At 56.5% G+C, this 230,686-nt stretch carries 195 protein-coding genes, 9 pseudogenes and 1 riboswitch (2 of these 205 only partly in view); of the genes and pseudogenes, 114 read left to right on the top strand and 90 right to left on the bottom strand.

Annotated features, from left to right (window positions below; translation table 11 throughout):
• Positions 1 to 1,205 carry the 5' portion of an adenosylmethionine--8-amino-7-oxononanoate transaminase gene (gene bioA, locus ACZ6J2_RS10035; RefSeq protein ID WP_471725635.1) on the bottom strand. 85 nt of this gene lie to the left of the window's left edge, so the window shows 1,205 of its 1,290 coding nt (coding positions 1-1,205); its start codon is at positions 1,203 to 1,205; its stop codon lies beyond the left edge, outside the window.
• Positions 1,206 to 1,291: 86 nt separating this feature from the next.
• Here bioA and bioB point away from each other — a divergent pair, with 86 nt between their 5' ends.
• From bioB to bioD, 4 genes are read left to right on the top strand one after another with little or no spacing between them, the layout of a single operon-like run.
• Entirely contained in the window at positions 1,292 to 2,332 is a 1,041-nt protein-coding gene (bioB, locus tag ACZ6J2_RS10030) for a biotin synthase BioB (protein WP_237991897.1), read from the top strand.
• Positions 2,329 to 3,486, top strand: a complete 1,158-nt coding sequence (gene bioF / locus ACZ6J2_RS10025) for an 8-amino-7-oxononanoate synthase (RefSeq protein ID WP_471725634.1) — start codon at positions 2,329 to 2,331, stop codon at positions 3,484 to 3,486. The genes bioB and bioF overlap by 4 nt, the downstream gene beginning before the upstream one ends.
• Positions 3,470 to 4,225: a malonyl-ACP O-methyltransferase BioC gene (gene bioC / locus ACZ6J2_RS10020; protein ID WP_471725633.1), complete on the top strand. Its 756-nt coding sequence runs from the start codon at positions 3,470 to 3,472 to the stop codon at positions 4,223 to 4,225. Before bioF ends, bioC begins: the two co-directional genes overlap by 17 nt.
• Positions 4,218 to 4,919, top strand: a complete 702-nt coding sequence (gene bioD, locus ACZ6J2_RS10015; RefSeq protein ID WP_471725632.1) for a dethiobiotin synthase — start codon at positions 4,218 to 4,220, stop codon at positions 4,917 to 4,919. Before bioC ends, bioD begins: the two co-directional genes overlap by 8 nt.
• Here bioD and ACZ6J2_RS10010 read toward each other — a convergent pair.
• Positions 4,882 to 5,603 (bottom strand): annotated as a pseudogene (locus tag ACZ6J2_RS10010) (ABC transporter ATP-binding protein). The gene bioD and the pseudogene ACZ6J2_RS10010 sit on opposite strands and share 38 nt — an antisense overlap.
• Before the next feature lie 752 nt (positions 5,604 to 6,355).
• Here ACZ6J2_RS10010 and uvrB point away from each other — a divergent pair.
• Positions 6,356 to 8,371 carry an excinuclease ABC subunit UvrB gene (gene uvrB, locus ACZ6J2_RS10005; RefSeq protein ID WP_029742168.1) on the top strand — a complete coding sequence of 672 codons (2,016 nt, stop codon included), beginning with the start codon at positions 6,356 to 6,358 and terminating at the stop codon, positions 8,369 to 8,371.
• Between the two features lie 72 nt (positions 8,372 to 8,443).
• On the opposite strand, the gene yvcK is transcribed toward uvrB, so the two are convergent.
• The gene (yvcK, locus tag ACZ6J2_RS10000; RefSeq protein WP_182071406.1) at positions 8,444 to 9,352 is read right to left on the bottom strand and encodes a uridine diphosphate-N-acetylglucosamine-binding protein YvcK; all 909 of its coding nucleotides are present in this window, start codon (positions 9,350 to 9,352) and stop codon (positions 8,444 to 8,446) included.
• 225 nt (positions 9,353 to 9,577) lie between these two features.
• Positions 9,578 to 9,711, top strand: a riboswitch (molybdenum cofactor riboswitch).
• Between yvcK and moaA the strand changes: the two genes are divergently transcribed.
• The 6 genes from moaA (at position 9,699) to ACZ6J2_RS09970 (ending at position 13,178) form a co-directional block, all read left to right on the top strand.
• Complete coding sequence (moaA, locus tag ACZ6J2_RS09995; RefSeq protein WP_471725631.1) at positions 9,699 to 10,688, top strand: GTP 3',8-cyclase MoaA; 990 nt, start codon at positions 9,699 to 9,701, stop codon at positions 10,686 to 10,688. It overlaps the preceding riboswitch by 13 nt.
• Before the next feature lie 24 nt (positions 10,689 to 10,712).
• Positions 10,713 to 11,225, top strand: coding sequence for a molybdenum cofactor biosynthesis protein B (gene moaB, locus ACZ6J2_RS09990; RefSeq protein ID WP_094934360.1), 513 nt, complete (start codon positions 10,713 to 10,715; stop codon positions 11,223 to 11,225).
• 3 nt (positions 11,226 to 11,228) lie between these two features.
• Positions 11,229 to 11,714 (top strand): cyclic pyranopterin monophosphate synthase MoaC, encoded by a 486-nt coding sequence (gene moaC / locus ACZ6J2_RS09985; RefSeq protein WP_471725630.1) that lies wholly within the window; start codon positions 11,229 to 11,231, stop codon positions 11,712 to 11,714.
• Entirely contained in the window at positions 11,707 to 11,952 is a 246-nt protein-coding gene (gene moaD, locus ACZ6J2_RS09980) for a molybdopterin synthase sulfur carrier subunit (RefSeq protein WP_219940719.1), read from the top strand. Before moaC ends, moaD begins: the two co-directional genes overlap by 8 nt.
• A gap of 1 nt (position 11,953) precedes the next feature.
• Positions 11,954 to 12,406, top strand: a complete 453-nt coding sequence (gene moaE, locus ACZ6J2_RS09975; protein WP_471725628.1) for a molybdopterin synthase catalytic subunit MoaE — start codon at positions 11,954 to 11,956, stop codon at positions 12,404 to 12,406.
• Positions 12,407 to 12,470: 64 nt separating this feature from the next.
• A complete protein-coding gene (locus ACZ6J2_RS09970) occupies positions 12,471 to 13,178 on the top strand; it encodes a Bax inhibitor-1/YccA family protein (RefSeq protein WP_033144982.1) in 708 nt (235 codons plus the stop codon).
• Positions 13,179 to 13,278: 100 nt separating this feature from the next.
• On the opposite strand, the gene ACZ6J2_RS09965 is transcribed toward ACZ6J2_RS09970, so the two are convergent.
• From ACZ6J2_RS09965 to ACZ6J2_RS09955, 3 genes are read right to left on the bottom strand one after another with little or no spacing between them, the layout of a single operon-like run.
• Entirely contained in the window at positions 13,279 to 14,241 is a 963-nt protein-coding gene (locus tag ACZ6J2_RS09965; RefSeq protein WP_033144983.1) for a lysylphosphatidylglycerol synthase domain-containing protein, read from the bottom strand.
• On the bottom strand, positions 14,241 to 15,479 hold the full coding sequence (clsB, locus tag ACZ6J2_RS09960; protein WP_471725626.1) for a cardiolipin synthase ClsB: 1,239 nt from the start codon (positions 15,477 to 15,479) through the stop codon (positions 14,241 to 14,243). The genes ACZ6J2_RS09965 and clsB overlap by 1 nt, the downstream gene beginning before the upstream one ends.
• Positions 15,476 to 16,237: an endonuclease/exonuclease/phosphatase family protein gene (locus ACZ6J2_RS09955; RefSeq protein ID WP_023334979.1), complete on the bottom strand. Its 762-nt coding sequence runs from the start codon at positions 16,235 to 16,237 to the stop codon at positions 15,476 to 15,478. The genes clsB and ACZ6J2_RS09955 overlap by 4 nt, the downstream gene beginning before the upstream one ends.
• A 133-nt stretch (positions 16,238 to 16,370) precedes the next feature.
• On the opposite strand from ACZ6J2_RS09955, the gene ACZ6J2_RS09950 reads away from it, so the two are divergent.
• A complete protein-coding gene (locus tag ACZ6J2_RS09950) occupies positions 16,371 to 16,781 on the top strand; it encodes a YbhQ family protein (protein ID WP_014883088.1) in 411 nt (136 codons plus the stop codon).
• Here the strand turns inward: ACZ6J2_RS09950 and ACZ6J2_RS09945 are convergent.
• The 5 genes and pseudogenes from ACZ6J2_RS09945 to cecR form a co-directional block, all read right to left on the bottom strand.
• A pseudogene (locus ACZ6J2_RS09945) lies at positions 16,743 to 17,848 on the bottom strand (ABC transporter permease). The gene ACZ6J2_RS09950 and the pseudogene ACZ6J2_RS09945 sit on opposite strands and share 39 nt — an antisense overlap.
• 9 nt (positions 17,849 to 17,857) lie before the next feature.
• Complete coding sequence (locus ACZ6J2_RS09940) at positions 17,858 to 18,991, bottom strand: ABC transporter permease (RefSeq protein ID WP_471725625.1); 1,134 nt, start codon at positions 18,989 to 18,991, stop codon at positions 17,858 to 17,860.
• A complete protein-coding gene (locus ACZ6J2_RS09935) occupies positions 18,981 to 20,720 on the bottom strand; it encodes an ATP-binding cassette domain-containing protein (RefSeq protein ID WP_471725624.1) in 1,740 nt (579 codons plus the stop codon). The genes ACZ6J2_RS09940 and ACZ6J2_RS09935 overlap by 11 nt, the downstream gene beginning before the upstream one ends.
• Positions 20,713 to 21,708 (bottom strand): secretion protein HlyD, encoded by a 996-nt coding sequence (gene hlyD, locus ACZ6J2_RS09930; protein WP_471725623.1) that lies wholly within the window; start codon positions 21,706 to 21,708, stop codon positions 20,713 to 20,715. Before hlyD ends, ACZ6J2_RS09935 begins: the two co-directional genes overlap by 8 nt.
• Positions 21,705 to 22,382, bottom strand: coding sequence for a transcriptional regulator CecR (gene cecR, locus ACZ6J2_RS09925; protein ID WP_471725621.1), 678 nt, complete (start codon positions 22,380 to 22,382; stop codon positions 21,705 to 21,707). Before cecR ends, hlyD begins: the two co-directional genes overlap by 4 nt.
• 207 nt (positions 22,383 to 22,589) lie before the next feature.
• Between cecR and rhlE the strand changes: the two genes are divergently transcribed.
• The gene (gene rhlE / locus ACZ6J2_RS09920) at positions 22,590 to 23,975 is read left to right on the top strand and encodes an ATP-dependent RNA helicase RhlE (protein ID WP_059446389.1); all 1,386 of its coding nucleotides are present in this window, start codon (positions 22,590 to 22,592) and stop codon (positions 23,973 to 23,975) included.
• Positions 23,976 to 24,072: 97 nt separating this feature from the next.
• Positions 24,073 to 26,250 carry an ATP-dependent DNA helicase DinG gene (gene dinG, locus ACZ6J2_RS09915; protein WP_471725619.1) on the top strand — a complete coding sequence of 726 codons (2,178 nt, stop codon included), beginning with the start codon at positions 24,073 to 24,075 and terminating at the stop codon, positions 26,248 to 26,250.
• On the opposite strand, the gene ACZ6J2_RS09910 is transcribed toward dinG, so the two are convergent.
• The 5 genes from ACZ6J2_RS09910 to ACZ6J2_RS09890 all read right to left on the bottom strand — a co-directional run bounded on the left by ACZ6J2_RS09910 (position 26,237) and on the right by ACZ6J2_RS09890 (position 31,598).
• The gene (locus ACZ6J2_RS09910) at positions 26,237 to 26,740 is read right to left on the bottom strand and encodes a fimbrial protein (protein ID WP_063442302.1); all 504 of its coding nucleotides are present in this window, start codon (positions 26,738 to 26,740) and stop codon (positions 26,237 to 26,239) included. The genes dinG and ACZ6J2_RS09910 overlap by 14 nt on opposite strands.
• The gene (locus ACZ6J2_RS09905; protein ID WP_471725616.1) at positions 26,737 to 27,729 is read right to left on the bottom strand and encodes a fimbrial protein; all 993 of its coding nucleotides are present in this window, start codon (positions 27,727 to 27,729) and stop codon (positions 26,737 to 26,739) included. The genes ACZ6J2_RS09910 and ACZ6J2_RS09905 overlap by 4 nt, the downstream gene beginning before the upstream one ends.
• Before the next feature lie 20 nt (positions 27,730 to 27,749).
• Positions 27,750 to 30,293, bottom strand: coding sequence for a fimbria/pilus outer membrane usher protein (locus tag ACZ6J2_RS09900; protein ID WP_471725614.1), 2,544 nt, complete (start codon positions 30,291 to 30,293; stop codon positions 27,750 to 27,752).
• A gap of 25 nt (positions 30,294 to 30,318) precedes the next feature.
• Positions 30,319 to 30,993 (bottom strand): fimbrial biogenesis chaperone, encoded by a 675-nt coding sequence (locus tag ACZ6J2_RS09895; protein ID WP_471725612.1) that lies wholly within the window; start codon positions 30,991 to 30,993, stop codon positions 30,319 to 30,321.
• A gap of 68 nt (positions 30,994 to 31,061) precedes the next feature.
• Positions 31,062 to 31,598, bottom strand: coding sequence for a fimbrial protein (locus tag ACZ6J2_RS09890; protein ID WP_471725610.1), 537 nt, complete (start codon positions 31,596 to 31,598; stop codon positions 31,062 to 31,064).
• 263 nt (positions 31,599 to 31,861) lie between these two features.
• On the opposite strand from ACZ6J2_RS09890, the gene ybiB reads away from it, so the two are divergent.
• Positions 31,862 to 32,824, top strand: a complete 963-nt coding sequence (ybiB, locus tag ACZ6J2_RS09885) for a DNA-binding protein YbiB (protein ID WP_214579152.1) — start codon at positions 31,862 to 31,864, stop codon at positions 32,822 to 32,824.
• A 117-nt stretch (positions 32,825 to 32,941) separates the two neighbouring features.
• Here the strand turns inward: ybiB and ybiJ are convergent, their stop codons facing one another.
• From ybiJ to mcbA, 3 genes are all read right to left on the bottom strand, one after another.
• Positions 32,942 to 33,202 carry a DUF1471 family protein YbiJ gene (gene ybiJ / locus ACZ6J2_RS09880; RefSeq protein ID WP_023310874.1) on the bottom strand — a complete coding sequence of 87 codons (261 nt, stop codon included), beginning with the start codon at positions 33,200 to 33,202 and terminating at the stop codon, positions 32,942 to 32,944.
• 285 nt (positions 33,203 to 33,487) lie between these two features.
• A complete protein-coding gene (locus tag ACZ6J2_RS09875; protein ID WP_033144995.1) occupies positions 33,488 to 33,754 on the bottom strand; it encodes a DksA/TraR family C4-type zinc finger protein in 267 nt (88 codons plus the stop codon).
• Positions 33,755 to 33,876: 122 nt separating this feature from the next.
• The gene (mcbA, locus tag ACZ6J2_RS09870) at positions 33,877 to 34,143 is read right to left on the bottom strand and encodes a DUF1471 family periplasmic protein McbA (protein ID WP_032661263.1); all 267 of its coding nucleotides are present in this window, start codon (positions 34,141 to 34,143) and stop codon (positions 33,877 to 33,879) included.
• Positions 34,144 to 34,386: 243 nt separating this feature from the next.
• Here mcbA and rlmF point away from each other — a divergent pair, with 243 nt between their 5' ends.
• Positions 34,387 to 35,298: a 23S rRNA (adenine(1618)-N(6))-methyltransferase RlmF gene (gene rlmF / locus ACZ6J2_RS09865; RefSeq protein ID WP_471725608.1), complete on the top strand. Its 912-nt coding sequence runs from the start codon at positions 34,387 to 34,389 to the stop codon at positions 35,296 to 35,298.
• Between the two features lie 48 nt (positions 35,299 to 35,346).
• Here the strand turns inward: rlmF and ybiO are convergent, their stop codons facing one another.
• The 6 genes from ybiO to rhtA form a co-directional block, all read right to left on the bottom strand.
• On the bottom strand, positions 35,347 to 37,560 hold the full coding sequence (gene ybiO / locus ACZ6J2_RS09860; RefSeq protein ID WP_045887580.1) for a mechanosensitive channel protein: 2,214 nt from the start codon (positions 37,558 to 37,560) through the stop codon (positions 35,347 to 35,349).
• 124 nt (positions 37,561 to 37,684) lie between these two features.
• The gene (glnQ, locus tag ACZ6J2_RS09855) at positions 37,685 to 38,407 is read right to left on the bottom strand and encodes a glutamine ABC transporter ATP-binding protein GlnQ (RefSeq protein ID WP_032641580.1); all 723 of its coding nucleotides are present in this window, start codon (positions 38,405 to 38,407) and stop codon (positions 37,685 to 37,687) included.
• Complete coding sequence (glnP, locus tag ACZ6J2_RS09850; protein WP_003858462.1) at positions 38,404 to 39,063, bottom strand: glutamine ABC transporter permease GlnP; 660 nt, start codon at positions 39,061 to 39,063, stop codon at positions 38,404 to 38,406. Before glnP ends, glnQ begins: the two co-directional genes overlap by 4 nt.
• An 84-nt stretch (positions 39,064 to 39,147) precedes the next feature.
• A complete protein-coding gene (gene glnH / locus ACZ6J2_RS09845) occupies positions 39,148 to 39,891 on the bottom strand; it encodes a glutamine ABC transporter substrate-binding protein GlnH (RefSeq protein ID WP_023310880.1) in 744 nt (247 codons plus the stop codon).
• Positions 39,892 to 40,253: 362 nt separating this feature from the next.
• Entirely contained in the window at positions 40,254 to 40,757 is a 504-nt protein-coding gene (dps, locus tag ACZ6J2_RS09840) for a DNA starvation/stationary phase protection protein Dps (RefSeq protein WP_010428924.1), read from the bottom strand.
• A 299-nt stretch (positions 40,758 to 41,056) separates the two neighbouring features.
• Positions 41,057 to 41,944 carry a threonine/homoserine exporter RhtA gene (gene rhtA, locus ACZ6J2_RS09835; protein ID WP_121425387.1) on the bottom strand — a complete coding sequence of 296 codons (888 nt, stop codon included), beginning with the start codon at positions 41,942 to 41,944 and terminating at the stop codon, positions 41,057 to 41,059.
• 353 nt (positions 41,945 to 42,297) lie between these two features.
• Between rhtA and ompX the strand changes: the two genes are divergently transcribed.
• Positions 42,298 to 42,816: an outer membrane protein OmpX gene (gene ompX / locus ACZ6J2_RS09830; RefSeq protein WP_121425386.1), complete on the top strand. Its 519-nt coding sequence runs from the start codon at positions 42,298 to 42,300 to the stop codon at positions 42,814 to 42,816.
• Positions 42,817 to 42,974: 158 nt separating this feature from the next.
• Here the strand turns inward: ompX and ACZ6J2_RS09825 are convergent, their stop codons facing one another.
• Entirely contained in the window at positions 42,975 to 44,558 is a 1,584-nt protein-coding gene (locus ACZ6J2_RS09825) for a phosphoethanolamine transferase (protein WP_471725604.1), read from the bottom strand.
• A gap of 283 nt (positions 44,559 to 44,841) precedes the next feature.
• The gene (mntS, locus tag ACZ6J2_RS09820; RefSeq protein WP_014831181.1) at positions 44,842 to 44,970 is read right to left on the bottom strand and encodes a manganase accumulation protein MntS; all 129 of its coding nucleotides are present in this window, start codon (positions 44,968 to 44,970) and stop codon (positions 44,842 to 44,844) included.
• 183 nt (positions 44,971 to 45,153) lie between these two features.
• Between mntS and mntR the strand changes: the two genes are divergently transcribed.
• The 9 genes and pseudogenes from mntR to ACZ6J2_RS09775 all read left to right on the top strand — a co-directional run bounded on the left by mntR (position 45,154) and on the right by ACZ6J2_RS09775 (position 55,792).
• Positions 45,154 to 45,627, top strand: coding sequence for a manganese-binding transcriptional regulator MntR (gene mntR / locus ACZ6J2_RS09815; protein ID WP_023310887.1), 474 nt, complete (start codon positions 45,154 to 45,156; stop codon positions 45,625 to 45,627).
• The gene (locus ACZ6J2_RS09810) at positions 45,624 to 46,733 is read left to right on the top strand and encodes an anion transporter (RefSeq protein WP_048976792.1); all 1,110 of its coding nucleotides are present in this window, start codon (positions 45,624 to 45,626) and stop codon (positions 46,731 to 46,733) included. Before mntR ends, ACZ6J2_RS09810 begins: the two co-directional genes overlap by 4 nt.
• A gap of 101 nt (positions 46,734 to 46,834) precedes the next feature.
• Positions 46,835 to 47,929: an HlyD family secretion protein gene (locus ACZ6J2_RS09805; protein ID WP_471725603.1), complete on the top strand. Its 1,095-nt coding sequence runs from the start codon at positions 46,835 to 46,837 to the stop codon at positions 47,927 to 47,929.
• Between the two features lie 107 nt (positions 47,930 to 48,036).
• Positions 48,037 to 49,496: pseudogene (locus ACZ6J2_RS09800) on the top strand (DHA2 family efflux MFS transporter permease subunit); the annotation flags it as partial.
• Positions 49,496 to 51,019 (top strand): efflux transporter outer membrane subunit, encoded by a 1,524-nt coding sequence (locus tag ACZ6J2_RS09795; protein WP_471725602.1) that lies wholly within the window; start codon positions 49,496 to 49,498, stop codon positions 51,017 to 51,019. The pseudogene ACZ6J2_RS09800 and the gene ACZ6J2_RS09795, both read left to right, overlap by 1 nt.
• A gap of 102 nt (positions 51,020 to 51,121) precedes the next feature.
• Positions 51,122 to 52,162, top strand: coding sequence for an aldo/keto reductase (locus ACZ6J2_RS09790; RefSeq protein WP_023310892.1), 1,041 nt, complete (start codon positions 51,122 to 51,124; stop codon positions 52,160 to 52,162).
• 147 nt (positions 52,163 to 52,309) lie between these two features.
• Entirely contained in the window at positions 52,310 to 53,686 is a 1,377-nt protein-coding gene (locus tag ACZ6J2_RS09785) for a glycoside hydrolase family 1 protein (protein ID WP_471725599.1), read from the top strand.
• A gap of 51 nt (positions 53,687 to 53,737) precedes the next feature.
• Complete coding sequence (locus ACZ6J2_RS09780) at positions 53,738 to 55,060, top strand: PTS sugar transporter subunit IIC (RefSeq protein WP_471725598.1); 1,323 nt, start codon at positions 53,738 to 53,740, stop codon at positions 55,058 to 55,060.
• 15 nt (positions 55,061 to 55,075) lie between these two features.
• Positions 55,076 to 55,792, top strand: a complete 717-nt coding sequence (locus ACZ6J2_RS09775; protein WP_471725596.1) for a GntR family transcriptional regulator — start codon at positions 55,076 to 55,078, stop codon at positions 55,790 to 55,792.
• 42 nt (positions 55,793 to 55,834) lie between these two features.
• Here ACZ6J2_RS09775 and ldtB read toward each other — a convergent pair whose 3' ends face one another.
• A complete protein-coding gene (gene ldtB / locus ACZ6J2_RS09770) occupies positions 55,835 to 56,755 on the bottom strand; it encodes a L,D-transpeptidase (RefSeq protein ID WP_023310896.1) in 921 nt (306 codons plus the stop codon).
• Positions 56,756 to 56,977: 222 nt separating this feature from the next.
• Between ldtB and ACZ6J2_RS09765 the strand changes: the two genes are divergently transcribed.
• Positions 56,978 to 58,573, top strand: a complete 1,596-nt coding sequence (locus tag ACZ6J2_RS09765; RefSeq protein ID WP_047653234.1) for an ABC-F family ATPase — start codon at positions 56,978 to 56,980, stop codon at positions 58,571 to 58,573.
• Positions 58,574 to 58,760: 187 nt separating this feature from the next.
• Here ACZ6J2_RS09765 and ACZ6J2_RS09760 read toward each other — a convergent pair whose 3' ends face one another.
• A complete protein-coding gene (locus ACZ6J2_RS09760) occupies positions 58,761 to 61,124 on the bottom strand; it encodes a glycoside hydrolase family 31 protein (RefSeq protein ID WP_471725594.1) in 2,364 nt (787 codons plus the stop codon).
• Positions 61,125 to 61,141: 17 nt separating this feature from the next.
• Positions 61,142 to 62,443, bottom strand: coding sequence for an MFS transporter (locus tag ACZ6J2_RS09755; RefSeq protein ID WP_471725593.1), 1,302 nt, complete (start codon positions 62,441 to 62,443; stop codon positions 61,142 to 61,144).
• A gap of 288 nt (positions 62,444 to 62,731) precedes the next feature.
• On the opposite strand from ACZ6J2_RS09755, the gene ACZ6J2_RS09750 reads away from it, so the two are divergent.
• On the top strand, positions 62,732 to 63,805 hold the full coding sequence (locus ACZ6J2_RS09750; protein ID WP_471725591.1) for a LacI family DNA-binding transcriptional regulator: 1,074 nt from the start codon (positions 62,732 to 62,734) through the stop codon (positions 63,803 to 63,805).
• Here ACZ6J2_RS09750 and ACZ6J2_RS09745 read toward each other — a convergent pair.
• The 4 genes from ACZ6J2_RS09745 to ACZ6J2_RS09730 all read right to left on the bottom strand — a co-directional run bounded on the left by ACZ6J2_RS09745 (position 63,802) and on the right by ACZ6J2_RS09730 (position 69,526).
• Complete coding sequence (locus ACZ6J2_RS09745; protein WP_471725589.1) at positions 63,802 to 65,058, bottom strand: DUF1479 domain-containing protein; 1,257 nt, start codon at positions 65,056 to 65,058, stop codon at positions 63,802 to 63,804. The genes ACZ6J2_RS09750 and ACZ6J2_RS09745 overlap by 4 nt on opposite strands.
• A 149-nt stretch (positions 65,059 to 65,207) precedes the next feature.
• Positions 65,208 to 66,023, bottom strand: coding sequence for a Cof-type HAD-IIB family hydrolase (locus ACZ6J2_RS09740; protein ID WP_047061452.1), 816 nt, complete (start codon positions 66,021 to 66,023; stop codon positions 65,208 to 65,210).
• Between the two features lie 166 nt (positions 66,024 to 66,189).
• Positions 66,190 to 68,622: a formate C-acetyltransferase/glycerol dehydratase family glycyl radical enzyme gene (locus ACZ6J2_RS09735; protein WP_471725587.1), complete on the bottom strand. Its 2,433-nt coding sequence runs from the start codon at positions 68,620 to 68,622 to the stop codon at positions 66,190 to 66,192.
• 4 nt (positions 68,623 to 68,626) lie between these two features.
• A complete protein-coding gene (locus ACZ6J2_RS09730; RefSeq protein WP_471725585.1) occupies positions 68,627 to 69,526 on the bottom strand; it encodes a glycyl-radical enzyme activating protein in 900 nt (299 codons plus the stop codon).
• 128 nt (positions 69,527 to 69,654) lie between these two features.
• Between ACZ6J2_RS09730 and fsa the strand changes: the two genes are divergently transcribed.
• On the top strand, positions 69,655 to 70,317 hold the full coding sequence (gene fsa, locus ACZ6J2_RS09725) for a fructose-6-phosphate aldolase (protein ID WP_471725583.1): 663 nt from the start codon (positions 69,655 to 69,657) through the stop codon (positions 70,315 to 70,317).
• A gap of 89 nt (positions 70,318 to 70,406) precedes the next feature.
• Here fsa and moeB read toward each other — a convergent pair whose 3' ends face one another.
• Positions 70,407 to 71,159, bottom strand: coding sequence for a molybdopterin-synthase adenylyltransferase MoeB (gene moeB / locus ACZ6J2_RS09720; protein WP_471725582.1), 753 nt, complete (start codon positions 71,157 to 71,159; stop codon positions 70,407 to 70,409).
• A gap of 1 nt (position 71,160) precedes the next feature.
• On the bottom strand, positions 71,161 to 72,393 hold the full coding sequence (moeA, locus tag ACZ6J2_RS09715; RefSeq protein WP_471725580.1) for a molybdopterin molybdotransferase MoeA: 1,233 nt from the start codon (positions 72,391 to 72,393) through the stop codon (positions 71,161 to 71,163).
• Between the two features lie 188 nt (positions 72,394 to 72,581).
• On the opposite strand from moeA, the gene iaaA reads away from it, so the two are divergent.
• The 5 genes from iaaA to gsiD are packed head-to-tail and all read left to right on the top strand — an operon-like array spanning position 72,582 to position 78,804.
• Entirely contained in the window at positions 72,582 to 73,520 is a 939-nt protein-coding gene (iaaA, locus tag ACZ6J2_RS09710) for a beta-aspartyl-peptidase (protein WP_471725578.1), read from the top strand.
• 11 nt (positions 73,521 to 73,531) lie between these two features.
• Positions 73,532 to 75,403, top strand: a complete 1,872-nt coding sequence (gene gsiA, locus ACZ6J2_RS09705; RefSeq protein WP_325760214.1) for a glutathione ABC transporter ATP-binding protein GsiA — start codon at positions 73,532 to 73,534, stop codon at positions 75,401 to 75,403.
• A 23-nt stretch (positions 75,404 to 75,426) separates the two neighbouring features.
• The gene (gene gsiB, locus ACZ6J2_RS09700; RefSeq protein WP_252047379.1) at positions 75,427 to 76,965 is read left to right on the top strand and encodes a glutathione ABC transporter substrate-binding protein GsiB; all 1,539 of its coding nucleotides are present in this window, start codon (positions 75,427 to 75,429) and stop codon (positions 76,963 to 76,965) included.
• A gap of 5 nt (positions 76,966 to 76,970) precedes the next feature.
• Complete coding sequence (gene gsiC / locus ACZ6J2_RS09695) at positions 76,971 to 77,891, top strand: glutathione ABC transporter permease GsiC (RefSeq protein WP_471725576.1); 921 nt, start codon at positions 76,971 to 76,973, stop codon at positions 77,889 to 77,891.
• A gap of 1 nt (position 77,892) precedes the next feature.
• A complete protein-coding gene (gene gsiD / locus ACZ6J2_RS09690; RefSeq protein ID WP_024908682.1) occupies positions 77,893 to 78,804 on the top strand; it encodes a glutathione ABC transporter permease GsiD in 912 nt (303 codons plus the stop codon).
• Positions 78,805 to 78,867: 63 nt separating this feature from the next.
• Here the strand turns inward: gsiD and rimO are convergent, their stop codons facing one another.
• Complete coding sequence (gene rimO / locus ACZ6J2_RS09685; protein WP_023310913.1) at positions 78,868 to 80,193, bottom strand: 30S ribosomal protein S12 methylthiotransferase RimO; 1,326 nt, start codon at positions 80,191 to 80,193, stop codon at positions 78,868 to 78,870.
• Positions 80,194 to 80,409: 216 nt separating this feature from the next.
• On the opposite strand from rimO, the gene bssR reads away from it, so the two are divergent.
• Together bssR and ACZ6J2_RS09675 are read left to right on the top strand one after the other, a co-directional pair.
• Complete coding sequence (bssR, locus tag ACZ6J2_RS09680; protein WP_023310914.1) at positions 80,410 to 80,793, top strand: biofilm formation regulator BssR; 384 nt, start codon at positions 80,410 to 80,412, stop codon at positions 80,791 to 80,793.
• A gap of 106 nt (positions 80,794 to 80,899) precedes the next feature.
• On the top strand, positions 80,900 to 82,018 hold the full coding sequence (locus tag ACZ6J2_RS09675) for a PQQ-dependent sugar dehydrogenase (protein WP_471725574.1): 1,119 nt from the start codon (positions 80,900 to 80,902) through the stop codon (positions 82,016 to 82,018).
• Here ACZ6J2_RS09675 and ACZ6J2_RS09670 read toward each other — a convergent pair whose 3' ends face one another.
• Positions 82,019 to 82,645: a glutathione S-transferase family protein gene (locus ACZ6J2_RS09670; protein WP_039261465.1), complete on the bottom strand. Its 627-nt coding sequence runs from the start codon at positions 82,643 to 82,645 to the stop codon at positions 82,019 to 82,021. It abuts the gene before it with no gap.
• 240 nt (positions 82,646 to 82,885) lie between these two features.
• On the opposite strand from ACZ6J2_RS09670, the gene dacC reads away from it, so the two are divergent.
• Complete coding sequence (gene dacC, locus ACZ6J2_RS09665) at positions 82,886 to 84,091, top strand: serine-type D-Ala-D-Ala carboxypeptidase (RefSeq protein ID WP_159513722.1); 1,206 nt, start codon at positions 82,886 to 82,888, stop codon at positions 84,089 to 84,091.
• A 97-nt stretch (positions 84,092 to 84,188) separates the two neighbouring features.
• Here the strand turns inward: dacC and deoR are convergent, their stop codons facing one another.
• From deoR to ACZ6J2_RS09650, 3 genes are all read right to left on the bottom strand, one after another.
• Positions 84,189 to 84,947 carry a DNA-binding transcriptional repressor DeoR gene (gene deoR / locus ACZ6J2_RS09660; RefSeq protein WP_471725573.1) on the bottom strand — a complete coding sequence of 253 codons (759 nt, stop codon included), beginning with the start codon at positions 84,945 to 84,947 and terminating at the stop codon, positions 84,189 to 84,191.
• A gap of 68 nt (positions 84,948 to 85,015) precedes the next feature.
• Positions 85,016 to 85,624: an undecaprenyl-diphosphate phosphatase gene (gene ybjG / locus ACZ6J2_RS09655; RefSeq protein ID WP_033145031.1), complete on the bottom strand. Its 609-nt coding sequence runs from the start codon at positions 85,622 to 85,624 to the stop codon at positions 85,016 to 85,018.
• 7 nt (positions 85,625 to 85,631) lie between these two features.
• Complete coding sequence (locus tag ACZ6J2_RS09650) at positions 85,632 to 86,360, bottom strand: phosphatase PAP2 family protein (protein WP_339276906.1); 729 nt, start codon at positions 86,358 to 86,360, stop codon at positions 85,632 to 85,634.
• Between the two features lie 168 nt (positions 86,361 to 86,528).
• On the opposite strand from ACZ6J2_RS09650, the gene ACZ6J2_RS09645 reads away from it, so the two are divergent.
• Positions 86,529 to 87,761: an MFS transporter gene (locus tag ACZ6J2_RS09645; protein ID WP_257258240.1), complete on the top strand. Its 1,233-nt coding sequence runs from the start codon at positions 86,529 to 86,531 to the stop codon at positions 87,759 to 87,761.
• Positions 87,762 to 87,828: 67 nt separating this feature from the next.
• On the opposite strand, the gene ACZ6J2_RS09640 is transcribed toward ACZ6J2_RS09645, so the two are convergent.
• Together ACZ6J2_RS09640 and ACZ6J2_RS09635 are read right to left on the bottom strand one after the other, a co-directional pair.
• The gene (locus ACZ6J2_RS09640) at positions 87,829 to 88,641 is read right to left on the bottom strand and encodes a Cof-type HAD-IIB family hydrolase (RefSeq protein ID WP_193940165.1); all 813 of its coding nucleotides are present in this window, start codon (positions 88,639 to 88,641) and stop codon (positions 87,829 to 87,831) included.
• Positions 88,631 to 89,845, bottom strand: a complete 1,215-nt coding sequence (locus ACZ6J2_RS09635) for an MFS transporter (protein ID WP_471725570.1) — start codon at positions 89,843 to 89,845, stop codon at positions 88,631 to 88,633. Before ACZ6J2_RS09635 ends, ACZ6J2_RS09640 begins: the two co-directional genes overlap by 11 nt.
• 81 nt (positions 89,846 to 89,926) lie before the next feature.
• On the opposite strand from ACZ6J2_RS09635, the gene ACZ6J2_RS09630 reads away from it, so the two are divergent.
• Positions 89,927 to 90,478 carry a TetR/AcrR family transcriptional regulator gene (locus ACZ6J2_RS09630; protein WP_471725568.1) on the top strand — a complete coding sequence of 184 codons (552 nt, stop codon included), beginning with the start codon at positions 89,927 to 89,929 and terminating at the stop codon, positions 90,476 to 90,478.
• Here ACZ6J2_RS09630 and ACZ6J2_RS09625 read toward each other — a convergent pair.
• From ACZ6J2_RS09625 to ACZ6J2_RS09605, 5 genes and pseudogenes are all read right to left on the bottom strand, one after another.
• A complete protein-coding gene (locus ACZ6J2_RS09625) occupies positions 90,475 to 91,245 on the bottom strand; it encodes an SDR family NAD(P)-dependent oxidoreductase (RefSeq protein ID WP_471725566.1) in 771 nt (256 codons plus the stop codon). The two genes, ACZ6J2_RS09630 and ACZ6J2_RS09625, sit on opposite strands and share 4 nt — an antisense overlap.
• 118 nt (positions 91,246 to 91,363) lie before the next feature.
• Complete coding sequence (gene arsC / locus ACZ6J2_RS09620; RefSeq protein ID WP_121425692.1) at positions 91,364 to 91,795, bottom strand: glutaredoxin-dependent arsenate reductase; 432 nt, start codon at positions 91,793 to 91,795, stop codon at positions 91,364 to 91,366.
• A gap of 12 nt (positions 91,796 to 91,807) precedes the next feature.
• A pseudogene (locus tag ACZ6J2_RS09615) lies at positions 91,808 to 93,096 on the bottom strand (arsenic transporter).
• Between the two features lie 40 nt (positions 93,097 to 93,136).
• A complete protein-coding gene (locus ACZ6J2_RS09610; protein WP_047648241.1) occupies positions 93,137 to 93,457 on the bottom strand; it encodes a metalloregulator ArsR/SmtB family transcription factor in 321 nt (106 codons plus the stop codon).
• Between the two features lie 182 nt (positions 93,458 to 93,639).
• Positions 93,640 to 93,982: pseudogene (locus ACZ6J2_RS09605) on the bottom strand (tyrosine-type recombinase/integrase); the annotation flags it as partial.
• Positions 93,983 to 94,072: 90 nt separating this feature from the next.
• Between ACZ6J2_RS09605 and ACZ6J2_RS09600 the strand changes: the two are divergent.
• Positions 94,073 to 94,242: pseudogene (locus ACZ6J2_RS09600) on the top strand (phage portal protein); the annotation flags it as partial.
• Positions 94,243 to 94,282: 40 nt separating this feature from the next.
• Here ACZ6J2_RS09600 and ACZ6J2_RS09595 read toward each other — a convergent pair.
• The gene (locus ACZ6J2_RS09595; protein WP_159513732.1) at positions 94,283 to 95,296 is read right to left on the bottom strand and encodes a GTP pyrophosphokinase; all 1,014 of its coding nucleotides are present in this window, start codon (positions 95,294 to 95,296) and stop codon (positions 94,283 to 94,285) included.
• 387 nt (positions 95,297 to 95,683) lie between these two features.
• Here ACZ6J2_RS09595 and ACZ6J2_RS09590 point away from each other — a divergent pair.
• Positions 95,684 to 95,893: pseudogene (locus tag ACZ6J2_RS09590) on the top strand (DUF3800 domain-containing protein); the annotation flags it as partial.
• A gap of 254 nt (positions 95,894 to 96,147) precedes the next feature.
• Here the strand turns inward: ACZ6J2_RS09590 and ACZ6J2_RS09585 are convergent.
• Positions 96,148 to 97,833: an aspartate:alanine antiporter gene (locus tag ACZ6J2_RS09585; protein ID WP_014169303.1), complete on the bottom strand. Its 1,686-nt coding sequence runs from the start codon at positions 97,831 to 97,833 to the stop codon at positions 96,148 to 96,150.
• Positions 97,834 to 98,106: 273 nt separating this feature from the next.
• Between ACZ6J2_RS09585 and ACZ6J2_RS09580 the strand changes: the two genes are divergently transcribed.
• Positions 98,107 to 98,481 carry an inner membrane protein YbjM gene (locus ACZ6J2_RS09580; protein WP_471725565.1) on the top strand — a complete coding sequence of 125 codons (375 nt, stop codon included), beginning with the start codon at positions 98,107 to 98,109 and terminating at the stop codon, positions 98,479 to 98,481.
• Between the two features lie 30 nt (positions 98,482 to 98,511).
• Here ACZ6J2_RS09580 and ACZ6J2_RS09575 read toward each other — a convergent pair whose 3' ends face one another.
• Positions 98,512 to 98,781 (bottom strand): GrxA family glutaredoxin, encoded by a 270-nt coding sequence (locus ACZ6J2_RS09575; RefSeq protein ID WP_006809455.1) that lies wholly within the window; start codon positions 98,779 to 98,781, stop codon positions 98,512 to 98,514.
• Positions 98,782 to 98,965: 184 nt separating this feature from the next.
• On the opposite strand from ACZ6J2_RS09575, the gene nfsA reads away from it, so the two are divergent.
• The 11 genes from nfsA (at position 98,966) to ACZ6J2_RS09520 (ending at position 109,810) form a co-directional block, all read left to right on the top strand.
• A complete protein-coding gene (gene nfsA, locus ACZ6J2_RS09570) occupies positions 98,966 to 99,688 on the top strand; it encodes a nitroreductase NfsA (RefSeq protein WP_045403691.1) in 723 nt (240 codons plus the stop codon).
• A gap of 69 nt (positions 99,689 to 99,757) precedes the next feature.
• Entirely contained in the window at positions 99,758 to 100,660 is a 903-nt protein-coding gene (gene rimK / locus ACZ6J2_RS09565) for a 30S ribosomal protein S6--L-glutamate ligase (RefSeq protein WP_471725563.1), read from the top strand.
• Between the two features lie 188 nt (positions 100,661 to 100,848).
• Positions 100,849 to 101,325 carry a YbjN domain-containing protein gene (locus ACZ6J2_RS09560; RefSeq protein ID WP_014169308.1) on the top strand — a complete coding sequence of 159 codons (477 nt, stop codon included), beginning with the start codon at positions 100,849 to 100,851 and terminating at the stop codon, positions 101,323 to 101,325.
• A 351-nt stretch (positions 101,326 to 101,676) separates the two neighbouring features.
• A complete protein-coding gene (gene potF, locus ACZ6J2_RS09555) occupies positions 101,677 to 102,789 on the top strand; it encodes a spermidine/putrescine ABC transporter substrate-binding protein PotF (protein ID WP_471725562.1) in 1,113 nt (370 codons plus the stop codon).
• A 143-nt stretch (positions 102,790 to 102,932) separates the two neighbouring features.
• Positions 102,933 to 104,066: a putrescine ABC transporter ATP-binding subunit PotG gene (potG, locus tag ACZ6J2_RS09550; protein WP_024907855.1), complete on the top strand. Its 1,134-nt coding sequence runs from the start codon at positions 102,933 to 102,935 to the stop codon at positions 104,064 to 104,066.
• 9 nt (positions 104,067 to 104,075) lie between these two features.
• Positions 104,076 to 105,029 carry a putrescine ABC transporter permease PotH gene (gene potH / locus ACZ6J2_RS09545; protein WP_061715675.1) on the top strand — a complete coding sequence of 318 codons (954 nt, stop codon included), beginning with the start codon at positions 104,076 to 104,078 and terminating at the stop codon, positions 105,027 to 105,029.
• Positions 105,026 to 105,871 (top strand): putrescine ABC transporter permease PotI, encoded by an 846-nt coding sequence (gene potI, locus ACZ6J2_RS09540; protein ID WP_023310934.1) that lies wholly within the window; start codon positions 105,026 to 105,028, stop codon positions 105,869 to 105,871. The genes potH and potI overlap by 4 nt, the downstream gene beginning before the upstream one ends.
• A gap of 31 nt (positions 105,872 to 105,902) precedes the next feature.
• Positions 105,903 to 106,409, top strand: coding sequence for a YbjO family protein (locus ACZ6J2_RS09535; protein WP_471725560.1), 507 nt, complete (start codon positions 105,903 to 105,905; stop codon positions 106,407 to 106,409).
• Positions 106,410 to 106,449: 40 nt separating this feature from the next.
• Positions 106,450 to 107,577 (top strand): 23S rRNA (uracil(747)-C(5))-methyltransferase RlmC, encoded by a 1,128-nt coding sequence (gene rlmC, locus ACZ6J2_RS09530; RefSeq protein ID WP_471725558.1) that lies wholly within the window; start codon positions 106,450 to 106,452, stop codon positions 107,575 to 107,577.
• A 72-nt stretch (positions 107,578 to 107,649) separates the two neighbouring features.
• On the top strand, positions 107,650 to 108,357 hold the full coding sequence (locus ACZ6J2_RS09525; RefSeq protein ID WP_033145045.1) for a response regulator transcription factor: 708 nt from the start codon (positions 107,650 to 107,652) through the stop codon (positions 108,355 to 108,357).
• On the top strand, positions 108,341 to 109,810 hold the full coding sequence (locus ACZ6J2_RS09520; RefSeq protein WP_471725556.1) for a sensor histidine kinase: 1,470 nt from the start codon (positions 108,341 to 108,343) through the stop codon (positions 109,808 to 109,810). Before ACZ6J2_RS09525 ends, ACZ6J2_RS09520 begins: the two co-directional genes overlap by 17 nt.
• Before the next feature lie 86 nt (positions 109,811 to 109,896).
• Here ACZ6J2_RS09520 and artJ read toward each other — a convergent pair whose 3' ends face one another.
• The 6 genes from artJ to ACZ6J2_RS09490 form a co-directional block, all read right to left on the bottom strand.
• Positions 109,897 to 110,628, bottom strand: a complete 732-nt coding sequence (artJ, locus tag ACZ6J2_RS09515; protein WP_335279753.1) for an arginine ABC transporter substrate-binding protein ArtJ — start codon at positions 110,626 to 110,628, stop codon at positions 109,897 to 109,899.
• Positions 110,629 to 110,823: 195 nt separating this feature from the next.
• The gene (artM, locus tag ACZ6J2_RS09510) at positions 110,824 to 111,492 is read right to left on the bottom strand and encodes an arginine ABC transporter permease ArtM (RefSeq protein ID WP_023335074.1); all 669 of its coding nucleotides are present in this window, start codon (positions 111,490 to 111,492) and stop codon (positions 110,824 to 110,826) included.
• The gene (artQ, locus tag ACZ6J2_RS09505) at positions 111,492 to 112,208 is read right to left on the bottom strand and encodes an arginine ABC transporter permease ArtQ (RefSeq protein WP_023310941.1); all 717 of its coding nucleotides are present in this window, start codon (positions 112,206 to 112,208) and stop codon (positions 111,492 to 111,494) included. The genes artM and artQ overlap by 1 nt, the downstream gene beginning before the upstream one ends.
• 6 nt (positions 112,209 to 112,214) lie before the next feature.
• Positions 112,215 to 112,946: an arginine ABC transporter substrate-binding protein ArtI gene (gene artI, locus ACZ6J2_RS09500; protein WP_008500032.1), complete on the bottom strand. Its 732-nt coding sequence runs from the start codon at positions 112,944 to 112,946 to the stop codon at positions 112,215 to 112,217.
• Between the two features lie 19 nt (positions 112,947 to 112,965).
• A complete protein-coding gene (artP, locus tag ACZ6J2_RS09495) occupies positions 112,966 to 113,694 on the bottom strand; it encodes an arginine ABC transporter ATP-binding protein ArtP (protein WP_047061479.1) in 729 nt (242 codons plus the stop codon).
• Positions 113,695 to 113,920: 226 nt separating this feature from the next.
• Positions 113,921 to 114,439: a lipoprotein gene (locus ACZ6J2_RS09490; protein ID WP_045403666.1), complete on the bottom strand. Its 519-nt coding sequence runs from the start codon at positions 114,437 to 114,439 to the stop codon at positions 113,921 to 113,923.
• A gap of 97 nt (positions 114,440 to 114,536) precedes the next feature.
• On the opposite strand from ACZ6J2_RS09490, the gene ACZ6J2_RS09485 reads away from it, so the two are divergent.
• The 3 genes from ACZ6J2_RS09485 to ACZ6J2_RS09475 all read left to right on the top strand — a co-directional run bounded on the left by ACZ6J2_RS09485 (position 114,537) and on the right by ACZ6J2_RS09475 (position 116,571).
• Positions 114,537 to 114,860 (top strand): heavy metal-binding domain-containing protein, encoded by a 324-nt coding sequence (locus ACZ6J2_RS09485; protein ID WP_023310944.1) that lies wholly within the window; start codon positions 114,537 to 114,539, stop codon positions 114,858 to 114,860.
• Positions 114,857 to 115,687, top strand: a complete 831-nt coding sequence (locus ACZ6J2_RS09480) for an N-acetylmuramoyl-L-alanine amidase (protein ID WP_471725553.1) — start codon at positions 114,857 to 114,859, stop codon at positions 115,685 to 115,687. Before ACZ6J2_RS09485 ends, ACZ6J2_RS09480 begins: the two co-directional genes overlap by 4 nt.
• 260 nt (positions 115,688 to 115,947) lie before the next feature.
• Positions 115,948 to 116,571 carry a helix-turn-helix domain-containing protein gene (locus ACZ6J2_RS09475; RefSeq protein ID WP_471725552.1) on the top strand — a complete coding sequence of 208 codons (624 nt, stop codon included), beginning with the start codon at positions 115,948 to 115,950 and terminating at the stop codon, positions 116,569 to 116,571.
• An 18-nt stretch (positions 116,572 to 116,589) separates the two neighbouring features.
• Here the strand turns inward: ACZ6J2_RS09475 and ACZ6J2_RS09470 are convergent, their stop codons facing one another.
• Entirely contained in the window at positions 116,590 to 117,204 is a 615-nt protein-coding gene (locus tag ACZ6J2_RS09470) for a hypothetical protein (protein ID WP_471725550.1), read from the bottom strand.
• Complete coding sequence (locus tag ACZ6J2_RS09465) at positions 117,204 to 118,778, bottom strand: ExeA family protein (protein ID WP_471725549.1); 1,575 nt, start codon at positions 118,776 to 118,778, stop codon at positions 117,204 to 117,206. Before ACZ6J2_RS09465 ends, ACZ6J2_RS09470 begins: the two co-directional genes overlap by 1 nt.
• 300 nt (positions 118,779 to 119,078) lie before the next feature.
• Here ACZ6J2_RS09465 and gspC point away from each other — a divergent pair, with 300 nt between their 5' ends.
• From gspC to ACZ6J2_RS09390, 15 genes are all read left to right on the top strand, one after another.
• A complete protein-coding gene (gene gspC, locus ACZ6J2_RS09460) occupies positions 119,079 to 119,810 on the top strand; it encodes a type II secretion system protein GspC (protein WP_471725722.1) in 732 nt (243 codons plus the stop codon).
• 13 nt (positions 119,811 to 119,823) lie between these two features.
• Complete coding sequence (gene gspD / locus ACZ6J2_RS09455) at positions 119,824 to 121,749, top strand: type II secretion system secretin GspD (protein WP_471725548.1); 1,926 nt, start codon at positions 119,824 to 119,826, stop codon at positions 121,747 to 121,749.
• Positions 121,750 to 121,761: 12 nt separating this feature from the next.
• On the top strand, positions 121,762 to 123,240 hold the full coding sequence (gene gspE / locus ACZ6J2_RS09450; RefSeq protein WP_471725546.1) for a type II secretion system ATPase GspE: 1,479 nt from the start codon (positions 121,762 to 121,764) through the stop codon (positions 123,238 to 123,240).
• On the top strand, positions 123,240 to 124,448 hold the full coding sequence (gene gspF, locus ACZ6J2_RS09445; RefSeq protein WP_471725544.1) for a type II secretion system inner membrane protein GspF: 1,209 nt from the start codon (positions 123,240 to 123,242) through the stop codon (positions 124,446 to 124,448). Before gspE ends, gspF begins: the two co-directional genes overlap by 1 nt.
• A 2-nt stretch (positions 124,449 to 124,450) precedes the next feature.
• Complete coding sequence (gene gspG, locus ACZ6J2_RS09440; protein ID WP_029739462.1) at positions 124,451 to 124,900, top strand: type II secretion system major pseudopilin GspG; 450 nt, start codon at positions 124,451 to 124,453, stop codon at positions 124,898 to 124,900.
• Positions 124,900 to 125,385 carry a type II secretion system minor pseudopilin GspH gene (gene gspH, locus ACZ6J2_RS09435; protein ID WP_202770313.1) on the top strand — a complete coding sequence of 162 codons (486 nt, stop codon included), beginning with the start codon at positions 124,900 to 124,902 and terminating at the stop codon, positions 125,383 to 125,385. Before gspG ends, gspH begins: the two co-directional genes overlap by 1 nt.
• A complete protein-coding gene (gene gspI, locus ACZ6J2_RS09430) occupies positions 125,378 to 125,761 on the top strand; it encodes a type II secretion system minor pseudopilin GspI (RefSeq protein ID WP_023310955.1) in 384 nt (127 codons plus the stop codon). Before gspH ends, gspI begins: the two co-directional genes overlap by 8 nt.
• Positions 125,754 to 126,434, top strand: coding sequence for a type II secretion system minor pseudopilin GspJ (gspJ, locus tag ACZ6J2_RS09425; protein WP_471725542.1), 681 nt, complete (start codon positions 125,754 to 125,756; stop codon positions 126,432 to 126,434). Before gspI ends, gspJ begins: the two co-directional genes overlap by 8 nt.
• On the top strand, positions 126,431 to 127,450 hold the full coding sequence (gspK, locus tag ACZ6J2_RS09420) for a type II secretion system minor pseudopilin GspK (RefSeq protein ID WP_471725540.1): 1,020 nt from the start codon (positions 126,431 to 126,433) through the stop codon (positions 127,448 to 127,450). Before gspJ ends, gspK begins: the two co-directional genes overlap by 4 nt.
• Positions 127,451 to 127,465: 15 nt before the next feature.
• Complete coding sequence (gene gspL, locus ACZ6J2_RS09415) at positions 127,466 to 128,611, top strand: type II secretion system protein GspL (protein ID WP_471725538.1); 1,146 nt, start codon at positions 127,466 to 127,468, stop codon at positions 128,609 to 128,611.
• On the top strand, positions 128,608 to 129,093 hold the full coding sequence (gspM, locus tag ACZ6J2_RS09410; RefSeq protein WP_033145062.1) for a type II secretion system protein GspM: 486 nt from the start codon (positions 128,608 to 128,610) through the stop codon (positions 129,091 to 129,093). Before gspL ends, gspM begins: the two co-directional genes overlap by 4 nt.
• Positions 129,090 to 129,887, top strand: a complete 798-nt coding sequence (locus ACZ6J2_RS09405; protein ID WP_471725536.1) for a prepilin peptidase — start codon at positions 129,090 to 129,092, stop codon at positions 129,885 to 129,887. Before gspM ends, ACZ6J2_RS09405 begins: the two co-directional genes overlap by 4 nt.
• A 259-nt stretch (positions 129,888 to 130,146) precedes the next feature.
• Entirely contained in the window at positions 130,147 to 132,915 is a 2,769-nt protein-coding gene (locus ACZ6J2_RS09400; RefSeq protein ID WP_471725535.1) for a glycosyl hydrolase family 18 protein, read from the top strand.
• Positions 132,916 to 133,048: 133 nt separating this feature from the next.
• A complete protein-coding gene (gene iagB, locus ACZ6J2_RS09395) occupies positions 133,049 to 133,501 on the top strand; it encodes a type III secretion system invasion protein IagB (protein ID WP_029739471.1) in 453 nt (150 codons plus the stop codon).
• A gap of 142 nt (positions 133,502 to 133,643) precedes the next feature.
• Complete coding sequence (locus ACZ6J2_RS09390) at positions 133,644 to 135,473, top strand: glycoside hydrolase family 19 protein (RefSeq protein ID WP_471725534.1); 1,830 nt, start codon at positions 133,644 to 133,646, stop codon at positions 135,471 to 135,473.
• 78 nt (positions 135,474 to 135,551) lie between these two features.
• On the opposite strand, the gene ACZ6J2_RS09385 is transcribed toward ACZ6J2_RS09390, so the two are convergent.
• The 4 genes from ACZ6J2_RS09385 to poxB form a co-directional block, all read right to left on the bottom strand.
• On the bottom strand, positions 135,552 to 136,565 hold the full coding sequence (locus tag ACZ6J2_RS09385) for an NAD-dependent epimerase/dehydratase family protein (RefSeq protein ID WP_471725533.1): 1,014 nt from the start codon (positions 136,563 to 136,565) through the stop codon (positions 135,552 to 135,554).
• 92 nt (positions 136,566 to 136,657) lie between these two features.
• The gene (locus ACZ6J2_RS09380) at positions 136,658 to 138,094 is read right to left on the bottom strand and encodes an SDR family oxidoreductase (protein WP_471725532.1); all 1,437 of its coding nucleotides are present in this window, start codon (positions 138,092 to 138,094) and stop codon (positions 136,658 to 136,660) included.
• A 10-nt stretch (positions 138,095 to 138,104) separates the two neighbouring features.
• Positions 138,105 to 139,106 carry a low-specificity L-threonine aldolase gene (ltaE, locus tag ACZ6J2_RS09375; protein ID WP_471725531.1) on the bottom strand — a complete coding sequence of 334 codons (1,002 nt, stop codon included), beginning with the start codon at positions 139,104 to 139,106 and terminating at the stop codon, positions 138,105 to 138,107.
• Between the two features lie 38 nt (positions 139,107 to 139,144).
• Positions 139,145 to 140,863 carry a ubiquinone-dependent pyruvate dehydrogenase gene (poxB, locus tag ACZ6J2_RS09370; protein WP_023310968.1) on the bottom strand — a complete coding sequence of 573 codons (1,719 nt, stop codon included), beginning with the start codon at positions 140,861 to 140,863 and terminating at the stop codon, positions 139,145 to 139,147.
• Between the two features lie 151 nt (positions 140,864 to 141,014).
• On the opposite strand from poxB, the gene ACZ6J2_RS09365 reads away from it, so the two are divergent.
• On the top strand, positions 141,015 to 141,449 hold the full coding sequence (locus tag ACZ6J2_RS09365; protein ID WP_033145069.1) for a DoxX family protein: 435 nt from the start codon (positions 141,015 to 141,017) through the stop codon (positions 141,447 to 141,449).
• A 91-nt stretch (positions 141,450 to 141,540) separates the two neighbouring features.
• Here ACZ6J2_RS09365 and hcr read toward each other — a convergent pair whose 3' ends face one another.
• From hcr to aqpZ, 4 genes are all read right to left on the bottom strand, one after another.
• Positions 141,541 to 142,509 carry an NADH oxidoreductase gene (gene hcr / locus ACZ6J2_RS09360; protein ID WP_471725529.1) on the bottom strand — a complete coding sequence of 323 codons (969 nt, stop codon included), beginning with the start codon at positions 142,507 to 142,509 and terminating at the stop codon, positions 141,541 to 141,543.
• Positions 142,510 to 142,519: 10 nt separating this feature from the next.
• On the bottom strand, positions 142,520 to 144,172 hold the full coding sequence (gene hcp, locus ACZ6J2_RS09355; protein ID WP_471725528.1) for a hydroxylamine reductase: 1,653 nt from the start codon (positions 144,170 to 144,172) through the stop codon (positions 142,520 to 142,522).
• A 144-nt stretch (positions 144,173 to 144,316) separates the two neighbouring features.
• Positions 144,317 to 145,216, bottom strand: coding sequence for a LysO family transporter (locus ACZ6J2_RS09350; RefSeq protein WP_033145072.1), 900 nt, complete (start codon positions 145,214 to 145,216; stop codon positions 144,317 to 144,319).
• A gap of 182 nt (positions 145,217 to 145,398) precedes the next feature.
• On the bottom strand, positions 145,399 to 146,094 hold the full coding sequence (gene aqpZ, locus ACZ6J2_RS09345; RefSeq protein ID WP_014883193.1) for an aquaporin Z: 696 nt from the start codon (positions 146,092 to 146,094) through the stop codon (positions 145,399 to 145,401).
• A 372-nt stretch (positions 146,095 to 146,466) separates the two neighbouring features.
• On the opposite strand from aqpZ, the gene ACZ6J2_RS09340 reads away from it, so the two are divergent.
• Complete coding sequence (locus tag ACZ6J2_RS09340) at positions 146,467 to 148,125, top strand: ATP-dependent endonuclease (RefSeq protein WP_029739481.1); 1,659 nt, start codon at positions 146,467 to 146,469, stop codon at positions 148,123 to 148,125.
• On the opposite strand, the gene ACZ6J2_RS09335 is transcribed toward ACZ6J2_RS09340, so the two are convergent.
• Positions 148,122 to 149,078: a VirK/YbjX family protein gene (locus tag ACZ6J2_RS09335; protein ID WP_471725526.1), complete on the bottom strand. Its 957-nt coding sequence runs from the start codon at positions 149,076 to 149,078 to the stop codon at positions 148,122 to 148,124. The two genes, ACZ6J2_RS09340 and ACZ6J2_RS09335, sit on opposite strands and share 4 nt — an antisense overlap.
• 159 nt (positions 149,079 to 149,237) lie before the next feature.
• On the opposite strand from ACZ6J2_RS09335, the gene macA reads away from it, so the two are divergent.
• Together macA and macB are read left to right on the top strand one after the other, a co-directional pair.
• Positions 149,238 to 150,353 carry a macrolide transporter subunit MacA gene (gene macA, locus ACZ6J2_RS09330; RefSeq protein WP_096150398.1) on the top strand — a complete coding sequence of 372 codons (1,116 nt, stop codon included), beginning with the start codon at positions 149,238 to 149,240 and terminating at the stop codon, positions 150,351 to 150,353.
• A complete protein-coding gene (gene macB / locus ACZ6J2_RS09325) occupies positions 150,350 to 152,290 on the top strand; it encodes a macrolide ABC transporter ATP-binding protein/permease MacB (RefSeq protein WP_032658224.1) in 1,941 nt (646 codons plus the stop codon). The genes macA and macB overlap by 4 nt, the downstream gene beginning before the upstream one ends.
• A 70-nt stretch (positions 152,291 to 152,360) precedes the next feature.
• On the opposite strand, the gene cspD is transcribed toward macB, so the two are convergent.
• Entirely contained in the window at positions 152,361 to 152,582 is a 222-nt protein-coding gene (gene cspD / locus ACZ6J2_RS09320; RefSeq protein ID WP_006809408.1) for a cold shock-like protein CspD, read from the bottom strand.
• 267 nt (positions 152,583 to 152,849) lie between these two features.
• On the opposite strand from cspD, the gene clpS reads away from it, so the two are divergent.
• The 3 genes from clpS (at position 152,850) to ACZ6J2_RS09305 (ending at position 156,172) form a co-directional block, all read left to right on the top strand.
• A complete protein-coding gene (clpS, locus tag ACZ6J2_RS09315; RefSeq protein ID WP_006174393.1) occupies positions 152,850 to 153,170 on the top strand; it encodes an ATP-dependent Clp protease adapter ClpS in 321 nt (106 codons plus the stop codon).
• Between the two features lie 27 nt (positions 153,171 to 153,197).
• On the top strand, positions 153,198 to 155,477 hold the full coding sequence (clpA, locus tag ACZ6J2_RS09310) for an ATP-dependent Clp protease ATP-binding subunit ClpA (RefSeq protein ID WP_008499992.1): 2,280 nt from the start codon (positions 153,198 to 153,200) through the stop codon (positions 155,475 to 155,477).
• A gap of 254 nt (positions 155,478 to 155,731) precedes the next feature.
• On the top strand, positions 155,732 to 156,172 hold the full coding sequence (locus tag ACZ6J2_RS09305) for a hypothetical protein (RefSeq protein WP_471725524.1): 441 nt from the start codon (positions 155,732 to 155,734) through the stop codon (positions 156,170 to 156,172).
• 155 nt (positions 156,173 to 156,327) lie between these two features.
• On the opposite strand, the gene ACZ6J2_RS09300 is transcribed toward ACZ6J2_RS09305, so the two are convergent.
• Positions 156,328 to 157,602: a transposase gene (locus ACZ6J2_RS09300; protein WP_471725523.1), complete on the bottom strand. Its 1,275-nt coding sequence runs from the start codon at positions 157,600 to 157,602 to the stop codon at positions 156,328 to 156,330.
• A 122-nt stretch (positions 157,603 to 157,724) separates the two neighbouring features.
• Between ACZ6J2_RS09300 and ACZ6J2_RS09295 the strand changes: the two genes are divergently transcribed.
• Together ACZ6J2_RS09295 and ACZ6J2_RS09290 are read left to right on the top strand one after the other, a co-directional pair.
• Positions 157,725 to 159,278: a bifunctional metallophosphatase/5'-nucleotidase gene (locus tag ACZ6J2_RS09295; protein ID WP_471725521.1), complete on the top strand. Its 1,554-nt coding sequence runs from the start codon at positions 157,725 to 157,727 to the stop codon at positions 159,276 to 159,278.
• Positions 159,279 to 159,300: 22 nt separating this feature from the next.
• A complete protein-coding gene (locus ACZ6J2_RS09290) occupies positions 159,301 to 160,827 on the top strand; it encodes an aryl-sulfate sulfotransferase (RefSeq protein ID WP_471725518.1) in 1,527 nt (508 codons plus the stop codon).
• 170 nt (positions 160,828 to 160,997) lie between these two features.
• Here ACZ6J2_RS09290 and infA read toward each other — a convergent pair whose 3' ends face one another.
• The 5 genes and pseudogenes from infA to trxB all read right to left on the bottom strand — a co-directional run bounded on the left by infA (position 160,998) and on the right by trxB (position 166,820).
• On the bottom strand, positions 160,998 to 161,216 hold the full coding sequence (gene infA, locus ACZ6J2_RS09285; RefSeq protein WP_002211347.1) for a translation initiation factor IF-1: 219 nt from the start codon (positions 161,214 to 161,216) through the stop codon (positions 160,998 to 161,000).
• A gap of 284 nt (positions 161,217 to 161,500) precedes the next feature.
• Positions 161,501 to 162,205 carry a leucyl/phenylalanyl-tRNA--protein transferase gene (gene aat, locus ACZ6J2_RS09280; RefSeq protein WP_471725517.1) on the bottom strand — a complete coding sequence of 235 codons (705 nt, stop codon included), beginning with the start codon at positions 162,203 to 162,205 and terminating at the stop codon, positions 161,501 to 161,503.
• A gap of 45 nt (positions 162,206 to 162,250) precedes the next feature.
• A complete protein-coding gene (gene cydC / locus ACZ6J2_RS09275) occupies positions 162,251 to 163,972 on the bottom strand; it encodes a heme ABC transporter ATP-binding protein/permease CydC (protein ID WP_471725515.1) in 1,722 nt (573 codons plus the stop codon).
• Positions 163,972 to 165,737: pseudogene (gene cydD, locus ACZ6J2_RS09270) on the bottom strand (heme ABC transporter permease/ATP-binding protein CydD). The gene cydC and the pseudogene cydD overlap by 1 nt, the downstream one beginning before the upstream one ends.
• Positions 165,738 to 165,851: 114 nt before the next feature.
• Entirely contained in the window at positions 165,852 to 166,820 is a 969-nt protein-coding gene (trxB, locus tag ACZ6J2_RS09265) for a thioredoxin-disulfide reductase (RefSeq protein WP_471725514.1), read from the bottom strand.
• Between the two features lie 544 nt (positions 166,821 to 167,364).
• On the opposite strand from trxB, the gene lrp reads away from it, so the two are divergent.
• From lrp to ACZ6J2_RS09215, 10 genes are all read left to right on the top strand, one after another.
• Positions 167,365 to 167,859: a leucine-responsive transcriptional regulator Lrp gene (gene lrp, locus ACZ6J2_RS09260; protein ID WP_000228469.1), complete on the top strand. Its 495-nt coding sequence runs from the start codon at positions 167,365 to 167,367 to the stop codon at positions 167,857 to 167,859.
• A gap of 135 nt (positions 167,860 to 167,994) precedes the next feature.
• Entirely contained in the window at positions 167,995 to 171,738 is a 3,744-nt protein-coding gene (gene ftsK / locus ACZ6J2_RS09255) for a DNA translocase FtsK (RefSeq protein ID WP_471725513.1), read from the top strand.
• A 128-nt stretch (positions 171,739 to 171,866) separates the two neighbouring features.
• Positions 171,867 to 172,481, top strand: coding sequence for an outer membrane lipoprotein periplasmic chaperone LolA (lolA, locus tag ACZ6J2_RS09250; protein WP_023310983.1), 615 nt, complete (start codon positions 171,867 to 171,869; stop codon positions 172,479 to 172,481).
• A 9-nt stretch (positions 172,482 to 172,490) separates the two neighbouring features.
• Complete coding sequence (gene rarA, locus ACZ6J2_RS09245) at positions 172,491 to 173,834, top strand: replication-associated recombination protein RarA (protein ID WP_471725511.1); 1,344 nt, start codon at positions 172,491 to 172,493, stop codon at positions 173,832 to 173,834.
• 92 nt (positions 173,835 to 173,926) lie between these two features.
• Positions 173,927 to 175,219: a serine--tRNA ligase gene (gene serS / locus ACZ6J2_RS09240; RefSeq protein ID WP_471725508.1), complete on the top strand. Its 1,293-nt coding sequence runs from the start codon at positions 173,927 to 173,929 to the stop codon at positions 175,217 to 175,219.
• Positions 175,220 to 175,431: 212 nt separating this feature from the next.
• On the top strand, positions 175,432 to 177,876 hold the full coding sequence (gene dmsA, locus ACZ6J2_RS09235; RefSeq protein ID WP_471725506.1) for a dimethylsulfoxide reductase subunit A: 2,445 nt from the start codon (positions 175,432 to 175,434) through the stop codon (positions 177,874 to 177,876).
• Positions 177,877 to 177,886: 10 nt separating this feature from the next.
• Entirely contained in the window at positions 177,887 to 178,504 is a 618-nt protein-coding gene (locus ACZ6J2_RS09230) for a DMSO/selenate family reductase complex B subunit (protein ID WP_021240882.1), read from the top strand.
• Between the two features lies 1 nt (position 178,505).
• Positions 178,506 to 179,369 carry a dimethyl sulfoxide reductase anchor subunit family protein gene (locus tag ACZ6J2_RS09225; RefSeq protein ID WP_471725504.1) on the top strand — a complete coding sequence of 288 codons (864 nt, stop codon included), beginning with the start codon at positions 178,506 to 178,508 and terminating at the stop codon, positions 179,367 to 179,369.
• A 275-nt stretch (positions 179,370 to 179,644) separates the two neighbouring features.
• On the top strand, positions 179,645 to 180,793 hold the full coding sequence (locus ACZ6J2_RS09220) for an MFS transporter (protein WP_033145087.1): 1,149 nt from the start codon (positions 179,645 to 179,647) through the stop codon (positions 180,791 to 180,793).
• Positions 180,794 to 180,916: 123 nt separating this feature from the next.
• Positions 180,917 to 181,438 (top strand): anti-virulence regulator CigR family protein, encoded by a 522-nt coding sequence (locus tag ACZ6J2_RS09215; protein ID WP_045404123.1) that lies wholly within the window; start codon positions 180,917 to 180,919, stop codon positions 181,436 to 181,438.
• A 36-nt stretch (positions 181,439 to 181,474) separates the two neighbouring features.
• Here the strand turns inward: ACZ6J2_RS09215 and pflA are convergent, their stop codons facing one another.
• From pflA to ycaO, 4 genes are all read right to left on the bottom strand, one after another.
• Positions 181,475 to 182,215 carry a pyruvate formate lyase 1-activating protein gene (gene pflA / locus ACZ6J2_RS09210; protein ID WP_008499976.1) on the bottom strand — a complete coding sequence of 247 codons (741 nt, stop codon included), beginning with the start codon at positions 182,213 to 182,215 and terminating at the stop codon, positions 181,475 to 181,477.
• Between the two features lie 203 nt (positions 182,216 to 182,418).
• Positions 182,419 to 184,701, bottom strand: a complete 2,283-nt coding sequence (gene pflB, locus ACZ6J2_RS09205) for a formate C-acetyltransferase (protein ID WP_023310992.1) — start codon at positions 184,699 to 184,701, stop codon at positions 182,419 to 182,421.
• Positions 184,702 to 184,752: 51 nt separating this feature from the next.
• Complete coding sequence (gene focA / locus ACZ6J2_RS09200) at positions 184,753 to 185,610, bottom strand: formate transporter FocA (protein WP_135346033.1); 858 nt, start codon at positions 185,608 to 185,610, stop codon at positions 184,753 to 184,755.
• A gap of 406 nt (positions 185,611 to 186,016) precedes the next feature.
• On the bottom strand, positions 186,017 to 187,777 hold the full coding sequence (gene ycaO, locus ACZ6J2_RS09195; RefSeq protein ID WP_048976855.1) for a 30S ribosomal protein S12 methylthiotransferase accessory factor YcaO: 1,761 nt from the start codon (positions 187,775 to 187,777) through the stop codon (positions 186,017 to 186,019).
• A 127-nt stretch (positions 187,778 to 187,904) separates the two neighbouring features.
• On the opposite strand from ycaO, the gene ACZ6J2_RS09190 reads away from it, so the two are divergent.
• The 13 genes and pseudogenes from ACZ6J2_RS09190 (at position 187,905) to ACZ6J2_RS09130 (ending at position 202,830) form a co-directional block, all read left to right on the top strand.
• Positions 187,905 to 188,597 (top strand): DUF421 domain-containing protein, encoded by a 693-nt coding sequence (locus ACZ6J2_RS09190; RefSeq protein ID WP_023310994.1) that lies wholly within the window; start codon positions 187,905 to 187,907, stop codon positions 188,595 to 188,597.
• 162 nt (positions 188,598 to 188,759) lie between these two features.
• Positions 188,760 to 189,847: pseudogene (gene serC / locus ACZ6J2_RS09185) on the top strand (3-phosphoserine/phosphohydroxythreonine transaminase).
• Positions 189,848 to 189,916: 69 nt separating this feature from the next.
• Entirely contained in the window at positions 189,917 to 191,200 is a 1,284-nt protein-coding gene (aroA, locus tag ACZ6J2_RS09180; protein WP_471725501.1) for a 3-phosphoshikimate 1-carboxyvinyltransferase, read from the top strand.
• Between the two features lie 185 nt (positions 191,201 to 191,385).
• A complete protein-coding gene (gene cmk, locus ACZ6J2_RS09175) occupies positions 191,386 to 192,069 on the top strand; it encodes a (d)CMP kinase (RefSeq protein WP_013097305.1) in 684 nt (227 codons plus the stop codon).
• A 111-nt stretch (positions 192,070 to 192,180) separates the two neighbouring features.
• Positions 192,181 to 193,854, top strand: a complete 1,674-nt coding sequence (gene rpsA, locus ACZ6J2_RS09170; protein WP_008499966.1) for a 30S ribosomal protein S1 — start codon at positions 192,181 to 192,183, stop codon at positions 193,852 to 193,854.
• Between the two features lie 170 nt (positions 193,855 to 194,024).
• Positions 194,025 to 194,312 carry an integration host factor subunit beta gene (gene ihfB, locus ACZ6J2_RS09165; protein WP_008499965.1) on the top strand — a complete coding sequence of 96 codons (288 nt, stop codon included), beginning with the start codon at positions 194,025 to 194,027 and terminating at the stop codon, positions 194,310 to 194,312.
• A gap of 213 nt (positions 194,313 to 194,525) precedes the next feature.
• Entirely contained in the window at positions 194,526 to 196,790 is a 2,265-nt protein-coding gene (locus ACZ6J2_RS09160; RefSeq protein WP_471725498.1) for a ComEC family protein, read from the top strand.
• Between the two features lie 36 nt (positions 196,791 to 196,826).
• Positions 196,827 to 198,575, top strand: a complete 1,749-nt coding sequence (gene msbA, locus ACZ6J2_RS09155) for a lipid A ABC transporter ATP-binding protein/permease MsbA (protein ID WP_409245042.1) — start codon at positions 196,827 to 196,829, stop codon at positions 198,573 to 198,575.
• Positions 198,572 to 199,549, top strand: coding sequence for a tetraacyldisaccharide 4'-kinase (gene lpxK / locus ACZ6J2_RS09150; protein ID WP_471725497.1), 978 nt, complete (start codon positions 198,572 to 198,574; stop codon positions 199,547 to 199,549). The genes msbA and lpxK overlap by 4 nt, the downstream gene beginning before the upstream one ends.
• Before the next feature lie 44 nt (positions 199,550 to 199,593).
• Entirely contained in the window at positions 199,594 to 200,823 is a 1,230-nt protein-coding gene (locus ACZ6J2_RS09145; protein ID WP_471725495.1) for a winged helix-turn-helix domain-containing protein, read from the top strand.
• 45 nt (positions 200,824 to 200,868) lie between these two features.
• The gene (gene ycaR, locus ACZ6J2_RS09140) at positions 200,869 to 201,051 is read left to right on the top strand and encodes a protein YcaR (protein ID WP_006174474.1); all 183 of its coding nucleotides are present in this window, start codon (positions 200,869 to 200,871) and stop codon (positions 201,049 to 201,051) included.
• Positions 201,048 to 201,794: a 3-deoxy-manno-octulosonate cytidylyltransferase gene (gene kdsB, locus ACZ6J2_RS09135; RefSeq protein WP_023311001.1), complete on the top strand. Its 747-nt coding sequence runs from the start codon at positions 201,048 to 201,050 to the stop codon at positions 201,792 to 201,794. Before ycaR ends, kdsB begins: the two co-directional genes overlap by 4 nt.
• Positions 201,795 to 201,936: 142 nt before the next feature.
• Positions 201,937 to 202,830 (top strand): YcbJ family phosphotransferase, encoded by an 894-nt coding sequence (locus ACZ6J2_RS09130; protein ID WP_116340946.1) that lies wholly within the window; start codon positions 201,937 to 201,939, stop codon positions 202,828 to 202,830.
• On the opposite strand, the gene elyC is transcribed toward ACZ6J2_RS09130, so the two are convergent.
• Complete coding sequence (gene elyC, locus ACZ6J2_RS09125) at positions 202,807 to 203,586, bottom strand: envelope biogenesis factor ElyC (protein WP_471725493.1); 780 nt, start codon at positions 203,584 to 203,586, stop codon at positions 202,807 to 202,809. The genes ACZ6J2_RS09130 and elyC overlap by 24 nt on opposite strands.
• 124 nt (positions 203,587 to 203,710) lie before the next feature.
• Here elyC and cmoM point away from each other — a divergent pair, with 124 nt between their 5' ends.
• The 7 genes from cmoM (at position 203,711) to ACZ6J2_RS09090 (ending at position 214,346) form a co-directional block, all read left to right on the top strand.
• Positions 203,711 to 204,490 (top strand): tRNA uridine 5-oxyacetic acid(34) methyltransferase CmoM, encoded by a 780-nt coding sequence (gene cmoM, locus ACZ6J2_RS09120; protein WP_116340942.1) that lies wholly within the window; start codon positions 203,711 to 203,713, stop codon positions 204,488 to 204,490.
• Between the two features lie 3 nt (positions 204,491 to 204,493).
• Complete coding sequence (gene mukF, locus ACZ6J2_RS09115; RefSeq protein ID WP_023311005.1) at positions 204,494 to 205,816, top strand: chromosome partition protein MukF; 1,323 nt, start codon at positions 204,494 to 204,496, stop codon at positions 205,814 to 205,816.
• Positions 205,797 to 206,501 (top strand): chromosome partition protein MukE, encoded by a 705-nt coding sequence (gene mukE, locus ACZ6J2_RS09110; RefSeq protein ID WP_008499954.1) that lies wholly within the window; start codon positions 205,797 to 205,799, stop codon positions 206,499 to 206,501. The genes mukF and mukE overlap by 20 nt, the downstream gene beginning before the upstream one ends.
• Positions 206,501 to 210,952, top strand: coding sequence for a chromosome partition protein MukB (mukB, locus tag ACZ6J2_RS09105; protein ID WP_471725491.1), 4,452 nt, complete (start codon positions 206,501 to 206,503; stop codon positions 210,950 to 210,952). The genes mukE and mukB overlap by 1 nt, the downstream gene beginning before the upstream one ends.
• 176 nt (positions 210,953 to 211,128) lie before the next feature.
• Positions 211,129 to 212,952, top strand: a complete 1,824-nt coding sequence (gene ldtD, locus ACZ6J2_RS09100; RefSeq protein ID WP_471725489.1) for a L,D-transpeptidase — start codon at positions 211,129 to 211,131, stop codon at positions 212,950 to 212,952.
• Positions 212,953 to 213,126: 174 nt separating this feature from the next.
• Positions 213,127 to 213,678: a peptidoglycan L,D-endopeptidase MepK gene (locus ACZ6J2_RS09095; protein WP_032639289.1), complete on the top strand. Its 552-nt coding sequence runs from the start codon at positions 213,127 to 213,129 to the stop codon at positions 213,676 to 213,678.
• Between the two features lie 20 nt (positions 213,679 to 213,698).
• Complete coding sequence (locus ACZ6J2_RS09090) at positions 213,699 to 214,346, top strand: MBL fold metallo-hydrolase (RefSeq protein WP_023311009.1); 648 nt, start codon at positions 213,699 to 213,701, stop codon at positions 214,344 to 214,346.
• A gap of 49 nt (positions 214,347 to 214,395) precedes the next feature.
• Here ACZ6J2_RS09090 and aspC read toward each other — a convergent pair whose 3' ends face one another.
• The 4 genes from aspC to pncB all read right to left on the bottom strand — a co-directional run bounded on the left by aspC (position 214,396) and on the right by pncB (position 220,226).
• The gene (aspC, locus tag ACZ6J2_RS09085; protein WP_033145106.1) at positions 214,396 to 215,586 is read right to left on the bottom strand and encodes an aspartate transaminase; all 1,191 of its coding nucleotides are present in this window, start codon (positions 215,584 to 215,586) and stop codon (positions 214,396 to 214,398) included.
• Positions 215,587 to 215,770: 184 nt separating this feature from the next.
• Positions 215,771 to 216,850 carry a porin gene (locus ACZ6J2_RS09080; protein WP_274621618.1) on the bottom strand — a complete coding sequence of 360 codons (1,080 nt, stop codon included), beginning with the start codon at positions 216,848 to 216,850 and terminating at the stop codon, positions 215,771 to 215,773.
• 606 nt (positions 216,851 to 217,456) lie between these two features.
• The gene (gene asnS, locus ACZ6J2_RS09075; RefSeq protein WP_033145107.1) at positions 217,457 to 218,857 is read right to left on the bottom strand and encodes an asparagine--tRNA ligase; all 1,401 of its coding nucleotides are present in this window, start codon (positions 218,855 to 218,857) and stop codon (positions 217,457 to 217,459) included.
• 166 nt (positions 218,858 to 219,023) lie between these two features.
• A complete protein-coding gene (pncB, locus tag ACZ6J2_RS09070) occupies positions 219,024 to 220,226 on the bottom strand; it encodes a nicotinate phosphoribosyltransferase (protein ID WP_471725486.1) in 1,203 nt (400 codons plus the stop codon).
• Between the two features lie 254 nt (positions 220,227 to 220,480).
• Here pncB and pepN point away from each other — a divergent pair, with 254 nt between their 5' ends.
• Positions 220,481 to 223,093 carry an aminopeptidase N gene (pepN, locus tag ACZ6J2_RS09065; RefSeq protein ID WP_471725485.1) on the top strand — a complete coding sequence of 871 codons (2,613 nt, stop codon included), beginning with the start codon at positions 220,481 to 220,483 and terminating at the stop codon, positions 223,091 to 223,093.
• 95 nt (positions 223,094 to 223,188) lie between these two features.
• On the opposite strand, the gene ssuB is transcribed toward pepN, so the two are convergent.
• The 5 genes from ssuB to ssuE are packed head-to-tail and all read right to left on the bottom strand — an operon-like array spanning position 223,189 to position 227,429.
• On the bottom strand, positions 223,189 to 223,959 hold the full coding sequence (ssuB, locus tag ACZ6J2_RS09060) for an aliphatic sulfonates ABC transporter ATP-binding protein (RefSeq protein WP_471725483.1): 771 nt from the start codon (positions 223,957 to 223,959) through the stop codon (positions 223,189 to 223,191).
• The gene (ssuC, locus tag ACZ6J2_RS09055; protein ID WP_023311016.1) at positions 223,956 to 224,747 is read right to left on the bottom strand and encodes an aliphatic sulfonate ABC transporter permease SsuC; all 792 of its coding nucleotides are present in this window, start codon (positions 224,745 to 224,747) and stop codon (positions 223,956 to 223,958) included. The genes ssuB and ssuC overlap by 4 nt, the downstream gene beginning before the upstream one ends.
• A 9-nt stretch (positions 224,748 to 224,756) precedes the next feature.
• A complete protein-coding gene (gene ssuD / locus ACZ6J2_RS09050; RefSeq protein WP_029739512.1) occupies positions 224,757 to 225,902 on the bottom strand; it encodes an FMNH2-dependent alkanesulfonate monooxygenase in 1,146 nt (381 codons plus the stop codon).
• Complete coding sequence (locus tag ACZ6J2_RS09045; protein ID WP_348558421.1) at positions 225,899 to 226,861, bottom strand: sulfonate ABC transporter substrate-binding protein; 963 nt, start codon at positions 226,859 to 226,861, stop codon at positions 225,899 to 225,901. The genes ssuD and ACZ6J2_RS09045 overlap by 4 nt, the downstream gene beginning before the upstream one ends.
• Positions 226,854 to 227,429 carry an NADPH-dependent FMN reductase gene (gene ssuE, locus ACZ6J2_RS09040; RefSeq protein WP_023335146.1) on the bottom strand — a complete coding sequence of 192 codons (576 nt, stop codon included), beginning with the start codon at positions 227,427 to 227,429 and terminating at the stop codon, positions 226,854 to 226,856. Before ssuE ends, ACZ6J2_RS09045 begins: the two co-directional genes overlap by 8 nt.
• Before the next feature lie 248 nt (positions 227,430 to 227,677).
• Between ssuE and pyrD the strand changes: the two genes are divergently transcribed.
• Both pyrD and zapC read left to right on the top strand, forming a co-directional pair.
• A complete protein-coding gene (gene pyrD / locus ACZ6J2_RS09035) occupies positions 227,678 to 228,688 on the top strand; it encodes a quinone-dependent dihydroorotate dehydrogenase (RefSeq protein ID WP_023311019.1) in 1,011 nt (336 codons plus the stop codon).
• A gap of 165 nt (positions 228,689 to 228,853) precedes the next feature.
• A complete protein-coding gene (zapC, locus tag ACZ6J2_RS09030) occupies positions 228,854 to 229,396 on the top strand; it encodes a cell division protein ZapC (RefSeq protein WP_023311020.1) in 543 nt (180 codons plus the stop codon).
• On the opposite strand, the gene ACZ6J2_RS09025 is transcribed toward zapC, so the two are convergent.
• A complete protein-coding gene (locus tag ACZ6J2_RS09025) occupies positions 229,393 to 230,502 on the bottom strand; it encodes a YcbX family protein (protein WP_471725481.1) in 1,110 nt (369 codons plus the stop codon). The genes zapC and ACZ6J2_RS09025 overlap by 4 nt on opposite strands.
• Before the next feature lie 98 nt (positions 230,503 to 230,600).
• Between ACZ6J2_RS09025 and rlmKL the strand changes: the two genes are divergently transcribed.
• Positions 230,601 to 230,686, top strand: partial view of a bifunctional 23S rRNA (guanine(2069)-N(7))-methyltransferase RlmK/23S rRNA (guanine(2445)-N(2))-methyltransferase RlmL gene (gene rlmKL, locus ACZ6J2_RS09020; protein WP_126787253.1) — the 5' portion only. 2,023 nt of this gene lie beyond the right edge of the window; only the first 86 of its 2,109 coding nucleotides appear in the window; its start codon is at positions 230,601 to 230,603; the stop codon falls past the right edge of the window.

Below are 230,686 nucleotides of genomic sequence, written 5' to 3'. Positions count from 1 at the left end.
GGCGGCATCAGGTAGATAAGCTTGCCGAAGGGCCGTACCCACACGCCCTGGTTCACGAAGAAGCGCTGCAGCGCCGCCATATTCACCGGATGGGTGGTTTCAATCACGCCGATGGCGCCCAGCACGCGCACGTCTGCCACGAAATTCGCACCCGAGGCGGCGCTCAGCTCGTCTTTCAGCTGCGCCTCAATCGCCGCAACCTGCGTCTGCCACTCGCCGCTCTCCAGAATGGCAAGGCTTTCGCTTGCGACGGCGCAGGCGAGAGGATTACCCATAAACGTCGGCCCGTGCATAAAGCAGCCCGCCTCGCCGTCGCTGATGGTGTCGGCCACCTGGCGGGTCGTGAGCGTGGCGGAGAGCGTCATGGTGCCGCCGGTCAGCGCTTTACCCAGACACAGAATATCCGGCGCAATGCCCGCATGCTCGCAGGCAAATAGCTTGCCGGTGCGGCCAAAGCCGGTGGCGATCTCATCGGCAATCAGCAAAATGCCCTCGCGGTCGCACATCTTGCGAATACGTCTCAGCCATTCCGGATGGTACATCCGCATTCCGCCTGCGCCCTGCACAATCGGCTCCAGGATCACGGCGGCGATGTCATGGCGATGCGCCGCCATCAGCCGCGCGAAACCGACCATGTCCATCTCGTTCCACTCGCCGTCGAAGCGGCTCTGCGGGGCAGGGGCAAACAGGTTTTCCGGCAGATAGCCTTTCCACAGGCTGTGCATGGAGTTGTCCGGATCGCACACCGACATCGCCCCGAAGGTATCCCCGTGATAGCCGTTGCGAAAGGTGAGGAACCGCTGGCGCGTTTCGCCCTTCGCATGCCAGTACTGCAGCGCCATTTTCATCGCCACTTCCACCGCCACGGAGCCGGAATCGGCCAGGAACACGCACTCCAGCGATTCAGGCGTCATCGCCACCAGGCGACGGCATAAATCCACGGCGGGCTGATGGGTGATCCCGCCAAACATCACGTGCGACATCTGGTCAATCTGGGCCTTCATCGCCGCATTCAGGCGCGGGTGGTTGTAGCCGTGAATGGCCGCCCACCACGAAGACATCCCGTCAACGAGCCGTTCGCCGCTGGCGAGGTGCAGCTCGCAGCCGTGGGCCGAGGCCACCGGATAAACGGGAAGAGGGCGGGTAGTGGAGGTGTAAGGGTGCCAGATATGCTGCTTGTCGAAGGCGAGATCGTCCTGGGTCATAATCGACTTGTAAACCATTTTGAAAAGTTTTAGGTTTACGAGTATAAACCGAACCGAAAATTAACAAAACCCTTTGGAGAAGCCCGATGGCTCACCACGCACGCTGGACGATGTCGCAAGTCACTGAATTATTCAACAAACCTTTTCTTGAGCTGATGTTCGAAGCCCAACAGGTGCATCGTCAGCACTTCGATCCGCGCCATGTTCAGGTCAGCACGCTGCTGTCGATCAAAACCGGTGCCTGTCCTGAAGACTGCAAATATTGCCCGCAGAGCGCGCGCTACAAAACCGGCCTTGAGTCCGAACGGCTGATGGAAGTGGAGCAGGTGCTCGACTCCGCTCGCAAGGCGAAAAACGCCGGTTCAACCCGCTTCTGCATGGGCGCAGCGTGGAAGAACCCGCACGACCGCGACATGCCGTATCTGGAGCAGATGGTGAAGGGCGTGAAGGAGATGGGCCTCGAAGCCTGTATGACGCTCGGCACGCTGAACGAGGAGCAGGCGCAGCGCCTCTCTGCGGCGGGGCTGGACTACTACAACCATAACCTCGACACCTCGCCGGAATTTTACGGCAACATCATCACCACGCGGACCTATCAGGAGCGTCTGGACACGCTGGATAAAGTGCGTGACGCGGGGATCAAGGTCTGCTCGGGCGGTATTGTCGGCTTAGGTGAGACGGTCAAAGACCGCGCGGGCCTGCTGCTGCAGCTGGCGAACCTGCCGACCCCGCCGGAAAGCGTGCCGATCAACATGCTGGTGAAGGTTAAGGGAACGCCGCTGGCGGATAACGACGACGTGGATGCGTTTGATTTTATTCGCACCATCGCGGTGGCGCGCATCATGATGCCGACCTCTTACGTCCGCCTCTCTGCGGGCCGCGAGCAGATGAACGAGCAAACCCAGGCGATGTGCTTTATGGCCGGGGCCAACTCCATCTTCTACGGCTGCAAGCTGCTGACCACGCCGAACCCGGAAGAGGACAAAGACGTTCAGCTGTTCCGCAAGCTGGGGCTTAACCCGCATCAGACCGAAGTGCTGACGGGCGATAACGAGCAACAGCAGCAGCTGGAGCAGCAGATTTTCAACGCCGACACCGACCAGTTCTACAACGCGGCAGCCGTATGACCTGGCAGGCACGCATCAATACCGCGCTGGACGAACGCCGGGCGGCAGAGGCGTTTCGCGTTCGCAGGGTGGTGGAAAACGGCGCGGGCCGTTTTCTTACCCGCGAGGGGCGGCAGTTTTGTAATTTCTCCAGCAACGACTATCTCGGACTGAGCCAGCATCCGGCCATCATCCGCGCCTGGCAGCAGGGTGCGGAGCGGTTTGGCGTGGGCAGCGGCGGCTCGGGACACGTCAGCGGCTACACCACGGCGCACCAGGCGCTGGAAGAGGCGCTTGCCGACTGGCTCGGCTACCCGCGCGCGCTGCTGTTCATCTCCGGCTTTGCCGCCAACCAGGCGGTCATTACCGCCCTGATGGAAAAAGAGGACCGCATAGTCGCCGACCGCCTGAGTCACGCCTCGCTGCTGGAGGCGGCAAATTTAAGCCCGGCGCAGCTGCGCCGCTTTGCCCATAACGATGCGGAGCAGCTCGCTGCGCTGCTGGATAAACCCTGCGACGGACAGCAGCTGGCGGTCACGGAAGGGGTGTTCAGCATGGACGGCGACAGCGCGCCGCTTGCCGCGCTGCATGAGGCTGCAAAGCGGCAAAATGCCTGGCTGCTGGTCGACGATGCCCACGGCATTGGCGTAATGGGCGACGAAGGTCGCGGCAGCGCATACCAGCAAAACGTGAAGCCCGAGCTGCTGATCGTCACCTTCGGCAAAGGCTTTGGCGTCAGCGGCGCCGCCGTGCTGTGCAGCGAGTCCGTCGCCGACTATCTGCTGCAGTTTGCCCGACACCTGATCTACAGCACCAGCATGCCCCCGGCGCAGGCCGTGGCGCTGTCTGCGTCGCTGGCGGTGATCCGCAGCGCTGAAGGCGATGAACGTCGTCAGCGGCTGGCAGAGCATATCTCCCGCTTCCGCAAGGGGTTAGCGGCGCTGCCCTTCCACAGCCCCGATTCGCAAAGCGCTATCCAGCCGGTGATTGTCGGCGAGAACGGCCGCGCGCTGGCGCTGGCACAGGCGCTGCGCGAGCGCGGCATGTGGGTGACCGCCATCCGCCCGCCAACGGTCCCGCCGGGTACCGCGCGGCTGCGTTTAACCCTGACGGCGGCGCATGACGCTCGGGATATCCAGACGCTGCTGGAGGCGCTCCATGACGCCGGTGAATAAGCAGGCCGTTGCGGCGGCATTTGGCCGGGCCGCGCAGAGCTATTCGCAGCACGATGAGCTGCAGCGTCAGAGCGCGCAGGGGCTTCTGGCCGCGCTTGGCGAGAATCGTTTTCCGCAGGTGCTGGACGCGGGCTGTGGTCCCGGCAGCAACAGCCGCTACTGGCGCGGGACGGGAAGCCAGGTCACGGCTATCGACCTCTCGGAACAGATGCTCGACGAGGCGCGTCAGCGACAGGCCGCGGACCATTATTTGCTGGCGGATATCGAGGCGATCCCGCTGGCGGATGCGCAGTTCGATCTGGTCTGGAGTCATCTGGCGGTCCAGTGGTGCAGCAGCCTGCCGCAGGCCTTGCGCGAGCTTTATCGCGTGGCGCGACCGGGCGGGAAAGTGGCCTTTACCACCCTGCTGGAAAGTTCGCTGCCGGAGCTGAATCAGGCGTGGAAAGCGGTGGATGAGCAGCCGCACGCTAACCGCTTTTTATCGCATGACCAGGTGACGCAGGCGCTGGCAGGCTGGCGCTACCGCAGCACGGTGCAGACCATCACCCTCAATTTTGGCGATGCGTTCAGCGCTATGCGTTCGCTGAAGGGCATCGGCGCCACGCACCTGCACGCCGGACGGGAGAAAAAACCGCTGACCCGGGGCCAGCTGCAGCGTCTGGAGCTGGCCTGGCCGCAGCAGCGGGGACATTTCCCGCTCTCTTATCAACTTTTTCATGGGATTATCGAACGTGAGTGAACGTTATTTTGTTACCGGCACGGACACGGAAGTGGGCAAAACGGTGGCCAGCTCGGCGCTGCTGCAGGCGGCGCGAAAGCTTGGGAAAAACACCGCCGGATATAAGCCGGTTGCTTCCGGCAGTGAGATGACGGCGGAAGGGTTACGCAACACCGACGCGCTGGCGCTCCAGCGTAACAGCACGCGTGAGCTTGCCTATTCAGCGGTGAATCCGTACACCTTTGCCGAGCCGACCTCGCCGCACATCATCAGCGCTGACGAAGGTCGTCCGATTGATTTCACCGTGCTGTCAGCCGGGTTACGGACGCTGGAAAGCCAGGCCGACTGGGTGCTGGTGGAAGGTGCAGGCGGCTGGTTTACGCCGCTTTCAGAGACGCAGACGTTTGCTGACTGGGTGCAGGCCGAGCAGCTTCCGGTCATTCTGGTCGTCGGCGTCAGGCTGGGCTGCATCAATCACGCCATGTTGACCGCGCAGGCCGTCCAGCAGGCCGGGCTGCGTCTGGCGGGCTGGATAGCCAACGACGTGGTTGCGCCGGGGAAACGACACCAGGAGTATCTGGCGACGCTCAGGCGCGTACTTCCCGCCCCGTGCCTCGGGGAAATCCCCTGGCTTGCTGACGGCGCGGAAAATGCCGACACCGGGCGTTATCTCGATCTCAGCGTCTTGCTTCCCGCGACATCCAGTGCGCGATAAGCTCGTCATCCAGTTCGTTAACGTGGCCCTGCGCCACGTTACGCCCGCGATAGAGCATACAGAAACGGTCCGCCACCCGGCGGATGAACGACAGCTGCTGTTCCGCTAGCAGCACCGTCATACCTAACTCCCGGTTTAAGCGCACCAGCAGCTGCCCCAGCTTCTGGGCGAAGCTGTGTCCTGCGCCGTGCAGGGGCTCATCGAGGATCAGCAGGTTCGGGCGGTTCACCAGCGCATTAGCCAGCGCCAGCTGATACTGATCGTCCGGAGAGAGCGTATTGGCGCGGGCCTGCCGCAATGCGTAGAGCGCCGGAAACAGGTCGTAAACGTCAATTTTGGCCTCCGGGTTGGGTTTCCCCATCGCCCGCATGGCGATATGCAGATTCTCCTCAATCGTTAGCTGGGAGAAGATCCGCCTGTCCTGCGGGACATAGCCTATTCCCGGTCCTGAGCGCTGTTCTGGCGGCAGGTTAAGCAAGTCGCGCGGCGGCGCGCCCGCCTCGTGCCAGATGATGCTGCCGCTTTCAACGGGCACTCTCCCGGCGATGCAATTCATGAGGGTGGTTTTCCCCATCCCCGGCAGGCCAACGACGCCTGTACACATCCCTTGCGGAAAATCCAAATTCACGTTCCATAGCGTATGTTGGCTTCCGTAAACTGATTCACAGCACGCAGACTCAACATCTTTTTCTCCTTAAAAATGTGTGTAGGTGAGGCTCGTGTTTGAATCTGCAAAACCCCTGCCAGAAACAGAAATGTGTTCAAAAAAACGGCTTTTTTAGGAATAAATCACCGGAAAGCAGTTTATAAAAAACCGGATTGCACAGCGACGGTGCTGGAGGTGGTGAATTGTGGTGCAGAACCCAAAATGATGAAAATGTGAGCAAGATCCCATCGGTTGGTTATGAATGACGCAACTGTTAATCATCAAAAAATAGCTATAAAAATTTTTTACTGCCGTCTCGTGGGAAAAACCGGGAATTTGCCGAGCGCCAGTCTGTATGGGCTGGAAGCAGTTATCCACTATTCCTGTGGATAACCATGTGCATTAGAGTTAGAAAACATGCGATAAGCGAGAGAAGACGCGGCTTACGCCCAAATTGGCGCGAAACGCGGCTTTAGAAAATATCGTTTATTATTTAATTGCTTAGATAAAAGCAATTCCCGTCATGAAAGTGTCACCGGTTGCCACAAAACTATCATTACCTGGCTTGACAAATGTTAAAAAAGAAAAAGTTCTGGGGATAACCTGACCTGACTGGTGTTTTATATTGTCACAGTCCAAATTTTGGCCGCTATCGCGCTAATCATTCAGGCGCTATGCTAAATATCCTGACATGCTACTGGTTTTTCATCCAGTGTTTTTTACTGGCATTCCTGGCAACAACGAGTAAAATTACTCACCTGCCGCTTATAACGTCATCAGGTCGTCGCCCATGAGTAAACCGTTCAAATTGAATTCTGCTTTCCGTCCATCTGGCGATCAGCCTGAGGCGATCCGTCGTCTGGAAGAGGGGCTGGAAGACGGGCTGGCGCACCAGACGCTGCTGGGGGTAACCGGCTCGGGTAAAACGTTCACCATCGCCAACGTGATTGCGGATCTCCAGCGTCCTACGATGGTGCTGGCACCCAACAAAACCCTGGCCGCACAGCTTTACGGCGAGATGAAAGAGTTCTTCCCGGAAAACGCGGTGGAGTATTTCGTCTCCTACTACGATTACTACCAGCCAGAAGCCTACGTGCCGAGCTCTGACACCTTCATCGAGAAGGATGCCTCGGTTAACGAACACATCGAGCAGATGCGTCTGTCGGCCACGAAGGCGCTTCTGGAGCGTCGCGATGTGGTCGTCGTCGCGTCGGTTTCCGCGATCTACGGTCTGGGCGATCCAGATCTCTATCTCAAGATGATGCTGCACCTGACGCAGGGGATGATTATCGACCAGCGCGCCATCGTCCGCCGTCTGGCGGAGCTGCAGTATGCCCGTAACGATCAGGCGTTCCAGCGCGGGACGTTCCGGGTGCGTGGTGAGGTGATCGACATCTTCCCGGCGGAATCGGACGATATGGCGCTGCGCGTCGAGCTGTTTGACGAAGAGGTTGAACGCCTGTCGCTCTTCGACCCGCTGACCGGACACGTTGAGTCGGTGATCCAGCGCTTCACCATCTACCCGAAAACGCACTACGTGACGCCGCGCGAGCGTATCGTGCAGGCGATGGAAGAGATCAAAGTGGAGCTGGCCGAGCGCCGTAAGGTGCTGCTGGCGAACAATAAGCTGCTGGAAGAGCAGCGCCTCAGCCAGCGCACCCAGTTCGACCTTGAGATGATGAACGAGCTTGGCTACTGCTCCGGCATTGAAAACTACTCGCGCTTCCTCTCCGGGCGCGGGCCGGGCGAGCCGCCGCCGACGCTGTTTGATTACCTGCCGGCAGACGGTTTGCTGGTAATCGACGAATCCCACGTCACGATCCCGCAGATCGGCGGGATGTACCGTGGTGACAGGGCCCGTAAAGAGACGCTGGTAGAGTACGGGTTCCGCCTGCCGTCAGCGCTGGATAACCGTCCGATGAAGTTTGAAGAATTTGAGGCATTAGCGCCGCAAACCATTTACGTCTCGGCCACGCCGGGCAACTACGAGCTGGAGAAATCCGGTGAAGACGTTGTCGATCAGGTTGTGCGTCCGACAGGCCTGCTCGACCCGATTATTGAAGTTCGTCCCGTGGCCACGCAGGTGGACGACCTGCTCTCGGAAATCCGCGCCCGTTCCGCCATCAACGAGCGCGTGCTGGTCACTACGCTCACCAAGCGTATGGCGGAAGACCTCACCGAGTATCTCGAAGAGCACGGCGAGAAGGTGCGCTATCTGCACTCGGATATCGACACCGTGGAGCGCATGGAGATTATCCGCGACCTGCGTCTGGGCGAGTTTGACGTGCTGGTGGGGATCAACCTGCTGCGAGAAGGTCTGGACATGCCGGAAGTGTCGCTGGTGGCGATTTTGGATGCGGACAAAGAGGGCTTCCTGCGTTCTGAACGCTCCCTGATCCAGACCATCGGTCGTGCGGCGCGTAACGTCAACGGTAAAGCGATTCTGTACGGTGACAAAATCACCCCGTCGATGGCGAAAGCGATTGGCGAAACGGAGCGCCGTCGCGAGAAACAGCAGCGCTACAACGAAGAGCACGGCATTACCCCGCAGGGGCTGAACAAGAAGGTGGTGGATATTCTGGCGCTGGGTCAGAACATTGCCAAAACCAAAGCGAAGGGTCGCGGCAAGGCGCGTTCAGTGGTGGAAGAAGATACCGTCGTGCTGACGCCGAAAGCGCTGCAGCAGAAAATCCACGAGCTGGAAGGGCAGATGATGCAGCACGCGCAGAACCTGGAGTTCGAAGAGGCGGCGCAGATCCGCGACCAGCTTCATCAGCTGCGGGATCTTTTCATCGCGGCATCGTGAGTAAAGCAATGTTTTCTCCCTCTCCCCGTGGGAGAGGGCCAGGGTGAGGGCAACAGGCCGCACAAAACGAACCTAACCCAGTGCCTGAATCGCCTTCTCCAGCGCCTCGCGCAGCAGGTGACGGTCATGGCGATATTTAATGTCACTCGCTTCCAGCGGTTCCTGCACCACCAGACGATTGCCAATCCCTGACACATCCACTTTTGGGCCCACGACTACGCCGTCAATGATTTTCTTGCCGACGTAATGCTCCATTAATTCAAGTTTGTCCGCCAGCGACAGGCTCGCCGCCGCCGGGCTCAGCTCACGTCCCAGGTTACCGATGTAAACCATCGGGGCAGGGGTGCGGCGCAGCGCCTGCGCCAGCTCTTTAACGAGTAGAATTGGCATCAGGCTGGTATAAAAACTGCCCGGGCCGATCAGGATAAGATCCGCTTCTCCGATGGCCTCCACCGCTTCTCGCGTGGCGGGCACGCTCGGATAGGTCATCAACTCCGCTGGCGGCAGGATGAGCTGGTCGATATTCACTTCGCCGTACACTTCATGCCCTTCGGCGTCGATGGCCATCAAGTCAACCGGTTGTTCAGACATGGGGATCAGGAATGCGTCCACTTTGAGCAGATTACGGATCAAGTTGATGGCTTCCAGAGGCCGTACACTCAGGTGATCGAGCGCCTTTAACATTAGATTTCCGAGGTTATGCCCGGAAAGTTCGCCATTACCGCCAAAACGGTACTCAAACATCGCCGACGCAACGCTTGGCTCGGTAATTAATTGGTTCAGACAGTTGCGCATGTCTCCCCAGGCAATGCCGCCTTCGGCACGACGAATGCGTCCGGTTGAGCCGCCGTTGTCGGTGGTAGTTACTATCCCTGTCAGCCTTGAGCCGAGTGACGATAAAGAGGACATAACCCGGCCTAAGCCGTGTCCTCCGCCAAGAGCGACCACTCGGTCAAGATCCGCAAAAGTGCGATTGCGCATACGTATTCCTTATCACGTTCGATCGCGTAACAGTAACCTAACTACCCCTAAAAGACGATGCCTCACCCGATGCAAAATGACGTATATCAATGTGAAAATGCGGTTTTTAGGTATTCTGTAGCGAAAATGCAGGATTGATTCGCTATATAGATAATTATATAGCGTGAAGCGATAATGGCGTCGTCAGAATTTCCGCGCTACTATCGCCCTAACCACGTTTTCAAAATTGAAAACATACACTCTAGCCCTTGTGCCTGTGTCGAAAGATATGGCGCTCTGGCCGTGGCGAATTTGCCACCAGGGTACAGAAAGAAATGACTGTGCCTCCCGATCTGGAAAGGTGTACATGGCTTCACAACTTACTGATGCTTTCGCGCGTAAGTTTTATTACTTACGTCTGTCGATTACCGATGTGTGCAACTTCCGTTGCACCTACTGCCTGCCCGATGGCTACAAACCGGGCAGCGTTACCAATAACGGCTTTCTCTCCGTGGATGAAGTGCGCCGCGTCACGCGCGCCTTCTCTGAGCTCGGCACCGAAAAAGTGCGTCTGACCGGCGGCGAACCCTCTCTGCGTCGCGATTTCCCCGACATCATTGCCGCCGTGCGTGAAAACGAACGTATCCGCCAGATTGCGGTGACCACCAACGGTTACCGCATGGCGCGTGACGTAGCGAACTGGCGCGATGCGGGGCTGACGGCGATCAACGTCAGCGTCGATAGCCTTGACGCCCGTCAGTTCCACGCCATTACCGGCCAGGATAAATTTCAGCAGGTCATGGACGGCATCGACGCCGCGTTCACGGCGGGCTTCGAAAAAGTCAAAGTCAACACGGTGCTGATGCGTGATGTGAACCACCATCAGCTGGACACCTTCCTGGCGTGGATTAAATCACGCCCCATTCAGCTGCGCTTTATCGAGCTGATGGAAACCGGCGAGGGCAGCGAGCTGTTCCGTCGCCATCACATCTCCGGCATGGTGCTGCGCGACGAGCTGCTGAAACGCGGCTGGCTCCATCAAATCCGCCAGCGCAGCGACGGCCCGGCGCAGGTCTTCTGTCACCCGGATTATAAAGGTGAGATTGGGCTGATCATGCCCTATGAGAAAGACTTCTGCGCCAGCTGCAACCGCCTGCGCGTCTCCTCCGTTGGCAAGCTCCATCTTTGCCTGTTCGGCGACGGCGGCGTGGATCTTCGCGATCTGCTGGAAGACGATGCGCAGCAGGCCGCGCTTGAAGCACGCATTTCTGACGCGCTGACGCATAAAAAACAGACCCACTTCCTGCATCAGGGCAATACCGGCATTACTCAGAACCTGTCCTACATCGGCGGGTAATCAGGCTTAAGAAGGAATCAGAAGATGAGTCAGGTAAGCGCAGAATTTATCCCGACACGCATTGCTATCCTTACCGTTTCCGACCGCCGTGGCGAGGAGGATGATACCTCCGGCCACTGGCTGCGCGAGGCAGCCCATGACGCGGGGCATCACATCGTCGATAAAGCGATCGTGAAGGAGAACCGCTACGCCATTCGCGCTCAGGTTTCGCAGTGGATTGCCAGCGATGAGGTGCAGGTGGTGCTGATCGCCGGCGGCACCGGTTTTACCGCAGGCGATCAGGCCCCTGAAGCGCTGATCCCGCTGTTCGACCGCGAGGTGGAAGGCTTCGGCGAAGTGTTCCGCATGCTCTCCTTTGAAGAGATTGGTACCTCCACGCTCCAGTCGCGCGCCGTTGCCGGGGTGGCTAACAAAACCCTGATTTTCGCTATGCCGGGCTCGACCAAAGCCTGCCGCACCGCGTGGGAAAACATCATCGCCCCGCAGCTGGACGCCCGTACCCGTCCGTGTAATTTCCATCCCCATTTAAAGAAATAAGCTATGTCACAACTGACCCACATTAACGCCGCCGGCGAAGCGCATATGGTGGACGTCTCCGCCAAAGCGGAAACGGTGCGCGAGGCGCGCGCGGAAGCGTTCGTCACCATGCTGCCGGAGACGCTGGCGATGATTATCGACGGCAGCCACCACAAGGGCGACGTCTTTGCCACGGCCCGCATCGCCGGTATTCAGGCCGCCAAGCGCACCTGGGACTTAATTCCGCTGTGCCATCCGCTGATGCTGAGCAAGGTGGAAGTGAACCTGCAGGCGCAGCCGGAGCATAATCGCGTGCGCATTGAGTCACTTTGCCGCTTAACCGGCAAAACCGGCGTGGAGATGGAGGCGCTGACGGCGGCCTCCGTTGCCGCGCTGACCATCTACGACATGTGCAAAGCGGTGCAGAAAGATATGGTGATTGGCCCGGTTCGCCTGCTGGCGAAAAGCGGCGGCAAATCCGGTGATTTTAAGGTGGCCAGCCATGATTAAGGTGCTCTTTTTTGCCCAGGTGCGCGAGCTGGTGAATACCGACAGCCTGACGCTGGACGCGTCCTTCGAAAACGTCGCTACCCTGCGCGCGCATCTGGCGGCACAAAGCGACCGCTGGGCGCTGGCGCTGGACGAAGGCAAGCTGCTGGCCGCCGTTAACCAGACGCTGGTGGAGTTCACCCATCCGCTGAAGGAAGGCGATGAAGTGGCCTTCTTCCCGCCGGTAACGGGGGGCTAAGATGTCTGAAACCCGAATTCTGGTGAGTCCCGAGCGTTTTAACGTAGGGACAGAATACAGCTGGCTGGCGGAACGCGATGAGGACGGCGCGGTCGTCACCTTCACCGGCAAGGTGCGCAACCACAACCTCGGTGACAGCGTGAAGGCACTGACGCTGGAGCACTATCCGGGGATGACCGAGAAATCGCTGGCGGAGATTGTCGACGAGGCGCGAGGCCGCTGGCCGCTTGGCCGCGTCACGGTTATTCACCGCATCGGCGAGATGTGGCCTGGCGAGGAGATTGTCTTCGTCGGGGTGACCAGCGCGCACCGCAGCAGCGCGTTTGCGGCAGGGGAGTTCATTATGGATTACCTCAAAACCAGAGCGCCGTTCTGGAAGCGCGAAGCCACGCCGGAAGGTGACCGCTGGGTAGAATCGCGCGACAGCGATAAACAAGCCGCCAGCCGTTGGTAGTCGGTTTACGTGGATGTGTTAATCTTAACGTGTGTGTCTACTTAAACTTAATCAGGAGTGAATCATGGACCGATTTCCGCGTTCCGATTCAATAGTACAGCAGACCCGTAGCGGCCTGCAGACGTATATGGCTCAGGTGTACGGCTGGATGACGGTTGGCCTGCTGCTTACCGCGTTTATCGCGTGGTATGCGGCGAACACGCCTGAACTGATGATGTTTATCTTCTCCAGCAAAATCACCTTCTTTGGGCTGATTATCGCGCAGCTGGCGCTGGTGTTTGTGCTTTCTGGTCTGGTGCAAAAGCTGAGTGCCGGAATGGCGACTACGCTGTTTATGCTCTACTCGGCGCTAACCGGGCTGACGCTTTCCAGCATTTTCATCGTTTACACCTACTCCTCCATCGCCAGCACGTTTGTGGTCACCGGCGGGATGTTCGGTGCGATGAGCCTCTACGGTTACACCACGAAGCGCGATCTGAGCGGCTTCGGCAGCATGCTGTTTATGGGGCTGATTGGGATTGTGCTGGCGTCACTGGTGAACCTGTGGCTGAAGAGCGACGCGCTGATGTGGGCCGTGACCTACATCGGGGTGGTTATCTTCGTTGGATTGACGGCGTATGACACCCAGAAGCTGAAAAACATCGGCGAGCAGATTGACGTACGCGACAGTTCAAACCTGCGCAAATACGCGATCCTGGGCGCGCTGACGCTGTATCTGGACTTCATCAACCTGTTCCTGATGCTGCTGCGGATTTTCGGCAACCGTCGTTAAGGTTGTTTTGCCGGGGTGCGGTCTGGTGCCCTCACCCTGACCCTCTCCCACGGGAGAGGGAACAAACACTAAAAACGGCAACAAGGTTGCCGTTTTGCTTTTATTTCGCTAACGCCTTCTCGTTCTTCGCTCTCAGCTTTTTCGCCCGACTCTCCAGCACCAGATAACACACCGTTGCCAGCGCCAGCGGCAGGAAGTAATACAGCATGCGGTACGCCAGCAGGGCGGCGATAATCGTTCCCTGAGAGACATGCTCCCCGGCCAGCAGGGCGATAAATACCGCTTCCAGCACGCCGATCCCCGCCGGAATATGCACAATCACGCCCGCAATACTGCTCACCAGCAGCACGCCCAGCACGAAGAAGTAATTGACGTCCTCGCCAATCAGCAGCCAGATAATCGCCCCCATCGCCATCCAGTTGGCGCTGGAGACGGCCATCTGCAGCACCGCAAACTTCCACGAGGGTAGCACCAGCTTTTGCCCTTTAATGGTCATATGACGGCGTCTGGCAAACGCGCACGCCCACAGATAAACGGCGATAATCAGCAGCAGTACGATGCCCAGAATGCGCAGCGTGGCCTCATCGATATACCAGTGCGCGGGCAGCTGCACCACGCCGATGGTGAAGATCACCCCGCCGAGCAAAATATAGCCCAGCCAGTTGGTGGTGATGCTTAACGAGAAAATTCGCGTGATGGTCCCGCCCGGCAGGCCGAGCCGCGAGTAGAGGCGATAGCGCATGCCGATGCCGCCGACCCAGGTGCTCAGCGTCAGGTTAAAGGCGTAGCAGATAAACGACACCAGCATAACCTGACGTTTGGCCAGCTTGTGGCCGCAGTAAGCACGGCCCAGCAGGTCATAGCAGCCGTACATCAGGTAGCTCACGATAACCAGCCCCACAGCGCCCAGCAGCACCATCCGGTTATAGTTGCGGATGACTTTCCACACCTCTTCCCAGTCAACTTTCTGCGCGTAGACCACCAGCAGAACCGCGACCGCAATAAAAAACAGCCAGGTCAGGATCTTTTTTGCCAGCCGCCAGCGCGGATGCGATTTCGACATCAGGGTTTGCCTCCGTCTTCCGCTTCAATACGGTCCTGGGTTTCCATTTCGGGTTGTACCGGCGGGTCCACCTGCGCAAGTTTAGGCGTATGCGCCGGCAGCCAGCCGACCATGGCCGGGAAATGGCGCAGAAAGTGGAACACCACCACGCTGATGCCCAGGTTCCACCAGGTACGTTTAGGGACCATGGACTCGTCCACGCGCACGCAGTCGTTAACGATTAGCGCCTGCAGGTTATCCCGCAGGGTCTGGTTAAACTGGCGATCGTGAATGATCAGGTTAGCCTCGAGATTGAGCGATAAGCTCAGCGGATCGAGATTGCTGGAACCCACGGTGGCCCAGTGATCGTCCATCAGCGCCACTTTGCCGTGCAGCGGTCGGCGGCGATATTCGTAGATCTGCACGCCGCCCTTCACCAGGTAGTTATACAGCAGGCGTGCGCCGACTTTGACGATAGGCATATCCGGCTCGCCCTGCACAATCAGCTTCACGCGAACCCCGCGTCGGGCCGCGTTGCGCATGGCGTGCAGAATACGGTAGCCGGGGAAGAAATAGGCATTGGCGATAATCACTTCGCGCTTCGCATTGGCCAGCATCTTCAGGTAGTGACGTTCAATATCGTCCCGATGCTCCTCGTTGTCCCGCCAGACAAACAGCGCCTGCGCTTCGCCGGGCTTCCGGTTCTCTTCCGGGCGATGGCGGCGTCTCCACCAGCGGCGAACGGCCTCTTTACCCGGCAGGTTCTCCAGCTCAAAGAGCAAAATGTCCTGCACCACCGGGCCTTCAATGCGAATGGCGTAGTCCTGCTTCGCCTCCGGGCCATAGTCGGACATATGCTCAGCGGAGTAGTTAATGCCGCCGACAAACGCCACCGTCTCATCCACCACCACAATTTTGCGGTGCATCCGGCGGAAAAGATTGGTACGCATGCCGAACAGGCGAGGGCCGGGATCGTAGTAGCGGAACACCACGCCCGCGGAGGTCAACTCATTGACAAACGCATCGCTGAGATCCGGCGAGCCATAGCCATCAAGCAATACTTCAATTTTGACGCCGCGCCGGGCGGCGCGCAGCAGCACGCCATGCAGCTGCTTGCCGACGTCGTCTTCGAACCAGATAAAGGTTTCGAGGATCACCTTCTGCTGTGCATGGTCAATCGCTTTAAACACGGCCGGATAATACTCGTCCCCATTGACCAGCAGCGTGATTCGGTTGCCTTCCTGCCAGGAACATTTCATAGGTGGATCTCCGCGCTGAGCGGGGCATGGTCGGAAAGATGTCGCCAGTTAAGGAGCGCCAGGGCGGTCGGGCTGCTGGCGTGGGCATTTTTCACGTAGATGCGGTCAAGCCGAAGCAGCGGGAAACGGACCGGGAAGGTGCGCGCAGGCCTGCCGTTGGCGCGAGTAAAAATCTCCTCCAGCCCGGCATCCACTTTCAACGGATGGTTTGCCCGCTGTCTCCAGTCGTTGAAATCGCCCGCTACCACCACCGGTTCACCTTCGGGAAGCGCGTTGGCCCATTCGGCCAGCATTTTCAGCTGCGCCTGACGATGGGCTTCGCGAAGGCCCAGATGAACACAGCCGACATGTACGGGTCGCTCGAGGTCGGGCGGGGTAATGCGGCAGTAAAGCAGGCCGCGTTTTTCGCTTTCCCCGACGGAAACGTCGCGGTTTTCGTAATGTTCAATGGGGTAGCGGGACAGCACCGCGTTTCCGTGATGTCCTTCCGGGTAGACCGCGTTGCGGCCGTAGGCGTAATCACTCCACATGGTGTCGGCCAGAAATTCATAGTGCGGCGTGTCGGGCCAGTTCTCAAAGTGGAGCGGATGCACTTCGTGTGCGCCCATCACCTCCTGCAGGCAGACAATATCCGCGCTGACGGTGCGAACCGCGTCGCGCAGCTCCGGTAAAATGAAGCGGCGATTAAATGCTGTGAAGCCCTTATGAATGTTTATCGTCAGCACCTTAAGCGAGAAATGCTGCATTTTTTGAGTCATAAGCTCCTTCCTGAGTGACTATCCCAATGAAAATAAAGTGTAGTCGGCGTCACAAAAAGATGCGGCGTTACGGAATTTTCCGTAAAGTGCGGTAGTCTGATTAAGCAGAGAAAAATCCTTCAGGAGAGAAGCCATGAAGTGGCAACAACGTGTTCGTGTCGCAACTGGCCTGAGTTGCTGGCAGATAATGTTGCATTTACTGGTCGTGGCCGTACTGGTGATGGGCTGGATGAGCGGCACGCTGGTGCGTGTTGGCCTGGGGCTATGCGTCCTTTATGGCGTCACCGTGCTGTCGATGCTGTTCTTACAGCGCCACCATGAAGCGCGCTGGCGCGAGGTGGGTGATGTGCTCGAAGAGCTCACCACCACCTGGTATTTTGGTGCGGCGATGATCGTGCTTTGGCTGCTGTCGCGCGTGCTGCAAAACAACCTGCTGCTGGCCCTGGCGGGTCTGGCTATCCTCGCAGGGCCTGCGGTCGTCTCGCTGCTGACCAAAGAGAAAAAGCTACGCAATGTTGCGTCTAAACATCGCGTACGCCACTGAGCCCGTCTGGCCGCTATGACCAGTAGCGGCCACAAACTTCCCCAGACAATATCCAGACTCGCATCCTTCAGATAGATTTGCTTGGTGATGTCCGTAAAGTGCCGAATCGGGTTTACCCACGTCAGATCCTGTAGCCATACCGGCATGTTCTCGACGGGTGAAACATACCCCGAGAGCAAAATCGCGGGCATCATAAAGACGAACACCCCGATAAACGCCTGCTGCTGCGTCGAGCAGAGCGCCGAGATCAGCAGTCCAAATCCCACCAGCGACAGCCCGTAAATCACCATCGTGAAGTAAAACAGCGCCAGCGAACCGGCGAATGGGATCTGGTAGGCCCAAATTCCTACCCCCAGCACGATGGTGGCCTGGAACGTCGCGACGATCAGCGCCGGGACCGCTTTGCCGACGAAAATTTGCCAGGTGGCGAGCGGAGAGACCAGCAGCTGGTCCAGCGTGCCCTGTTCGCGCTCGCGGGCGACGGAAAGGGAAGTCACGATCATCACCCCAATAGTGGTAATCATGGCGATCAGCGACGGCACCACGAACCACTTGTAGTCCAGGTTCGGGTTGTACCAGTTACGCACCACCAGCTCGCTGTTGTTGGGCTTCGGTTTGCCCTCCATCAGCTCCTGCTGGTAATCCTTCACCACCTGCTGCAGGTAGTTGGCCGCTATCTGGGCGCTGTTGGAGTTACGCCCGTCGAGGATCAGCTGCATCGGCGCGGTCTGGAAGGTATCCAGATTGCGGGAAAAATCCGCCGGGAACCGCACCAGCAGCAGCGCTTTTTGCGTGTCGATGGTGGGCTGGATCTCCTGCGGGCTTTTCAGCAGCAGGATATGGGTAAAGGCTTTCGCACGCGCAAAGCGCTGCGTCAGCTCGACGGAATGTTTGCCGTTATCTTCATTGTAAATGGCAATGGTGGCGTTGGTCACCTCAAGGGTGGCGGCAAACGGGAACAGTAAAACCTGGATCAGCACCGGCAAGACCAGAATGGCGCGGGTTTGCGGCTCGCGCAGCAGGGATTGCAGCTCTTTGCGTATCAACGTCCATAATCGGTGAAACATGTTCGCTCCTTAATCCAGTCGCCGTTTGGTTTTCATCCACGTCAGCCCAATAAACATCACCGCTGACGCCATTAAAAATAGCGTGTTGACGATCAGCACCACCGGAATATTCCCCGCCAGGAACAGGCTTTGCAGCGTGCTCACAAAGTAGCGCGCCGGAATAACATAGGTCACGGCGCGGATCACCGCAGGCATACTGTCTATCTGGAAGATAAACCCGGACAGCATAATCGACGGTAAAAAGGCGGCGTTGAGGGCCACCTGCGCGGCGTTGAACTGGTTGCGGGTGATGGTGGAGATGAGCAGCCCCATGCCCAGCGTGCTGAGTAAAAACAGGCTGGTGATAAAAAACAGCACCACCAGCGAGCCGCGATACGGCACGCCGAGGATAAAGACTGAGACAAGCATACAGAGCAGCATCGCCAGCATGCCGAGGAAGTAGTAGGGGATGAGCTTGCAGAGCAGCAGCTCGACGCGCGTCACTTCGGTAGAGAGCAGCGCCTCCATGGTCCCGCGCTCCCACTCGCGGGCGATCACCAGCGAGGTCAGGATCGCGCCAATCACCGTCATGATAATCGTCACCGCGCCCGGAATAATAAAGTGCTGACTGATGGCGGCGGGGTTAAACCAGTAGCGCGTCTGCACGTCGATCAGTGGTTTAAATTCTTCACCCCGGTCCTCCGCGCGCTGCATCTGCCAGAGCTGCCAGATCCCCTCCGCGTAGCCCTGCACAAAGTTGGCGGTGTTCGGCTCGCTGCCGTCGGTAATCACCTGGATCGGCGCGTCGGCATTCGCCCGCGCCATATTGGCGGCGAAATCCACCGGAATGACGATCAGGCCGCGAATTTTCCCGGCCTGCATTTTCTGGATCAACTCCTGCCTGTTATCGCTGATAGTGGCGTCAATATAGGGCGATCCGGTCATGGCATGAGTAAAGTCCAGCGCATCCTCACTCTGCTGCTCCAGCAAAATCCCGACCCGCAGCTTGCTGGAGTCCAGGTTAATGCCGTAGCCAAAGATAAACAGCAGCAGCAGGGGGATGACTACCGCAATCAGCCAGCTGCTGGGGTCACGCACGATCTGCCGCGTCTCTTTAATGCACAGCGCGCACACCCTGCGCCAGGAAATGGCATTACTGCGCATGGGCATTCTCCTTATCCCAGTCGTGGATGAGGGTGATAAACGCCTGCTCCATGGTCGGGTCCGGAACTTCATCATCGGCGGCCTGGTTTTTCAGGTCGTCCGGGGTTCCGTGGGCAATCAGCTTGCCGCGATACACCAGCCCGATGCGGTCGCAGTACTCCGCCTCGTCCATGAAGTGGGTGGTCACCATCACGGTCACCCCTTTTTCCACCATGCTGTTGATGTGCAGCCAGAACTCGCGGCGGGTAATGGGGTCAACGCCTGATGTTGGCTCATCAAGAAACAGAATATCCGGCTCGTGCATCAGCGAGCAGGCCAGCGCCAGCCGCTGCTTAAAGCCGAGCGGCAGCTCGTCGGTGGCGTGGGAGGCGATGTTGGTTAACGCGAAGGCGTCGCTCATGCGGCGGATTTTCTCGTTTTGCGCCCGCCCGCGCAGGCCGTACACGCCGGAGAAAAAGCGCAGATTCTGCTCGACCGTCAGGTTGCCATACAGCGAAAACTTTTGCGCCATATACCCGAGATGCTGGCGCGCCTTGCCGGAGCTGACCTTCAGGTCCATATCCAGCACCAGCGCCTTGCCGGACGTCGGCACCAGCAGGCCGCACATCATCTTAAAGGTGGTCGATTTTCCCGCGCCGTTCGGCCCGAGCAGGCCAAAAATCTCCCCGCGCTTCACCGCAAAGTTGACGTTGTCGGTGGCGGCGAATTCCCCGAACTTTTTGGTGAGGGATTTGGCTTCAATCACCGTTTCGCCCGGCGTGCCTTCCACCGTATGCAAAATGGCGGCAAGCGGCGACTCTGAGGTACCCGCGCCGCCCAGCAGGTCGATAAACGCGTCCTCAAAGCGCGGCGCGGTCTCTTCCATTTCGATCTCAGGCATGCCGGGCGCGCGGCGAATATCGTCGGCGGTGGCCTCTTTTTTGAGAATTACCCGTACCGAGCGGCCCTGGATCATCCCGTCGCTGACCTGCGGCAGCCTGAGCACCCGCTGCAGCAGCCTGCGGTTGGACTCCTGCGGGCTGTGCAGCAGGAAGCTGCGCCCGGCCATGCTCTGCGTCAGCGTCGTCGGCTCGCCCTGATAAAGCAGTTCGCCTTCGTTCATCAGCAGCACGTCCCGGCACTGTTCCGCTTCGTCGAGGTAGGAGGTGCTCCAGAGGATCAGCATCCCGTCGCCCGCCAGCTCGTGCACCATCTGCCACAGTTCACGGCGCGAAATCGGGTCTACGCCGACGCCGGGCTCGTCCAGCAGCAGCACCTTTGGCTCGCCGACCAGCGTGCAGGCTAGCCCCAGCTTCTGCTTCATCCCGCCGGAGAGCTTGCCCGCCAGCCGGTCGGTGAACGGGCCGAGGGAGGTAAACTCCAGCAGGCGAGCGAAGGTGTTTTGCCGCGTTTCGCCGGTGACGCTGCGCAGGTCGGCGTACAGGTTCAGGTTTTCCATCACCGTCAGGTCTTCATACAGGCCAAACTTCTGCGGCATATAGCCGAGCATGGCGTGGAGCGCACCGTCGTCTTTTATCGGGTCAAGACCGAGCACGCTGGCCGTGCCTTCATCCGGCTTGAGCAGCCCCGCCAGCATCCGCATCAGCGTGGTTTTCCCCGCGCCGTCCGGACCGACCAGCCCGGTCACGTAGCCTTTCTGGATGGTGCAATTCAGCGGAGCTACCGCAGGCTTGTCCATTCCCTTAAAGCGTTTGACCAGATTGTTGAGCTGGATAACCGCGTCATTCATGTCGTTCCCCGTCGCTGACTGTTACGGTTACGGGCATACCCTGACGCAGCGCGTCGTCCGCATCGGTCACGATGATGCGCAGGCGATACACGAGGTCGGTACGCAGGTCCGGTGTTTCAACTGTTTTCGGCGTGAATTCGGCGGTAGGGGAGACAAAGCCCACTTTGCCGTGATACGGCTTGTCCGGGCGACCGTCGGTATAGAGCAGCAGCTCGCGGCCCGGCTGCATCTGGCCGAGATTAGGCTCATCAACGTAGGCGCGTACCCAGACCGGGCGGGTCAGGGAGAGCGTTAAGACGGTGCTGCCCGCGCTGAGCATGCTGCCCGGCTCCACGGCGCGGGTCATCAGCATGCCGTCAGACGGCGCGATTAAGGTGGTGTCGTGCAGATCCAGCTCTGCCTGAGCCAGCTGCGCCTGCGCCTGTTCAAGGCTGGCTTTCGCCTGGGCGATATCCTGCGGGCGGTTACCGGTGTGGTACTGGCTTAATTTATCCTGCGCGGACTTCAGCGTGGCCTGCGCCTGGTCGCGGGACGAGCGCGCATTTTCCAGATCGTTGGCAGAAATAGTGCGGCTTTTCCACAATCCCTGCTGGCGCGCGTAGAAGTTCTGCGCGTAGTCATAGGCGGCTTGCGCCTGCTTAACGGCAGCGGCGGCCTGGGCGATCTCTTCGTCGCGATAGCCTGCCAGCATCAGGTCATACTGCGCCTGGGCGACGGACACGCCCGCTTTGGCCTGCAGCAGCGCATTCTCATAGGGCGCTTTATCCAGCATCCCCAGCGTCTGCCCGCTTTTAATGGCATCGCCTTCGTCCACGCTCAGCGAGGCGAGACGTCCGCCTACGCGGAAGCTCATGTTCACCGTGCGAATATCCACGTTACCGTACAGCGTCAGGCCTTTATCCTGATGGCTCTGATACCACAGCCATCCACCGACTCCGGCGGCAAGCAAAACAACAACCACCAGAATGATGGCGACAGGTTTTTTCATGACTTCAGGCTCCTTTGCGTTAAGCCTTGCAGGATCAGATCGACGTGACAGGCGATGACCTTGCTAATCTGCGCGGCTTTATCCTCATCAAATTGTGTCCAGCCGGTGCGTAACAGGATGGTTTCCCTGCCCAGACGGAAGGCAAGGATTTCACCCAGCAGGGCGTGGGTATGCAAAATTGTCTCGGTATCACTGGCATCCCGACCAGTATAGGCGGCGATCAGCCGGGTCAGGTGCGAGTGCATTGGCTCAATCACCCGATCGTGTACCCGCTGGTAGGCGACGGTCGGGGAGAGCTGCTCCCGGGAGATAAACTTGCTCAGGTTGAGCGTATCGTCGTGCGTCAGCAGGCGGATCATATCGTGGCAGGCATTGAGAATAAGCTGGCGAACGGCGGCGCGATCGGGCGACGGCTGGCCGAGCAGCGCGGTGGCTTCCTCAACGTGCGGGTGAAACTGCGCGCCGATAAAATCGGCGATCCACTCGGCGCAGGCGAGGTATAAATCCTCTTTTGAGCCAAAGTAGTAGGTAATCGCCGCAATGTTCTGCCCGGCCAGCGCGGCAATATCGCGCGTGGTTGCATGCAGTCCGTACTCAGCAAACTGCGCCAGCGCGGCGGCGATAAGCTGATTTTTGGCCTGTTCACCTTTAGTTGTTGTGGGTGTTGTATTCATGGCGGCATTAAGAATTAATCAATCGATTGATTAAGATTATGCCTGATTCCCGCTAACGTCGAGGGAACGCTGAGGGATATTTTATGCGCCACGTCACAAAAGCTGCTACACTCCGCTCCTTCGCGACATTGTGGTTTTTGTCCTCCCCTATTCGTTATATCTCCCTGAAAACTACACCTGTGATGGTCGGGGCGGTTCGGAGTTTTTATGTCTTTTGATTCCCTTGGCCTGAACCCGGAAATTCTGCGCGCGATCGCAGAGCAGGGCTACGTTGAGCCAACCCCAATCCAGCAGCAGGCGATCCCCGCCGTTCTTCAGGGCCGTGACCTGATGGCGAGCGCCCAGACCGGTACCGGCAAAACCGCCGGTTTTACCCTGCCGCTGCTGGAACTGCTGGTAAAAAACCAGCCGCACGCCAAAGGCCGTCGTCCTGTCCGCGCCCTGATCCTGACCCCAACCCGCGAGCTGGCGGCGCAGATTGGTGAGAACGTGCGTGACTATAGCCGCTATCTCAACATCCGCTCGCTGGTGGTTTTCGGTGGCGTCAGCATTAACCCGCAGATGATGAAGCTGCGTGGCGGCGTGGACGTGCTGATAGCAACGCCGGGCCGTCTGCTGGATCTCGAACACCAGAACGCGGTGAAGCTGGATAACATCGAAATTCTGGTGCTGGACGAAGCCGACCGCATGCTCGACATGGGCTTTATCCACGACATTCGCCGCGTGCTGGCCAAGCTGCCCGCGCGTCGTCAGAACCTGCTCTTCTCCGCGACCTTCTCCGACGAGATCAAGGCGCTGGCGGAAAAACTGCTGCATAACCCGCTGGAAGTGGAAGTGGCACGCCGCAACACCGCCTCCGAACAGGTGACGCAGCACGTTCACTTTGTGGATAAAAAGCGCAAGCGGGAACTGCTCTCCCAGATGATCGGTCAGGGCAACTGGCAGCAGGTGCTGGTCTTTACCCGCACCAAGCACGGCGCCAACCACCTGGCGGAACAGCTGAATAAAGACGGCATCCGCAGCGCGGCGATCCACGGTAACAAGAGCCAGGGCGCGCGTACCCGTGCGCTGGCGGACTTCAAATCCGGCGACATCCGCGTGCTGGTGGCGACCGACATCGCCGCCCGTGGCCTCGACATTGAAGAGCTGCCGCACGTGGTGAACTACGAGCTGCCAAACGTGCCGGAAGATTACGTTCACCGTATCGGCCGTACCGGCCGCGCGGCGGCAACCGGTGAAGCGCTCTCTCTGGTCTGCGTGGACGAGCACAAGCTGCTGCGCGACATCGAGCGCCTGCTGAAGAAAGAGATCCCGCGCATCGAAACCCCGGGTTACGAAGTGGACCCGTCCATCAAAGCCGAGCCGATTCAGAACGGTCGTCAGGGCGGCGGTGGACGTGGCCAGGGCGGCGGCGGTCGCGGTCAGCAGCCGCGTCGTGCCGAAGGCGGCGCGCCGAAATCATCCGGCAAACCGCCGCGTCGTAACAACGACAGCAAACCAGCGGGTGAAAACCCGTGGCGCAGCGGCGAAGGGAAACCGGCAGGAGAAGGGCAGCGTCGACGCCGCCCGCGCAAGCCTGCTAACCCGCAGTAATCTGGAAGCCCGGTCGTAAAGCCGGGCTTTTCTTTTTGCGGCAGCGAAGAGAAAGTGCCACAATAGTGGCTGTTTATACAGTATTTCAGGTTTTCCGATGGCTTTAACCGCTGCGCTCAAGGCGCAAATTGGCGCATGGTATAAGGCGCTACAACAGCAGATCCCCGATTTTATCCCCCGAGCGCCGCAGCGGCAGATGATTGCTGACGTGGCAAAAACGCTCGCCGGGGACGACGGGCGACATCTGGCGATTGAAGCCCCGACCGGCGTCGGGAAAACCTTGTCGTATCTCATTCCTGGCATCGCGATTGCGCGGGAAGAGGACAAAACGCTGGTGGTCAGCACCGCCAACGTGGCGCTGCAGGACCAGATCTTCAGCAAGGATTTACCCCTGCTGCGCAAAATCATCCCCGACCTGCGGTTTACGGCAGCCTTTGGGCGCGGGCGTTACGTGTGCCCGCGTAACCTGGCGGCGCTGGCCAGCAGCGAGCCGAATCAGCAGGATCTGCTCGCGTTTCTAGATGACGAGCTGACGCCAAACAATAAGGCCGAGCAGGAGCAGTGTGCAAAACTCAAAGTCGAGCTCGACGGCTATAAGTGGGACGGCCTGCGGGATCACACCAGCCAGGCCATCAGCGACGACCTGTGGCGCAGGCTCAGCACCGATAAAGCGAGCTGCCTGAACCGCAACTGTCACTACTACCGCGAGTGCCCGTTCTTTGTCGCCCGGCGTGAGATCCAGGAGGCGGAGGTAGTGGTCGCAAACCACGCGCTGGTGATGGCGGCGCTCGAGAGCGAAGCGGTGCTGCCGGAGCCCAAAAACCTGCTGCTGGTGCTCGACGAAGGCCACCATCTGCCGGACGTGGCGCGGGATGCGCTGGAGATGAGCGCCGAAATCACCGCTCCGTGGTTCCGCCTGCAGCTGGATCTCTTCTGCAAGCTGGTAGCGACCTGCATGGAGCAGTTCCGCCCGAAAACCACGCCGCCGCTGGCGGTGCCGGAGCGGCTGAGCGACCACTGTGAAGAGATCTATAGCCTCATCTCATCCCTGAACAACATCCTGAATCTTTATCTTCCGGCAGCCCAGGAAGCCGAACACCGCTTTGCGATGGGGGAGCTACCGGAAGAGGTGATGGAGATCTGCCAGCAGCTGGCGAAACATCTGGAAAAGCTGCGCGGGCTGGCGGAGATGTTCTTAAACGATCTCAGCGAGAAAACCGGCTCGCATGACGTGGTGCGTCTGCACCGCGTTCTGCTGCAGATGAACCGCGCGCTGGGGATGTTCGAAGCGCAGAGTAAGCTCTGGCGGCTGGCCTCGATGGCGCAGGCGTCCGGCGCGCCGGTCACCAAATGGGCCACCCGCGACGTGCGCGACGGGCAGGTGCACCTCTTTTTCCACTGCGTGGGCATCCGGGTGGCAGATCAGCTGGAAAAGCTGATCTGGCGCAGCGTGCCGCACGTGGTTGTCACCTCTGCCACGCTGCGTTCCCTGAACAGTTTCTCAAGGCTGCAGGAGATGAGCGGGCTAAAAGAGAAAGCGGGCGACCGTTTCGTGGCGCTGGACTCGCCGTTTAACCACTGCGAGCAGGGCAAGCTGGTCATTCCGCGCATGAAATTCGAGCCGCTCATCGACAACGAAGAGCAGCACATCGCGGAAATGGCGGCCTACTTCCGCGAGCAGGTCGAGAGTAAAAAGTACCCCGGTATGCTGGTGCTGTTTGCCAGCGGGCGGGCAATGCAGCGTTTCCTCGAACACGTCACCGATCTGCGTTTACTCCTGCTGGTGCAGGGGGATCAGCCGCGCTACCGGCTGGTGGAAACCCACCGTAAGCGCATTGATAACGGCGAGCGCAGCGTGCTGGTGGGGCTGCAGTCGTTTGCTGAAGGCCTGGATTTGAAAGGCGACTACCTGACGCAGGTGCATATCCATAAAATCGCCTTCCCGCCCATCGACAGCCCGGTGGTGATCACCGAGGGGGAATGGCTGAAAAGCCTCAACCGCTATCCGTTTGAAGTGCAGAGTTTGCCTGCGGCGTCGTTTAACCTGATTCAGCAGGTTGGGCGCTTGATTCGTAGCCACGGCTGCTGGGGCGAGGTGGTGATTTATGACAAACGTCTGCTCACCAAAAATTACGGCCAACGGCTCCTGAACGCGCTGCCGATCTTCCCGATCGAACAGCCGGAGGTGCCTGAGGTAAAAAAACGCCCGGCAACATTGACTTCCGGGCGTAAGAAAAGCCTCCGTGCTAAGGGGCGCGGTCCTACTGGTAAATGAAGGTCACCTGCACCACGCTGCTGAACGTTCCTGCCGTGACCGGCAATGAGGTGGCGTAATAGCGGGCGGCCAGCGGGAAATCCGCCGTGTGATTGTCCTGGTTGATCAACACGCTGAAGCTGGCGTCCGGGGCAAGCGAGATCTGATCCTGCGGGTCGGCAAGCTCCAGCGCCAGTCCTTTCGCGGTTCCGGTGCTGGCGAATTTAGTCGGATGAATACTGTCTGGCTGACCGTGAAAGGTGGCCGTGGCCAGCACGGAAGTGGTTGGACATTTCGACAGGGTTAAGTCGAATGAATTCCATTGTCCGGTATCGCCCACGTCCTTAAAATCGCCGGTATTCGCTTTGCCCAGATTGACCGTCAGGTTCTGGCTGGTGCTGTCTACCTGGCAGGCGTTGGCGTAAATGTTTCCGCGAATATCGAGCTGAATCTCTTCCGCCAGGCTCTGGCTGGCCACTCCAAGGAGTAAAAGGGCTAATAAGGTTTTCATTTGTAGGCCACCGTAATGGTTGCGACGGCATTCGCCGTTCCGGGCGTCACCTCCGAACTGGTTTGTTGGTAAGAGACGCTGAAGGGATATTGCGAGCGGATATTGGCATAGGCGGTAAAGGTATCCATATATTGCCCGAAAACAGGTATCTGACCGTTAAAGAGCATTCTCACCCCCACGCCGGTCGCCACGCCGTTTTCCGGCGTTAATTTGATCACGCCAGGAAAATTCGTTTCATAGCCATTGGCACTGGTGACCATCATTTCCGGCTGTACATCCTGATCGCAGAGCATGTCGATATTGAATACCGACTGGGAGACCAGGGTTCCCGGACCGGTAAAACGGCTCACCGGAAAATCCCCCAGCGTGACGGTCAGAGACTTGGGTGATACGGTGCAGGTGACTGCTTTAACCACCACGTTACCTGAGTAGGAGAGGGTGTTTGGATAACTTAAGCTTTCTACTTGCTCAACACCAAAGCCAAATTGTGTATTACTGGATGTGAGTGTACCGGCGGTTACCACCTCGCTGGTTTTCACCAGTTCCAGCGAGACGTCGAAGCTAAACGCAAATGAACCATCGCTACCCGTCGAATCAGACACCTGACCCACGGAAGACTTAGTTGTGCAGATTTGGTCTGCTGCTCCCATCACACGCTCCCCTTTACTGTTTCGGAGCGACACGCCGATCCCGGCAACACCCGACTCATAAACACCAGGGATATTGGGAGTCTCTCTACCCAGGCCGTGGTAACAGGCAATGATCTGACGGCCTGCGTCTTCGGCTGTATAGCAGCCCCCCGCGATGTGAGCCGAACGTTCCGTTCCCGGGATGGTCTCTCCCACGGGAAGGCTGGTAGGTACTGAAATAGACGATAACGATAGCAGCGCTGGTAAATTTGGTGAGACACAGTTGGCCTTTGCGTGCGGCATAAAGAGTGCTGCCGTCGCCAGAACTAAAAGTAAGAAAAACGATTTTGCTATCTGCATTATGATCGGTCCGGTGTTAATCAGTGACACTGCGCGGCAGCGTTAATAATGTTGGTGTCATCCTTCTCTTGCGTCAGGGCGTAATCGGCGACGCAATGTTCGCTCGCCTCCTTGCCCCAGGAAACGAAAAGGCGTCCTTGCTGCGGCAGTCCGGTGAGATACACCAGGCCGTCGTTACCGACGATAAATTCGCTGCTCTTGTCTTCCGTGGTGACCGTTGCGCCAAAGGGCAGCGGTTTGTCTTTCCAGGCCAGCGTCATTAAGACGCGGTTGCCCACGCGAGTATCGAAGCTGGCGCGAACTATCGCGCCGCGCGTTGGTGTTACCGTCTGCGAGGCGTGTGTCACGTCGGCATCGTCTGGCAGCGTCTCGGTATCCAGCGAAATTGGGTTGTGACGCCACGGAGTGACAAAGGGCACCAGCGTATAGCCGCGATAGTCCGTTTCCACGCCCGTCTGGTTAGTAACGTGCGTGCCGTGCGTTCCCGGCGCTTTAATCAGCACCACGGTTTCGCCCAGGGTCTGACCGAAGGTGACGCCGTCAGAGTGGGCGACGATGCCGCCCTGGATCCCGGCGTTCACGGTGTACTGATGGCTGTCCTGGCTTACGCCGCCGCGCACTTCACCGTAGGTGCCTTTGTAATCCGCATTCATACTGGTGGAGGTGTTGTTATTAGCGCTGTCCAGTCCCTGCTGAACGTTCCAGCTCAGCTTGTCTCCCTCCAGCGCGGTACCATTCAGGCCCAGGTTGTGGGTGGTGCCGTCTTTACCGTTGTTCAGGCTGTAGTTTGCCCAGGTGTTAGGCAGCCAGCGGTCGAGCGGAACCGACACGTTAAGGCCGATTTGTCGGTCATAGCTGATGGATTTACCGTCTTCGTCCGTGTCGTCGCTGTTTTTATTGATGCTGTAGCTCAGGCTATAGCTCACGCCGTGCCAGCTATTGTTGTAGTTAACGCTCAGGGAGGTCATATCCTGATGCTGGCTCCAGTAACTCTCTTTCACCAGGCTTAGCGTCACCGAACCCCACTTTTCGCCCAGCGTCTGGTCGACGGTGGCCTCCGCCCGTGCGCGGCGCTGCTGTGGAGCGGACCAGTCGTTTGCACTGGTCCAGGACTCCATGGTGTCCTGCAGGGTGTAAAAGCCTTTGCTGTTGTAGCGATAACCCGCCAGCGAAAAGTGAGTGCCGGTCGCGATAAAATTTTTGCTGTAGCGCAGACGAAGGGATTGCCCATTGCTGGTTTTGCGCTTTTTCAGTAACGCTTTGGCGCGGGTAACGTCTACGGAGAACGCGCCGAGGTCTCCAACGTTTTTCCCTGCGCCGAGCGCGGCGGAGTGGTAATGCGAACTCTGCTGCGTACCGCCGTAAACGGTGACGCCGTGTGGCAGGCCATAGATGGCGCTGCCCTGGGCGAAAGGGGTCTTCTCAACCTCTTTATCGTATGAACGATAGCGCCCTGCAGCGACGCTGTACTTGAGGTGTTTTTCCCGCTGCAGCACCGGCACGGAGGCAAACGGCACCACGAAGTGACTCTCGCTGCCGTCGGTCTCTTTTACCGTGACGTTCAGATCGCCGCTGCTGCCGGTGGGGTAGAGATCGTTAATCTCAAACGCGCCGGGGGCGACGGTGTTTTGGTAGATAACGTAGCCATTCTGGCGAACCACCACCTGGGCGTTACTGTGCGCCGTACCGCGTACCACCGGGGCATACCCGCGCTCGCTGTCCGGCAGCATGTCGCTTTCGGTAGCCAGCTGTGCGCCAGTGTAAGAGACACTGTCGAAAACGTCGGCCTGGGTGCTGCTCTGTCCCACGGTCAGCTCGCTCTTCAGCCCCACGATATCGCGCTGGGCATAGGTATAGACCGGGGTCAGCTTGCCGTCGCCCTGACCGCCATCCGAATTGTGGTTCCAGGTGCTGTAATTTCGCACGCGCCAGGCACCGGTGTTAAAACCGGGGCGCAGGTTAATAAACTGGCTGCTGTTGTCCGCTTTCCCATGCTGGCGGGCGTGGCTTTGGCTGGCGTTAACGCTATAGTTCAGGATGCCCGCGGTGATCCCTTCGTCATACTCTTTCGGATCGATATAGCCGCGAGGCACCTGGCCCAGCGCCGACTGGGGAATACTCAGCAGTAGTTGCTGGTTTTTGATACGGAAAGTCGCCGAGGCCGAAGGGATGGCGCTGAGATCCGCGCATTCCCCTTTTGCCGCCAGCTTTGGATAATCTTTGGTTTTGATGCCCAGATGCGTTAATTCATCCAGACTCAGGCAGGGCTGCAGGGAATCATCTCCCAGCGCATCTTTTTGTAATGTAAAAAGGACGTCACGGGTGTCGATTTTATTGTTATTGACGAACATCGCGACCTGATATTTACCCGGCGCCTGACCGGGACCATTTTCATAAACAGAGAGATCGGTCTTTGCCTGCTCTGGATTATCAATATCCAGCAGGGCAGGGTTAAAATAATCATCAGCGTGGGCCTGGAGCGCGCAGCATGTCACCGCTATCCCACAAAAAGTGGGCAGCATTTCACGCAGTCGACGTAATAGCGGCTTAGTTGTGCTGTACATGATTATCCAGGCGTTGAATAGAGTATTAACGAACGGATGCAGACCAGGTTTTACTGATGCTTCCGTAATCGTTAATGACCGACCAGCTTACGGTGTTACCGTTCATATTTGCCGGAAGGGCAAAGCGGGTAGAGGTATCTGGCACAGCCCAGGTAGCTTTTGCCACTTTTTGGCCGTTCAGCGTTACGCTCTGGAAATTCATATAGAAAGGCGTAGGGTTGTTTACCACCAGATCATTGCCTTCGCGGTGCCATTCCAGTTTATCTGCCACTTCTTCGGGTTTGCCTTTAATCGATGCAGGGCGATACAGCAATTTAATACGTGTATTAATGGCTATTTGTAATGTATTAACGCCCTCTTCATGGCTTGAAGAAGGAATGGCTTTAATATTTAACCAGTACAACGACTCACGATCTTCTGGCATATTTCCGCCGGTGCGCACCACGCGCAGCACGTTATCTTCTTTAGCGTTCAGACGGAACAGAGGCGGGGTAATCAGAAATGGCGCTTTACCGCCTTTTTTCAAACCGGTATCCACCCAGGACTGTACCAGATAGTTAATATCATCCGGATTGGAAATCCCAATCGAAGACTCTTTTTTCTCTCCCTGATAAACCAGTCGGGTGCCATTAATAATCACACCTGCATGGGCTGTTACTGCGGTCAGTAAAAGTGCGCTTAATAAATAACTGTGTCGCATAAATCTGTCTCAAAGAAAGAGGAGATATTAACCTTCGCGTGAAGGCGAATATCTCCTTATTGGTCGTATCAGTTATAAATAACTGTAAAAGTAGACGCTGAGTTAGCCTGGCCGGCAGTGATCGATGCCTGAGTCTGTATATAACGTGCGCCAAACTCCAGATTATTTACCGTCGTGCCAGCAGCTAAAGGATACTGCTTCGAAGGCGTATATAAACTGACGGGCTGTTCGGAAGAATCAACCAGCTGAATCGCCACGCCAGTTGCCGTCGTCGCACCCGGGGTCAAGGCCAGCGTGGTGTTATTATCCCCATCTGGCGTACCACCGAAGTTGATGGCTGCCGACGTGACCGTTTCCGGACAGTTTTTTAACTGAATATCAAATTTCGTTAAGGTGCTGGTAGAGCCTGCGCCGGTAAACGCTGTTTTGGAGACTTTGCCCAGCGCAACATTCAACGGACTGCTTAAGCCGTTAACCACCTGACAGGCGGAATCGATAATTTCACCTGTGAAGTTAATTTGCCCTTCACCAGTGGATGCTGCGAAAGAAGATGCAGAGCATCCCAAAGCGGCAGCAATGAATAAACCTAAAGTGACTTTTTTCATATTTAAACCTGTATGTTTCTCCTTTCGACATCTGCATCCCGCATTATTCGAAGTTATGTCTCAACTACTCACCGCTGGCTATTTAATCAGAAAATTCAGGCCGGGAAAGGTCCCGCGCGGCTTCCAAATAATTCAATTAATTCTTGAAAAATAATTTTTCTTACTAAAACAATTGATTAAAAAACGCAGGGTGGGCAAAAAAACTAACAGCGAAGTCATCATCAGGGCTATATTGTTGATAACCTGCTGTAAGGAGAAATGTCGTGGATTATCGTAAAATTATCAAAGAGGTAGGCAGAGGCAAAAACCACGCCCGCGATCTGGACCATGAAACCGCGCGTGCGCTTTATACCCGCATGCTGGAGGGCGACGTCCCCGACCTGGAGATGGGGGGCATTCTGATCGCGCTGCGTATCAAAGGCGAAGGTGAAGCGGAGATGCGCGGCTTCTATGAAGCCATGCAGGCGCAAACGCTGCGCTTAACGCCGCCGGTGGCGAAACCGATGCCGATTGTGATCCCGAGCTATAACGGTGCGCGCAAGCAGGCAAACTTAACCCCGCTGCTCGCTATCCTGTTACACAAGCTGGGGTTCCCGGTGGTGGTGCACGGCGTTAGCGAAGATCCCACCCGCGTGCTGACGGAGACCATTTTCGGGATGCTGGGTATTGAGCCAACGCGTCATGCCGGCCAGGCGCAGGCGAAGCTGGATGGTCATCAGCCTGTTTATATCCCTGTCGGCACGCTCTGCCCGCCGCTGGAAAAGCAGCTCGATATGCGCTGGCGCATGGGCGTGCGCAACAGCGCGCACACGCTGGCGAAACTGGCCACGCCGTTTGGTGAAGATGCCGCCCTGCGTCTTTCCAGCGTCTCGCACCCGGAATACGTGGCGCGCGTGGCGCAGTTCTTTGAGGCAATTGGCGCAAGGGCGTTACTGATGCACGGCACGGAAGGCGAGGTTTATGCGAACCCGCAGCGCTGTCCGCAGGTGATGCTGATTGATTCTGCAGGCACGCGCGCCATTCTTGAGCGCGGGGAAGAGAATACAGGTGTGATATTGCCTGAGGCAAAAGATCCCCATACTACAGCCCACTGGATTGAGCAGTGCCTTGCCGGCAATGTTCCTGTTCCGCATTCGATCAAGCTGCAGATGGCCTGCTGTTTGCTGGCTACCGGAGAAGTGGAATCCGTTCAGGCCGGGCTTGAACGCGTGGCGCAGGCGTTCTAGACAAAAAAAAAGCCCGTCCAGTGGCGGACGGGCAAGCAAGGGTAACAACAACAGGGTCAATGAGGGTGGAGCAGTTCACCAGAGGGTATGGCGAGGGTACAGCATTCGTTCAGTCGATTATTTGTAGATAACCGCGGTACCGCTCAGCTTGTTATTGCCGTTAGCGGAGGTAATGGTGTATCCGCTTGCACCGGCAGCAGCGGCTTTCTCAGCCAGTTTGGCTTCCAGGCCGTCCAGCGTGGTGGCGCCATCAGCACTGACCACACCAACTTTGTTCATGTTCTGTGCCTGAGTAGAAGAGACAGGCTCTACGGCGAAAGCGCCGAAAGACAGAGCGGACAGGGCAACAGCAGCTACAGCATATTTGATGGTTTTCATAATTAATCTCTCGCAGGTGTTTCTGTTAAGGGGACGATGTTCCGTCGATGTGATAAGTATCACGGTTTTTTACGAGAGATAAAATCGAAGAGAATTGACGTGATTGCTCAAAAAAATTGAATGACAAATAACTTATTGAATATTAATAAATTCAAAGTGCCGCTTTACACTTCTTGCGGATGCGCTTTACAGAAGCGATACGAAGGGCACGTTTTGCTACGCGTCTGGCTAAAAACCGTGAGCGTAAAGGAACGCGCGGGCTCGGTTAGCTTTGGTAAAGCAAAGTCAACGTAACTGGCTGTCTTTCGAACCTCTGCGATTATATCCTGAGTGTGATGAGTTTTTCGAATCTTTATGCTGCTGACACGTAATGCAAAGCCGCACGCCGGGGATGGCTTTTCGGCGCGCCTCCGGAATAGGTTCTCCGCATTCTTCGCATTCCGTTAAGCTTTCGCCGCGCGGAATTTCACCGCGGGCACGCGCAACCGCATCTTCAATTGTACTGTTGATCTGTTCGTTAACAGCGTCGTCATTTGCCCAGCCGGAAGCCATAGCGTCCTCCTGAAATCGGTTTAGGCCATACGTTTACTATGGGGTTAAAAAATGAACAATCAAGGCGAAGGGAGAAGAGAACTGCACCCGGCGGGCAGATGCAGTCTTGTGGAAGAGATAGCTTATTTATAGATGGTCGCAGTGCCGTACATATGGTTATCTCCGCCAGCGGAGTTCACCACGAAGCCTTTTGCACCTTCCTGACGGGCTTTTTCGGCGAGCTTAGCCTGCAGATCGTCAAGGTTACTGGCACGGCTTACCGAAACGGTGCCCGCAGGGCGTAGCTGGCTCGTATCGGTACTCTGGGTCAGTGACTGAACGGCCATGGCAGAGAAGGACGCGGTCGCGAGGGCGGCTGCGATAACAGCAAGGGTCAGGTACTTTTTCATAATCACATCCTCATGAGGAAACAACAGGTGATTCCCTTTAAGTTTAGAAGCCTGACGAGTGTGACTTAGCGCAAATATTTGATGATGATCTGCTTATTTTTTGAACGATATAAATTGACAATTCGCTGACGGATCATAGACATAAAGGTGTTTGATTTATGGCGACTTTTTGAACACCGAAGAGAAAGATTTACCGTTGGGCCAGCAAAGGGTATCTTACGCCGCTGTTTAAAGGAGAATGCCATGACTGCCCAAAAGCCGGGATTGCACCCGCGAAATCGCCACCGCAGCCGCTACGACATGAACGCGTTATGCCTGAGCTGCCCGCCGCTGCAGGACTATCTTGTTCAGACCCCAGCGGGTGAGCCCTCGGTTAACTTTGCCGACCCGCAGGCGGTTAAAATGCTGAACAAAGCCCTGCTGGCGCATTTTTACGGTGTGGCTCACTGGGATATTCCGGAAGGCTTTCTTTGTCCACCCGTGCCGGGCCGCGCGGATTACGTTCATCACCTTGCCGACCTTCTTGCCGAAGGCAATGAGGGTGTCGTTCCACAGCAGGCCACCATTCTGGATATTGGCACCGGGGCGAACCTGGTTTACCCGCTGATCGGCGCGCATGAATATCAGTGGCGCTTTACCGGAAGCGAAATCGGTGACGAGGCCTTTGCCAGCGCCCAGGCGATTATCAGCGCTAACCCGGGATTAAGCCGCGCCATTCGCCTGCGTCGTCAGAAAGACGCGGCGTCGATCTTCAACGGCATTATTCACAAAAACGAAAGCTATGACGCCACGATGTGCAATCCGCCGTTCCATGATTCGGCGGCATCGGCCCGTGCGGGCAGCGAGCGCAAGCGACGTAACCTGGGTCAGGCTGAAGACGCCGCGCTGAACTTCGGCGGACAGCAGCAGGAGCTCTGGTGCGACGGGGGCGAAGTGGCGTTTATCCTGCGCATGATTGCGGAAAGTAAACAGTTTGGCCGTCAGGTGAAGTGGTTCACGACGCTGGTTTCCCGCGGGGATAACCTGCCGCCGCTCTACCGCGCGCTGACCGAAGCGGGCGCCGTAAAAGTGGTGAAAAAAGAGATGGCGCAGGGCCAGAAACAGAGCCGCTTTATCGCCTGGACGTTTATGGACAACAACAAACGTCGCAAATAGCACTCCGTCGTAGGCCGGGTAAAGCGAAGCCGCCCCCCGGCAACCAGGTTACAGCGTCGGCTCCTGCGGAGGGAGCGGCGATGCGGGCGGCGGCAATACCTGATAGGTCTGCACGGGCATCCGCACGTTCGCCAGATCGAAGTGTTTCTTCACCATGCTGTCGAGGGCAAAGCGCACCGTCCACTGCTTCAGCGGCTGGGTGGTGAACGACACGCGCAGGGTAAACGCCGTGTTCGTCAGCCCGACGATGCCGGCAAATGACGGCTCTCCGATCACCAGCCCGCGAATATCCTCCATCTGCATCAGTTCTTCTACCGCATCGCGCAGCGCCTGCTTCGCTTTGTCCGCATCCTCGTGGCGATCCACATCATAGTTCGCCACAACGGAACCAATCCCGCGCACAAAGTTGGCGAAGGTGGTGATGGAAGACCAGGGGATGATGTGGTAGGCCCCGGTGTCCTGACGCACGCCAACCGAACGGATGGACATCCTCTCCACGGTGCCGGTTAACGGCCCGATGGTTACCAGATCGCCCGTGTTCATCCCGTTCTCAAACTGAATAAAGATGCCGGTAATAATATCCTTCACCAGCGTTTGTGAGCCGAAGGAGATGGCCAGCCCCAGGGCACCGGCACCCGCCAGCAGCGGGGCGATATTCACGCCGATTTCCGACAGCACGATCATAATGGTGATGGTGCTGATAATGACCGCCAGCGCGTTGCGGAACAGAGTGAGCAGCGTTCTTGCCCGCGCGCTGGGCAGGGGTCTGCCGTGAATATCCGATACCAGGCGGTTCTCAATAAGGCTCGCCAGCAGCGTCCAGCCGACGGCGGAGAAGAAGAGGATCAGCGCGATGCGAATCAGGATATCGACCGTTTTTTCACCCGCACCGTTGTGCAGCCAGTTCCAGAAATCAAACAGGCTCCACGCATTCAGAAGCAGCATAATCGCCACGCAGACGGTGAGAATGCGCGCCACTTTGAGCGATACCGACATCCAGCCGTTTACCCGCTTTTGCAGTTCCGGGTAATTACGCTGGACCTGCGGCGACAGGGTGATGGTTTTCGAGATCCAGCGCGACAGCAGCCCCGACACAAAGGCCGCGATGCCGATAATGGCCAGGCTTTTGAACGTCGCCCCCATCATAAATTTCAGGCTATTGCCCGGGTCAAACAGCGAGAAGAAGCACAGCACGATGAAGTAAGCGCTTGCCAGCCAGTGCCACACCAGGGCGAACGCGCGAATAAAGAGGCTAAAGAACGAGAGGGAGCGATCGGCCAGATTCAGCAGGCTTTGGGTAATGGTTTTTTTATTGTGGAAGATGAGGTACAGCGACCAGACGGTAATGCAGATCATGATCAGCACGTTTGCCAGCGCGCCAAACTGGACGTTCACCTGGTTGGAGATGATCGGCACGGCAACCAGCAGGCCGTAGCCAATCAGCCCGCTGAGCACGCTCAGGCGCAGCGCCCAGTACTTCGCGCTCGCATCCCGAATGGAGAAAGGCCGCAGCTCCGGCACGTGCGGACAAAAGAGTAACCGCAGCAGCGCCTTGAAGAACTCAATCAGGGCAAAGGCATTCAGGAAAAGCGACTGCTGGAAGGCGATGGTTTTGTTGCCTGCATTCAGCCTGTCGGCCAGCATCTGGCCTAAAAACAGCGTCAACGCCAGCAGCAGTAAATCGATGATAAACGCTGAGGCTATCATCAACGGCAGGTGCAGCCAGCTGCTTTTATGCTGATTCTTCCTGCGTCCCCATTGCCCCATTTTGCGGTACAGCGGCCACGCGCACAGGCGCACCAGCCAGTAAAAAAGAAATACCGCACCCGCCAGCATCAGGAACTGCGTGGCGGCGGCGGTAAACGTTTGCGGGTTAAACGGCTTGTGCGGTGAGCCAATCAGGTTGCGGTACAGCTGAGCGAAGCGTGAGGAGAGCGCTTCCCCATAGTGGCGGCTCACGTCGGTGACGTTTTCCAGCACCGTTTTTTGCTCCTCAACCTGCGGCGGGGTGAGGGTTGGCACCGACTCTTGCGGCGGCGTGGCGGCGGCTTTGCGCAGCTGGCCAATGAGCTCCTGCCGGGAGGTGTCGTTTTCAAGGACGTCGGCAAGCGCACCGTAGGCGGCTTTTTTCTGTTCAACATCGGGTTCCGGAGGCGGCGTATTTTGCTGGGTCGCAGGGGTTCCGGTGGTGACGCCGGGGATCGCGACGGCGAACGAAGGCGCACTAAACAGGCTAATCAACAGCAGCAGGATCCACGGCACGGCGTCCTCCGGTGAAAATGTCGAACAAAATGATAAGTATAGAAGTCGGGGCGAGGAGGGGGATTTTTGGGAACAATCTGGCGTAAAAAAGCCGGGCAAGCCCGGCTTAGCGTAAAGCGATGGATCAGGAGACGTGCTGCAGGAACTCCTGCAAACGCTGGCTCGGCGGGTTCGCAATCAATTCCTGCGGGTTACCGTCTTCCGCGATACGGCCTTTATCAATAAAGATCAGGCGGGACGCCACTTTTTCAGCAAAGCCGATTTCGTGGGTCACGATAACCATCGTCATCCCTTCTTCCGCCAGATCCTGCATGACTTTCAGCACCTCGTGGCGCAGCTCCGGGTCGAGTGCGGAAGTAGGCTCATCAAACAGCATCATTTTCGGTTTGACCGCCAGGGCGCGGGCAATCGCCACACGCTGCTGTTGACCCCCGGACAGCTCGGAAGGGAAGTGGTGCGCACGTTCTGCCAGGCCGACTTTCGCCAGCAGATCTTTTGCCAGCGCTTCCGCCGCCGCTTTGCTGGCACCGCGCACGCGCAGCGGGCCAAACATCACGTTTTCCAGCGCCGTGAGGTGCGGGAACAGGTAGAACTGCTGGAACACCATGCCCGCTTCCTGACGAATCAGACGGTCGTCCACTTTCGGGTCGTTTACCTTCAGGCCGTCGACGATCAGATCGCCGCTGGTGATCTCTTCCAGCTTGTTGATGCAGCGCAACAGGGTGGATTTACCGGAGCCGGATGGCCCAATAATCACCACCACTTCACCCTGTTTGATGTTCAGATCGATATTGTGCAGCACCTGGGTTGGGCCAAAGTGCTTGGAAACGTTTTTAAATTCAATCACAGGATTTTCATCCTTCTTTCAAGACGACGCAGAACGAAGCTCAGAACCAGAGTAATGATCAGGTAGACAACGGCTACCGCACTCCAGATTTCCAGCGCGCGGAAGTTGCCAGCAATGATCTCCTGCCCCTGGCGGGTCAGCTCTGCCACGCCGATAACAATGAACAGCGACGTATCTTTAATGCTGATGATCCACTGGTTACCGAGCGGCGGCAGCATGCGACGCAGCGCCAGCGGCAGAATAACGTGGCGGATCGTTTCGCGACGAGAAAGACCTAGCGCCAGACCGGCTTCACTGAAACCTTTATGAATCGACAGCACCGCACCGCGGGTGATTTCCGCAATGTAGGCGCCTGAGTTGATCATAATGGTGACGACGGCTGCGCTGAACGGGTCGATGCGCAGGTCGGTGAACGCCATAGGCAGGGCGAAGTAGATGAACATGACCTGCACGACAATAGGCGTGCCGCGGATCACTTCGATGAAAACCAGTGCGATGTGGTTTGCGATCCAGCCGCCGTAGGTGCGGGCGAAACCGGCGACAAGACCGATAATCAACCCACCAACCAGACCCAGGACCGAAATCCACAGGGTCATTTTAGCGCCTTCAAGCAAGAGTGGAATGGCAGGCCAGATGGCGCTCCAGTCAAACTGCATGATAATTTCCTGTTACTGTTACCGTGTTTCAAAAATAGCAGGGGCGAAAGGTCGCCCCCGAGTGAACGTCATTTTTACGTCTTATTATTTAGGCTCGGTACCGAACCATTTTTTGTAGATTTCGTTATAGGTGCCGTTCTCTTTCAGCGTTTTCAGCGCGCCGTTAACTTTCGTGCGCAGGTCGTCGCTGCCTTTCGGGAACGCGATACCGTACTGCTGCGCTTCCAGAGACTCGCCAACGGCTTTGAACTTGCCGTTACCGGCTGTCTTGATGAAGTACAGGATGTTAGGCGTGTCGTGCAGAACAGCGTCAGCACGGTTGGTGCCAAGTTCCATGTACGCGTTGTCGATGTTCGGGAACTGACGCAGGTCTTTGGTTTTGATATTTGCTTTCGCGTAATCAACAGAACCGGTGCCGCTCTTCACTGCCACCACTTTGCCGTCGAGATCTTTCACGCTTTTTACGTCGTTATTATCGGCTTTTACCATGACCAGCAGGCCGCTTTTGTAGTAGCCGTCAGAGAAGTCGATCGCTTTTTTACGTTCATCGGTAATGGTGATGCCTGCCAGCGCCAGATCAACGTTTTTGGTTTGCAGTGCCGGGATGATGCCGCTGAAGTCCATAGGCTTCAGGGTGTAATCCAGCTTGAGTTCTTTTGCGACAGCGGCCCACAGATCCACATCAAAACCAACGTATTTATCACCCTGTTTGAATTCAAACGGAACGAACGCCGTGTCGGTCGCCACAACCAGTTTGTCGGCAGCCTGAGAGGACACTGCAAAAGCCAGGGTAAGTGCAGCCAGTGAAACTTTTAATACAGACTTCATAGCATTTCCTTTTATATCCACGGGGCGATCCCCTGCGAGAACAGGTGGCACAATGAAAAAATCGTGCCAACTTTACAAGCTATTGTTTTGCAAAGGGGATGATGTCATGCATTGCACAATAAATGGGGCAATGAGGCTTTATTGCACCAAAGTAGAGCACCGTTTTGGTGCGTTTCGTTTGGCTCAACTGACGGGGAGATATTTAGCGTAAATTCTGACGAAAAAACAATCTTCCGTTAACGGTTGTGTGAGGTGATTATTACATTTCGTTCACTTTTGCAGGTGTGCAGACAAAAACTGTGCACCATAGATGTGCAAAACCCTCACCGGAGGGCGAGGGTTTGATAGAAAATTCGTATGAATTATTCGATGTTAGATTCGATAAACCACAGGAACTGGTCCAGGTCGCGGGAGGCGGCAGTGAAAATGTCTGCGGTATCTTCGTCTTTGGCTTCGCCGATCGCTTTGCGCACGTCATTGGCCACAATCGCGTAGCGGTCCGCCAGCTCTTTCAGGTGATCCTGAACGGTATGGATATCCAGCGGATAACTCTTCAGTGGCGTTTTGCTGTTGATCACCTGCGTGGTGCCCAGCGCTACGCCGCCTAACTGAACGGCACGTTCAGCCATCGTATCGAGGTGGGTAACCAGTGCTGTGCGGAAGCCATCCAGCATTTCATGAACGGCAATAAAGTTTGCACCGCGCATATTCCAGTGGGCCTGTTTGGTGATCAGCGAAAGATCGATGAACTGGATCACCTGGCGATTCAGCAACTCAATGGTCGCCTTTTTGTCGCTATCCGATACATCGTTACGGGTATAAAGCAGATTAGACGCTTTCGTTTTCACCAGTTTAGCGGTACTCATAATCTCATATCCTCTTGATGTTTATGTCCCAGGTAATTACGGAACTAAGTATAGCACCGGATTTTTTCTCTGCGGTTTGGCTATGCCTATCGGTTTAATAGCGAGAAGTGGGTTGAGAATTTAATTTCTTGAAATTAATGGGTAATTTTTAAATTGATACAGATCAATCTTAATTGCTGGATGGGGATGTAAACGCAGAGGGATATTTCGAAAATAGAACAAAGTGTGTAAGAAATTATAACGTCTGTCTTTCTGGCCTTTATTCTGCATGGCATGGAAGCCATGCAGAATATATGGCCTTAGCTGATATCCACTTTCTCAACTTTAGGTTCCGGGCGCATGGTGAGCGTCGAGCCCATTGATGCCGCGATAATCGAGCAGAGCGCCAGCGTCTGGGTCAATGTCAGGGTTTCGCCGAGAAACACCATTCCGGAAATGGCGGCTAGCGCAGGCTCCATGCTCATCAGGGTGCCAAATATACGCGTCGGCAGACGCGTAAGGGCAATCATCTCCAGAGAGTAGGGGAGTGCGGTAGAGAGAATCGCGACCGCCAGCCCGATGGGCATGACGGACCATTGCCAGATAGATTCGGTCGCCTGCGCCATGCCGATAGGCACGAAGACGATGGCTGCGATCAGGGAACCTAACGCGACGGTCGCCGGACCGTGCTCTTCTCCTGCACGCTGGCCCGTAAGTATATAGACGGCCCAGCAGGCGCCAGCACCCAGCGCCAGGGCTGCGCCCGTCAGATCAATCTCAGCGACGCTCTGGCCCAGCGGCAGCAGGAACCATAAGCCCAGAACGGCTAACACGACCCAGATAAAATCGACCGCACGTCGCGAGGAGAAAAGCGCCACCGCCAGCGGGCCGGTAAACTCCAGCGCGACGGCGATCCCCAGCGGTATCGTCTGAATAGAGAGGTAGAACAGATAGTTCATTGCCCCGAGGGAAAGTCCATAAAATAGCAGGGGTAAACGTTGCTCCTTTTTGAAGCGCAGACGCCAGGGTTTGAAAATGACTACCAATATGGCCGTGCCCAGCACGATACGCAGAGCGGTGACCCCAGGCGCGCCAACCAGCGGGAAAAGCGATTTTGCAAGCGAAGCACCGCTTTGAATGGACAACATGGCAATGAGTATGACTGCGACCGGCAACCAGACCGACGACGTGCGGGATAACCCAGGCATCCTTTCTCCTGTCAGCTTATGTCGAATGAGGTAAAGGTTGCAGTGTAAAGGAAATAAACGGCAACGGTTGAGGCGCTGTTGAAAAAAAACCACGTCAAATCCGTAAAATGGTTAAGCGCTGGTGGATTTATCGCCTGATAGATTAGGAATAATCTGGATGAATGTAACGGCGCAGACGCGCACTATGCGCATTTAGTAGTGAAAATTGCATGTGATTTGAAAGAGATAGCTTACGTTGGAAACGTTCTGTTACAGGAAAGGTTTCATTAGACATCACGAATCACAAAGAGTTTCGCAAATTTTTTGATATATTTAAAACTTACGGACTTACTTGAAGCACATTTGAGGTGGTTATGAAAAAAATTGCATGTCTTTCAGCACTGGCCGCTGTACTGGCTGTATCCGCAGGTACCGCTGTAGCTGCTACTTCTACTGTTACTGGTGGTTACGCTCAGAGCGACTATCAGGGCGTGATGAACAAAGCTAACGGTTTCAACCTGAAGTATCGCTACGAGCAGGATAACAACCCACTGGGCGTGATCGGTTCTTTCACCTACACCGAGAAAGATCGTTCTGAAAACGGCGCATACAACAAAGGCCAGTACTACGGCATCACCGCTGGTCCAGCTTACCGTCTGAACGACTGGGCAAGCATCTACGGTGTTGTAGGTGTTGGCTACGGTAAATTCCAGCAGACTGAAAACCTGAGCGAAAGCCGCACTGCAAGCAACAGCGACTACGGTTTCTCCTATGGCGCGGGCCTGCAGTTCAACCCAATCCAGGACGTTGCTCTGGACTTCTCCTATGAGCAGAGCCGTATCCGCAACGTTGACGTTGGCACCTGGATCGCTGGCGTAGGTTACCGCTTCTAATCACTTCGGTGATTAAATAAAAAATCCGCCCACTGTGGCGGATTTTTTTTTTGAAGGTAAAAGCAAAACGGCAACCCCAGGTTGCCGTTTTTAGTGTTTGTTCCCTCTCCCTGTGGGAGAGGGCCAGGGTGAGGGCATCAGTCCGCACGAGACGGCAATTACTTACTCTTAATATCAAAAATATCCGTACCCAGATGGTTATAGTCAACTTTCTGTAACTTGAAGTTGGTAACGTACACTGGGGGAGCTTTCTTGTTAGAGACAAACGGGTAAGCCGTTTTTATCTGCTCGGCTGTAATTCCCGTCCACTGCGAGAAGAACTGCAGGAAATCATTTGCCGAACGGCGTGCTTTAATCACGCGATGCGTTTTATCGTCACTCGACAGCACCATAAACGGCACCTGGAAGTTCTGCTGGAACTTGTCATCGTGCGCCAGGTACTGCACCTCTTTACCACGCTCTTTAAACGCCAGCCCGTGATCCGAGAAATAGACCATGGAGAAGCTGTCGCCCGTATTGCGTAGCTGATCGTACAGCTTGCTCAGCAGGTCGTCGGTTTGCGTCATGGTGTAGAGATAGCAAGAGGTCTCTTTGGACTGCACGAACTCCGCGTACTTCCCGCCGGTCCGATCGCAGGCCTGCGGGTGCGACCCCATCAGGTGCAGGACGATCAGCTGAGGCTGGGTGCGCGGAGTGGCGAAGACCTGTGCCGTCATTTTCAACAGCGCTTCGTCTTTGGTGTTTTTGTCGGCTTCAAAGTCGCCGTTCTTCAGGAACTGCACTTCGTCGGCACGTTTGGCGATACTGGCGATGGCCGTATCGTATTCGCCAATCTGCCCCTGATTGGAGAACCACCAGGTCTGATAACCCGCGCGGTTTGCCAGGGTGACAAAATTATCCTGATATTGAGGTTTGCCGTCGACGACCCGGTTAAGCGTCAGGCCGAGCGATTTCTGCGTCGAGCCGCTGGCCGCGACATAATCGGTAAACAGCGTGCCTTTAACCGAACTGGCAAACGGTGTGTTATCCCAGTGTCCGCCGAAGGCTCCCATTGCATCGCGACGTGCACTTTCGCCAATCACCACCACATAGGTGTGATATTTCGGCTTAACGGCCAGCACGTTCCAGGTGTCTTTCATATTGGAAAGCTCAGCCATGCGCGCCTGCTCGTCGAGAACCTCTTTATTATTGACAACGACGTCCTTCACGAAGCGGAAAACCGGATAGCCGATATTGGTGAGCCTTAGCTTACCGTCCCAGGGAATATTCTGGATGGGAGCGACAAACGCCACGGCAACGCTGAACACCAGACAGAGTATTTCGATCTTACCCCAGGGTTTTTTCTCGCCCGGCTGACGGCGGATGGCGATGACGCCCAACGCGAAGATAAAGATCCCGACCACGTAGCTGTACCACGGGAAGATCGTCAGGATCTCCGTTGACTCTTCCATATTGGTCGAGTGCAGCGCCAGCAGGGTATTAAAGTTTGGCGAGCCGTAAGCCTGACCAAACGGGAAATAGAGTGCAGCGACCAGCGAGCAGATCCCGATTAATGCTTTTTGCACGCGCGGTGCGGTTCGCCACAGCACATGCAGAACGCAGGTGAAAGCCACCGCGTAGAGCAGACTAAAGGGATAACCCAGCGCAAAGTTAATCAGCAATGACTGCAAAAAGTAAAAACCCGTCCACGGGCTTAAGGCCCGGCTGCGGGTCACAACGGTATCTATCAGGGTTACATTCATAGGTCACTATCATGGATGAAAACGCCATGTGCTCACCCTGGCGTCAAGGGTCATAACCTGCCTGACAGTGCGTGGAGAGGGAATGAGGGTCCGCTTCAGCGAGCCGCAAATTGTGCAGGGCTGCAAGAAGATAGTGCGAGCGCTAAATAATATCAACAGTTGCTAAGCAGATGTTTTGCGAAGGGGATTGCAAATCCGTAAAAAAGATCGGGAATAAGGCGGCTGGAAGCCAGTTTACAGCGAGATTGTGACGGGAAAATGAAGCGGCGTACCGCAACGCCGCTTAGTGGGAAGGTTTGTCGTCCTGATGCGGTTTGTTGTTAAACATATCGCACAGCATGTTCAACAGCATTAAGCGCACTTTAAAGGGAGAGTGGGTAAACACGGTCATGCACCTCTTGAATTCGTTCATAAGACCTCCTGAGTTTTGATCCCTTCGATCCGTGAAGGGTGACTGCATTACATACAGATATAGCACAGGCTATATTGTATAGCTATGGCTATTTCGTTAATTTTTTGTGCTTGCGGAGCTATGGTTTACAATGTGCGCTCTCCAAACCGGGCGCTGGAAGCGTCACCCCACTGAGGAAGTACAATGAACCGTCGCGCAGGTCATCCGACAATGAGGAAAACGACGCAACTGGTGAATGTTGAAGAACATGTCGAAGGTTTTCGCCAGGTCCGTGAAGCGCACCGGCGTGAACTGATTGATGATTATGTTGAACTCATTTCCGATCTGATTCGTGAGGTCGGTGAAGCGCGCCAGGTCGATATGGCCGCCAGGCTGGGGGTTTCACAGCCAACTGTCGCTAAAATGTTAAAACGCCTGGCTTCCGTGGGCTTAATTGAAATGATCCCCTGGCGCGGTGTTTTTCTGACGCCGGAAGGGGAGAAACTCGCGCAGGAGAGCCGCGAGCGCCATCAGCTTGTCGAGAATTTTTTACTGGTGCTGGGCGTCAGCCCGGAGATTGCCCGCCGGGATGCGGAAGGCATGGAACACCACGTCAGCGAAGAGACGCTGGTGAAGTTTCGCGAATTTACCCTTAAATATGGTCCCTCCGCCGAATGAAAATCCCCGGACTGCAGGCCCTGGCACGCGATCGTTTCTTCCATCTCTTATTAATCATTGGCGCAGCGTTAAGCCTCTTTGTGCCTTTTGCGCCACACGCCTGGCCCGCCGCAATTGACTGGCGCACCATCATTACCCTGAGCGGTTTAATGATGCTCACCAAAGGGGTCGAGCTGAGCGGCTACTTTGACGTTCTGGGCCGTAAAATGGTGCGCCGCTTTGCCACCGAGCGCAGGCTGTCCCTGTTTATGGTGTTCTCCGCCGCGGTGCTGTCGACGTTTCTGACCAACGATGTGGCGCTGTTTATCATCGTGCCCCTCACGCTCACGCTGCGTAAGCTGTGCGAGATCCCGGTCAGCCGGCTGATCATCTTTGAAGCGCTGGCCGTCAATGCAGGCTCGCTTCTGACGCCAATCGGCAACCCGCAAAATATCCTTCTGTGGGGACGGTCCGGTCTGTCGTTCGCCGCCTTTACCTGGCAGATGGCCCCTCTGGCGCTGGTGATGATGCTGTCGCTGCTGGCGGTATGCTGGTTCGCGTTTCCGGATAAAAAGCTGCAGTACCACAGTGGCACAACCGGCCCGCAGTGGCAGCCGCGCCTGGTGTGGAGCTGTCTCGGGTTATACATCGTCTTTCTGTTCGCGCTGGAGCTGAAGTATGAGCTGGCGGGCGTCCTGCTCGTTGCCGCGGGGTTTGTCGTCCTGGCGCGTCGCGTGCTGGTGAGCGTGGACTGGACGCTGCTGCTGGTCTTTATGGCGATGTTTATTGATGTGCATCTTCTTATCCAGCTTCCGGTACTGCAGAACGTTCTGCACAGCGTTAGTACGCTGTCTCAGCCGGGACTGTGGCTGACGGCGATTGGCTTGTCGCAGTTTATCAGCAACGTACCGTCCACCATTCTGCTGCTCAACTATGTTCCGCCCGATACGCTCCTGGCCTGGGCGGTGAACATCGGCGGGTTTGGGCTGCTGCCCGGCTCGCTGGCAAATCTGATTGCGCTGCGTATGGCCAACGACCGTCGTATCTGGTGGCGTTTCCACGTCTGGTCGATTCCGATGCTGGTTTGGGCCGCGGCGATCGGTTTCGGAATATTCCTTCTCATATAGTGCGCAATTTGTCAGTTTTTCCTGGCAAACGTATAGCAACGTCCTAGCTTTAGTGAACGGCATAGTGTGATGCCGCTCACTGACAGGACCGTTGCTGAACTATGGCTGAAGATCAAAACCCGCCTGCTGACGAGCAGGACAAAAACAATAATGAGCGTAAGCGCCCGGGCAAGAAACCGTTAATTATCCTCGGCATTGTCGTGGTGGTAATGGTGGTCGTGGCGCTGGTCTGGTGGTTTTTAACCCGTAACGAAGAGACGACCGACGACGCCTTTACCGACGGCGACGTGGTGACGATTGCCCCCAAAACGGCGGGCTACGTTACCGAGCTGCGCGTGCGCGATAACCAGCGCGTGAAAAAGGGCGATCTGCTGGTGGTTATCGATCCGCGGGACACCACCGCGCAGCGCGATCAGGCTCAGGCCCAGCTTGGGCTGGCCATCGCGCAGCTGCATCAGGCCCAGGCGCAGCTGGCGCTTTCAAAAGTCCAGTATCCTGCCCAGCGTGACGAAGCCAAAGCGCAGGTGCTGAAAGCGCAGGCCGATCTGGCGAACGCGCAGGCAGAGTACCGTCGTCAGCGCGGCGTCGACCCGCGCGCGACCACCCAGCAAAGTATCGATTCCGCGAACGCACAGCTGCGCAGCGCACAGGCGGGGCTGGCCAGCGCTCAGGCGCAGCTGGAAGTGGCAGAGCAGGTCCAGCTGCAAATCCGCCAGCAGGAAACCAACGTTGAAGCGCGCGAGCGTCAGGTCGATCAGGCTAAAGCGCAGCTGGAAACGGCCAACCTTAACCTCTCCTATACCGAAGTCCGCGCCCCTTTCGACGGCGTTGTCACCAAACGCAACGTGCAGCCCGGCACGCTGGTGCAGGCGGGAACGGCGCTGTTCTCGCTGGTTTCCCCGAACGTGTGGGTGGTCGCGAACTTTAAAGAGTCGCAGCTTGAGCGCATGAAGCCGGGCGATAAGGTCACCGTGTCCGTCGACGCGTGGCCGGATATGGCGCTCGAGGGCCACGTAGACAGTATCCAGCAGGGCAGCGGCTCACGCTTCTCCGCCTTCCCGGCAGAAAATGCCACCGGTAACTTCGTCAAAATTGTGCAGCGCGTGCCGGTCAAAATCGTGATTGATAAAGGCCTCGATCCGAACAAACCGCTGCCGCTGGGGCTGTCGGTTGCACCGAAGGTGACGGTGGAATGACGGATCACAGCCACGACAGCTGGAAACCCGCCAGCAATCCGTGGGCGGTGGCGATTGTCGTTACCCTGGCGGTATTCATGGAAATTCTGGACACCACCATCGTCAACGTGGCGCTGCCCCACGTGGCAGGCTCGCTCTCGTCCAGCTATGACGAATCCACCTGGGTGTTAACCAGCTATCTGGTCGCGAACGGCATCGTGCTGCCCATCTCGGCGTTTTTGAGCCGGGTGTTTGGCCGCAAGCAGTTCTTCCTGATTTGCATCGTCATGTTCACCGTCTGCTCGTTCCTGTGCGGGATTGCCACCGAGCTGTGGCAGATCATCCTGTTCCGCGTGATGCAGGGCTTTTTTGGCGGCGGCTGCAGCCCACGCAGCAGTCGGTGCTGCTCGACTACTTCAAACCCGAAGACAGGGGCAAAGCGTTTGGTCTGTCCTCCATTGCGATTATCGTTGCGCCGGTGCTCGGCCCGACGCTGGGCGGCTGGATCACCGATAACTACTCCTGGCGCTGGGTGTTCTTTATCAACATTCCGGTGGGGATTGTGACGGTGCTGGCGATCTACCAGCTGCTGGAAGATCCGCCGTGGGAGAGTAAATCAAAAGAGAAGCTGACTATCGACTGGACGGGGATCGGCCTGATCGCGCTGGGGCTGGGCTGTCTGCAGGTGATGCTCGACCGGGGAGAAGATGAGGACTGGTTCTACTCGAACTTTATCCGCACCTTCGGCGTGTTGACGCTTGTCGGCATTATCGGCGCCATCTACTGGCTGGTGTATGCCAGAAAGCCGGTGGTGGATCTGCACTGCATGAAGGACCGCAACTTTGCCATCTCCAGCCTGCTGATGGCGGGGATGGCGATGATTTTGTACGGCAGCTCGGTGGTGATCCCGCAGCTGGCGCAGCAGGACCTGGGCTACACCGCTACCTGGTCGGGGCTGGTGCTGTCGCCCGGCGCGGTGCTGATTGTGTTAACCATTCCGCTGGTGCTGAAGCTGATGCCGGTGGTGCAGACGCGCTGGATTATCGCCTTTGGCTTTACCTGTCTGGCGGTGTCGTTCTTCTGGTCGCGAACGCTGACGCCGGATATCGACTTCGAAACGCTGGTGCTGTTTCGCAGCGCCCAGTCGATAGGGCTGGGGTTCCTGTTTGTGCCGCTCACGACGATTGCGTTTATCTCAATACCGAGGCGGCTGAATGCCGATGCGGCGGCGCTGTTTACCATGTTCCGCAACGTCGCGGGCTCGATTGGCATATCCCTTTCGACGGCGGCCATCACCGAACGCGCGCAGGCGCACAGCGCGCACCTTGCGTATCACGCCTCGCCGCTTAACGAGCAGTTCCAGCAGGCGATACGCGAAAGCGCCCAGGCGATCCAGAACTTCACCACCCAGGTGGGCGACCCCACCGGCATCGCCACCGGACGCATGTACCAGACCATGATCGAGCAGTCGCGCATCCTGGCCTACATCGACGTCTTCACCATCCTGAGCGCGGTGGCCTTGTTACTGATTCCGTTTTGTTTGTTGCTCTCGCCGGTTAAGAGCGAGGGGAGTGCAGGAGCACATTGATGATACACAGACGTTTACACCCCCTGATGATAATGATGCTGCTGGCGGGCTGCGCCGTCGGGCCGGGCTACCAGCAGCCTGCGCCGCCCGCCGTTACGCACTGGAACGATAAGGGCGACAGCGCGGTGAAATCGCAAACCACCTCCGCCGCGACCAATCCGCGCTGGTGGAAGACCTTCGGCTCGCCGCAGCTCGACAGCCTGGTTGAGCGTGCCATTGCCGGAAACCTGACGCTGCAGCAGACGGTGCTGCGCATCGCCGGGGCGCGAGAGCAGATTAACCAGGCGGGCGGGGCGTTTTATCCGTCGGTCAACGGCAATCTGCAGGCGACGCGCCAGCAGCTTGGCCTGGAAGGAGAGCTGAAATCTCATGGCGTGTATGACCAGGTGGATAGCATCGATCCCAACCTGAAGGGCGCGCTGGGGCCGCTGACGCAGCCGATTAACCTCTACCAGGGCAGCTTCGACGCCCAGTGGGAAATCGATCTGTGGGGCAAGGTGCGTCGTCAGGTGGAAGCCGCCGAAGCGCAGCAGAAAGCCGCCATCGAGCAGCGTAACGACGCGCTGGTGTCGCTGGAAGCCGAAGTGGCGCGCGCGTGGCTACAGCTGCGCGGGGCGCAGAGCATTATCGCCACGCTGAACACCCAGATTAAAAGCGCGCAGCAGACGCTGGATCTGACCGAAAGCCGCCAGCGGGGCGGGCTGTCGCCGCAGATGGATGTGGAAAACGCCCGGGCACAGTTAGGCAACCTTGAAGCACAGCTTCCGCAATATCAGGCGCAGGAGCGGCAGGCGATGAACGGCCTGGCGATCCTGCTCGGCAAGCCGCCAGGGGCGCTGGATGGCGAACTTCAGTCTGCGCAGCCGATGCCGGCGTTGCCGGATATCGTGCAGACCGGCATTCCGTCCACGCTGGCACGACGCCGTCCGGACGTGCGCGAAGCGGAGGCGAACCTTCATGCCGCCACGGCGCAAATCGGCGTCTCGGTGGCGGAGCTGTTCCCGAGCTTTACGCTCTCCGGGCAGTTTGGCCTGCGCAACAGCGAAACCAACTGGCTGACCGACTGGAGCAGCCACTTCTACAGCTTCGGCCCGCAGGTCTCTATTCCCATCTTCCAGGGCGGTCGACTGGTCTCCAGCGTCAAGGTGGCGCGCGCGCAGCAGGGAGCGGCGGTGCTGGACTATCGCCAGACGGTGCTGACCGCGCTCGGGGATGTGGAAAACGCGCTGGTGAGCTATCGCACCGACCAGCAGCGTGAAGCGGGTCTCGCAAAAACGATCGACGCCCTGCAAAACGCCTTTGACCTGGCAAGCGACAGCTACCGCCAGGGGATTGCCAGCTTTATCGACGTGCTGGACGCCCAGCGACAGCTGGCGCAGGCCCAGCAGCAGCGCGCACAGGCGCAGGTGCAGAGCGCGCTCGATCTGGTGGCGCTCTACAAGGCCCTCGGCGGCGGCTGGGAGCCGTATCAGCAGGTGCAGTTACCGGACTACAGCGTCTTTGGCGACGCCCCGCGCGGATAAATTCAGAGGATTGGGCAAGAAACGGACAGGAACACCACATTCGCGATGGCTGAGGGGCGGGTATAACTATCGGGTACCCAATCGACATGCGAGGAATAACTTATGCGTTATCAAAAACTGGGCAACACCGGTCTGTTTGTTTCTGAACTGTGCCTCGGCACCATGACCTTCGGCGGTGAGGGCGGCATGTGGGGCAAGATTGGCCAGCTCCAGCAAAGTGAAGCCGAGCAGCTGGTGGGCCGCGCGCTGGATGCCGGGATCAACTTTATCGACACCGCGGACGTTTACTCGGAAGGACGCTCGGAGGAGATCACCGGTCAGGCGCTGAAAAACCTGAAGATCCCTCGCGAGAACGTGGTGGTCGCGACGAAAGTGTTCGGCGAAACGGGAACTGCAGGGGTGAACTCGCGCGGCAGCTCGCGCTATCACATCATCAGCAGCGTGAAGGAGAGCCTGCGCCGCCTGCAGCTCGATCATATCGATCTCTACCAGCTTCACGGCTTCGACCCCGCAACGCCGATTGAAGAAATGCTCTATGCGCTGGATAACCTGGTGCAGCACGGCCACGTGCGCTACATCGGCGTCTCGAACTGGGCGGCTTGGCAGATTGCCAAAGCGCTCGGTATTTCTGAACGTCTTGGACTGGCGCGTTTCGCGTCGCTGCAGGCGTATTACACCATTGCCGGGCGCGATCTGGAGCGCGAGCTGGTACCGATGATGCAGAGCGAAGGCGTCGGGCTGATGGTCTGGAGCCCGCTGGCGGGCGGTCTGCTGAGCGGAAAATATGGCCGCGACGGTCAGAGTGAAGCCGGCGGTCGTCGTCTGGAGTTTGACTTCCCGCCGGTGAACAAAGATCGCGCCTTCGACTGCGTGGACGTGATGCGCACTATCGCCGAAAGCAAGGGCGTCTCCGTCGCGCAAATCGCGCTGGCGTGGCTGCTGCATCAGAAAGCGGTGACCAGCGTCATCATTGGGGCGAAACGCGTCGAACAGCTGGACGACAATATCGCCGCGACCGGGATCCGCTTAAGCGAAGACGAACTCAAGCAGCTTGATGCGGTGAGCGCGCTGCCGCGCGAATACCCGGGCTGGATGCTGGAGCGGCAGGGGGAATATCGCCGCAATCAGCTCGCGCAACAATAATCTTCCTTGCCCCGGTAGTGCATCGCTAACCGGGGCTTTTTTCCTGCATTGCTCACAAAAAACGATCCTCCTCTTTGATCCCCATTTCATCTTCGCCTATATGACTAGTCATTAAATTTTAAATGACTAGTCATATAGGGAGAGAGCATGAACAATTCGCTGCCGGCCAACTTTTTATGGGGCAACTCGGTGTCCAGCATGCAGACTGAAGGCGCATGGAACGAGGGTGGGAAAGGCATGTCGGTGTACGACATTCGCGAAGCCGGGGAGAACGTCTCCGACTGGAAAGTCGCGACCGACTCCTATCACCGCTACCGGGAAGATTTCGACCTGATGCAGGATCTGGGCATGAACTGCTACCGCTTCCAGATCTCATGGAGCCGCGTCTGCCCGCAGGGCGACGGCGCGTTCAACGACGAGGGGATCGCGTTTTACGACCGCTTTATCAACGATCTCATCGCCCGCGGTATCGAGCCGATGGTCTGCCTGTACCATTTCGATATGCCGCTGGCGCTGGCGCAGGAGTACAACGGCTTCAACGACCGCCGCGTGATGGAGGCCTTTATCCGCTACGGCAAAAAGATGATCGACTGCTATGGCGACCGCGTGAAGTACTGGCTGACCTTCAACGAGCAGAACATTTTCCATATGCCTGAAGCGTTCCGCATTTCCGGCTATATGCACGGCGACAAAACCCTGCGCGAGCTGTACGAGCTGCAGCACCATACGATGGTGGCGCACATGGCGCTGACCGAATATCTGCATCAGACCAGACCGGGCCAGCTGATGGGCGGCATGCTGGCGCACCAGCTGATCTACCCGGCCACCTGCAAACCGCGCGATATCTTCTGCGCCCAGCAGTACGACGAGTTCCTCAACCAGAACCTGCTGCGCGTCTTCGCAGGGCAGGGCTACAGCCCGGCGGTGATGGCGGTGGTGGAGCAGGAGGGCTTTGGCGATATCTACCGCGCCGAGGATTTAGCGCTGCTGGCGCGCACTAAAAACGACTTTATGGCCTTCAGCTACTACGCCAGCAAAACGCTGGACAGCGATGCGATCCCGGAAGGCACGCCGGTGAACTATTACCTGCTGCACGGCGAGAAAAACAACCCGTACCTGAAGGCCACCGAGTGGAACTGGCAGATCGATCCGCTGGGCTTTCGCACCATCATCACCCGCTACGCCAACGACTGGCGGATGCCGGTCTTCCCGATCGAGAACGGCATCGGGGTGATTGAGTCCTGGGACGGCGTCAATCCGATTGAGGACACCTACCGCATCGACTACCACCGGGCGCATATCAATGCCATGAAGGAGGCGATGTTCGAGGACGGGGCGGAGGTGATCGGCTACCTCGGCTGGGGGTTAATCGACATTCTCAGCTCCCAGGGCGACATGCGTAAGCGCTATGGCGTGGTCTATGTCAACCGTGAAAACCACGACCTGAAAGACCTGAAGCGCGTGCCGAAGAAGAGTTACGCGTGGTTAAAACAGGTTATCCATACCAACGGACGCGAGATGTAAGCCGTACGCTGCCGGGCCGTTTTTGTGACTGATTGATGGGAACTATCCGCTATGTCTGAAACAAAAATAACACCGCACATGCAGTCTTTTGTCGATAAGTTTGTAGAGTTCTCGGCGCGCCTGGCTAATCAGGTGCACCTGCGCTCCCTGCGCGACGCTTTCGCCACGGTGATGCCGATTTTCATCCTCGCCGGTCTGGCGGTGCTGGTGAACAACGTGGTATTTCCGTGGATTTTTCACGGCGACACGCTCGCGCAGTTTAAGGTGTGGGGCGAGGCGATTATCAACGGCACGCTGAACATCGCCGCGCTGCTGCTGGCCCCGATGATTGCCTGGTCGCTGGCGCGCAACAAAGATTTCGACAATCCGGTCTCGGCAGTGGTTATCGCCGTCAGCAGCTTCATCATCATGATGCCGATGCGCCTGCAGATTACGCCCGTCGGCAGCGATGCCGCGGTGAACGTCACCCAGGTGCTGACGTTCACCAATATTGGCTCAACCGGGATTTTCGCCGGGGTGCTGATCGGACTTCTCTCAACGGAACTGTTTATCGCTATTTCGCGCCTGAAGGCGCTGCACATTTCCCTCGGGGAAAACGTGCCTCCGGCGGTGAGCAAATCCTTTACCGCGCTGATCCCGACCATCCTCACGCTCTCCCTGTTCGCGGTGCTGGCGGCGCTGTTGGCAAACGTTCTGCACACGGACCTGATCCATCTCATTACGACCTTTATCCAGCAGCCGCTGCGGCTGATCAACACCAGCCTGCCGGGGACGATTTTCATCTACAGCTTCGGTAACTTCCTGTTCACGCTCGGTATTCATCAGTCAGTCGTTAACAGCGTGGTGCTGGAGCCGTTCCTGCTGATCAACACCAACGAGAACATGCTGGCTTTCGCCAACGGTCAGCCCATCCCGCATATCATCAACAACATCTTCGTGCCAACGTTTGGCATGGTGGGCGGCACGGGCAGCACCATCTCGCTGCTGATCGCCATCTTTATCTTCTCCCGACAAAAGTCGGCGAAGCAGGTGGCGCGTCTGTCGCTGGCGCCCGGTTTATTCAACATCAACGAGCCGGTGATTTTTGGCCTGCCGATCGTGTTTAACCTGCCGCTGATGATCCCATTCGTGCTGCTGCCCGCCATCGGCATTTACTTCGCCTGGCTCTGTACCACGCTGGGGTTGATGTCGCGCTGCGTGGTGATGATCCCGTGGACAACGCCGCCCATTCTCAGCGCCTGGCTGGCCACGGCGGGGGACTGGCGGGCGGTGGTGGTGCAGTTGGCAATCATCGTATTTGGTGTATTCTTCTACCTGCCTTTCCTCAAGATTGCCGAGAGAGTGGCGTTGAAAAACAGCGGGATAGAAAACTAACTGAAAGGAAGAACGATGGCGGCGAAGTACATCACCATAGCGCGGGAAATTAAAAAACGCATTATCAGCCAGCAGTACGCCGCCAACGAACCCCTGCCGGACCAGTTTGCGCTGGCGGCAGAGTTCAACTCCAGCCGGATGACCATTCAGCAGGCGATGCGCCAGCTGATCGTCGAAGGTCTGGTCTATACCCGCCAGGGACAGGGAACGTTTATCCGCAAAAACTTCCTTCAACTCTCGCAGTGGGATCTCTCCGGCAGCGACTACTTCGGCGCCACGAAAACCTGGGAGCATCTGGGCACGGTCACCAGCCGGGTGGTGCATTTTGAACTGCGCTTCCCGAACGAAAAAGAACAGGCGTCGCTGATGATTAACGCCGATGCGCCTGTCTATGACTTCATTCGACTCCGTTTGCTGAACGGTGAACCCATGTCGCTGGATTCCACGGTAATGCCGATGAATCTGGTGCCGGGCCTGACGAAAAACCATCTTGAAGGTTCAGTGTTCCAGTACGTGCAGGAGACGCTGGCGCTGAAAATTATGGGGTCGTATCGGGTGGTGCGGGCGCTTAAGCCCAATCCGCTGGACAGGGAGCATCTGGTCTGCGAGCAGACCGATCCCGTCCTGGAGGTGGAGCAGGTGATTTATCTGGAGGACGGCACGCCGCTGGAGTATGCCCACTGCCACTATCGGTACGACCACGGCGGGATCGTGATCGTGAATAACGGATAAAAAAAAGCGGGCAACGAGGCCCGCTTTTTTAATGCTTCTCTGTCAGTTCAAACGCACCGGCATACCGGAGCGGTTCTGCACGGCCTGGTCAACAATCGCCGTTTCTACGTCTGGCTGAGAAGTCACCGCCTGCACCGCGCTGTTCAGCGTAACAGGGACGATTTCGTTGTTGTTGATCTGGTCTTCGCTGGTGGACAGCGGGTTGTGCACTTCGATGTAGCGGCTGCCGTCAGGCTCAGAGGTCGCTTTCACCGGTTCGTTGATGAACTGCACGCGCGTACCGACCGGCACGTTTTCGAACAGGAATTTGATGTCGTCGTTACGCAGGCGCACGCAGCCGTGGCTTACGCGTAGGCCGATACCGAAGTTGGCGTTGGTACCGTGGATAGCGTACAGGCGGCCAATGTACAGCGCGTATAGACCCATTGGGTTATCCGGGCCTGCCGGTACAACGGCTGGCAGCGGTTCGCCCGCAGCGATGTATTCCGCGTGCATTTTGGCAGTCGGCGTCCAGGTTGGGCCCGCTTTCTTACGCTCAACCTTGGTGGTCCAGTTCATCGGGGTGTCTTTACCCAGCTGGCCGATACCGATTGGCAGCACGATAACGGTGTTGGTGCCTTTCGGGTAGTAATACAGACGCATTTCGGCGCTGTTAATCACGATACCTTCATGAACGGTGTCCGGCAGGATCAGCTGCTGAGGAATATTCAGCACGGTGCCCGCTTTCGGCAGATACGGGTCAACGCCCGGGTTCGCTTCCAGCATGTTAGACAGGCCCAGCTGGTACTGCGCAGCGAAATACTCCAGTGGCTGAGAGTTACCTTCTGGTACCGTCACAACCTGGTTCTGGCCTACCAGACGGCTACCGTCTGTTGGCAGGGGATACGTCACCGCAGACGCGGTCTTACAAAAACCTACTACGGCTAACGCCGCCGCTAAAAGCGTTGTTAATTTCATGTTCATGTTGTGCGAGGTATCTAAGCCATTCTGGCGATGAGTTGATAAGTCTGAATCTGTGATGGGAGCGCATTATATGTGCATTCCCGCTTACAGGGAATTCAGATGTGTACGAAATCACATTTTTTTCGATTTTGTTAAAGTTTAGTGGATTGCCGCAACACGGGATCTCAATTCGGAATTGTGGCATAATGCCGTGTTTATCACACTTTTCGCAGGAATCTCCCCGTGTTAGTTACCAGCAACGTCACTATGCAGTTTGGCAGTAAGCCGCTGTTCGAAAACATTTCCGTCAAATTTGGCGGCGGCAACCGTTACGGCCTCATTGGTGCCAACGGTAGCGGAAAATCCACCTTTATGAAGATCCTCGGCGGTGACCTGGAGCCGACGCTCGGTAACGTTTCGCTCGATCCTAATGAGCGCATCGGTAAGCTGCGTCAGGATCAGTTCGCCTTCGAAGAGTTCACCGTGCTCGACACCGTGATCATGGGGCATGGGGAACTGTGGGAAGTGAAGCAGGAGCGCGATCGCATCTACGCGCTGGCCGAAATGAGCGAAGAAGACGGCTATAAAGTGGCCGATCTGGAAACGCAGTACGGCGAGATGGACGGCTACTCGGCGGAAGCGCGTGCGGGCGAACTGCTGCTGGGCGTCGGCATTCCGGTTGAACAGCATTACGGCCCGATGAGCGAAGTGGCGCCAGGCTGGAAGCTGCGCGTGCTGCTGGCACAGGCGCTGTTCTCTAACCCGGACATCCTGCTGCTCGACGAACCGACGAACAACCTGGACATCGACACCATCCGCTGGCTGGAGCAGACGCTGAACGATCGCGACAGCACCATGATCATCATCTCGCACGACCGTCACTTCCTGAACATGGTCTGTACGCACATGGCGGATCTGGACTACGGCGAGCTGCGCGTTTACCCGGGCAACTACGACGAGTACATGACGGCGGCCACCCAGGCGCGTGAACGTCTGCTGGCGGATAACGCCAAGAAGAAAGCGCAGATTGCTGACCTGCAGTCCTTCGTCAGCCGCTTTAGCGCCAACGCCTCTAAGTCGCGTCAGGCGACCTCGCGTGCCCGTCAGATCGACAAAATCAAGCTGGACGAAGTCAAAGCCTCCAGCCGTCAGAACCCGTTCATCCGCTTCGAGCAGGACAAGAAACTGTTCCGTAACGCGCTGGAAGTGGAAGCCCTGGCAAAAGGCTTTGAGAACGGCCCGCTGTTCAAAAAGTTCAACCTGCTGCTGGAAGTGGGCGAGAAGATTGCCATCCTCGGCGCCAACGGCGTGGGTAAATCCACCATGCTGAAAACGCTGGTCGGCGAACTGCAGCCTGACAACGGCACCGTGAAGTGGTCTGAAAACGCGCAGATTGGCTACTACGCGCAGGACCATGAATACGAGTTCGAAAACGACCTCACCGTCTTCGACTGGATGAGCCAGTGGAAGCAGGAAGGCGACGACGAGCAGGCGGTGCGCAGCATTCTGGGTCGTCTGCTTTTCAGCCAGGACGACATCAAAAAGCCGGCTAAGGTGCTCTCCGGTGGTGAGAAGGGCCGCATGCTGTTCGGCAAGCTGATGATGGAAAAACCAAACATCCTGGTGATGGACGAACCGACCAACCACCTGGACATGGAATCTATCGAATCCCTGAACATGGCGCTGGAGATGTATCAGGGTACCCTGATCTTCGTCTCTCACGACCGTGAGTTCGTCAGCTCGCTGGCGACCCGCGTGATCGAAATTACGCCAGAGCGCGTGGTGGACTTCACCGGTAATTACGAAGATTACCTGCGTAGTAAAGGTATCGACGGCTAATTTCCCGTCGTCTTTCACGCTGCAGATGCGTTGGCTTCACCTGTTCACCCCGGTCACTTACTTATGTAAGCTCCCGGGGATTCACAGGTTTGCCGCCTTCCTGCAGCGCGAAATACTTAGGGAAAGGGGTCGTGCCTTTATTCCCTCTCCCCGTGGGAGAGGGTTAGGGTGAGGGCATCAGGCCGCACTAGACCACCCACTCGTCTCCTTCAACCCCGTTCACCAGCAGCGTACGTTTTTCCCCTGCAGGCAGCGTCACCTTCAGCACCTTCCACGCCGGACGATAATCCCCGCGCGCGTTAACCTTCAGGTTGATGGTTGCGCCGTCGCACACCATTTCCCACTCCACCCACAGCGCATTGCCGTTCTGGTAGCCCCAGCTTTCGCCGTCGTCTTCAAACAGCATTCCGGTGGTCGTGCCGACGCCCTTCACCGGGAACAGCTTCAGCTCGCGAGTGTTGTCTTTTTCAGCGGACACGTGGGTAATGCGTTCACTCAGCGGCAGACCGGCCCCGGCGCGCACCAGCAGCGGCAGTTTTTCCAGCGGCGCGTCGAGAACGATTGACTGGCCGCCCGCATACCACGCGAGGGTGTAAAAATCATACCAGCCGGTGGTGTTATCCGGCAGCCAGACGCGGCGCTCGCGCTGCCCGGCTTCGACGACGCTGGCGACCAGCAGGTCGCGGCCCAGCAGGAAGTCATCGCACTCCTCAAACGTCTGCGCATCGTGCTCGTGGTCGAGGAAGGTCGGGCGCAGCATCGGCTCGTCGTCGGCGTGCGCCTGCCAGAGCAGGGTATAGAGGTACGGCAGCAGGCGGTAGCGCAGCTCAACCGCGCCGCGAATGGCTGGCGTGACGCCCGGGTACATCCACGGCTCGTTCACGGTGTGGTCATCGTTCCACGAGTGAATGGTAAAGCGCGGGTGCATCACGCCGTTCTGCACCCAGCGCACGAACAGCTCGGCGTCAGGCTTGTCGCCGGAGAAACCGCCGACGTCATGGCCGACGTTGAACAGGCCGGACAGGCTCATGCCCAGCCCCATGCGGATGTTATAGCGCAGGGTGTCCCAGCTGGTGCGGTTGTCGCCGCTCCAGGTCTGAACGTAGCGCTGCATCCCGGCGCAGCCGGAGCGGGAGATCAGGTACGGACGTTTTTCCGGCGCGAAACGCTGCTGCGCTTCCAGCGAGGCGCGCATCATCAGCAGCGGCATCACCGGGCGAATGTGCTTGATGGCGATCTCCTTGCCGAAGCCAAAGCAGCGCGCTTCTCCGTCCCACACTTCATATTCGTTGTTGTCGTTCCAGGTAGAGTCGATGCCCATCTCCAGCAGCTGCGTGGTCACGCCGTTCTGCCACCACTGCACCGTCTGCGGGTTGGTAAAGTCGAGGTGCGAGCCTTCGTCATCCCAGAAGCTGGAGCGTTCCGGAGCATCGGTTTCTGAATCGCGAATGAACAGGCCGCTCTCCGCCACTTCGTTATAGCGCGGATGGTCCTGCAGCAGGCACGGCTTGATGTTTGCCGCCAGCTTCAGCCCCGCGTCGTGGAACGCCTGACTCATCACCTTCGGCTGCGGCACCTTGTCATAGTTCCAGTTAAAGACGTAGCGCTTGCCGTTGATGGAGGTATAGCCGGAGGAGAGCTGGAACGAGTCGCACGGGATGGCGTGCTCTTCGCACAGGCGGATGAAGTTCATCAGCTGGTTCTGGGCGTCCGGCGCGTCGGTGTAGTGCATGGTCGAGCCGCTGTAGCCCAGGCTCCATTTCGGTCCGAACAGCGTTTTCCCGGTCAGGCGCACGAAGGCTTTGGTGACGTCCAGCACGCGCGTGCCGGTAAAGATGTAGTAATCGATATCGCCCGCTTCCGCCTGCCAGCGACGATAGGCGGTGTGGTAGTTGTCGATTTCGTTACCCAGATCCAGCCAGCAGCTGCTCAGGTTGTCATAGAACAGGCCGTAGCTGACGTCGTCGCGGCGGGTGATGGTGAACGGAATATGCTTGTAGAGCGGGTCGGTGCTGGCCGCGTTGTACCCCATTGCGTCGAGGTTACGCATCTCATACCGCTTGCCGTTGCGCTGCAGATCGCCCGCTTTTTCGCCCAGGCCGTAGAAACGTTCGTCCTTGCGGCGGCTGAGGTAGTGCGCCACGCCGTCGCCGTGGGCGTTCAGCAGGTAGGCGCTGGTTGGACGGTCGTTGACCAGCGGCTGCCACTCGCCCGCTTCATTGCGGTAGTGCCACTCCAGCCACAGCGGCTGGTGGACCGTTACGCGCAGCTGTTCGGTTGCCACCGTGAGCGTCTCATCCTGTTGCGTCAGGGTCCAGGCCGGGCAGGAGAAACCGCTTATATCGTCACGACGGCGGCCTTCCCAGGGCACGTCTTTTTCCGGCGCGATGCTCCAGGTGCGGTCCAGCGCCAGCTCGCCTTTGCGTTTGATCAGCACGCGGAACAGGTTCTCTTCCAGCACATACAGGCACAGGCGGTGCTGGTTTTCGACCAGCAGTTCCAGATGGTTTGCCGACTGCGTATCCAGGGTCCAGTTTTTCAGGGTTTTCATATGCAATACATCCACTATCAGGCGCGCTTGGCGCGACGTTCAGCAATAAATGCTACCAGGAAGACAGCGCCAATCAGGTCAAAGAAGCCCATGGCAATAAAGAGCGGGTTAAAGCCGATTTTGTCGGCGGTCACACCGATTAACAGCGAGAACAGAAAGCTGGCGATCCACGCCGCAGAGCCGCGCATGCCGTTTACGGTCGCCATCTGGCCTTTGTCGAACGACTCAACGACCAGGGCGCTCAGCATGCAGGAGATAATCTGGTGCCCGAAGCCGCCGATGGAGATCAGCACGATGGTGATATACGGGTCGCGGGTAAGGGCCACGATACCCAGAGAGATCATCAGGAACGCGCCCGTCACGGAGCTGGCAACGACCGAGTTAACGCGCGAGCAGCCGAACAGACTGGTGTACAGACGCGTCAGGTAGCCACTCGCCACGCTGCCGAGGTCGGCGGCGAGGAACGGCAGCCAGGCAAACATCGCAATCTGCTTCAGGTCCATGCCGTGCTCTTTGGCGAGGTACAGCGGCACCCAGAAGCTCAGCACCGCCCAGGCCGGTTCCGCCATAAAGGCCGGGATGGCGATACCGTAGAAGCGTTTGTTTTTCGAGACGGTTTTCAGCGCGGTCAGGAAAGGCAGTTTCACCGCAGGCGGTTCGTTATCCTGCTTGATAAATGCCAGCTCGTCCTTGCCCAGGTTCGGGTGCTGCTCCGGGTTGTGGTAGAACGCCCACCAGAGGATCACCCACAGCAGCGCCAGCACGCCGGTAAACATAAACGCGCCCTGCCAGCCGAACGAGGCGTGAGCAAAGTAGATGATAGGCGGGGCCAGCATTGCGCCGATGGAGAAGCCCACGCCAGCCCAGCCGGCGGCAACAGGTCGCTCTGATTTCGGGAACCATTCGCCGATGGTTTTGGCGTTCGCCGGGGTAGCGGCGGCCTCAGAGGCACCCATAAAGAAGCGCAGAATAGCGAGGTGCAGCCAGCTTCCGGCGCCCGCGTGGAAAATACACATCAGCGCCCAGATCCCGGCGCAGACCATAAAGCCAATCTTCAGGCCGATGACGTCAATCAGCCAGCCGCACAGGGGCTGGAAAATGGTATAGGCGATCTGGAACGCACCGACGATCCAGGAGTATTGCTCGGTGGTGATCCCGAGGCTCTCTTTCAGTTCCGGGGCGAGGATCCCGAGTGAGTTACGGGTGATGTAGTTAACGGTGACGCCAAGTAAGAACAGCACCAGCACGTACCAGCGCAGGTTCTTGATGACGCGACGGGTTTTGCTTGTCGCTACGGTGTTATTGATGTCCTGACTCATTTTACTCTCCACAAGACGGACGGTAAGGGGACGGAGGTTCAGGTGTCACACGGATTTTTATGCCTTTGATTTCTATCCGTTTAAAATGCTTAAGTTGCTATACAACTAGTATGGAAGTTGTGTGACAAGTTCACCTTAAGGAAGAAAATGAGTGGGCAAAAGTGGATTTTGTGCAAAATTTCTCATAACTGACGTAAACCCTCTGGCATGATGGCCTTTATGTCAGCTATTGCCTGACCAGTACGCTATGAAAATTTTTTCATTTCGCAAATGGAGCCAGATCACAAAATGGACAAAAGGCTAAAAATCACCGAAATCGCGGCCCGGACGCAGCTCTCGATCAGCACCGTGTCGCGGGTGCTGGCGGGAAAAGCGAATACCAGTGAGAAAGCACGCGCAAAGGTGCTGGCGTGCGCGCGGGAGCTGGGGGTCATGGACGGCATGGCGGCAGGGCGTCTGCTGCTTAACAGCCTGGTGGTTTTTGCCCCGCAGCGGGCGTTTGACGAGCGGTCCGACATCTTTTACTACCGCGTGATCCAGAGCGTGAGTAAAGGCCTGGCGTCCCACGATGTGCGTCTTCGCTACTGCGCGCTGGAGGAGAACGACAGCGACGCCCAGCTGTTTCTGGCGCGCATGAACGAAGCGGACACCCAGGCGGCAATCCTTCTTGGCATCGACGATCCCCATATCCACGATCTGGCAGTGGACGTCGGTAAACCCTGCATGCTGATTAACTGCCGCGACCGGCACATGTGTCTGCCTGCCGTCGCGCCGGATCATCGCGCCATTGGCGAACGGGCGGCGGAATATCTGTTCGAGATGGGACACCGTGAGGTGATGAACGTGCTGTGCCTGCGCCGCTATACTATGGAGCTGCGCCTGGCGGGAATCCGCGACGCGTGGCAGTCTCACAACCTGAAATTCAACGATAAACGCGATCTGCTGGTGGTGCCCAGCTTCAGTGCGCGCGAAACGGAACAGATGGTCAGCAGCTGGCTCAGTGAAATGCAGGGGAAGGATTTACCTACCGCGTTCCTGGTCGGCGGCGACTTTATGGCGGCGGGCACCATTAGCGCATTACAAAACCACGGCCTGCGCGTGCCGCAGGACGTGTCGGTGATGAGCATTGACGGCTTTAACCTGGCGGCGATTCAGGATGTTCCATTAACGGCGGTGCACGTTCCGCGCGATGAGCTGGGAACAGAAGCGGTTTATATGCTCCAGCAGCGGCTTATGCGCCCGGACGCACCGGTCGGGACGTTACTGCTTAACGGCACGCTGGCCGTGCGGGAATCGGTACGGCGGATACGTCAGGGGAAACGACGCACCGCCGTGGAGCGGGAAGGGCTGTATGACAGTTAAACCATGCCCAGCGCGCGCTTGCCGTGGATGTTGAGATCGTTCACGGTAAAGCTGTCCTGCCAGCTTTTTTCATAATCCTCGCGCGGGAAGTCTCCCGGCGACGCGCCGGTTTCCAGCGCTTCCTTGACCTTTTTCGCGTAGGCGAGGTTTTTCTCGCACATCGGCGCGGCAGGAATGTACATCACGTTGCCCCAGCCCTGCTGATTTTCCACCGGCGCGACGGAATGGATCACATCGCAGTGCCACCACACGGAATCGCCCGCATCGAGTGCCGGAATGCTGGTCAGCGCCTCGATCAGCAGCGGGTGCCATTTCTCTGAAACCGGCAGCACGCGCCCCGGCGCCACGCCGCACAGCTCGTCTTCCGGCACGTCGTCCAGCAGCGGACGCAGCAGAATGTAGGCCATCGCTTCCGGGATTGGCACGACGTGCAGCAGCCCCTGACCTGGGATCATATCCGACAGCGCCGTCCAGCCCTGGAAGGTGCGGAACACCGAGCATTTAGTGGTGTTATCGACGGTGTACTCTTCCACTTCGGTACGGTGCGCGGCGTTCCACGGATCGTACTTATCGACGTTGCCGTCAAACACGCGGGCAAACACCTGTTGATAAGCCGGAAGCAGCCAGCGCTCCAGCGCGCCGGAGTCGGTATGCGCCCCAAGCCCTTTCGAGGTCGTTCCCGGCGGGCGGCGGCGGATACGGTCCGGGTAGATGACGCTCACGTCCGGGTCGAACCACTGTTTGCCGTTGCTCTCGAATGTCCATAAACGGTTCAGGAACGACTGCACCTGCGCCATCTCTTCGCTCTGGCGCGCCTGCATCTGCGCCTGAGACCAGTAAATCGGGTAAATCTCCGGACGAGAGGCCGTCAGGGTGCCGAAGAAGTTATCGCCCGGGCCTTTGTAGACCTCGTCAAACTTGTTCAGATCGAGGTAGTCGAGCATCGACTGATCCCACGCCAGCGCCTGCTCGCGCGGGAAATGACCTTTAATCACCGCGCAGCCGCGGCGTTTAACGGCCTCGCGCTGTGCGTCGGTAATGGTGCCGTTTTTCACATCCGCAAACGGGATCTCCGGCCAGACGGATTCGCCTTTGTTCTTAAGCGCGTTGATTTCCGCCACACGGGTGGCAATTTTGTCGCTGAGCTTATTAAACACCGCCTGCACGTCGCCGATCTGCGCGCGCAGCTCACGTTTTAACTGACGGATTGCCGCTTTGTGATCCGCTGGCAAAGTTTCACTGGTAAAGGTCATAACTGCCTCGCATCTTTCATTCGAAAGTAAAAATGTCTACAAGTGATACTTTAAGTTAAAAATAAGTTAATGCAAGTTTAAAAACTTGACGCAAGCCACAGGTCGGAAAAAGAGTGAGAGGCCGGAGCGACGCTCCGGCGAGGAGAGGATCAGACGTCGAACGGGGAATGGTTGTCGAGCACGGCCTGAATGACGTTCAGCGCGCCCTGATGGTTGTTGTCGTCGGTGCCGTAGCGGCTGATTTCTTTGATGCTCTCTGCCGCGTTGCCCATCGCAAAGGAATATTTCACCAGCTTCAGCATCTCGGCATCGTTGCCGCTGTCGCCAATGGCCACGCACTCCTGCGGGGAGATTTTCCAGCGTTTCAGCAGACGGCTAATGCCGTTGGCCTTGTGCAGGCCGGGGATAATCAAATCCACGAATCCAAAACCGCTGGTGACCGGCTTCATGATGCCGTCCAGGGAGACGTGCAGTTTATCCACCAGATTAGGGATATCGCTGTCCGGCAGGTTCAGAGAGAACTTAAACAGTACGTCGTCAATTTCGCGGTAATCGCTGATGCGCTTTAAGCGGTGATAGTGCTTTGACATCAGCGCCACGAATTCTTCAGGAGCCTGGTCGCTGACCCAGGCGCTCTCCAGCCCGCAGGCCACGAAGTTCAGCCCTTTGTCCTTCAGCAGTTCGCCAATCACGATTTGCGATTCATGACGCGTCAGCTCGCCGTGGAAAATCTGTTCGCCGCGATCGAACACCAGCGCGCCGTTTTCCGCCACGAAGGAGATCCTGTCTTTCAGCGCCGGAAAGAAGGAGATGAGCTGGTAATACTGGTTGCCGCTGGCGACAACGAATTCAATGTCGCGGGCTTTAAGCTGTTCAAACTGTGCCTGGAAGCGGTCACGATCGTACTGCTTGGCATCATCAAGGAAAGTTCCGTCCATATCGGTGACGATAACTTTAACGGTCATACTGTGCTCCTGGGTCACTGCGTTTTGAAACATTCTAATAACAAGGTGACGGGGAGCACAAATTTAATTTCATTCGAAAGTAAAAGCAAAACGGCAACCGTGGTTGCCGTTGTTAGTGTTTTCTCCCTCTCCCCGTGGGAGAGAGTCGGGGTGAGGGGATATGCCGTTACAGCGTGTGCTCAGTACGGGCGATAATATCGTCCTGCGCATCCGGCGACAGGGCGGTGAAGAACGCCGAGTAGCCCGCGACGCGCACCACCAGGTCACGATACTGGTCAGGATGTTTCTTCGCTTCCAGCAGCGTTTCGCGCGAGACGATGTTGTACTGGATATGCCAGCCCTTATGCACCTCGAAGAAGGTGCGCAGCAGCACCATCAGCTTCTGGCGATCGCTGTCGTTTTCCAGCGTCGACGGGTTCAGCTTCTGGTTCAGCAGCACGCCGCCGAGAATCGCTTCCGTCGGCAGTTTACCCACCGAGCCAATTACCGCGGTCGGGCCGAGGTGGTCCGTACCGGAGGCCGGGCTTGCTCCTTCCGCCAGCGGGGTGTGCGCCTTACGTCCGTCCGGCGTGGCCATCGTTGCCGCGCCAAACGGCACGTTTGCGGAGATGGAAGAGGTGCCCGCGTAGTAGTTACCGCCAATCGGGCCGCGGCCGTGGCGCGGGTTGTGGTACTGCTTCAGCTCTTCGATGTAGGTCTGATAGGCGCGCGTCAGCAGCATGTCCACGCTGTCGTCGTCGTTGCCGTACTTCGGCGCACCGTTAATCAGACGCTGGCGCAGCTGCTCGTGAGTCAGCCCGTCGAAGTCATCCGCCAGGGCGGCCGCCAGCTGCTGCTGACCGATAGTGCCCTGTTCGAACACCAGCTTCTTGACCGCCGCCAGGCTGTTGCCGAGGTTGGCGATGCCCACCTGCAGGCCGGAGACCCAGTCGTACTTCGCGCCGCCCTGCTTGATGCTTTTCGCGCGTTCGATGCAGTCGTCCACCAGCGCCGAGCAGAGAATGTCGTGGACGTTCTCTTCCAGCATGGTATCCACCACGTACTCAATCTCGATGGATTTGCGGGTGTAGTAGCGGATCTGGCTGTCCCATGCCGCCATCACTTCGTCGAAGTTGTCGAAGTTACCGGCGGAGAGCGCTTTCTCCTGCGGCAGGAACACCTTGCCGCTGGTGGCGTCGCGGCCGCCTTCCAGCGCGGCCAGCATCACGCGGGCGAAGTTGATAAAGCTCATGCCGGTGCAGCGGTAGCCCCACTTGCCGCCCACCGCGGTTTCGATACAGCCAATGGCCGCGTAGTCGTAGGCGTCGTCTCGTTCAACGCCGAGCTTGATGAATTCCGAAATGACGATTTCATCGTTGTTGAACGCGGGCATCCCGAAGCCGCAGCGGATCACCTGCACGCAGGCGTCGAGGAAGTCGTTGCTCATGCCCGCGTGGTAGCGCACGCTCAGGTTCGGCTGGGTGGAGCGCAGGCGGCCGCACGATTCCAGAATCGCGTAGGAGAGCGGGTTCACCGCGTCCATCGGCTCGCCGTTGACCAGCTTCTGGCCGCCGATGGTGACGTTCTGGTACAGCGGGCTACCGGCGGAAGCCTTGGAGTGCGAGCCGGAGCGGATTTTGTTCACTTCCAGCAGCTTCAGCCAGCAGCTGTGCAGCAGCTCGATAGCGTGTTCGCGGTCGAGGCTCTGGTTAAGCTCCACGTCGCGGCGGTAGTAAGGATAGAGATACTGGTCCATACGCGCGAAGGAGACGGAGTGGCCGTTTGATTCAATCTGCAGGATCAGCTGAATGAAGTAGCACAGCTGCAGCGCCTGCCAGAAGGTTTTTGGCGGCTCGTGGGCAATCACGTCGCAGTTTTCCGCCATCGCCAGCAGCTCGTCGCGGCGGCTTTCGCGGGTTTCGGTGGACGCCATTTCACGCGCCAGATTGGCAAAGCGTTTGATGTGCAGGCTTACGGCTTCCAGCACGATATCGATCGCCTTCAGGAACTGGTCGCCGTGCAGGTCTTCCAGCACCGTCAGGTTGATGCGCGAGCGGCGTTCCGCCACCTTAGCGCGCAGGCCGTCGAGGCCTTTTTCCAGCACCAGCGGGAAGTTGACCGCCAGGTGCGCGTCGCCGGAGGTCATGTTGCCTTCGGCTTTGATAATGCCGGTTTCCAGCAGGCCTTTCTGCTCGTCGGTGAACATGCCGTAGCAGCGATCCTGCACCGTCTGGCCGCGCCACCACGGGCAGATGTCGTGCAGCACGCGCTTGTTCTCTTCGCTCACCGCAAAGCCCGCGCCCGGGCGGTCCGCCAGATCGTCGATCTCTTTCTCAATCCAGGAGACGGTGTATTCCGGGAAAATCGGCGCGGCGCGCACTTCGCTTGCCTGGTTACCGATAATCAGCTCGTCGTGTTTGATCCAGATGGTGCGTTCAGCCAGGTGATGCGCCAGCGCCAGAGCGCGACGTACCGGGATCGGCTTGTCCATGTGCTGCTGGTACATTTCGGTGTAATGCTGCGCGCGCTCGGTACAGACCGGCGGCTTGACGATATGCACCAGCGCCGTTTTGTGCGCCTTAATGCGCTCGCTGAGGGTGTTGAGATTCAGGGTCGTCATAGGTTTATCCTCGTAAGGTCGCGGTTAACCCTTTCTGGCAGGCGTATTGCTGCGCGAAGGCCAGCAGTGCAGGGTTATCCAGCGGTTTGTCAGGGGCAGAGTAGGATTGGCCGAGCAGGGTGTATTTGTTCATGCCCAGCGTGTGATACGGCAGAAAATGAATATCGTCGACGCCGAGCTCGTCGGCGGCGAAGTTTGTAATGGCGGTGATGGACGCTTCATCGGCGTTAAAGCCCTGGATTAGCGGCACGCGAATGGTGATTTTTTTCCCGGCGGCGGCAAGGCGCTTCAGGTTATCCAGGATCCGCTTGGCCGAACCATCCGTCCACTGTTTAAACACCTCACCGTCGACGTGCTTCAGGTCGGCGAGGAACAGATCGACGTACGGTAATGACGGCTCGATATAGTGCCACGGTACGTGAAGGCAGGTTTCGACGGCGGTGTGGATCTCCTGTTCGTGGCTGGCTTTAAACAGGGCGTGCGCCAGCTCAGGGTTCATAAACGGCTCGCCGCCGGAGAGGGTGATCCCGCCGCCGCTGCGGTCGTAGAAGGGTTTGTCGCGCAGTACGGTCGCCATGATCTCCTCGACCTGCTGCTCTTCACCGCAGACGGTCAGCGCCTGCGTCGGGCAGCAGTCAGTAAGGGCGTTGAGCGTGGCTTCATCAAGCTTCTCGCGGTGGATAACCAGGCCATTCAGCGCGCGTTCGATGCAGCCCGGTGCCGCCTGCTGGCACAGGTCACAGCCGTCCAGGCACAGGCGTGCATCAAACAGCACGTCCCGGCTGCGGGAGCGGCTTTCCGGGTTCTGGCACCAGCGACAGCCTAGCGAGCAGCCTTTCAGGAACACCACGGTTCGAATACCGGGGCCGTCGTGGGTAGAGTAACGCTGAATATTGAAGATCATGATTTCGCCTCTCGTATTGCATATGAAGATTAAATGACTTTCGAATGAAAGTTATCTTGATGCAGGTCAACTCTTGAGCAGGTTTTGTCGTGATAGGGTAAGTGCAGGCTAATTTTGAGGGTGACATCATGGAACTTTATCTCGACACATCTGACGTTGCGGCAGTCAAAAAGCTGGCGCGTATCTTCCCGCTGGCGGGCGTGACCACCAACCCAAGCATTGTGGCGGCAGGTAAAACGCCGCTCGACGAGCTGCTGCCCGCGCTGCATGACGCGCTGGGTGGTAAAGGCCGTCTGTTCGCCCAGGTGATGGCGACCACCGCCGAAGGGATGGTGGAGGACGCACGTAAGCTGCGCGCCATTATTAACGATCTGGTGGTGAAAGTGCCGGTGACCGCAGAAGGGCTGGCGGCCATTAAAATGCTGAAAGCGGAAGGGATCCCGACGCTGGGTACGGCGGTGTACGGTGCCGCGCAGGGAATGCTGTCCGCGCTGGCGGGGGCGGAGTATGTGGCCCCTTACGTCAACCGCGTGGACGCGCAGGGCGGGGATGGGATCCAGACGGTGATTGAGCTGCAACAGCTGCTGACGCTGCACGCCCCGCAGTCAAAGGTGCTGGCCGCGAGCTTCAAAACGCCGCGTCAGGCGCTGGACTGCCTGCTGGCAGGGTGCGAGTCCATCACGCTGCCGCTGGACGTGGCGCAGCAGTTTATTACGTCTCCGGCCGTGGATGCGGCGATTGTGAAGTTTGAGCAGGACTGGCAGGGGGCGTTTGGACGGATGTCGATCTGACGGGGGCGGCCTGATGCCCTCACCCCAACCCTCTCCCACAGGGAGAGGGAGCAAACACTAAAACGGCAACCTGAAGGTTGCCGTTTGCTTTAACCTCCGCAAACCTCACACCCCGGGTTACGCATCAGCTTCATCTCGCGGAACTGGCAGGTCATCGCGTCATACATCACGATTTTCCCCGCGGCAGGCGTGCCGTAGCGCGCCAGCACCTTGATCGCTTCCATCGCCTGCAGGGAGCCAATCACGCCGACCAGCGGCGCCATCACGCCCGCCTCAACGCAGGTCAGGGCGTTCTCGCCGAACAGGCGGCTCAGGCAGCGGTAGCAGGGTTCACCTTCCGCGTACGTGAAGACGCTGATTTGCCCCTCCATGCGGATCGCCGCGCCGGAGACCAGCGGGATTTTGTGGGCGAAACAGCCCGCATTCAGCTGGTTACGGACGGCGACGTTATCGGTGCAGTCCAGCACCAGGTCATGCTGCGCAATCTGCGCGGACAGCGCGCCGTCATCCAGCATCGCGTCAATCAGGGTGAATTCACAATTAGGGTTGATGCGCGCCAGCGCCGTGCGGGCAGAGTCCACTTTCGGCTGTCCAACCGTCGCGTCGCTGTGCAGCGTCTGGCGCTGCAGGTTGGACACCGATACGGTATCGAAATCCAGCAGCGTCATCCTGCCCACTCCCGCCGCCGCAAGATACTGCGCGGCGGCGCAGCCCAGACCGCCCAGACCGACAACCAGCACGCTTGCTGTCTTAAGCGCTTCCTGGCCCTCGAAATCAAACCCGCGCAGCACAATCTGGCGGTTGTAGCGCATCATCTCCGGGTCGCTCAGCTCCACCGTCATGTCAGCCTCCGAACAGGTGGTTAAAACGCTCGATCTCAACCCACTCACCTGCTTCCACATTGCCGCGCTCGCGCTCCAGCACGATAAAGCAGTTGCCCTGGCTGAAGGAGCTGAAAATGTGTGAGCCCTGGTGCCCGGTAGTGCTCACTTCCAGCTCTCCGTCCGCGTTGCGCGCCAGGATGCCGCGCTGGAAATCGAGACGACCCGGCGATTTTTTCAGGCGCGTGGCGGCGCGCACGCGCTGGCGTTCCGGCAGCGGGCTGGCGCTGTTGCCGGAAAGCTTCGCCAGCAGCGGGATCACCAGCTGGTAGAAGGTGAGTGCCGCCGAGACCGGATTACCCGGCAGGCCACAGAACCAGCTGTGTTGCAGCTTGCCAAACGCGAACGGTTTTCCCGGCTTGATGGCCAGCTTCCAGAAGGCGATTTCGCCCAGCTCTTCAAGGATGGTTTTGGTGTAATCCGCTTCGCCCACGGAGACGCCGCCGGAGCTGATGACCACGTCGGCAGCGTTATCCGCCTCGATAAACGCGGCGCGCAGTTTTTCCGGATCGTCAGGAATAATGCCGAGGTTAATCACCTCGCAGCCCAGCTGCTCAAGCATCAGGTGTACCGCCAGGCGGTTGGTATCGTAAATCTGGCCCTCCTGCAGCGGCTGGCCCGGAAGCTGAAGTTCGTCGCCGGTGGAGAAAACGGCCACGCGCACTTTACGGATAACGTCGATTTCAGCCACGCCGAGCGACGCCAGCACCGGTAGCTCACCTGCCGTCAGCTTCTGCCCGGCAGAAAAGACCGTCGCGCCAAGGGTGATATCTTCGCCCGTGCGGCGGATGTTCTGGCCCGCTTTAACGTTCGCGGTAAAACGCACGCCGTTGTCGGTCTGTTCGGTCTCTTCCTGCATCACCACGGCGTCGCAGCCGGCCGGAACCGGCGCGCCGGTCATGATGCGCACGCAGGTGCCCGCAGGCCATTCACCGCTAAACGGCTGGCCCGCAAAGGCTTTACCCGCCACCGGCAGGGCGTTACCCGTCTGGAGATCCGCCAGGCGTACCGCGTAACCGTCCATCGCGGAATTATCAAACCCCGGCACGTTAAGCGGAGAGACGATATCGCGCGCGGCAATACGGCCAAAACAGCGCACGAGGGGCAGCGTCTCAACGTCATGCAGCGGGGAAACTCGGTCAAGCATCTGCGTGAGTGCCGTCTCAAGCGGCATCAGTCCGGCGGTAAAATCCATGGTGGGCTCCTGCGGAGTAACAACGAAAGCGGTCATTATGGCAGAAAAGTGCGGCTAACTGTATGACCCGATGGGTGTACGCTTTACATCACAGTTACGTCTTTCTATATTCAAAAATCATCTGAAGTTTCATCGACGATAATGATATTTATAGAAAAAGCCGCAAATCAGGCTAACGGGTGATGCGAATGGTTAATGCGGTAATCGCAATTCATGGTGGCGCCGGGGCAATCACCCGAGCACAGCTCAGTCCCGAGCAGGAAAAGCGCTATATCGACGCGCTTTACGCCATTGTGGAAACGGGTCAGAAAATGCTGGAAGCGGGCGAAAGCGCGCTGGATGTGGTCACCGAGGCGGTGCGCCTGCTGGAAGAGTGCCCGTTGTTTAACGCGGGGATCGGTTCGGTCTTTACCCGGGATGAAACGCACGAGCTGGATGCCTGCGTGATGGACGGTATTACCCTGAAAGCGGGCGCCGTGGCGGGCGTGAGTCATCTGCGTAATCCGGTGCTGGCGGCGCGCCTGGTGATGGAGGCGAGTCCGCACGTGCTGCTGACGGGGGCCGGGGCAGAGGCGTTTGCCTTCGGGCACGGGATGGAACCGGTATCGCCGGATCTGTTTTCCACGGAGGAGCGCTATCAGCAGCTGCTGGAGGCTCGTTCGGCGGGCATGACGCAGCTTGACCATACAGCGCCGCTGGATGAAACCACCAAAATGGGCACGGTCGGCGCGGTGGCGCTGGATAAGGCCGGAAACCTCGCGGCGGCAACCTCAACGGGCGGGATGACCAACAAGCTGCCCGGGCGCGTCGGCGATAGCCCGCTGCCGGGCGCCGGCTGCTATGCCAACAACGCCACGGCCGCCGTGTCCTGTACCGGAACCGGGGAAGTGTTTATCCGCGCCCTCGCGGCCTACGACATCACCGCGCTGATGGATTACGGCGGTTTAAGCCTCAGCGAAGCCTGCGAGCGCGTGGTGATGGAGAAACTGCCCGCCCTGGGCGGTGTCGGCGGGTTGATTGCGGTGGATCGTGAGGGCAACGTGGCTCTGCCGTTCAACAGCGAAGGCATGTATCGCGCCTGGGGTTATGCCGGTGATGAACCGAGCACGGGCATCTATCGTGAATAAGGGGGCAGCGCGTGCCGCACAGTGAAGAACTGGACAACCGCGAAGTGCTGGCTGTCCATCAGCTCAATATTGCGTTTCAGGAAGAGCGGCAGTTCATCCCCGCAGTACAGAATTTATCGTTCACGCTCAGGCGCGGCGAGACGCTGGCGATTGTTGGCGAGTCCGGCTCCGGTAAATCGGTCACCGCGCTGGCGCTGATGCGCCTGCTGGAACAGACGGGCGGGCAAATCAGCAGCGAGAAAATGCTCCTGCGCCGCCGTAACCGTCAGGTTATTGATTTAAATGAGCTGAGCGGTTCGCAGATGCAGGGCGTGCGCGGGGCGGACATTGCGATGATCTTTCAGGAGCCGATGACCTCCCTGAACCCGGTTTTCCCGGTCGGGGAACAAATCGCCGAGTCCATCCGCCTGCATCAGGGGCTGAGCGGCGATGAAGCGCTTAAAGAGGCCCGACGGATGCTGGAGCTGGTGCGCATTCCGGAGGCGCAGGCCATTCTGGGTCGCTACCCGCATCAGCTTTCCGGCGGCATGCGTCAGCGCGTCATGATTGCCATGGCGCTCTCCTGCCGTCCGGCGGTGCTGATCGCCGATGAACCGACGACGGCGCTGGACGTGACGATTCAGGCGCAGATCCTGCAGCTCATTAAAGTGCTGCAGCAGGAGATGGAGATGGGGGTGATTTTCATCACCCACGATATGGGCGTAGTCGCCGATATAGCCGATCGGGTGCTGGTGATGCACAAAGGCAGCGCGGTGGAAACCGGCCCGGTCGAGCAGATTTTTCACGCGCCCGTGCATCCTTACACCAAAGCGCTGCTGGCGGCGGTTCCGCGCCTGGGGGCGATGAACGGCAGCGATTTGCCGCGCCGCTTCCCCCTGATTTCTCTTGAGGCGTCTGAGCAGCAGGAGGATGAGCGCGAGCAGGACACCGTGGTGCCTGGTAAGCCCATTCTGGAAGTGCGCGATCTGGTCACCCGTTTTCCGCTGCGCAGCGGCATACTGAACCGCGTTAAGCGCGAAGTGCACGCGGTGGAAAACGTCAGCTTCGATCTCTGGCCGGGCGAAACGCTGGCGCTGGTGGGGGAGTCCGGCTGCGGTAAATCCACCACCGGACGCGCGTTGCTCCGTCTGGTGGAATCACAGGAAGGCAGCATTACCTTTAACGGCGAGCGCATTGATACCCTTCCGGACAGCAAGCTGCAGGCGGTGCGGCGGGATATTCAGTTTATTTTCCAGGACCCGTATGCCTCTCTCGATCCGCGCCACACGGTGGGGTATTCGATCATGGAGCCGCTGCGGGTGCATAACCTGCTCGACGGCGAAGCGGCCCAGCGTCGCGTGGCCTGGCTGCTGGAGCGCGTCGGCCTGAAGCCGGAGCACGCCTGGCGTTATCCGCACGAGTTTTCCGGCGGACAGCGGCAGCGTATCTGCATCGCCCGCGCGCTGGCGCTGAACCCGAAAGTGGTGATTGCCGATGAGTCCGTCTCGGCGCTGGATGTCTCTATCCGGGCGCAAATCATCAACCTGTTGCTGGATTTACAGCGGGATATGGGAATCGCCTTTCTGTTTATCTCGCACGATATGGCGGTGGTCGAGCGCATCAGCCATCGCGTGGCGGTGATGTTTATGGGGCAGATCGTGGAGATTGGGCCGCGAAGGGCGGTGTTTGAAAACCCGCTGCACCCGTACACCCGCAAGCTTATCGCGGCGGTCCCGGTTGCCGATCCCGCGCATCGTCACGGCCAGCGCGTGCTGCTGCAGGATGAAATGCCGAGCAATATTCATAAACGCGGCGAGGCCGTAGAGCGCGTGACGCTGCGCGAGGTCGAGCCGGGTCATTTCGTCGCTCCCCCGCGACAGGACAACGCTTTTTCGCGGTTATAACTTACAACAGGCAGGAGAACACAATGGTTACATTTGTAGCGCGTAGATGGTTGTTAGCCGCGAGCGTGACGGCAGCCCTGGCCGCTGCCCCCGCGTTCGCTGCCAAAGACGTGGTGGTTGCCGTCGGCTCGAATTTCACCACGCTCGATCCGTATGACGCTAACGACACGCTCTCTCAGGCGGTGGCGAAATCGTTCTATCAGGGCCTGTTTGGCCTCGATAAAGAGATGAAGCTCAAAAACGTGCTGGCGGAGGGGTACACCGTATCCGAGGACGGGCTGGTGTATACCATCAAGCTCAGAACCGGCGTGAAGTTCCAGGACGGGACAGACTTCAATGCGGAGGCGGTGAAGGTTAACCTGGACCGCGCCAGCAATCCGGAAAATAGCCTCAAGCGCTATAACCTGTATAAAAATATCGCCAGCACCGAGGTGGTCGACCCGGCGACGGTCAAAATCACCCTGAAAGAGCCGTTCTCCGCGTTTATCAATATTCTGGCGCATCCGGCAACGGCGATGATTTCCCCTGCCGCGCTGAAGAAATACGGCAAGGAGATCGGCTTCCACCCTGTTGGCACCGGCCCTTACGAACTGCTCACCTGGAACCAGACCGATTATGTAAAGGTGAAGAAATTCGCCGGATACTGGCAGCAGGGGCTGCCGAAGCTCGACACTATCACCTGGCGTCCGGTGGTGGACAACAACACCCGCGCGGCGATGCTGCAAACCGGCGAGGCGCAGTTTGCCTTCCCGATCCCGTATGAGCAGGCCGCCATTTTGCAGAAAAACAGCAAGCTGGAGCTGGTCGCCAGCCCGTCAATCATGCAGCGCTACATCAGCATGAACGTCACGCAAAAGCCGTTCGATAACCCGAAGGTGCGTGAAGCCATCAACTACGCCATTAACCGTCAGGCGCTGGTGAAGGTCGCCTTTGCCGGCTATGCCACTCCGGCCACCGGCGTGCTGCCGCCGGCGATCGCCTATGCGCAAAGCTATCAGCCGTGGCCGTACGATCCGGCTAAAGCGCGCGAGCTGCTGAAAGAGGCGGGCTTCCCGAACGGTTTCAGCACCACGCTGTGGTCCTCGCATAATCACAGTACCGCCCAGAAGGTGCTGCAGTTTACCCAGCAGCAGCTGGCGCAGGTGGGTATCAAGGTACAGGTCACCGCAATGGATGCCGGACAGCGTGCGGCAGAAGTGGAGGGGAAAGGGCAGAAAGAGAGCGGCGTTCGGATGTTCTACACCGGCTGGACGGCCTCAACCGGTGAAGCCGACTGGGCGCTGTCGCCGCTGTTTGCCTCGCAGAACTGGCCGCCAACCCTGTTCAACACCGCGTTTTACAGCAATCCGCAGGTGGATAAAGACCTGGCCGATGCCCTGAAAACCACCAAACCGGAAGAGAAGGCGCGCCTCTACAAAGACGCGCAGGATATTATCTGGAAAGAGTCACCGTGGGTGCCGCTGGTGGTGGAGAAACTGGTGTCAGCCCATAACAAAGCGTTGACCGGGTTCTACATCATGCCGGACACGGGCTTTAGCTTTGACGATGCGGATTTAAAATAAACCTCATGCTGAATTATGTTTGTAAACGCCTGCTGGGGCTTATTCCGACGCTGCTGATTGTGGCGGTCCTGGTGTTTTTGTTTGTCCATATGCTGCCGGGCGATCCGGCGCGTCTGGTCGCCGGGCCTGAGGCGGATGCCACCGTTATTGACCTGGTGCGTAAGCAGCTTGGCCTCGACCAGCCGCTGTATATGCAGTTTATCCACTATATCTGTAACGTTCTGCAGGGCGATTTTGGTATTTCGATGGTGTCGCGCCGTCCTGTGTCGGAGGAGATTGCCAGTCGCTTTATACCGACATTCTGGTTAACGATAGCCAGCATGAGCTGGGCGGTCGTGTTTGGGCTTGGCGCCGGGATTATCGCGGCCGTCTGGCGCAACCGCTGGCCGGACAAGCTCGGCATGGCGCTGGCGGTGACCGGCATCTCCTTCCCGGCGTTCGCGCTGGGGATGCTGCTGATGCAGGTCTTCTCCGTCGAACTGGGCTGGCTGCCGACCGTCGGGGCCGATACCTGGAAGCATTACATCCTGCCTTCCATGACGCTGGGCGCTGCCGTTTCGGCGGTGATGGCGCGCTTTACCCGCGCCTCGTTCGTTGACGTGCTGAGCGAAGATTATATTCGCACCGCGCGGGCGAAAGGGGTCAGCGAGAAGTGGGTCATTCTTAAGCACGGCTTTCGCAATGCGATGATCCCGGTGGTGACGATGATGGGGCTGCAGTTTGGCTTCCTGCTCGGCGGCTCGATCGTCGTGGAAAAGGTCTTCAACTGGCCGGGGCTGGGACGCCTGCTGGTCGATTCCGTCGAGATGCGCGACTACCCGGTGATTCAGGCGGAAGTCCTGCTTTTTTCGCTGGAGTTTATTCTTATCAACTTAGTGGTGGACGTGCTCTACGCCGCCATTAACCCGGCCATCAGGTACAAGTAAGATGCGATTGTTGAACTGGCGACGTCAGGCCGTTTTAAACGCCATGCCGGGGCTAAAACCGGACCACGTCCGCACCCCGTGGTCTGAATTCTGGCGGCGTTTTCGCCGCCAGCCGGTCGCGATGACCGCGGGGCTGTTTGTGCTGCTGCTGATTGCGGTGGCGGTGATTGCGCCGTGGGTGGCGCCGTTTGATGCTGAAAACTATTTTGACTACGACCGTCTGAACGACGGACCGTCGATGCTGCACTGGTTCGGCGTGGACTCCCTCGGGCGCGATATCTTTAGCCGCGTGCTGGTCGGGGCGCAGATTTCGCTTGCCGCCGGGGTGTTCGCGGTGCTGATCGGCGCGGCCATCGGTACCGTGCTGGGCCTCGTTGCCGGGTATTACGAAGGCTGGTGGGACCGCATCATCATGCGCATCTGCGACGTGCTGTTTGCTTTCCCCGGCATTCTGCTGGCGATTGCCGTGGTGGCGATCATGGGCAGCGGCATGGCGAACGTCATCATTGCGGTCGCGGTCTTTTCGATTCCGGCGTTTGCGCGTCTGGTGCGCGGCAACACGCTGGTGCTGAAACAGCAGACCTTTATCGAGTCCGCCCGCAGCATGGGTGCCAGCGACGCCACCATCCTGTTCAGCCATATTCTGCCGGGTACGGTGTCGTCCATCGTGGTCTATTTCACCATGCGTATCGGCGTGTCGATTATCTCGGCGGCCAGCCTGTCGTTTCTGGGGTTAGGCGCACAGCCTCCGACGCCGGAGTGGGGCGCGATGCTGAATGAGGCGAGGGCGGATATGGTGATTGCACCGCACGTGGCGATCTTCCCGAGTCTGGCTATTTTCCTCACCGTGCTGGCGTTTAACCTGCTGGGTGACGGGCTGCGCGACGCGCTGGATCCGAGGATTAAGGGGTAGTGCAGAGAAATGTGCCGGGCGGCGGCTACGCCTTACCCGGCCTACAACAGAGGAGTGGGGAGATTAAACCCGGCTACCCCACAGGTCATACTCGTCCGCGTTTTCAACCTTCACGCGAATAATATCACCCGGCTTAACGTTGGTTTCGCCGTTCAGGTACACCGCGCCGTCGATTTCCGGGGCATCGGCCATGCTGCGGCCAATCGCGCCTTCTTCGTCCACTTCATCAACGATGACCATGATCTCGCGGCCCACTTTTTCCTGCAGACGCTCGGCAGAGATCTGCTGCTGCAGCTGCATGAAGCGGTTCCAGCGCTCTTCTTTCACCTCTTCCGGCACCTGGTCCGCCAGCTCGTTGGCGGTTGCGCCTTCTACCGGGCTGTACTTGAAGCAGCCTACGCGGTCCAGACGCGCTTCTTTCAGGAAGTCGAGCAGCATCTGGAAGTCTTCTTCGGTTTCACCCGGGAAGCCGACGATGAAGGTGGAGCGCAGGGTCAGATCCGGGCAGATTTCACGCCACTGCTTGATGCGCGCCAGCTGGCGATCAACGGAGCCGGGACGCTTCATCAGCTTCAGGATACGCGGGCTGGCGTGCTGCAGCGGGATATCCAGGTACGGCAGAATTTTGCCTTCCGCCATCAGCGGGATCACGTCGTCAACGTGCGGGTACGGGTAGACGTAGTGCAGACGCGTCCAGATACCGAGCTTAGACAGCTGTTCGCACAGGCCGACCATGCTGGTTTTCACCGGCTCGCCGTTGTGGAAACCGGAGCGGTGTTTAACGTCCACGCCGTAAGCCGAGGTGTCCTGGGAGATGACCAGCAGCTCCTTCACGCCCGCGTCGGCCAGACGTTTAGCTTCCGCCAGCACTTCGCCAATCGGACGGCTCACCAGATCCCCACGCATGGACGGAATGATGCAGAAGGTGCAGCGATGGTTGCAGCCTTCGGAAATTTTTAAGTAAGCGTAGTGGCGCGGCGTCAGCTTCACGCCCTGCTCTGGCACCAGGCTCAGGAACGGGTTGTGCTTTGGTTTTGGCACGTAGTGATGAACATGTTCCAGCACCTGCTCGTAGCTGTGCGGACCGGTGATCTCCAGCACCTTCGGGTGCACTTCGCGGATCTGGTCTTCTTTCGCGCCCAGACAGCCGGTAACAATCACTTTGCCGTTTTCCGTCAGGGCTTCACCGATGGCTTCCAGTGACTCCTGAACCGCGCTGTCGATAAACCCGCAGGTGTTCACGATCACCATATCGGCGTTGTCGTAGCTTGGCACCACGTCATAGCCCTCGGTGCGCAGTTCGGTCAGGATGCGTTCGGAATCCACGAGGTTTTTCGGGCAGCCCAGGGAGACGAAGCCGATTTTCGGCTGGTGCGTAACATTGCTCATAGGTTAAAAATTCATCAATTATGGAGTTATCAGGGCGGGATTTTACAGCGTATCGCGGGGGATTTATACACTCTTTGCAAGGCGGATGCGTCGGGCAGACGTTGTAACATTGTAAATAATGTTAATCAGTTAATAAAAATTGATCCCAGGCATTAAACTGTACAAAAAATGAACTTATCCTGACTATGCACAATGGCTGACAGAGGAGGAAAGAGCATGACCGTTGACAGACTAAAACGCGATCTGCTTAACAAGCTGATCAACGCCCGAATCGACCTCGCCGCGTACCTGCAGTTGAGGAAGGCGAAAGGGTATATGTCAGTCAGCGAAAGCGAACATCTGCGTGATAACCTGTTTGAACTTTGCAATTTCATGCGTGAAAAAGCACCGACCCTGAAGGCGAAGTACGGCGAAAGTGAGCTGATCGCCCTGCGCCGCGCCGCTGAGGTACTTTCCATCGCTGGGGTATGTTTGATGAACGGACGCCACGACTGCCCGAATTTTATCGCTGTTAACGCGGAGAAGCTTGAAAACTGCCTGACCACGCTCTCTCTATGCATCATGTGCCTGAACGAGCACGAGAAGCTTGAACAGCACTGACCCAGGGGGAGGCAACTCCCCCTTCTGATTAAGCTTTTGTAAAAGTGGTAACGCGCCCGGATGCAGTGGCTAACCTTTATGCCATATGCCGATAAAGGAGCGCGTTATGCCTCGATCCTCGCTAATTTCCCTGCCTGCGCTGTTCATTCCGTTTTCGCTTTTTGCTGCCCCAGAGGCGGTCAAGGTCGAGGTGCTGCAAAATAAACTCGATCGCCCCTGGTCTCTGGCGTTCCTGCCCAACAATAAAGGCCTGCTGGTGACCCTGAAGGGCGGTCAGCTCAAACGCTGGCAGGCCGGAAAAGGGCTGTCCGATCCGATTGTCGGCGTGCCGAAGGTCTGGGCAAACGGTCAGGGAGGATTGCTGGACGTGGCCCTCGCCCCGGATTTTGAAAAATCGCGCCGCATCTGGCTGAGCTTCGCCGAAGCAGGGAGTGACGGCAAGGCCGGAACGGCGGTGGGCTATGGCCGATTGAGCGACGATCTGACGCGCATTGAAGCTTTCCAGGTAGTGTTCCGCCAGATGCCGAAACTCTCCACCGGAAACCATTTTGGCGGGCGACTGGTGTTCGACGGTAAAGGCTCGCTCTTTATCGGACTCGGCGAGAATAACCAGCGTCCGACGGCGCAGGATCTGGATAAATTGCAGGGTAAAGTCGTGCGCCTCACCGAAGACGGAAAAGTGCCGCCGGATAACCCCTTTGTGAATACTCCCGGCGCGCGACCCGAAATCTGGTCCTACGGCATTCGCAACCCGCAGGGGATGGCGATGAATCCCTGGAGCGACACGCTGTGGCTGAACGAGCACGGCCCGCGCGGCGGGGATGAGATCAACATTCCGGAAAAAGGAAAGAACTACGGCTGGCCGCTGGCGACGCACGGCATTAACTACAGCGGTCTGAAAATTCCAGAAGCCAAAGGCGAGCACGTTGAGGGAACCGAAAAACCGCTGTTCGTCTGGAAAGTGTCACCTGCGGTGAGCGGCATGGCGTTCTACAACAGCGACGTTTTCCCGCAGTGGAAAAACAAGCTGTTTATTGGGGCGCTGAAGGAAAAGGACGTTATTGTGCTGAGCGTGGAGGGTAATAAGGTGACGGAAGACGGGCGAATCCTGGGCGATCGGAATCAACGTATTCGCGATGTGCGGGTGGGGCCGGACGGCTATTTATATGTGCTGACCGACGAGACGGACGGGCAGCTGTTAAAAGTCAGCCCGTCCGGTGCGTAATCAGGTGACCGGGATCATTACCACGTTGCGGTACGCCGGGCGATCGCTCAGCTGTTTTAGCCAGCGCTCAAGATGAGGGCGCGGCGTCCACTTCAGGCCGAGGTTGGTCAGGTTCCAGACGAACGGCGCCACGGCAATATCGCCCACGCCGAACGCTTCACCGGAGAACCAGGCGTGCTTCGCCAGTTCGTCATCCATCATCGCAAACAGGTTTTCACACGCATCCTGAGCGGCATGAATGGCAGGGTAGTCGCGCTCGGCTTCAGGGGTTCTGACTAACCCCATCAGGATCACGCGGTGGGTTGGCGATAGTGTCTGATTCGCCCAGTCCATCCACTTTTCACCCTGGGCGCGACGGGCTGGGCTTTCCACCCACAGGCGGCCCTGACCGTACTGAGCGGCAAGGTAACGCACAATGGTATTGGATTCCCAAAGCGTCGCGTCTGTTTCATCATCGCGCAGCAGCGGCACCAGGCCGTTCGGGTTCATCGCCAGATAGTCGGCCTCTTTGTTCACGCCGAACGACATGCCGGCCATGATTTGATTGAACGGTAAATCCAGCTCCTCGAGCGTCCAGAGCACTTTCTTAACGTTGGTCGAGTTGTTCCTGCCCCATAGCGTAATCATATTTACTCCTGATGAGTTGTGAATCCGGGTCAGCTTTCGCCATGGTGAGATAAACCTAACAATTACGCAACAGAAGACAAAAAAATCGTCTGAATCAAAGCGTATCTGAATGTTATTGCATAAACTTTAATAACTTTACCCTCGTTGGGTTTCTTTAACCGTTTTAGTGCGCTATTACTCATCGCTTCTTGCGACACGGTGATGTGACGTAATTTTTGAATGGACACTCGGGTGGCATTTATGACGCGTAAAATGACTTCTCTGCGCAGCCTTGCGACAGGCTCTGCGCTCCTTTTCCTGTTTGCACCAACGCTCTACGCAGCTGAACAGGCTGCGCCCGAAGCGCCGCCTGTGGATGCGCGCGCCTGGATCCTGATGGATTATTCCAGCGGTAAAGTGCTGGCGGAAGGGAATGCGGATGAGAAACTCGATCCGGCAAGCCTGACCAAAATCATGACCAGCTATGTGGTCGGCCAGGCGCTGAAAGCGGGCAAGATCAAGCTGGACGATATGGTCACCATCGGGAAGGATGCCTGGGCGACCGGCAACCCGGCGCTGCGGGGCTCTTCGGTGATGTTCCTGAAGCCGGGGGATCAGGTCTCCGTTTCCGATCTGAACAAAGGGGTAATTATTCAGTCGGGAAATGATGCGTGCATCGCGCTGGCCGATTACGTTGCCGGCAGCCAGGATTCTTTCATTGGCTTGATGAATGGTTACGCGCAGAAACTGGGCTTAACCAACACCACGTTCAAAACGGTTCACGGTCTGGATTCGCCGGGACAGTTCAGTACCGCGCGCGACATGGCGCTGCTGGGAAAAGCGCTGATCCACGACGTGCCGGATGAATACGCCATCCATAAAGAGAAAGAGTTTACCTTCAATAAAATCCGCCAGCCGAACCGCAACCGCCTGCTGTGGAGCAGCAACGTTAACGTGGACGGGATGAAAACCGGCACCACGGCGGGCGCGGGCTATAACCTGGTGGCCTCCGCGACCCAGGGCGACATGCGCCTGATTTCGGTGGTGCTGGGCACCAAAACCGACCGTATTCGCTTTAATGAGTCAGAAAAACTGCTGACCTGGGGCTTCCGCTTCTATGAAACCGTGACGCCGATTAAACCGGATGCCACCTTCGTCAGCCAGCGCGTCTGGTTCGGTGACAAGAGCGAAGTGAATCTGGGCGCTGGTGAGGCCGGTTCCGTGACCATTCCGCGCGGTCAGCTGAAAAACCTGAAGGCCAGCTTTACCCTGACCGACCCGCAGCTCACGGCGCCGCTGAAAAAAGGCCAGGTGGTCGGGACGATTGATTTCCAGCTAAACGGTAAGTCGATTGAACAGCGTCCGCTGATTGTGATGGAAGCGGTGGAAGAGGGCGGCTTCTTCAGCCGGATGTGGGATTTCGTGATGATGAAATTCCACGGGTGGTTTGGCAGCTGGTTTAGCTAAGTTTTTTGCCGGGTGGCGCTGCGCTTACCCGGCCTACGTTTTTTCTCCCTCTCCCTGTGGGAGAGGGCCGGGGTGAGGGCATCAGACCGCACCCCTCTTAATACATCAACTTCACCTGCTGCGCCTTCGCGTGGGCCACAATCTCGTCGTCCGGGCGGCAGTCGCTGACGATGGCGTCAAACTGCGCCAGCTCGCCCATTCTTGCCGAACGCACCTTGCCAAACTTGCTGTGATCGACCACCAGCACATGATACTGCGCCGCGCTTAACGCCCAGTGTTTCACCGGCAGCTCTTCCAGGTTAAAGCAGGTCGCGCCCTGACGCACGTTGACGCCTGCGGCGGAATAAAACGCGATATCCGGGCATAAATTGCTGAGCGTGTCCTGCAGGTTAAGCGGCTTAAAGATGGCGTTGCTGGCGTGAAACTCACCGCCGCAGAGGATCACCCGGCACTCGGGTTTCTCCTGAAGCGCCAGAAAGGTGTTCAGGGAGTAGCACACGGCGGTGAAAGGAATGCTGCTGTCGATGGCTTCGATAATCCACGGCGTGGTCGTTCCGCAGTCAAAAAACAGCGTCTGGTGCGGCTGTACCAGTGAGGCCGCAAGCCGGGCGGCTTTGCGTTTCTCTTCCACCAGGCGCGTCTTCTGGTCGCTGATCAGGTAATGGCTGGCGCTGCGCGGCTCAAGCACAATATACCCGCCCAGCAGCACGACGGGGGCGCTTTCGCTGTTCAGATCCCGACGAATGGTCATCTCTGAGACGCCGAGGAGGCTGGCGGCTTCCTTAAGATGCAGCTTATCGCTGCGCTTCAGCGCCTGTAGCAGCTGAGCAATGCGGTCATCGCGACGTGTTTCCATAGTTCCTCGGGATAAAAAAAGTGAACCCCCGCAGGGCGGGGGTTCAAGTGTAACCTGTCAGGTTGGGGTTAGTCACGTATCCAGCCTTTGCGGATCGGGATAGCGAAAATGGCGCGATAGAGTGAAGACAGCGTGCGGTAGAGCGCTTCACCGAAGAGGCTCCACAGGATAGCCGCGCTCACGCAGCCAATCAGCCCGACCAGGAAACCGCCCACCATATCCAGCGGCCAGTGAACGCCCAGGTAAACGCGAGACCAGGCAATTGCCAGGGCCGCCACCATCAGGACCGCACCAGACCACAGGCGATGCCAGAACAGGAAAGCCAGCGCGAAGGTGAAGATCACCGTACCGTGATCGCTCGGGAACGAGTCATCCGGCGCGTGGTGCAGGAAGGTATAGCCGACATGATCGACAAAAGGACGATCGTGCGGGAAGGCGTGACCCAGAATGTAGCTCAGCAGTACGCTTACCCCGAGTGCCATCGCCACTTTAATCACCAGCTGGCGCTGCGCCTTCACCTGGCTGCGGGGCCCCCACAGCCAGAGAATCGCAGCCAGTGCAGGCACGATACTGATCAGATCTTTTGCCAGAAAGGTGGCAAAATCGATCGACCACTCAGGCGAGGCTGGCGTGGCGTTGATCAGATAAAACAGCTGATAATTCAGATTCTCTAACATAGCGTTATCACTCTTTAGCAAACCGGGTGGAAACAAGTCCGTAGACCACCACCTGGGAAAACCAGACCCACCACCCGGCCCACAGGTTGTGAGAGAAAAAATGCGCCCCGCGCATGACCTGGCCATAGCCCATCGCCAGACCTAACACCACGCCCAGCGCGACGAAGCACCAGGCAAGACGCGGACGCTCGCGCCAGAAGGCAAAAAACAGCCCCATCACCATAAAGCCGCTGGAGGCATGACCGCCGGGGAAACAGCGCCCCGGACCGCTGTCAGCAGGGACGGCGCTGAACAGGGGATAAGACATAGCCTTACCGCCATATTCCACCAGATCCCACGGGCAGCTGTGATGGCTCACGCTTTTCAGCACACCCACCACCAGCGCGCCAACGCCCATCAGCAGCGCCGCCGTGACCAGCCTTGCGTTACGCTTGTAGGCGCCGTAAAACAGCGCCACGGCGCCTAAGGCGATGGCAATGTACTTCGCCAGACGGTGGTTCAGCAGATCCAGCAGGTGGTCCTTCTGCAGCGGAAAGCTCTGCGTTGCCGCGTCATACCAAAAGCCGGTGATCCATCTGTCGAGCGCTTCATTGCGCGATAGCCAGGTGAAAAGCACGGCAAGGGCGATCAGTACGAAAAGCTGATAACCATAAAAGCGGGTCGGCAAGCGGTAAAGTCGTTTTGTCTTATTTGTCTGTAAGTTAGACAATTCTGAACGGCTGGAGGTGAGTGCCATAATTTGGGATCGTTGACAAGTAATCGGGCTATCATAAAACTGTCAACTTAAGGAAACCTTAAACGAAGACGATATGTGCTTTATTTCTGTTTATCCTCGATAAATCACTATCTCGGGCTGCGGCATTTCATTAAACTCGTCGCGATTTTGTCATTATTAAGAGATTGCATGTTAAACCGTTCTTCTTCTGGTTCACGTCTGGGTCGTCAGGCGTTGCTTTTCCCCCTGTGTCTGGTGCTCTACGAATTCTCTACCTATATCGGCAACGATATGATCCAGCCCGGTATGCTGACCGTTGTGGCGCAGTACAACGCGGGAATTGAGTGGGTACCGACCTCCATGACCGCCTATCTGGCCGGCGGCATGTTTTTACAGTGGCTGTTAGGGCCGCTGTCGGATCGTATTGGCCGCCGTCCGGTGATGCTGACGGGCGTGGTGTGGTTCATCGTCACCTGTCTCGCCACGCTGCTGGCGCAAAACATTGAACAATTTACCCTGCTGCGCTTCCTGCAGGGGGTGAGCCTGTGCTTTATCGGCGCCGTGGGGTATGCCGCCATTCAGGAGTCGTTTGAAGAGGCGGTGTGTATCAAGATTACCGCGCTGATGGCGAACGTGGCGCTGATCGCCCCCTTACTCGGGCCGCTGGTGGGTGCCGCGTGGGTGCACGTTGCGCCGTGGGAAGGGATGTTTGTGCTCTTTGCGCTTCTCGCCGCCTTCGCGTTCTTTGGCCTGCACCGTGCGATGCCGGAAACGGCTACCCGCATCGGCGAGAAACTCTCGCTGAAAGAGCTGGGTCGGGATTACAAAGAAGTGCTGAAGAACGGCCGCTTTGTGGCGGGCGCGCTGGCGACCGGGTTCGTTAGCCTGCCGCTGCTGGCCTGGATCGCGCAGTCGCCGGTCATTATCATCAGCGGTGAAAAGCTCAGCAGCTACGAGTATGGCCTGCTGCAGGTGCCGATCTTTGGCGCGCTGATTATCGGGAACCTGGTGCTGGCTCGCCTGACGTCACGCCGCACCGTGCGTTCACTGATTATCATGGGCGGCTGGCCGATTGCGGCAGGGCTGATTCTGGCTGCGGTGGCGACCGTCGCGTCATCCCACGCCTACCTGTGGATGACGGCGGGGCTCAGCCTCTATGCCTTCGGAATTGGCGTGGCCAACGCCGGGCTGGTACGCCTGACGCTGTTTGCCAGCGAGATGAGTAAAGGCACGGTGTCAGCGGCGATGGGGATGCTGCAGATGCTGATTTTTACCGTCGGTATCGAAGTGAGCAAGCATGCCTACGCGATGGGCGGCAACGGGCTGTTCAGCCTGTTTAACCTCGCCAACGGCGCGCTGTGGGTTGGCCTGATGGTGGTGTTCCTGAAAGACAAACGCGTCGGAAACGCCCTGCAACCATAATCTTTTTTCCCTCTCCCCTTTGGGGAGAGGGCCAGGGTGAGGGGCGAGGGCACCAGATCGCCCGCGGTCAATTAAACGGCGCCTCCCCGTTCAACACCTTCTCAATCACGTCTAAAACGCCTTCATCGTTATTGTGCGGCGCTTCAAAACGCGCCACCGCTTTAATATGCGGTCTGGCATTCGCCATCGCAAAGCTGAACCCGGACTGACGCAGCATCTCCACGTCGTTGCCGCTGTCGCCGAAGGCCACCACTTCGCTGTCGTCAATGCCCCAGCGCTTTTGCAGGATCCGCAGACCGTTGGCTTTATGCACGCCGGGGATGATCAGGTCGATACTGCCGTGACCGGTCGTGACGGGCACCATGATGTCGCTCAGCTTTTCATGCAGCAGCGCCTGAATCCGCGGAATTTCATCGTCAGACACGTTAAGCCCGAACTTGAAGAAAATATCGTTCAGGTTGTCAAAATCACTCACCATTTCGAGACGGTGATAGTACTTCGCCGCGATATCCTTAAAGCCCTCGTCATAGCATTTCAGCGTGTACGCGCTGCTTTTCCCGCAGGCGATGATCTCAATGCCCGGAACGTCGTTTAAGACGTTCGCGACGGTCTCGAAATGGGCTTTCGACAGTTCACCGTTAAAGACATCTTCACCTTCGCTCACGACCCAGCCGCCGTTTTCGGCGACAAACGCAATCTCATGCGCGATCTCCGGGAAAAACGAGATCAGCTGGTAATACTGGTTGCCGCTGGCGACCACGAAGCGAATGCCTTGCGCCTTCATGCGGGCGTACTGCGCCAGAAAGCGCGGCCGATTATAGGTCTTGGCATCGCTCAGAAAAGTACCATCCATGTCGACGGCGATCAGTTTAACGCTCATATCCCTTCTCCAGTGTCGTTTGATTCGTTTCCGGCTTTGCCACCGCGCGCGCCACCAGCGACGCGATGATGACCAACCCTAACACCACCAGCATGGCGCTGCGCAGCCCGTAGTGCTCGCCGAGGAAGCCGAGCAGCGGCGGCCCGACCAGGAAGGCGAGATAACCCGTGGTTGCCACCACGCTGACGCGCGTCGGGGCATCCGGGCCGGTGTCGCTGGCGGCTGAAATGGTCAGCGGGAAGCCGAGCGACGCGCCCAGTCCCCAGAGGATCACCGAGACCCCGGCAATCCAGTCCACGTCGACAAAGATGATCATCGCTATACCCAGGCCGCCCAGCAGGGCGCTGGCGCGCACCACCGCCACGCGGCTGTAGCGGTCGATAAACCAGCCGCCGGTGAAGCGACCCACGGTCATCCCCAGCGTAAACCCGGCGTAAATCAGCGAGCCGGAGGTTGGGCTAAAGCCGTGACCGTCTACCATCAGCAGCGGCAGCCAGTCGTTGGCGGAACCTTCCGCGAACGCCATCGCCAGCACCACCACGCCGATCAGCATCAGTTGAAAATCGCGGTAGAAGGGCAGCCCTTTTTCGGCCGAGTGCTGTTCGTCAGCGGAGTTCTTACCGGTGCCGTCCGGGATGGCCCGGATGCCGGTCAGAATCGGAATGATGCACACCAGCGCCGCCAGCAGGATATGCAGGTTCGCGCTCACGCCGGTGGCCGTCAGCGCCATCCCCACGCCCGCACCGGCCAGCGTGCCGAGGCTGTAAAAACCGTGCATCATCGGCAGCACGGTTTTGTTCATCTCACGTTCGACCGCCGCCCCTTCAACGTTGATGGCAACTTCAGCCGAACCGAAGCTGCCGCCAAATACCGTCAGGCCCAGGGCGAACAGCACCGGCGAGGCAAACCACAGCGCCACGCTCAGTATCCCCATCCCGAACACGGCAAAGCACATGGTGGTGCGGATCACCGCCCGAGTACCGAAACGCTTAACCAACCACGCGGAGCAGAGAATGCCGCTCATGGAGCCTATCGACAGGCCGAACAGCACGATGCCCATCTCAGCGGTAGAAACGGACAAAATATCGCGAATGGCGGGGGTACGCGTGGCCCAGGAGGCCATCAGCAGGCCGGGAATGAAGAAGAACATAAACAGCGCCCACAGGCGTCGCTGCAGGGCTTTACGGGGAGAGGTCAGCGTCATTGGGGTAGCACCAGAAGTACAACAATAGCGACAACACTAGCAAGTTTGTGTACATTTGTACACAAACCACGTGAGGAATTTATGAGCAGACCACCGAACGATCCGCATCGACGGGAGAAGATCCTGCAGGCAACGCTCGATACCATTGCCGAGCACGGTATTCACGCCGTCACGCACCGTAAAATCGCCACCTGCGCGGGCGTGCCTCTGGGGTCGATGACCTACTATTTCGACGGCATGGAGCCGCTGCTGGAGGAGGCCTTCACGTGGTTTACCCGGCAGATGTCGCAGCAGTACCGGGATTTCTTTGCCGGCGTCACCGGGCCGGAAATGGCGTGCGAATCTATCACCACGCTGATCCACAGCTCCCAGGTGACCACGCCGCACAACATGGCGCTGATGTATCAGCTCTACGCCTTTATGCACCGCAGCGCGGCGCTCAAAACGGTGATGCAGGACTGGATGAGGATGAGCCAGACCACGCTGGAGCAGTGGTTCGACCCTGTCACCACCCGCGCGCTGGACGCGTTTATCGAAGGGATGACGCTGCACTATGTCACCGACCGGGCGCCGTTAACCCGCGAAGAGATCCGGGCGATGGTGGGCAGGATTGCGGGCGAGAACGGCCGCTAGGTTGCGCCCGCGGTCATATTGACGGTGGTTCCCGTGATGGCGCCTGCCGCATCTGATGCCAGAAACGTAATCGTGTCTGCCACCTGTGCCAGCGTAGGCAGGTTATGCGTCAGGGTACTTTGCGCGGCACCGCCGAGAAACTGCTCAACCGTAATCCCCATCGCCTGCGCCTTGGCGGTGAAAATGGTCCCCACATACGAACCCGCCTGCACCGCGTCGGCTATCGCGTGTGAACGCACGCACAGCACGCGAATATTGTGTGTCCCCAGTTCAGCCGCAAGCGCCCGGGTCAAGGCCTCCGTTCCCGCGCAGCCGACGATATGCCCGAGGTGGCCCGCCATTGTCATGTTGGCGGCGGGGGCGACGACGGTAATTATGGTCCCGCCATGCTCGCCGCCCATACGGGGCGACATGGCTTTCGCAATGTTAAAGTACGCGGCCAGGAAGGGGTCGAAACCCTGCCTGAACTCGCCGAGCGTTAACGCCTCAAGGCGTTTACCCTGATCGTGCATAAAGCCCGTGGCGTTGACGACAATATCTATGCGGGCAAGGTCCGGGAGCCGCGAGGAGTCGTCGAGAGCATCGAAAATAAACGTGCTGGCAGACCCTCCGGCGGCGCGAATACGGCTGGCGACCTGCTCCAGCCTGGCGTGGTCACGCGCGGCGAGGTACACATCCGCCCCTTCACGCGCCAGAGCGTGCGCCGCTGAACTGCCGATGGCGCCGCTGCCGCCGAAGATGATGGCGGTTTTGTTTTTAAAGCCCATACCTGCATACCCTCACCAGGATCAACCCTCAAAAGTATGTGCCGGGTTTCGGCTGATGCAACCTGGCCGATGGGTGGGGTATGCGGCTGGCAGGCCTTACTGCGCCATTTTCAATGGGTTACTTTGGCGAGATTTTTTTCCCGCTGGCGTCCACGACGGCTTCGCCATCCTCTTTCGTAAACGCCCCTTTCTGCACATCGGGCAGAATGTCGAGGACAACTTCAGAAGGGCGGCACAGGCGGGTGCCCAGCGGCGTTACCACGATCGGACGGTTAATCAGGATCGGGTGTTGCAGCATAAAATCGATAAGCTGCTCGTCGGTGAACGTATCTTCGGCAAGGCCGAGCTGCTCATAGGGCTCCACGTTTTTACGCAGCAGGTCCCGCACCGAAATGCCCATATCGGCAATCAGGGTGGTCAGCTTATTGCGCGACGGCGGGGTTTCCAGATAAAGGATAATCTCTGGCTCCGTGCCGCTGTTGCGGATCATCTCCAGCGTGTTGCGCGAGGTTCCGCAGGCCGGGTTGTGGTAAATGGTGATGTGGCTCATATCAGTGGCTCATTACAGTGTGAAGGAGAGACGTAGCGCCAGCGCGGCGAGCGTCACAAACAGGACCGGCAGCGTCATAACGATGCCCGTCCGGAAATAGTAGCCCCAGGTGATCGTCATGTTCTTCTGCGCCAGCACGTGGAGCCAGAGCAGGGTGGCGAGGCTGCCGATAGGCGTGATTTTCGGCCCCAGGTCGCAGCCAATCACGTTGGCGTAAATCATCGCTTCCTTGATCGGTCCCGTCGCCGTACTGCCATCAATGGAGAGCGCGCCAATCAGCACCGTGGGCATATTGTTCATTATGGATGACAGAAACGCGGTGATGAACCCGGTACCCAGCGTGGTGGCCCACAGCCCGTGTCCGGCCAGGCTATCCAGTACGCCTGAGAGATATTCCGTCAGCCCGGCGTTGCGCAGGCCATACACCACCAGATACATCCCCAGCGAGAATATAACGATCTGCCACGGCGCGCCGCGCAGCACTTTTCCGGTGTTTATCGCATGTCCGCGTTTTGCGACAGCGAATAAAATCAGCGCGCCGACGGTCGCAATGGCGCTCACCGGAATACCGAGAGGTTCCAGCACGAAGAAACCGACGAGCAGAAGAAGCAGGACGATCCAGCCCGTTCTGAACGTCGGGAGGTCGTGTATGGCCGCGCGGGCTCGCGAAGTTTTGTCAGGTCATATTCCGGGGGAATTTCCTTGCGAAAGAAGAGATGCAGCATCACCAGCGTTGCGGCAATCGCGGCGATATCTACCGGGATCATCACCGAGGCGTATTCGCTGAACCCCAGCTTAAAGAAGTCTGCCGATACGATGTTGACCAGGTTGGACACAATCAGCGGCAGGCTGGCGGTATCGGCGATAAAACCCGCTGCCATCACAAACGCCAGCGTGGCCTGCTTGCTGAACCCCAGTGCCAGCAGCATGGCGATAACGATAGGCGTCAGGATCAGCGCCGCACCGTCATTGGCAAACAGCGCCGCCACGGCTGCGCCCAGCAACACGATATACGTAAACAGCAATCGCCCACGACCGTTTCCCCAGCGGGCAACGTGCAGCGCCGCCCACTCGAAAAAGCCGGACTCATCCAGCAGCAAGCTGATGATGATGACGGCAATGAACGTTGCCGTCGCGTTCCAGACGATATTCCACACCACAGGTATATCGTTAATGTGAATCACGCCGCTGGTCAGCGCCAGCACGGAACCAATGCTGGCGCTCCAGCCGATACTGAGCCCCCTGGGCTGCCAGATGACCAGTACCAGCGTAAACAGAAAAATAGCCCCTGCCAGAAACATCGCTTACTCCGTTATATCTGTTTTTGTGAATGTGTTGTTGTCAGCACGAGCCTGAAAGTCGGTTTTTAAGCTTCATGCGCGTCTCTTCCCGCAGGCAGTTCCAACTGTTGTCGATAACGGTTGCCGCCCACGCAGGCATGTTCGGGGACAAACGGTAATGGACCCATTTCCCCTCACGGCGATCGATAACCATCCCGGATTCGCGCAGCAGGGCCATATGGCGTGAGACTTTCGGCTGCGACTCGGCGGTCGCGGAGCAGAGATCGCAGACGCACAGCTCGCCCGCTTCGCGGAGCAGCATGACGATGGCGAGCCGCGTTTCGTCGGAGAGGGTTTTGAAGAGCTGGAGCGGGTGGAGCATGGGGATTCCTGCAGGTGCGATTTTTATATGCGTTTAATCATATGTGTTTTGATGGCGTGAGAGAAGGTGAGATTTGAATAAGGGGAATTTTAGGCAACAAAAAACCATTTATGTAAATTGGTTAGCAAAAATAATTATTTTTAAGAAAATCAATATTTTATTTTTGTGGCGAGAAGTGAAGATTACGGGGGAATGCAACCGCTGCCGCCACTTTTTAATGTAGCTAATGAAATGAAGTGCAGGGCTGTTTCAAGGTGGTCAGGAGCCAGGTGAGCATAGTGTATGATCATTTTATGTCGCCATGGCCGAAGATTTTCTGCATGGCTAGGATATTGCCGCCAGACATCATTAAGTGTGCTGCGAACGTAAGGCGCAGAACGTGGGTAAGCTGGCCGCGCGAAAGCACTATGGGGGTTTTGTCCAACATATACAAAAAACTGGAAGTAGCAATCTGTAAAAAACTTGAAGCCGTCTAGGGCATGATTTCCTCAACAGCTCTTTGCTGATCGGGATACTGCGGTTCTTCATGGGGATGTCCTCATGTGACTTATGAAGACATTACTAACATCGTGGCGTATTAATCAATGGGGAGCAGGTCAACATGATGGCCCCCCTGTACCGCCGCAGATGAGATGGGGATTATGCGGAGCAATGTTGGGGAAAATGTAGAGAAGGCGGCTAATGTTTTTGTTCGAAATGAACTACTACCTTTACAGAAAAGGATCGGTGAGCTGAATACATGGCTAGGGGAATGTTTAATTACATTCCATGAATACACATTGTAATGTGAATGAGGCTGTATTTTCAGCCTCATTCACAATAAAACTATTCTACACGACGATATTTACCTCCTAAATTTTTGATATGTTCTTCAACTGCGACCCGAATCAATCCTACATGTGAGAAAAACACCCCACGATTTACTCTGACGTCAGTATCATCTTCATCTTGCCCGGTAGTCCACCAATCCTCACCGGAAGAGTTCATCGCATCATGCAATCTAGCCATTTCTTTTTTACGGTAGAATTCTTTATTTTCATCGAGTATTTTAGCCAACTGATCGACCTTAGTGATATCATTCAATAATAACTCTTTCAAAAGTTCATCATAAGGCTCTATTCTTTTAGCATTTTCTTTTGGAAGATGTTTATCAGCAATAAACTTAAGACTGTCAACATTAAGAAATTCATCTTGAGTCAGATTGCTCTTTGATTTTTCGTTGAGGGTTTCAACATAACCTTCTCTGCCTATTAATATCCTTTCAAATTCAAGATCAACAACTTCCAATAGAGCTGACGCACGATTCAATGCTCGTCTTAAAGAGATTGGAACACTATCTTCATTCTTATATTGAAGTTTATGCGAAGTTGCTGCCCATATATGTTGAGATAGGGTTCTCAGTTGAATTTCAGCTTTGTAGTTTTTGAAGGGTTTGAATGATGGAACTTTTAACCACGCGCTTGGAACTTTAATTATATAATGCCTAGATTGATAGCCAAATTTATTATCCTCTAAAGAATCAAATTTATCCTCTTCACTTATGACGTCAAAATGTTTTTTTATAATATCTGAAACAACATCCAAATCTCTTTTAAATAAAAGTATAATCCTAAAGCCAATTAAATCACTAATATCATGAATTGTGATTATTTTTAATTCTTTCCTTTCTATTTTATTACGTATTGACAACCAATCCTTAACTCTTGACTCTAGATTGATACCAAGAGGTACTTGCGATGAAATAATGAGATTACTTAGTTGCTCAAGTACATTTTTTCTAAAATCATCTATAGCACCGATCGTTTTTTTATATTCACTTTCTAATTCTTCTTCGTTCATATAGTCATCCATAAATAATAGTGAATTTTATATCTTATCCGATAAATAGGTCAGGTTTAAAGGCCTTTGCGCGCGTTCGTATCCCCGCCATGCCTGCCCACTTTATGCAGTGGTTTTCATGTAGGTGCATGACGGACCCGAGACTGTGCGAGCACTGACTGTTCCGACCCGCTGCGATCCTATTTAGATCATGCGAATCCATGTGCAATTCGGCGCTTACGATGCATAGTAACCCAGCTACAGCCTTCAGGAAGCCCCATTGAGGCAAGTCACAAATTAGCGTTGAACAGCATTCTCATATACAAATTAAAAATGTTTCTTATCAACTGCTTAGTGATGTGGTTAAATCAAAATCTGCACCTGAAATTTCACTCATGAAGGAAAAGCATGGAAGCGAATGAACCTAGAAAGCTGATATGGCATGCAGCCTGTGATGAATTGGACATAGATGGTCAATGATTTTATGGATTTGGTAGTCAGTGGGTGAAGTATTAGAGGCGTGGAGACTTAGTGCACATCATTCGTGAGCTTAAGGAAAAGTATAAATGTAGCGATGAAATAAAGTGGCAAAAAGCTCATTCAAAGCGAAATGCGGCTTGTTGTCGCCATAGCAAAAGCGCTGCCGCCACTCTGTCGGCATACATAGGAAATTGGTTATATAAGTGGTTGATTTAATGGGTGGTAAATTTCAGACAACAAAAAACCCATCAACCTTGAACCAAAACGGCGGGGTTGATGGGCTCCACAAATTGGGGACATCAAAGAAAAGCAGTGGCACTAGTTATGACTCCCCCCTGATAAAAAAGTTCTGCGCGTAACGAAAATAATTTCACCACACGCAAACTTAGGAGTTATCCGAGTCCAGGCCAGATGATGATAATCAGCGTACCCGCCAGCGTCAGCAGCACGTTAGCGATAGCGTACGTGCCCGCATACCCCAGCGCCGGGATGTTGCTGCGCGCGGTATCGCTGATGATTTCCATGGCTGGCGCACAGGTACGCGCGCCCATCATCGCCCCGAAGAGCAGGGCGCGGTTCATGCGCAGCACGTAGGCGCCGAACAGGAAGCAGATCACCACCGGCACCAGGCTGACGATAAGTCCCGAAACCAGCATCTGCCAGCCGACGGCGCCCAGGCTGTGGCCGATACCGCTTCCCGCGCTTAAGCCGACGCCTGCCATAAAGACCATCAGACCGAACTCTTTCACCATGTTCAGCGCGCCCTGCGGAATGTAGCCGAAGGTCGGGTGGTTCGCTCGCAGGAAGCCCAGCATGATCCCGGCAAACAGCAGCCCGGCGGCGTTACCGATGCCGAAACTGAAGTTGCTGAACTGGAAGGTGATCATCCCGATCATCAGGCCAACGATAAAGAAGGCGCAGAAGGCCAGCAGATCGGTGACCTGGCTGTGAATGGAGATAAAGCCGATGCGGTCGGCAACGGTTTTCACGCGTCGTGCGTCGCCGCTGACCTGCAGAACGTCGCCTTTGTTGAGCACGACGTTGTCGTCGATAGGCATCTCAATCTGGCTGCGGATCACGCGGTTGAGGAAGCAGCCGTGGTCGGTCAGCTTCAGCTGCGCCAGACGGCGGCCTACGGCGTTATGGTTTTTCACCACGATCTCTTCGGTGACGATACGCATGTCGAGCAGGTCGCGGTCGAACACCTCTTTGCCGTTACGGAAGCTCGGGTCGAGACGGGCGTGGGCGTCCGGGTAACCCACCAGCGCGATGTCGTCGCCCATCTGCAGCACCGCGTCGCCGTCCGGGTTCGCCAGAATGCCGTTGCGGCGGATGCGCTCGATATAGCAGCCCGTCTGGCGGTAAATCCCCAGCTCGCGCAGGTTTTTGCCGTCAGCCCATGCCACCAGTTCTGGCCCGACGCGATAGGCGCGGATCACCGGGAGATAGACTTTACGTTTGGAATCGGTATCGAGACCGCGCTCGCGGGCGATTTGCTGGGCGCTGGTCTGCAGATCCTGGTGCTGAAGTTTTGGCAGGTAGCGCGCGCCAACGATCAGGCTCACCAGACCAATCAGATAGGTCAGGGCATAGCCGAGGCTCAGGTGGTCGAGGGCGGTAGAGAGCTGCGCGCCGGCCATGCCGGAATGGCGCAGGGTATCACCGGCACCCACGAGGACGGGGGTGGAGGTCATGGAGCCTGCCAGCATACCGGCCGTTAACCCGATATCCCAGCCAAACAGTTTACCCAGCCCTAACGCGATCAGCAGCGCGCTGCCGACCATCACCAGCGCCAGCATCAGATAATTTTTGCCGTCGCGGAAGAAAATTGAAAAAAAATTCGGTCCCGCTTCCACGCCAACACAAAAAATAAACAGCATAAAGCCTAAGTTGAGCGCGTCCGTGTTAATGCTGAAGTGCTGCTGGCCTAATAATAAGGAGACGACTAAAACGCCAATGGAATTACCAAGTTGAACTGAACCCAGGCGCAATTTACCCAGGCAAAGGCCCAGCGCCAGTACCACAAATAATAACAGGATGTAATTCCCATTTAACAAGTCTGCGACGTTTATATTCACGGAGGCTAACTTCTTGTTTACCAGTAAGTTGTTGAATGAAAGGACTTTTTGGGCTACTGTTTTCTGGGTCAGGGAAAGGCATTAACGCTCCCTGTTTCCTGCTTTATTCCCTAAAACATTAGCTGGCGTGTAGTTTAATCGCATTAGCTACTGACAGCTACTGATTATCGCATCACCCTGTGCGTACTTTGGCAAGGATTGCCGCACTGCTTTATCTGACTGGGCGTCTACCCGACGAAGGTATATTTGATAGAGATAAGTCAGGAGGATAGTTTGAACATTAAACGAAACTGGGCGGGGGTGATCAGCTGCTTTTTGCTGTTCACCGTCGTGTGCATGTCGCTCGCTTTTAATGTGAAGGGGGCATTCAGGGCTGCCGGACACCCGGAGCTGGGGCTGCTCTTTTTTACCCTGCCGGGAGCGGCAGCCAGTTTTCTTTCCCGTAAAGGGGAGGTGGTCAAGCCGCTTATTGGCGCAATGCTGGCGGCACCGCTGTGTCTGCTGCTGATGCGCATGCTGTATGTGTCAACGCGAAGTTTCTGGCAGGAGCTGGCGTGGTTGATGAGCGGCGTCTTCTGGTGCGCCCTCGGCGCGCTGTGCTATTTGTTTGTGTGCAGCCTGATTAAGCATCGACGGCACCACAAATAAAAACGCCCTCCGGGTGAGGGCGTCTTCGCATTACTGGGCGGCAAACAGGCCCAGATGCTCTTTGGCGTAGGCTTCAAAGTCAGTGCAGCCGCCGATGTGTTTCTGATCGAGGAAGATCTGCGGTACGGTTTCAACCGGCTTGCCGACGGTTTTTTCGAGATCCGCTTTGGTGATGCCTTCCGCATGGATATCCACGTAGCGGAAGTTGAAGTCATCGCGCTCTTCGGTCAGTTTCTCAGCCAGCTCTTTCGCGCGCACACAGTAAGGGCACCCTGGACGACCAAAAATTACTGCAAACATTTCTCTCTCCTCAAAAAACAAGCCTGACGGCGAATAGGACATATAGTGCCCGATAACCTGCCGCCATTAAAGAAGGTTTCGCCTGTCGCTTTGATACAGTCAGGCTATGTTTCGCCAATTACACCGCGCAAAACATTGCCTATACTGGCTGCCATACGGTTTAAGCAAGACAAAGAGAGACAAGATGACGCCAACCATAGACCTGCTCACATCCCACCGCTCCATTCGCCACTTCACCGATGAGCCAATTACCGAGGCGCAGCGCGAAGCGATTATTAACAGCGCCAGAGCGACCTCCAGCTCCAGCTTCCTGCAGTGCAGCTCCATTATCCGCATCACCGACCCGGCCATGCGCGAGCAGCTGGTGACGCTGACCGGCGGGCAGAAGCATGTGGCCCAGGCGGCAGAGTTCTGGGTGTTCTGCGCCGACTTTAACCGCCACCTGCAGATCTGCCCTGAGGCCGAATTGGGGCTGGCCGAACAGCTGCTGCTGGGCGTGGTGGATACCGCGCTGATGGCGCAAAACGCCTTTACGGCGGCGGAGTCGCTGGGGTTAGGCGGCGTCTACATTGGCGGCCTGCGTAACAACATTGAAAGCGTGACCGAGCTGCTGAAGCTGCCAAAACACGTCCTGCCGCTGTTTGGCCTGTGTCTCGGCTGGCCGGCGGATAACCCGGATCTGAAGCCGCGCATTCCTGCGGCGATGCTGGTGCATGAAAACCACTACCAGCCGGTCGATCAGGACGTACTGAATCAATATGACGAAGAACTGGCGAACTACTACCTGACGCGCGGCAGCAATAACCGTCGGGATACCTGGACTGACCATATTCGTCGCACCATCATTAAAGAAAACCGCCCGTTTATTCTTGATTATCTGCACAAACAGGGCTGGGCGACGCGATAGTCCATTCCGCCTGCGCCTGCCTGCGTATATGATATGCAGGCTTTTTCCATGTCTTCAGAGAGGTGCAGGGTGAAAATTGCCATATTGTCCCGGGATGGAACGCTCTATTCATGTAAGCGCCTGCGAGACGCGGCGGCGAAACGCGGGCATCAGGTTGAGATCCTCGACCCGATGTCCTGCTATATGAACATTGACCCGTCCGCCTCGTCGATTCACTACAAAGGCCGCAAGCTGCCGCACTTTGATGCGGTGATCCCGCGCATCGGCTCCCAGATCACCTATTACGGCACCGCCGCGCTGCGCCAGTTCGAGATGCTGGGCAGCTATCCGCTCAACGAATCCGTCGCCATTTCGCGCGCCCGCGACAAGCTGCGCTCGCTGCAGCTCCTCGCCCGTCAGGGGATCGATCTCCCCGTCACGGGTATTGCCCATTCACCGGACGACACCAGCGATCTTATCGACATGGTGGGCGGCGCGCCTTTAGTGATTAAGCTGGTGGAAGGCACGCAGGGCATTGGCGTGGTGCTGGCGGAAACGCGTCAGGCGGCAGAGAGCGTCATTGACGCCTTTCGGGGCCTCAATGCCCACATTCTGGTGCAGGAGTACATCGAAGAGGCGAAAGGGCGCGATATTCGCTGCTTTGTGGTCGGCAATGAGGTGGTGGCGGCCATTGAGCGCCAGGCGAAAGAGGGCGATTTCCGCTCTAACCTTCACCGGGGCGGCATTGCAAGAATCGCGGATATCAGCGATCGCGAACGGGAAATTGCCGTCAAAGCGGCGCAAACCCTGGGGCTGGACGTGGCGGGCGTTGACCTTCTGCGGGCGACGCGCGGGCCGCTGGTCATGGAGGTGAACGCCTCGCCGGGGCTGGAAGGCGTGGAAAAAACCACAGGTGTCGATATTGCAGGTAAAATGATCGCATGGATCGAGCGTCATGCCACGCCGGGCTACTGTCTGAAAACGGGCGGTTAAATGGTATTGAACGCACTTTTTGCGTAATCTATACCCTAAATAATTCGAGTTGCAGGAAGGCGGCAAGGGAGTGAATCCCCTGGAGCTTACATTAGTAAGTGACTGGGGTGAACGAGCGCAGCCAACGCACATGCAACTTGAAGTATGACGGGTATATGCGAAGTTTTTAATTAAGAGGCTGCACAGCGATGGATTTACAGGTCGTACCTACACTGGATACGTTACGTCAATGGCTTGATGATGCCGGAATTACGTTCTTCGAATGCGATTCCTGCCAGGCGCTGCATCTGCCTCATATGCAGAATTTCGACGGCATTTTCGATGCCAAAATCGATCTCATTAACGACGTGATCCTTTTCTCCGCGCTGGCCGAAGTGAAGCCGTCCGCGCTGCTGGCGCTGGCCTCCGACCTGTCAGCGATCAACGCCAGTTCTTTGACGGTGAAAGCATTTCTCGACATACAGGATGATAATCTGCCAAAACTGGTCGTTTGCCAGTCTTTATTCTCCGGTGCCGGGCTGTCGTTCAAGCAGTTCTCCTGGTTTATGCGCTTGAGCGAAGAGCAAATTTCCATGGTCATGATGGAAGCCAATGCACACCATCTGCTGTATAGCGCGGAAGATGATGCAGAGAATAATGATGCATCTCCCAATTTTCTTCACTAAGCCTGTCTGACTTTTGCGCAGTCGCTGCCATAGCGGCTGCAGAAGGCCATTTTTTCTGCTGCTTTTAACCTTTCTTTAAAGAATTTTTCACCTCCCTGAAGGCCGTTTCGGCTTATCACGTAGACATAACCTGCATAAAAAATTGATAAAAGGCGTTTTTTCGTCTGGGCTATAGCCGGAGACACGGGCTACAGTTATTCTTGCGATGCTTAAAAAAGCGAGCGGAAGCTGCCGGGTAAAGAGGTTTCTTTTTATTTTGGGCAGAGCGACAAACTATGCATGATTATTGCATATCTTCAGATTGCACAGTTTTAGTTCGTTTGTTAACGAGCTTTCAGAAGGAATAAAGATATGATCGCCTTGAATAAAAAATGGTTATCGGGTCTGGTTGCGGGTGCTCTGATGGCCGTCTCTGCCGGCACGCTCGCTGCGGAACAAAAAACGCTGCACGTTTACAACTGGTCTGACTATATCGCGCCGGACACGGTGGCGAATTTTGAAAAAGAGACCGGCATTAAAGTGGTCTACGACGTATTCGATTCCAACGAAGTGCTGGAAGGAAAACTGATGGCGGGCAGCACCGGGTTTGATCTCGTGGTGCCTTCTGCAAGCTTCCTTGAGCGCCAGCTGACGGCAGGCGTCTTCCAGCCGCTGGACAAGAGCAAGTTACCGAACTGGAAAAACCTCGATCCGGAAGTGCTGAAGCTGGTGGCGAAGCATGACCCGGACAACAAATACGCCATGCCTTACCTGTGGGCGACCACCGGTATCGGCTACAACGTGGATAAAGTCAAAGCGGTGCTGGGCCCGGACGTCAAGCTGGACAGCTGGGACGTGGTGCTGAAGCCGGAAAACCTTGAGAAGCTGAAAAGCTGCGGCGTCTCCTTCCTCGATGCGCCGGAAGAGATTTTCGCGACCGTGCTGAACTACCTGGGCAAAGACCCGAACAGCAGTAAAGCCGATGATTATACCGGCCCGGCGACCGATCTGCTGCTGAAGCTGCGTCCAAACATTCGTTACTTCCACTCGTCTCAGTACATCAATGACCTGGCGAACGGCGACATCTGCGTCGCGATCGGCTGGGCAGGGGACGTGTGGCAGGCGGCTAACCGCGCGAAAGAGGCAAAGAACGGCGTGAACGTCTCTTACTTCATCCCGAAAGAGGGGGCGCTGGCGTTCTTTGACGTCTTCGCGATGCCGGCTGATGCGAAAAACAGAGACGAAGCCTATCAGTTCCTCAACTACCTGATGCGTCCTGAGGTGATCGCCCACATCAGCGACCACGTTTACTACGCGAACGGTAACAAGGCCTCCGTGCCGCTGGTAAGCGAAGAAATCCGCAATAACCCGGCTATCTATCCGCCAGCGGATGTGTTCGCCAAGCTCTTCACCCTAAAAGTTCAGGATCCAAAAATTGACCGCGTGCGTACCCGCGCGTGGACCAAGGTGAAAAGCGGTAAATAACGGCGTTGGGTATTGTTGCCCGGTGGCGCTGTCGCCTACCGGGCCTGTACAACCCGTAGGCCGGGCAAGCGTTAGCGCCGCCCGGCGATGCGCACCCTGACGGTGCGTTTGCACCAGTACTGATCTATGCCGGAGAACACCCCGTGAATGACGCGATCCCCCGCCCGCAGGCGAAAGTCCGTAAAGCGCTGACCCCGCTTCTTGAAATTCGTAACCTCACCAAATCTTTCGATGGCCAGCATGCCGTGGATGACGTCAGCCTGACTATCTATAAAGGCGAAATTTTTGCCCTTCTGGGGGCTTCTGGCTGCGGTAAATCGACCCTGCTGCGTATGCTGGCCGGTTTTGAACAGCCCACCGCCGGGCAAATCATGCTCGATGGCGTGGATCTCTCCAGCGTGCCGCCGTATCAGCGCCCGATTAACATGATGTTCCAGTCCTACGCGCTGTTCCCGCACATGACGGTGGAGCAGAACATCGCCTTTGGCCTGAAGCAGGACAAGCTGCCGAAGGCCGAAATTACCGCGCGCGTGGCCGAAATGCTGAGCCTGGTGCACATGCAGGAGTTCGCGAAGCGTAAGCCGCATCAGCTCTCCGGCGGCCAGCGCCAGCGCGTGGCCCTGGCCCGCAGTCTGGCAAAACGCCCGAAACTGCTGCTGCTCGACGAACCGATGGGCGCGCTGGATAAAAAACTGCGCGACCGTATGCAGCTCGAAGTGGTCGATATCCTCGAGCGCGTGGGGGTGACCTGCGTGATGGTGACCCACGACCAGGAAGAAGCCATGACCATGGCCGGACGTATCGCGATCATGAACCGCGGCAAGTTCGTGCAGATTGGCGAGCCGGAAGAGATTTATGAGCATCCGACCACCCGCTACAGCGCGGAGTTCATTGGCTCGGTTAACGTCTTCGAAGGGCTGCTGAAAGATCGTCAGGAGGATGGCCTGGTTATCGAATCGCCGGGGCTGCAGCATCCGCTTAAGGTCGATCCTGATAACTCGGTGGTGGATAACGTGCCGGTCTACGTCGCGCTGCGTCCGGAGAAAATCATGCTCTGTGAGGATCCGCCCGCCGATGGCTATAACTTTGCCGTGGGCGAAGTGGTGCACATTGCCTATCTGGGCGATCTGTCCATCTACCACGTGCGCCTGAAAAGTGGGCAGATGCTCAGCGCGCAGCTGCAGAACGAACATCGCTATCGCAAGGGGCAGCCGACCTGGGGCGACGAAGTGCGCCTGTGCTGGGACGCTGACAGTTGCGTCGTGCTGACGGTATAAGGAGCGATCATGAGCACACTTGAACCTCCAGCCCGCGTAGAAAAGCCGGGCGCCATTGCCGGTTTACTGACGCGCATGCAGATGAAACACGGCCGCAAGCTGGTGATTGCCATGCCGTACGTGTGGCTGATCCTGCTGTTCCTGCTGCCGTTCCTGATTGTTTTCAAGATAAGCCTGGCGGAAATGGCGCGGGCGATCCCGCCTTATACCAACCTGCTGGACTGGGCCGACGGGCAGCTGACGCTGACGCTTAACCTCGGCAACTTCCTGCAGCTCACCGACGATCCGCTCTATTTCGAAGCGTATCTGCAGTCGCTGCAGGTGGCGGCGATCTCGACGCTTTGCTGTCTGGTGATGGGCTACCCACTGGCGTGGGCGGTGGCGCACAGCAAACCGTCGACGCGAAATATCCTGCTGCTGCTGGTGATCCTGCCGTCGTGGACCTCGTTCCTGATCCGCGTTTACGCCTGGATGGGGATCCTGAAAAACAACGGCGTGCTGAATAACTTTCTCATGTGGCTTGGGGTTATCGATCAGCCGCTGACGATCCTGCACACCAACCTCGCGGTCTATATCGGCATTGTGTACGCCTATCTGCCGTTTATGGTGCTGCCGATCTATACGGCGCTGACGCGCATTGATTATTCGCTGGTGGAAGCGTCGCTCGATCTCGGCGCCCGCCCGTTAAAAACCTTCTTCAGCGTCATTGTTCCGCTGACCAAAGGCGGCATTATCGCCGGGTCAATGCTGGTCTTTATCCCGGCGGTCGGGGAGTTTGTGATCCCGGAACTGCTCGGCGGCCCGGACAGCATTATGATTGGCCGCGTGCTGTGGCAGGAATTCTTCAATAACCGCGACTGGCCGGTGGCCTCTGCGGTGGCGATTGTTATGCTCCTGCTGCTGATCGTGCCGATCATGTGGTTCCACAAGCATCAGCAGAAACAGATGGGAGATCACGGATGAACAACTTACCGGTAGTGCGCTCCCCGTGGCGGATAGCGATCCTGGTTATCGGCTTTACCTTCCTGTATGCGCCGATGCTGATGCTGGTGATCTACTCCTTCAACAGCTCCAAGCTGGTGACGGTCTGGGCAGGCTGGTCGACGCGCTGGTACAGCGAGCTGTTCCACGACGATGCGATGATGAGCGCGGTGGGGCTGAGCCTGACGATTGCCGCCCTGGCGGCGACAATGGCGTCCGTTCTGGGCACGATCGCCGCGCTGGTGATGGTGCGCTTCGGGCGTTTTCGCGGCTCAAACGGGTTCGCCTTTATGATCACCGCGCCGCTGGTCATGCCGGACGTGATCACCGGTCTCGCGCTGCTGCTGCTGTTCGTGGCCCTGGCGCACGCCATCGGCTGGCCGGCGGATCGCGGCATGCTCACCATCTGGCTGGCGCACGTCACCTTCTGTACGGCCTACGTGGCGGTAGTGATCTCCTCGCGCCTGCGCGAGCTGGATCGCTCCATTGAAGAGGCGGCGATGGATCTTGGCGCGACGCCGCTGAAGGTCTTTTTCATCATTACCCTGCCGATGATTATGCCGGCGGTGATCTCCGGCTGGCTGCTGGCGTTTACGCTGTCGCTGGACGATCTGGTTATCGCCAGCTTTGTCTCCGGACCGGGCGCGACGACGCTGCCTATGCTGGTCTTCTCCAGCGTGCGCATGGGAGTCAACCCGGAGATCAACGCCCTGGCTTCCATCATCCTCGGCGTGGTCGGAATTGTCGGATTTATCGCCTGGTATTTGATGGCGCGCGCGGAAAAACAGCGCGTGCGCGATATCCAGCGTGCAAGACGCGGCTGAAGGATTTAAAATTTCCAGTGAAGTGCCGCGCATGACGCGGCACTGTTTTCAGGGAAGTAAAACATTGGGATTATTAAAAAAATCACGTACTACGCACGCGCGTCCTAACGTACCTGCTCTGGTTCAGGTGGCGGCGCTCGCCATTATTATGATCCGCTGCCTGGACGTGCTGATGATTCTGAACACCCTGGGCGTACGCGGCATCGGTGAATTCATTCACCGCAGCGTGCAGACGTGGAATCTGACGCTGGTCTTTTTGAGCAGCCTGGTGCTGGTGTTTATTGAGATATACTGCGCCTTTTCGCTGGTCAAAGGGCGCAACTGGGCGCGCTGGGTGTATCTGCTTACGCAGGTGACCGCCGCCAGCTATCTGTGGGCCGCCTCGCTGGGCTATGGCTATCCGGAGCTGTTCAGCATTGCCGGTGAATCCAAACGCGAGATCCTGCGCGCGCTGTTTATGCAAAAACTGCCGGATATGCTGGTTCTGTTCCTGCTTTTTATCCCCGCCTCCAGTCGGCGGTTCTTCCGCCTGCAATAATGTGTATAATCGCAGCCCTCGTAATTCTTAAGGTTTTCATATGCAGTGCGCACTCTATGACGCCGGACGCTGCCGCTCCTGTCAGTGGATAGAACAGCCGGTCTCTCAACAACTCACCGCCAAAATGGCCGACCTGCAACAGCTGCTGGCAGCTCACGCGGTGGGCGGGTGGTGCGCACCCGTCAGCGGCCCGGAGCAGGGCTTTCGTAATAAAGCCAAGATGGTGGTCAGCGGCAGCGTGGAGAAACCGCTGCTGGGGATGCTGCACCGCGACGGCACGCCGGAAGACCTGACCGGCTGCCCGCTGTATCCCGCCTCGTTTGAACCCGTTTTTGCCGCGCTGAAACCGTTTATCGCGCGTGCGGGATTAACGCCTTACAGCGTCGCCCGCAGGCGCGGCGAGCTGAAATACCTTCTGCTGACGGAAAGCCAACTCGACCGCGGCATGATGCTGCGCTTCGTGCTGCGCTCGGAAGCCAAGCTGGAGCAGCTGTGCGCGGCGCTGCCGTGGCTGCAGGAACAGCTGCCACAGCTGAAGGTCATTACCGCAAATATTCAGCCGGTGCATATGGCGATCATGGAGGGGGAGAAAGAGATTTTCTTCACCGACCAGAACGCGCTGGCAGAAAGCTTCAACGGCGTGCCGCTGTGGATCCGCCCGCAAAGCTTCTTCCAGACCAACCCGACCGTGGCAAGCAGCCTGTACGCCACCGCCCGCGACTGGGTACGTGCGTTAAATGTCCATCATATGTGGGATCTCTTCTGCGGCGTGGGCGGCTTTGGCCTGCACTGCGCCACGCCAGAGATGCAGCTCACCGGCATTGAGATCTCTGCCGAAGCGATTGCCTGCGCGAAGCAGTCCGCCGCCGGGCTGGGGTTAACGAATCTGCACTTCCAGGCGCTCGACTCCACGCAGTTTGCGACCGGCCAGGGCAACGTGCCGGAGCTGGTGCTGGTCAACCCGCCGCGCCGCGGCATCGGCAAGGCGCTGTGCGACTATCTGAGCCAGATGGCACCCGAGTACATCGTCTATTCCAGCTGTAACGCCCAGACCATGGCGAAAGACATTGCCAGCCTGCCGGGCTACCGCATTGAACGCGTTCAGCTTTTCGATATGTTCCCGCATACCGCGCATTACGAAGTGCTGACGTTGCTCGTGAAATCTTAAACAAAATGTGAACTCTTCCCCCGCTCGAAATCAGGTAAGCTTACGTCATAAGAGATGAATAAAGGCTTACCCATGAAGCAGATCCTGCTGGTGGAAGACGACCACGATATCGCGGCGCTTCTGCGACTCAATTTAGAAGACGAAGGCTACGCCATTACCCACGAGCCCGACGGGGGCAAGGCCTTACTGCGTCTTGAAAAACAGCCGTGGGATGCGGTGATCCTCGACCTGATGCTGCCCAGCGTTGACGGTCTGGAGATTTGCCGCCGCATCCGTCAGATGACGCGCTACCTGCCGGTGATCATCATCAGCGCCCGCAGCAGCGAGACCGACCGCATTACCGGGCTGGAAACCGGCGCCGATGATTATCTGGCTAAGCCGTTCTCGGTGCAGGAACTCATTGCGCGCATCAAAGCGCTGTTCCGCCGCCAGCAGGCGATGGGGCAGGCGCAAACCGACGGTCAAATTCAGGCCCACGGTCTGACCATCGATCCGCTGGCGCGCAGCGTGCTGCTTCACGGTCAGGTGGTGGATCTCACCCCGCGCGAGTTCGAGCTGCTGTACTTTTTTGCCCGTCATCCTGGCGAGGTCTTTTCGCGTCTGGCGCTGCTGGAGCAGGTCTGGGGCTATCAGCACGAAGGCTATGAGCATACCGTTAACACCCATATCAACCGCCTGCGCATCAAGATTGAGAAGGACGCCGCCGAGCCGGAGATTATTCGCACCGTCTGGGGCAAGGGCTATAAATTTGCGGAGCCAAATCATGATGCGCCGCTTTAGCCTGAGTCAGCGCCTGACGCTGCTGTTCATCCTGCTGATGATGCTCTGCGCCACCGTTGCCTGCGCGGTGCAGCTCTACACCAGTACGCAGTACGGTAACGCGATGGTGCAGCGGCTGTCGGGCGGGCTGGCGCAGCAGATAGTCCAGCGTGAACCGATTCTGGACGCGCAGGGCAGGGTCGACCGAAGGGCTCTCAAGCCGCTGTTCGATCGGCTGATGACCTTTAATCCGAGCGTTGAGCTGTATGTTGTCTCCCCGGACGGCGATATCCTGGCCGATGCCGCACCGCCGGGCCACATTCAGCGGCAAAAAATCGATCTGGCCCCGGTTCAGACCTTCCTGAGCGGTACCGCCATACCGGTCCTGGGCGACGATCCTCGGAGTCAAAATAAAAAGGTCTTTAGCGCCACGCCGCTGCGGCAGGACGGCGAGCTTAAGGGCTACCTGTACATTATTTTGCAGGGCGAAGAGTCAAACGCCCTGGCGGAAATGGCCTGGCATAAGGCGCTGTGGAGCACGGTGCTGTGGTCATTGCTGTGGGTCGCGCTGTTTGGCCTGCTGGCAGGTTTACTGGTCTGGTACTGGGTCACGCGCCCGGTAAAACAGCTGACGGTGGAGCTCGCCGGGCTGGAGCAGGACAGCATCAGCGCTATCAGACAGCTGGCGGCGCAGCCGTCGGACGCGGCGGCAAAGGATGAAGTGGCGATCCTGCGCAACAGCTTTATCGAGCTGGCACGCAAAATCACCCGCCAGTGGGACCAGCTGGCCGACAGCGACCGCCAGCGCCGGGAGTTTATCGCCAACATTTCGCACGATCTCCGTACGCCGCTGACCTCGCTGCTGGGCTATCTGGAAACCCTGTCGCTAAAATCCGCCACGCTGACGCCGCAGGAGCACCAGCAGTATCTCGCCACCGCGCTGCGTCAGGGGCAAAAGGTCCGTCATCTTTCGCAGCAGCTGTTTGAGCTGGCGCGCCTTGAGCACGGCGGCATTAAGCCGCAGCGCGAGCGCTTCGCGATGGGGGAGCTGATTTCCGACGTGGCGCAGAAGTTTGAGCTCACCGCCCGCACGCGCGAGGTGAATCTGCATATTGACGTGCCGGGACCGCTGCCGCTGATTAACGCCGATGTGTCGATGATCGAACGCGTGGTGACCAACCTGCTCGATAACGCGATGCGCCATACGCCAGGCGGCGGGGAAATTCGCCTGGCGGTCTGGCAGGAGAATCAACAGCTGCAGGTCGAAGTGGCGGACAGCGGAGCGGGCGTTGATGCCGCGCTGCGAGACGATCTGTTCCAGCGGCCGTCGGCGTTGACGACCCAAGCCTCGCGGGAGAATCGCGGCGGGTTAGGGCTGCTGATTGTGAAGCGAATGCTGGAGCTGCACGGGGGCGGTATTAGGCTGATGGAGTCGGTGAGCGGGGCGCGGTTCAGGTTCTTCGTGCCGTTGTGAGGGAGTGCCGGGTGGCGCTGCGCTTACCCGGCCTACAACTCCCCCCGTAGGCCGGGTAAGGCGCAGCCGTCACCCGGCAAAAACCATTACTGCGGGAACCACTGCTCGCTGATTTTCTGGTACGTACCGTCGGCTTTAATCGCTTTCAGCGCGCCGTTCAGCTTTTCCAGCAGAGCTTTGTTATCCGGGCGTACCGCGATGCCGAGGCCTGTACCAAAGTACTGTGGATCGGTCACTTTCTCGGTTGCGGTGCCCAGCTGCGGGTTGGTTTTCAGCCATTCGTTCACCACCGCGGTATCGCCAAACACGCCGTCGATGCGGCCATTTTTCAGGTCGATAATCGCGTTCTGATAGCTGTCATAGGCTACGGTTTTCACTTCAGGATGTTTGTCCTGCAGGTACTTCTGGTGCGTGGTGCCGTTTTCCATGCCGATGCGTTTGCCTTTCAGCTGATCGAAAGAGGTAAAAGCGCCTTTCTTCGCAATCACGACCGCAGAGTTAGCGTAGTACGGGTCGGTAAACGCGACCTGCTTGCTGCGCTCAGGCGTGATGTCCATCCCGGAGATCACCGCATCGTATTTTTTAAACTTCAGCGACGGGATCAGGCTGTCGAAGGCATGGTTGGTAAAGGTGCAGTCGGCCTGCATTTGTTTGCACAGCGCTTTCGCCAGGTCGATGTCGAAACCGACGATCTGGTTGCTGGCATCCAGCGATTCAAACGGCGGATAGGTGGCGGACACGCCAAAATTGATTTTATCCGCTGCGGATGCGCCAGCGGCGAAGGTGGCGAGTAATGCGGCCAGAACTAACTTTTTCATTGTAATACTCCCGTCTGTCTTATTTATGCGCCGTGTCTGCGGCATGGATGTACAATGCCATTTAATGAATTTATATGCAATAAAAATGATTAAGTATTATTTATTTGGCAAAAAAAAGCGGATAACCAGAAAGTTACCCGCTTTGATTAATCACATTTATGCACTTCTTGCCGGATGGCGCAGCGCTTACCCGATCTACGATCTGCGCTCAAACGCCAGCGCTCTACGCTCGATCAGGCGCATCATCAGCGTCAACAGACCGTTAACCACCAGATAGACCACGCCTGCCGCACCGAACACCATCACGTCATAGGTGCGTCCATAGAGCAGCTGTCCGTGACCCATCACCTCCATCAGGGTGATGGTGTAGGCCAGAGAGGTACTTTTGAACACCAGCACCACTTCGTTGGAGTAAGAGGAAAGCGCGCGCTTAAAGGCGTACGGCAGCAGGATCGCCAGCGTGTCCTTCTTGCTCATGCCCAGCGCTCCGCAGGACTGCCATTGTCCTTCCGGAATGGCGCGGATCGCCCCGTAGAACAGCTGGGTGGTATAGGCCGCACTGTTGAGCGAAAGAGCAATCAGGGCACACAGCCACGGTTCAGAGAGCAGATGCCAGATAACCGGATATTCCTGCAGCGACGGGAACTGGCCCGGGCCGTAGTAAATCAGGAAGATCTGCACCAGCAGCGGCGTACCGGTAAACAGGGTGATGTAGCCGCGCACAATCCACACCAGCACCGGCGTTTTCAGCGTCAGGATGATGGTGAAGATAAGGGCCAGGATCAGCGCCACGATAATGGACGCCACGGTCAGCGTCAGGCTGGTGTGCAGCCCTTTCATCAGCTCGGGGAAATATTCAAGCATCAGCCTGGTCTCCGTTCAAAGCGCGTCGCACGCAGGTCAATACGCTTGAGGATGTACTGACTGAGCAACGTGATTACCAGGTAGATAGCCGCCGCCACAATGTACCAGGTAAACGGCTCCTGGGTGCGGGTGGCGATGCTTTTGGTTTGCAGCATCAAATCGTTAACGCTGATCAGGCTCACCAGCGCGGTATCTTTCAGCAGCACCAGCCACTGGTTGCCGAGGCCCGGCAGGGCATGGCGCCACATCTGCGGCATGACCAGACGGAAGAAGATGGCTGATTTCGACAGGCCTAACGCCTGACCCGACTCCCACTGACCCTGCGGCACGGCTTTCAGCGCACCGCGCAGCGTTTGCGACGCGTACGCGGAGTAGAGCAGGGAGAGGGCAATCACGCCGCACAGGAACGGGCTGACGTCGAAGTTTTCAATCTGCATCTGCACAGGGATCTGCGCAAAGCCAAGATTGATCGTGAAGCCGTCCGACAGCGTCAGCAGCAACTGTGAGGAGCCGAAATAGATAAACAGGACCACCAGAATTTCCGGTAGCCCACGCAGCACGGTGACCAGCGCGGAGCCTGTCCAGGCGACGGGGAACCATTTCGCGGATTCCCACACCGCAAAGAACATCGCCAGCACGAGGCCGATAATCAGTGCGCAAACGGCAAGGCCGACGGTCATCCCGGCGGCGCTTGCTAAAGGAAAAATTTCATTCATCAGGAATTACTTCTGGAACCATTTTTTGTAGATGGTTTCGTAGGTGCCGTCTTTCTTCACTTTTTCCAGCGCAGCGTTGAATTTCTGCTGCAGCTCAGTGTTGCCCTGACGAACGGCAATCCCCAGACCGGTACCGAAGTAATCCTTATCGGTCACTTTGTCGCCCACTGGCGCCAGTTTATCGTTGGCTTTCAGCCACTCGGTCACGACTGCGGTATCACCAAATACGCCGTCGATACGGCCATTTTGCAGATCCAGCTTCGCGTTCTGGTAGCTGTCATACGGAACGGTGGTGATTTCCGGATGTTTATCCATGATGAATTTCTGGTGCGTGGTGCCGTTCTGCACGCCAACTTTTTTGCCTTTCAGCTGATCGACAGAGGTGAATTTACCTTTCTGACCAATGAACAGGGCGGAGTTGTCGTAGTAAGGGGTGGTGAACAGCACCTGCTTTTCACGCTCCGGGGTGATGTCCATACCGGCCATCACGGCGTCGATACGGCGGAACTTCAGGCTTGGGATCAGGCTGTCGAACGCCTGGTTGCTGAAGGTACAGGTCGCGTCGATCTCTTTACACAGGGCGTTAGCCAGATCCACGTCGAAGCCAACAATTTTGTTGTTCGCATCAATGGACTCAAACGGAGGGTACGAGGCTTCCGTGGCGAAACGAATGGTCTGAGCTGCGGTAGCGGAAAGGGTAACGCCAGCAAGCAGCACGGCAAGTAATACTTTTTTCATTATATTTCCCCTGACACAATCAATGAGATAAATAGTTTTTGAAGGCATCGGTTTGCGGGTTCGCGAAGCAGCTCGCATCACCTTGCTCAACGATATACCCGTTTTCCATGTAGACCACACGGCTGGCGGTTTTACGCGCCACTTCCACTTCGTGGGTGACGATAACCTGAGTAATATTGGTTTCCGCCAGCTCGCGAATGATGCTGACGATCTGGGCGGTGATTTCCGGGTCCAGCGCCGCGGTCGGTTCATCAAACAGCAGTACCGCAGGCTCCATCATCAGCGCGCGGGCAATGGCTACGCGCTGCTGCTGACCACCGGAAAGGTGCAGCGGAAAGCGGTCGCTGTAAGGCTTAAGACGCAGACGATCCAGCAGCTTTTCGGCACGCGCGATCGCCTGATCCTTGCTTAACCCCAGCACGCGGCACGGCGCTTCAATCAGGTTTTGCAGGACGGTCAGATGCGGCCAGAGATTGTATTGCTGGAAGACCATGCCGACGTTTTGACGCAGTTCGCGAATCGCTTTATCAGACGGCGTTTTCGCGAAGTCAAAATGGTTACCGGCAATCGCCAGCGTACCTGAACGGGGCATTTCAAGCAGATTAAGGACGCGCAGAAGGGAGCTTTTACCTGCACCGCTTGGGCCAAGCAAAACCAGCGTTTCGCCTTCCGGGCAGTTCAGCGTGATGTCAAACAGCGCCTGGTGTGCGCCGTAGAAGCAGTTAATGCCGTTTAGTTTAATACTCATCGGGGCAGTCTTTACTCATCCAGGCAATCTATAGCAATTGAGGCCGCAGATAGTACCGTTGACAGAATAGTTATGCAATATTTATGCGTTAAAAGTTAAATATAACCCGCGTTTCCTCTTAAACATAGCACAAAATAGCGAACGGTAAGGTCGGCGAGTATAAATGTCGGCATTCCGCATGAAATGCCGCACATTTTACGGGGGTTACCAGGTTATATCGGCGGGTTTAGCGATTCTCAATCGACTGGCGAAGCGTGCCTGCCGGGGCATGAACGCTACCGCCAACGTAGCGCACGTCGTCTACCGCCCAGCACTGTCCTTCACGGATCATCAGCACTTCATCCTGCCAGGTTTGGGTTCCCTGCGTCAGCTTCACGCGCAGCGGAATATTGCGGGCATCGGTATTCGGGATGGTTGACGCGCTGGCCACTTCGGCGCTGTCCGGCAGCGTGGTACGGCTGGAGAACGGATCGGATTTCAGCAATGTGTTGTGCTGAGGATCGCGGGTGGCGTCGTTAAGCAGTTTTGCCAGACCGTCGCTCAGATACGGGCGCAGGCCGGTGAGATCGTTGCTGCGGTGCTGAATGCGATAATCATAGAACTGCTGCGCCACGGCGTCCGGGCCGCCCTCAATGCAGGGGCCGCTGCGGGTACCGATATCCTTAAAGGCTGGCGTGACCGTGGTGGTACAGGCGCTGAGCACCAGCGCGCAGGGCACCAAAAGTGTTAAAGCAGAATAGCGCATGTTGATTTCCTTATTTATTAACTATCCTTTCAATCATAGCGTAACGAACCGATAATGCTGTGCCTAAGGCATTGAACGCTAAAGAAGGAGAGAAACCATGCAGTTTTCAACAACGCCAACCCTGGAAGGGCAGACAATAACCGAGTATTGCGGTGTGGTTACCGGCGAAGCCATTCTCGGCGCCAATATCTTCCGTGACTTTTTTGCCGGTATCCGCGATATCGTTGGCGGCCGCTCGGGCGCATACGAAAAAGAGCTGCGCAAAGCGCGTGAAATCGCCTTTAAAGAGCTTGGCGAGCAGGCGGAAGCCCTCGGCGCTGATGCGGTCGTGGGGATTGATATCGACTACGAAACGGTCGGAAAAGATGCCAGCATGCTGATGGTGAGCGTAAGCGGTACGGCGGTGAAAACCCTTCGATGACGCGTTCGTTTGCCACGCTCCTGCTGGCGCTGCTGCTGGCAGGATGCGTCACGGAAAAAGGGATTATCGACAAAGGCGCCTACGAGCTGGACACGCGCCATCAGGCGCAGGCGGCTTACCCGCGCATCAAGGTGCTGGTGATCCACTACACCGCGGATGACTTTGACAGCTCGCTGGCCACGCTGACGGATAAGAACGTCAGCTCTCACTATTTGATCCCGGCTAAACCCCCTGCTCCGGACGGTAAGCCGCGCATCTGGCAGCTGGTGCCCGAGAGCGAACTGGCCTGGCATGCGGGCATCAGCTTCTGGCGCGGCACCAACCGGATTAACGATACGTCTGTCGGCATTGAACTGGAGAACCGCGGCTGGCAAAAAACGTCGGGCGTTAAGCATTTTACGCCGTTTGAGCCTGCGCAAATTGCGGCGCTGGTTCCGCTCGCCAAAGACATTATTACCCGCTACAACATCAGACCTGAAAACGTGGTGGCCCATTCGGACATCGCCCCGCAGCGCAAAGACGATCCCGGCCCGCTGTTCCCGTGGCGTGAGCTGGCGCAGCAGGGGATTGGTGCATGGCCCGACCCGGCGCGGGTGGCGTTTTACCTGAACGGCAAGCCGCGCGACGAACTCGTGGAGCCGAAGGTGCTGCTCGATCTGCTGGCGCGCTACGGCTATGAGGTGACCGATAACATGACGAACGCACAGCAGAAGCGCGTTATCGTCGCGTTTCAGATGCATTTTCGCCCGGCGCGCTGGGACGGCGTGGCCGATCGCGAAACGCTGGCTATCGCGGAGACACTGCTGGAGCGCTACGGGCAGGGGTAATCCTTCGGGTTACCCGACTTCACCTTTATAGGGTCTTCTTTTGGACTTATTTTTTAATCACATTCACGTCGTAAATGTTTTATAGTTTCCTCAGTCGAAATTACTCGCAGACGTGGTTGACAATATATCAGCACGGCAAATAAGAAATACGGATGTTCTGACGTCTTAGCTTTACTTTACATTTGTTAAATGGACTACGCATTTATGCGCTGTGATTGCACACGTTCACCTTTTTCAATTTAATATTAATAGGTATAACAATGTTAAGTATCTACAGTAAAAATAGTCGTCCACAAGCAGAACTTGACGCCCTTATCGCGGCAACTGAAGGTTTTGAAGAAAGAACCTTACGCAAATGGCAGCGTATCAGTACCGAGAACAACGAAGATATTCATTTTATCGTTAGCGGTGAAGTTGAATTCCGCCGCGAGTCGGATGAACTGTGCATGTTCACCTTACAGAATAAATGTATTTTTGGCCTCTCCTCTATTTATTACAACTCAACGCATATGTACGGCCTGGTTCGTGCCAATACCGTGGTGCGTACCATTAAAAAAGATGATTTTATCCGTCTGATAAGCGAAAAAAACCTGTGGGAAGCCTTGAGTAAAGTCCTCTCCTGGTACGTTTGCCTGCTCAGCAAGCGTGACGAAGTGCTGGTAGCCCGCAGCGCGTACTCGATTGTTCGCGAGTTCTTGCTTGAAATTAACGAACTGATTGTGCACCATCAGCGCGATATCAATATTTATGACTATATTCAGGAATATACCAGTCTGGCCCGCAGTACCATTATTAAAATCCTCGCTGACCTGAAGAAAGGTAATTATATTCAGGTTGAGAAAGGCCGTCTTATGTATTTATCAGCACTGCCGGAGAAATATTAATCGCTATTTATCTCCTTTTTAACTGAAAGGAGGGCTATGCTTCATTAAATTATTTACCTGCGTTCCTGCCGTGGTTTCATCCACGGGGGGCGCGGGCATTTTCCCCTGCGAATAATCTTTTTCCTGCTCTTTTAACGCCTTCATCAATAATGCCTTGATCGCCCCGTCATCAACTGTCTGACCGGTATTATCCCGTTCGGGGATAGCAGAATGGTTCACTTCTGTCCCTGGCAATGTATCGCGGGAAATATCATGCGGCATTTGACCGTCGGGCGCCTGCTGCCAGTCGGCATCGCCGCTATCAATGGGCATCTCCTGCAGCGGCGGCATCTCTTGTGTCACCGGTTCTGGCTTTGGTTCAGGCCGCGGGAACGGTTTACTGACATAGACATAATGCATATCCGATAGCGTCGTTTCTGGCTTAACGGCGCTCGCTTTTACTGGCTCAGGTGCCGGATGGCGCAGATCCCAGTAGAGATGAGCGTAGAGTCCCGCAGCGATCGTCATCACTATTCCCACCACCCAGAGCAGGGTGGCGCAGACCGCTTTTTTCAGCGAGGGGCGCCGGTAGGAAAACCAGACCGGTGCGTTCAGGGCATAGCTGCGCTGGGCAGCCAGAGTAATCGTCGACATTATGAATGTTTCTCCTGCGCGGTGGAGGTCGCAGATATATTTGCGGATTGAATGAGTACGCTTGGCGTAGTCCGGGTTTCACGCATTAACTGCATCAATGTATCTTCACCCGCAATCCCGTCCACGTGCAGATGCATTTTCTGCTGAAACTCGCGGGTACGTTGCATCAGTTCGGCCGTCCACGCCTTTGTGTGGGTTTCGGGAAGATTCAGCGCCAGGCTAAGCTGCTGATCCATCCAGCCCAGATCCTTGGCGCTGCTTTCGGCGCTCACGGCGTCTTTCCCCTGCGGCGTAAGGCGGTGCAATTGGGTGTAATTGCCAGTTGCATGCTGGTTAAACCAGCTGCGGCTCACCTGCCAGGTGCGATTATTCATCAGCAGATCCAGCGAGTTATCATCTACTCTGGCCACCACGGCATAGTTCAGGTGATCGCCTGTTTTGATCTCGCCGATCCACGGGTAACCCTCTTTTGCCAGCTCCTCGACCGGAGCGCTGCCCTCCTTACACATCAGGTTGACCTGCCCGGCGTTCTGGCAGAGCGCCTCTTCCATCGTGGTGTCATAACCCCACATGGTATAGAGCTGATGCATCGCATCGGGCTTATTCACCACTTCATTATCAATAACCGGCACCGCTGGGGCGTCGGTTTTTGGTGTCTGCGGTTTCCAGCTGGCCATCACGGGCAGCTGTACCGGCAGTCTGGCGGTAATGGTGGGCATCAACGTCCAGCCGCAGGCGGCAAACAGTACGGAGGCAAAAAGGCCCATAACGGCAAGGCGTTTGCCCTTCGGTTTTGCCGGCAGGACTTCGCCTGCGGCGAGGCGCAGATGGCGCGGCGATACCTGCGCTGAACGCTCGGTCCAGGCGGCAAGCATCGCAAGGTGCGCCAGCTCGTTGAGTTTGCCTGTCTGTCCTTTGGTCAGAACATGCATCTTGCGCACGCGGGCCCGGGGGAACGGCGTCGCGTCGCTGCCATGCGCTTCACACTGGGCCTGAACATAGCTCACGGACTCGCGGCAGGTGAGGGGCCGGAGCGTGTGATGCGTATGAAGATATTCACGCAACCCGGACTGCTGGAGGGCGGCTTCCTGGTCGGCCGATCCCATCAGCACAACCGACAGAGGCACATCCAGCTCCTGCGCGCGGGTTAACAACATGGACAGTGCGTCATGGCAATTCGCTTTCATTGACTGAATATGCGAAATGACCAGCACTTTACGCGTGGTTTTGCGGGACACCATCTCGTCCTGCCACTGACGCAGCACGGCATCAATAGCCTGGATCCGGGTTTTGCTCTCTTTAGTGGTGGCGTTGAGTTTATAGAGCAGGCCGCTGGCGCTGAGTTTTGGGAAGGCGTTGATGGCAAGCAGCGTGCCGTCATGCTTTTTCAGCGCATCGCAAAACTGCGAGGCGAGATAGCTGTCGCCGCTAAAGAGCGCAGTGACGCCTGTTGTCTGGCACTTCTCTTTCAGCAAACCGAACACATCCTGATGATACGGAACAAAAAAATCACCTGGCATTCGGGTGATAGCCCGGAAAGGCTGGGTAGTGAAATTAAAATGGCGCATATACATAGCGTATTACCGTCTCTTTGATTCATAGCAAGGAGCCGGAAAAGTAAAGGATACAGGCGGAAGGGGCAATTTGAATGCAGGATAAAAATATTCTGTCCGCGCCTCTATCATAGGTTTATTTAACGATCAATCTTTTTCTAAATTATTGTTAGCGGAAGTGTGAATAGGCGGGAGTGAGGATACACATTAGTATTTACGCCACTTACTCATACAGCCCTGTGCTGTGAATTACTGACTGGCAGAAAGGCTCGTTAAAAAATGCGGATGTCATTTGTTACTCAATTGATTATGCCCTGCGTCATGTTTGTGCTGCTTATTTTCTGTGGCCAGCAAGGGTATATGGTTTATAAAGATTATAAAAAAGTGACGAACAGGTTGTCTGATTCAAAAAAGACTATGCAAAAAAAAAGTCACGATGAAACCCAGTTTGTACTTTTTACGCCGGCGGTGATGCCAGCGAAACAGCCAGCGGCGGTGAAAAAGCCGCTCAGTGCGGAAATCGAAGGTATTCTCAGCAGCGATGAAGCCTGGCTGTCCTTTGCGGTGATAAAAACTCCCGCAGGACAAAAGAGCTATCGCGAGGGCGAAATGCTCGCCGGTTTTGACAATGCCTATATTGCCGAAATTCATCCTGATAATGTGGTGGTGAATTATGAAGGCGCACCGCAGGTTATTTCACTTAAAAAACCAGACTATTTCAAAGGCGGCGTTGATAGCGCCCCGGTAACCAAATCGAAGAAAGATGCAGGGTTAGATAATCTGCATCTGGATGATTATCTGGTGTTAAAACCATTAATCGAAAAAGGCCAGCTGGAAGGCTACAACATTAATCCACGCAATGCGTCGCCTTTCTACAGCCATGCTGGCCTGGAAAAAGGTGATGTGGTGGTAAAAGTTGACGGTGTGGATATGACTAAAGAGGCGCAGGCAAAAGAGCTCGTTGCCCGCTGGTCAAAAATGAAAGAAGCGGATGTCGTTATCCGGCGTCACGCTCACCTTGAAAATATTCGGGTCAATGTTCTTAACAATTAATAAGTGTACAGACATGAAGAAATTTCCATGGGCGTGCGTAGCGCTGACCGCATTGTCGTTATATTCAGGTTCGCTGTTCGCGGCGAACTTTAGCGCCAGTTTTAAAAATACCGATGTTCGCGAATTTATCGATACCGTCGGGCGTAACCTCAATAAAACCATTCTGGTCGATCCTTCCGTTCAGGGAACGGTGTCGGTTCGCACCTACAACGTCCTGACGGAAGATGAATATTACCAGTTCTTCCTGAGCGTGCTGGATCTCTATGGTCTGTCGGTGATTCCGATGGATAACGGGATGGTGAAAGTCGTGCGCTCTTCGGTGGCCCGCATGTCGGGCGCACCGATTGCCGACAGCAAAAACCCTGGCAAAGGCGACGAAGTTATCACCCGCGTGGTGCGGATGGAGAACGTCCCGGTACGTGAGCTGGCCCCCCTGCTGCGTCAGCTGAACGACGCCTCCGGCATCGGCAACGTGGTCCATTTTGAACCGTCAAACGTGCTGCTGTTAACCGGCAAAGCCTCGGTGGTTAACCGCCTGGTGGATCTGGTACAGCGTGTGGACCAAAGCGGCGTCCAGCGCCGTGAAATCGTGCCACTGCGTTTTGCCTCGGCCAAAGAGCTTTCTGACATGTTGAACAACCTCAACAACGAAGAGCAGAAAGGGCAAAACGCCCCGCAGCTGGCGACCAAAGTGGTCGCCGACGATGAAACTAACAGCCTGGTGATCAGCGGCAGCCCGGAGGCGCGTCAGCGCACCCGGACGCTGATCTCCCAGCTCGATCGCGAGCAGAACAACGAGGGCAACACCCGCGTCTTCTACCTGAAATACGCCAACGCCAGCAAAGTGGTGCCGGTGCTGACGGGGATCGGCGAGCAATTGAAGGATAAAGCGGGCGGTGGCAAGAGCAAAGCCGCGCCGATGGCAGGCGATCTGAATATTTCCGCCGACGAGTCTACCAATTCGCTGGTGATCACCGCCCAGCCAAACGTCATGAATTCGCTGGAAAAAGTGATCGACAAGCTGGATATCCGCCGTCCGCAGGTGCTGGTGGAGGCGATCATCGCCGAAGTTCAGGACGGTAACGGTCTGGATCTGGGCGTGCAGTGGACCAGTAAACACGGTGGGGTTCAGTTTGGTTCGACCGGCCTGCCGATCAGCCAGATCAAGAAGTCAAAAGTCATTGGCAGCTATACGGGCCTGGCGACCGGTTTCTTTAACGGCGACTTTGGCGCGCTGATGACGGCGCTGTCCACTAACGGCAAAAACGACATTCTGTCGACGCCGAGCGTGGTGACGCTGGATAACAAAGAGGCGTCGTTCAACGTCGGTCAGGATGTTCCGGTCCTCTCCGGTTCACAGACCACCAGCGGCGATAACGTCTTTAACTCGGTGGAACGTAAAACCGTCGGTACGAAGCTGAAAATCGTACCGCAGATCAACGATGGCGACATGATCCATCTGAAGATCGAGCAGGAAGTTTCCAGCGTGGATAACACCTCGACGGCCGATGCCAGCCTGGGCCCAACGTTCAACACCCGCACCATCAACAACGAAGTGATGGTCCACAGCGGGCAGACGGTGGTGCTGGGTGGTTTGATGGAAAACGTCACCAAACAGTCGGTCTCGAAAGTGCCGTTGTTGGGCGATATTCCGGTGGTGGGTCAGCTGTTCCGCTATACCTCCCAGGACAGCGCCAAACGTAACCTGATGGTGTTTATCCACACCACCGTACTGCGCGACGACGACAACTACGGCGCGGCGTCGAAAGAAAAATATGAGCAGATCCAGGCGCGTCAGCAGCAGCGTATGGAAGAGCACAAGCTGGGCATCGTAGAGAATGCGGATTCGCCGATGCTGCCAGCCTATCCGTCCCAGAGCCGCGCCGCGCCGGTGAGCGCCAGTGCGCCGGTGTCGTCCCGCAACCCGTTTAAAGAATAAGGCGCAATCGACATGACCGAGATGAGTAATCCGCTCTGTACCAGCACCTGGGCGAAAGAGAACGGGGTCCTGTTCTATAACGACGAGGTTTATATTCGCGAGGATGCGCAGGCTTACGCCCTGCTGGAGATGCGCCGCGTGCTGGGGCGCTCCTATGCCCCGACGATCTTGACGGCGGAAGCGTTTGACGAACTGCTGACCAACATCTGGCAGCAGAACAGCGGCGTCTCGCAGCAGCTGGTGGACGACATGGACGCCGATATTGACCTGATGGCGTTAACCGAGGAGATCCCTGACAACGAAGATCTGCTGGATAATGACGAGAACTCGCCGGTGATCCGCCTGATCAACGCCATTATGGGTGAAGCGGTGAAAGAGGGGGCCTCCGATATTCACATCGAGACCTTTGAGCGCACCCTGAGCATTCGTTTTCGCGTTGACGGCGTGCTGCGTCCGGTGCTGCAGCCGGCGCGCAAGCTCGCGCCGCTGCTGGTGTCGCGTATCAAAGTGATGTCCAAACTGGACATCGCCGAAAAACGTCTTCCCCAGGACGGTCGTATCTCGCTGCGCATTGGTCGTAAGGCCATTGACGTGCGTGTCTCCACTATTCCGTCTCAGTACGGCGAACGCGTGGTGATGCGTCTGCTGGACAAAAGCAACCTTAAGCCGGACATCAACAAGCTCGGTCTGATTGACGAAGAGCTGGTGAAGTTAAAGGGACTGATTGAACGTCCGCACGGCATCATCCTGGTGACCGGCCCGACCGGTTCGGGGAAAAGTACCACCCTGTACGCGCTGCTGTCGGCGCTTAACGGCCATGAACGCAACATTCTGACCGTGGAAGATCCGATCGAGTATGAACTTGAAGGGGTAGGACAGACCCAGGTCAACCCGCGCGTGGACATGACCTTTGCGCGCGGATTGCGCGCCATTCTGCGCCAGGACCCGGACGTGGTGATGATCGGGGAAATTCGTGACGGGGAAACCGCGCAAATAGCGGTACAGGCCTCGCTCACCGGACACCTGGTGATGTCCACGCTGCACACCAACAGTGCCGCGGGCGCTATTACCCGTCTGCGTGATATGGGGCTGGAGTCATTTTTAATCGGTTCGTCGCTGCTTGGCGTCATTGCCCAGCGTCTGGTGCGTCGGCTGTGTCCGCACTGTCGCACGACCAGTCCGCTGGATGACAATGAGAAAGCGCTGTTCACCTTTATGGAAACGCCGCCGAAAGCGATTTATCGCGCCGTGGGCTGTGAACAGTGTCGCCAGAGCGGCTACCAGGGACGCGCGGGCATCCATGAATTTCTGGTGGTCGACAGCGCCATGCGCCGTGCAATCCATGAAGATAAAGATGAGATGTCCATCGAAACGCAGCTTTTCAAAGAGGCCTACAGCCTGCGTGAAAACGGTCTGCTGAAGGTGATAACCGGGGTGACCTCGCTGGAAGAGGTGATGCGCGTCACCGCCGAGCGCGGGGGGGATGCGTAATGGCCTGGTATGCGTGGTCCGCGACGGACGCCGCGGGGAAAACCCAGCGCGGCAACCTGCAGGCCGAAGGGCCAAAGCAGGTGCGCCAGATGCTGCGCGAACAGAAGCTTATGCCAGTGAACATTGCGCCGACCAGCGATCCGGCGGCGGGAAAAAACGCCCGTAAAGGGGCAAAACTGTCGATTCCGGTGCTGTCTATGTTTACCCGACAGCTCGCGACGCTGGTCAATGCCGCGCTGCCGCTGGAGAGTGCGCTGAAGGCGATTGCGAAGCAGACGGAAGATAAAACCCTGGCGGCGATGGTGACCGAGATCCGCGACAAGATTGTGGAAGGTCACACGCTGTTCGACGCCTTCAGCCAGTTTCCGCGCAGCTTCGACAAGCTCTACTGCACCCTGGTGATGGCCGGTGAAAAGACCGGTCATCTCGGTGGCGTGCTGGAAAAGCTCGCAGAGTACAACGAGCAGCGCCAGAAGATGAAAAGCAAGCTCACCCAGGCGATGGTCTACCCCATCACCCTGACGGTGGTGGCGATCGCAGTGATCTCCATTCTGCTGGTCGCCGTGGTGCCGCAGGTCATCGACCAGTTCACCCACATGAAACAAGAGCTGCCGGTAACCACCCGCACGCTGATTGCGGTGAGCGACTTTTTACAGGCCTGGGGCATCGTTATTGCCTGCGGCCTGTTCGGGGCGTCGGCGAGCTTTAAATTTTGGATAAAAGTAGAAAAGAACCGGTTTGTTTACCATCGGTGGCTGTTGCTAAAGTCACCGCTGAAAAAACTGGTCTGCGCCATCAACAGCGCGCGCTACATCCGTACGCTGAGTATTTTGCAGGCCAGCAGCGTTCCGCTGCTGGAGGGGATGTACATCGCGATGGACGGGATTGAAAACCTCTATGCCCGGCAGGTGCTTGAGCAGGCGGCGGACACCGTGCGCCAGGGGGCATCCCTCTACAACGCGCTGGAACAGGCGAGAATTTTTCCACCCACCATGCTTTACATGGTGGCCTCCGGGGAGGAGAGCGGCGAGCTGGGCTCGCTGATGGATCGTGCGGCGGAAAACCAGGAATCAGCATTACAGCATCGAATTACGTTAACGCTGTCGGTATTTGAACCGGCACTGGTAGTAACTATGGCGACCGTTGTTTTATTTATCGTTCTTTCAATATTACAACCGCTTCTTCAACTTAATAATATGGTGGGTTAATCATGTCTTTGAAAAAAAATAGCCTGAAGCGTCAGGCGGGGTTCACGCTGCTCGAATTAATGGTAGTTATCGTTATTCTCGGCGTGCTGGCCAGTATGGTTGTGCCTAATTTAATGGGCAATAAAGAAAAAGCCGATATTCAGAAAGCGACCAGCGATATTGTGGCGCTGGAAGGTTCGCTGGATATGTACAAACTCGACAACCATCGCTATCCGACCACCGAGCAGGGGTTGCAGGCGCTGGTGACCAAACCTGAAATTGCGCCTATTCCGAAAGGCTACCGTGACGATGGCTATATTCGTCGCCTGCCGCAGGATCCATGGGGCAATGACTATATTCTGGTCAGCCCGGGCGAGCATGGCGCTGTCGATATTTTCTCAGCCGGTCCGGATGCAGAAGCTAATACTGCCGACGATATCAGCAACTGGTCTTTTGATAAAAAAGATAAGTAATGAATAAGCAACGTGGATTTACCCTGCTGGAAATTATCGTGGCGCTGGTGATATTCGCCCTGAGCGCCATGATGGTGGTCACTACCATTCCATCACGCAGCGGCGCAGATACATTTGGTCAGCAGCTGAAATCCCTCGTTGAATATGGTTCTGACCGTGCGGTAATGGACGGAAATATTGTCGGGCTGGTGATGACCTCGTCAGAATTTGAACTGGTGACGCAGGTTGTAAATAACGGCGAGCGCCACTGGGCACCGTTAAAGTCGGGGCGGATCGCCACCCGCGGCGAGTTTCCTGAGGAGATGCATGTCTCACTCTCATCGCGAACGCTGGCGGCCACGCTGGACGATGAACCGCAAATCATTTTTTTGCCGGACGGCGAGCTTAGCCGCTTCACGCTCAGCCTCGAAAGCCTGGATAAAAAGCAGCGCTTTCACGTGACGTCGCAGGGCTCTGTTCCCGTGATGGTGGAAAACGATGACTAAACGCAAAACCAAAGAGCAGGGGATGACCCTGCTGGAAGTGATGGTGGCGCTGGTGATTTTCTCCACCGCGGCGCTGGCGCTGATGAACTCCGTCACCCTGAACGTGCGCTTTACCCACAGCCTGTCGGAAACGCTGCAGGCCGGCTGGGTGGCGGAAAATCAGCTGGCGCAAGCGCAGCTGGCTCAGACCGATTTCCCGGACGCCGAGCAGGTGGGCACCGAAACCATGGGCGGACAAACCTGGACCTGGCATATCCAGCGGGTGAAAACCGCCGAAAATACCTTTGCCGATGAGGTACGGGTTTACAGCGAAGCAAGCGATGCGCAACCGGTGGTGGCGCTTCAGCTCGCCGAACCGGAGGTGGATCGTGAGTAAGGTGCAGCGTCAGCAGGGCTTTACCCTGCTGGAAATTATGATTGCGCTGGCCATCTTCGCGGTGATCAGCATTCTCGCCTGGCAAACTCTCGACGGCGCGATGCGCACCTCGACGGCCAGCGACGAGGCGGCGACAAAAGTGACGGCGCTTCAGCGCACGTACAACCTCCTCTCGCGTGACTTTTATCAGCAACAGGCGCGCGCGCCGCGCAACAGCGGCGAGGTGTTCGTCCAGCAGCAGAATGGTGTGGAAATGACAACCCTGAACGGCATCAGCGGCCAGGTGCAGCTGGAGCGGGTGCGCTGGACGTTAAAGGACAAGCGCCTGTGGCGCAACGTCTGGGCTGCTATCGACGGTCCCGCCAGCGCGCAGCCGGAAGAAGTGCCGATTCTGAGCGATGTGAAAGAGATGAAATGGCGCTTCTGGCACGAAGGCTGGCAGGAAAAATGGACCGACATCGCCCATCAGCCTGACGGCGTTGAGCTGAATCTGACCATGGAAAGCGGCGAAACCTGGCGCTGGGTTTTTATCACTCCCGGCGATATGCCTGAGCTCCAGACCGCGCCAAAAGAGACGAATGCGGACCCGGCACAGCCGGCTGCGGAGAATGCGGCCCAGCCCGTAACAACCCCGCAGCCCGATACGGCAGTAGAGCCAGGAGTGAGTTCATGAGCGGCAAAACAGCGCGAAAAGAGCGTGGCGTGGCGCTGCTGGTGGTGCTGATCCTGCTGGTGATGATGTCCGCCCTGGCGGCGAAAATCAGTCAGCAGTTCTGCCGCCACCTGCAAAAAACGCATTATCAGGTCAGCCAGCAGACGCTGCGCTGGGCCATTGCCCGTCAACAGAAGGTGCTGGAAAACGTATTGCAGAAAGCGGCCAGTTCAGAAGGGGCGGGGCTGTCGCCGCAGGGTGACTGGGCGCAGCCGCTGAAAACCCAGGGGGATAATTACACCGTGGTGAGTCAGGTGGAGGATGCCCGGACCTGCTTTAACGTCAATAGTCTGCTGGCCGGTGACGCGGCGCCAGCGGCCCCGGCCGACCCAACTGCGCTGCCGGAAAAACCGGTCAAAGAGCAGATTATCGAACAACTGCTGACAGAAAGTGGCGTCGGTACGCTGGCGGCAGAAGAGATTTACCAGCAGCTGGTGGATTATCTTGACGCCGACGACGTGACGGCGAAACAGGGCCAGGAGGCCGATGGCTGGGCGAGCGTGACGCCCGCCCGCGGTCCGGCGAATCAAATGATGCGCGCCATCAACGAAATCAGACTGCTGCCCGCCTTTCCGCAGGCTGCGTGGCCGAAGGTCGGCAAGCTGCTGTGCGCCTTGCCGGATACGGATGGCACCATAAATGTCAATACCTTAACACGCGAACAGGCGCCGCTGCTGGCGGCGGTTTTTACCGGCGTGCTAAACACGGACGACGCTGCCCGCCTGATCGATTCACGCCCGGAGGAGGGGTGGGCGTCGCTGGAGGCATTCAGCAAAGTGCTGGAGAGCAACTATCCGCAGACCAAAGATATCCTGGCGCAGATTCAGGACAGGGTTGCGGTCAACAGTCGCTATTTTCGGGTGGAAACCACCGGCAATACCGATGATTTAACGCTGCGCGTCGTCAGCCAGCTTCACGTTGACAGTGAGGCTGGCAAGGTCGTGACCTGGCAACGCCGCTACCGAATGGTTGAATAAGATAAGTAGATGATAATGAAAAAGGTGCTTTTTATTCGTCCCGACACCCGTGAGGACGGCAAAATCTGGTGGTGTGAATCCGGTAACGATCGGGTGGAATATCTGACGGGCTGGAGCGCACTGAGCGAACTTTCCTGCCACCCGCTTTCTCAGCAGGTGTGCCTGCTGCTGCCGGCGAGCGAGACGATCTTTCGTCATTTTACCCTGCCGAAAAAAGGACTTTCCGCCCAGACGGCGCAGTTCTCATGGATGGCGGAAGAGACGCTGCTCGGCGAGGTGGAGACGCTGCACTGGACGGTGCTGAACAAAAAGGGGGCGGAAGTAGATGCCGTGGCCATCGACGCTGAACGTCTTCGCCACTGGCTGGAGCTGTTCGCTCAGGCGGGGCTCGCGGTGGCTCAGGCGCTGCCGGATGCCTGGCTGCTGCCGGTGAGCGAAGGGGGCACGACGCTGGTGAGCCTGGAGGAGAGCTACTGGCTGCGTTTTTCCCCCGGCAGCGCTGGCGAAGCCGATACGGTCCTGCTGCCGCTGCTGTTGAATAAATGCCGGGCGGGTGAGGTGTGCTGCTACGGCGATGCGCCGCAGGAGGTACAGGTGGATGAACGGCTGGCGTGGCAGCATCCGCTGGTGCTGATCCAGCCCCAGTGGCAGAGCTGTCGTATCAACATGCTGCACGGGGAGTTTTCCGGGCGCAGCGCCAGCGGTCCGCGTTTTCGCCACGCGAAAAAGGCCCTCGCGGCGGCGGCGCTGCTTTGCGTCGGCCTGCTGATCGGCCCCCGCGTTGGTATGGCGTGGATGCTCACTCATCAGCAAAACGAGATCCACCGGGAGATGACCACCGTCGCGCAGCACTATTTCCCGACCCTGCGCCAGACCAGCAACCTGAAATACTACGTCGGGCAAAATATCAGCAAGGCGAAGAAGGGGATCTTCCTGCAGCTCGAAGCGGTGAATCAAATCAGGCAGTCAATGCCGTCGCTGGAGATCAATAACGTGGAATATGACGAAACGCAAAATCAGCTGACGCTGAATGTGAAATCCATGGATAAACAGACCCTGCAGGATTTTGTCGCCCGCAGCGCCGAAACCTTTGAATTTACGATGCAGCCGATTTCCGGCGAGGCGCCTTATACCGCCATTATTACCGGGAGCTATAAATGAAAACGCAAATAGCCCAGCTAAAAAACCGCTGGCAACATTACAGTCCACGCGAGCGTAATTTATTTAAACTCTGCGGCGGGGCACTCTGCTGCGCGATGGTTTATTACGGCGCGATGATGCCGCTCGATACTCTGATCAAAAATAACGAGGCCGTGTTATTTAAGCAGAAGCAGACGCTGAACTGGATGCGCCAGGAAATTGATAAAAACCACCTCCAGTCCAGAATCGTCAATACCCCGAACCCGCGCAGCGTGGTGGAAGAAAGTGCCAAAGTCGTGCACGTCGCGTTGACAAACGTGCGTCAGGAAGAGCAGTCGCTAACCTTTGATGTCGAGCGCGTCAGCGTTTCTGCCCTGCAAAACTGGCTGCGTGAGATGAACGTCTCTTCCGGTATCCATCTGGAGAAACTCGCGTTAACGCCGGTGGATCGTCAGAGTGACGTGAAAGCGCACATTACGCTGAGCTGGGCGAAAAGCGCATGAACCCACTAATGCTGTTGCAGCAGGCCAATCTGCCGGGTCTGTGCGTGATGAGCGGAGCGCTGGGCGCTATCCTCGGCAGTTTCCTCGGCGTAGTGGTGGAGCGTATTCCGCCGCTGGTGATGGAAGAAGAGGGAGCAGGCAATCTGCTGTTTCCCGCCTCTCACTGCCCGGAATGCCACCACGCCCTGAGCGCGTGGGAAAATATTCCCATCATTAGCTGGTGTGCGCTGCGCGGCCGCTGCCGCCACTGCCATAGCGCGATTCCGCTGCGACTGCTGCTGGTGGAAGTCTGTAGCGCTCTCTTCTTTGCCGCCAGCGCCGCGCTGGCGCCGTCGTTTTTGGCGCTGATCGCGCTGTGGGTGTTGTGGAGTCTGCTGTTGCCGCTGGTGGTGATCGACGCGCGCCATATGCTGCTGCCGGACTGCCTGACCCAGCCGCTGCTGTGGACGGGGCTGATGTTCCATGCCCTGTTCCGTACGCTACCGCTGACCGATGCTATCTACGGCGCGGTGGCGGGATATCTGTCGCTCTGGCTGGTTTACTGGGCATTCCGCCTGCTGACCGGGCGGGAAGGATTAGGCTATGGTGATTTTAAGCTGCTGGCGGCGCTGGGCGCCTGGTGCGGCTGGCAAGCGTTGCCCTCTATTGTGCTGATCGCAGCGCTGGGGGGCATTATCATGCATTGCCTGTTAAAGCCCTTTGAGAATAAAAATAACCTTATTTCCTTTGGTCCATATATTGCTTTTTCCGGGCTGGTTGTATTTATCGCGCAAATTCCACATCTCATCTTTTAAATAATGCAGTCAAGTTTTTTTTGAAATTTTTTCATCGGGGGAATGAAAGGCGAAAATAAATTCCCCGCTGTATTCTTCTCTCCGCAATAAAACATTTGCCGAAGGTTTTATGAGTGGAGGAAGGTACAACGTAATAATAAACAGCTCTTTCGCGAACCAGAAACGTTCACGATTAATTTATCAGTAAATAACGTTTGTCCATGTTTAATGGAAAAGCATGGGTATTTAATTTCACAAATCGTATTATCAGGATCAAATAATGAAATTTCTGAAGCCTAAATATCTGGCACTCTTCGTTGCAGCGGCTGCAAGCCCGGTGTTCGCAGCCGTGCCGGGTAAAGCAACTATCGCCAGCGGTAATGATAAGTTTGCCATTGTCGAAGTTGATCAGTCTGCTTCTGCTTACAACAGCCTCGTCAAAGTCCATGATGGCGCCGATGTAAAAGTGCAGTGGGATGTCTGGAGCGGCGCGGCGCCGACTTCAGCGAAAGTGTTGCTCGACGGCAAAACCGTCTGGACCGGTGCAGGCAGCATGTCCGGCACGGCAGCATTTAAAGTGACCAAAGGCGGTCGCTATCAGGAAACGGTTGAACTCTGCAACGCCAGCGGGTGCAGCACCAGCGCCAGCAAACTGATTATCGTCGCGGATACCGACGGTAGCCATCTGCTGCCGCTCAACACCACCATGCAGGAAAATAATAAAACCCTCTCTAAGCACACCGATAAAGTGGTCGGTGCCTATTTCCCTGAGTGGGGCGTTTATGACCGTAATTTCCCGGTGGATAAAATCCCGGCGGCTAACCTTAACCACATTCTGTATGGCTTCATTCCAATCTGCGGCGGCGATGGCATCAACGACAGCCTGAAAACTATCGAAGGCGGTAACAGCTTCGAAGCGCTTAAGCGCGCCTGTGCGGGCCGTCAGGACTTCCAGGTGGCGATTCACGACCCGTGGGCCGCACTGCAGAAGCCTCAGGCTGGCGTAAGCGGCTGGGACGATCCCTACAAAGGTAACTTCGGCCAGCTGATGGCAATGAAGAAAGCCAACCCTGGCCTGAAAGTGCTGCCGTCTATCGGTGGCTGGACCCTCTCCGATCCGTTCTTCAAAATGCATGACAAAGCGATCCGCGATCGCTTCGTGGCGTCCGTTAAAGATTTCCTGAAAACCTGGAAATTCTTCGACGGTGTGGACATCGACTGGGAATTCCCGGGCGGCGGCGGTCAGAACGAAACGCTGGGCAACCCGCAGCAGGATAAAGAAACTTATACCGCACTGATGCGCGAACTGCGCGCCATGATGAATGAACTGTCAGCCGAAACCGGCCGTACCTTTGAGCTGACCTCAGCAATCGGTTCAGGCAGCGACAAAATTGAAGACGTTGATTACACCACTGCCCAGCAGTACATGGATCACATCTTCCTGATGAGCTACGACTTCTACGGCGGCTGGAGCAACACCGATCTGGGTCACCAGGCGGCACTGCGTGCGCCGGCGAACAAACCGGATACCAATTACACCACCGAAAACGGCGTCAATGCGCTGCTGGCACAGGGTGTACAGCCCGGCAAAATTGTCGTGGGGACGGCCATGTATGGTCGCGGCTGGACCGGCGTTCACGGTTACAGCAATAACAACCCGTTCACCGGCACGGCAACGGGCATGGTGAAAGGGACCTGGGAACCGGGTGTGGTTGACTATCGTCAGATCGTTAACGAGTACAAAGGTAAACCGGGCTGGGAATACAACTATGACGCTACCGCTGAAGCGCCGTATCTGTTTAACAAAACCACCGGCGATCTGATCACCTATGAGGATGCGCGTTCTGCAACGGCGAAAGGTCAGTATGTGCTGGCGAAAAACCTGGGCGGTCTGTTTGCCTGGTCTATCGACTCCGATACCGGAGACATTCTGAACGCGATGAATGAAAGCCTGACAGGCGGCGGCGCTGCGCCGGTTGATCCGGTAGTGACCAACCATGCGCCGGTGGCGACTGCCGCTGACCAGAGCGTAACCGGTCCGGCGACGGTGACCCTGGATGGCTCGGCTTCCACCGATCCGGATGGCGATGCCATCACCTACAAGTGGACGCAGATCTCTGGCCCGTCGGTGACCCTCACCAACAGCACCAAAGCGAAAGCGACCTTCAACGTTGCCGCTGTCACCAGTAACCAGACTCTGGCGTTCCGCCTGACGGTCACTGACGCGAAAGGGTTGAGCAGCACCGCTGACGTCCAGGTGGTGAACAAAGCGCCGAAAGCAAACCAGGCGCCGGTCGTGAACCAGATGGAAGCCGTGACGCTGGAAGCGGGCCAGAGCTACTCTCTGCACGCTCAGGCTAACGATCCTGATGGCGATGCGCTGACCTACTCCTGGAGCGTTCCTGCGAATATGCAGGCGACAGGTGCAGACACTGCGAACCTGAACATCACCGCGCCGGACGTGGACGCTGAATCAACGTACACGCTGACCGTGGTGGTAAGCGATGGCAAGTCCAGCGTACAGACCAACGTACAGGTGACGGTAACGCCTAAAGCGGCGGAAACGCCGTCTGACGAAGGTAACACACCTTCCGATGAAGGCAACACCCCGTCTGACGAGGGCAACACCCCATCCGATGAAGGCAACACGCCGTCTGACGAAGGTAACACCCCATCCGATGAAGGCAATACGCCGTCTGACGAAGGTTCTGCCACCAATAGCTGCGATAAGCCTGTTGACGCCAACGCCAGCAAATACGCTGCCTGGAGCGCAAGCAAGGTTTACAACGCGGGCAATACCGTCAGCTTCGACAACCTGGTCTGGAAAGCAAAATACTGGACTCAGGGCAACCAGCCGGGCTTCGGCGTGGATGCATGGGAGCTGGTCAGTCAGGTGAAATTCAACTGGCGCTCCGACGTGGTCTATAACGGCGGCGACACCACTACTTACAACGGTTACTCCTACACCGCGAAATGGTGGACGAAGGGTGATAAACCCGGTAGCAGCGATGTGTGGGTGAAAAAAGGCCCTGCGGCTGACTGCCGGTAAGTCAGTGCCATAACGATGCGGGTAAGGAACTTGCCCGCGATCACGGTCCACGTCCCGCGACGGACGTGGACCGTAAATCAGGAAACAGCGCAATAAGCGCGTAAGGAGACAATGAAAAAGAGCCGGACTGAAAATGAAAACGTTATTTTTATTGTTGCTGATAATAAGCCATAGCGTCTTTGCCAACTGCTGGGATAAAGCCGCCAGTTATTATCATGTGGATCCTTATCTGCTGTATGCCATTGCTAATGTTGAATCGGGAATGAATCCCAATGCGATTGGACAGAATAATGATGGCACGCGTGATGTCGGCCTGATGCAGATTAACAGTTCACATTTTTCCGAGCTGGAGCGAAAAGGCATTAATGAGTACCGGTTAATTACCGAACCCTGTACCTCGATTATGGTTGGCGCATCGATATTATCCGGAATGATTAAAGTTTATGGCTATAACTGGGAGGCGGTCGGCGCCTATAACGCGGGTCTGAAAAAAGAGAATTACCCGCAGCGCATGGTCTATGCCCGTAAGGTCTGGAATAAATATCAGAAATTAAAACGCAGCACCCGTAACCGTTATTATTATTGATTTTTGTTTTTTGAAGAGTACCGACTGGTGTTCTTCATAAAACGAAAACTGCTCCCGGGTTTATTTATTAAATGATTAATAAATAAACCGCGAAACAAATTTACTTTTATTGACCCTTTATAGAATTAAGAGGACCATTGACATGAACAAAAGGACATTACTCAGTGTTCTTATCGCGGGCGCATGTGTTGCACCGTTTATGGCTCAGGCAACCCAGCTGCAGGCCAGCAGCGAACCTTATACCCTTAAGGCAAGCGATCTGCAGAAGAAAGAGCAGGAGTTGACCAACTTCCCGCTGATGGCTTCAGTGAAGTCAACCATCCGCACGCTGGACAACAGCCTGGTGGAACAAATTGAGCCGGGTAAATCGACAAACCCGGAAAACGTCAAGCGCGTGGAAGGGATTATCAAGGCCAGCGACTGGGAATATCTCTTCCCACTGCGTGCGCCGGAATATACCTACAGCAACTTCCTGAAAGCGGTCGGTAAATTCCCGGCACTGTGCCAGACCTATACCGATGGTCGTAACAGCGATGCCATCTGCCGTAAGTCTCTGGCAACCATGTTCGCCCACTTCGCGCAGGAAACCGGCGGCCACGAGTCCTGGCGTCCGGAAGCCGAGTGGCGTCAGGCGCTGGTTTACGTGCGTGAGATGGGCTGGAGCGAAGGTCAGAAGGGCGGCTATAACGGCGAATGCAACCCGGATGTCTGGCAGGGGCAGACCTGGCCGTGCGGTAAAGACAAAGATGGTGATTTCGTTAGCTACTTTGGTCGCGGTGCGAAACAGCTCTCCTATAACTACAACTACGGCCCGTTCTCTGAAGCGATGTACGGCGACGTCCGCGTACTGCTGGACAAGCCTGAGCTGGTGGCGGACACCTGGCTGAACCTTGCTTCCGCGATCTTCTTCTTCGCCTACCCGCAGCCGCCAAAACCGAGCATGCTGCAGGTTATCGACGGCACCTGGCAGCCGAACGATCACGATAAGGCGAATGGTCTGGTTCCGGGCTTCGGCGTGACCACGCAGATCATCAACGGCGGCGTGGAGTGCGGTGGCCCGACTGAGATCGCCCAGTCTCAAAACCGTATCAAATACTACAAAGAGTTCGCCAACTACCTGAAGGTGCCTGTTCCGTCTAACGAAGTGCTGGGCTGCGCCAACATGAAGCAGTTCGACGAAGGCGGTGCCGGCGCGCTGAAGATCTACTGGGAACAGGACTGGGGATGGAGCGCGGATACCCCGTCAGGCCAGACCTACTCTTGCCAGCTGGTGGGTTACCAGACGCCATTCAGCGCCTTTAAAGAGGGTGACTACACCAAATGCGTGAAGCATTACTTCAACGTCAACGTGGTGGGTGAAGACGGCACTTCCGACGGCGGTAGCGTCACGCCAGCTCCGACGCCGACCCCTGTCGACCCAACGGACGAAGGCAACACCACGCCGGTGCCGGACGATAACACCCCGGCTCCGGAAGATAATACGCCAGCGCCGGTAAACCATGCGCCGGTAGCAAAAATCGCCGGTCCGGTGGGGGCGGTTGAAGCGGGTAAATCTGTTTCTCTGAACGCGTCTGGCTCGACCGACGAAGACGGTAACCACCTGACTTATACCTGGACGGCTCCGAACGGCCAGACCGTAAGCGGTGATGATAAAGCGATTATTACGTTCAATGCACCGGAAGTGGCTGCGGCGACGCAGTACCCGATCAACCTTACCGTCAGTGACGGCGAGCTGAGCAGCACTACCACCTATACGCTGAACGTACAGGCTAAGCAGACCAACGGCGGCCAGACCGGGACTTATCCGACCTGGACCTCCAAAACCAAATGGAAAGCAGGCGATATCGTTAACAACCGCGGCCAGCTGTTCCAGTGCAAACCTTATCCGTACAGCGGCTGGTGCAATAACGCGCCATCCTACTATGAGCCAGGTAAAGGGATTGCATGGCAGGACGCGTGGACTGCGCTGTAATCAGCAAAACAGCAAAATGACAAACGGCAACCTTCGGGTTGCCGTTTTTTTTCTCATCGTAAAAATGCAGGACCCGATCTACCGATGAAGCTTCCCGTGATCCCGCAGCCACGCCGCCGTACGCGTAATCCCTTCATCCAGCGTCACGATCGGTTTGTACCCAAGCTCGTTCTCCGCCCGCGAAATATCCAGCGTGAAATCAAAGTTCAGCTTCGATACGCCGTAATGCGTCAGCGCAGGCTCTTTGGCCGATTTACTGCCAAAACGCTCCATGCTGCGGGCAATCATATCCAGCATCGGGTAAGGGACTGAACGGATGCGGCAGTTGATCTGCAGCTCGTCAATTAAGCGCTGCACAATGCTGCGCAGCGTGCAGGGTTCGCCGTTCGTGATGTTGTAGGCGCGACCGGAGATCAGCTTATCGCAGTCCGGCTGGCTTGCCAGCCACATGGCGTGGACGGCGTTTTCGTAATAGGTCATATCCACCAGCGCATCGCCGCCGCGCGGCAGCAGCACGCTGCCGTAGTGGTGCATCATCTGCGCCAGACGCGGGATAAACACTTTGTCGTGCGGCCCGAACAGGCTCTGCGGACGTAAGACCGTAAAACGGGTATGCGGGTTCGACTGTGCCAGCAGGTCGATCACCTCTTCGCTGGCCGCCTTGCTGCGGGCAAACTCGCAGGCAAAGCGAGCCGGGCGGAAATCTTCCTGCACGTCACGATGGTGGTGATAGTCGAAATAGAGCGACGGTGACGAGATATGAATAAAGTTGCGCACGCCCCAGGCAACGGCCCATTCGCCCAGACGGCGGGTTGCCCGCACGTTGGCGAGATCGAAAGCTTCCTGGGTACCCCACGGGGAGGTGAAACTGGAGCAGTGCCACAGCGTGTCGATACCGGCGAGCATCACTTTCGCCTGCGAGGAGACCAGCTCCGTCAGGTCAGCATGGACGAACTCCGCGCCCATTTTTTGCAGCAGTTTTCCCATCGCTTCGTTGCGACCGGTAGCCCTGACGCTGATGCCCTTGTTGCGCAGAAATTCGACCGCATTTCGGCCTAAGCCGCTGGTCGCCCCGGTAACCAGTACCTTCATATCAATCCACTGTGTTGAAAAGAATTTCGTGCGCATTCTTTCGTGAATTACGGCGCTATGCAATGGGAAAGGTGAAAGAAAGAGAGTTTTATTTAGATCTTTTCCGTCTTTTGTTCTGCCCGTTGCGCAATCCGCTTTGCCATCCCGCGGAAGATAAACAGGTGGGCGGGGATCATCAACAGCCAGTAGAACAGACCCGGCATTCCGTGGGGATGCCACCAGGCGCGGACGTCCAGTTCACGACAATCGCCTTTGTCTTTCAGGGTAAAGCAGAGTCGGCCCAGCCCCGGGGCTTTCATGCCGAACAGCAGCGCCAGCTGTTTTTCCGGCTCGACGATGATGACCTTCCAGCTGTCGACCGCGTCGCCCACCTCAAGATACGGGCGTGCCGGGCGGCCTTTTGCCAGCCTGTGCCCCACCAGCAGATCCATTGCTCCGCGCGTTTGCCACAGGATATTGCCGAAGAAATAACCGTCTTTGCCGCCAATCTGGTTGACCACCTCCCACAGCGCGGCCAGGCTGGCGTGGGTTTTCACCGTGCAGCCCGCCTGTTTCGGGTAATAGCCGTACTCCGGCCGCCAGCGGGCAAACGCCTGAGCGTCGTAACCCCAGTCGCTGGAGTTCACCAGCTGCTCTTCTTCTTTCAGCGTATTGCGCACGGCATCGTCAAAGCGGATCAGATCCTGGGGAATGAGTGCCCGCAGTTCGCGATCGTCCGCCAGTAAATCATGTTTGAGCCCCTGGATCAGCGCTTTGGCGGTCGTCGGCGGCACGGAGGTGATCACATTCAAAAACCACACCGAAATCCAGCGGGTCGGGAAGGGAATGGGGATCAGCCAGCGGCGGCGGCCGCTGACGCGCATGAAATGTTCGAACTGCTCCTGATAGCTCAGCACTTCAGGGCCTGCCGCCTCCAGCACGCGGTGTTGCTCCGCCGGGTGTTCCAGCAGGGCCACCAGATAATGCAGCAAATTCTCCAGCGCAATCGGCGTGGTGCGCGAGCGTACCCAGCGCGGCGGCGTGAGTACGGGCAGGTTGTAGACCATATCGCGCATCACTTCGAAGGCGGCGGAGCCTGCGCCGACGATGATCCCTGCGCGCAGTTCGGTGACGGGGATATTCGCCCCGCGCAGGGTGTCAGCCGTCAGCTGGCGGGCGCGCAGGTGATCGGACTGCTCGTGTTCGGGCGCCTGGAGCGAGCTTAAAAAAATGACCTGCTTCACCGGGGTTTGCAGCAGGGCGTCGCGAACGTTCATCGCCACCTGCCGCTCGTGGGCGATGAAATCCCCGCCTTCGCCCATGCTGTGTACCAGGTAGTAAAGCGTGTCGACCCCTTGCAGCAGGGCGGGAAGTTCCTTCGGCCAGTTGAGGTCAACGCTGTGGCAGGTGACGCCAGGCAAACTGAGCTTTTGCAGGCGTTCGGTGTTGCGTGCCGCTGCCAGCACCTGGTGGCCCTGTTGGCTTAACGCCGCGGTGAGATGCTGACCGATGTACCCGCTGGCGCCGAGCACCAGAATTCGTTGCGGCACGTGATGCTCCTTATCGCTGTAAAAACGCCTGCCAGTGTTTCACCACGTCCGCCAGCTGTTCGCGGCTCACGTCGAGATGCATGACCAGGCGCACGACGGGTGAGGCGTTGATCAGCACGCCACGGGATTTCATAAATTCACCCAGCGCGGCGGCGCGGTCATCGCCCACGCGTACGAACAGCATGTTGGTGTCGTGACGCATCACGTCGGCGCCAATCTCGCGCAGCTGCGCCGCCATCCACGCGGCGTTGTCGTGATCGTCCTTCAGACGCGCCACGTTGTTTTTCAGAGCATACAGCCCGGCAGCCGCCAGAATACCCGCCTGACGCATGCCGCCGCCGGTCATTTTACGCCAGCGGTTGGCGCGCTTGATGTAGTCCGCGTTGCCCACCAGCAGGGAACCCACCGGCGTGCCCAGCCCTTTTGAGAGGCAGATGGTGAACGAGTCGCAGTATTGCGCAATCTCCTTCAGCTCGCAGCCATACTCCACGACGGCGTTAAAGATACGCGCGCCGTCAACGTGCAGGCCGAGCCCACGCTCGCGGGTGAATTCCCACGCTGCTTTCAGGTATTCGCGCGGCAGGACTTTGCCGTTGTGGGTGTTTTCGAGGCTGAGCAGCCTGGTGCGGGCGAAGTGAATATCGTCAGCTTTGATTTTCGCCGCGACTTTATCGAGCGGCAGGGAGCCGTCCGGCGCGGCGTCAATCGGCTGCGGCTGAATGCTGCCGAGCACCGCCGCGCCGCCGGCTTCGTAGAGATAGTTATGCGCGCCCTGGCCGACGATATACTCTTCCCCGCGCTCGCAGTGGCTGAGCAGTGCCACCAGGTTAGCCTGCGTACCGGTGGGCAGGAACAGGGCGGCCTCCTTGCCGCTCAGCTCTGCCGCGTAGCGCTGCAGCTCGTTGACCGTCGGGTCATCGCCGTAGACGTCGTCCCCGACCGGGGCGGCCATCATCTCTTCGAGCATGGAGCGGCTCGGGCGGGTAACGGTATCACTGCGTAAATCGATCATGGCATGTCCTTATTATTAAAAAGGCGATGCCAGATGTTTTACCTGAGCCAGTTGGTTTTTGCCAGTTCGATCACCTCGTCACCGCGACCGCTGATGATGGCGCGCAGCATATACAGGCTAAAGCCTTTGGCCTGTTCCAGCTTGATCTGCGGCGGGATCGCCAGCTCCTCTTTGGCGACGACGACATCCACCAGCACCGGACCGTCGATGGAAAACGCGCGCTGCAGGGCTTCATCCACCTCTGAGGCTTTCTCTACGCGAATACCGGTGATGCCGCAGGCCTCGGCGATGCGCGCGAAGTTGGTGTCGTGCAGCTCGGTGCCGTCCGTGAGATAGCCTCCGGCCTTCATCTCCATCGCCACGAAGCCCAGCACGCTGTTGTTAAAGACCACGATTTTCAGCGGGAGCTTCATCTGCACCACCGACAGGAAATCCCCCATCAGCATGCTGAACCCGCCGTCGCCGCACATCGCCACCACCTGACGCTCCGGGGCCGTCGCTTTTGCGCCCAGCGCCTGCGGCATGGCGTTGGCCATCGAGCCGTGGTTAAACGAGCCGAGCAGGCGGCGTTTGCCATTCATCTTCAGATAGCGTGCCGCCCAGACGGTTGGCGTGCCCACGTCGCAGGTGAAGATGGCGTCGTCGTCCGCGAAATGGCTGATCTGCTGCGCCAGATACTGCGGGTGAATGGCTTTGTCGCTCGGTTTGGCGAGGTCGTCCAGCCCCTTGCGGGCGTCGCGATAGTCGCTCAGGGCTTTATCAAGGAACTTGCGGTCCGTTTTTTCTTCCAGCAGCGGCAGCAGGGCGGCAAGCGTGGATTTGATATCGCCCACCAGCGCCATATCGACCTTGCTGTGCGCGCCGATGCTGGCCGGATTGATATCAATCTGAATGATTTTGGCATCCGTCGGGTAGAACGCGCGATACGGGAACTGGGTGCCGAGCAGGATCAGCGTGTCGGCGTTCATCATGGTGTGAAAGCCGCTGGAGAAACCGATCAGACCGGTCATCCCCACATCAAAGGGGTTGTCGTATTCCACGTGCTCTTTGCCGCGCAGGGCGTGGACGATCGGCGCTTTGAGCTTACCGGCGAACTCAAGTAATTCTTTATGCGCGCCCGCGCAGCCGCTGCCGCACATCAGGGCGATATTGCTGGAGTACCGCAGCAGCTGGGCCAGCTTTTTCAGCTCCTCTTCAGCAGGCGTCACCACCGGCTGTGGGGCATGATACCAGTGGGTGCTGGCCCCTTCCGGCGCGGCCTTGAGGGCAACATCGCCCGGGATAACAACCACAGAAACGCCGCGGTTCAGCACGGCCTTGCGCATGGCTATCGCCAGCACCTGCGGGATCTGCTCCGGGGATGAAACCAGCTCGCAATAGTGGCTGCATTCACGGAACAGCTCCTGCGGATGCGTCTCCTGAAAATAGCCGCTGCCGATTTCGGAAGAGGGGATATGGGCGGCAATCGCCAGTACCGGCACGTGGTTACGGTGACAGTCGAACAGCCCGTTGATCAGATGCAGGTTGCCGGGACCGCACGAGCCCGCACACACGGCCAGTTCCCCCGTGAGCTGTGCTTCAGCGCCTGCGGCGAAGGCGGCAACCTCTTCATGGCGGGTAGGCATCCATTCGATAGTCTTCATCTTGTTGAGGCTGTCGCTGAGTCCGTTCAGGGAATCGCCGGTTACGCCCCAGATACGTTTCACGCCAGCCTGTTCGAGCGTTTTCGCTATATATGCAGCCACGGTTTGTTTCATGGTTGTCCGTCTCCTTTTTGTGATATCGCTTACAAGCTTAGAAGAAAGTCTCCGTATTGCCCGTCGCATCCCCCCAATTAAAAGGTGCTTTTCATGCGCAATTATTCGGCATAATCTGGTGTTACCTCGGTAAAAACAGGAATTATTTCAAATGGTTAAATCATTGTTAATCGCTGTTAATGAAAAGCTATCGTGCGACGATCTTGGCAAACTCTTGTTACGACTTGCCGTCGGCGGGCTGATGCTTTTTCACGGTTTGCACAAGCTTTTTGGCGGCGTGGGCTTTATCAGCGGCATGCTGGTGGAAAAAGGGCTGCCGGGATTTATCGCCTACGGCGTCTTGGTTGGCGAAGTAGTGGCACCGATTCTGATTATTGTCGGGCTCTTTACGCGTCCTGCTGCGCTGGTGCTGGCCTTTACGATGATTGTTGCGTGGCTGATGGTGGGAATGGGGGAAACGCTCGCCCTCGATAAGGTAGGCGCATGGGCGATTGAAAGCCTGGTGTACTTCTTTATCGGCTCGCTGGCGGTCGCATTTTTAGGGGCGGGGCGGTTTGCGCTGGGTAAAGCGCCCGCGTGGCGGTAGGGTTGTTGTAGGTCGGGTAAACGCAGTGCCACCCGACAAAAAAGCCCGGTGGCGCTGACGCTTACCGGGCCTACCATAGAACGTTTACCGTTTATGCGAGGACCAGATCCCCTTGCGGATGGCATGAGCACGCCAGTACGTAACCCTCGGCAATTTCCGCGTCGGACAGCGTCATGGTGCTGGTGACGGTGTACTCCCCGGAAACAACCTTCGTCTTACAGCAGCCGCACACGCCCGCGCGGCAGGCCGCCGCTACCGGCACCTTGTTGCTTTCCAGCGCTTCCAGCAGCGTGGTCCCCACGCGGCCAAAGAAGGTCTGCGCAGGCTGCAGTTTGGTGAAGGTAATGCCGCTGGTTGCCGCTTCCGCCACCGGCGTGAAGAACTGCTCTTTGAAGAAGCGGGTCACGCCAAGCGCTTTCACCTCTTTTTCCACGATGTCCATGTACGGCGCCGGGCCGCAGGTCATCACGGTGCGGTTCGCGATATCCGGCACGCTTTGCAGCAGCTTGCGGCTCAGGCGACCGGGCACAAAGCCGTGGGTCGCGTTGTGCTCCGCCACCAGCGTCACCGGATAATCACGCCATTCCCCGGCAAAAATCACATCTTCCGGGGAACGCACGCTGAAAATCGCCTGCACGTCGGCCTGCGGACGGTTTTTTGCCAGCCAGCGGCGCATCGACATAATCGGCGTCACGCCACAGCCCGCCGCCAGCAGCAGGAATTTATCGTCTGCTTTGTCGTCACAGGTGAAATTACCCTGTGCGTCAGACAGCCAGATGTAATCCCCGCGCTTGACGTCCCGCGTCAGCCACTGCGAGCCCGCGCCGTCGTCAATGCGGCGGACGGTGAGCGTAATGTACTCGCTCACGCCCGGCGTTGAGGAGATCGTGTAGGCGCGCAGCGTATCCGCCGAATTGCGAACGCTGACCAACGCGTACTGGCCTGCACGGTACGGATAGTAGTCGTGGCACAGCAGCGACAGCGTCCACACATCCGGCGTCTCCTGATGGATGTGATGAACCTGCATCCGCCACGGACATTGTGAGGTTGGCATGGTCATGAATAACTCCTTACGCGCTCAGCAGCTGTTTCATATCATCTTCAACGTTGGTCACGGAACGCAGGCCGAATTTCTCGTTCAGCACCGCCAGCAGGTCCGGCGTCAGGAAGCCTGGCGCGGTCGGGCCGGTCACGATGTTGGTGACGCCGAGAGAGAGCAGGGTCAGCAGGATGACAATCGCTTTCTGCTCGAACCATGACAGCACCAGCGACAGCGGCAGGTCGTTCACGCCGCAGCCCAGTTTCTCCGCCAGGGTGACCGCCAGAATGATGGCCGAGTAAGCATCGTTACACTGGCCCGCATCGATCAGGCGCGGCAGACCTTCGATGTCGCCGAAGTCCAGCTTGTTGAAACGGTATTTGCCGCACGCCAGGGTCAGGATCAGGCAGTCTTCCGGCACGCTGGTGGCGAAATCGGTGAAGTAGTTACGCTCGCCGCGCGCGCCGTCGCAGCCGCCGACGAGGAAGATGTGGCGCAGCTTTTCACGGCTGACGAGATCGATCAGCGAATCAGCGGCACCCAGCAGGGTTTCACGACCGAAGCCGACGGTAATGAGGTGTGGGATTTCGCTGTACGGGAAACCCGCCATCTGCTGAGCCTGGGCGATAACCGGACCGAAATCGTCACCTTCAAGATGGCTCACGCCCGGCCAGCCGACGATGCTGCGGGTCCAGATGCGGTCATCGTACGCGCCGACGGTCGGGTCGATGATGCAGTTAGAAGTCATCACAATAGGGCCAGGGAAGCGGGCGAACTCCACCTGCTGGTTCTGCCAGCCGCTACCGTAGTTACCGATCAGATGCTTAAATTTACGCAGTTCCGGGTAGCCGTGCGCCGGGAGCATTTCGCCGTGGGTATAGACGTTAACGCCGGTGCCTTCGGTTTGCTTCAGCAGGTTGTAGAGATCTTTCAGGTCGTGACCGGAAATCAGGATGCACTTGCCTTCGGTCGCCTTGACGTTGACCTGCGTCGGCGTCGGGTGGCCGTAGGTGCTGGTTTCACCGGCGTCAAGAATGCTCATCACGCGGAAGTTCATCTGGCCGATTTCCATTGAGCATTCCAGCAGCGCGTTCATATCGGCGGGCCAGGTACCCAGCCACGCCATGATTTTGTGGTACTGGGCGTAAATCTCATTGTCGTACTGACCCAGAACGTGCGCGTGTTCCATATAGGCCGCAGCGCCTTTCAGGCCGTACAGGCACAGCAGGCGCAGGCCGAGAATGTTCTCGCCAATCGCCGCTTTGTCTTTATTCGGCGTAAATTCTGCCGCCTGACGCTGGAGCTCGCCCAGATCGTCGCTGACGAGCTGAAGTTCAGACATCGGGTTTTCCACGCGGGCGCTGGCGTCCGCCTTCAGGCACTGTGCTTTCAGCGCTTCACGCAGGGCAATCGCTTCGCGGGCATAGCCGACAATGCGCGTAGAGTCGAAGTTGACGTTGGTCAGCGTGGAGAAGAAGGCGCGCGGGGCGAAGCTGTCGACGTAATGGTCGACAATGCCGTATTCGCGGGCTTTGAACGCCCATGCGGAAAGGCCTTGCAGGGCGGCAATCAGCAGGTCCTGCAGGTCAGATGTTTCTGCGGTTTTGCCGCACATACCCTGTGCGTAAGAGCAGCCATTGCCTGCCGGGGTACGGATGGTTTGTTCACATTGCACACAAAACATAATCACACCTGTTAAAGTTATATTTGATATACATGTTTAAGGTTATGCCTGTGCCAGAACGGAGAAAAGGGCTTTCTGCTACAAAATAGAGGGAGATTGATTTAGCGCAATTTTGGCGGCAGGAAACCTACCGCCAAAGAAGTATCAGGCAGAGAAGAAGGCCATCAGGACCGGAACCAGCAGGCTTAAAATAAAGCCGTGCACGATAGCCGCGGGCACCATCTCCAGACCTCCGGAGCGCTGGAGTACCGGCAGGGTAAAGTCCATCGACGTTGCACCACACAGGCCCAGCGCGGTAGAACGACTGCGGCGAACCAGGCTCGGGATCAGCATGATGGCAATCAGCTCTCGCGCCAGATCGTTAAAGAAGGCGGCGCTGCCGATCACCGGGCCGAATGATTCGGTCAGCAGAATACCGGAGAGCGAATACCAGCCAAAACCGGACGCCATCGCCAGGCCGGTTTTCAGCGGCAGATCGAGAATAAAGGCGTTGATGACGCCCGCCACCATTGAACTGGCGACAACCATAACGGCAACCATCATCCCCCGGCGGTTCAGGACAATTTGTTTCAGCGTCATGCCATTATTTCGCAGCTGAATACCAATCAGGAACAGCAGGAAGATCAGCGTATATTCACTGGCCTCAGTCGCGTGCTGTAAAAATGCCCAACCGGTCAGCCCAAGAAGAAAACCGAGCACCACGACGCCGCATAATTTTAATGATTCAAGCGCCATTGCAATTCGTGAAGGAAGTTTTTCCTGATGATGGTGATTTTTCCACGGAATAGTGCGTTCCAGCCACAGCAGCGCGGCAATATTGCACAGCAAAATAACCACCACGGTGACGACAGAATAATGGAGGATGGAGAGTAAATTCGCCGACAGATTGTCCAGGAATGCCAGGCTAATCCCCATAAAGAAAAGAATAACGTAGACAATCCAGCTCAGGAATCGATTAATGAGCCTTAATGCGGATTCACGATGCAGCGGAATAAGATAGCCCACGATCAAGGGCAGCAAAATGATGAGGAGTCCTGAAAACATGAACAGCCGGTCCTTTTGGAGTATCGGTTAAACGCCAGTGACACTACCCAATAAAGGCTGTTCAGTAAAGCGGCAAAAGAAAGCCGGGTGGCGGCTACGCCTTACCCGGCTTGTGTCTATGTGGGGTGTGCGGCCTGTGGCCCTCACCGCGGCCCTCTCCCACGGGGAGAGGGAGGGAAAGATTAATCGCGTTTTTCCAGCAGGGTGCGATACAGCACGCCACCCAGAATACCGCCGATAATTGGCATCACCCAGAACAGCCACAGCTGCTCAAGCGCCCAGCCGCCCTGGAAGATGGCGACGGCGGTGCTGCGTGCCGGGTTAACGGAGGTGTTGGTGACCGGAATAGAAATCAGGTGGATAAGCGTCAGCGCCAGACCAATGGCAATCGGGGCAAAACCGGCTGGCGCGTGTTTGTCCGTTGCGCCGTGGATCACCAGCAGGAAGCCGGCGGTCAGCACGATTTCAATCACGATGGCAGACAGCATGGAGTAGCCGCCCGGAGAGTGTTCGCCGAAGCCGTTAGAGGCAAAGCCGCTGGCCGCCGCGTCGAAGCCGGCTTTACCGCTGGCAATCACGTACAGAACGCCCGCCGCAATAATACCGCCAACCACCTGCGCCACAATGTAGCCAATTACGTCTTTCGCCGGGAAACGGCCGCCCGCCCATAAACCTAACGTCACTGCCGGGTTAAAATGACCGCCGGAAATATGCCCCACGGCAAACGCCATGGTTAATACGGTTAAACCAAACGCCAGCGCGACGCCGACAAAACCAATGCCTAATTCCGGGAATGCTGCTGCCAGAACGGCGCTACCGCAGCCACCAAATACCAGCCAGAATGTACCAAAGCATTCTGCTGCCAATTTTCTAAACATAACCACCTCAAATAATTATCCGCACGCATTCCCGCGCGCGGGATATATCGCCATAAAGGGATGACGACTCAAAGAGCCCGTATTTTAAAAACCAACAACACCCCTTCGCCACTTAAATAAATTCGATTAATTTGATTTAAGGCAATGTGATGTCAATCCTTGTTCAAACTGGAGGTAAATAGAGCATAGTCCAATTTGCGGGCGGTAGTATCTTGCGAGATGTGGGTTATTTCAAATGAAACCTGATGGATAAATTCTGAATTTTTCGTGCTTCCGCCAGGTTATGGAGGCGGATTGCAGTGTCAAGCCCGTCTGCATCCCGCTATACTGCTGATAACTTGAAGGAAAAAGTGATCATATCGCGGGGGATTTATGCTTCTCGAACGTGTGGAAATTGTCGGGTTTCGCGGTATTAACCGCCTGTCGCTGCAGCTGGAGCAGAACAACGTCCTGATCGGCGAGAACGCGTGGGGTAAGTCCAGCCTGCTGGATGCATTGACGCTACTGCTTTCGCCCGAGGACGATCTGTATCACTTCGTCCGCGACGATTTCTGGTTCCCGCCCGGCGACGTGACGGGGCGCGAGAAGCACCTGCATATCATCCTGACGTTTCGCGAATCCGAACCCGGACGTCACCGCGTGCGTCGCTTCCGCCCGCTGTCACCCTGCTGGGTGCCGTGCGATGACGGTTTCCACCGGATTTTCTATCGGCTGGAAGGCGAGATGGCGGAGAACGAGGGGGTACTCACCCTGCGTGATTTTCTCGATGAGAAAGCCAACCCGATCCCGCTGGACAATATCGACGATCTGGCCCGCCACCTGATCCGCCTGACGCCGGTGTTACGCCTGCGCGATGCGCGCTTTATGCGGCGTATTCGTAACGGAACCGTACCCAATATGCCGGAAGTGGAAGTCACCGCCCGCGAGCTGGATTTTCTGGCCAGAGAGCTGGTGTCGCGTCCGCAGAATCTGACCGATGGCCAAATTCGTCAGGGGTTGTCCGCAATGGTGCAACTCCTTGAGCACTATTTTTCCGAGCAGGGCACGTCGGAATCGCGCCACCGTCTGATGCGCCGCCGCTCTCATGATGAGCAGCGAAGCTGGCGTTACCTCGACATCATTAACCGGATGATCGACCGGCCCGGCGGTCGCACCCATCGGGTGATTCTGCTGGGGCTGTTTTCAACCCTTCTGCAGGCCAAAGGCACCGTTCGTCTGGACCGGGACGCCCGGCCGCTGCTGCTGGTGGAAGACCCGGAAACGCGCCTGCATCCCATCATGCTCTCCGTGGCATGGCATCTGCTGAACCTGCTGCCGCTCCAGCGCATCACGACCACTAATTCCGGGGAATTATTATCGCTGACGCCGGTAGAACACGTCTGTCGCCTGGTGCGTGAATCCTCCCGCGTCTCCGCTTTCCGGCTTGGGCCGGGCGGTTTGAACGCGGAAGACGGGCGGCGCATCGCATTTCATATTCGCTTTAACCGGGCGTCGTCGCTCTTTGCCCGCTGCTGGCTGCTGGTGGAGGGGGAGACGGAAACCTGGGTCATCAACGAGCTGGCGCGCCAGTGCGGCCACCATTTTGATGCGGAAGGCATTAAGGTGATCGAATTCGCCCAGTCGGGATTAAAGCCGCTGATAAAATTTGCCCGCCGGATGGGGATCGAGTGGCACGTGCTGGTCGACGGTGATGAGGCGGGTAAAAAATATGCCTCGACCGTGCGGAGCCTGCTGAATAACGAGCGCGAGGAAGAGCGCGACCATTTAACCATGCTGCCCGCGATGGACATGGAACACTTTATGTATCGCCAGGGGTTCGACGACGTCTTCCACCGAATTGCCATGGTGCCGGTCGATGTCCCAATGAACATGCGGCGGGTGATCGCCAAAGCCATTCACCGTTCGTCAAAACCGGATTTAGCCATTGAAGTGGCGACGGAAGCGGGGAGGCGGGGCGTGGAGGCGGTACCGACCCTGCTGCGGAAGATGTTCTCCCGCGTGCTGTGGCTGGCACGCGGGAAAGCGGATTAGCGCTGGGTCGCCTGTTTCACCTGCTGAATCAGGCTATCCAGCAGCGCGTAGCGGCGGCGATATTCGGAGCGTTTTTTGCTGGCGATCTCTTCCATCGGTTTACGCGGCATGACGAGCGGCAGCATAAAGTTACCGTTGTCCTGCTTTTCACCGCCGATGGAGAGCCAGAAACTGTCGTAATCGGCCAGCAGTTTGCCCTCTTTTTTCTTGCGGTAGCGCCAGCTGCGATAAATATGGGTATCGTTACTGACGGCGACAATCTGCTCTACCGGGAACGCGGCGCCGAGCGTCATTGCGGCCTCGACCAGCAGACGTTTCGGGAACAGACCGTGGCAGGCTTTCGTCGCACCCTGGATCAGCTCATGGGGAACATGCGCTTTTGCGCCCTGCAAACCGCCAATGAACAGCGTTGATTTTCCCTCAAACTGGCATAGCGTAAAGGTCATCTCCGCCAGCGCCGTATTTTGACTGTCACAGAAAACGAGGGTAGCTTCTCCCTCTTTATCCATAAACGCGTCGGCACACAGGCGGACGGTAAATTGCTGTTCATCTTTTCCGGTTAAGGTCAGCAGAGTCACGCCCTGCTTTGAAAGGTAACCCTTTGTCAGCGTTGCCGGCAGCTGGCGACACATCATCTGATAGTGCCAGGACAGCGATTCCAGCGCACGCTGTCGATCCATATTGACCGTCAGCCACGGACGATGAAGGCGACACGGCAGCCCCGGCTGAACCTGGAGCATTTGCATCAGGTGCGGATGTTTCGCAAGATCAGACAGCAGGCGAGCGGTGCTGAGCGGTGTCGCCAGTGAACGCAGCATGAACTTACGTCGGTAGGCGGTTTTTTCCCATGCCAGCCCGGGTGCGATCTCACCAAAAGCCAGGTTTTTGAAGAGCTGCCAGCCGGATTTTGGCTGCGGCAGGTTTGAAAGTGATGTATCGACGATAGAAGACATGGTAGATCCTGATCCTTTTGGAATATCGCTATTTCAACAGGGGAAATGTCAACGTCTCATAAACAAATTAGGGCGATTTCGGAGAACAGGGGTTTCGTTGAGGAGTCGTTTAGATAGAATCAACATTTATAATTGCCAGAACATTTATTTGGAATATTTATGAACCTCAAGGGAAAACGCAGAACGCTGTTTCTGCTGCTGGCGGTCGCGGTTTTAGCCGGTGGGTACTGGCTATGGCAGGTGCTGAATGCACCGGTGCCGCAGTATCAGACGCTGATTGTTCGCCCGGGCGAACTGCAGCAAAACGTCCTCGCGACGGGCAAGCTTGACGCGCTGCGCAAGGTTGACGTCGGCGCTCAGGTCAGCGGCCAGCTGAAAACGCTGTCGGTTGAGATTGGCGACAAGGTGAAAAAAGGCCAGCTGCTCGGCGTTATCGATCCTGAGCAGGCTGAGAACCAGATCCGCGAGGTGGAAGCCACGCTGATGGAGCTGCGCGCGCAGCGTGCGCAGGCGCTGGCAGAACGTAACCTGGCTCAGGTAACGCTGACCCGTCAGCAGGCGCTGGCCAAAACCCAGGCTATTTCAAAACAGGATTTAGATACTGCCACCACAGAACTGGCGGTCAAACAGGCGCAAATTGGCACGATTGACGCGCAGATCAAACGCAATCAGGCCTCGCTGGATACGGCAAAAACCAACCTCGACTACACCAAAATCGTCGCACCGATGGCGGGCGAAGTGACCCAGATCACCACGCTGCAGGGCCAGACGGTGATTGCTGCGCAGCAGGCGCCGAACATTCTGACGCTGGCGGACATGAGCACTATGCTGGTCAAAGCCCAGGTCTCAGAGGCGGATGTGATCCATCTTAAGCCGGGGCAGAACGCCTGGTTTACGGTGCTTGGCGACCCGCAGACGCGCTACGAAGGCGTGCTGAAAGACATTCTGCCGACGCCGGAAAAAGTTAACGACGCTATCTTCTACTATGCCCGCTTTGAGGTGCCAAACCCGCAGGGCGTGCTGCGTCTGGACATGACCGCACAGGTGCATATCCAGCTGACCGGCGTGAAGAACGTGCTGACCATTCCGCTCTCTGCGCTCGGCGAGTCCGCCGGGGATAGCCGTTATAAAGTGAAAGTGCTGCGCAACGGCGAAACGCGCGAGCGCGAGGTCGTGATCGGCGCGCGCAACGACACCGACGTGGTGGTGGTGAAAGGGCTGGAAGAGGGCGAGGAGGTTGTTGTCAGCGAAAGCCTGCCCGGAGCCGCTAAATGACGGCGCTGCTTGAGCTGAATAACATTCGTCGCAGCTATCCGTCAGGCGACGGTCCGGTGGAGGTACTGAAGGGCATCTCCCTGCGCGTGGAGGCGGGCGAAATGGTGGCGATTGTCGGGGCATCGGGTTCCGGTAAATCGACGCTGATGAACATTCTCGGCTGTCTGGATAAACCGACCAGCGGGACCTATCGCGTGGCCGGGACGGATGTCTCCACGCTGGACGGCGACGCGCTGGCGAAGCTGCGCCGGGAACACTTCGGCTTTATCTTCCAGCGTTACCACCTGCTTTCTCACCTGAATGCGGCGCAGAACGTGGAAGTGCCTGCGGTGTATGCGGGCGTCGAGCGTAAAAAGCGCCTTGAGCGTGCGCAGATGCTGCTGACGCGTCTGGGGCTGGCGGAGCGGGTGGAGTACCAGCCGTCGCAGCTGTCCGGCGGCCAGCAGCAGCGCGTGAGTATTGCCCGTGCGCTGATGAACGGCGGGCAGGTGATCCTTGCGGATGAACCGACCGGCGCGCTCGACAGCCATTCCGGCGAAGAGGTGATGGCGATCCTTCACCAGCTTCGCGATCAGGGTCACACGGTCATCATTGTTACCCACGATCCGCAGGTGGCGGCGCAGGCGGAACGCATTATCGAGATCCACGACGGCGAGCTGGTCAGCAACCCGCCGCCGCGTGAGTCCAGGGCTGCGGCGCCGAAAGAAGCGCTGCCGGCATCAACCGGCTGGGGGCAGTTCTCCAGCGGCTTTCGCGAAGCGCTGACCATGGCCTGGCTGGCGATGGCGGCCAATAAAATGCGTACCCTGTTGACGATGCTCGGCATCATTATCGGTATCGCCTCGGTGGTGTCGATCGTGGTGGTGGGCGACGCGGCGAAGCAGCTGGTGCTGGCCGATATTCGCGCCATCGGCACCAACACCATTGATGTCTATCCCGGCAAAGACTTTGGCGACGACGAGCCGCAGTATCAGCAGGCGCTGAAATACGACGATCTGGCGGCGATTCAGAAGCAGCCGTGGGTGAACTCCGCCACGCCTGCGGTTTCGCAGAACCTGCGTCTGCGCGTGGGCAACGTTGACGTGGCCGCCAGCGCTAACGGCGTGAGCGGAGACTATTTCAACGTCTACGGCATGACCTTCAGCGAAGGCGCTACCTTCAACGCCGAGCAGCTGGCGGGCAGGGCGCAGGTGGTGGTGCTGGACGCGAACTCGCGCAGGCAGCTCTTCCCAAACAAAGCCAACGTGGTGGGCGAAGTGATTCTGGTCGGCAACATGCCTGCCACGGTCATCGGCGTGGCGGAAGAGAAGCAGTCGATGTTTGGCAGCAGCAAGATCCTGCGCGTCTGGCTGCCCTACACCACCATCTCAGGGCGGATTATGGGGCAGTCCTGGCTCAACTCCATCACTGTACGCGTGAAGGAGGGCTACGACAGCGCGCTGGCCGAACAGCAGCTTGAACGGCTGTTAACCCTGCGCCACGGGAAGAAAGATTTCTTCACCTGGAATATGGACGGCCTCTTGAAAACGGCGGAAAAGACCACACGTACTCTTCAGCTGTTCCTCACGCTGGTGGCGGTGATTTCGCTGGTCGTCGGCGGCATCGGGGTGATGAATATCATGCTGGTGTCGGTAACCGAACGTACCCGGGAGATCGGCATTCGCATGGCGGTCGGCGCCCGGGCCAGCGATGTGCTGCAGCAGTTTTTGATTGAAGCGGTGCTGGTGTGTCTGGTTGGCGGGGCGATGGGTATTGCGCTCTCGATGATGATCGCGTTTGCGCTTCAGCTCTTTTTACCCGGCTGGGAGATTGGCTTCTCGCCGGTTGCCATTATTACCGCATTTTTGTGTTCGACCTTTACCGGCATTTTGTTTGGCTGGTTGCCCGCCCGCAACGCGGCGCGGCTGGATCCGGTGGACGCGCTGGCTCGGGAATAACCCGAAAATAAAAATGCCAGCCGATCGGGCTGGCATTTTGACTGCGGGATGTACACAATAAAACAGAGAGCTATGCAACCGTCTCTGCTTCAACGGGTACGATTAGGCTTGCATGATTGCCTTTTGGTCCCTGATGTACATCGAACCGGACGGACTGCCCGGCTTTGAGCGTTCTGTAACCATCCATCTGAATGGTGGAATAGTGAGCGAAGATATCCTCGCCGCCGCCTTCGGGGCAGATGAAGCCAAACCCTTTGGCGTTGTTGAACCACTTAACAGTACCCATTTCCATGCTTCGACATCCTTCGTAAATCTTATAAGTTAAGATGGAATGAACCGGTGGTGGAGTGGGGGCTGTTCAAAACCTCGCCATCTCACGCTTGTACAATTTAGAGAAACGAAAGAAGTCGTCAAGCGTTTGGCGCTGGAGATGGGACAATAATCAACCAAAGTTTGAAGCAGTTAACGCTATTGCAACAGTTTGTGACAGACATCGCGGATGACAGTAATAGATGATTGTTATCTAACATCTGAGGTAGATTCAAAGTGGTTATGCATAATGGGTAAGACCAACGATTGGCTGGATTTCGACCAGCTGGCGGAAGACAAAGTGCGCGACGCGCTAAAACCGCCATCTATGTATAAAGTTATGTTAATGAACGATGATTACACGCCGATGGAATTTGTTATTGACGTGCTACAAAAGTTCTTTTCTTATGATGTAGAACGTGCAACGCAACTGATGCTTACCGTTCATTATCGTGGCAAAGCTATCTGCGGCATCTTCACAGCCGAAGTGGCGGAAACCAAAGTGGCGATGGTGAACGACTATGCGAGGGAGAACGAGCATCCGTTGCTGTGTACGCTGGAAAAGGCCTGATAAGGCATAAAATTGGGGGAGGTGCCTATGCTCAATCAAGAACTGGAACTCAGTTTAAACATGGCTTTCGCCAGAGCGCGTGAGCACCGACATGAGTTTATGACCGTCGAGCATTTACTGCTCGCACTGCTTAGCAATCCATCTGCCCGCGAAGCGCTGGAAGCCTGCTCCGTGGATCTGGTGGCGCTACGTCAGGAACTCGAAGCCTTCATCGAACAAACCACACCGGTGCTGCCAGCCAGTGAAGAAGAGCGCGACACGCAGCCGACGCTCAGCTTCCAGCGCGTGCTGCAGCGCGCGGTATTCCACGTCCAGTCTTCCGGGCGTAGCGAAGTGACTGGCGCAAACGTCTTAGTCGCCATCTTCAGCGAGCAGGAGTCGCAGGCTGCCTACCTGCTGCGCAAACACGAAGTCAGCCGCCTCGACGTGGTTAACTTTATTTCTCACGGAACGCGCAAAGACGAGCCTAACCAGGCATCGGATTCCAGCAATCAGGTCAATAACAATGAAGAGCAAGCAGGCGGGGAGGATCGTATGGAAAACTTCACCACCAACCTTAACCAGCTTGCTCGCGTTGGCGGTATCGACCCGCTGATTGGTCGCGATAAAGAGCTGGAGCGCGCGATCCAGGTGCTGTGCCGTCGCCGCAAGAACAACCCGTTGCTGGTGGGTGAGTCAGGCGTGGGTAAAACCGCGATTGCCGAAGGGCTTGCCTGGCGCATTGTCCAGGGCGACGTGCCGGAAGTGATTGCCGACTGCACCATCTACTCGCTGGATATCGGCTCGCTGCTGGCGGGCACCAAATACCGCGGTGATTTTGAAAAACGCTTCAAGGCGCTGTTAAAACAGCTGGAGCAGGACACCAACAGCATCCTGTTTATCGATGAGATCCACACCATCATCGGGGCAGGTGCCGCCTCCGGTGGCCAGGTGGATGCCGCGAACCTGATCAAACCGCTGCTCTCCAGCGGCAAGATCCGCGTGATTGGCTCCACGACCTACCAGGAGTTCAGCAACATCTTTGAGAAAGACCGTGCGCTGGCGCGCCGCTTCCAGAAAATCGACGTGACCGAACCGTCCGTCGAGGAAACGGTGCAGATCATCAACGGCCTGAAGCCGAAGTACGAAGCGCACCACGACGTGCGTTACACCGCGAAAGCGGTCCGTGCGGCGGTGGAGCTGGCGGTGAAATACATCAATGACCGTCATCTGCCGGATAAGGCGATAGACGTGATTGATGAGGCAGGGGCGCGTGCGCGCCTGATGCCGGCCAGCAAGCGTAAGAAAACCGTTAACGTGGCGGATATCGAGTCCGTGGTGGCCCGTATCGCGCGTATCCCTGAGAAGAGCGTTTCTCAGAGCGACCGCGACACGCTGCGCACCCTCGGCAATCGCCTGAAAATGCTGGTCTTTGGTCAGGATAAAGCCATTGAGGCCTTAACCGAAGCGATCAAGATGGCCCGCGCCGGGCTGGGGCATGACCACAAGCCTGTCGGTTCCTTCCTGTTCGCTGGCCCAACCGGCGTGGGGAAAACCGAGGTGACTGTTCAGCTCTCCAAAGCGCTGGGCATTGAGCTGCTGCGCTTTGATATGTCCGAGTATATGGAGCGTCACACCGTCAGCCGTTTGATTGGTGCGCCTCCGGGCTACGTGGGCTTTGATCAGGGCGGCCTGCTCACCGACGCGGTGATCAAGCATCCGCACGCGGTACTGCTGCTCGATGAAATCGAGAAAGCGCACCCGGACGTGTTCAACATCCTGCTGCAGGTGATGGACAACGGGACGCTGACCGACAACAACGGGCGCAAGGCGGACTTCCGCAACGTGGTGCTGGTGATGACCACCAACGCCGGCGTGCGTGAAACCGAGCGGAAATCCATTGGCCTGATCCACCAGGATAACAGCACCGATGCGATGGAGGAGATCAAGAAGATCTTCACGCCGGAGTTCCGTAACCGTCTGGACAACATTATCTGGTTCGATCACCTGTCTACCGAGGTGATCCATCAGGTAGTGGACAAGTTCATCGTCGAGCTGCAGGTTCAGCTGGATCAGAAAGGCGTGTCGCTGGAAGTGAGCCAGGAGGCCCGCAACTGGCTGGCCGAGAAAGGCTACGACCGCGCGATGGGGGCCCGTCCGATGGCGCGCGTGATTCAGGACAACCTGAAGAAACCGCTGGCGAACGAGCTGCTGTTTGGCTCGCTGGTGGACGGCGGCCAGGTGACCGTGGCGCTGGATCAGGCGAAGAACGAACTGACGTACGATTTCCAGAGTGCGGCGAAACACAAGCCGGAAGCGGCTCACTGAGTTGTAAGGTAAAAGCAAAACGGCAACTTCGGTTGCCGTTTTTTTTTGTTTTCTCCCTCTCCCTGTGGGAGAGGGTTGGGGTGAGGGCATCAGGCCGCAGAGGAATTTTGCGAGGCGCTTTCCAGTTTCTTTCGAAGTCAGTTGCTGGATAAATCCACAGTAATAAAATGGCGGCGCACCTGCAAAATCAGGTGCCGGGATTGGCGTCCTGAAAGTGTGTGCACAGACAATCTTACGTGCATAAAGGATCACATATGACTGATACTAATAATTTCGCCCAACTTTATAGCGAACTCTCCCTCAACCCCGATCTCCCAACCCTGGCAGAGCGCTGCAAATTGCTCACCGAAATCCTCCTCGATTGCACATCACTCCCACAAACGCAGCCCGTCTGTCGCTGCCTGGGGGCGTATCTGGAAGAAATGAAATCCGGCCTCAAAGAATCAATGCGTGATTTTCAGGTGGTGGAGTTTGAGGACGACGCGGAACAACCGAGACAAAAAGAGTGGCTGCTGGAAGATACCGAAACAAAGTGTGATTACTGCCGGGCGTTAAACCACATACTGCTGGTATCGCATTTTGACTGCGATATGTTGCCGCACCTGACGGGACTGCTGCATGACATTACGCATTTGATGGCCGCAGATGTCGTTGCACCTCAAAGTGCAAAAACGGTAATTCACATTATTTCCTGACGTCGATCCGAGGCGTCGGGGGAGTTCCTCTGACGCCAAATGGATTAATCTTCGTAAAAATGGGTGTTACAGGAAGACGTTAATAACTTTTGAGGACAATAAAATAGTGCAGTTCGCTTTCAGTTCGCTGCCGTACAGCTCGCGTTATGTAGACCTTAACTGCCTGAATTTTCCTTCATCTGTTGGTTGTAAATACAGCCAAGACCCACTAAATGCTGGCTCACTACCCGCGCCCCAAAGTTATGACACTGTAATGACCATGGATGGGAGTTCAGCCAGACAGCAAATGCAGTGCAGGATGCAAGTGAAATCAACGCGGGTTCCGCTGTACTTTGCTGTCCGGTCAGTAGGCCAATCATCTTGCATATCTCGCCATTATCCCAACGCTGCCACACATTTTTCCACCATCCCATTTTCCAGCTACCAGTAAGGCAAAATGCTTTGTCAGTGAGGTTGGCGTTTTCAATATTTTCAGACACAAACCAAAGATCGGTTTTCCCAAGTCGGACTTCTGTTGACCAGGCAGTTATAGCCCCGCCGCGCAAAACGCACTCATGGGCGAGATAATGATCGGTTACAACCGGGAAGCGTCGTTTTAATCGCTGGAAATGACTGTGTATGGTAATGACAGGACGAACCATGCTTCCCCGGTCGTTTCGCTTAAGCTCGGCACTACCGTACTGAATTTCATCAAATTGACTCCGTTTAAGAAATTGCATTTCTTGCTCCCGAATAAGAGCGGTATCGCTCGACGGTAGTATCGAAGAAGGGAAAGACTTAGAACCCTGATAGAGCAATGAATCACCTGCCTTCCAGTCGCAATAGTTGGTTGTTATTTGAATAATTTTGCCGGAGTCAGCATCGGCACTGATCACAACATACAGTTTCTGCCTGGCAGAATGACCCTGAAACGGTATAACCATTGTGGTCGTTGACACCCTTGTTAGCGCAGGGAGTGAAACATGCAGATCGCGCTCGAACCCGTTAACCGCTTGCGCAAGCACCCTTTGGTTTGTCGTTTCACCAGAGTGCACCCCTTGTTCGAGCAGGGAAAGAAGGGTGATATTTTTATTCAGGCCTACAGCATTGTCATAGTGTGGAGTAAATACATAACGGCAGGTACAACATTGAAAGCGGGGTGTTCTGGCTTTTGTGTATCCATAGCGAATGATGTGAGCTGTAAAACAGCGGGGACAACCTTGTCCTGTATGTCCTAATTTTCGTTGCATGAATTGACTGAACCACTCGTCACATTCTTTTGTATTAAACAGTGGAGGAAGACTGCCACATTTTTGACATTCAAGAGCAGCGTAGCCCAGACGATAAACAGGAAAAACATAATCACTCGCATCTGGTATTCCGAGATTTGGACATGACCAGCTTTTACAAACATTGAGATCTATTTTTGGAGCGGATTCCATGTGCTTCACCAACTGATTCTGTTAGTCGTAAATTTTCGCGTCTCCCTTTTCCATATATCGTGAGAAGGTTCACAAAATCTGTTTTTTGCTAATCGATAATGAAATTCTTTCTTTAATTCGAGAGTTAAAAAATGAAAAAAACAGTAATCGCGGTTTTATTACTATCGGGATATGCTTCGCTAAGTCCAGCGCAGGACGTTACCGTTATTTATACCAATGACCTGCATGCACATGTTGAGCCCTATAAACTCCCTTATGTTGCAGAAGGTAAAAGAGCTGTCGGTGGCTTCGCAAATATTGCGACTTACGTCAAGCAAGAAAAGCAAAAGAATAAGGCTACTTTTTATTTCGATGCTGGAGATTACTTTACCGGTCCGTACATTAGCAGCCTGACAAAAGGGCGGGCAATCATAGATATTATGAATACAATGTCATTTGATGCTGCGTCTGTGGGCAATCATGAGTTCGATCATGGTTGGGATAATACGCTGGTACAGCTCAGTCAGGCTAAATTTCCGATACTGTTAGGGAACGTTTTTTATAAAAATAGTAATGTTCTTTTCTGGAATAAGCCGTATACCATCATCGAAAAGGATGGCGTTAAAATTGGGGTCATTGGGTTGCATGGCGTATTCGCTTTCGATGATACCGTTTCATCGTCAATGCGTCAGGGTATTGAAGCGCGTGACGAGGTTAAATATCTCCAGCGTTATCTGGATGAACTACGTGGAAAAGTAGATATAACCGTTGCACTCATGCATGAGGGTTTCCCTGCACGCCAGTCCAGTATCGGCAATACTGATGTCAAACGCGCCCTTGATAAGGATATCCAGACGGCGAAGCAGGTGAAAGGACTGGATATTCTGATTACCGGACATGCGCATGTTGGGACGCCGGAGCCGCTTAAAGTAGGTAACACGCTGGTGCTTTCGACTGACAGTGGTGGGATTGATATTGGTAAGCTGGTCCTGGATGTGGATCTAAAAAAACATCACAACAAAATAAAAAGCTTCGAACTTAAGACCCTTTATGCTGATGAATGGAAACCCGATCCGGCAACTCAGAGTGTTATTGATAGCTGGAATAAAAAGCTCTCCGAAACGGTTCGCCAAAAAGTTGGAGAGACGCCTGTTACGCTTACGCGCGCCTACGGGGAATCATCTTCGCTGGGCAATTTATTTACCGATGCAATGCTTGCCGCTGCGCCTGATGCGCAACTGGCGCTCACTAATTCAGGTGGTCTGCGGGCTGATTTGAATGCCGGTCCGATAACCCTCGGCGATGTTATTAGCGCGTTCCCGTTTCCAAATGAGCTAACCGTAATGGATTTGAAAGGGAAATCCTTACGAAATCTTATGGAGCATAGTGCGTCACTCACTAACGGTGTTTTGCAGATGTCGAAAGGACTGGAGATGCGCTACGACCAACATAAACCTGTTGGGCAACGCGTTGTGCTACTTACGCTTAATGGCAAGCCAATTGTAGACTCTGATACCTATCGCGTAGCGACAAATAGTTTCCTTGCCCCTGGTGGCGATGGCTTTACTGCATTTATTGATGGCCAGAACAAACAGGTAAAAGGTGGATATAACCTTTCCGATGCGGTTATTGATTACCTGGTGAAAGGAAATAAGATCATTCCCCAACAGGTGAATGAGATGCGAGTAAAAGACGTTACACAGTAATAATTAACAACAGGTGAATAATATGGCAATTACCTATCTTGGAATGGAACTCGCCCCTGCGAACAACCAACTTGCGGTCTATCTGAAATTTATAATTGATGAAACGGTCACATATTCCTATACGGTACTGGGAAGATCGACTAGCACGACAAGTTTAGACTTTACGTATTCTTCAAATGACATTGTCTCTTTACCTGAGATAAAAATTCCGGTTATTGGACTATATGCAAACGACCTTAACCAGGTGCAGGTTGTCTTTAAAAACCTTAGCGGAGTGGAAATTTTTAATCAAACCATCCAGGTAAGCACACAGGAACAACTCTACCGCGATGGGACAATTTTCCATATCGATATTGAGCAAACGGATCCCGCTAACTTCACGACCGTATGGGGAAACAGTTGGTTAATGACTACCAATTGTGATGGCTACGACCGGAACGGCGATCTTCGCTGCTATTATGCTCAGCCCTACCGTAATCAGATGCTAAAAACGCATAATGGTTATTTCTATATCGGCAGTGATGAAGATGAACACTGGTATGGGCGACGCTTTTTCAAAATCGATATTTTAGGCAACGAGATTCTGGAGTTTGATTTACGTGACCGCGATGGTAACCGCTACGCTAACACCCACGATCTTATCTGGGATTCAGCCGATAATCTTTTCATGATTGGTAATGATAACCCGGACCGTTCGACTAACACGATGAGACAGGACGCATCAATTTTAAAATTTGATGAAAAGACAGGCGTGATGTTGTGGGCAAAAAATTATACTCGTGCATTTGATAATACTCAGATCCTGAATAATAGCCCCACAAACGATGCTCATCTTAACTCGCTTTCCTGGATCCCCGCAGGCGAGGCAAATGCTGAAGCGATTGTTGTTCATACTCGCTCTGCAGGCCTGACGTTTGGTATTTCTCCTGCCGACGGCAAGATATTATGGAGTATTAATACCGGGGGGTTTAACAGTAATTTCGCAGCAGGACAGGGCGTTACGCAGATAGATACTTCCGGTATTGAGAGTTTTGAAAATGGCGCTCATACCGTGTTCGTCACTAAAAATAGCGCTTTTGCTGGGTTAAGCAATGAGGCTGAAGGAAAATTTGTTCTTTCGCTCTTTGATAATCGCTCCTGCGTTGATAATGAAGGCAATGCGGTTACTCGAGATATTACACGTGATTCAACGGCTGATTCTTACAAAACCGATCCAGCGAGAGTCATGTTCTATGCTGTTGATCTCGTTGCCAATACAGCAACCCAGGCAGGTAGCATTATCCAGTTACCCTCCGATCGTGTTCCTCAGGTCACTGATTTTATGGGGGCAGCAATAGATTATGGTGACTACTATGGCATCTACACCAACCACGCACGCTCTTTCTTTATCAGCGATGCAACAGGCCATATTATTGCCACAATCTACGATCTGATTTGCTCGATGGATGGCTATCCAGAGTTCCCTGGTGAATGCTACCGGGCAAGGTTGTTTGCAAAAGACGAGCTTGATGCTTTGATAAATATAGGTTATCAGGTGGCAAACGGCTGATAGCATAGCAAGACACAGCCATAAAAAAGGCATTGCTGTCGAACAGACAGCCCTGACGCTGTATCGAACGGCCAAATAATTGTTCAAATAATCGCCTGCAGCACAAAAAAGTAAGGCCGGGAAAATCCCGGCCTTATTTAATATTCATCTGCCATTACAGGCGAAAACAATTAGCGACTACGGAAGACAATGCGGCCTTTGCTCAGGTCGTACGGGGTCAGTTCAACAGTCACTTTGTCGCCCGTTAAAATGCGGATGTAGTTTTTGCGCATTTTACCGGAGATGTGCGCAGTTACCACGTGACCGTTTTCCAGCTCTACGCGAAACATGGTATTAGGCAACGTATCAAGTACGGTACCCTGCATTTCAATATTGTCTTCTTTGGCCATCTAATCCTCTGGGGTATCACTACCAAGTTTTGAACCGGCAAGATAATGCCGAAATTCATCAATTAAGTAAAGAATTGCGCGATTAAAACGCAGCAAAACAGTTTCGGCGCATTGCCCAAGCGTCACGGTACAACCGAACAGGAAGCGCATTCGTAAAGGGGAGACAACAGGATAAACGTCAGGACGTTATCTGAAGCGAGGGTCCCAAACGGCGGCGGGGCAACAGGCAGAAGCTACTCTGCGGCATAATTATAACACCCTCACAAAAAATATGCGGAAAACATTTAGGCATTGGGCATAAAGAGCGTTCTCGGTATCCAGAAGTCGCGCGGAAGCTTCTCCTGACGGCTGGTATCGAGATGTTCGATGTACTGGCGTCGCGGGATTTCAACAGCACCCAGGGAGGCCGTATGCTCGTTGAGCACCTGACAATCAATCAGGCTTCCGCCGCGCTGGGCAAACGCCTCGCAGAAGACCAGCAGCGCGGTTTTCGAGGCGTTAACTGCACGAGAGAACATCGACTCGCCGCAAAACAGCGTCCCTTGCGCCACGCCGTACATGCCGCCGACGAGTGCTCCGTCTTCCCACACCTCGATGGAGTGGGCATAGCCAAGCTCGTGGAGCTGGTGGTAGGCGGTAATGATATCGCGGGTTATCCATGTCCCTTCATAGCGGTCTTCGGCACAGCCTTCAATGATCTGACCAAAGGCGTGGTTGAGGGTGACGCGGTACGGTGATTTCGCATGGAAACGCTTCATGCTGCGGCTGGCGTGAAACTGCGCTGGCCACAGCACGGCACGCGGATCGGGGGACCACCATAAAATCGGATCGCCGGGGGAAAACCAGGGGAAGATACCGCGCTGGTACGCCATTAATAGCCGAGCGGGACTGAGGTCACCACCGAGGGCCAGCAGCCCGTTGGGCTCACGCAGCGCCCCTTCCGGAGAAGGGAACGCAATGTTATGACGAGAAAGCTGGACCAGGCGCATGACAGCAAAACTCCAGTACGCGAGTGAGGACGCTACAAATATAGTCTACAGACGCTGTTTAAACTGGTAGTAGCGACCCTGTTTCGCCAACAGCTCTGCGTGACTACCTTGCTCAATAATGTGTCCGTTGTCCATCACAATTATCCGATCAAAACTCGCCAGTCCGCGCAGGCGGTGTGTGACCATCAGCACGGTTTTGCCGGTCATGACATTCGCCAGTAAATCAAGGATTTGGCTTTCGGTTGTGGCGTCCAGCCCTTCGGTGGGTTCGTCGAGCAGCATCAGCGGCGCATCGTGCAGCAGCGCGCGCGCAATGGCCAGACGGCGCAGCTCACCGCCGGAGAGCTGACGGCCGCCTTCGCCCAGCCAGCTGTTCAGCCCGTCGTCCTCAAGCAGTTTTTGCAGTCCGACCTGCTCCAGCACGGCGCGAAGCGCATCATCAGAGGCTTCTGGCGCGGCCAGCAGCAGGTTATCGCGCAGGGTGGCGCTAAACAGATGCACGCGCTGCGGAACGACGCTCACCGTCTTGCGCAGGGCCTGCTCGCTGAAATCGGTCAGCAACATGTTATTAAAACGAATCTGGCCGCGCTGCGGATCCCAGGCGCGGGTCAGCAACTGCAGCAGCGTCGATTTACCGCAGCCGGTACGGCCGAGGATCGCCATCCGCTGACCTGCATTAACAGAAAGGTTAATACCGTCCAGCGCGTTCTGCGCCTGTTTGTCATAGGCGAAGGTGACATCTTCAAGCGTCAGCGCAACCTGCTCTGGTACCGCGGTCTGCCCGGCACTGAACATGACTTCAGGCTCCTGTTCGGCAATCTGCGTGATGCGCAGGGCAGAGGCGATCACCTGGCCCAGATGCTGGAAGGCGCCCGTCACCGGGGCCAGCGCCTCAAACGCCGCCAGCGCGCAGAAGACGAAAAGGGCAATAAGAGGACCCGGCTGTGAATTCCCCCCGACATCGCCGGAAGCCAGCCACAGCATGGCAATCACCGCCACGCCGCCGATTAACATCATCAGCGCCTGAGAAAAGGCCGTCAGCTCCGACTGGCGGCGCTGGGCCTCATGCCAGTTAAGCTCCGTACTTTCCATGCGGGCGCGATAGCGCTTGCTGGCGCCAAAAATCGTCAGCTCTGCCTGCCCCTGAAGCCAGGAGGTGAGCTGCTGGCGGTAGTCTCCGCGCAGGCGCGTCAGGTTTTCCCCGGTGGATTTCCCGGCGCGGTAAAACAGCGGCGGCAGAATGATGAGCGTCAGCAGCATGATCCCGCCCAGCGTCAGCGCAACGGAAACGTCCAGAACAGACAGCCCCAGCGTGACCACCACAATCACCACAAACGCGCCCACGATCGGGGAAATCACGCGCAGGTAAAGGTGATCCAGCGTGTCGACATCCGCAACGACACGGTTAAGTAATTCACCCTGACGAAAACGCGCCAGCCCGGCAGGGGAGAGGGGCAGCAGTTTGCTGAAGGTGTAGATGCGCAGGTGCTGCAGCACGCGGAAAGTGGCGTCGTGGCTGACAAGACGTTCGAAATAGCGTCCGGCAGTACGGGTGATGGCGGTACCGCGAACACCGGCAGCCGGGAGCATATAGTTGAAGCTGTATAAACCGGCAAAGCCCGCGACGGCCGAGGCCGACAGGAACCAGCCGGAAAGCGTGAGCAGGCCAATGCTGGCGAGCAGCGTGACAATCGCCAGCACAATCCCCAGCGTCAGCATCCATTTGTGGCGTTTATAGAGCGCAAGATAAGGCAGCAGAGTACGCATCAGATGTCCTCCTGACGGTTCGCCAGCAGGGCGGCAAACGGTCCCTGCGCGGCAACGAGAGAGGCGTAATCACCTTGCTCAACAATACGGCCGTTCTCCATGACCCAGATCTGTCCCAGTCGGCAATCCCCTCCAGCTGATGGGTAACCATCAGGGTGGTTTGCTGCCGGGAGGCGGCGTTCAGGGCCTCCATTACGCGCTGTTCGCTGTGGGCGTCCAGGCTGGCGGCGGGCTCATCCAGCAGCATCAGCTGGCATGGATTAAGCAGCGCGCGGGAAACGGCTACGCGCTGCGCCTGTCCGACCGACAGCCCGGCGGACTGATCGCCGACTACTGTATCTACCCCCTGCGGAAGCAGCGGCAGAAACTCGCTGACCCAGGCGCGGTCGAGCACCGATTGCAGTTCATCTTCACGCGCGTCCGGGCGCGCCAGCAGGACGTTTTCACGCAGCGTAGAGGCTGGAAGCTGCGGGTTTTGTCCTACCCAGCTGAGCTGTTTACGCCAGGCGTCTGGATCGAGGTTGCGCAGTTCAGTTTTGTTGATCCGCAGTGAACCCGTGTAGGCCATAAAGCCGGATAGCGCATTCAGCAGCGAGCTTTTACCGGAACCGCTGGTGCCGACGAGCACCACCCGTTGTCCGGCAGGTAAGGTAAAGTTCAGCGGACCCGCGAGCACTTTGCCTTCCGGTGACAGAATGGAAAAGTCCTGCGCTTCGATGGTCACGAGATCTTTAGCATTCAGCGTCACGTCACCCCGCTCCGGGTGTGCCAGCGGCGTTTCCAGGAATGTTTTCAGGCTATCGGCTGCGCCAATCGCCTGCGCTTTGGCGTGATAGAAGGTCCCCAGATCGCGGAGCGGCTGGAAAAATTCCGGGGCCAGGATCAGCGCCAGGAACCCGGCAGAAAGGGTTACCGCCGTGCCGTAATGGCCGAAATCCAGCGCGCCGAGATAGGAGAAGCCGAAGTAGACCGCCACGAGGGCAATCGACAGCGAGGTAAAGAATTCCAGTACACCGGAGGACAAGAAGGCAAGGCGTAACACTTCCATGGTGCGCTGACGGAAGTCTTGCGATGCCCGGCGAATGTTTTCGGTTTCTGCTTCACCGCGGCCAAAAATGCGTAACGTCTCCATGCCTCGAAGACGATCGAGGAAATGACCGCTCAGGCGACCCAGTGCCAGGAAGTTACGGCGGTTGGCATCGGCTGCCCCCATGCCGACCAGCGCCATAAACAGCGGGATCAGCGGGGCGGTGCCCATCAGAATCAGCGCAGCCATCCAGTTCACCGGGAAGATGGCGATCACGATCAGCAGCGGAACGAAGACGGCAAGGGCCATTTGCGGCAGATAGCGCGCATAGTAGTCGTGCATATCGTCAATCTGCTCAAGGATCAGCGTCGCCCAGCTACCGGCCGGTTTACCCTGGATCCACGCGGGCCCGGCTTCCTGAAGACGATCGAGCACCTGACGACGGATCTCGTAGCGGATATGCTGTCCGGCGTGAAAACCGACGCGCTCACGCAGCCACACCACCCAGGCGCGCAGGATAAAAATCAGGATCAGGACAATAAAAGGCAGCAACAGCGCTTCGCGCGGGATGTTCTCCATGATCATGTGATTAAGAATGCGGGCCAGCAGCCATGCCTGGGCAACAATCAACAGACCGCTAACGAACCCCAGGAGACGGGAAATCGTAAGCCAGCGGCGGGAAATAACGCTTTGCTGTTTCAGCCAGCGTGTTAACTCTTGTTGACGGGTTTTTTCCATTGCGTACTTTGCAGGTGACGTTATTAGAAATTGGGCAGCGCAATGTTACAACGGGGAGACAATAAAGGCGACTTATCGCCGCCTTTATTTACGTTTGTTACTGACTTGTAAAGATTATTTACCTTGTTCAGCCAGTCCATCGAGGTAGCGTTCAGCGTCCAGCGCGGCCATACAGCCGGTGCCAGCGGAGGTAATCGCCTGACGATAAATATGGTCCATTACGTCGCCAGCCGCGAACACGCCCGGGATGCTGGTCTGGGTCGCGTTACCGTGAATGCCGGACTGCACTTTGATGTAGCCGTTTTCCAGCTCCAGCTGTCCGTCGAAGATAGCGGTATTCGGGCTGTGACCGATCGCCACGAACAGACCAGCCACTTCAAGCGTTTCGACATTATCGGTGTTCTGGATATCACGGATACGCAGACCGGCAACGCCCATCTGGTCGCCCGTCACCTCTTCCAGGGTACGGTTGGTGTGCAGCACGATGTTGCCGCTTGCCACTTTATCCATCAGGCGTTTGATCAGGATCTTCTCCGCGCGGAAGGTTTCGCGACGGTGGATCAGGTGCACTTCAGAGGCAATGTTCGCCAGGTAGAGCGCCTCTTCCACTGCGGTGTTGCCGCCGCCGATGACCGCGACTTTCTGATTGCGGTAGAAGAAACCGTCACAGGTTGCGCAGGCAGAGACGCCGCGGCCTTTGAACGCTTCTTCGGATGGCAGACCGAGGTAACGGGCAGAGGCGCCGGTGGCGATGATCAGTGCGTCACAGGTGTATTCGCCGCTGTCGCCCGTCAGGCGGAACGGACGGTTCTGCAGATCGACCTTATTGATGTGGTCGAACAGAATTTCAGTTTCGAATTTAGCGGCATGCTCGTGCATACGTTCCATCAGCAGCGGCCCGGTCAGGTCGTTCGGGTCCCCTGGCCAGTTTTCCACTTCGGTGGTGGTGGTCAGCTGACCGCCTTTTTCCATGCCGGTGATAAGTACCGGGTGCAGGTTAGCGCGTGCAGCATAGACCGCTGCGGTATATCCCGCAGGTCCAGAACCAAGGATTAGCAGCTTACTGTGTTTGGCCGTGCCCATGAGATCCCCATTGTTGTTGGCAGACATTTGGCTGGATTGTAGGGAATTTGTTGTCGTAAAAAAAGAGCGCAGCAATTTTGATATCAATCTGTGTAATAGCCACGGACGATGAGTGGCGCGCTATAACATCACGCTTTCGCCTGAAAACCGGTCGTTTGTAAGGCAATAAAATGAGGATTAATACCCTGCCGTAATGAATATCCGGCATGTTGTACTAAAAAACGATGTTTTGCTTTGACAATCCCCTGCGCTTTTGCGAAAACATTCAAGGAAGAAAAAAAACCGCGTTAACCGTATGCCGCATAGGCATGCACGTAAATGCCATTTTTACCGGGTCAGTGAAATCTACGCATGGCGTGGACAGACGCCATACGTGATGTCGGTGACTGCCTTCGGGCAACGGTCTTCTTACCAACAGAACCCGAATCCGCATCGCGTCTAATACAAAACCAGGCGATGTGATGACTAACGGGTACAGGCTCTGAACAGTGATGTGCACAGGGTCCAGGCAGGAGTAGGGAAGGAATACAGAGAGACAATAATAATGGTAGATAGCAAGAAGCGCCCTGGCAAAGATCTCGACCGTATCGATCGTAACATTCTTAATGAATTGCAAAAGGATGGGCGTATTTCCAACGTCGAGCTTTCAAAACGTGTGGGACTTTCCCCGACGCCGTGCCTTGAGCGTGTGCGCCGACTGGAAAGACAGGGTTTCATTCAGGGCTATACTGCTCTGTTGAACCCGCATTATCTGGATGCCTCACTTCTGGTATTTGTTGAGATTACTCTGAATCGTGGTGCGCCGGATGTGTTTGAGCAATTTAACGCCGCTGTACAAAAACTTGAAGAAATTCAAGAGTGTCATCTGGTATCCGGTGATTTCGACTACCTGTTGAAAACCCGTGTGCCTGATATGTCCGCCTACCGTAAGCTGCTGGGGGAAACCCTGCTGCGTCTGCCAGGCGTGAACGACACCCGTACATATGTGGTGATGGAAGAGGTCAAACAGAGCAATCGTCTGGTTATTAAGACGCGCTAACACGGAACAGGTGCAAAATCAGCGTAGTTTGATTACACTCCTGTTAATCCATACAGCAACAGTGCCGGGGAGTCCCGGCGCTGTTGTCCGTTTTAGCAAAAAGGCAGGATATGCCTGATACCTGGAGAGCCTTTTTTGAGCCAGGAATACACTGAAGACAAAGAAGTCACACTATCGAAGCTAAGCAGCGGACGTCGTCTCCTCGAGGCTTTGCTGATTGTTATTGCCCTTTTTGCCGTCTGGCTGATGGCAGCCTTACTCAGTTTCAACCCCTCAGATCCCAGCTGGTCACAAACTGCATGGCATGAGCCTATCCATAATTTAGGCGGTGTCCCCGGTGCCTGGCTTGCGGACACGCTGTTCTTCATTTTCGGTGTGATGGCCTACACCCTTCCCGTCATTATCATTGGCGGATGCTGGTTTGCGTGGCGTCATCGTCAGAACGATGATTACATCGACTATTTTGCCGTGTCGCTGCGCCTGATTGGCGCGCTGGCGCTGATCCTCACCTCGTGCGGGCTGGCGGCGATTAATGCGGATGATATCTGGTACTTCGCCTCTGGCGGGGTGATCGGCAGTTTACTCAGTTCTGCGCTGCAGCCGATGCTGCACAGCAGCGGCGGCACGCTGGCGCTGCTCTGTATCTGGGCGGCCGGGCTGACGCTGTTTACCGGCTGGTCCTGGGTGAGCATTGCCGAGAAGATCGGAAGTTTTATCCTCACCATTCTGACTTTCGCCAGCAACCGTACCCGCCGTGACGATACGTGGGTTGATGAAGACGAATACGAAGATGAAGAGGAAGATGACGCGCCTGTGCAGCGTCGAGAGTCTCGTCGTGCGCGTATTCTGCGCGGCGCGCTGGCGCGTCGTCAGCGTGTTGCTGAGAAATTTGCCAACCCGCTGGGGCGTAAAACCGATGCGGCGCTCTTCTCCGGTAAACGCATGGATGAAGACGAGCAGGTGGCGTATCGCGCTGCGGGTGTCGCCGTCGATCCTGACGATGTGCTCTTCTCCGGCAGCCGGGCCACTCCGGGTGACTTCGATGAATACGATCCGCTGTTAAATGGCCATTCGGTTACCGAGCCGGTTGCGGCCGCTGCAGCCGCGACGACCGCTGCACAGGCGTATGCCGCGCCTGTCGACGCCGTGATGCCATCCGCGCCGGTTTCGCCGCCGGAATCCGTTATTCAGCAGCCTCAGGTTGACTGGCAGACTGCGCCAGGCGTTCACACGCCGGAGCCGGTTATCGCGCCTGAACCTGAAAGCTACATCCCTGTGCAGCAGGAGCAGTGGCAGCAGCCTTATCAGCCGCCGCAGCCTGCGTATGAACCGCAAGATTACCCGCACTATGAACAGCCTGTGGCCCAACCTTATCAGGAGTATATGCCTGAGCCGGTTGAACCTGTGCAGCCTTATGCAGAGTCGCAGCCTGAACCTGAAATCGTGGAAGAGGTAAAACCCTCTCGTCCACCGATGTACTATTTTGAAGAAGTTGAAGAGCGTCGTGCGCGTGAACGCGAGCAGCTGGCGGCCTGGTACCAGCCTGTGCCTGAACCGGTGCAGGAGCCGGTGACGAAAGCGCCTTCTGTTTCCGTTCCACCGATCGACCCGACGCCTGCAGTCGCACCCGTAGCGGAAAGCGTGAAGCAGGCTACCGCGGCCGCTGCCGTAGCTGCACCTGTCTTTAGCCTGGCAACAGGGGGCACACCACGTCCTCAGGTGAAGGAGGGGATTGGTCCGCAACTGCCTCGCCCTAACCGCGTTCGTGTACCCACCCGCCGTGAGCTTGCCTCTTATGGCATCAAGCTGCCTTCCCAGCGTATGGCCGAAGAGAAAGCGCGCGAGCCTGAGTACGAAGATGACGCCGATGAAATGCAGCAGGACGAGCTGGCACGTCAGTTCGCCGCGCAGCAGAATCAACGCTACGGTGAAGAATACCAGCACGATGAACCGGTGCTGGAAGACGAAGAGGACGCGGCTGAAGCAGAACTGGCGCGCCAGTTTGCCGCCACCCAGCAGCAGCGCTATTCCGGTGAGCAACCGGCTGGCGCAAATCCGTTCTCGCTGTCTGATTTTGAATTCTCGCCGATGAAGGATCTGGTGGATGATGGCCCGAGCGAGCCTTTATTTACCCCGAGCGTGATGCCGGAAGCGGAGCCTGTGCGCCAGCAGTCAGCACCACAAGCCTACGCGCAGCCGCAGCAACCTGTTCAGCAGCCGTACGCGCAGCCGCAGCAACCTGTTCAGCAGCCGTATGCGCAGCCGCATCAACCTGTTCAGCAACCGCAGCAGCCACCACAGCCACCGCAGTTCCAGCAGCCTGCGCCTCAGCCGCAGGAAAGTCTGATTCACCCGCTGCTGATGCGTAACGGTGACAGCCGTCCGCTGCAGCGTCCAAGCACGCCGCTGCCGTCTCTGGATCTGTTAACGCCGCCGCCGTCAGAAGTGGAGCCGGTCGATACCTTCGCGCTTGAGCAGATGGCGCGTCTGGTGGAAGCGCGTCTGGCTGACTTCCGCATCAAGGCGGACGTGGTGAACTACTCGCCGGGCCCTGTGATCACCCGTTTTGAACTGAACCTGGCGCCCGGCGTTAAAGCCGCGCGTATTTCCAACCTGTCCCGTGACCTGGCGCGTTCTCTGTCGACCGTGGCGGTGCGTGTGGTGGAAGTTATCCCTGGCAAGCCGTACGTTGGGCTTGAGCTGCCGAACAAGAAACGTCAGACCGTCTACCTGCGTGAAGTGCTGGATAACACCAAATTCCGCGATAACCCGTCCCCGCTGACCGTGGTGTTGGGTAAAGATATCGCGGGCGATCCGGTCGTGGCAGATCTCGCCAAAATGCCTCACCTGCTGGTAGCGGGTACCACCGGTTCCGGTAAGTCTGTTGGTGTGAACGCCATGATCCTCAGCATGCTCTATAAAGCGCAGCCGGAAGATGTGCGTTTCATCATGATCGACCCGAAAATGCTCGAACTGTCGGTCTACGAAGGCATCCCACATCTGCTGACCGAAGTGGTCACCGACATGAAAGACGCCGCCAACGCCCTGCGCTGGAGCGTCAATGAGATGGAACGCCGCTACAAGCTGATGTCTGCGTTGGGCGTGCGTAACCTGGCCGGTTATAACGAGAAAATTGCTCAGGCTGTGCGCATGGGGCGTCCGATCCCGGATCCTTACTGGAAGCCGGGTGACAGCATGGATGCCCAGCATCCGGTGCTGGAAAAGCTGCCTTATATCGTCGTGCTGGTCGATGAATTTGCTGACCTGATGATGACCGTTGGTAAGAAAGTAGAAGAGTTGATTGCCCGTCTGGCGCAGAAAGCGCGTGCGGCCGGTATTCACCTTGTGCTGGCGACCCAGCGTCCTTCCGTGGACGTTATCACTGGTCTTATCAAAGCGAACATTCCGACGCGTATCGCCTTTACCGTATCAAGTAAAATTGACTCCCGTACCATTCTTGACCAGGGCGGCGCAGAGTCGCTGCTGGGTATGGGTGACATGCTCTATTCAGGCCCGAACTCCACCTCTCCGGTGCGTGTCCACGGTGCGTTCGTCCGCGATGAGGAAGTTCACGCCGTCGTGCAGGACTGGAAAGCGCGCGGTCGTCCGCAATACGTTGACGGTATTACCAGCGACACGGAAAGCGAAGGCGGCGGTGGTGGCTTCGACGGCGGCGAAGAGCTGGATCCGTTATTCGATCAGGCGGTTAACTTCGTTACCGAAAAACGCAAAGCGTCCATCTCTGGCGTGCAGCGTCAGTTCCGCATCGGCTATAACCGCGCGGCGCGCATCATTGAGCAGATGGAAGCACAGGGCATTGTGAGCGAGCAGGGGCATAACGGTAACCGCGAGGTGCTAGCGCCGCCGCCGTTTGATTAACCTTCAGCGATTGCAAAGAAGGGTAAATCAGCCAAAATTAAGCATTTTCTTCTGTCGCCTGCCTTCGGGCGGGTCCAGAATAGAAGACGGAAACCCCATATCGGGAAGACGTATTTTAAGGAATAACAATGAAAAAAATCGCCATCGCCTGTGCATTACTCACCAGTTTTGTCGCCAGCAGCGTCTGGGCTGATGCAGCCAGCGACCTTAAAAGCCGACTGGATAAAGTAAGCAGCTTCCACGCCAGCTTCACGCAAAAAGTGACGGACGGCAGCGGCAACGCGGTGCAGGAAGGTCAGGGAGATTTGTGGGTAAAACGCCCAAATCTGTTCAACTGGCATATGACCCAGCCGGATGAGAGTATCCTGGTGTCTGACGGTAAAACCTTATGGTTCTTCAACCCGTTCGTTGAGCAGGCAACTGCGACCTGGCTGAAAGATGCCACCAGCAATACGCCGTTTATGCTGATTGCCCGTAACCAGTCCAGCGACTGGCAGCAGTACAATATTAAACAGACGGGTGACGAGTTTGTCCTGACGCCGAAAGGCAGCAACGGCAACCTGAAGCAGTTCACCATTAACGTAAGCACCAACGGTACGATTAATCAGTTTGGCGCGGTTGAGCAGGACGATCAGCGCAGCAGCTACCAGCTCAAGTCTCAGCAAAACGGCGCCGTTGATGCATCGAAATTCACCTTTACCCCGCCGCAGGGCGTAACGGTGGACGACCAACGCAATAAGTAAGAGGCGTGAGTGGGCAATCTGTCGCTCGATTTTTCAGATAACGCGTTTCAACCTCTGGCCGCCCGTATGCGGCCAGAAAATTTAGCGCAGTACATCGGCCAGCAGCATCTGCTGGCTGACGGTAAACCATTGCCGCGCGCCATTGAGGCCGGGCATCTTCACTCCATGATCCTCTGGGGACCTCCTGGCACCGGCAAGACTACGCTTGCAGAAGTTATCGCCCGCTATGCCAACGCAGACGTCGAACGTATCTCGGCGGTCACCTCCGGCGTGAAAGAGATCCGTGAGGCGATCGAGCGTGCGCGGCAGAACCGCAATGCCGGGCGGCGCACCATCCTCTTCGTGGACGAAGTCCACCGCTTCAACAAGAGCCAGCAGGATGCCTTCCTGCCGCATATTGAAGACGGCACGATCTTCTTCATCGGTGCGACCACCGAAAACCCGTCGTTCGAACTGAACTCGGCGCTGCTTTCCCGCGCGCGCGTTTACCTGCTCAAATCGCTGACCACCGAGGACATCGAAAAGGTTCTCACCCAGGCGATGAACGATAAAGCGCGCGGCTACGGCGGGCAGGATATCGTTCTGCCTGACGACACGCGTCGTGCGATTGCCGAGCTGGTCAACGGCGATGCGCGTCGGGCGCTGAACACGCTGGAAATGATGGCCGATATGGCCGAAATCGACGATGCCGGGAAGCGGGTGCTGAAACCGGAACTGCTCACTGAAATTGCGGGTGAACGCAGCGCGCGTTTCGATAACAAAGGCGACCGTTTTTACGACCTGATCTCGGCGCTGCATAAGTCCGTGCGCGGCAGCGCGCCGGATGCGGCGCTTTACTGGTACGCGCGCATTATCACTGCGGGCGGCGATCCTTTATATGTCGCGCGTCGCTGTCTGGCTATTGCGTCAGAAGATGTCGGCAATGCCGATCCTCGCGCCATGCAGGTTGCGTTGTCGGCCTGGGACTGCTTCACCCGCGTTGGACCCGCGGAAGGCGAACGAGCCATTGCGCAGGCGATTGTCTATCTGGCCTGCGCGCCGAAAAGTAATGCGGTTTATACCGCGTTTAAAGCGGCTATGTCCGATGCGCGTGAACGTCCGGACTACGATGTGCCGGTTCACCTGCGTAACGCGCCGACCAAACTGATGAAAGAGATGGGTTACGGGCAGGAGTATCGTTACGCTCATGATGAACCCAATGCCTACGCTGCCGGGGAGGAATATTTCCCTCAGGAGATGGCACAAACGCGCTATTATCACCCCACAAACAGAGGTCTTGAAGGCAAGATTGGTGAAAAGCTCACCTGGCTCGCCGGACAGGATCAAAATAGCCCTATAAAACGCTACCGTTAGTTCAATCGTTGCGGTAATGTTGGCAATGTATCCTTGTGACCGCAGGCTGTGGTCACATTTTCCTATTTTAATTCGATAAGCACAGGATAAGCATGCTCGATCCCAATCTGCTGCGTAATGAGCCAGACGCAGTCGCTGAAAAACTGGCACGCCGGGGCTTTAAGCTGGATGTAGATAAGCTGCGCGCTCTCGAAGAGCGTCGTAAAGTTCTGCAGGTACAAACTGAAAATCTGCAGGCAGAGCGTAATTCTCGATCGAAATCCATCGGCCAGGCGAAAGCGCGCGGGGAAGATATTGAGCCATTACGCCTGGAAGTGAACAAGCTGGGTGAAGAACTGGATCAGGCAAAAGCTGAGCTGGACGTTCTTCAGGCCGAGATTCGCGATATTGCCCTGGCTATCCCGAATATTCCTGACGACAGCGTGCCTGTCGGCAAAGATGAAAACGACAACGTTGAAGTGAAACGCTGGGGTACGCCTCGTGAGTTTGACTTCGAAGTGCGCGATCACGTGACGCTGGGCGAAATGCACGCGGGCCTGGACTTTGCGGCAGCGGTTAAGCTGACCGGCTCCCGTTTTGTGGTGATGAAAGGCCAGATTGCCCATCTGCACCGCGCGCTGGCGCAGTTCATGCTGGATCTGCACACCGAGCAGCATGGCTACAGCGAAACCTACGTGCCGTATCTGGTCAACCACGATACGCTGTACGGTACGGGCCAGCTGCCGAAATTTGCCGGCGATCTGTTCCATACCCGTCCGCTGGACGAGGAAGCAGACAGCAGCAACTACGCGCTGATCCCAACCGCTGAAGTGCCGCTGACTAACCTCGTGCGTGATGAGATCATCGATGAAGACGACCTGCCATTTAAGCTGACGGCACACTCTCCGTGCTTCCGTTCTGAAGCAGGTTCTTACGGTCGCGACACGCGCGGTCTGATCCGTATGCACCAGTTCGACAAAGTTGAGATGGTGCAGATCGTCCGTCCTGAAGAGTCCATGGACGCGCTGGAAGAGATGACCGGTCACGCTGAGAAAGTGCTGGAGCTGCTGGGCTTGCCATACCGTCGTATGGCCCTGTGCACCGGTGATATGGGCTTTGGCGCCTGCAAAACCTTCGATCTGGAAGTGTGGGTGCCTGCGCAGAACACCTACCGTGAAATCTCCTCCTGCTCTAACGTCTGGGATTTCCAGGCGCGTCGTATGCAGGCACGCTGCCGCAGCAAATCTGACAAGAAAACCCGTCTGGTGCATACCCTGAACGGTTCTGGTCTGGCTGTGGGCCGTACGCTGGTTGCCGTGCTGGAAAACTATCAGCAGGCAGACGGTCGTATTGAGATCCCTGAAGTGCTGCGTCCATACATGAAAGGCCAGCAGTACATCGGCTAATTCTTTGCCTCACAACAAAAAAGCGCCTTTAGGCGCTTTTTTTATGCCGCGGAATTGACACGACGCAATACCCCCTCCCTCTAAAGTAGTAATACTCCTCCGAATGAAAGTCAGCATAAAAAGCTGATTACGTAAAAATTCGTTGTATATAAAACTACATAGCGGTTTTGCGCCGCCACTCTTTTCTTTGTGAGCAACCAAAGTGAGTCTCTATGAAAATCAACGCGCCTGAAGCATTAATGGCTGCCGAGGTCACTCGCCGTGGGTTGATGAAAACCACGGCAATAGGAGGCCTGGCCGTAGCCAGCAGCGCCTTCACGCTCCCTTTTACCCGACTGGCCTCAGCGGCGGATGCATTATCCCCAGCTTCAGCTCCGGAAAAAGTGGTGTGGAGTGCCTGTACCGTTAACTGCGGTAGCCGTTGTCCGCTGCGTATGCACGTGGTGGATGGCGAAATTAAATATGTCGAAACCGACAATACCGGCGACGATAACTATGAAGGGTTACATCAGGTTCGCGCCTGCTTGCGCGGCCGCTCCATGCGTCGTCGCGTGTATAATCCGGACCGCCTGAAATATCCGATGAAGCGCGTCGGTAAGCGTGGCGAAGGGAAGTTCGAGCGAATTAGCTGGGATGAAGCCTACGACATTATCGCCACCAATATGCAGCGCCTTATCAAAGAGTACGGCAACGAATCCATCTACCTGAACTACGGCACCGGTACGCTCGGCGGTACGCTGACCCGCTCCTGGCCACCGGGTAAAACGCTGGTGGCCCGCCTGATGAACTGCTGCGGCGGTTATCTTAACCACTACGGCGACTACTCTTCCGCGCAGATCGCTGCTGGCCTGAACTACACCTACGGCGGCTGGGCGGACGGCAACAGCCCGTCCGATATCGAAAACAGTAAGCTGGTGGTGTTGTTCGGGAATAACCCGGGCGAAACCCGCATGAGCGGCGGTGGGGTAACCTATTACCTCGAACAGGCCCGCGCCAAATCCAATGCCCGCATGATCATTATCGATCCGCGCTATACCGATACCGGCGCCGGACGTGAAGACGAGTGGATCCCAATCCGTCCGGGTACCGATGCAGCGCTGGTCTCCGCGCTGGCGTGGGTGATGATCACTGAAAACCTCGTCGATCAGCCTTTCCTGGATAAATACTGCGTCGGCTATGACGAGAAAACCCTTCCAGCAAGCGCGCCTGCTAACGGTCATTACAAAGCCTATATTCTCGGGCAGGGCAGCGACGGCGTGGCGAAAACGCCCGAGTGGGCGTCCACCATCACCGGTATTCCGGCCGAGCGTATCGTTCAGCTGGCGCGTGAGATTGGCTCGGCCAAACCGGCCTACATCAGCCAGGGCTGGGGACCGCAGCGCCATGCGAACGGCGAAATCGCGACCCGTGCGATCTCCATGCTCTCCATTCTGACCGGCAACGTCGGTATTCACGGCGGTAACACCGGCGCGCGTGAAGGCTCGTATGAAGTGCCGTTTGAACGTATGCCGACGCTGGATAACCCTGTTCAGACTAGCATCTCCATGTTTATGTGGACCGATGCGATCGAACGTGGTCCTGAAATGACCTCCCTGCGAGACGGCGTGCGCGGCAAGGACAAGCTGGACGTGCCAATCAAGATGATCTGGAACTATGCCGGTAACTGTCTCATCAACCAGCACTCCGAAATCAACCGCACCCATGAAATCCTGCAGGATGATAAGAAGTGCGAGATGATTGTGGTCATCGACTGCCACATGACCTCCTCGGCGAAATACGCCGATATCCTGCTGCCGGACTGCACCGCCTCTGAGCAGATGGATTTCGCGCTGGACGCCTCCTGCGGCAACATGTCCTACGTGATCTTTACCGACCAGGCGATCAAACCGCGCTTCGAGTGCAAAACTATCTATGAGATGACCTCTGAGCTGGCGAAACGTCTTGGCGTTGAGCAGCAGTTTACCGAGGGGCGTACTCAGGAAGGGTGGATGCGCCATCTGCATGAACTCTCCCGTAAGGCGGTCCCTGACCTGCCGGATTTCGATACCTTCCGCAAGCAGGGTATGTACAAACAGCGCGATCCGGAAGGGCACCACGTGGCGTACAAAGCGTTCCGTGAAGATCCGCAGGCAAACCCGCTGACCACGCCGTCGGGCAAAATAGAAATCTACTCCGAAGAGCTGGCAAAAATCGCGTCGACCTGGGAGCTGCCGGAAGGGGACGTTATCGATCCGCTGCCGATCTACACGCCAGGTTTCGAAAACTACAACGATCCGCTGACGGCGAAATTCCCGCTGCAGCTGACCGGTTTCCACTACAAAGCGCGCGTGCACTCCACCTACGGTAACGTCGACGTACTCAAGGCCGCCTGCCGTCAGGAGATGTGGATCAACCCGATGGATGCCAAAGCACGCGGCATCAGCAATGGCGATCGCGTGCGTATCTTCAACGGCCGCGGCGAGGTGCACATTGAAGCTAAGGTGACGCCGCGCATGATGCCAGGCGTAGTGGCGCTGGGAGAAGGGGCCTGGTACAGCCCTGATGCCAACCGCATCGACCAGGCGGGCAGTATTAACGTACTGACCACGCAGCGTCCGTCGCCGCTGGCGAAGGGCAACCCATCCCACACAAACCTTGTCCAGGTTGAAAAGGTTTAAGGAGTAGCCGATGACAACCCAGTATGGATTTTTTATTGATTCCAGCCGTTGCACCGGGTGCAAAACCTGCGAGCTGGCCTGTAAAGATTACAAAGACCTGACTCCTGACGTCAGCTTCCGCCGCATCTACGAATACGCCGGGGGCGACTGGCAGGAAGATAACGGCGTCTGGCATCAGAACGTCTTTGCCTATTACCTGTCGATTGCCTGCAACCACTGTGAAGATCCGGCCTGCACCAAGGTCTGCCCGAGCGGGGCGATGCACAAGCGTGAAGACGGCTTTGTGGTGGTGGATGAAGATGTCTGCATCGGCTGCCGGTATTGCCACATGGCGTGCCCGTACGGCGCGCCGCAGTACAACGCCGCCAAAGGTCATATGACCAAATGCGACGGTTGCCACACCCGCGTGGCGGATGGCAAAAAGCCGATTTGCGTCGAGTCCTGCCCGCTGCGCGCGCTGGACTTCGGCCCGATTGAAGAGCTGCGTCAAAAACACGGTCAGCTTGCCGCAGTGGCGCCGCTGCCGTCTGCGCACTTCACGAAGCCGAGCATTGTGATTAAACCTAACGCCAACAGCCGTCCTACTGGTGACACCACCGGCTACCTGGCAAATCCGAAGGAGGTGTGAGATGGGAAGTGGATGGCATGAATGGCCGCTGATGATCTTCACGGTCTTTGGTCAGTGCGTGGCGGGCGGTTTCATTGTGCTCGCGCTGGCGCTGTTAAAAGGGAACCTCAATGCTGAACAGCAGCAGCGTCTGGTGTTGAGCATGTTTGGGCTGTGGGTGCTGATGGGGATTGGCTTTATCGCCTCAACGCTGCACCTGGGCTCGCCGATGCGCGCGTTTAACTCTCTGAACCGCGTGGGAGCCTCATCACTAAGTAACGAGATTGCCAGTGGCGCAATTTTCTTTGCCGTCGGTGGGCTGGGCTGGCTGCTGGCCGCGATGAAGAAATTGCCTGCGGGTCTGCGCAGCCTGTGGCTGATCCTGACCATGGTGCTGGGCGTGGTGTTCGTGTGGATGATGGTGCGTGTCTATAACACTATCGATACCGTTCCAACCTGGTACAGCGTCTGGACGCCGATGAGCTTCTTCCTGACGATGTTTATCGGCGGGCCGCTGCTGGGCTACCTGCTGCTGCGCGTGGCGGGCGTAGACGGGTGGGCAATGCGTTTGCTGCCCGCTGTTTCTCTGCTGGCGCTAGTGGTGAGTGCGATGGTCGCCCTGATGCAGGGGGCTGAACTGGCAACCATTCACAGCTCTATCCAGCAGGCTTCTGCCCTGGTGCCGGACTACGGTTCTCTGATGGCCTGGCGCATCGTTCTGCTGGTCGCGGCGTTGGTATTCTGGATTGCGCCTCAGCTCAAAGGCTATCAGCCCGCGCTGCCGCTGTTGTCTCTGGCTTTTGTGCTGGTCCTGGCGGGTGAACTGATTGGCCGCGGTGTGTTCTACGGGTTGCATATGACCGTAGGTATGGCTATCGCCAGTTAACGTTGCATTTAGTTATATCAAGCCGGGCCTGAGTGCCCGGCTTTTTCTTTTTTCGATCATGAAATTTTTCGACTGTCGTTTTGTTTTAATTTTGTCCATTAATAAATAAAAACAGATACATAATTAATATCTATAGCAGGCGTGGCATTAGCAGGATAAGTTTTTTAAATCGACAGGGAACATATTGTGCGAGGCGGCTAAATCAGTGGATTGACTTTGTTTTTGCCAGTGGCATGATGCGCACGAAATCTGAACTTCCTCACGGTTTTTAATCCATGACCACCTATACCCGGCCAGTGCTTCTGTTGCTCTGTGGCCTGCTTCTGCTGACCCTGGCGATCGCAGTGTTAAATACGCTCGTCCCGCTGTGGCTCGCCCATGAAAACTTACCGACCTGGCAGGTGGGTATGGTCAGCTCGTCCTTTTTTACCGGGAACCTGCTGGGTACGCTAATGACCGGGAGCCTGATTAAGCGCTTTGGCTTTAATCGCAGCTATTATCTGGCTTCGCTGATTTTCGCCGCCGGGTGTGCAGGGCTGGGCCTGATGGTCGGCTTCTGGAGCTGGATGGCGTGGCGCTTTATCGCTGGCGTAGGCTGCGCGATGATTTGGGTGGTGGTTGAAAGCGCGCTGATGTGCAGCGGCACCTCCCGCAACCGTGGACGCCTGCTGGCGGCCTATATGATGGTTTATTACGTCGGCACCGTGCTGGGGCAACTGATGGTCAGCAAGCTGCCAACAGATCTGATGAGCGTTCTGCCGTGGGTAACGGGCATGGTGCTGGCGGCGATCCTGCCGCTGCTCTTCACGCGCATTGTGAACCAGAACAGCGAGCATCAAGAAGCGACCCACGTCTGGCCGATGCTCAGACTCCGTCAGGCGCGCCTGGGCGTTAACGGCTGCATTATCTCGGGGATTGTACTGGGCTCGCTCTACGGCCTGATGCCGCTCTATCTGAATCATCAGGGCGTCAGCGATTCCGGAATTGGCTTCTGGATGGCGGTGATGGTGAGTGCGGGGATCGTCGGGCAGTGGCCGATTGGCCGACTGGCGGATCGTTTCGGCCGTCTGCTGGTGCTGCGCGTTCAGGTCTTTGTGGTCATCATGGGATGCCTTGCCATGCTCAGCAACGCCGCGATGGCGCCTGCGCTGTTTATTCTCGGGGCGGCCGGCTTTACGCTCTATCCGGTCGCGATGGCCTGGGCCTGTGAGAAAGTTGAACATCACCAGCTGGTGGCAATGAACCAGGCGCTGTTACTGAGCTATACCATCGGCAGTTTATTAGGGCCGACGTTTACCGCGATGCTGATGCAGAATTATTCCGATAATTTATTGTTTATCATGATCGCCAGCGTGTCGTTTATTTATCTCTTGATGCTGCTGCGCAAAGTGGGCGAACACCCAACGCCTGTGGCTCATGCCTGATTAATTAAAAGCCTGTCGATGACAGGCTTTTTTGTCCCAGTCACAACTAAGAGTTTTACTTATTGTTTGTTTATTGCGCCAGGCGATAATTCATGTGAGTCCTACCACTATAAGGCAGCAATCATGTCTATTCGTCGTTTTTCCGCTACCGCACTTGCCGTAGTGTTGTCATTAACGTTTGCAACGGCTCCGGTCATGGCTAATCCTGGTAACGGGAATGGCGGTGGTCACGGAAACGGAGGCGGACAGGGTAATGGCGGTAATCATGGTAACGGGAATTCTGGTAACCATGGTAATAAGCAAAATAACGGCCAGGATAACCCTGGGAAATCGGATAAAAGCTTTAAAAGCAGTAAAGATGTCGGCAACGATGTCGACGCTCGCGTGAGCTTCGATCATGCCCGCCATCTGGCGCTGAATTATGGCTTAACGGGCTATGACTCTCTGCCTCCGGGTATCGCGAAAAACCTGGCGCGCGGTAAGCCGTTGCCTCCGGGCATTGCGAAGAAAACCGTGCCGGCCTCAATGCTGGGCCAGCTTCCTTCCTACCCTGGCTATGAATGGCGCGTGGTAGGAGACGACCTGGTCTTAATTGCGCTGAGTACAGCTATTGTGACCTCCGTTATTAACGGCGTCTTTAAATAGAATATAAAAAGGCCCGGTTCTCACCGGGCCTTTTCTTTAATACATCACCTTGTGGCCGTACTGTTCAAGAATACCTTTGACGCGTTCCATCGTCTCTTTTTTCGGCGGCTTCACGCCATCAAGTTTGTACTCTTCGCCCATCGCCACCCATTTATGTTTACCCAGCTCGTGATAGGGCAGAAGCTCGATTTTTTCGACGTTGCCCATGTCGCGGGTAAATTCCCCCAGGCGGTGCGCGGAGTCGTCATCATCTGACCAGCCGGGAACTACCACGTAGCGGATCCAGGTTTTGATGCCTTTATCGGCAATGTATTTGGCGAATTCCAGCGTGCGGTGGTTTGAGACGCCAACGAGGTTCTGGTGGATCTCATCGTTCATCTGTTTGAGATCGAGCATGACCAGATCGGTCACTTCAAGCAGCTCGTCGATAACCGGATCGTAGCGACGTACAAAGCCATTGGTATCCAGGCAGGTATGAATGCCTTCTTTGTGGCAGGCGCGGAACCAGTCGCGGACAAATTCAGCCTGAAGAATGGCTTCACCGCCGGATGCGGTCACACCGCCACCTGAAGCGTTCATAAAGTGGCGATAGGTCACCACCTCTTTCATCAGATCGTCGACGGTGACTTCTTTACCGCCGTGCGTGTCCCAGGTGTCGCGATTGTGGCAGTACAGGCAGCGCATCAGGCAGCCCTGGAAAAAGGTGATAAAGCGGATACCCGGGCCATCGACGGTGCCACAGGATTCAAAGGAGTGAATACGACCAATAGTTGACATTGCGGTGATATCTCCATCATCGGCCCGTCCCGGGCCTGTGTATGCACAGCTCAAAGCCGGCTGTGTTAAGTCTGTTTTGGCTGTTATCCATTCAGTATAGATAGCGGACAAAAGAGACTGAGGTGGAGAGGGTGCTAAAAAGGCCCCACTGACGTGGAGCCTTTATTGTACGCTTGTTAACGCGTGATTTCAGTCAATTCCACTTACATGGACTGAGTGAAAGTACGGGTGATAACGTCCTGCTGCTGTTCTTTAGTCAGGGAGTTAAAACGTACTGCGTAGCCAGATACGCGGATGGTCAGCTGAGGATATTTCTCAGGATGTTCCATCGCGTCGAGCAGCATTTCACGGTTCATGACGTTCACGTTCAGGTGCTGACCACCTTCGATGGACGCTTCGTGGTGGAAGTAACCATCCATCAGACCCGCGAGGTTAGTTTTACGCACTTCGTCGTCTTTACCCAGCGCGTTTGGCACGATAGAGAAGGTGTAAGAGATACCATCTTTCGCGTAAGCAAACGGCAGTTTAGCAACGGAAGTCAGAGAGGCAACCGCACCTTTCTGGTCACGACCGTGCATTGGGTTTGCACCTGGGCCGAATGGCGCGCCAGCACGACGACCGTCTGGGGTGTTACCGGTTTTCTTACCATACACAACGTTAGAGGTGATGGTCAGAACAGACTGAGTCGGGATAGCGTTACGGTAGGTAGTCAGTTTCTGAATTTTCTTCATGAAACGTTCTACCAGGTCAACCGCCATGTCATCAACGCGAGAGTCGTTGTTACCAAACTGCGGATATTCGCCTTCGATTTCGAAGTCGATAGCCAGACCGTCTTCGTCACGAATTGGTTTAACTTTCGCATATTTGATTGCAGACAGGGAGTCAGCAGCAACGGACAGACCTGCGATACCACACGCCATGGTGCGGATAACGTCACGGTCGTGCAGCGCCATCAGAGAAGCTTCGTAGCTGTACTTGTCGTGCATGTAGTGGATAACGTTCAGCGCAGTGACGTACTGTTTCGCCAGCCAGTCCATGAAGTGATCCATGCGGTCCATCACTTCGTCGAAGTTCAGAACGTCGCCTTTGATCGGCTCAGACTTAGGACCAACCTGCATTTTCAGTTTTTCATCAACGCCGCCGTTGATAGCGTACAGCATGGTTTTCGCCAGGTTTGCACGCGCACCGAAGAACTGCATTTGTTTACCAACAACCATTGGGCTTACGCAGCAAGCGATAGCGTAATCGTCGTTGTTGAAGTCCGGACGCATCAGGTCATCGTTCTCGTACTGCAGAGAAGAGGTGTCGATGGACACTTTAGCGGCGAATTTCTTGAAGTTCAGAGGCAGTTTTTCAGACCACAGAACGGTGATGTTCGGCTCCGGAGAAGGACCCATGGTGTACAGGGTGTTCAGGAAGCGGAAGCTGTTTTTGGTCACCAGAGTACGGCCGTCAACGCCCATACCGCCGATGGATTCAGTTGCCCAGATTGGGTCACCGGAGAACAGCTCATCGTATTCAGGCGTACGCAGGAAGCGAACCATACGCAGTTTCATGACCAGGTGGTCAATCATTTCCTGAGCGTCTTGCTCGGTGATTTTACCTGCTTTCAGGTCACGTTCGATGTAAGCATCCAGGAAGGTGGATACGCGACCGAAGGACATCGCTGCACCGTTCTGAGACTTAACTGCGGCCAGGTAGCCGAAGTAGGTCCACTGGATAGCTTCCTGAGCGTTGGTAGCAGGACCAGAGATATCGCAGCCGTATTTAGCCGCCATCTCTTTGATCTGACCCAGCGCGCGGTGCTGTTCAGCGATCTCTTCACGCAGACGGATAGTCGCTTCCAGGTTTACGCCGTTTTCCAGATCGGACTGCAGGGAAACAAACTGCGCGTACTTGTCTTTCATCAGGAAGTCGATACCGTACAGCGCAACGCGACGGTAGTCACCGATGATACGACCACGGCCATACGCATCTGGCAGACCAGTCAGAACGCCAGATTTACGGCAGTTCAGAATGTCTTTGGTGTAAACATCGAATACGCCCTGGTTGTGGGTTTTGCGGTATTCGGTGAAGATTTTTTTCAGCATTGGGTCCAGCTCGCGGTTATACGCTTTGCAGGAACCTTCAACCATTTTAATACCACCGAACGGGATGATTGCGCGTTTCAGTGGTGCTTCAGTCTGCAGACCAACGATTTTCTCAAGGGCTTTGTTGATATAGCCAGCATCGTGAGAAGTGATGGTGGAAGCAACGGAGGTGTCAAAATCAACTGGCGCGTGAGTGCGGTTTTCCAGTTTAACGCCTTCCATTACGCTGTCCCACAGCTTGGTGGTCGCGTCAGTTGCGCCAGCCAGGAAGGATTCGTCACCTTCATACGGGGTATAGTTTTTCTGAATGAAGTCACGTACGTTTACTTCATTCTGCCAGTCACCTTTCGCAAAACCTTCCCAGGCTGTGGCTAACTTTTCATTAAGCTCGGACATGTAACACCTACCTTCTTAAGTGGATTTTTTATTTACTGCCTGAGAAAACCATCAATGATGATCGTCGCCACGCAGGTAAATGACCCAGTATGTCAACCCAACTAACAGACCCCCACCGATAATGTTCCCGATAGTGACAGGGATCAGGTTATCAGTAATGAAATTCATAATAGTCAGGTGAGAGAAACTTTCCGGGGATGAACCAACTGCGGTCCAGAACTCCGGGCTTGCAAAGTCGCGGATGACAATGCCCATTGGGATCATGAACATATTCGCGATACTGTGCTCAAAGCCGCTGGCAACAAACATCGCAACCGGCAGAACCATAATTAAGGCTTTGTCCATCAGGCTACGACCCGAGTAGCTCATCCATACAGCCAGGCAGACCATCAGGTTAGCGAGGATGCCGAGAGCAACGGCTTCGATAAATGTGTGGTGCATTTTGTGGTCGGCGGTTTGCAGGACGTTAAGGCCCCAGCCACCGTTGGCGGTCATATACTCGCCAGAAAGCCACATCAACAAAACAAAGAGCAGACAGCCAACCAGGTTACCCACGTAGACGTTAAGCCAGTTTCGTGCCAGCTGACCCCAGGTAATTCTTCCGCTGGCCTTTGCCACGACAATCAGCACCGTTGAGGTGAAGAGGTCGGCTCCGCAGATAACGCAAAGAATCAGACCCAGTGAGAAGCAAATACCGCCAATCAGTTTGGCAATGCCGAAAGGCATTCCGGCAGTACCGGTGGTGGCGGTGATGTAGAAGACGAAAGCGATAGAGATGAACACACCAGCCGTGATCGCCAGATAGAACGTCTTCATCGGGTGTTTCGTTGCTTTATAGACACCCGCTTCTTCGGCAACTTTGGCCATCGCAGCAGGGAGTAAAAGATCAAAAGGGTTGTCAGCTTTCACACTAACTCTCTCTTTATTAAGTCGGCGACGAGATACTAACAAAGCATTATAGAAGAGAAATTGATATAGATCATATCTCGCCTGGCTTATAGGCCCGCAGTGTGTATGGTTTTACAACAAATGCGGAGTAAGTAATTGATTATCCGTATAAAAATAAATTTTAAAAGTTATGAAAAGAGTTGAATTTTTTCGTTCGGCCACCCCTGACGCAGTTAATTAATATGGAGTATTTACCATAAAAAGTAACAGTAAAGCCCAGGTAAATATTATTATATTTACCCATGTTTAACTTTATTATTACAATCAACAGTCATTGCCGAAGAAAATAAAAAACGGGGCAATGAAATTGCCCCGTAATATAGCCCAGACGATTGAATACGCCTACTGCTGGTAATGTTATCTGCGCTTATTTTGACCAGTAAGCGGCTTTTGCTTTCTGCAGCTTTTCGTAGGCCTTCAGCAGCGACTGATGCGCCGGGAAGGCTTTCAGATCGCTATCAACAGCCTGCAGACCATAGAACGGCGCTTCGCCGCTCAGGGCCGCGCTGGCTGCTTCAACGGCTTCAGCACCGTACATACGCACGAAAGCGTTCAGGTATTGCAGCGGCTCGCGATCCTCTTCCTGGGCCAGCAGCAACAGGGTTTGCAGGCAGCGGTAATAATTGGTGCGTTCGGCAGAGAAGACAGACTGGTTGAATTCCATGGTCCACTCGGTCCAGGCCAGGGCCTGATCCAAATCGCCACCCGCCAGGGCCAGCATCGCTTTCAGCTCACCGATGCGCAGGGTATACCAGCCGTTGTCTTTACCGGTCGCCAGGCCCAGCAGTTCGCGTACGCGGGTAAAGTCATCGTGGCCTTCTTCGTCCAGTTGGGCGATCAGGTTCAGATAATCTTCTTTCTCCCACTCGCTGCCCGGCAGAGCCAGCAGCGTTTCGCGCAGGTGCGCGCCCATGCTGTTATTCGCCAGCCACAGATCTTCAGCCGGGTAGATATCGGACATGCCCGGAACGATAATGCGGCACGCGTAGACGCCAAGGTGTTCGTAGTCGGCAATATAAACTTCCCGATCTTCCGCGTTGAAGATGGCCATCAGCGTGGCGAACTCTTCTTCCGTGGTACCGGCAAAGCTCCAGTCCACGAACGGATAGTCGGCGTCCTGCTTGAACATATCCCAGGAAATTAAACCGCTGGAGTCGATGAAGTGGGTTTCAAGGTTGGTATGCTCGGCCACTTCTTCATCGTCAAACGTTGGCGGGGTGAAGACGTCGAGATCTTTCAGGCTACGGCCCTGCAGCAGCTCGGTAACGGTACGCTCCAGCGCCACGCCGAAGTCAGGGTGCGCACCGAATGAGGCGAAGCAGGTGCCGTTGGCCGGGTTAAACAGCACCACGCAGATAACCGGATACTTGCCGCCCAGCGAGCCGTCATAGGCAAAGATTGGGAAACCTTCTGCTTCGAGCTTAGCGATGGACTCCACTACGCCCGGGTAGCGCGCCAGCACGTCTGCCGGAATTTCAGGCAGGCTGATGGATTCAGCGATGATGCGGTTTTTAATGTGGCGTTCAAAGACTTCAGACAGACCCTGCACGCGCGCTTCATTGCGGGTGTTACCGGCGGACATACCGTTGGACACATACAGGTTGCCGACGATGTTCATCGGAATATACACGGTCTGCTCGTCAGACTGACGGGTGAACGGCAGGGCGCAGATCCCACGGTCTTCATTGCCAGACTGCAGATCGATCAGCATGCTGGCGGTCAGTTCGCTGTCTGGATCGTAGAAGGCACGCAGGCGCGCGTCGAGAATACCTTCCGGCAGCTCGTCATCTTCGGTCAGCGGGAACCATTTTTCATTTGGATAGTGAACGAACGGGCCGTTAGCGATGGTTTCGCCCAGCCAGAAGTCAGCGAAGAAATAGTTGGTGGACAGACGCTCAAAATACTCACCCAGCGCAGAGGCCAGTGCCGCTTTTTTCGTCGCGCCTTTACCGTTGGTAAAGCACAGGGCACAGTCTTTATCGCGAATATGCACGGACCAGACATGAGGCACCGGATTGAGCCAGGAGGCTTCTTCGATGTTAAAACCCAGGTCGGTCAGTTTCTGCTGGAAGCGAGCGATGGAGTCTTCCAGAGCGGCGTCTTTGCCGGGGATAAACGTTTGAGTCATGGCGTTCACTTTTATCGTACGTAAAGCGCGCAATGATACGGGTTTTGCGTGACGGGTGCTATCTTCGGCGAAAATAAAAGGCTGGGCTATGCTTAGTGGCAGTAACTGACTGTTAAGGCATAGAAAAATGAAAGCATTTGATCTCCAGCGGATGGCGTTTGATAAAGTTCCTCCTGAATTTCTGGGCGAAGTGGCGCTGCGCAGCCTGTATACCTTCGTCCTCGTCTTCCTGTTTCTTAAAATCACCGGCCGCCGCGGCGTGCGGCAGATGTCGCTCTTTGAGGTATTGATCATCCTGACGCTGGGCTCGGCGGCGGGGGACGTCGCCTTTTATGACGACGTGCCGATGGTGCCGGTGTTTATCGTTTTTGTCTCACTGGCGCTACTTTACCGTCTTGTCATGTGGCTGATGTCGAAAAGCGAAAAGCTCGAAGATCTGCTTGAAGGGAAGCCGGTCGTTATCGTCGAGGACGGACAGCTGGCCTGGGAAAATGTACAAAGCGCCAATATGACCGAGTTTGAGTTCTTTATGGAGCTTCGCCTTAACAGCGTTGAACAGCTCGGGCAGGTGCGTCTGGCGATCATGGAAACCAACGGGCAGATCAGCGTCTATTACTATTCTGACGACGAGGTGAAGCCGGGACTGTGTATCCTGCCGGATATGCTGATCGAGCGTTTCAGAACGGTACCTGAATCCGGCGAGTATGCTTGCGTAAGATGTAGCCATGTTGTCGCGATGCAGCCGGGGGATCGCCAATTATGCCCCCGCTGTGCAAATCCGGAATGGACGAAGGTTAGCCGGGCCAAACGTATTACCTGACAGCCATTTTGTCGGTTTTGTCTTAGCGAGGCGGCAGATTGTTTTGTGTGACGCGGGGCACATTTCACGGGTCATAAGTTTTAGACATTGCGGCGCGTGTCACTGAATGATAAAACCGATATCCACAGTTATAACTTATGGCTTTTAGCGTGGTGAGGGGAAATGGCTCAAGTCTTTAATTTCAGTTCAGGTCCGGCAATGTTACCGGCAGACGTGCTTAAACAGGCTCAACAGGAACTTTGTGACTGGAACGGTCTCGGTACGTCGGTGATGGAAATCAGCCACCGTGGTAAAGAGTTTATTCAGGTGGCGGAAGAGGCAGAAAAGGATTTTCGCGATCTGCTGAATATTCCCTCGAACTACAAAGTATTGTTCTGTCACGGCGGTGGACGCGGCCAGTTTGCGGGCGTTCCGCTGAATATTCTCGGCGACAAAACGACGGCTGACTACGTTGACGCAGGTTACTGGGCGGCAAGCGCCGTTAAAGAAGCGCATAAATACTGCACGCCGAATGTTATCGACGCCAAAGTGACCGTTGACGGTCTGCGCGCCGTGAAGCCAATGAGCGAGTGGCAGCTTTCAGATAACGCAGCGTATCTGCACTACTGCCCGAACGAAACCATTGACGGGATTGCCATCGACGAGACGCCAAACTTCGGTAGCGATGTCGTGGTTGCCGCCGACTTCTCCTCCACCATTCTCTCTGCGCCAATTGATGTCAGCCGCTACGGCGTTATCTATGCGGGCGCGCAGAAAAATATCGGCCGGCCGGTTTGACTATCGTCGTCGTACGTGAAGACCTGCTGGGTAAAGCGCATAAATCCTGCCCGTCGATTCTCGATTACACCGTGCTGAACGATAACGATTCGATGTTTAACACTCCACCAACGTTTGCCTGGTATCTCTCCGGCCTGGTCTTCAAATGGCTGAAGCAAAACGGCGGCGTGGCGCAGATGGACAAGGTCAATCAGCAGAAAGCCGAACTGCTGTACGGCGTAATCGACAAGAGCGATTTCTACCGCAACGATGTGGCGAAAGCGAACCGTTCCCGCATGAACGTGCCGTTCCAGCTGGCGGACAGCAGCCTGGACAAAGTGTTCCTGGAAGAGTCCTTCGCGGCAGGCCTGCATGCGCTCAAAGGTCACCGTGTCGTTGGCGGCATGCGTGCCTCCATCTATAACGCGATGCCGCTGGAAGGCGTTAAGGCCCTGACGGATTTCATGATCGACTTCGAACGTCGTCACGGTTAATTTGCTGTTTTTCACCCCCGCAGCTTCCCTGCGGGGTTTTTATTATGTTGAGTTGAGAGTTTAGTTTTCATGGAATCCCTGACGTTACAACCTATCGCGCGGGTAGATGGCACCATCAATCTGCCTGGTTCAAAAAGTGTCTCGAACCGCGCTTTGCTGCTGGCAGCTCTGGCAAACGGCACCACCGTCCTCACAAACCTGCTGGACAGCGATGACGTGCGCCATATGCTCAATGCGCTGAAAGCGTTGGGCGTTCATTACACTCTCTCCGACGATCGTACCCGCTGCGAAGTGACCGGCAACGGCGGCGCGCTGCGCTCGGGCGAAGAGCTTGAGCTGTTTCTGGGCAACGCCGGTACCGCGATGCGCCCGCTGGCGGCGGCCCTGTGCCTGGGTAGCAACAACATTATGCTGACCGGCGAGCCGCGCATGAAAGAGCGTCCGATTGGTCACCTTGTGGATGCTCTGCGTCAGGGCGGCGCGCAGGTTGAGTATCTTGAGCAGGAAAACTATCCGCCACTGCGTCTGCGCGGCGGTTTTACCGGCGGTCACGTCGAGGTGGACGGCAGCGTCTCCAGCCAGTTCCTGACGGCACTGCTGATGACCGCGCCGCTGGCACCGCAGGATACGGTTATCACCATTAAAGGTGAGCTGGTCTCCAAACCGTACATTGATATCACCCTGCACCTGATGAAAACCTTCGGCGTTGAGGTGGAAAACCAGTCTTATCAGCGCTTCGTGGTGCGCGGGGCGCAGCAGTACCAGTCTCCGGGCAACTACCTGGTTGAAGGAGATGCGTCATCCGCGTCCTACTTCCTGGCTGCGGGTGCGATTAAAGGCGGCACGGTAAAAGTGACCGGTATTGGCCGTAACAGCGTGCAGGGCGACATCCGTTTTGCGGACGTGCTGGAAAAAATGGGCGCCATTGTCACCTGGGGCGATGACTTCATCTCCTGTACCCACGGCGAGCTGAACGCCATCGACATGGACATGAACCATATCCCGGATGCGGCGATGACCATTGCCACGGCGGCGCTGTTTGCCAAAGGCACGACCACGCTGCGTAATATCTACAACTGGCGCGTAAAAGAGACGGACCGCCTGTTCGCGATGGCGACCGAACTGCGAAAAGTCGGTGCCGAGGTGGAAGAGGGCGAAGACTACATTCGCGTGACCCCTCCGGCAAAACTGCAGTTTGCGGAAATCGGCACCTACAACGATCACCGCATGGCGATGTGCTTTTCGCTGGTGGCGCTGTCAGACACGCCAGTCACCATTCTTGACCCGAAATGTACCGCGAAAACCTTCCCGGACTACTTCGAACAGCTGGCACGCATTAGCACGCTGGCCTGATAACGTATTGCCGCATCGCCCGATGCGGCATTTCCTTACGCTTCATTACGAACACCTCCGCTCATTTCTTCTACACTCTGCTTCAATCATTCCGTAATTTGCACGCAAAGGTAACAGTTGCGCACGTTGGCGCGTATAATGCGCGGCGTTCATGTAAACGGTATGCCTTATTTAAGGAGAAAAAGATGACGGCAGTTGCCCCGGTAATCACCATTGATGGGCCGAGTGGCGCAGGGAAAGGTACTCTGTGCAAAGCGATGGCGGAAGCATTGCAATGGCATCTTTTAGATTCGGGAGCAATCTATCGCGTGCTGGCGCTGGCCGCGCTGCATCACCATGTGGATGTCGCGTCTGAAGAAGCGCTGGTTCCGCTGGCTGCGCATCTGGATGTGCGTTTCGTATCAACCGATGGCAACCTGGAAGTCATCCTTGAAGGGGAAGACGTGAGCGGCGAAATCCGTACGCAGGAAGTGGCTAATGCGGCCTCCCAGGTCGCGGCGTTCCCGCGCGTTCGCGAGGCGCTGTTACGTCGTCAGCGCGCGTTCCGTGAAGCCCCGGGGCTGATCGCTGACGGACGCGATATGGGAACGGTGGTATTCCCTGATGCGCCAGTGAAAATTTTCCTTGACGCCTCTTCGGAAGAACGTGCTCAACGCCGCATGCTTCAGTTGCAGGAAAAGGGGTTTAGTGTTAACTTTGATCGCCTTTTATCCGAGATAAAAGAGCGCGATGACCGCGATCGTAACCGCGCCGTCGCCCCACTTGTTCCTGCAGAAGATGCATTAGTTCTGGATTCAACCAGTTTAACTATTGAGCAAGTGATTGAAAAAGCGCTACAATATGCGCGCCAAAAACTGGCACTCGCGTAATCGCGACCGATTTAGTAGTACCCCCGCTGCAATGGATTGACGGCGGGTATGTGAAACAACCCCATCCGGCACGGAGCCAGGTGGACGTTAATATTAACCTGAAGATTAAACATGACTGAATCTTTTGCTCAACTGTTTGAAGAATCCTTAAAAGAAATCGAAACCCGCCCGGGTTCCATCGTTCGCGGTGTTGTTGTTGCTATCGACAAAGACGTAGTACTGGTTGACGCCGGTCTGAAATCTGAGTCCGCCATTCCGGCAGAGCAGTTCAAAAACGCCCAGGGCGAGCTGGAAATCCAGGTTGGTGACGAAGTTGACGTTGCTCTGGACGCAGTAGAAGACGGCTTCGGTGAAACCCTGCTTTCTCGTGAGAAAGCTAAACGTCACGAAGCATGGATCACGCTGGAAAAAGCTTACGAAGAAGCTGAAACTGTGGTCGGTGTTATCAACGGCAAAGTTAAAGGTGGCTTCACTGTTGAGCTGAATGGTATTCGTGCGTTCCTGCCAGGTTCTCTGGTAGACGTTCGTCCAGTTCGTGACACTCTGCACCTGGAAGGCAAAGAGCTTGAGTTCAAAGTAATCAAGCTGGACCAGAAGCGTAACAACGTTGTTGTATCCCGTCGTGCCGTTATCGAATCCGAAAACAGCGCAGAACGCGATCAGCTGCTGGAAAACCTGCAGGAAGGCATGGAAGTCAAAGGTATCGTTAAGAACCTCACTGACTACGGCGCATTCGTTGACCTGGGCGGCGTTGATGGCCTGCTGCACATCACCGACATGGCGTGGAAACGCGTTAAGCACCCAAGCGAAATCGTGAACGTGGGCGACGAAATCACTGTTAAAGTGCTGAAGTTCGACCGCGAGCGTACTCGTGTATCCCTCGGCCTGAAACAGCTGGGCGAAGATCCATGGGTAGCTATCGCTAAGCGTTACCCAGAAGGTACTAAACTGACTGGTCGCGTAACCAACCTGACTGACTACGGCTGCTTCGTTGAAATCGAAGAAGGCGTTGAAGGTCTGGTGCACGTTTCCGAAATGGACTGGACCAACAAAAACATCCACCCATCCAAAGTTGTTAACGTTGGTGATGTAGTGGAAGTGATGGTTCTGGATATCGACGAAGAACGTCGTCGTATCTCCCTGGGCCTGAAACAGTGCAAAAACAACCCATGGCAGCAGTTCGCGGAAACCCACAACAAGGGCGACCGTGTTGAAGGTAAAATCAAGTCTATCACTGACTTCGGTATCTTCATCGGCCTGGACGGCGGCATCGATGGCCTGGTTCACCTGTCTGACATCTCCTGGAACGTTGCAGGCGAAGAAGCAGTTCGTGAATACAAAAAAGGCGACGAAATCGCTGCAGTTGTTCTGCAGGTTGACGCAGAGCGTGAGCGTATCTCCCTGGGCGTTAAACAGCTCGCAGAAGATCCGTTCAACAACTGGGTTGCACTGAACAAGAAAGGCGCAATCGTAAACGGTAAAGTGACTGCAGTTGACGCTAAAGGCGCAACCGTAGAACTGGCTGACGGCGTTGAAGGTTACCTGCGCGCTTCTGAAGCTTCACGTGACCGCGTTGAAGATGCCACTCTGGTTCTGAACGTAGGCGACGACGTTGAAGCTAAGTTCACCGGTGTTGACCGTAAGAACCGTGCAATCAGCCTGTCTGTTCGTGCTAAAGACGAAGCTGATGAGAAAGATGCAATCGCAACTGTTAACAAACAGGAAGATGCAAACTTCTCTAACAACGCAATGGCTGAAGCTTTCAAAGCAGCTAAAGGCGAGTAATATCAGGTTCTCAGCATCATTTGCGCTGTAACGCATTTACAGCGTGAAGGATGAGGAGCAAACTTGACAGATTGCAGGATTCGTCCTGTAATCAATAACAAAGGGCGGCTACGGCCGCCCTTGTTTAATGAGCTGTTCAGCTAATTGGTTTGAAAGGAACCGGAGGAATCATGACCAAGTCAGAATTGATTGAAAGACTTGCCAGTCAGCAACCGCATATCCCTGCCAAGGCAGTGGAAGATGCCGTAAAAGAGATGCTGGAGCATATGGCCTCCACTCTTGCCCAGGGCGAGCGCATTGAAATCCGCGGTTTCGGTAGTTTTTCTCTGCACTATCGTGCTCCACGTACCGGGCGTAACCCGAAAACTGGCGATAAAGTCGAACTGGAAGGTAAGTACGTTCCACACTTTAAGCCGGGTAAAGAACTGCGCGATCGCGCCAATATTTACGGCAACTGAGTTTAGCCAGCCGGTTAAACTGGGTTCGAAAGAAAGCACCTGCGGGTGCTTTTTTTGTCTCTGTCGCTTTCATTCTGAAGATGCCCCGCATTTTCCGTTTCGTTTTCTGCAAACCGATAAAAACAGCACAGCGCGCGCCGTAAAACGCACTCTTCCCATCTGACATTCCTTCTGCCTGATTAGATACTGCCCCTCTGAAACAGGGAGGTAGCAATGGGAATTCCCGCGCTTGGTATCTGCGCCATTCTGGCGATAGCCCCGTTACTCTGGTTACCTGAACTGCCATCACGTCATACCGTGTGGATAATGATTTTTGGCGGGATCGTGCTGGCCGCACGGCGAAACGTACGACTGAAGTATGCGGGTATCACGCTGTTATTTTGCGTGTGGGGTATTCTGGCTGCGAAGGAGAGCGTCTGGCCGATGCAACATTTAACCACGGGGGCCGTGCAGGCTGAGGTAGCGATCGCCGCCACAGATGGCGCAACGCAGCATCAGGGAAACATTCTTAGCGTTGATGGCAAGCGCTGGTGGGCCTCTACCGGCGTAACGTTGTATGGCAATTATCTGCCACAGAAAGCGTGTGCCGGTCAGCGCTGGACCATGACGCTCAGGCTCAGACCTGCCCACGGCGAGCTGAACGACGGCGGTTATGATTCCCAGCGTAGCGCCTTTGCACGCCATCAAACGCTGAGCGGACGCTTCACCCGTGCGGAACTCGTCGATGGACGCTGCAGCCTGCGAGCGCAATATCTCATGTCACTGCAAAACCGCCTTTCTGCTTACCGATGGGGGGCGGTTATTCTCGGTCTGGGAATGGGTGAACGTCTGGATGTGCCCCGGGAAATAAAAGACCTGATGCGTGAAACCGGGACGCTGCATCTGATGGCGATTTCGGGTCTGCATATCGCGCTGGCGGCATCCCTCGCCTGGTTACTCGCACGTGGGCTCCAGTTTTTATTACCCAGCCACCGGATCCACTGGCAAATGCCTCTTCTGGCCGGGTTATGCTTTGCCGCTTTCTACGCCTGGCTTACCGGTCTGCAACCTCCTGCGCTACGCACGATCATCGCGCTTGCTGTGCTTGCAATGTTGCGGATCGCTGCACGGCAATGGTCTCCCTGGCAGGTGTGGGTCTGCTGTATCGCGGCGATCCTGATAAGCGATCCCTTAGCCATACTCTCGCAGAGTCTGCTCTTGTCTGCATTTGCCGTCGCCGCGCTGATTTTCTGGTTTCAGTGGCTGCCTCTTCCTGGCTGGCGCAGGGCACGACGTCTACGGCCGCTGCTGAACCTGATCTATCTGCAGGTGGGCATGCTGATGCTGCTGATGCCGCTACAGGTCCTGATTTTCCACGGCTTCAGCATTTCTTCTCTGGTCGCGAATCTCTTTGCCGTTCCCCTGGTGACGTTTGTCTCCGTGCCGCTGATTCTGCTCGGTATGCTGCTTCATCTGCTGCCGCTGGCGGCACCTGAAAGCGTCGTCTGGTTCACAGCCGATAAATCACTTGCGGGGCTGTTCTGGCTCCTCATGCGCCTGCCTGACGGCTGGCAAAATGTCGACCAACGCTGGCAGTACATGACATTACTGCCCTGGCTTATCATCATTGGCTGGCGCTTTCGTGCCTGGAAAACCCTTCCTGCAGTTTGTCTTGCAGGAAGTGCCTTGCTGACATTTCCTCTCTGGCGAACGGAAAAAAGCGAGAGCTGGACGCTGCATATGCTGGATGTGGGGCAGGGGCTGGCGATGGTCATTGAACGGCAGGGAAAAGCCATTCTCTATGATACCGGGCTCGCCTGGCCGGGCGGGGATAGCGCGCAGCGGTTAATTATCCCATGGCTTCGCTGGCATCACCTGAGGCCTGAAGGCGTTATTCTCAGTCATGAACACCTCGACCATGCGGGAGGACTCGCATCGTTGCAAAAAGCGTGGCCGGACGCGTGGGTAAGAAGCCCGTTGCGCCAGGTGGGGCATCGGCCCTGTTTTCGCGGGCAGAGATGGAAATGGCAGGGACTCTCCTTCACCGTCCACTGGCCCCCTGAAAATTACCCGGCTCAGGGAAATAACCATTCCTGCGTGGTAAAGGTGGACGACGGTGAGCAGAGCGTTCTGCTAACGGGGGACATTGAAGCGCAAGCGGAACAGGCTATGCTTAGCCATTACTGGCGTTATCTGACGTCCACGCTCATACAGGTGCCCCATCATGGCAGCAATACTTCTTCTTCATTGCCGCTGGTGCAGCGGGTGGAAGGTCAGATCGCCCTGGATTCCGCGGCCCGCTATAACGCATGGCGATTCCCGTCGGCAAAAGTTGTCCGACGCTACCGAAAAGAGGGGTACATCTGGCACGATACCCCTCATTCTGGACAAATATCGGTGACATTCTCGCAACATCACTGGCAAATCCGGCGCTTGCGAGAGCAATTTTTACCCGTTTGGTATCATCAGTGGTTTGGCGAGCCCGTCGATAACGGGTAGAATATGCGGCTATTTCAACGAATGCTGGTTTTTTGAATGCATAACGACAAAGATCTCTCCACGTGGCAAACCTTCCGCCGACTCTGGCCGATGATTGCGCCCTTTAAAACAGGCCTGATCGTGGCGGGAGTAGCGTTAATCCTCAACGCAGCCAGCGATACTTTTATGCTATCGCTTCTCAAACCGTTACTGGACGACGGTTTTGGTAAAACGGATCGCTCAGTGTTGCTATGGATGCCTCTGGTGGTTATCGGACTGATGATCTTACGCGGCATCACCAGCTATATCTCCAGCTACTGTATTTCCTGGGTATCAGGGAAAGTGGTTATGACCATGCGCCGTCGCCTGTTCAGCCACATGATGGGCATGCCGGTCTCGTTCTTTGACAAGCAGTCTACCGGGACGCTGCTGTCCCGTATTACTTACGACTCAGAGCAGGTTGCCTCCTCGTCCTCAAGCGCGCTGATCACCGTTGTGCGTGAGGGCGCGTCAATCATCGGCCTGTTCGCGATGATGTTCTATTACAGCTGGCAGCTGTCGATCATCCTTATCGTTCTGGCGCCGATAGTTTCTATTGCTATCCGCGTCGTCTCAAAGCGCTTCCGCAATATCAGTAAGAATATGCAGAACACGATGGGGCAGGTGACGACCAGCGCGGAACAGATGCTGAAAGGACATAAAGAAGTTCTGATTTTTGGCGGTCAGGACGTCGAAACCAAACGCTTCGATAAAGTCAGCAATAAAATGCGTCTGCAGGGGATGAAAATGGTCTCGGCCTCTTCCATCTCTGACCCGATTATTCAGCTGATTGCGTCCCTGGCGCTGGCATTCGTCCTCTATGCGGCAAGTTTCCCTAGCGTGATGGAGACGCTGACGGCGGGTACTATCACCGTGGTCTTCTCTTCGATGATTGCCCTGATGCGTCCGCTGAAATCCCTGACGAACGTGAACGCCCAGTTCCAGCGCGGGATGGCCGCCTGTCAGACGCTGTTCAGCATTCTGGATTCCGAACAGGAAAAAGATGAAGGTACTCGCGAGATTGAGCGCGCCCGTGGCGATGTTGAATTCCGCAATGTCACTTTCTCCTATCCTGGACGTGAAACGCCGGCGCTGCGTAATATCAACCTGTCCATTCCGGCGGGTAAAACCGTGGCGCTGGTGGGCCGTTCCGGCTCGGGTAAATCGACCATTGCCAGCCTGATCACCCGTTTCTACGATATTAACGAAGGTGAGATCCTCCTGGACGGTCATGACCTGCGGGAATATACCCTGCAGTCGCTGCGTAACCAGGTGGCGCTGGTTTCCCAGAACGTGCACCTGTTCAACGATACTGTGGCTAACAACATTGCGTATGCGCGCACGGATGAATACAGCCGTGAGCAGATTGAGAACGCCGCGCGTATGGCCTACGCAATGGACTTTATCAACAAAATGGATAACGGTCTGGATACGATAATCGGTGAAAACGGGGTACTGCTCTCCGGCGGTCAGCGTCAGCGTATCGCCATTGCGCGTGCGCTGCTGCGCGATAGCCCGATTCTGATTCTGGACGAAGCGACCTCTGCGCTGGATACGGAATCTGAACGCGCTATTCAGTCTGCGCTGGATGAGCTGCAAAAGAACCGTACCTCGCTGGTGATTGCGCACCGTCTGTCGACTATCGAGCAGGCTGACGAAATCGTCGTGGTTGAGGATGGCATCATTGTTGAACGCGGAAGCCATGCTGATTTGCTGGAACACCGCGGCGTTTACGCCCAGCTTCATAAGATGCAGTTCGGCGAATGATTGCACGCATCTGGTCCGGTGAATCCCCGCTGTGGCTGCTGCTTTTGCCGCTCTCCTGGCTATACGGCCTGGTGAGCGGCATTATCCGTCTGCTTTACCGTCTGGGGTTGAAGCGCGCCTGGCGCGCGCCGGTTCCGGTTGTGGTTGTCGGTAATCTTACGGCGGGCGGCAACGGTAAAACGCCGGTAGTGATCTGGCTGGTCGAGCAATTGCAAAAACGCGGTATCCGCCCGGGGGTAGTATCGCGCGGATATGGTGGTAAAGCGGCGCGTTATCCGCTGCTGCTGACGGCGGAAACCACGACCGCCGAAGCGGGTGATGAACCGGTATTGATTTTCCAGCGTACCGGCGCACCGGTTGCGGTCTCCCCGGTGCGCAGCGACGCCGTTCAGGCACTGCTTGCCGAACATGCGGTACAAATCATTATCACTGACGATGGCCTGCAGCATTACGCGCTGGCGCGTGATAAAGAGATTGTGGTCATCGACGGGGTTCGCCGCTTCGGTAACGGCTGGTGGCTGCCGGCCGGACCCATGCGCGAACGCGCTTCGCGTCTTAAGTCCGTTGATGCGGTGATTGTGAACGGCGGTGAGGCAAAAGCGGGTGAAATCCCGATGTACCTGCAGCCAGGCCTGGCGATCAACCTGGTGACGGGTGAACGCCGGTCGGTTGCTGAGCTGCCTTCATCGGTGGCGATGGCGGGGATTGGCCATCCGCCGCGCTTCTTCGCGACGCTGGAACACTGTGGTGCCCGGCTGGAAAAACGCGTTCCGCTGGCCGACCATCAGGCGCTGGTGGAAGGGCAGGTAGACGCCCTGACCGTACCCGGGCAGTCTCTGATCATGACCGAAAAAGATGCGGTAAAATGCCGTGCCTTTGCGAAAGATAACTGGTGGTATCTGCCGGTTGACGCTGAACTCAGCGGCGATCAGTCGGAACACTTGCTCCAGGAACTGATTGCGTTGGTGCAGTAAAGGCTTACGCGGTTCTGGTGGCGCTTTGACTGACAGGAAAACGCATGTCTTTACCGCAACTCTCGCTTTCAGCCGCACGTCATTTACACCTTGCCGCGCAGGGGCTGCTTAAAAAGCCCCGCCGCCGCGCGCAGCCTGCCGATATTCTCTCTACCGTCCAGCGCATGTCGCTGCTTCAAATCGACACCATTAACATTGTGGCCCGTAGCCCTTACCTGGTCCTGTTTAGCCGCCTGGGGAATTATCCTTCTCAGTGGCTGGATGAGGCGCTCAGCAAGGGGGAGTTAATGGAGTACTGGGCGCACGAAGCCTGCTTCCTGCCCCGAAGCGATTTTGCCCTGGTTCGCCACCGTATGCTTGCCCCTGAAAAGATGGGCTGGAAATACCGCCAGGCGTGGATGCTGGAACATGCGGCTGAAATTGAGCAGCTTATCGCGCATATTCAGGAAAACGGTCCCGTGCGCTCCGCCGATTTTGAACACCCGCGCAAAGGCACCAGCGGCTGGTGGGAGTGGAAACCGCACAAACGTCATCTTGAAGGGTTGTTCACCTCAGGCAAAGTCATGGTGATTGAGCGGCGTAATTTTCAGCGCGTCTACGACCTGACGCATCGCGTGATGCCGCACTGGGACGACGAGCGTGACCTGCTTACCCAGGAGGCGGCCGAGGCTATCATGCTCGAAAACAGCGCCCGCAGCCTGGGGATTTTCCGCCCGCAATGGCTGGCAGATTATTATCGGCTTCGCCAGCCCGCGCTGAAACCGCTGCTGGACATCTGGCAACGCGAACAGCGCGTCATCCCCGTCACGGTGGAAACGCTGGGCGAAATGTGGCTGCATGCGGATCTCCTCCCGCTACTGCCTCTGGCCCTGGAGGGGAAACTTCAGGCAACCCACAGTGCGGTGTTGTCGCCTTTCGACCCGGTCGTCTGGGACAGAAAACGCGCCGAGCAGCTGTTCGATTTTAACTACCGGCTGGAATGTTATACCCCGGCTCCAAAGCGCCAGTATGGTTACTTTGTTCTCCCGCTGCTGCATAAGGGGCAACTGGTCGGGCGCATGGATGCCAAAATGCACCGCAAGACCGGCACGCTTGAAATTATTGCGCTTTATCTGGAAGAGGGCGTCAGGGTGACGGCGAGCCTGGAAAAAGGCTTAACGTTCGCCATTAGCGAATTCGCGCGCTGGCAGGGTGCTCGCGACGTGACGCTGGGTCGGGTGCCTGACGGACTGTTTACATCCTGTCGAAGTGGCTGGGAAACAGGCACTCCCTGAAAAGGGAATGTGTTAAGCTTTAGCGATTACCCATACGGAGGAACTATGGATCACCGTTTACTTGAAATTATTGCCTGCCCGGTATGCAACGGCAAACTCTACTACAGTCAGGACAAACAGGAGCTGATCTGCAAGCTGGACAGCCTGGCTTTCCCGCTGCGTGACGGCATTCCGGTGCTGCTGGAAAATGAAGCTCGTTCCCTGGTGGCAGAAGAGAGCAAACCATGAGTTTTGTTGTCATTATTCCTGCGCGTTATGCCTCAACGCGTCTTCCGGGTAAACCGCTGGTGGATATCAACGGCAAGCCGATGATTGTGCATGTCCTTGAGCGTGCGCGTGAATCCGGTGCCGATCGCGTGATTGTTGCTACCGATCATCCTGACGTCGCCCGTGCGGTTGAGGCGGCAGGCGGTGAGGTATGCATGACCCGCGCCGATCACCAGTCCGGCACCGAGCGTCTGGCGGAAGTGGTTGAGAAATGTGGCTTCAGTGATGATACGGTCATCGTTAACGTGCAGGGTGACGAGCCGATGATCCCGGCGGTGATTATCCGTCAGGTGGCAGAAAACCTGGCTCAGCGTCAGGTCGGTATGGCGACGCTAGCGGTGCCCATTCACCACGCTGAAGAGGCATTCAATCCGAATGCGGTGAAGGTGGTCATGGATGCCGAAGGCTATGCGCTTTATTTCTCGCGCGCCACCATCCCGTGGGATCGCGATCGCTTTGCGCTCTCTAAAGAGACCATCGGTGATACTTTCCTGCGTCATATCGGGATCTACGGCTATCGGGCCGGTTTTATTCGTCGATATGTTACCTGGGCGCCGAGTCCGCTGGAGCATATCGAAATGCTGGAGCAGCTTCGCGTGCTCTGGTACGGCGAAAAAATTCACGTTGCCGTTGCCAGCGAAGTGCCTGGAACGGGCGTTGATACGCCGGAAGATCTTGAGCGCGTCCGCGCCGAGCTGCGCTAATACTGCCTGCATCCCTCCTGATGGGGGGATGTTCCCTCCCTCGCTAGTTCCCCTTTCTTTTTCCTAATTGTTCTCTTCCGGGTGACATCTCCCTTCAGGACGCTCATTATAAAAGCAGTAGTCTTAATGGGGGTAATCTCATATGGAACAGCTGCGTGCCGAACTTAGCCATCTGCTGGGTGAGAAATTAAGCCGGGTCGAATGCGTGAGTGAAAAGGCCGATACCGCGCTTTGGTCGTTGTATGACAGTCAGGGCAACCCAATGCCGCTGATGGCCAGAAGTTTCACCTCGCCGGGCGTTGCCAGGCAGCTGGCATGGAAAATGTCGATGCTGGCGCGGGAGGGAACCGTCCGTATGCCGACGGTGTACGGCGTGATGACCCACGAGGAACATCCCGGCCCGGACGTGCTGCTGATTGAGCGTTTACGCGGCGTACCCGTTGAAGCGCCCGCGCGCACGCCGGAACGCTGGGAGCAGTTAAAAGACCAGATTGTCGAGGCGCTGTTGGCCTGGCACCGTCAGGATAGCCGCGGGCTTGTCGGTCCGGTCGACAGCACTCAGGAAAACCTGTGGCCGCTGTGGTATCGCCAGCGGGTCGAAGTGCTGTGGGGAACGCTTAACCAGTTCAACAATACCGGTTTAACCATGCAGGACAAACGTATTCTGTTTCGCACCCGCGAGTGCTTACCGGCGCTTTTCGAAGGATTTAATGACAACTGCGTTCTGATCCACGGCAATTTTACTCTGCGCAGCATGCTAAAGGACTCCCGCAGCGATCAGCTTCTGGCAATGTTGGGGCCGGGGATCATGCTCTGGGCTCCGCGCGAATATGAGCTGTTCAGGCTCAGCGACAGCGGGGCGGCGGAAGGGTTACTGTGGCACTACCTTCAACGCGCGCCCGTTGCAGAAGCGTTTCTCTGGCGGCGCTGGCTTTACCTGCTCTGGGACGAAGTCGCGCAACTGGTCAACACCGGACGTTTCAATCGCGCCAACTTCGATCTTGCGGCGAGGTCACTCTTGCCCTGGCTCGCCTGACGATCCTTTCAGCCACTGCCAGAGGCGTCCGAGCGTCTCATAACCGACGCGATCGCTATGCATCAGCCAGGCCGGGGATGGGATCGCCCGTTCCCACGGATTGAGCGGCGCATCGATGGCCATCTGGTTTGCCGGCGCGGGAAGCGGGTGCAGGCCTTGCTTCTGGAAGAAAATCATCGCGCGTGGCAGGTGTGAGGCGGAGGTCACCAGTAAGAACGGGACATCGCCAATCGCCTGCTTCACCGCAGCGGCCTCTTCCTCGGTATCCTTTGGGCTGTCCAGGGTGATAATCGAGGAACGCGGGACGCCGAGCGATTCCGCGACGCGGGCACCCGCTTCCGCCGTACTCACCGGGTTCGTTTTTGCCGCCGCGCCGGTGAAGATCATTTTTGATCCCGGATTCGCCAGCCAGAGGCGAATGCCCTCGTTTAGCCGCGGCAGGCTGTTGTTAATCAGGTTCGAGCTGGGGGCCCAGTCAGGATCCCATGTATATCCGCCGCCCAGCACCACGATGTATTCAACTTTCTGGTTTCCCTGCCATGTCGGGTACTTAGCTTCGATAGGACGTAACAGGCCATCCGCCACCGGTTGCAGGCTCAGCAGCAGCAGGACAAGCCAGCCGAACGTGATAAGCGTTTTGCCACTTTTCTGAAAGCGACTAAACCACACCAGCGCCAGCCCCAGCGCAATGATGATGAGCAGCAGCGGAAGGGGAAGCATCATCCCTCCAACGTATTTCTTAAGGGTAAAAAGCATCCTTTTTGGTTCCTTTTTTGACCATATAGCAGGTGATTACCCGTGATATTACACCAGAGAGGTTCATTCTCCGCGCGGGTGTGACAAAATAGCGGTTTTGCAGTTAGCGAGTGGAACTCTCCCAATGCGGGATCGCAATTTTGATGACATCGCGGAAAAGTTTTCGCGCAACATTTATGGCACCACGAAAGGGCAGCTCCGTCAGACGATCCTCTGGCAGGATCTGGACACCATTCTGGCTACCTTTGGCGGGCAAACGTTGCGCGTGCTTGACGCCGGAGGCGGTGAAGGGCAGACGGCGATAAAAATGGCCGGGCTCGGTCATCACGTCACGCTTTGCGATCTTTCTGCTGAAATGGTCGCCCGCGCGACGCGTGCCGCAGAAGAGAAAGGTGTGAGCGACAACATGCATTTTATACAATGCGCCGCTCAGGACATCGCACAGCATTTGGAAACCCAGGTTGATCTGATATTGTTTCATGCGGTGCTGGAGTGGGTTGCCGATCCGCTAAGCGTGTTACAAACCCTGTGGTCGATGTTACGCCCGGGCGGCACGCTGTCGCTGATGTTCTACAATGCTAACGGCTTCCTGATGCACAATATGGTGGCAGGAAACTTCGACTATGTGCAGGTCGGGATGCCTAAAAAGAAAAAACGCACGCTTTCCCCGGACTATCCGCGCGATCCGCAGCAGGTTTACGGCTGGCTGGAAGAGATTGGCTGGCAGATCGTCGGGAAGACGGGCGTCAGGGTGTTTCATGATTATCTGCGTGAAAAACACAAACAGCGTGACTGTTTTGACACCTTAACAGAATTAGAAACGCGGTATTGTCGCCAGGAGCCTTTTGTCAGCCTTGGCCGCTATATTCACGTCACCGCGCACAAGCCGCAGATGCAAGGATAACCTATGAGTGAATTTTCCCAGACAGTCCCCGAACTGGTTGCCTGGGCCAGGAAAAACGATTTCTCCATCTCGCTGCCGGTAGACAGACTCTCTTTCCTGCTGGCGGTTGCCACGCTGAACGGCGAACGGCTGGACGGTGAAATGAGCGAGGGTGAACTGGTGGATGCGTTCCGCCACGTCAGTGATGCGTTTGAGCAAACCAGCGAAACCATTAGCGTGCGTGCCAACAACGCGATCAACGATATGGTGCGTCAACGTCTGCTGAACCGCTTTACCAGCGAGCAGGCGGAAGGAAACGCCATCTATCGCCTGACGCCGCTGGGCATCGGCATCACCGATTACTACATCCGCCAGCGTGAATTTTCTACGCTGCGTCTTTCCATGCAGCTCTCGATCGTGGCGGGTGAGCTTAAGCGCGCCGCCGATGCCGCAGATGAAAACGGTGACGAATTCCACTGGCACCGTAACGTCTACGCGCCGCTGAAATATTCGGTGGCCGAGATTTTCGACAGTATCGATCTCACCCAGCGCCTGATGGACGAACAGCAGCAGCAGGTGAAAGACGATATCGCGCAGCTACTTAATAAAGACTGGCGAGCGGCCATCTCCAGCTGTGAACTTCTGCTGTCAGAAACCTCCGGCACGCTGCGCGAACTCCAGGATACGCTGGAAGCCGCAGGGGATAAGCTGCAGGCCAACCTGCTGCGCATCCAGGATGCGACCCTGGCGCACGACGATCTGCATTTTATCGACCGCCTGGTCTTCGACCTGCAAAGCAAACTCGACCGCATTATTAGCTGGGGCCAGCAGTCGATCGACCTGTGGATCGGCTACGACCGACACGTGCATAAATTTATCCGTACCGCGATTGATATGGATAAAAACCGCGTCTTTGCTCAGCGTCTGCGTCAGTCGGTGCAGACCTATTTCGATGCGCCGTGGGCGCTGACCTACGCCAATGCCGATCGTCTGCTGGATATGCGCGACGAAGAGATGGCGCTGCGCGATGAAGAGGTGACCGGTGAACTGCCGCCGGATCTGGAATACGAAGAATTTAACGAAATTCGCGAGCAGCTTGCGGCGATGATCGAAGAACAGCTCGCTGTCTACAAAACCAGACAAGTGCCGCTGGATCTTGGGCTCGTGGTGCGCGACTATCTGGCGCAATATCCACGCGCGCGCCACTTTGACATTGCCCGCATTGTGGTAGACCAGGCGGTGCGCCTGGGCGTCGCGCAAGCAGATTTCACCGGCCTGCCGCCGAAGTGGCAGCCAATCAACGATTACGGAGCCAAGGTACAGGCGCATGTCATTGACAAATATTGAACAAGTGATGCCAGTTAAGCTGGCACAGGCGCTGGCGAATCCGTTATTTCCGGCGCTGGACAGCCAGCTGCGTGCCGGTCGTCACATTGGATTAGACGAGCTGGATAATCACGCCTTTTTGATGGACTTCCAGGAGTACCTGGAAGAGTTTTACGCGCGCTACAACGTGGAGCTTATCCGCGCGCCGGAAGGTTTTTTCTACCTGCGTCCGCGCTCCACGACGCTGATTCCGCGTTCCGTGCTCTCCGAGCTGGATATGATGGTCGGCAAAATTCTTTGCTACCTCTACCTCAGCCCGGAACGTCTGGCGAATGAAGGGATCTTCACCCAGCAGGAACTTTACGACGAGCTGTTGACGCTGGCAGATGAAAGCAAGCTGCTCAAGCTGGTGAACAACCGCTCGACGGGGTCGGATCTTGACCGTCAGAAATTACAGGAAAAGGTTCGCTCTTCCCTGAACCGTCTGCGCCGTCTGGGGATGGTCTGGTTTATGGGCCACGACAGCAGCAAATTCCGCATTACGGAATCTGTCTTCCGCTTCGGCGCCGACGTGCGTGCGGGCGATGACGCGCGTGAAGCGCAGCTTCGCATGATCCGCGACGGTGAAGCGATGCCGGTGGAAAACCATTTGCAGCTCAATGATGAGCATGAAGAGAATCTGCCGGATAGCGGGGAGGAAGAGTAATGATTGAACGCGGTAAATTTCGCTCACTGACGCTGATTAACTGGAACGGCTTCTTTGCCCGAACGTTCGATCTGGATGAGCTGGTCACGACGCTCTCAGGCGGTAACGGTGCGGGTAAATCCACTACCATGGCGGCCTTTGTCACGGCGCTGATCCCTGACCTGACGCTGCTTCACTTCCGTAACACCACCGAAGCGGGGGCAACAAGCGGCTCCCGTGATAAAGGTTTGCACGGTAAGCTGAAGGCCGGCGTCTGTTATTCGGTTCTGGACGTCATCAACTCCCGTCATCAGCGCGTGGTGGTGGGCGTGCGCCTGCAGCAGGTCGCCGGTCGTGACCGTAAAGTGGATATCAAGCCGTTTGCGATTCAGGGCTTGCCGACCTCCGTGCAGCCGACGGCGCTGCTGACGGAAACCCTGAACGAACGCCAGGCGCGCGTGCTGACGCTGCAGGAGCTGAAGGACAAGCTCGAAGCCATCGAAGGCGTGCAGTTCAAGCAGTTCAACTCCATTACCGACTACCACTCGCTGATGTTCGATCTGGGCGTGGTGGCGCGTCGTCTGCGCACCGCATCAGACCGTAGCAAATACTACCGCCTGATCGAAGCCTCCCTTTACGGCGGTATCTCCAGCGCGATTACCCGCTCCCTGCGCGACTACCTGCTGCCGGAAAACAGCGGCGTGCGTAAGGCCTTCCAGGACATGGAAGCGGCGCTGCGCGAAAACCGCATGACGCTGGAAGCGATTCGCGTGACCCAGTCTGACCGCGACCTGTTTAAACACCTGATCAGCGAAGCCACCAACTACGTGGCGGCGGACTACATGCGCCACGCCAACGAGCGCCGCGTGCATCTCGATCAGGCATTAGAATACCGTCGCGAGCTGTTTACTTCCCGCAAACAGCTGGTGGCCGAGCAGTACAAGCACGTTGAAATGGCGCGCGAGCTGGGCGAGCACAACGGTGCTGAAGGCGACCTGGAAGCCGACTATCAGGCCGCCAGCGATCACCTGAACCTGGTGCAGACTGCGCTGCGTCAGCAGGAAAAAATCGAGCGCTATGAAGCGGATCTCGATGAGCTGCAGATTCGTCTCGAAGAGCAGAATGAAGTGGTGGCTGAAGCCGCCGACATGCAGGAAGAGAACGAAGCCCGCGCCGAAGCGGCCGAGCTGGAAGTGGATGAGCTGAAAAGCCAGCTTGCCGATTACCAGCAGGCGCTTGACGTGCAGCAGACGCGTGCGATTCAGTACACCCAGGCACTGCAGGCATTACAGCGTGCAAAAGAGCTGTGCCATCTGCCTGACCTGACGCCGGACAGCGCCGACGAGTGGCTGGATACCTTCCAGGCCAAAGAGCAGGAAGCCACCGAGAAACTGCTCTCCCTCGAACAGAAAATGAGCGTCGCGCAAACGGCGCACAGCCAGTTTGAGCAGGCTTATCAGCTGGTGGTCGCGATTAACGGCCCGCTGGCGCGTAGCGAAGCCTGGAACGTTGCCCGTGAACTGCTGCGCGACGGTGTGAACCAGCGCCATCTGGCCGAGCAGGTCCAGCCGCTGCGTATGCGTCTGAACGAGCTGGAGCAGCGCCTGCGCGAGCAGCAGGAAGCCGAGCGTCTGCTGGCGGAATTCTGCAAGCGTCAGGGAAAAAATTACGATTTCGACGAGCTTGAGGCCCTGCATCAGGAGCTGGAAGCGCGTATTGCGGCCCTGTCCGACACCGTATCAAACGCCAGCGAACAGCGTATGACCCTGCGTCAGGAGCTGGAGCAGATTCAGTCCCGTTCGAAGACGCTCCTGGAGCGTGCGCCGGTCTGGCTGGCAGCGCAAAGCAGCCTGAACCAGCTCAGCGAACAGTGTGGCGAGGAGTTTGAATCCAGCCAGCAGGTGACCGAATACCTGCAGCAGCTGCTGGAGCGCGAGCGTGAAGCCATCGTTGAGCGTGACGAAGTGGGCGCCCGCAAGCGCGACGTCGATGAAGAAATTGAGCGCTTAAGCCAGCCGGGCGGGTCAGAAGATCCGCGCCTGAATGCATTAGCCGAGCGTTTTGGCGGCGTGCTGCTGTCCGAGATTTATGACGACGTTGGCCTGGACGATGCGCCGTACTTCTCCGCGCTGTACGGTCCATCCCGCAACGCGATTGTGGTCCCGGATCTGTCGCTGATTTCTGAGCAGCTTGCCGGCCTGGAAGATTGCCCGGAAGATCTCTACCTGATCGAAGGGGATCCGCAGTCGTTCGATGACAGCGTATTCAGCGTCGACGAGCTGGAAAAAGCGGTGGTGGTGAAAATTGCCGACCGCCAGTGGCGTTATTCCCGCTTCCCGGAGCTGCCGCTGTTTGGCCGCGCCGCGCGCGAAAGCCGCATCGAGAGCCTGCACGCCGAGCGTGAAACGCTGTCTGAACGTTTTGCGACCCTGTCGTTTGACGTGCAGAAAACCCAGCGTTTGCACCAGTCGTTCAGCCGCTTTATCGGCAGCCATCTCGCCGTAGCGTTTGACGCGGATCCGGAAGCCGAAATCCGCAAGCTCAATACCCGCCGTGGCGAGCTGGAACGTGCGATTGCAAGCCATGAAAGCGATAACCAGCAAAGTCGCGTTCAGTTTGAACAGGCGAAAGAGGGCGTCGCTGCCCTTAACCGCATTCTGCCGCGCCTGAATCTGCTGGCGGATGACAAGCTGGCTGACCGCGTGGATGAGATCCAGGAGCGTCTGGATGAAGCGCAGGAAGCCGCGCGTTTCGTTCAGCAGCACGGCAATCAGCTGGCGAAGCTGGAGCCCGTCGTGTCTGTCCTGCAGAGCGACCCGGAACAGTTCGAGCAGTTAAAAGAAGATTATGCCTGGTCGCAGCAGGTGCAGCGCGAAGCGCGTCAGCAGGCGTTTGCCCTGACGGAAGTGGTGCAGCGTCGGGCCCACTTTGGCTACTCCGATTCGGCTGAAATGCTGAGCGGTAACAGCGATCTGAACGAAAAACTGCGTCAGCGCCTTGAGCAGGCGGAGGCGGAACGTACTCGCGCCCGCGAAGCGATGCGCAGCCACTCCGCTCAGCTGAACCAGTACAACCAGGTGCTGGCCTCGCTGAAAAGCTCCTTCGATACCAAGAAAGAGCTGTTAAACGATCTGCAGAAAGAGCTTCAGGACATCGGCGTGCGTGCCGACAGCGGGGCAGAAGAGCGCGCGCGTATTCGTCGTGACGAGCTGCATTCGCAGCTCAGCAATAACCGCGCGCGTCGCAATCAGCTGGAAAAAGCGCTGACCTTCTGCGAAGCCGAAATGGATAACCTGACCCGTCGCCTGCGCAAGCTGGAACGCGACTATCACGAAATGCGCGAGCAGGTCGTGACCGCGAAGGCGGGCTGGTGCGCGGTGATGCGCATGGTGAAAGACAATAACGTTGAGCGTCGTCTGCACCGCCGCGAGCTGGCGTATCTCTCTGCCGATGAGCTGCGCTCCATGTCGGATAAGGCGTTGGGTGCGCTGCGTCTGGCGGTGGCGGATAACGAACACCTGCGCGACGTGCTGCGCATGTCGGAGGATCCGAAACGTCCGGAACGTAAAATCCAGTTCTTCGTGGCGGTTTACCAGCACCTGCGCGAGCGTATTCGTCAGGACATCATCCGTACCGACGATCCGGTCGAAGCCATCGAACAGATGGAAATCGAGCTGGGCCGCCTGACGGAGGAGCTGACCTCCCGCGAGCAGAAGCTGGCGATCAGCTCCCGCAGCGTGGCGAACATCATTCGTAAAACCATTCAGCGCGAGCAGAACCGTATCCGCCAGCTGAACCAGGGCCTGCAGAGCGTGTCGTTTGGCCAGGTGAATAGCGTGCGCCTCAACGTCAACGTGCGTGAAGCCCACGCGACGCTGCTGGAAGTGCTCTCAGAGCAGCACGAGCAGCATCAGGATCTGTTCAACAGCAACCGTCTGACCTTCTCCGAAGCGCTGGCGAAGCTGTATCAGCGCCTGAACCCGCAGATTGATATGGGGCAACGTACGCCGCAAACCATCGGTGAAGAGCTGCTGGACTACCGTAACTATCTGGAAATGGAAGTCGAGGTAAACCGTGGCTCAGATGGCTGGCTGCGTGCGGAATCCGGGGCGCTCTCTACCGGTGAAGCGATCGGTACCGGCATGTCAATTCTGGTGATGGTCGTACAGAGCTGGGAAGACGAAGCGCGCCGCCTGCGCGGCAAAGACATCTCCCCATGCCGACTGCTGTTCCTGGATGAGGCGGCGCGACTTGATGCCCGCTCGATTGCCACGCTGTTCGAGCTTTGCGAACGTCTCGATATGCAGCTCATTATCGCGGCGCCGGAGAACATCAGCCCCGAGAAGGGCACCACCTACAAACTGGTGCGTAAGGTGTTCCAGAACAGCGAACACGTTCACGTTGTGGGGCTGCGTGGCTTTGCGCCGCAGCCGCCGGAGTCGTTGCCGGAAACCACGGCGGACGCTTCCTGAAGCGTCTTCTGACCCGAAGCGGCGCACTGGCGCCGCTTTTTTTTAAACTTAACTTGTGCTTGGGGCTGCGTTATCTTTAAACTTCTTTACATAAGGTAAGGCAACAGCTTAGCCGTCTACCTATAATGAAAGAAAGCCCCACGTGATGGGCATGTCGTGAAAACAGGGGGCAAGGGATGTTGCTAAAGAAAGAATGTGGTCGTCAGCTGTCTGCGCTGAGTTTATGCCTGGCAGTGATGTTTGCTCCGCTGTTAACCGCCCAGGCCGACGAGCCTGAAATTGTGCCGACTGACAGCTCGGCAACGACAGGCGCTCAGCCAACGTCGTTGTCCCAGCCGCTGGAGCAGTCTCCGGCGACGGCTATCATGGCCGGTATTAAACCGCTGCCGGAAGGCATCGACGCAGAATCGCTCAGTCAGCAGCTGCAGTCGGTGCTGCCGTCAGGCTATACGCCTGTCTATATCAATCAGCTCACGCTCCTCTATGCCGCCCGCGATATGAAACCGATGTGGGAAAATCGCGATGCCGTGCGCGCCTTCCAGCAGCAGCTGGCAGAGGTTGCGATTGCAGGGTTTCAGCCGCAGTTTACAAAGTGGGTTGAGCTGTTAACCGATCCTGCCGTCACCGGGCAGGCGCGTGATGTGGTGCTTTCCGATGCCATGATGGGCTACCTGCAGTTCGTGGCGGGTATTCCGGTCAATGGCAACCGCTGGCTGTACAGCGATAAGCCGTACAAGCTGGCGACGCCGGCGCTGTCGGTGATTAACCAGTGGCAGCTCGCGCTGGACAATGGCGAACTGCCGCGCTTTATTGCCAGCCTGGCACCGGCGCATCCACACTATGCCACTCTGCACCAGTCGCTCCTCGCGCTAGTGGGAGACACGCGTCCATGGCCCCAAATGCGCGGTACCGCGACGCTGCGTCCGGGGCAGTGGAGCAGCGATGTGCCCGCCCTGCGCGAGATCCTGACGCGCTCCGGTCTTCTTGACGGCGGGCCAAAGATAGTTCTCCCGGGTGACGATCCACAAAACGCCGCCGTCAGCCCGTCAGCGCCAGTTAAAGAGAAGAAAGCCGTTGCCCTGAGCAACAAACCTGCGGCTTACGATCGCGAGCTGGTTGCGGCCGTTAAACAATTCCAGGCCGCTCAGGGGCTGGGGGCCGATGGCGTCATTGGCCAGACGACGCGCGACTGGCTGAACGTATCGCCTGCGCAGCGGGCAGGGGTGCTGGCGCTCAATATCCAGCGTTTGCGCTTGCTGCCGGGAACGCTCTCTACCGGAATTATGGTAAACATCCCGGCGTATTCCCTGGTCTATTATCAGGATGGTAGCGAAAAACTGGCGTCGCGCGTGATTGTCGGGCGTCCGGATCGTAAAACACCGATGATGAGCAGCGCGCTGAATAACGTGGTGGTTAACCCGCCGTGGAACGTGCCGCCGACGCTGGCGCGTAAAGACATTCTTCCGAAGGTCTGGAACGATCCGGGCTATCTGGAACGTCATGGCTATACGGTAATGCGTGGATGGAACAGTAAAGAGGCCATCGATCCTTATATGGTCGACTGGTCGACGATCACAGCGTCGAATCTGCCGTTCCGCTTCCAGCAGGCTCCCGGAGCGCATAACTCTTTAGGGCGCTACAAATTCAATATGCCGAGTTCAGAAGCTATCTACCTGCACGATACGCCGAACCACAACCTGTTCCAGAAAGACACGCGCGCGCTGAGTTCTGGCTGCGTGCGCGTGAACAAAGCCTCGGAGCTGGCCAATATGCTGTTGCAGGATGCGGGCTGGAACGACACGCGTATCTCGGATGCCCTGAAGCAGGGGGATACGCGTTACGTTAATATTCGCCACAATATTCCTGTCAATCTTTACTATCTGACGGCATTTGTGGGTGAGGACGGGCGTACCCAGTATCGTACAGATATTTACAATTATGATCTCACCGCGCGATCCGGCGCACAAATTTTGCCAAAAGCGGAACAATTAATCAGGTAAATGAAGCAGTTCGGGAAAAATGATTGTCGTAAGTTAGGGTGAATAGGGGGCAATATCGCTGTAAGCCGCGTATTCACTGGGGTTGGGCGCCTTGACGTACCTGGTTTTGCCAGTTAAGGTGCCCTTCGTGCGCTAAGCATATTACGATTTCTTTTACCTGTAGACCTGATTATCATGGACAAATTTGACGCTAATCGCCGCAAACTGCTGGCGTTAGGTGGCGTTGCGCTTGGCGCAGCGGCCATCCTGCCGACGCCAGCATTTGCCACCCTCTCGACACCTCGTCCGCGAGTTTTAACGCTCAACAACCTGCATACCGGTGAGTCGCTAAAAGCGGAGTTTTTCGATGGCAGAGGCTATATTCAGGATGAATTAGCAAGACTTAACCATTTTTTCCGTGATTTCCGCGCGAATAAAATAAAAGCCATCGATCCAGGACTGTTTGATCAGCTTTTCCGCCTTCAGGGCCTGCTGGGCACCAGCAAGCCGGTGCAGCTCATCTCTGGCTATCGCTCGATTGATACCAATAATGAACTGCGCGCCCACAGTCGCGGGGTAGCCAAAAAAAGCTATCACACGAAGGGACAGGCAATGGATTTCCATATTGAAGGCGTTTCGTTAGCCAATATTCGCAAAGCCGCGTTATCTATGCGCGCAGGTGGTGTAGGATATTACCCCAGCAGCAACTTTGTGCATATTGATACCGGTCCGGTTCGGCACTGGTAATAACGAAACACAGGAGCAGTATGAACTATCGTATTATTCCGGTTACCGCGTTCTCCCAGAATTGTTCATTGATCTGGTGCGAACAGACTAAACTGGCCGCGCTTGTCGATCCCGGCGGTGACGCTGAGAAAATCAAGCAGGAAGTCGCAGCAAGCGGCGTCACGCTGATGCAGATTTTGCTCACTCATGGTCATCTTGACCATGTAGGTGCTGCGGCTGAACTGGCTGAACACTACGGTGTGCCGGTGATCGGCCCGGAAAAAGAAGATGAGTTCTGGCTGCAGGGTTTACCCGCCCAAAGCCGCATGTTTGGCCTTGATGAGTGTCAGCCCCTGACGCCCGATCGCTGGCTGAACGAAGGAGAGCGCGTTAACGTAGGGAATGTGACTTTACAGGTGTTGCATTGTCCTGGGCATACGCCAGGCCATATCGTCTTCTTTGATGACCAGTCCCGTCTGCTGATTTCCGGCGATGTGATCTTCAAGGGTGGCGTAGGACGCAGCGATTTTCCGCGCGGCGATCACGGGCAGCTGATTCAGTCAATTAAACAAAAGTTATTGCCGCTGGGTGATGACGTCACGTTTATCCCTGGACACGGTCCGATGTCGACGCTGGGCTACGAACGGCTCCATAATCCGTTCCTTCAGGATGAGATGCCTGTCTGGTAACCAGAATAAAAAAAAGCCTGCATGACGCAGGCTTTTTTATGGGCGCAAATTACAGTACGGCGACAATCGCTTCGCACAGTGGCGCCATGTTGTCAGGTGTCATGCCAGCAACGTTCACGCGGCCAGAGGCCACGGCGTACACGCCAAACTCTTCACGCAGACGCAGAACCTGCTCTTTGGTCAGGCCGCTGAACGAGAACATGCCGTTCTGTTTGATGATAAAGCTGAAGTCGCGGTCCGCGCCTTTCTCAGCCAGGGTGTTCACAAACAGCAGGCGCATGCGCTGAATACGCTGACGCATATCATTCAGCTCCTGTTCCCAGATGGCGCGCAGCGCATCGTTGCTCAGGATAGTGGCAACAACAGACGCACCGTGTGCCGGTGGGTTAGAGTAGTTAGCGCGGATAACCGATTTCATCTGGCTGAACGCGCGATCGACGGTCTCTTCGTTAGCGGCAACCAGCGTACAGGCACCCACGCGCTCATTGTACAGACCGAAGTTCTTGGAATACGAGCTTGCGACAATCAGCTCCTGATGCACGGCTGCGAACGCGCGCAGGCCTTCGGCATCTTCTTCCAGACCACGGGCGAAGCCCTGGTAGGCAAAGTCAAACAGCGGCAGCCAGCCTTTTTCAACGGACAGCTTCGCCAGGTGTTGCCACTGCTCAAGCGTCGGGTCGATCCCGGTTGGGTTATGGCAGCAGCCGTGGAACAGCACCACGTCACCGGCCTGCGCTTCGCTCAGGCTCGCCAGCAGGCCGTCAAAGTCGAGAGAGTGGTTTGCCGCATCGTAGTATGCATATTCACGCACTTCCAGACCCGCAGAGTTAAACACACTCTTGTGATTCGGCCAGCTTGGGTTGCTCACCCATACGCGCTTAACAGAGGTGTTTTTCGCAAGGAAATCCGCCGCCACGCGCAGCGCACCGGTACCGCCCGGGGTCTGTGCTGTACGGGCACGTTTGTCACTCACAATTGCGCTGCCTTTACCGAACAGCAGCTCCTGGGTGCAGCGACCAAACTCAGGGATACCATCAATACCGAGGTAGTTTTTGGTGGTTTCGTTTTCCAGCAGATATTGCTCAGCTTTCTTAACGCTGGTCAGTACCGGAGTTTTGCCGGTTTCATCTTTATATACACCAATACCCAGGTTGATTTTGCCAGGGCGGTCGTCGGCACGAAACAGATCGGCCAGGCCCAGAATAGGGTCGGCAGGAGCGGCGGTAATGTTCTCAAACATGACGAAGTTCCATTGTGATTACAGAAGTGAAATCCGCTATCAGGTTAACGGTAGATTTACAAAATGCCAACCGTTTGCGACGAAAAGCGTGCGGCTTTTCAAAAGTCGCCATTATTTTCTGTCACGCATAAAAAAACAGGGCCGAAGCCCTGTTCATTAAGCATATAACAAAGTGGTGTACTGATTAGAACTGGTAGGTTACGCCAACGGTAGCCTGGTTGTCAGAGCCAACCCAGCTGGTGGACGCATCTTTGTCGTCCAGCAGGTTGAAGCGGTAGTCACCGTACACGTTGAAGTTCTTGTTGAAGTAGTAAGTCGCACCAGTGGTGATGTATTTCGCCAGGTCACGGTCGCCGATGCCGTTCAGGTCTTTACCTTTGGACTGAACGTAAGAAACGGAAGGACGCAGGCCGAAGTCGAACTGGTACTGTGCGATAACTTCGAAGTTCTGGGTCTTGTTAGCAACGTCGTACACAGTCGCTGTGCTATCACCCAGGATGCTCATGTTGCGGGTTTCAGCGTAAACGGTCGCCAGGTAGATGTTGTTCGCGTCATATTTCGCGCCAACTGCCCAGGACTCAGCTTTATCGCCTTTACCATCTTCTTTCTGATCCAGAGTACGGTTTGCAGTGCTGTATGCACCGATCAGACCGAAGCCTTCGCCGAACTCGTAGCCCAGGGACAGACCAACGCCGTCACCGTTCGCTTTACGCAGATCGCTACGGTCGTTTTTACCCTGGTACTGAACGCCAAAGTTCAGACCATCAACCAGACCGAAGAAGTTGTTGTTACGGTAGGTCAGCAGGCCAGTAGAACGGCTGGTCATGTAGTTATCAACATAGCCGCCACCCCAGGTTTCGCCAGAGAAGGACGGAGCCATATCGGTGTAGGATTCTACGTCGTAAACGATACCGTAGTTACGACCGTAGTCCAGAGAACCTGCTTCAGAAACTTTGATACCTGCGAATGCCAGACGAGTTACGTTAGTCTGGTCGCCTTCAGCTGCACCAGCTTTCGCACGGTATTCCCACTGACCGTAACCGATCAGGTTTTCGTTAACCTGAGTTTCGCCTTTAAAGCCGATCTGGCCGTAAGAGGAGTCTGCGTTTTTGTGTTCGCCAGAAGTGGTGAAGCCGTGTTCGCCCACAACTTTACCGTAGAAGTCCAGCTTGTTGCCGTTCTTGTTATAGATTTCTGCAGCGTTAGCTGCACCAGCTACCAGCAGGGCAGGGATTACCACTGCCAGAATATTGCGCTTCATCATTATTTATTACCCTCATTGGTTTTTTTATGACACTCGCCACTGCCGTCAATAAATTCTGTCAATAAATATTTCCGGAACTATTGATGAGAGTTTGGTGTCTTTATGTATCTGACAGGCATCTTTCCATTCGGCGAAGCGTTTCGCTAGCCTGAAAGTGCTACAATTCTCAAGATTAAGTAACCGAAAGAAAATATGTGTAACCAAATATGTATTTTTCGGAACTTTGTGAACCATCTCAAACTTCAGAACTCCCTGGCGAATTAAACAGCAAGGCCTATCCTATATATATGAATTCCTTATGATTAATTGAGATAAAGGCGATTCGTATAAACAGACCTTAAACGGCTTGTTTTTTCTTATGACTGCGAAAGGCCTTCCGGATGGCTGTAAAAGTGGTTGAAATTTGTGCTATCGCCTAAGGGTGTAATAATCGCAATAAGAGTGGGGTTTATTTTTTGTGGCTGGATATTTCGCGGAAACAAAACGTAACAGCTAGTGGTTGTGACGGGGGGAAGGTTTAAAGACGCTGACTTTGCGCTGACGAAAACTGACAATACAGAATAAAATAATGGCCAGCATTTGCTGGCCATTTCAGTCTCTTACCGATTAGAAGCTGGCGTTACGTGGAGTACGTGGGAACGGGATCACGTCGCGTACGTTCTGAACACCTGTAACGTAGGCAATCAGACGCTCGAAGCCCAGACCAAAACCGGCGTGCGGTACGGTACCGTAACGGCGCAGATCGCGGTACCAGCTGTAGTCAGCGGGGTTGAGGCCCATCTCTTCCATACGCGCGTCCAGCACGTCAAGACGTTCTTCACGCTGAGAGCCACCGATGATTTCACCAATGCCCGGCGCCAGTACGTCCATCGCTGCCACGGTTTTACCGTCTTCGTTAAGGCGCATATAGAAGGCCTTAATGTCTTTCGGGTAGTTTTTAACGACAACCGGCGCTTTGAAATGTTTCTCGGCCAGATAGCGTTCGTGCTCAGACGCCAGGTCAACGCCCCAGTAAACCGGGTTCTCGAACGTCTCACCGCATTTCTCGAGGATCGCCACCGCGTCGGTATAGTCCACCTGCGCAAAGTCGGCAGAGACGAAACGCTCCAGACGCGCTACAGCATCGCTGTCTACACGTTCTGCGAAGAATTTCATGTCGTCAGGACGCTCTTCCAGCACCGCTTTGAAGACATACTTCAGCATGGCTTCTGCCAGGCCAGCGACATCGTCGAGGTTGGCGAACGCCACTTCAGGCTCCAGCATCCAGAATTCCGCCAGGTGACGACTGGTGTTGGAGTTTTCGGCGCGGAATGTTGGGCCAAAGGTGTAGATCTTAGACAGCGCACAGGCGTACGTTTCGCCGTTGAGCTGACCAGATACCGTCAGGAAGGCTTCTTTACCAAAGAAGTCTTTGTCATAGTCCACTTTACCTTCAGGCGTACGCGGCAGGTTTTCCATGTCCAGCGTCGAGACGCGGAACATCTCACCCGCACCTTCCGTATCGGAGGCGGTGATCAGCGGGGTAGACACCCAGAAGTAACCCTGCTCATCGAAGAAACGATGCAGCGCCTGCGCCAGCGTATGACGCACGCGCGCCACCGCACCAATCAGGTTGGTACGCGGACGCAGGTGGGCGACTTCACGCAGATATTCGATGCTGTGGCGTTTTGCCGCCATCGGATAGGTGTCAGGATCTTCAACCCAGCCGGTGACTTCAATCGCAGTGGCCTGAATTTCGAAGCTCTGGCCCTGACCCGGTGAAGCCACAACCACGCCGGTAACAATGACGGAGCAACCCGTTGTCAGTCGCAGAACGTCATCATTGTAATTGGGCAGAGAATTATTAATGACGGCCTGTACAGGATCAAAGCAGGAACCGTCATAGACGGCGAGGAAGGAGATGCCAGCTTTAGAATCTCGGCGGGTACGCACCCATCCGCGCACGGTGACTTCCTGGTCAACGGCGACACGGCCCTGGAGTACGTCGGCTACAGGCACAACGCTCATAATATTCTCTCTGTTAATAGTCGGAAAAAATAAACACTTGTCCACCCTTATGGGGGGATATCTATGTTACCTGCCATCCGCTATCAGACAAGTAAATTTCGCAGTCAAAAGAGAAGAATTAAGAAATAAATAAGAAGAAGGGAGCCATAAAGGCTCCCGTAAGCGCTTAACTGGCTTTTTTGATCAAGGGGAGATCGAACGCTTTGCGCAATGCGCGGACAAACGCTTTGTCATGGCAGATTGTTTTACCCGGGCTGTCGGAGAGTTTCGCCACCGGCTTGCCGTTACATTCCACCAGTTTGATGACGATATTCAGAGGTTTTACCTGAGGTATATCGCAGGTCAGACGGGTACCAATCCCGAAGCTCAGGTTCACACGGGTGTTGAAATGACGATAGAGGTCGACCGCTTTCGCAAGGTCGAGATTATCCGAGAAGACCAGCACCTTGCTCATCGGGTCAATGCCGAGTTTTTCGTAATGGGCAATGGCTTTCTCGCCCCATTCAACCGGATCCCCGGAGTCGTGGCGTAACCCCTGGTAACGTTCAGCGAACTCGGGACCAAAGTCGCGCAGGAAGGCATCCATCGTAATACAGTCGGTGAGGGCGATCCCGAGCTGATTCGGGTACTCCTCAAGCCATGCGGCCAGCGCCGCGCGCTGGCTATTAGCCAGATCGGGACTGATCTGCTGATGCGCCTGGAACCACTCGTGTGCCTGGGTGCCCATTGGCGTCAGGCTGAGGCGTCGTGCCAGATCGTAGTTACTGGTGCCCACGAACCACGGCTCCCGCTGCAGACGTTTAACGATGGCCTCCTGAACGTCACGTGAGAAACGGCGACGCGTGCCAAAGTCCATCAGGCGGAAGCGGGACATGTCCAGCCCTTCGGTCAGCGTGGAGAAGGCTGCGAGTTTATTTTCCAGCGCGGCGACCGCCTGCTCGACGCCTTTTTCCGGCGAACGGTAGCGGTGAGCCAGTTCACTGATCACCGCCAGAAGCGGCACTTCCCACATGATCACTTCCCGCCACGGACCTTCAAGGCGAATATCCAGCTTGCCGTTATCGTTAATCACGGTGACCTGCTCCGGCTTATAGCGGAAATCGCGCAGCCAGTTCAGATAGTCGGCTTTGAAGAAAGGCAGGCCAGAAAGCCACTGATATTCCTCGTCCTGCAGCGTCAGATGCTGCATAGCATCGACCTGTTCACGAATGGCGTCTGCGTAGATACCGAGCAAGTCGTCGCCACGACAGCGGAATTCCGCCGCGACGTGAACGTCATAGTAATGGTGGAAAACGGCTTGCTGCATATGCAGTTTATACGCGTCGGTATCCAGCAACGTATGCAGAACTGGAGAAGCGAATTGAGTCATAGGTGCGCAGTAGCATCCTCTCACAGGAGCGTTTAGTACAATAAACAACTCCGGAGTATACCTTGTTTAGTGATTTATTGAACCCCGATCACAACATAAGCGCGTTTTATGGTCGAGGGCATTTTGTGCCCCGTGTTATACAAATGTAGCAAAAAAAGGTTTTGACCCTGAAAAGATGAACATTCTGCATAGCGCGATTTGCGCAACAGGAATATATTGAAACGTTACTCGACAAACGATGCATAAGGTTTTCTATGACACAACAGCCACAAGCCAAATACCGCCACGACTACCGTGCGCCGGATTACCTGATTAGCGAAATCGATCTGACTTTTGACCTGGATGCCACTAAAACCGTTGTCACGGCGGTGAGCCAGGTGACGCGCCATAGCGCAACTGCGGTGCCGCTGCGTCTGGATGGTGAAGACCTGACGCTGGTCTCCCTGCATATTAATGATGAAGCCTGGTCAGACTATAAAGAAGAAAACAACCAGCTGGTCATCGACAACCTGCCGGAACAGTTTACGCTGCGCATCGTGAATGAAATCAGCCCAGCCGCCAACACCGCGCTGGAAGGGCTTTACCAGTCGGGCGTGGCGCTGTGTACCCAGTGTGAAGCGGAAGGGTTCCGCCACATAACCTGGTATCTCGATCGTCCGGACGTCCTGGCGCGCTTCACCACCAAAATCATCGCCGATAAAACCCTGTATCCCTTCCTGCTCTCTAACGGTAACCGCGTAGGCGAAGGCGAGCTGGAGAATGGCCGTCACTGGGTGCAGTGGCAGGATCCCTTCCCGAAACCGTGCTACCTGTTTGCGCTGGTGGCGGGGGACTTCGACGTGCTGCGCGACACCTTCAAAACGCGCTCAGGCCGCGAGGTGGCGCTGGAGCTGTTTGTTGACCGCGGCAACCTTGACCGCGCGCCGTGGGCGATGACCTCACTCATCAACTCTATGAAGTGGGACGAGGAGCGCTTCGGCCTCGAATATGACCTCGACATCTATATGATCGTCGCCGTCGATTTCTTCAACATGGGCGCAATGGAGAACAAAGGCCTTAACGTCTTTAACTCCAAATACGTGCTGGCGCGTACCGATACCGCAACGGACAAAGACTACCTTGATATCGAACGCGTTATCGGCCACGAATATTTCCACAACTGGACTGGTAACCGCGTCACCTGCCGCGACTGGTTCCAGCTGAGCCTGAAAGAGGGCCTGACCGTCTTCCGCGATCAGGAGTTCAGCTCCGATCTGGGTTCACGCGCGGTGAACCGCATCAACAACGTGCGTACCATGCGCGGCCTGCAGTTTGCGGAAGATGCCAGCCCAATGGCGCACCCGATCCGCCCGGATAAAGTCATCGAGATGAACAACTTCTACACCCTGACGGTGTACGAGAAGGGTGCTGAAATTATCCGCATGATCCACACCCTGCTGGGCGAGGAGAACTTCCAGAAAGGGATGCAGCTGTACTTCGAGCGTCATGACGGCAGCGCGGCCACCTGCGACGATTTTGTGCAGGCGATGGAGGATGCCTCTAATGTCGATCTCTCTCACTTCCGCCGCTGGTACAGCCAGGCCGGGACGCCGGTTGTCACCGTCAAAGACGATTACAATCCGGAAACCGAGCAGTACACCCTGACCATCAGCCAGCGCACGCCGCCGACGGCGGAGCAGGAAGAGAAATATCCGCTGCATATTCCGTTCAGCATTGAGCTGTACGATAACGAAGGCAAAGTCATCCCGCTCCAGAAGGGCGGTCACCCGGTACATCACGTGCTGAACGTGACCCAGGCCGAGCAGACCTTTATCTTCGATAACGTCTACTTCCAGCCGGTGCCTGCGCTGCTGTGCGAATTCTCCGCGCCGGTGAAGCTGGAATACAAGTGGAGCGATCAGCAGCTGACGTTCCTGATGCGTCACGCGCGTAACGACTTCTCCCGCTGGGACGCGGCGCAAAGCCTGCTGGCGACCTACATTAAGCTCAACGTAAACCGTCATCAGCAGGGCCAGCCGCTGTCGCTGCCTGTTCATGTGGCTGACGCGTTCCGCGCGATCCTGCTGGATGAGAAGATTGACCCGGCCCTGGCCGCTGAAATTCTGACCCTGCCGTCAGCGACTGAAATCGCCGAGCTGTTTGACATCATCGACCCGATTGCCATTGTGGCGGTGCGTGAAGCGCTGACCCGTACGCTGGCTGCTGAGCTGGCCGATGAGTTCCTGGCTATCTATAACGCCAACAAGCTTGACGCTTATCGCGTTGAGCACGCGGACATTGGTAAACGTTCTCTGCGCAATACCTGCCTGCGCTATCTGGCGTTTGGTGAAACCGAGCTGGCGAACACTCTGGTGAGCAAGCAGTACCACGAAGCGGATAACATGACCGACGCCCTGGCGGCGCTGGGTGCAAGCGTTGCCGCTGAACTGCCGTGCCGTGATGCGTTAATGCAGGAGTACGACGACAAGTGGCATCAGGATGGCCTGGTGATGGACAAATGGTTCATCCTGCAGGCGACCAGCCCGGCGGCCGATGCGCTCATCAACGTGCGCAGCCTGCTGAAGCATCGCTCCTTTACCCTGAGCAACCCAAACCGCGTGCGCTCTCTGATTGGCGCGTTTGCCAGCAGCAACCCGGCCGCGTTCCACGCCGAAGACGGCAGCGGGTATCAGTTCATGGTGGAAATGCTGACCGAGCTGAACAGCCGTAACCCGCAGGTGGCGTCGCGCCTGATTGAGCCGCTGATCCGTCTGAAACGCTACGATGCGAAGCGTCAGGCGAAGATGCGTGCCGCGCTTGAGCAGCTGAAAGGGCTGGAGAACCTGTCTGGCGATCTGTACGAGAAGATTGCTAAGGCACTGGCCTGATTTAAAAATGCCGGTGGGCAGGTAAAAGAAAAACGGCAACCTCGGTTGCCGTTTTTAGTGTTTTCTCCCCGTGGGAGAGGGCCGGGGTGAGGGCATCAGGCATTAGCCTTGGCTCGCTGTAACTCGGTCCCCCCGCGCTTCATCACCCGATCCAATACCTCAGCTTCCAGCTCTGCCAGCCTTGCTGAGCCCACGCGGCGAGGGCGCGGAAGATCCACCGTCAGATCCAGACCTATTTTCCCGTCCTCAATTAGCAGCACCCGATCAGCCATCGCGACGGCCTCGCTCACGTCATGTGTCACCAGCAGTACCGTAAAGCCGTGCGCCTGCCACAGGGATCCAATCAAATCCTGCATTTCGATCCGCGTCAGGGCGTCGAGCGCGCCGAGCGGTTCATCAAGTAACAGCAGGCCCGGACGGTGAATCAACGCCCGCGCCAGCGCCACGCGCTGCTTCTGCCCACCCGAGAGGGCGGCAGGCCATTCACCCGCACGATTTTCCAGCCCAACGGCGGCCAGCGCCTGGCGGGCTTCATCCCGCCAGCTGCCCTTAAGCCCGAGCCCGACATTGTCGATAACCGTTTTCCACGGCAGCAGGCGTGCATCCTGAAACATCATGCGGGTATCGTCCTGAATATTCGCAAGTGGCGTCGTTCCTGCCAGAATGTCACCGCCGTTGGGGGATTCCAGTCCGGCCAGAAGCCGTAGCAGGGTACTCTTGCCGCCGCCGCTGCGCCCGACAACGGCCACAAATTGTCCGGCGGGAATATGCAGATCCAGCCCGTTAAGAATGGTGTTTTCGCCGTAGCGTTTGGTCACGCCGTTCAGCAGTAACGGCGTTCCCTGGTTCAGTCGTGCAGTATTCATGCTTTCGCCTCCTGAAGGGTATAGGCCGGGTTCCAGCGCAGCCAGCTGCGCTCCAGCCACTGGGCGCTGACGTCGGCGAGCTTGCCGAGCAGGGCATACAGAATGATGGCAACCACCACCACGTCCGTTTGCAGGAATTCGCGGGCGTTCATCGCCAGGTAACCAATGCCTGAGTTGGCCGAGATGGTCTCCGCCACAATCAGCGTCAGCCACATCAGGCCGAGCGCAAAACGCACCCCGACCATAATGGAGGGCAGGGCGCCCGGCAGAATCACGTGAATAAAGAGAGAAAAACCCGATAAGCCATAGCTGCGCGCCATCTCCACCAGACCGCGATCGATGTTGCGGATGCCGTGCCAGGTGTTGATGTAAATCGGGAACAGCGTGCCCAGCGCCACGAGGAAGATCTTGGCGCTCTCATCAATGCCAAACCACAGGATAACCAGCGGGATCAGCGCCAGATGCGGTACGTTACGCAGCATCTGAATGGAGGTATCCAGCAGCCGCTCGCCCCAACGGGAAAGGCCGCTGATCAGGCCCAGAACCAGACCGATGCTGCCGCCGATGGAAAACCCAATCACGGCGCGCCAGGAGCTGATCGCCAGATGCTGCCACAGCTCTCCGCTGACGCTCAGCGACCAGAACGCCTCAACGACGCCCTCCGGAGAGGGCAGAATGCGGCTCGACAGCCAGCCGGTGGACGACGCGAGCTGCCAGAGAGCCACAATGCCGACGGGTAAAAACCACGGCGCGGCGCGCAGCAGCCATTTTTGGGAGGTGGCAGACATGGTCGCTCCTTAGCTCTGCGCGGCTTTGCGGGGAATAAACTCGTTCGCCACGGCTTCGCCCTGAAGCTGAAGCCGCTGCGGCTGCGGAATCTCCGGGATGGCGACATCCAGATGCGGGAATAACAGCTCGCCCACCTTGTACGCCTCTTCCAGATGCGGATAACCGGAGAGAATAAAGCTGTCGATACCCAGGTCTGCGTATTCATTAATCCGGGCGGCTACGGTCGGTCCGTCGCCGACCAGCGCCGTGCCCGCACCGCCGCGCACCAGGCCAACGCCCGCCCACAGGTTCGGGCTGATCTCCAGGTTCTCGCGCTTGCCGTTGTGCAGGGACGCCATTCGGTGCTGTCCGACGGAGTCGGTTTTCGCAAACGCGGCCTGCGCCTTTGCGATGGTCTCATCGTCCAGGTGGGAGATCAGGCGGTCGGCGGCCTGCCAGGCTTCTTCATTGGTTTCACGCACGATCACGTGCAGGCGAATGCCGAAGCGCACCTTGCGCCCATGGGCGGCCGCTTTAGCGCGCACCTGGGCAATTTTTTCTTTCACCAGCTCAGGCGGTTCGCCCCAGGTCAGATAGAGATCGACCTGCTCTGCCGCCAGATCCTGGGCCACATCCGACGATCCGCCAAAATAGAGCGGCGGTCGAGGCTGCTGCACCGGCGGGAAGTAGAGCTTCGCGTCACGAACGTGAATATGCTTGCCTTCAAAGGTGACGGTTTCACCTTCCAGCAGACGTCGCCAGACGCGGGTGAACTCGGCGGAGGCTTCGTAGCGCTCGGTATGGTCGAGGAACACCCCATCGCCCGCCAGCTCCTGCGGATCGCTGCCCGTCACCAGGTTAAACAGGGCGCGACCGTTGGACAGCCTGTCCAGCGTTGCCGCCTGACGCGCCGCCACGGTGGGGGAGACCACGCTCGGGCGTAACGCAACCAGGAACTTCAGACGCTGGGTGACCGGGATCATCGATGCGGCGACCAGCCAGGCATCTTCACATGAACGTCCGGTCGGGATCAGCACCCCGGTGAAACCGATTCGGTCCGCCGCCTGCGCAATCTGCTGCAGGTAGCCGTGGTCAACCGGGCGCGAGCCCTCTTCTGTACCAAGATAGTGTCCATCACCGTGGGTGGGTAAAAACCAGAAAAGATTCAGACTCATGATTTAGCTCCTTCTTTGCCTGCGGGCTGCCAGATGCGTTCGCGAATAGTGACCTGTTTTGGCACCAGGTGGTTTTGATAGAAAAGGTCAGCCGTTTGTTGCTGAAGCGCGGCGACGTGCGCGTCCACGGGCGTAATGGTGGTCGGCGGACGGTGGTTGAGATAGCTCGCGATCACCGGCTCAGGTAAGCCCATGGTTTTCGCCAGCAGGGCAATGCTCTCCTGACGCTGGGTCTGGGTCAGCGCATCGGCCTGGGTAAAGGTATCCAGTACGCCCTGAATAAATGCGCCGTTCTTTTCCGCATAAGGACGTGAGGCCAGATAGAACGAGCCGGTCTGCTTCAGCGTGGTGCCGTCTTTCAGCACGCGAACGCCGCCCTGCAGCAATGCAGCGGAGTAGTACGGATCCCAGATGGCCCAGGCATCAACGTTCTTCTGCTGGAACGCGGCGCGGGCGTCGGCAGGCGTCAGATAAACAGGCTGAATGTCAGTGAACTTGAGCCCGGCTTCTTGCAGGGCGCGCAGCAGCAGGTTGTGTGAGCTGGAGCCTTTCTGGAAAGCCACTTTATGCCCTTTGAGGTCGGCGACGCTTTTAATGTCGCTGTTTTCAGGCACCAGAATCACTTCGGCCTTCGGTTTGGGCGGCTCAACGCCAACATAGACGAGGTCCGCTCCCGCCGCCTGGGCGAATATCGGCGGAATATCACCCGTGCTGCCGAGATCGATACTGCCGACGTTCAGGGCCTCCAGCATCTGCGGGCCAGCCGGGAATTCCACCCAGGAGAATTTGGTGTCCGGGAAGCGTTTTTCCAGAAGCTGGTGGCTTTTCGCCAGCACCATGCTGACGCTGCCTTTCTGATAGCCAATGCGCAAACTTTCCGGAGCCGCTTCTGCGGCATGGGCCAGCGAGGTAAGCGCCATCAGACCTGCCAGGCCGATGCGGGTTAACGTTTTAAACATGTGCGACTCCTTGAGGCTGACCAAACGCCGGGGCCTGGATATCCCGGCGGTGCAGGGCATGCCAGAAGGTTTCCAGGGCAGTATCGAGGCGGGTTTGCAGGTTCGGCGTAAAATGAGGTTTATGTTGGTAATCGATAACCTGGGAGTCATCTGCGAAAACGCCGTGGAGGATCTCCTGCGCTTTCAGCGCGTTCAGCACCGGTTTCAGGGCATAATCCACGGCCAGTAAATGGGCAACCGTACCGCCCGTTGCCAGCGGCAGCACGACTTTGCCGTCGAGGGCGCGTTCCGGAAGCAGATCGAGCAGGGTTTTCAGCGCCCCGGAAAAAGAGGCTTTATAAATAGGTGTTGCCACAATTAAGCCGTCAGCGCCGTTAAGCTGCTCGATGAGCGTTTTCAGCGCTGGGCTGTCGAAGCGGGCGTAGAGCAGATCTTCAGGTTCGAAGTTATGCAGGTTCCAGTGGCACACTTCCACATCCAGGGCATTGAGTTTTTCGCGGGCATATTCCAGCAGGGCGCTGGAGCGCGAAGGGAATCGTGGACTTCCGGCCAGGGTAATGACGCGCATACTTCCTCCTTATAACCAATTGTTTGCTTTTATCTAACATTCATAACAATTTTCAGGAGTGTGACACCGCGCGGTTATTCCACTAAATGATTTATCTGCAATTAAAATGCGAAAAAGTGCATAAGAAATAGACGGGAAGGTAAACGATTGCGTTTTGCGCTGATTTTTTGCCGCAGGTCAATTCCCTTTCGCGCGTGGATCGCCCATAATCCCCTCCCGGTTTGCACACCGGGAATCCAGGAGAGTTCATGTACTACCCCTTCGTTCGTAAAGCCCTTTTCCAGCTCGACCCTGAGCGCGCTCATGAATTTACATTCCAGCAATTACGTCGTATCACCGGAACGCCGCTGGCCGCTCTGGTGCGTCAGAATGTGCCGGAAAAACCTGTGCAGTGCATGGGTCTGACCTTTAAAAATCCGCTGGGTCTGGCGGCCGGTCTGGACAAAAATGGCGAGTGCATTGATGCCCTGGGCGCGATGGGCTTTGGCTCCATTGAAATCGGCACCGTCACGCCGCGCCCGCAGCCGGGAAATGACAAGCCGCGCCTGTTCCGCCTGGTTGAAGCCGAAGGGCTCATCAACCGCATGGGCTTTAATAACCTCGGTGTTGATCACCTGGTTGAGAACGTAAAAAAAGCCCATTTTGACGGAATATTAGGCATCAATATCGGTAAAAATAAAGACACGCCGGTAGAGCAGGGTAAAGATGACTATCTGATTTGTATGGAAAAAGTCTACGCCTATGCCGGTTATATCGCGGTGAATATTTCTTCACCCAATACTCCGGGTCTGCGTTCCTTACAATATGGCGAAGCGCTGGACGATCTTCTGAGTGCCATTAAAAATAAACAAAATGAACTCCAGACGATCCACCATAAATATGTTCCGGTCGCGGTTAAGATCGCCCCGGATCTTTCTCCCGAAGAATTGATCCAGGTTGCCGACAGTTTGGTTCGCCATAATATTGATGGTGTTATTGCGACCAATACCACTCTCGATCGTTCCCTCGTGCAGGGAATGAAAAACTGTGACGAAGCGGGTGGGTTAAGTGGACGTCCGGTGCAATTAAAAAGCACCGAAATTATTCGCGCCCTGTCTGCGGAATTAAAAGGACGTCTGCCGATTATTGGCGTCGGCGGCATTGACTCAGTGATTGCTGCACGCGAGAAGATGGCGGCAGGTGCGTCACTGGTGCAAATCTATTCCGGCTTTATTTTTAAAGGACCGCCGCTGATTAAAGAAATCGTTACTCATATCTAATCTTTTCTCTTAATCAGACAACCAGGGCTTTATTTCCAGCCCTGGTTGTTTTATATTCCGTCACTGTTGCTTATTTAGTCATTATAGTCTTTTATTAATGGTGTTATAAACGAGGCGGCAAACAGGACATTTTTAGTACAGGACGTTTGGGGACGGGAGAAACACATGCGAATTAAACCTGACGATAACTGGCGCTGGTATTTTTGCGACGAGCATGACCGAATGATGCTCGATTTAGCCAATGGCATGTTGTTTCGCTCTCGTTTTGCCCGCCGAATGTTAACCCCGGATGCATTTTCCCCGTCGGGCTTTTGCGTTGACGATGCGGCGCTTTATTTCTCCTTTGAAGAAAAATGCCGGGATCTGGTGCTCTCTAAAGAGCAGCGTGCCGAGCTGGTATTAAATGCGCTGGTGGCTATCCGCTTCCTGAAACCGCAAATGCCAAAAAGCTGGCATTTTCTTGCGCACGGTATGAGCTGGACTCCGGCAACGGGTGACGCGGCCAGCGTCAATCTGAGCGATACCGCAGAAGAGGTGAGCCTGCTGGTGGTTGAGCCTGGCGAAAATGCTGCACTCTGCCTGCTGGCGCAGCCCGGCGTAACCATTGCCGGGCGGACGATGCAGCTTGGCGATGCCATTAAAGTGATGAACGACAGGCTGAAGCCGCAGCTGCGCGTAGATTCCTTCAGCCTTGAACAGGCGGTTTAAGCTTCCAGCTGTACGGACGTTTTCGGTATGCAGCTACAGCACAGAATTGTGCCGTCATTTCCAATTGCCGATTTTTTCAGCGCACTAACCTCTCCATCCACCAGCCTGATGCGGCAGCATCCGCAAATGCCTGCGCGACAGGAATAGGGTACGCGAATACCTGCCTGCTCCAGTTGCTCAAGTAATACCTGCTGGTTGTTGCCACGGATGACGTTGCCCTGCCAGTGAATATCTACCGCAGAAGCGGCATTCGTCACAACGTCGACCACTTCTTCTTCCTGACCTGAGCCGTACGCTTTTGCAGGCCCTCGGGCAAGAATTTCTACCTCATCACCGACGCGGATTGCGCCGCTGGAGCGCGGGATCAGGTTCTGGCCGAAATCCACATCGCCGTTATCCTGCGCGGTGCGGAACGACTGCAGCGTCTTCAGCGGTTCACCGGAAGGGTGCTTCTGGCCTTTCTCAGGGCTCACCGTGGTGAAAATGCAGCGGCTGCAGGGTTTTACGACATCAAAGATGACGCTGCCGATGCGGATCACTTTCCAGGTGTCTTCTTCCCAGGCGTCGGCGCCCGTGACCACCAGGTTCGGACGGAACTGTTCCATCTGAACGCTCGCTTTGCAGCGGCCTTGTAAATCACGCAGCGAGGCTTCGTTAGTCAGCAGGAACGGGAAACCATCGGCGAAGGAGAGGGGAACTGCGTCATGGCGCTTCACGCGACGCGTCAGTTCCGGACCAACCCAGCGCAGCTGCACGTCGCGGGAGAAGAAACCGCTCAGCCAGCGGTTAATCTCATCCGGGGCGATGCGCGCGGTAAAATGATTACCCCATACTTCCGTTGGCGCGTCGACAGCCGCAAAATCAGCAAAGCGAATCACCGCGCTGGAACCGTCCGGCGCGGTAAGGTGCAAACCGTCATGAAGCGGGGAAGGGGTAAAGCGAACCATCTGCGGGAACTGGCGTGCGGTAATGAACGTGCCGTCAGGCTCGGTGACCATAAAAATACGGTCGAAGGCGAATCCGCTCATGTCGGCCAGCGCGTGAGAGACGCCGATGCCGCGCATGGATTTCACCGGATGTATAAAAAGCCTGGATAACGTCGCCACTGCACACTCCCACAAATGAAAATAAGCCTTCAACTTTATGACATACACGCCATATTAGCTATAATGCGCGACAATTTTCTAAGAGTAAAAGTGACGATATGAATTCTCTGTTTGCCAGTACGGCCCGTGGGCTGGAAGAGCTGTTAAAAACTGAACTGGAAAGCCTGGGCGCGCAAGAGTGCCA

It is taken from the genome of Enterobacter sp. E14S, from assembly GCF_055666685.1.
This window is presented reverse-complemented; position numbering and strand designations above follow the sequence as displayed.

Bases quoted from the DNA above. Each gene is read 5' to 3' on its own strand.
- bioB (WP_237991897.1), top strand. From the start codon at position 1,292: ATGGCTCACCACGCACGCTGGACGATGTCGCAAGTCACTGAATTATTC.
- bioF (WP_471725634.1), top strand. From the start codon at position 2,329: ATGACCTGGCAGGCACGCATCAATACCGCGCTGGACGAACGCCGGGCG.
- bioC (WP_471725633.1), top strand. From the start codon at position 3,470: ATGACGCCGGTGAATAAGCAGGCCGTTGCGGCGGCATTTGGCCGGGCC.
- uvrB (WP_029742168.1), top strand. From the start codon at position 6,356: ATGAGTAAACCGTTCAAATTGAATTCTGCTTTCCGTCCATCTGGCGAT.
- yvcK (WP_182071406.1), bottom strand. From the start codon at position 9,352: ATGCGCAATCGCACTTTTGCGGATCTTGACCGAGTGGTCGCTCTTGGC.
- moaA (WP_471725631.1), top strand. From the start codon at position 9,699: ATGGCTTCACAACTTACTGATGCTTTCGCGCGTAAGTTTTATTACTTA.
- moaB (WP_094934360.1), top strand. From the start codon at position 10,713: ATGAGTCAGGTAAGCGCAGAATTTATCCCGACACGCATTGCTATCCTT.
- moaC (WP_471725630.1), top strand. From the start codon at position 11,229: ATGTCACAACTGACCCACATTAACGCCGCCGGCGAAGCGCATATGGTG.
- moaD (WP_219940719.1), top strand. From the start codon at position 11,707: ATGATTAAGGTGCTCTTTTTTGCCCAGGTGCGCGAGCTGGTGAATACC.
- moaE (WP_471725628.1), top strand. From the start codon at position 11,954: ATGTCTGAAACCCGAATTCTGGTGAGTCCCGAGCGTTTTAACGTAGGG.
- ACZ6J2_RS09970 (WP_033144982.1), top strand. From the start codon at position 12,471: ATGGACCGATTTCCGCGTTCCGATTCAATAGTACAGCAGACCCGTAGC.
- ACZ6J2_RS09965 (WP_033144983.1), bottom strand. From the start codon at position 14,241: ATGTCGAAATCGCATCCGCGCTGGCGGCTGGCAAAAAAGATCCTGACC.
- clsB (WP_471725626.1), bottom strand. From the start codon at position 15,479: ATGAAATGTTCCTGGCAGGAAGGCAACCGAATCACGCTGCTGGTCAAT.
- ACZ6J2_RS09955 (WP_023334979.1), bottom strand. From the start codon at position 16,237: ATGACTCAAAAAATGCAGCATTTCTCGCTTAAGGTGCTGACGATAAAC.
- ACZ6J2_RS09950 (WP_014883088.1), top strand. From the start codon at position 16,371: ATGAAGTGGCAACAACGTGTTCGTGTCGCAACTGGCCTGAGTTGCTGG.
- ACZ6J2_RS09940 (WP_471725625.1), bottom strand. From the start codon at position 18,991: ATGCGCAGTAATGCCATTTCCTGGCGCAGGGTGTGCGCGCTGTGCATT.
- ACZ6J2_RS09935 (WP_471725624.1), bottom strand. From the start codon at position 20,720: ATGAATGACGCGGTTATCCAGCTCAACAATCTGGTCAAACGCTTTAAG.
- hlyD (WP_471725623.1), bottom strand. From the start codon at position 21,708: ATGAAAAAACCTGTCGCCATCATTCTGGTGGTTGTTGTTTTGCTTGCC.
- cecR (WP_471725621.1), bottom strand. From the start codon at position 22,382: ATGAATACAACACCCACAACAACTAAAGGTGAACAGGCCAAAAATCAG.
- rhlE (WP_059446389.1), top strand. From the start codon at position 22,590: ATGTCTTTTGATTCCCTTGGCCTGAACCCGGAAATTCTGCGCGCGATC.
- dinG (WP_471725619.1), top strand. From the start codon at position 24,073: ATGGCTTTAACCGCTGCGCTCAAGGCGCAAATTGGCGCATGGTATAAG.
- ACZ6J2_RS09910 (WP_063442302.1), bottom strand. From the start codon at position 26,740: ATGAAAACCTTATTAGCCCTTTTACTCCTTGGAGTGGCCAGCCAGAGC.
- ACZ6J2_RS09905 (WP_471725616.1), bottom strand. From the start codon at position 27,729: ATGCAGATAGCAAAATCGTTTTTCTTACTTTTAGTTCTGGCGACGGCA.
- ACZ6J2_RS09900 (WP_471725614.1), bottom strand. From the start codon at position 30,293: ATGTACAGCACAACTAAGCCGCTATTACGTCGACTGCGTGAAATGCTG.
- ACZ6J2_RS09895 (WP_471725612.1), bottom strand. From the start codon at position 30,993: ATGCGACACAGTTATTTATTAAGCGCACTTTTACTGACCGCAGTAACA.
- ACZ6J2_RS09890 (WP_471725610.1), bottom strand. From the start codon at position 31,598: ATGAAAAAAGTCACTTTAGGTTTATTCATTGCTGCCGCTTTGGGATGC.
- ybiJ (WP_023310874.1), bottom strand. From the start codon at position 33,202: ATGAAAACCATCAAATATGCTGTAGCTGCTGTTGCCCTGTCCGCTCTG.
- ACZ6J2_RS09875 (WP_033144995.1), bottom strand. From the start codon at position 33,754: ATGGCTTCCGGCTGGGCAAATGACGACGCTGTTAACGAACAGATCAAC.
- mcbA (WP_032661263.1), bottom strand. From the start codon at position 34,143: ATGAAAAAGTACCTGACCCTTGCTGTTATCGCAGCCGCCCTCGCGACC.
- rlmF (WP_471725608.1), top strand. From the start codon at position 34,387: ATGACTGCCCAAAAGCCGGGATTGCACCCGCGAAATCGCCACCGCAGC.
- glnP (WP_003858462.1), bottom strand. From the start codon at position 39,063: ATGCAGTTTGACTGGAGCGCCATCTGGCCTGCCATTCCACTCTTGCTT.
- glnH (WP_023310880.1), bottom strand. From the start codon at position 39,891: ATGAAGTCTGTATTAAAAGTTTCACTGGCTGCACTTACCCTGGCTTTT.
- dps (WP_010428924.1), bottom strand. From the start codon at position 40,757: ATGAGTACCGCTAAACTGGTGAAAACGAAAGCGTCTAATCTGCTTTAT.
- rhtA (WP_121425387.1), bottom strand. From the start codon at position 41,944: ATGCCTGGGTTATCCCGCACGTCGTCGGTCTGGTTGCCGGTCGCAGTC.
- ompX (WP_121425386.1), top strand. From the start codon at position 42,298: ATGAAAAAAATTGCATGTCTTTCAGCACTGGCCGCTGTACTGGCTGTA.
- ACZ6J2_RS09825 (WP_471725604.1), bottom strand. From the start codon at position 44,558: ATGAATGTAACCCTGATAGATACCGTTGTGACCCGCAGCCGGGCCTTA.
- mntS (WP_014831181.1), bottom strand. From the start codon at position 44,970: ATGAACGAATTCAAGAGGTGCATGACCGTGTTTACCCACTCTCCCTTT.
- mntR (WP_023310887.1), top strand. From the start codon at position 45,154: ATGAACCGTCGCGCAGGTCATCCGACAATGAGGAAAACGACGCAACTG.
- ACZ6J2_RS09810 (WP_048976792.1), top strand. From the start codon at position 45,624: ATGAAAATCCCCGGACTGCAGGCCCTGGCACGCGATCGTTTCTTCCAT.
- ACZ6J2_RS09805 (WP_471725603.1), top strand. From the start codon at position 46,835: ATGGCTGAAGATCAAAACCCGCCTGCTGACGAGCAGGACAAAAACAAT.
- ACZ6J2_RS09795 (WP_471725602.1), top strand. From the start codon at position 49,496: ATGATACACAGACGTTTACACCCCCTGATGATAATGATGCTGCTGGCG.
- ACZ6J2_RS09790 (WP_023310892.1), top strand. From the start codon at position 51,122: ATGCGTTATCAAAAACTGGGCAACACCGGTCTGTTTGTTTCTGAACTG.
- ACZ6J2_RS09785 (WP_471725599.1), top strand. From the start codon at position 52,310: ATGAACAATTCGCTGCCGGCCAACTTTTTATGGGGCAACTCGGTGTCC.
- ACZ6J2_RS09780 (WP_471725598.1), top strand. From the start codon at position 53,738: ATGTCTGAAACAAAAATAACACCGCACATGCAGTCTTTTGTCGATAAG.
- ACZ6J2_RS09775 (WP_471725596.1), top strand. From the start codon at position 55,076: ATGGCGGCGAAGTACATCACCATAGCGCGGGAAATTAAAAAACGCATT.
- ldtB (WP_023310896.1), bottom strand. From the start codon at position 56,755: ATGAACATGAAATTAACAACGCTTTTAGCGGCGGCGTTAGCCGTAGTA.
- ACZ6J2_RS09760 (WP_471725594.1), bottom strand. From the start codon at position 61,124: ATGAAAACCCTGAAAAACTGGACCCTGGATACGCAGTCGGCAAACCAT.
- ACZ6J2_RS09755 (WP_471725593.1), bottom strand. From the start codon at position 62,443: ATGAGTCAGGACATCAATAACACCGTAGCGACAAGCAAAACCCGTCGC.
- ACZ6J2_RS09750 (WP_471725591.1), top strand. From the start codon at position 62,732: ATGGACAAAAGGCTAAAAATCACCGAAATCGCGGCCCGGACGCAGCTC.
- ACZ6J2_RS09745 (WP_471725589.1), bottom strand. From the start codon at position 65,058: ATGACCTTTACCAGTGAAACTTTGCCAGCGGATCACAAAGCGGCAATC.
- ACZ6J2_RS09740 (WP_047061452.1), bottom strand. From the start codon at position 66,023: ATGACCGTTAAAGTTATCGTCACCGATATGGACGGAACTTTCCTTGAT.
- ACZ6J2_RS09735 (WP_471725587.1), bottom strand. From the start codon at position 68,622: ATGACGACCCTGAATCTCAACACCCTCAGCGAGCGCATTAAGGCGCAC.
- ACZ6J2_RS09730 (WP_471725585.1), bottom strand. From the start codon at position 69,526: ATGATCTTCAATATTCAGCGTTACTCTACCCACGACGGCCCCGGTATT.
- fsa (WP_471725583.1), top strand. From the start codon at position 69,655: ATGGAACTTTATCTCGACACATCTGACGTTGCGGCAGTCAAAAAGCTG.
- moeB (WP_471725582.1), bottom strand. From the start codon at position 71,159: ATGACGGTGGAGCTGAGCGACCCGGAGATGATGCGCTACAACCGCCAG.
- moeA (WP_471725580.1), bottom strand. From the start codon at position 72,393: ATGGATTTTACCGCCGGACTGATGCCGCTTGAGACGGCACTCACGCAG.
- iaaA (WP_471725578.1), top strand. From the start codon at position 72,582: ATGGTTAATGCGGTAATCGCAATTCATGGTGGCGCCGGGGCAATCACC.
- gsiB (WP_252047379.1), top strand. From the start codon at position 75,427: ATGGTTACATTTGTAGCGCGTAGATGGTTGTTAGCCGCGAGCGTGACG.
- gsiC (WP_471725576.1), top strand. From the start codon at position 76,971: ATGCTGAATTATGTTTGTAAACGCCTGCTGGGGCTTATTCCGACGCTG.
- gsiD (WP_024908682.1), top strand. From the start codon at position 77,893: ATGCGATTGTTGAACTGGCGACGTCAGGCCGTTTTAAACGCCATGCCG.
- rimO (WP_023310913.1), bottom strand. From the start codon at position 80,193: ATGAGCAATGTTACGCACCAGCCGAAAATCGGCTTCGTCTCCCTGGGC.
- bssR (WP_023310914.1), top strand. From the start codon at position 80,410: ATGACCGTTGACAGACTAAAACGCGATCTGCTTAACAAGCTGATCAAC.
- ACZ6J2_RS09675 (WP_471725574.1), top strand. From the start codon at position 80,900: ATGCCTCGATCCTCGCTAATTTCCCTGCCTGCGCTGTTCATTCCGTTT.
- ACZ6J2_RS09670 (WP_039261465.1), bottom strand. From the start codon at position 82,645: ATGATTACGCTATGGGGCAGGAACAACTCGACCAACGTTAAGAAAGTG.
- dacC (WP_159513722.1), top strand. From the start codon at position 82,886: ATGACGCGTAAAATGACTTCTCTGCGCAGCCTTGCGACAGGCTCTGCG.
- deoR (WP_471725573.1), bottom strand. From the start codon at position 84,947: ATGGAAACACGTCGCGATGACCGCATTGCTCAGCTGCTACAGGCGCTG.
- ybjG (WP_033145031.1), bottom strand. From the start codon at position 85,624: ATGTTAGAGAATCTGAATTATCAGCTGTTTTATCTGATCAACGCCACG.
- ACZ6J2_RS09650 (WP_339276906.1), bottom strand. From the start codon at position 86,360: ATGGCACTCACCTCCAGCCGTTCAGAATTGTCTAACTTACAGACAAAT.
- ACZ6J2_RS09645 (WP_257258240.1), top strand. From the start codon at position 86,529: ATGTTAAACCGTTCTTCTTCTGGTTCACGTCTGGGTCGTCAGGCGTTG.
- ACZ6J2_RS09640 (WP_193940165.1), bottom strand. From the start codon at position 88,641: ATGAGCGTTAAACTGATCGCCGTCGACATGGATGGTACTTTTCTGAGC.
- ACZ6J2_RS09635 (WP_471725570.1), bottom strand. From the start codon at position 89,845: ATGACGCTGACCTCTCCCCGTAAAGCCCTGCAGCGACGCCTGTGGGCG.
- ACZ6J2_RS09630 (WP_471725568.1), top strand. From the start codon at position 89,927: ATGAGCAGACCACCGAACGATCCGCATCGACGGGAGAAGATCCTGCAG.
- ACZ6J2_RS09625 (WP_471725566.1), bottom strand. From the start codon at position 91,245: ATGGGCTTTAAAAACAAAACCGCCATCATCTTCGGCGGCAGCGGCGCC.
- arsC (WP_121425692.1), bottom strand. From the start codon at position 91,795: ATGAGCCACATCACCATTTACCACAACCCGGCCTGCGGAACCTCGCGC.
- ACZ6J2_RS09610 (WP_047648241.1), bottom strand. From the start codon at position 93,457: ATGCTCCACCCGCTCCAGCTCTTCAAAACCCTCTCCGACGAAACGCGG.
- ACZ6J2_RS09595 (WP_159513732.1), bottom strand. From the start codon at position 95,296: ATGAACGAAGAAGAATTAGAAAGTGAATATAAAAAAACGATCGGTGCT.
- ACZ6J2_RS09575 (WP_006809455.1), bottom strand. From the start codon at position 98,781: ATGTTTGCAGTAATTTTTGGTCGTCCAGGGTGCCCTTACTGTGTGCGC.
- nfsA (WP_045403691.1), top strand. From the start codon at position 98,966: ATGACGCCAACCATAGACCTGCTCACATCCCACCGCTCCATTCGCCAC.
- ACZ6J2_RS09560 (WP_014169308.1), top strand. From the start codon at position 100,849: ATGGATTTACAGGTCGTACCTACACTGGATACGTTACGTCAATGGCTT.
- potF (WP_471725562.1), top strand. From the start codon at position 101,677: ATGATCGCCTTGAATAAAAAATGGTTATCGGGTCTGGTTGCGGGTGCT.
- potH (WP_061715675.1), top strand. From the start codon at position 104,076: ATGAGCACACTTGAACCTCCAGCCCGCGTAGAAAAGCCGGGCGCCATT.
- potI (WP_023310934.1), top strand. From the start codon at position 105,026: ATGAACAACTTACCGGTAGTGCGCTCCCCGTGGCGGATAGCGATCCTG.
- ACZ6J2_RS09535 (WP_471725560.1), top strand. From the start codon at position 105,903: ATGACGCGGCACTGTTTTCAGGGAAGTAAAACATTGGGATTATTAAAA.
- rlmC (WP_471725558.1), top strand. From the start codon at position 106,450: ATGCAGTGCGCACTCTATGACGCCGGACGCTGCCGCTCCTGTCAGTGG.
- ACZ6J2_RS09525 (WP_033145045.1), top strand. From the start codon at position 107,650: ATGAAGCAGATCCTGCTGGTGGAAGACGACCACGATATCGCGGCGCTT.
- ACZ6J2_RS09520 (WP_471725556.1), top strand. From the start codon at position 108,341: ATGATGCGCCGCTTTAGCCTGAGTCAGCGCCTGACGCTGCTGTTCATC.
- artJ (WP_335279753.1), bottom strand. From the start codon at position 110,628: ATGAAAAAGTTAGTTCTGGCCGCATTACTCGCCACCTTCGCCGCTGGC.
- artM (WP_023335074.1), bottom strand. From the start codon at position 111,492: ATGCTTGAATATTTCCCCGAGCTGATGAAAGGGCTGCACACCAGCCTG.
- artQ (WP_023310941.1), bottom strand. From the start codon at position 112,208: ATGAATGAAATTTTTCCTTTAGCAAGCGCCGCCGGGATGACCGTCGGC.
- artI (WP_008500032.1), bottom strand. From the start codon at position 112,946: ATGAAAAAAGTATTACTTGCCGTGCTGCTTGCTGGCGTTACCCTTTCC.
- artP (WP_047061479.1), bottom strand. From the start codon at position 113,694: ATGAGTATTAAACTAAACGGCATTAACTGCTTCTACGGCGCACACCAG.
- ACZ6J2_RS09490 (WP_045403666.1), bottom strand. From the start codon at position 114,439: ATGCGCTATTCTGCTTTAACACTTTTGGTGCCCTGCGCGCTGGTGCTC.
- ACZ6J2_RS09485 (WP_023310944.1), top strand. From the start codon at position 114,537: ATGCAGTTTTCAACAACGCCAACCCTGGAAGGGCAGACAATAACCGAG.
- ACZ6J2_RS09480 (WP_471725553.1), top strand. From the start codon at position 114,857: ATGACGCGTTCGTTTGCCACGCTCCTGCTGGCGCTGCTGCTGGCAGGA.
- ACZ6J2_RS09475 (WP_471725552.1), top strand. From the start codon at position 115,948: ATGTTAAGTATCTACAGTAAAAATAGTCGTCCACAAGCAGAACTTGAC.
- ACZ6J2_RS09470 (WP_471725550.1), bottom strand. From the start codon at position 117,204: ATGTCGACGATTACTCTGGCTGCCCAGCGCAGCTATGCCCTGAACGCA.
- ACZ6J2_RS09465 (WP_471725549.1), bottom strand. From the start codon at position 118,778: ATGTATATGCGCCATTTTAATTTCACTACCCAGCCTTTCCGGGCTATC.
- gspC (WP_471725722.1), top strand. From the start codon at position 119,079: ATGTTTGTGCTGCTTATTTTCTGTGGCCAGCAAGGGTATATGGTTTAT.
- gspD (WP_471725548.1), top strand. From the start codon at position 119,824: ATGAAGAAATTTCCATGGGCGTGCGTAGCGCTGACCGCATTGTCGTTA.
- gspE (WP_471725546.1), top strand. From the start codon at position 121,762: ATGACCGAGATGAGTAATCCGCTCTGTACCAGCACCTGGGCGAAAGAG.
- gspF (WP_471725544.1), top strand. From the start codon at position 123,240: ATGGCCTGGTATGCGTGGTCCGCGACGGACGCCGCGGGGAAAACCCAG.
- gspG (WP_029739462.1), top strand. From the start codon at position 124,451: ATGTCTTTGAAAAAAAATAGCCTGAAGCGTCAGGCGGGGTTCACGCTG.
- gspH (WP_202770313.1), top strand. From the start codon at position 124,900: ATGAATAAGCAACGTGGATTTACCCTGCTGGAAATTATCGTGGCGCTG.
- gspI (WP_023310955.1), top strand. From the start codon at position 125,378: ATGACTAAACGCAAAACCAAAGAGCAGGGGATGACCCTGCTGGAAGTG.
- gspK (WP_471725540.1), top strand. From the start codon at position 126,431: ATGAGCGGCAAAACAGCGCGAAAAGAGCGTGGCGTGGCGCTGCTGGTG.
- gspL (WP_471725538.1), top strand. From the start codon at position 127,466: ATGAAAAAGGTGCTTTTTATTCGTCCCGACACCCGTGAGGACGGCAAA.
- gspM (WP_033145062.1), top strand. From the start codon at position 128,608: ATGAAAACGCAAATAGCCCAGCTAAAAAACCGCTGGCAACATTACAGT.
- ACZ6J2_RS09405 (WP_471725536.1), top strand. From the start codon at position 129,090: ATGAACCCACTAATGCTGTTGCAGCAGGCCAATCTGCCGGGTCTGTGC.
- ACZ6J2_RS09400 (WP_471725535.1), top strand. From the start codon at position 130,147: ATGAAATTTCTGAAGCCTAAATATCTGGCACTCTTCGTTGCAGCGGCT.
- iagB (WP_029739471.1), top strand. From the start codon at position 133,049: ATGAAAACGTTATTTTTATTGTTGCTGATAATAAGCCATAGCGTCTTT.
- ACZ6J2_RS09390 (WP_471725534.1), top strand. From the start codon at position 133,644: ATGAACAAAAGGACATTACTCAGTGTTCTTATCGCGGGCGCATGTGTT.
- ACZ6J2_RS09385 (WP_471725533.1), bottom strand. From the start codon at position 136,565: ATGAAGGTACTGGTTACCGGGGCGACCAGCGGCTTAGGCCGAAATGCG.
- ltaE (WP_471725531.1), bottom strand. From the start codon at position 139,106: ATGATCGATTTACGCAGTGATACCGTTACCCGCCCGAGCCGCTCCATG.
- poxB (WP_023310968.1), bottom strand. From the start codon at position 140,863: ATGAAACAAACCGTGGCTGCATATATAGCGAAAACGCTCGAACAGGCT.
- ACZ6J2_RS09365 (WP_033145069.1), top strand. From the start codon at position 141,015: ATGGTTAAATCATTGTTAATCGCTGTTAATGAAAAGCTATCGTGCGAC.
- hcr (WP_471725529.1), bottom strand. From the start codon at position 142,509: ATGACCATGCCAACCTCACAATGTCCGTGGCGGATGCAGGTTCATCAC.
- hcp (WP_471725528.1), bottom strand. From the start codon at position 144,172: ATGTTTTGTGTGCAATGTGAACAAACCATCCGTACCCCGGCAGGCAAT.
- ACZ6J2_RS09350 (WP_033145072.1), bottom strand. From the start codon at position 145,216: ATGTTTTCAGGACTCCTCATCATTTTGCTGCCCTTGATCGTGGGCTAT.
- aqpZ (WP_014883193.1), bottom strand. From the start codon at position 146,094: ATGTTTAGAAAATTGGCAGCAGAATGCTTTGGTACATTCTGGCTGGTA.
- ACZ6J2_RS09340 (WP_029739481.1), top strand. From the start codon at position 146,467: ATGCTTCTCGAACGTGTGGAAATTGTCGGGTTTCGCGGTATTAACCGC.
- ACZ6J2_RS09335 (WP_471725526.1), bottom strand. From the start codon at position 149,078: ATGTCTTCTATCGTCGATACATCACTTTCAAACCTGCCGCAGCCAAAA.
- macA (WP_096150398.1), top strand. From the start codon at position 149,238: ATGAACCTCAAGGGAAAACGCAGAACGCTGTTTCTGCTGCTGGCGGTC.
- macB (WP_032658224.1), top strand. From the start codon at position 150,350: ATGACGGCGCTGCTTGAGCTGAATAACATTCGTCGCAGCTATCCGTCA.
- cspD (WP_006809408.1), bottom strand. From the start codon at position 152,582: ATGGAAATGGGTACTGTTAAGTGGTTCAACAACGCCAAAGGGTTTGGC.
- clpS (WP_006174393.1), top strand. From the start codon at position 152,850: ATGGGTAAGACCAACGATTGGCTGGATTTCGACCAGCTGGCGGAAGAC.
- clpA (WP_008499992.1), top strand. From the start codon at position 153,198: ATGCTCAATCAAGAACTGGAACTCAGTTTAAACATGGCTTTCGCCAGA.
- ACZ6J2_RS09305 (WP_471725524.1), top strand. From the start codon at position 155,732: ATGACTGATACTAATAATTTCGCCCAACTTTATAGCGAACTCTCCCTC.
- ACZ6J2_RS09295 (WP_471725521.1), top strand. From the start codon at position 157,725: ATGAAAAAAACAGTAATCGCGGTTTTATTACTATCGGGATATGCTTCG.
- ACZ6J2_RS09290 (WP_471725518.1), top strand. From the start codon at position 159,301: ATGGCAATTACCTATCTTGGAATGGAACTCGCCCCTGCGAACAACCAA.
- infA (WP_002211347.1), bottom strand. From the start codon at position 161,216: ATGGCCAAAGAAGACAATATTGAAATGCAGGGTACCGTACTTGATACG.
- aat (WP_471725517.1), bottom strand. From the start codon at position 162,205: ATGCGCCTGGTCCAGCTTTCTCGTCATAACATTGCGTTCCCTTCTCCG.
- cydC (WP_471725515.1), bottom strand. From the start codon at position 163,972: ATGCGTACTCTGCTGCCTTATCTTGCGCTCTATAAACGCCACAAATGG.
- trxB (WP_471725514.1), bottom strand. From the start codon at position 166,820: ATGGGCACGGCCAAACACAGTAAGCTGCTAATCCTTGGTTCTGGACCT.
- lrp (WP_000228469.1), top strand. From the start codon at position 167,365: ATGGTAGATAGCAAGAAGCGCCCTGGCAAAGATCTCGACCGTATCGAT.
- lolA (WP_023310983.1), top strand. From the start codon at position 171,867: ATGAAAAAAATCGCCATCGCCTGTGCATTACTCACCAGTTTTGTCGCC.
- serS (WP_471725508.1), top strand. From the start codon at position 173,927: ATGCTCGATCCCAATCTGCTGCGTAATGAGCCAGACGCAGTCGCTGAA.
- dmsA (WP_471725506.1), top strand. From the start codon at position 175,432: ATGAAAATCAACGCGCCTGAAGCATTAATGGCTGCCGAGGTCACTCGC.
- ACZ6J2_RS09230 (WP_021240882.1), top strand. From the start codon at position 177,887: ATGACAACCCAGTATGGATTTTTTATTGATTCCAGCCGTTGCACCGGG.
- ACZ6J2_RS09225 (WP_471725504.1), top strand. From the start codon at position 178,506: ATGGGAAGTGGATGGCATGAATGGCCGCTGATGATCTTCACGGTCTTT.
- ACZ6J2_RS09220 (WP_033145087.1), top strand. From the start codon at position 179,645: ATGACCACCTATACCCGGCCAGTGCTTCTGTTGCTCTGTGGCCTGCTT.
- ACZ6J2_RS09215 (WP_045404123.1), top strand. From the start codon at position 180,917: ATGTCTATTCGTCGTTTTTCCGCTACCGCACTTGCCGTAGTGTTGTCA.
- pflA (WP_008499976.1), bottom strand. From the start codon at position 182,215: ATGTCAACTATTGGTCGTATTCACTCCTTTGAATCCTGTGGCACCGTC.
- pflB (WP_023310992.1), bottom strand. From the start codon at position 184,701: ATGTCCGAGCTTAATGAAAAGTTAGCCACAGCCTGGGAAGGTTTTGCG.
- ycaO (WP_048976855.1), bottom strand. From the start codon at position 187,777: ATGACTCAAACGTTTATCCCCGGCAAAGACGCCGCTCTGGAAGACTCC.
- ACZ6J2_RS09190 (WP_023310994.1), top strand. From the start codon at position 187,905: ATGAAAGCATTTGATCTCCAGCGGATGGCGTTTGATAAAGTTCCTCCT.
- aroA (WP_471725501.1), top strand. From the start codon at position 189,917: ATGGAATCCCTGACGTTACAACCTATCGCGCGGGTAGATGGCACCATC.
- cmk (WP_013097305.1), top strand. From the start codon at position 191,386: ATGACGGCAGTTGCCCCGGTAATCACCATTGATGGGCCGAGTGGCGCA.
- rpsA (WP_008499966.1), top strand. From the start codon at position 192,181: ATGACTGAATCTTTTGCTCAACTGTTTGAAGAATCCTTAAAAGAAATC.
- ihfB (WP_008499965.1), top strand. From the start codon at position 194,025: ATGACCAAGTCAGAATTGATTGAAAGACTTGCCAGTCAGCAACCGCAT.
- ACZ6J2_RS09160 (WP_471725498.1), top strand. From the start codon at position 194,526: ATGGGAATTCCCGCGCTTGGTATCTGCGCCATTCTGGCGATAGCCCCG.
- msbA (WP_409245042.1), top strand. From the start codon at position 196,827: ATGCATAACGACAAAGATCTCTCCACGTGGCAAACCTTCCGCCGACTC.
- lpxK (WP_471725497.1), top strand. From the start codon at position 198,572: ATGATTGCACGCATCTGGTCCGGTGAATCCCCGCTGTGGCTGCTGCTT.
- ACZ6J2_RS09145 (WP_471725495.1), top strand. From the start codon at position 199,594: ATGTCTTTACCGCAACTCTCGCTTTCAGCCGCACGTCATTTACACCTT.
- ycaR (WP_006174474.1), top strand. From the start codon at position 200,869: ATGGATCACCGTTTACTTGAAATTATTGCCTGCCCGGTATGCAACGGC.
- kdsB (WP_023311001.1), top strand. From the start codon at position 201,048: ATGAGTTTTGTTGTCATTATTCCTGCGCGTTATGCCTCAACGCGTCTT.
- ACZ6J2_RS09130 (WP_116340946.1), top strand. From the start codon at position 201,937: ATGGAACAGCTGCGTGCCGAACTTAGCCATCTGCTGGGTGAGAAATTA.
- elyC (WP_471725493.1), bottom strand. From the start codon at position 203,586: ATGCTTTTTACCCTTAAGAAATACGTTGGAGGGATGATGCTTCCCCTT.
- cmoM (WP_116340942.1), top strand. From the start codon at position 203,711: ATGCGGGATCGCAATTTTGATGACATCGCGGAAAAGTTTTCGCGCAAC.
- mukF (WP_023311005.1), top strand. From the start codon at position 204,494: ATGAGTGAATTTTCCCAGACAGTCCCCGAACTGGTTGCCTGGGCCAGG.
- mukE (WP_008499954.1), top strand. From the start codon at position 205,797: ATGTCATTGACAAATATTGAACAAGTGATGCCAGTTAAGCTGGCACAG.
- mukB (WP_471725491.1), top strand. From the start codon at position 206,501: ATGATTGAACGCGGTAAATTTCGCTCACTGACGCTGATTAACTGGAAC.
- ldtD (WP_471725489.1), top strand. From the start codon at position 211,129: ATGTTGCTAAAGAAAGAATGTGGTCGTCAGCTGTCTGCGCTGAGTTTA.
- ACZ6J2_RS09095 (WP_032639289.1), top strand. From the start codon at position 213,127: ATGGACAAATTTGACGCTAATCGCCGCAAACTGCTGGCGTTAGGTGGC.
- ACZ6J2_RS09090 (WP_023311009.1), top strand. From the start codon at position 213,699: ATGAACTATCGTATTATTCCGGTTACCGCGTTCTCCCAGAATTGTTCA.
- aspC (WP_033145106.1), bottom strand. From the start codon at position 215,586: ATGTTTGAGAACATTACCGCCGCTCCTGCCGACCCTATTCTGGGCCTG.
- ACZ6J2_RS09080 (WP_274621618.1), bottom strand. From the start codon at position 216,850: ATGATGAAGCGCAATATTCTGGCAGTGGTAATCCCTGCCCTGCTGGTA.
- asnS (WP_033145107.1), bottom strand. From the start codon at position 218,857: ATGAGCGTTGTGCCTGTAGCCGACGTACTCCAGGGCCGTGTCGCCGTT.
- pncB (WP_471725486.1), bottom strand. From the start codon at position 220,226: ATGACTCAATTCGCTTCTCCAGTTCTGCATACGTTGCTGGATACCGAC.
- pepN (WP_471725485.1), top strand. From the start codon at position 220,481: ATGACACAACAGCCACAAGCCAAATACCGCCACGACTACCGTGCGCCG.
- ssuB (WP_471725483.1), bottom strand. From the start codon at position 223,959: ATGAATACTGCACGACTGAACCAGGGAACGCCGTTACTGCTGAACGGC.
- ssuC (WP_023311016.1), bottom strand. From the start codon at position 224,747: ATGTCTGCCACCTCCCAAAAATGGCTGCTGCGCGCCGCGCCGTGGTTT.
- ssuD (WP_029739512.1), bottom strand. From the start codon at position 225,902: ATGAGTCTGAATCTTTTCTGGTTTTTACCCACCCACGGTGATGGACAC.
- ACZ6J2_RS09045 (WP_348558421.1), bottom strand. From the start codon at position 226,861: ATGTTTAAAACGTTAACCCGCATCGGCCTGGCAGGTCTGATGGCGCTT.
- ssuE (WP_023335146.1), bottom strand. From the start codon at position 227,429: ATGCGCGTCATTACCCTGGCCGGAAGTCCACGATTCCCTTCGCGCTCC.
- pyrD (WP_023311019.1), top strand. From the start codon at position 227,678: ATGTACTACCCCTTCGTTCGTAAAGCCCTTTTCCAGCTCGACCCTGAG.
- zapC (WP_023311020.1), top strand. From the start codon at position 228,854: ATGCGAATTAAACCTGACGATAACTGGCGCTGGTATTTTTGCGACGAG.